208 protein-coding genes, 2 tRNA genes and 2 pseudogenes (1 of these 212 running past the window's edge) are annotated in these 230686 nt (G+C 62.8%); 111 read left to right on the top strand and 101 right to left on the bottom strand.

Going from position 1 to position 230686, the window contains the following annotated elements:
• The 4 genes in view from QTJ18_RS13805 to QTJ18_RS13790 are tightly spaced (at most 32 nt apart) and all read left to right on the top strand, a layout consistent with a single transcriptional unit that may run on beyond the window.
• On the top strand, positions 1–554 hold the final stretch of the coding sequence (locus tag QTJ18_RS13805; protein ID WP_252750780.1) for an ABC transporter permease. 607 nt of this gene lie to the left of the window's left edge; the window shows 554 of its 1161 coding nt (coding positions 608–1161); its start codon lies off the left edge, out of view; the stop codon is at positions 552–554.
• 7 nt (positions 555–561) lie between these two features.
• Complete coding sequence (locus tag QTJ18_RS13800; RefSeq protein ID WP_252750779.1) at positions 562–1401, top strand: ABC transporter ATP-binding protein; 840 nt, start codon at positions 562–564, stop codon at positions 1399–1401.
• Positions 1402–1406: 5 nt separating this feature from the next.
• Complete coding sequence (locus QTJ18_RS13795) at positions 1407–2777, top strand: MlaD family protein (protein ID WP_252750778.1); 1371 nt, start codon at positions 1407–1409, stop codon at positions 2775–2777.
• Between the two features lie 32 nt (positions 2778–2809).
• A complete protein-coding gene (locus QTJ18_RS13790; RefSeq protein ID WP_252751326.1) occupies positions 2810–3421 on the top strand; it encodes an ABC-type transport auxiliary lipoprotein family protein in 612 nt (203 codons plus the stop codon).
• A gap of 680 nt (positions 3422–4101) precedes the next feature.
• Here the strand turns inward: QTJ18_RS13790 and QTJ18_RS13785 are convergent.
• Positions 4102–11619 carry an apolipoprotein A-IV repeat region-like domain-containing protein gene (locus tag QTJ18_RS13785; RefSeq protein WP_252750777.1) on the bottom strand — a complete coding sequence of 2506 codons (7518 nt, stop codon included), beginning with the start codon at positions 11617–11619 and terminating at the stop codon, positions 4102–4104.
• Positions 11620–12128: 509 nt separating this feature from the next.
• Here QTJ18_RS13785 and QTJ18_RS13780 point away from each other — a divergent pair.
• Both QTJ18_RS13780 and QTJ18_RS13775 read left to right on the top strand, forming a co-directional pair.
• Positions 12129–12497, top strand: coding sequence for an Hpt domain-containing protein (locus QTJ18_RS13780; protein WP_252750776.1), 369 nt, complete (start codon positions 12129–12131; stop codon positions 12495–12497).
• A gap of 185 nt (positions 12498–12682) precedes the next feature.
• Complete coding sequence (locus QTJ18_RS13775; RefSeq protein ID WP_252750775.1) at positions 12683–13003, top strand: 2Fe-2S iron-sulfur cluster-binding protein; 321 nt, start codon at positions 12683–12685, stop codon at positions 13001–13003.
• A gap of 587 nt (positions 13004–13590) precedes the next feature.
• Here QTJ18_RS13775 and QTJ18_RS13770 read toward each other — a convergent pair.
• On the bottom strand, positions 13591–14232 hold the full coding sequence (locus QTJ18_RS13770) for a DUF922 domain-containing Zn-dependent protease (protein ID WP_252750774.1): 642 nt from the start codon (positions 14230–14232) through the stop codon (positions 13591–13593).
• A 106-nt stretch (positions 14233–14338) separates the two neighbouring features.
• On the opposite strand from QTJ18_RS13770, the gene folP reads away from it, so the two are divergent.
• From folP to folK, 3 genes are read left to right on the top strand one after another with little or no spacing between them, the layout of a single operon-like run.
• The gene (folP, locus tag QTJ18_RS13765; RefSeq protein WP_489667160.1) at positions 14339–15238 is read left to right on the top strand and encodes a dihydropteroate synthase; all 900 of its coding nucleotides are present in this window, start codon (positions 14339–14341) and stop codon (positions 15236–15238) included.
• Positions 15235–15600 (top strand): dihydroneopterin aldolase, encoded by a 366-nt coding sequence (folB, locus tag QTJ18_RS13760; protein WP_252750773.1) that lies wholly within the window; start codon positions 15235–15237, stop codon positions 15598–15600. Before folP ends, folB begins: the two co-directional genes overlap by 4 nt.
• On the top strand, positions 15569–16123 hold the full coding sequence (gene folK, locus QTJ18_RS13755; protein ID WP_489667159.1) for a 2-amino-4-hydroxy-6-hydroxymethyldihydropteridine diphosphokinase: 555 nt from the start codon (positions 15569–15571) through the stop codon (positions 16121–16123). The genes folB and folK overlap by 32 nt, the downstream gene beginning before the upstream one ends.
• Here the strand turns inward: folK and QTJ18_RS13750 are convergent.
• The 4 genes from QTJ18_RS13750 to QTJ18_RS13735 form a co-directional block, all read right to left on the bottom strand.
• Positions 16113–16673 carry a hypothetical protein gene (locus tag QTJ18_RS13750; protein WP_252750771.1) on the bottom strand — a complete coding sequence of 187 codons (561 nt, stop codon included), beginning with the start codon at positions 16671–16673 and terminating at the stop codon, positions 16113–16115. The two genes, folK and QTJ18_RS13750, sit on opposite strands and share 11 nt — an antisense overlap.
• Positions 16674–16779: 106 nt before the next feature.
• On the bottom strand, positions 16780–17868 hold the full coding sequence (locus QTJ18_RS13745; protein WP_252751324.1) for a YcjF family protein: 1089 nt from the start codon (positions 17866–17868) through the stop codon (positions 16780–16782).
• 26 nt (positions 17869–17894) lie between these two features.
• The gene (locus QTJ18_RS13740; protein ID WP_252750770.1) at positions 17895–19367 is read right to left on the bottom strand and encodes a YcjX family GTP-binding protein; all 1473 of its coding nucleotides are present in this window, start codon (positions 19365–19367) and stop codon (positions 17895–17897) included.
• A 150-nt stretch (positions 19368–19517) separates the two neighbouring features.
• Positions 19518–20027: a SixA phosphatase family protein gene (locus QTJ18_RS13735; RefSeq protein WP_252750769.1), complete on the bottom strand. Its 510-nt coding sequence runs from the start codon at positions 20025–20027 to the stop codon at positions 19518–19520.
• Between the two features lie 273 nt (positions 20028–20300).
• On the opposite strand from QTJ18_RS13735, the gene dksA reads away from it, so the two are divergent.
• On the top strand, positions 20301–20720 hold the full coding sequence (dksA, locus tag QTJ18_RS13730; RefSeq protein WP_165219299.1) for an RNA polymerase-binding protein DksA: 420 nt from the start codon (positions 20301–20303) through the stop codon (positions 20718–20720).
• Positions 20721–20990: 270 nt separating this feature from the next.
• Here the strand turns inward: dksA and QTJ18_RS13725 are convergent, their stop codons facing one another.
• A complete protein-coding gene (locus QTJ18_RS13725) occupies positions 20991–22595 on the bottom strand; it encodes a flagellar biosynthetic protein FliO (RefSeq protein WP_252750768.1) in 1605 nt (534 codons plus the stop codon).
• Positions 22596–23145: 550 nt separating this feature from the next.
• Here QTJ18_RS13725 and cckA point away from each other — a divergent pair.
• From cckA to QTJ18_RS13700, 5 genes are all read left to right on the top strand, one after another.
• A complete protein-coding gene (gene cckA, locus QTJ18_RS13720) occupies positions 23146–25758 on the top strand; it encodes a cell cycle histidine kinase CckA (protein WP_252750767.1) in 2613 nt (870 codons plus the stop codon).
• A 285-nt stretch (positions 25759–26043) separates the two neighbouring features.
• Positions 26044–27138 carry a recombinase RecA gene (recA, locus tag QTJ18_RS13715; RefSeq protein WP_252750766.1) on the top strand — a complete coding sequence of 365 codons (1095 nt, stop codon included), beginning with the start codon at positions 26044–26046 and terminating at the stop codon, positions 27136–27138.
• Positions 27139–27295: 157 nt separating this feature from the next.
• Positions 27296–29956, top strand: coding sequence for an alanine--tRNA ligase (gene alaS / locus QTJ18_RS13710; protein ID WP_252750765.1), 2661 nt, complete (start codon positions 27296–27298; stop codon positions 29954–29956).
• 62 nt (positions 29957–30018) lie between these two features.
• Positions 30019–31035 carry a tRNA 2-thiocytidine(32) synthetase TtcA gene (gene ttcA, locus QTJ18_RS13705; protein WP_252750764.1) on the top strand — a complete coding sequence of 339 codons (1017 nt, stop codon included), beginning with the start codon at positions 30019–30021 and terminating at the stop codon, positions 31033–31035.
• An 8-nt stretch (positions 31036–31043) separates the two neighbouring features.
• Positions 31044–31859, top strand: a complete 816-nt coding sequence (locus QTJ18_RS13700; protein WP_252750763.1) for an inositol monophosphatase family protein — start codon at positions 31044–31046, stop codon at positions 31857–31859.
• A 101-nt stretch (positions 31860–31960) separates the two neighbouring features.
• Here QTJ18_RS13700 and QTJ18_RS13695 read toward each other — a convergent pair whose 3' ends face one another.
• The 9 genes from QTJ18_RS13695 to purC form a co-directional block, all read right to left on the bottom strand.
• Positions 31961–33166 carry a multidrug effflux MFS transporter gene (locus tag QTJ18_RS13695; RefSeq protein WP_252751323.1) on the bottom strand — a complete coding sequence of 402 codons (1206 nt, stop codon included), beginning with the start codon at positions 33164–33166 and terminating at the stop codon, positions 31961–31963.
• 131 nt (positions 33167–33297) lie between these two features.
• Positions 33298–33633 carry a Grx4 family monothiol glutaredoxin gene (gene grxD / locus QTJ18_RS13690; protein WP_252750762.1) on the bottom strand — a complete coding sequence of 112 codons (336 nt, stop codon included), beginning with the start codon at positions 33631–33633 and terminating at the stop codon, positions 33298–33300.
• 419 nt (positions 33634–34052) lie between these two features.
• The gene (locus QTJ18_RS13685) at positions 34053–34286 is read right to left on the bottom strand and encodes a BolA/IbaG family iron-sulfur metabolism protein (protein WP_252750761.1); all 234 of its coding nucleotides are present in this window, start codon (positions 34284–34286) and stop codon (positions 34053–34055) included.
• An 85-nt stretch (positions 34287–34371) separates the two neighbouring features.
• On the bottom strand, positions 34372–36579 hold the full coding sequence (gene purL, locus QTJ18_RS13680) for a phosphoribosylformylglycinamidine synthase subunit PurL (protein ID WP_252750760.1): 2208 nt from the start codon (positions 36577–36579) through the stop codon (positions 34372–34374).
• Positions 36580–36693: 114 nt separating this feature from the next.
• Positions 36694–37272: an acyloxyacyl hydrolase gene (locus tag QTJ18_RS13675; RefSeq protein WP_252750759.1), complete on the bottom strand. Its 579-nt coding sequence runs from the start codon at positions 37270–37272 to the stop codon at positions 36694–36696.
• 291 nt (positions 37273–37563) lie between these two features.
• On the bottom strand, positions 37564–37959 hold the full coding sequence (locus QTJ18_RS13670; RefSeq protein ID WP_252751322.1) for a hypothetical protein: 396 nt from the start codon (positions 37957–37959) through the stop codon (positions 37564–37566).
• Between the two features lie 120 nt (positions 37960–38079).
• Positions 38080–38751, bottom strand: a complete 672-nt coding sequence (gene purQ / locus QTJ18_RS13665) for a phosphoribosylformylglycinamidine synthase subunit PurQ (RefSeq protein WP_252750758.1) — start codon at positions 38749–38751, stop codon at positions 38080–38082.
• 52 nt (positions 38752–38803) lie between these two features.
• On the bottom strand, positions 38804–39046 hold the full coding sequence (gene purS, locus QTJ18_RS13660) for a phosphoribosylformylglycinamidine synthase subunit PurS (protein WP_252750757.1): 243 nt from the start codon (positions 39044–39046) through the stop codon (positions 38804–38806).
• 18 nt (positions 39047–39064) lie between these two features.
• Positions 39065–39829, bottom strand: a complete 765-nt coding sequence (gene purC / locus QTJ18_RS13655) for a phosphoribosylaminoimidazolesuccinocarboxamide synthase (RefSeq protein ID WP_252750756.1) — start codon at positions 39827–39829, stop codon at positions 39065–39067.
• 235 nt (positions 39830–40064) lie between these two features.
• On the opposite strand from purC, the gene QTJ18_RS13650 reads away from it, so the two are divergent.
• On the top strand, positions 40065–40379 hold the full coding sequence (locus tag QTJ18_RS13650) for an ATPase inhibitor subunit zeta (protein WP_252750755.1): 315 nt from the start codon (positions 40065–40067) through the stop codon (positions 40377–40379).
• Positions 40380–40439: 60 nt separating this feature from the next.
• Here the strand turns inward: QTJ18_RS13650 and QTJ18_RS13645 are convergent, their stop codons facing one another.
• Both QTJ18_RS13645 and QTJ18_RS13640 read right to left on the bottom strand, forming a co-directional pair.
• Positions 40440–42968, bottom strand: coding sequence for a sensor domain-containing protein (locus QTJ18_RS13645; RefSeq protein WP_252750754.1), 2529 nt, complete (start codon positions 42966–42968; stop codon positions 40440–40442).
• 135 nt (positions 42969–43103) lie between these two features.
• Positions 43104–43658: an RBBP9/YdeN family alpha/beta hydrolase gene (locus QTJ18_RS13640; RefSeq protein ID WP_252750753.1), complete on the bottom strand. Its 555-nt coding sequence runs from the start codon at positions 43656–43658 to the stop codon at positions 43104–43106.
• Between the two features lie 169 nt (positions 43659–43827).
• Between QTJ18_RS13640 and QTJ18_RS13635 the strand changes: the two genes are divergently transcribed.
• The gene (locus QTJ18_RS13635; protein WP_252750752.1) at positions 43828–45480 is read left to right on the top strand and encodes a tannase/feruloyl esterase family alpha/beta hydrolase; all 1653 of its coding nucleotides are present in this window, start codon (positions 43828–43830) and stop codon (positions 45478–45480) included.
• A 116-nt stretch (positions 45481–45596) separates the two neighbouring features.
• On the opposite strand, the gene purB is transcribed toward QTJ18_RS13635, so the two are convergent.
• The 4 genes from purB to QTJ18_RS13615 form a co-directional block, all read right to left on the bottom strand.
• Positions 45597–46898, bottom strand: a complete 1302-nt coding sequence (purB, locus tag QTJ18_RS13630) for an adenylosuccinate lyase (protein WP_252750751.1) — start codon at positions 46896–46898, stop codon at positions 45597–45599.
• Positions 46899–46975: 77 nt separating this feature from the next.
• The gene (locus tag QTJ18_RS13625) at positions 46976–47488 is read right to left on the bottom strand and encodes a hypothetical protein (RefSeq protein WP_252750750.1); all 513 of its coding nucleotides are present in this window, start codon (positions 47486–47488) and stop codon (positions 46976–46978) included.
• A gap of 50 nt (positions 47489–47538) precedes the next feature.
• Positions 47539–48216 carry a ribulose-phosphate 3-epimerase gene (gene rpe, locus QTJ18_RS13620; RefSeq protein WP_252750749.1) on the bottom strand — a complete coding sequence of 226 codons (678 nt, stop codon included), beginning with the start codon at positions 48214–48216 and terminating at the stop codon, positions 47539–47541.
• A 117-nt stretch (positions 48217–48333) separates the two neighbouring features.
• Entirely contained in the window at positions 48334–49422 is a 1089-nt protein-coding gene (locus QTJ18_RS13615; protein WP_252750748.1) for an ABC transporter substrate-binding protein, read from the bottom strand.
• 540 nt (positions 49423–49962) lie between these two features.
• On the opposite strand from QTJ18_RS13615, the gene QTJ18_RS13610 reads away from it, so the two are divergent.
• The 7 genes from QTJ18_RS13610 to QTJ18_RS13580 are packed head-to-tail and all read left to right on the top strand — an operon-like array spanning position 49963 to position 55653.
• Entirely contained in the window at positions 49963–50412 is a 450-nt protein-coding gene (locus tag QTJ18_RS13610; RefSeq protein WP_252751321.1) for a flavin reductase, read from the top strand.
• 26 nt (positions 50413–50438) lie between these two features.
• A complete protein-coding gene (locus tag QTJ18_RS13605) occupies positions 50439–51365 on the top strand; it encodes an AAA family ATPase (protein WP_252750747.1) in 927 nt (308 codons plus the stop codon).
• 24 nt (positions 51366–51389) lie between these two features.
• A complete protein-coding gene (locus tag QTJ18_RS13600) occupies positions 51390–52664 on the top strand; it encodes a vWA domain-containing protein (protein ID WP_252750746.1) in 1275 nt (424 codons plus the stop codon).
• A complete protein-coding gene (locus tag QTJ18_RS13595; RefSeq protein ID WP_252750745.1) occupies positions 52661–52981 on the top strand; it encodes an XdhC family protein in 321 nt (106 codons plus the stop codon). Before QTJ18_RS13600 ends, QTJ18_RS13595 begins: the two co-directional genes overlap by 4 nt.
• Positions 52981–53676, top strand: a complete 696-nt coding sequence (locus tag QTJ18_RS13590; RefSeq protein ID WP_252750744.1) for an XdhC family protein — start codon at positions 52981–52983, stop codon at positions 53674–53676. The genes QTJ18_RS13595 and QTJ18_RS13590 overlap by 1 nt, the downstream gene beginning before the upstream one ends.
• Positions 53673–55325, top strand: coding sequence for an NTP transferase domain-containing protein (locus QTJ18_RS13585; protein WP_252750743.1), 1653 nt, complete (start codon positions 53673–53675; stop codon positions 55323–55325). The genes QTJ18_RS13590 and QTJ18_RS13585 overlap by 4 nt, the downstream gene beginning before the upstream one ends.
• Before the next feature lie 4 nt (positions 55326–55329).
• Positions 55330–55653 carry a TfoX/Sxy family protein gene (locus QTJ18_RS13580; protein ID WP_252750742.1) on the top strand — a complete coding sequence of 108 codons (324 nt, stop codon included), beginning with the start codon at positions 55330–55332 and terminating at the stop codon, positions 55651–55653.
• Between the two features lie 138 nt (positions 55654–55791).
• Here the strand turns inward: QTJ18_RS13580 and QTJ18_RS13575 are convergent, their stop codons facing one another.
• From QTJ18_RS13575 to bcp, 5 genes are all read right to left on the bottom strand, one after another.
• Positions 55792–56208, bottom strand: a complete 417-nt coding sequence (locus QTJ18_RS13575; protein ID WP_252750741.1) for an NUDIX domain-containing protein — start codon at positions 56206–56208, stop codon at positions 55792–55794.
• Between the two features lie 6 nt (positions 56209–56214).
• Entirely contained in the window at positions 56215–57810 is a 1596-nt protein-coding gene (locus QTJ18_RS13570) for a DEAD/DEAH box helicase (RefSeq protein WP_252750740.1), read from the bottom strand.
• A gap of 229 nt (positions 57811–58039) precedes the next feature.
• Positions 58040–59362, bottom strand: a complete 1323-nt coding sequence (locus tag QTJ18_RS13565) for a M23 family metallopeptidase (protein WP_252750739.1) — start codon at positions 59360–59362, stop codon at positions 58040–58042.
• A gap of 137 nt (positions 59363–59499) precedes the next feature.
• Positions 59500–60348, bottom strand: coding sequence for a ferritin-like domain-containing protein (locus QTJ18_RS13560; RefSeq protein ID WP_252750738.1), 849 nt, complete (start codon positions 60346–60348; stop codon positions 59500–59502).
• A gap of 12 nt (positions 60349–60360) precedes the next feature.
• Positions 60361–60828: a thioredoxin-dependent thiol peroxidase gene (bcp, locus tag QTJ18_RS13555; protein ID WP_252750737.1), complete on the bottom strand. Its 468-nt coding sequence runs from the start codon at positions 60826–60828 to the stop codon at positions 60361–60363.
• Between the two features lie 129 nt (positions 60829–60957).
• Here bcp and QTJ18_RS13550 point away from each other — a divergent pair, with 129 nt between their 5' ends.
• Entirely contained in the window at positions 60958–64374 is a 3417-nt protein-coding gene (locus QTJ18_RS13550) for a DUF3971 domain-containing protein (RefSeq protein WP_252750736.1), read from the top strand.
• A 61-nt stretch (positions 64375–64435) separates the two neighbouring features.
• Here the strand turns inward: QTJ18_RS13550 and tyrS are convergent, their stop codons facing one another.
• Positions 64436–65692, bottom strand: a complete 1257-nt coding sequence (tyrS, locus tag QTJ18_RS13545; RefSeq protein WP_252750735.1) for a tyrosine--tRNA ligase — start codon at positions 65690–65692, stop codon at positions 64436–64438.
• Positions 65693–65939: 247 nt separating this feature from the next.
• On the opposite strand from tyrS, the gene QTJ18_RS13540 reads away from it, so the two are divergent.
• Complete coding sequence (locus tag QTJ18_RS13540) at positions 65940–67112, top strand: GGDEF domain-containing protein (RefSeq protein ID WP_252750734.1); 1173 nt, start codon at positions 65940–65942, stop codon at positions 67110–67112.
• A 108-nt stretch (positions 67113–67220) separates the two neighbouring features.
• Here the strand turns inward: QTJ18_RS13540 and QTJ18_RS13535 are convergent, their stop codons facing one another.
• Positions 67221–67898 carry an alpha/beta hydrolase gene (locus tag QTJ18_RS13535; protein WP_252750733.1) on the bottom strand — a complete coding sequence of 226 codons (678 nt, stop codon included), beginning with the start codon at positions 67896–67898 and terminating at the stop codon, positions 67221–67223.
• A gap of 212 nt (positions 67899–68110) precedes the next feature.
• Here QTJ18_RS13535 and QTJ18_RS13530 point away from each other — a divergent pair, with 212 nt between their 5' ends.
• The 9 genes from QTJ18_RS13530 (at position 68111) to sufA (ending at position 75996) form a co-directional block, all read left to right on the top strand.
• The gene (locus QTJ18_RS13530; RefSeq protein WP_252750732.1) at positions 68111–69277 is read left to right on the top strand and encodes a cysteine desulfurase family protein; all 1167 of its coding nucleotides are present in this window, start codon (positions 68111–68113) and stop codon (positions 69275–69277) included.
• 142 nt (positions 69278–69419) lie between these two features.
• Complete coding sequence (gene sufB, locus QTJ18_RS13525; RefSeq protein WP_252750731.1) at positions 69420–70889, top strand: Fe-S cluster assembly protein SufB; 1470 nt, start codon at positions 69420–69422, stop codon at positions 70887–70889.
• Positions 70889–71272 carry a nucleotidyltransferase domain-containing protein gene (locus tag QTJ18_RS13520; RefSeq protein WP_252750730.1) on the top strand — a complete coding sequence of 128 codons (384 nt, stop codon included), beginning with the start codon at positions 70889–70891 and terminating at the stop codon, positions 71270–71272. Before sufB ends, QTJ18_RS13520 begins: the two co-directional genes overlap by 1 nt.
• Positions 71269–71682: a HEPN domain-containing protein gene (locus QTJ18_RS13515; RefSeq protein ID WP_252750729.1), complete on the top strand. Its 414-nt coding sequence runs from the start codon at positions 71269–71271 to the stop codon at positions 71680–71682. Before QTJ18_RS13520 ends, QTJ18_RS13515 begins: the two co-directional genes overlap by 4 nt.
• A 71-nt stretch (positions 71683–71753) precedes the next feature.
• Positions 71754–72509: a Fe-S cluster assembly ATPase SufC gene (gene sufC / locus QTJ18_RS13510; RefSeq protein ID WP_252750728.1), complete on the top strand. Its 756-nt coding sequence runs from the start codon at positions 71754–71756 to the stop codon at positions 72507–72509.
• Between the two features lie 23 nt (positions 72510–72532).
• Positions 72533–73807 carry a Fe-S cluster assembly protein SufD gene (gene sufD / locus QTJ18_RS13505; RefSeq protein ID WP_252750727.1) on the top strand — a complete coding sequence of 425 codons (1275 nt, stop codon included), beginning with the start codon at positions 72533–72535 and terminating at the stop codon, positions 73805–73807.
• 84 nt (positions 73808–73891) lie between these two features.
• Positions 73892–75112, top strand: coding sequence for a cysteine desulfurase (locus tag QTJ18_RS13500; RefSeq protein WP_252750726.1), 1221 nt, complete (start codon positions 73892–73894; stop codon positions 75110–75112).
• A 12-nt stretch (positions 75113–75124) separates the two neighbouring features.
• Positions 75125–75505 (top strand): SUF system Fe-S cluster assembly protein, encoded by a 381-nt coding sequence (locus QTJ18_RS13495; protein WP_252750725.1) that lies wholly within the window; start codon positions 75125–75127, stop codon positions 75503–75505.
• Positions 75506–75603: 98 nt separating this feature from the next.
• Positions 75604–75996 carry a Fe-S cluster assembly scaffold SufA gene (sufA, locus tag QTJ18_RS13490; RefSeq protein WP_252750724.1) on the top strand — a complete coding sequence of 131 codons (393 nt, stop codon included), beginning with the start codon at positions 75604–75606 and terminating at the stop codon, positions 75994–75996.
• 151 nt (positions 75997–76147) lie between these two features.
• On the opposite strand, the gene QTJ18_RS13485 is transcribed toward sufA, so the two are convergent.
• From QTJ18_RS13485 to QTJ18_RS13475, 3 genes are read right to left on the bottom strand one after another with little or no spacing between them, the layout of a single operon-like run.
• A complete protein-coding gene (locus tag QTJ18_RS13485) occupies positions 76148–77350 on the bottom strand; it encodes an ABC transporter permease (protein WP_252750723.1) in 1203 nt (400 codons plus the stop codon).
• Positions 77340–78056 carry an ABC transporter ATP-binding protein gene (locus QTJ18_RS13480; protein WP_252750722.1) on the bottom strand — a complete coding sequence of 239 codons (717 nt, stop codon included), beginning with the start codon at positions 78054–78056 and terminating at the stop codon, positions 77340–77342. The genes QTJ18_RS13485 and QTJ18_RS13480 overlap by 11 nt, the downstream gene beginning before the upstream one ends.
• Positions 78057–78070: 14 nt before the next feature.
• Positions 78071–79390, bottom strand: a complete 1320-nt coding sequence (locus QTJ18_RS13475) for an efflux RND transporter periplasmic adaptor subunit (protein WP_489667158.1) — start codon at positions 79388–79390, stop codon at positions 78071–78073.
• Positions 79391–79664: 274 nt separating this feature from the next.
• On the opposite strand from QTJ18_RS13475, the gene QTJ18_RS13470 reads away from it, so the two are divergent.
• Positions 79665–79925, top strand: coding sequence for a DUF2171 domain-containing protein (locus tag QTJ18_RS13470; protein WP_252750721.1), 261 nt, complete (start codon positions 79665–79667; stop codon positions 79923–79925).
• 140 nt (positions 79926–80065) lie between these two features.
• Positions 80066–80141, top strand: a tRNA-Lys gene (locus QTJ18_RS13465).
• A 43-nt stretch (positions 80142–80184) separates the two neighbouring features.
• On the opposite strand, the gene QTJ18_RS13460 is transcribed toward QTJ18_RS13465, so the two are convergent.
• Together QTJ18_RS13460 and QTJ18_RS13455 are read right to left on the bottom strand one after the other, a co-directional pair.
• Positions 80185–81375: an IS481 family transposase gene (locus QTJ18_RS13460; RefSeq protein ID WP_301557790.1), complete on the bottom strand. Its 1191-nt coding sequence runs from the start codon at positions 81373–81375 to the stop codon at positions 80185–80187.
• Between the two features lie 203 nt (positions 81376–81578).
• Positions 81579–82616, bottom strand: a complete 1038-nt coding sequence (locus QTJ18_RS13455; protein WP_252754484.1) for a LacI family DNA-binding transcriptional regulator — start codon at positions 82614–82616, stop codon at positions 81579–81581.
• Positions 82617–82794: 178 nt separating this feature from the next.
• Here QTJ18_RS13455 and QTJ18_RS13450 point away from each other — a divergent pair, with 178 nt between their 5' ends.
• The 5 genes from QTJ18_RS13450 (at position 82795) to QTJ18_RS13430 (ending at position 88359) form a co-directional block, all read left to right on the top strand.
• A complete protein-coding gene (locus tag QTJ18_RS13450) occupies positions 82795–83778 on the top strand; it encodes an extracellular solute-binding protein (RefSeq protein ID WP_252754485.1) in 984 nt (327 codons plus the stop codon).
• A 79-nt stretch (positions 83779–83857) separates the two neighbouring features.
• Positions 83858–84952: an ABC transporter ATP-binding protein gene (locus QTJ18_RS13445; RefSeq protein WP_252754486.1), complete on the top strand. Its 1095-nt coding sequence runs from the start codon at positions 83858–83860 to the stop codon at positions 84950–84952.
• The gene (locus tag QTJ18_RS13440; RefSeq protein WP_252754487.1) at positions 84949–86616 is read left to right on the top strand and encodes an ABC transporter permease; all 1668 of its coding nucleotides are present in this window, start codon (positions 84949–84951) and stop codon (positions 86614–86616) included. The genes QTJ18_RS13445 and QTJ18_RS13440 overlap by 4 nt, the downstream gene beginning before the upstream one ends.
• Positions 86617–86745: 129 nt before the next feature.
• Positions 86746–87885, top strand: a complete 1140-nt coding sequence (locus QTJ18_RS13435; RefSeq protein WP_252754488.1) for a hypothetical protein — start codon at positions 86746–86748, stop codon at positions 87883–87885.
• Between the two features lie 54 nt (positions 87886–87939).
• The gene (locus QTJ18_RS13430) at positions 87940–88359 is read left to right on the top strand and encodes a DUF4174 domain-containing protein (RefSeq protein ID WP_252754489.1); all 420 of its coding nucleotides are present in this window, start codon (positions 87940–87942) and stop codon (positions 88357–88359) included.
• A gap of 67 nt (positions 88360–88426) precedes the next feature.
• On the opposite strand, the gene QTJ18_RS13425 is transcribed toward QTJ18_RS13430, so the two are convergent.
• The 3 genes from QTJ18_RS13425 to QTJ18_RS13415 all read right to left on the bottom strand — a co-directional run bounded on the left by QTJ18_RS13425 (position 88427) and on the right by QTJ18_RS13415 (position 89785).
• Positions 88427–88828 carry a GFA family protein gene (locus QTJ18_RS13425; protein ID WP_252754697.1) on the bottom strand — a complete coding sequence of 134 codons (402 nt, stop codon included), beginning with the start codon at positions 88826–88828 and terminating at the stop codon, positions 88427–88429.
• A gap of 145 nt (positions 88829–88973) precedes the next feature.
• A complete protein-coding gene (locus QTJ18_RS13420; protein ID WP_252754490.1) occupies positions 88974–89321 on the bottom strand; it encodes a DUF3140 domain-containing protein in 348 nt (115 codons plus the stop codon).
• Entirely contained in the window at positions 89318–89785 is a 468-nt protein-coding gene (locus tag QTJ18_RS13415; RefSeq protein ID WP_252754491.1) for a pyridoxamine 5'-phosphate oxidase family protein, read from the bottom strand. Before QTJ18_RS13415 ends, QTJ18_RS13420 begins: the two co-directional genes overlap by 4 nt.
• A gap of 373 nt (positions 89786–90158) precedes the next feature.
• On the opposite strand from QTJ18_RS13415, the gene QTJ18_RS13410 reads away from it, so the two are divergent.
• The 5 genes from QTJ18_RS13410 (at position 90159) to QTJ18_RS13390 (ending at position 94397) form a co-directional block, all read left to right on the top strand.
• Positions 90159–91169 carry a porin gene (locus tag QTJ18_RS13410; RefSeq protein ID WP_252754492.1) on the top strand — a complete coding sequence of 337 codons (1011 nt, stop codon included), beginning with the start codon at positions 90159–90161 and terminating at the stop codon, positions 91167–91169.
• Positions 91170–91372: 203 nt separating this feature from the next.
• Entirely contained in the window at positions 91373–91717 is a 345-nt protein-coding gene (locus tag QTJ18_RS13405; protein WP_252754493.1) for a hypothetical protein, read from the top strand.
• Between the two features lie 125 nt (positions 91718–91842).
• On the top strand, positions 91843–92490 hold the full coding sequence (locus QTJ18_RS13400) for a DUF2799 domain-containing protein (protein ID WP_252754494.1): 648 nt from the start codon (positions 91843–91845) through the stop codon (positions 92488–92490).
• A gap of 148 nt (positions 92491–92638) precedes the next feature.
• A complete protein-coding gene (locus tag QTJ18_RS13395) occupies positions 92639–93385 on the top strand; it encodes a cytochrome c biogenesis CcdA family protein (protein ID WP_252754495.1) in 747 nt (248 codons plus the stop codon).
• 49 nt (positions 93386–93434) lie between these two features.
• On the top strand, positions 93435–94397 hold the full coding sequence (locus tag QTJ18_RS13390) for an AEC family transporter (RefSeq protein ID WP_252754496.1): 963 nt from the start codon (positions 93435–93437) through the stop codon (positions 94395–94397).
• Here the strand turns inward: QTJ18_RS13390 and QTJ18_RS13385 are convergent.
• A complete protein-coding gene (locus QTJ18_RS13385) occupies positions 94362–95576 on the bottom strand; it encodes a UbiH/UbiF family hydroxylase (protein WP_252754497.1) in 1215 nt (404 codons plus the stop codon). The two genes, QTJ18_RS13390 and QTJ18_RS13385, sit on opposite strands and share 36 nt — an antisense overlap.
• Positions 95577–95744: 168 nt before the next feature.
• On the opposite strand from QTJ18_RS13385, the gene pcsA reads away from it, so the two are divergent.
• The 8 genes from pcsA (at position 95745) to QTJ18_RS13345 (ending at position 105693) form a co-directional block, all read left to right on the top strand.
• Positions 95745–96479 (top strand): phosphatidylcholine synthase, encoded by a 735-nt coding sequence (pcsA, locus tag QTJ18_RS13380; RefSeq protein WP_252754498.1) that lies wholly within the window; start codon positions 95745–95747, stop codon positions 96477–96479.
• Positions 96480–96627: 148 nt separating this feature from the next.
• Positions 96628–98205, top strand: coding sequence for an ABC transporter ATP-binding protein (locus QTJ18_RS13375; protein WP_252754499.1), 1578 nt, complete (start codon positions 96628–96630; stop codon positions 98203–98205).
• Complete coding sequence (locus tag QTJ18_RS13370; RefSeq protein WP_252754500.1) at positions 98195–99289, top strand: ABC transporter permease; 1095 nt, start codon at positions 98195–98197, stop codon at positions 99287–99289. The genes QTJ18_RS13375 and QTJ18_RS13370 overlap by 11 nt, the downstream gene beginning before the upstream one ends.
• Entirely contained in the window at positions 99286–100200 is a 915-nt protein-coding gene (locus QTJ18_RS13365; protein WP_252754501.1) for an ABC transporter permease, read from the top strand. The genes QTJ18_RS13370 and QTJ18_RS13365 overlap by 4 nt, the downstream gene beginning before the upstream one ends.
• Positions 100201–100243: 43 nt before the next feature.
• Positions 100244–101317: a BMP family ABC transporter substrate-binding protein gene (locus QTJ18_RS13360; protein WP_252754502.1), complete on the top strand. Its 1074-nt coding sequence runs from the start codon at positions 100244–100246 to the stop codon at positions 101315–101317.
• Between the two features lie 137 nt (positions 101318–101454).
• Positions 101455–102840: a bifunctional UDP-N-acetylglucosamine diphosphorylase/glucosamine-1-phosphate N-acetyltransferase GlmU gene (gene glmU / locus QTJ18_RS13355; protein ID WP_252754503.1), complete on the top strand. Its 1386-nt coding sequence runs from the start codon at positions 101455–101457 to the stop codon at positions 102838–102840.
• Positions 102841–102945: 105 nt separating this feature from the next.
• Entirely contained in the window at positions 102946–104772 is a 1827-nt protein-coding gene (gene glmS / locus QTJ18_RS13350) for a glutamine--fructose-6-phosphate transaminase (isomerizing) (protein ID WP_252754504.1), read from the top strand.
• Positions 104773–105006: 234 nt separating this feature from the next.
• Positions 105007–105693, top strand: a complete 687-nt coding sequence (locus tag QTJ18_RS13345) for a DUF502 domain-containing protein (protein ID WP_252754505.1) — start codon at positions 105007–105009, stop codon at positions 105691–105693.
• A 94-nt stretch (positions 105694–105787) separates the two neighbouring features.
• Here the strand turns inward: QTJ18_RS13345 and recG are convergent, their stop codons facing one another.
• Positions 105788–107905, bottom strand: a complete 2118-nt coding sequence (recG, locus tag QTJ18_RS13340; protein ID WP_252754506.1) for an ATP-dependent DNA helicase RecG — start codon at positions 107903–107905, stop codon at positions 105788–105790.
• 93 nt (positions 107906–107998) lie between these two features.
• On the opposite strand from recG, the gene QTJ18_RS13335 reads away from it, so the two are divergent.
• Together QTJ18_RS13335 and mfd are read left to right on the top strand one after the other, a co-directional pair.
• The gene (locus QTJ18_RS13335) at positions 107999–108328 is read left to right on the top strand and encodes a succinate dehydrogenase assembly factor 2 (protein WP_252754507.1); all 330 of its coding nucleotides are present in this window, start codon (positions 107999–108001) and stop codon (positions 108326–108328) included.
• Complete coding sequence (mfd, locus tag QTJ18_RS13330; RefSeq protein WP_252754508.1) at positions 108325–111840, top strand: transcription-repair coupling factor; 3516 nt, start codon at positions 108325–108327, stop codon at positions 111838–111840. The genes QTJ18_RS13335 and mfd overlap by 4 nt, the downstream gene beginning before the upstream one ends.
• Positions 111841–111930: 90 nt before the next feature.
• On the opposite strand, the gene QTJ18_RS13325 is transcribed toward mfd, so the two are convergent.
• From QTJ18_RS13325 to QTJ18_RS13315, 3 genes are all read right to left on the bottom strand, one after another.
• Positions 111931–112842, bottom strand: coding sequence for a DMT family transporter (locus QTJ18_RS13325; RefSeq protein ID WP_252754698.1), 912 nt, complete (start codon positions 112840–112842; stop codon positions 111931–111933).
• Positions 112843–113002: 160 nt separating this feature from the next.
• Positions 113003–113674 (bottom strand): DsbA family oxidoreductase, encoded by a 672-nt coding sequence (locus tag QTJ18_RS13320; protein WP_252754509.1) that lies wholly within the window; start codon positions 113672–113674, stop codon positions 113003–113005.
• Positions 113675–113712: 38 nt separating this feature from the next.
• Positions 113713–115524 (bottom strand): extracellular solute-binding protein, encoded by a 1812-nt coding sequence (locus QTJ18_RS13315; protein ID WP_252754510.1) that lies wholly within the window; start codon positions 115522–115524, stop codon positions 113713–113715.
• A 25-nt stretch (positions 115525–115549) separates the two neighbouring features.
• Here QTJ18_RS13315 and QTJ18_RS13310 point away from each other — a divergent pair, with 25 nt between their 5' ends.
• Together QTJ18_RS13310 and QTJ18_RS13305 are read left to right on the top strand one after the other, a co-directional pair.
• Positions 115550–115792, top strand: coding sequence for a hypothetical protein (locus QTJ18_RS13310; protein WP_252754511.1), 243 nt, complete (start codon positions 115550–115552; stop codon positions 115790–115792).
• Complete coding sequence (locus tag QTJ18_RS13305; RefSeq protein WP_252754512.1) at positions 115789–116424, top strand: invasion associated locus B family protein; 636 nt, start codon at positions 115789–115791, stop codon at positions 116422–116424. The genes QTJ18_RS13310 and QTJ18_RS13305 overlap by 4 nt, the downstream gene beginning before the upstream one ends.
• Before the next feature lie 248 nt (positions 116425–116672).
• On the opposite strand, the gene hspQ is transcribed toward QTJ18_RS13305, so the two are convergent.
• The 4 genes from hspQ to QTJ18_RS13285 all read right to left on the bottom strand — a co-directional run bounded on the left by hspQ (position 116673) and on the right by QTJ18_RS13285 (position 120011).
• Positions 116673–117002 (bottom strand): heat shock protein HspQ, encoded by a 330-nt coding sequence (gene hspQ, locus QTJ18_RS13300; RefSeq protein WP_252754513.1) that lies wholly within the window; start codon positions 117000–117002, stop codon positions 116673–116675.
• A gap of 148 nt (positions 117003–117150) precedes the next feature.
• Positions 117151–118071 carry a DMT family transporter gene (locus QTJ18_RS13295; protein WP_252754514.1) on the bottom strand — a complete coding sequence of 307 codons (921 nt, stop codon included), beginning with the start codon at positions 118069–118071 and terminating at the stop codon, positions 117151–117153.
• 121 nt (positions 118072–118192) lie between these two features.
• Positions 118193–119602: a type I glutamate--ammonia ligase gene (glnA, locus tag QTJ18_RS13290; protein ID WP_252754515.1), complete on the bottom strand. Its 1410-nt coding sequence runs from the start codon at positions 119600–119602 to the stop codon at positions 118193–118195.
• A 70-nt stretch (positions 119603–119672) separates the two neighbouring features.
• Positions 119673–120011, bottom strand: coding sequence for a P-II family nitrogen regulator (locus tag QTJ18_RS13285; protein ID WP_165219483.1), 339 nt, complete (start codon positions 120009–120011; stop codon positions 119673–119675).
• 337 nt (positions 120012–120348) lie between these two features.
• Between QTJ18_RS13285 and QTJ18_RS13280 the strand changes: the two genes are divergently transcribed.
• On the top strand, positions 120349–121905 hold the full coding sequence (locus QTJ18_RS13280; RefSeq protein WP_252754516.1) for an NAD(P)H-hydrate dehydratase: 1557 nt from the start codon (positions 120349–120351) through the stop codon (positions 121903–121905).
• Positions 121906–121929: 24 nt separating this feature from the next.
• Here the strand turns inward: QTJ18_RS13280 and QTJ18_RS13275 are convergent, their stop codons facing one another.
• Both QTJ18_RS13275 and uvrA read right to left on the bottom strand, forming a co-directional pair.
• Entirely contained in the window at positions 121930–122736 is an 807-nt protein-coding gene (locus QTJ18_RS13275) for a DUF72 domain-containing protein (protein ID WP_252754517.1), read from the bottom strand.
• A gap of 46 nt (positions 122737–122782) precedes the next feature.
• Positions 122783–125704: an excinuclease ABC subunit UvrA gene (gene uvrA / locus QTJ18_RS13270; protein ID WP_252754518.1), complete on the bottom strand. Its 2922-nt coding sequence runs from the start codon at positions 125702–125704 to the stop codon at positions 122783–122785.
• A 294-nt stretch (positions 125705–125998) separates the two neighbouring features.
• Here uvrA and QTJ18_RS13265 point away from each other — a divergent pair, with 294 nt between their 5' ends.
• Entirely contained in the window at positions 125999–126544 is a 546-nt protein-coding gene (locus tag QTJ18_RS13265; protein WP_252754519.1) for a single-stranded DNA-binding protein, read from the top strand.
• Positions 126545–126904: 360 nt separating this feature from the next.
• Here the strand turns inward: QTJ18_RS13265 and QTJ18_RS13260 are convergent, their stop codons facing one another.
• Positions 126905–128080: an HPP family protein gene (locus QTJ18_RS13260; protein ID WP_252754520.1), complete on the bottom strand. Its 1176-nt coding sequence runs from the start codon at positions 128078–128080 to the stop codon at positions 126905–126907.
• 243 nt (positions 128081–128323) lie between these two features.
• Positions 128324–128959, bottom strand: coding sequence for a MarC family protein (locus QTJ18_RS13255; RefSeq protein WP_252754521.1), 636 nt, complete (start codon positions 128957–128959; stop codon positions 128324–128326).
• Positions 128960–129167: 208 nt separating this feature from the next.
• Between QTJ18_RS13255 and gyrA the strand changes: the two are divergent.
• Positions 129168–131912, top strand: a pseudogene (gyrA, locus tag QTJ18_RS13250) (DNA gyrase subunit A); the annotation flags it as partial.
• Between the two features lie 599 nt (positions 131913–132511).
• On the opposite strand, the gene QTJ18_RS13245 reads toward gyrA, so the two are convergent.
• Positions 132512–132646, bottom strand: a complete 135-nt coding sequence (locus tag QTJ18_RS13245; RefSeq protein WP_289852173.1) for a hypothetical protein — start codon at positions 132644–132646, stop codon at positions 132512–132514.
• A gap of 32 nt (positions 132647–132678) precedes the next feature.
• Positions 132679–132858, bottom strand: coding sequence for a hypothetical protein (locus QTJ18_RS13240; RefSeq protein ID WP_252754523.1), 180 nt, complete (start codon positions 132856–132858; stop codon positions 132679–132681).
• Positions 132859–133257: 399 nt separating this feature from the next.
• On the opposite strand from QTJ18_RS13240, the gene coaD reads away from it, so the two are divergent.
• The 5 genes from coaD to tgt all read left to right on the top strand — a co-directional run bounded on the left by coaD (position 133258) and on the right by tgt (position 137237).
• A complete protein-coding gene (coaD, locus tag QTJ18_RS13235) occupies positions 133258–133752 on the top strand; it encodes a pantetheine-phosphate adenylyltransferase (RefSeq protein WP_252754524.1) in 495 nt (164 codons plus the stop codon).
• 36 nt (positions 133753–133788) lie between these two features.
• Positions 133789–134355 carry a peptidylprolyl isomerase gene (locus QTJ18_RS13230; RefSeq protein ID WP_252754525.1) on the top strand — a complete coding sequence of 189 codons (567 nt, stop codon included), beginning with the start codon at positions 133789–133791 and terminating at the stop codon, positions 134353–134355.
• 46 nt (positions 134356–134401) lie between these two features.
• Positions 134402–134917 (top strand): peptidylprolyl isomerase, encoded by a 516-nt coding sequence (locus tag QTJ18_RS13225; protein WP_252754526.1) that lies wholly within the window; start codon positions 134402–134404, stop codon positions 134915–134917.
• A gap of 110 nt (positions 134918–135027) precedes the next feature.
• Positions 135028–136113 (top strand): tRNA preQ1(34) S-adenosylmethionine ribosyltransferase-isomerase QueA, encoded by a 1086-nt coding sequence (gene queA, locus QTJ18_RS13220; RefSeq protein WP_252754527.1) that lies wholly within the window; start codon positions 135028–135030, stop codon positions 136111–136113.
• On the top strand, positions 136113–137237 hold the full coding sequence (gene tgt / locus QTJ18_RS13215) for a tRNA guanosine(34) transglycosylase Tgt (protein WP_252754528.1): 1125 nt from the start codon (positions 136113–136115) through the stop codon (positions 137235–137237). Before queA ends, tgt begins: the two co-directional genes overlap by 1 nt.
• A gap of 10 nt (positions 137238–137247) precedes the next feature.
• Here the strand turns inward: tgt and QTJ18_RS13210 are convergent, their stop codons facing one another.
• Complete coding sequence (locus tag QTJ18_RS13210) at positions 137248–137673, bottom strand: DUF4864 domain-containing protein (protein ID WP_252754529.1); 426 nt, start codon at positions 137671–137673, stop codon at positions 137248–137250.
• 240 nt (positions 137674–137913) lie between these two features.
• On the opposite strand from QTJ18_RS13210, the gene QTJ18_RS13205 reads away from it, so the two are divergent.
• Together QTJ18_RS13205 and QTJ18_RS13200 are read left to right on the top strand one after the other, a co-directional pair.
• Positions 137914–139131 (top strand): MFS transporter, encoded by a 1218-nt coding sequence (locus QTJ18_RS13205; RefSeq protein WP_252754530.1) that lies wholly within the window; start codon positions 137914–137916, stop codon positions 139129–139131.
• Positions 139132–139192: 61 nt separating this feature from the next.
• Positions 139193–139774 (top strand): J domain-containing protein, encoded by a 582-nt coding sequence (locus tag QTJ18_RS13200; RefSeq protein WP_252754699.1) that lies wholly within the window; start codon positions 139193–139195, stop codon positions 139772–139774.
• A gap of 249 nt (positions 139775–140023) precedes the next feature.
• On the opposite strand, the gene QTJ18_RS13195 is transcribed toward QTJ18_RS13200, so the two are convergent.
• Entirely contained in the window at positions 140024–140278 is a 255-nt protein-coding gene (locus QTJ18_RS13195; RefSeq protein ID WP_252754531.1) for a hypothetical protein, read from the bottom strand.
• 282 nt (positions 140279–140560) lie between these two features.
• On the opposite strand from QTJ18_RS13195, the gene QTJ18_RS13190 reads away from it, so the two are divergent.
• The 5 genes and pseudogenes from QTJ18_RS13190 (at position 140561) to QTJ18_RS13170 (ending at position 145059) form a co-directional block, all read left to right on the top strand.
• Positions 140561–141010: a hypothetical protein gene (locus QTJ18_RS13190; RefSeq protein ID WP_252754532.1), complete on the top strand. Its 450-nt coding sequence runs from the start codon at positions 140561–140563 to the stop codon at positions 141008–141010.
• A 286-nt stretch (positions 141011–141296) separates the two neighbouring features.
• Positions 141297–142589: pseudogene (locus QTJ18_RS13185) on the top strand (TadE/TadG family type IV pilus assembly protein).
• A gap of 232 nt (positions 142590–142821) precedes the next feature.
• Entirely contained in the window at positions 142822–143001 is a 180-nt protein-coding gene (locus tag QTJ18_RS13180; RefSeq protein WP_252754533.1) for an Arm DNA-binding domain-containing protein, read from the top strand.
• Positions 142982–143575: an AAA family ATPase gene (locus QTJ18_RS13175; protein ID WP_252754534.1), complete on the top strand. Its 594-nt coding sequence runs from the start codon at positions 142982–142984 to the stop codon at positions 143573–143575. Before QTJ18_RS13180 ends, QTJ18_RS13175 begins: the two co-directional genes overlap by 20 nt.
• A gap of 374 nt (positions 143576–143949) precedes the next feature.
• Positions 143950–145059, top strand: coding sequence for a tyrosine-type recombinase/integrase (locus tag QTJ18_RS13170; RefSeq protein ID WP_252754535.1), 1110 nt, complete (start codon positions 143950–143952; stop codon positions 145057–145059).
• Here the strand turns inward: QTJ18_RS13170 and QTJ18_RS13165 are convergent.
• Both QTJ18_RS13165 and QTJ18_RS13160 read right to left on the bottom strand, forming a co-directional pair.
• Positions 145030–145758 (bottom strand): hypothetical protein, encoded by a 729-nt coding sequence (locus QTJ18_RS13165; protein WP_252754536.1) that lies wholly within the window; start codon positions 145756–145758, stop codon positions 145030–145032. The genes QTJ18_RS13170 and QTJ18_RS13165 overlap by 30 nt on opposite strands.
• Complete coding sequence (locus tag QTJ18_RS13160; RefSeq protein ID WP_252754537.1) at positions 145748–146242, bottom strand: hypothetical protein; 495 nt, start codon at positions 146240–146242, stop codon at positions 145748–145750. The genes QTJ18_RS13165 and QTJ18_RS13160 overlap by 11 nt, the downstream gene beginning before the upstream one ends.
• Before the next feature lie 711 nt (positions 146243–146953).
• Between QTJ18_RS13160 and QTJ18_RS13155 the strand changes: the two genes are divergently transcribed.
• From QTJ18_RS13155 to QTJ18_RS13145, 3 genes are all read left to right on the top strand, one after another.
• The gene (locus tag QTJ18_RS13155) at positions 146954–148126 is read left to right on the top strand and encodes a hypothetical protein (protein WP_252754538.1); all 1173 of its coding nucleotides are present in this window, start codon (positions 146954–146956) and stop codon (positions 148124–148126) included.
• A 190-nt stretch (positions 148127–148316) separates the two neighbouring features.
• Positions 148317–149534, top strand: a complete 1218-nt coding sequence (locus QTJ18_RS13150; protein ID WP_252754539.1) for a plasmid recombination protein — start codon at positions 148317–148319, stop codon at positions 149532–149534.
• A 34-nt stretch (positions 149535–149568) separates the two neighbouring features.
• Positions 149569–150129 carry a hypothetical protein gene (locus tag QTJ18_RS13145; protein ID WP_252754540.1) on the top strand — a complete coding sequence of 187 codons (561 nt, stop codon included), beginning with the start codon at positions 149569–149571 and terminating at the stop codon, positions 150127–150129.
• A 269-nt stretch (positions 150130–150398) separates the two neighbouring features.
• On the opposite strand, the gene QTJ18_RS13140 is transcribed toward QTJ18_RS13145, so the two are convergent.
• From QTJ18_RS13140 to QTJ18_RS13130, 3 genes are all read right to left on the bottom strand, one after another.
• Positions 150399–150659, bottom strand: a complete 261-nt coding sequence (locus tag QTJ18_RS13140) for a hypothetical protein (protein ID WP_252754541.1) — start codon at positions 150657–150659, stop codon at positions 150399–150401.
• Positions 150660–150679: 20 nt separating this feature from the next.
• Positions 150680–150919 carry a hypothetical protein gene (locus QTJ18_RS13135; protein WP_252754542.1) on the bottom strand — a complete coding sequence of 80 codons (240 nt, stop codon included), beginning with the start codon at positions 150917–150919 and terminating at the stop codon, positions 150680–150682.
• A gap of 533 nt (positions 150920–151452) precedes the next feature.
• Positions 151453–151542: transfer RNA gene (locus QTJ18_RS13130), tRNA-Ser, on the bottom strand.
• A 324-nt stretch (positions 151543–151866) separates the two neighbouring features.
• On the opposite strand from QTJ18_RS13130, the gene QTJ18_RS13125 reads away from it, so the two are divergent.
• The gene (locus QTJ18_RS13125; protein ID WP_252754543.1) at positions 151867–152139 is read left to right on the top strand and encodes a hypothetical protein; all 273 of its coding nucleotides are present in this window, start codon (positions 151867–151869) and stop codon (positions 152137–152139) included.
• A 90-nt stretch (positions 152140–152229) separates the two neighbouring features.
• Here the strand turns inward: QTJ18_RS13125 and parE are convergent, their stop codons facing one another.
• On the bottom strand, positions 152230–154392 hold the full coding sequence (gene parE, locus QTJ18_RS13120) for a DNA topoisomerase IV subunit B (RefSeq protein ID WP_252754544.1): 2163 nt from the start codon (positions 154390–154392) through the stop codon (positions 152230–152232).
• A gap of 211 nt (positions 154393–154603) precedes the next feature.
• Here parE and QTJ18_RS13115 point away from each other — a divergent pair, with 211 nt between their 5' ends.
• The 6 genes from QTJ18_RS13115 to QTJ18_RS13090 all read left to right on the top strand — a co-directional run bounded on the left by QTJ18_RS13115 (position 154604) and on the right by QTJ18_RS13090 (position 160341).
• On the top strand, positions 154604–155488 hold the full coding sequence (locus tag QTJ18_RS13115; RefSeq protein WP_252754545.1) for an alpha/beta hydrolase: 885 nt from the start codon (positions 154604–154606) through the stop codon (positions 155486–155488).
• Between the two features lie 317 nt (positions 155489–155805).
• Entirely contained in the window at positions 155806–156576 is a 771-nt protein-coding gene (gene tpiA / locus QTJ18_RS13110) for a triose-phosphate isomerase (RefSeq protein WP_252754546.1), read from the top strand.
• 116 nt (positions 156577–156692) lie between these two features.
• On the top strand, positions 156693–157091 hold the full coding sequence (gene secG, locus QTJ18_RS13105; RefSeq protein ID WP_252754547.1) for a preprotein translocase subunit SecG: 399 nt from the start codon (positions 156693–156695) through the stop codon (positions 157089–157091).
• Between the two features lie 135 nt (positions 157092–157226).
• Positions 157227–158855, top strand: a complete 1629-nt coding sequence (gene pyrG / locus QTJ18_RS13100; RefSeq protein WP_252754548.1) for a CTP synthase — start codon at positions 157227–157229, stop codon at positions 158853–158855.
• 383 nt (positions 158856–159238) lie between these two features.
• Entirely contained in the window at positions 159239–159658 is a 420-nt protein-coding gene (locus tag QTJ18_RS13095; protein WP_252754549.1) for a hypothetical protein, read from the top strand.
• Positions 159659–159672: 14 nt separating this feature from the next.
• Positions 159673–160341 carry a ParA family protein gene (locus QTJ18_RS13090; protein WP_252754550.1) on the top strand — a complete coding sequence of 223 codons (669 nt, stop codon included), beginning with the start codon at positions 159673–159675 and terminating at the stop codon, positions 160339–160341.
• Positions 160342–160354: 13 nt separating this feature from the next.
• On the opposite strand, the gene QTJ18_RS13085 is transcribed toward QTJ18_RS13090, so the two are convergent.
• The 7 genes from QTJ18_RS13085 to QTJ18_RS13055 form a co-directional block, all read right to left on the bottom strand.
• Positions 160355–161836 carry a cryptochrome/photolyase family protein gene (locus QTJ18_RS13085; RefSeq protein ID WP_252754551.1) on the bottom strand — a complete coding sequence of 494 codons (1482 nt, stop codon included), beginning with the start codon at positions 161834–161836 and terminating at the stop codon, positions 160355–160357.
• A gap of 140 nt (positions 161837–161976) precedes the next feature.
• Positions 161977–163206, bottom strand: coding sequence for a molybdopterin molybdotransferase MoeA (locus QTJ18_RS13080; protein WP_252754552.1), 1230 nt, complete (start codon positions 163204–163206; stop codon positions 161977–161979).
• A 4-nt stretch (positions 163207–163210) separates the two neighbouring features.
• Complete coding sequence (gene moaC / locus QTJ18_RS13075; protein ID WP_252754553.1) at positions 163211–163702, bottom strand: cyclic pyranopterin monophosphate synthase MoaC; 492 nt, start codon at positions 163700–163702, stop codon at positions 163211–163213.
• Entirely contained in the window at positions 163702–164517 is an 816-nt protein-coding gene (gene trpC, locus QTJ18_RS13070) for an indole-3-glycerol phosphate synthase TrpC (protein ID WP_252754554.1), read from the bottom strand. The genes moaC and trpC overlap by 1 nt, the downstream gene beginning before the upstream one ends.
• Positions 164518–164535: 18 nt before the next feature.
• Positions 164536–165552, bottom strand: coding sequence for an anthranilate phosphoribosyltransferase (gene trpD / locus QTJ18_RS13065; protein WP_252754555.1), 1017 nt, complete (start codon positions 165550–165552; stop codon positions 164536–164538).
• Positions 165553–165572: 20 nt separating this feature from the next.
• The gene (locus tag QTJ18_RS13060; protein ID WP_252754556.1) at positions 165573–167459 is read right to left on the bottom strand and encodes a peptidylprolyl isomerase; all 1887 of its coding nucleotides are present in this window, start codon (positions 167457–167459) and stop codon (positions 165573–165575) included.
• A gap of 151 nt (positions 167460–167610) precedes the next feature.
• Entirely contained in the window at positions 167611–167895 is a 285-nt protein-coding gene (locus QTJ18_RS13055) for a hypothetical protein (RefSeq protein ID WP_252754557.1), read from the bottom strand.
• Positions 167896–167995: 100 nt separating this feature from the next.
• On the opposite strand from QTJ18_RS13055, the gene QTJ18_RS13050 reads away from it, so the two are divergent.
• Complete coding sequence (locus QTJ18_RS13050) at positions 167996–169300, top strand: DUF763 domain-containing protein (RefSeq protein ID WP_252754558.1); 1305 nt, start codon at positions 167996–167998, stop codon at positions 169298–169300.
• A 35-nt stretch (positions 169301–169335) separates the two neighbouring features.
• Here QTJ18_RS13050 and QTJ18_RS13045 read toward each other — a convergent pair whose 3' ends face one another.
• The 5 genes from QTJ18_RS13045 to QTJ18_RS13025 form a co-directional block, all read right to left on the bottom strand.
• The gene (locus QTJ18_RS13045; RefSeq protein ID WP_252754559.1) at positions 169336–170331 is read right to left on the bottom strand and encodes a lysylphosphatidylglycerol synthase transmembrane domain-containing protein; all 996 of its coding nucleotides are present in this window, start codon (positions 170329–170331) and stop codon (positions 169336–169338) included.
• Between the two features lie 358 nt (positions 170332–170689).
• Positions 170690–172207 carry a tripartite tricarboxylate transporter permease gene (locus tag QTJ18_RS13040; RefSeq protein ID WP_252754560.1) on the bottom strand — a complete coding sequence of 506 codons (1518 nt, stop codon included), beginning with the start codon at positions 172205–172207 and terminating at the stop codon, positions 170690–170692.
• Between the two features lie 10 nt (positions 172208–172217).
• Complete coding sequence (locus QTJ18_RS13035) at positions 172218–172709, bottom strand: tripartite tricarboxylate transporter TctB family protein (protein WP_252754561.1); 492 nt, start codon at positions 172707–172709, stop codon at positions 172218–172220.
• Positions 172706–173611, bottom strand: a complete 906-nt coding sequence (locus QTJ18_RS13030; RefSeq protein WP_489667257.1) for a Bug family tripartite tricarboxylate transporter substrate binding protein — start codon at positions 173609–173611, stop codon at positions 172706–172708. The genes QTJ18_RS13035 and QTJ18_RS13030 overlap by 4 nt, the downstream gene beginning before the upstream one ends.
• A gap of 279 nt (positions 173612–173890) precedes the next feature.
• On the bottom strand, positions 173891–174949 hold the full coding sequence (locus QTJ18_RS13025) for an ABC transporter substrate-binding protein (protein ID WP_252754563.1): 1059 nt from the start codon (positions 174947–174949) through the stop codon (positions 173891–173893).
• A gap of 137 nt (positions 174950–175086) precedes the next feature.
• Here QTJ18_RS13025 and QTJ18_RS13020 point away from each other — a divergent pair, with 137 nt between their 5' ends.
• Positions 175087–175764, top strand: a complete 678-nt coding sequence (locus tag QTJ18_RS13020) for a response regulator transcription factor (protein WP_252754564.1) — start codon at positions 175087–175089, stop codon at positions 175762–175764.
• Complete coding sequence (locus tag QTJ18_RS13015) at positions 175761–177152, top strand: sensor histidine kinase (protein ID WP_252754565.1); 1392 nt, start codon at positions 175761–175763, stop codon at positions 177150–177152. Before QTJ18_RS13020 ends, QTJ18_RS13015 begins: the two co-directional genes overlap by 4 nt.
• A 265-nt stretch (positions 177153–177417) precedes the next feature.
• Here the strand turns inward: QTJ18_RS13015 and QTJ18_RS13010 are convergent, their stop codons facing one another.
• From QTJ18_RS13010 to proV, 5 genes are all read right to left on the bottom strand, one after another.
• The gene (locus QTJ18_RS13010) at positions 177418–177729 is read right to left on the bottom strand and encodes a hypothetical protein (RefSeq protein WP_252754715.1); all 312 of its coding nucleotides are present in this window, start codon (positions 177727–177729) and stop codon (positions 177418–177420) included.
• A gap of 195 nt (positions 177730–177924) precedes the next feature.
• A complete protein-coding gene (locus QTJ18_RS13005; protein WP_252754566.1) occupies positions 177925–178299 on the bottom strand; it encodes a helix-turn-helix domain-containing protein in 375 nt (124 codons plus the stop codon).
• A 302-nt stretch (positions 178300–178601) separates the two neighbouring features.
• Positions 178602–179480: a glycine betaine ABC transporter substrate-binding protein gene (locus QTJ18_RS13000; RefSeq protein WP_252754567.1), complete on the bottom strand. Its 879-nt coding sequence runs from the start codon at positions 179478–179480 to the stop codon at positions 178602–178604.
• Positions 179481–179535: 55 nt separating this feature from the next.
• The gene (locus QTJ18_RS12995) at positions 179536–180429 is read right to left on the bottom strand and encodes an ABC transporter permease (RefSeq protein WP_252754568.1); all 894 of its coding nucleotides are present in this window, start codon (positions 180427–180429) and stop codon (positions 179536–179538) included.
• Between the two features lie 23 nt (positions 180430–180452).
• Positions 180453–181685, bottom strand: a complete 1233-nt coding sequence (proV, locus tag QTJ18_RS12990; protein ID WP_252754569.1) for a glycine betaine/L-proline ABC transporter ATP-binding protein ProV — start codon at positions 181683–181685, stop codon at positions 180453–180455.
• A gap of 576 nt (positions 181686–182261) precedes the next feature.
• Here proV and QTJ18_RS12985 point away from each other — a divergent pair.
• Positions 182262–182441 carry a hypothetical protein gene (locus tag QTJ18_RS12985; protein ID WP_252754570.1) on the top strand — a complete coding sequence of 60 codons (180 nt, stop codon included), beginning with the start codon at positions 182262–182264 and terminating at the stop codon, positions 182439–182441.
• A 297-nt stretch (positions 182442–182738) separates the two neighbouring features.
• Here QTJ18_RS12985 and QTJ18_RS12980 read toward each other — a convergent pair whose 3' ends face one another.
• From QTJ18_RS12980 to QTJ18_RS12940, 9 genes are all read right to left on the bottom strand, one after another.
• On the bottom strand, positions 182739–183554 hold the full coding sequence (locus QTJ18_RS12980) for an MBL fold metallo-hydrolase (RefSeq protein ID WP_252754571.1): 816 nt from the start codon (positions 183552–183554) through the stop codon (positions 182739–182741).
• Positions 183555–183558: 4 nt separating this feature from the next.
• Complete coding sequence (locus QTJ18_RS12975; RefSeq protein WP_252754572.1) at positions 183559–184341, bottom strand: TatD family hydrolase; 783 nt, start codon at positions 184339–184341, stop codon at positions 183559–183561.
• Between the two features lie 8 nt (positions 184342–184349).
• Positions 184350–185909 carry a methionine--tRNA ligase gene (metG, locus tag QTJ18_RS12970; RefSeq protein WP_252754573.1) on the bottom strand — a complete coding sequence of 520 codons (1560 nt, stop codon included), beginning with the start codon at positions 185907–185909 and terminating at the stop codon, positions 184350–184352.
• A 244-nt stretch (positions 185910–186153) separates the two neighbouring features.
• A complete protein-coding gene (locus QTJ18_RS12965; protein ID WP_252754574.1) occupies positions 186154–187182 on the bottom strand; it encodes a DNA polymerase III subunit delta' in 1029 nt (342 codons plus the stop codon).
• Entirely contained in the window at positions 187179–187886 is a 708-nt protein-coding gene (gene tmk / locus QTJ18_RS12960) for a dTMP kinase (RefSeq protein WP_252754575.1), read from the bottom strand. The genes QTJ18_RS12965 and tmk overlap by 4 nt, the downstream gene beginning before the upstream one ends.
• Positions 187887–188100: 214 nt before the next feature.
• Entirely contained in the window at positions 188101–189216 is a 1116-nt protein-coding gene (locus QTJ18_RS12955) for an extracellular solute-binding protein (protein ID WP_252754576.1), read from the bottom strand.
• Positions 189217–189268: 52 nt separating this feature from the next.
• Complete coding sequence (locus tag QTJ18_RS12950; protein WP_252754577.1) at positions 189269–191275, bottom strand: diguanylate cyclase domain-containing protein; 2007 nt, start codon at positions 191273–191275, stop codon at positions 189269–189271.
• Between the two features lie 383 nt (positions 191276–191658).
• The gene (locus tag QTJ18_RS12945) at positions 191659–192834 is read right to left on the bottom strand and encodes a D-alanyl-D-alanine carboxypeptidase family protein (RefSeq protein WP_252754578.1); all 1176 of its coding nucleotides are present in this window, start codon (positions 192832–192834) and stop codon (positions 191659–191661) included.
• A gap of 178 nt (positions 192835–193012) precedes the next feature.
• Positions 193013–194269: a septal ring lytic transglycosylase RlpA family protein gene (locus QTJ18_RS12940; RefSeq protein WP_354669087.1), complete on the bottom strand. Its 1257-nt coding sequence runs from the start codon at positions 194267–194269 to the stop codon at positions 193013–193015.
• Positions 194270–194635: 366 nt separating this feature from the next.
• Here QTJ18_RS12940 and QTJ18_RS12935 point away from each other — a divergent pair, with 366 nt between their 5' ends.
• A complete protein-coding gene (locus tag QTJ18_RS12935; RefSeq protein ID WP_252754701.1) occupies positions 194636–195751 on the top strand; it encodes an AI-2E family transporter in 1116 nt (371 codons plus the stop codon).
• A 55-nt stretch (positions 195752–195806) separates the two neighbouring features.
• On the opposite strand, the gene QTJ18_RS12930 is transcribed toward QTJ18_RS12935, so the two are convergent.
• Positions 195807–196283, bottom strand: a complete 477-nt coding sequence (locus QTJ18_RS12930) for a GNAT family N-acetyltransferase (RefSeq protein ID WP_252754579.1) — start codon at positions 196281–196283, stop codon at positions 195807–195809.
• Positions 196284–196455: 172 nt separating this feature from the next.
• Between QTJ18_RS12930 and QTJ18_RS12925 the strand changes: the two genes are divergently transcribed.
• On the top strand, positions 196456–196857 hold the full coding sequence (locus QTJ18_RS12925; RefSeq protein ID WP_252754580.1) for a hypothetical protein: 402 nt from the start codon (positions 196456–196458) through the stop codon (positions 196855–196857).
• Between the two features lie 75 nt (positions 196858–196932).
• On the opposite strand, the gene QTJ18_RS12920 is transcribed toward QTJ18_RS12925, so the two are convergent.
• Positions 196933–198063, bottom strand: coding sequence for a DUF2336 domain-containing protein (locus QTJ18_RS12920; protein WP_252754581.1), 1131 nt, complete (start codon positions 198061–198063; stop codon positions 196933–196935).
• 191 nt (positions 198064–198254) lie between these two features.
• Here QTJ18_RS12920 and QTJ18_RS12915 point away from each other — a divergent pair, with 191 nt between their 5' ends.
• Complete coding sequence (locus QTJ18_RS12915) at positions 198255–198839, top strand: hypothetical protein (protein ID WP_252754582.1); 585 nt, start codon at positions 198255–198257, stop codon at positions 198837–198839.
• A gap of 141 nt (positions 198840–198980) precedes the next feature.
• Here the strand turns inward: QTJ18_RS12915 and QTJ18_RS12910 are convergent, their stop codons facing one another.
• Both QTJ18_RS12910 and QTJ18_RS12905 read right to left on the bottom strand, forming a co-directional pair.
• Complete coding sequence (locus tag QTJ18_RS12910; protein WP_252754583.1) at positions 198981–199589, bottom strand: flavin reductase family protein; 609 nt, start codon at positions 199587–199589, stop codon at positions 198981–198983.
• On the bottom strand, positions 199586–200173 hold the full coding sequence (locus QTJ18_RS12905; protein WP_252754584.1) for a nitroreductase family protein: 588 nt from the start codon (positions 200171–200173) through the stop codon (positions 199586–199588). The genes QTJ18_RS12910 and QTJ18_RS12905 overlap by 4 nt, the downstream gene beginning before the upstream one ends.
• 105 nt (positions 200174–200278) lie before the next feature.
• Here QTJ18_RS12905 and QTJ18_RS12900 point away from each other — a divergent pair, with 105 nt between their 5' ends.
• Positions 200279–201253, top strand: a complete 975-nt coding sequence (locus tag QTJ18_RS12900) for a hypothetical protein (RefSeq protein WP_252754585.1) — start codon at positions 200279–200281, stop codon at positions 201251–201253.
• A gap of 126 nt (positions 201254–201379) precedes the next feature.
• On the opposite strand, the gene thrS is transcribed toward QTJ18_RS12900, so the two are convergent.
• The 3 genes from thrS to QTJ18_RS12885 form a co-directional block, all read right to left on the bottom strand.
• Positions 201380–203401, bottom strand: coding sequence for a threonine--tRNA ligase (gene thrS, locus QTJ18_RS12895; protein WP_252754586.1), 2022 nt, complete (start codon positions 203399–203401; stop codon positions 201380–201382).
• Between the two features lie 132 nt (positions 203402–203533).
• Complete coding sequence (gene yidD, locus QTJ18_RS12890; protein ID WP_252754587.1) at positions 203534–203926, bottom strand: membrane protein insertion efficiency factor YidD; 393 nt, start codon at positions 203924–203926, stop codon at positions 203534–203536.
• A 5-nt stretch (positions 203927–203931) separates the two neighbouring features.
• Positions 203932–204387, bottom strand: a complete 456-nt coding sequence (locus tag QTJ18_RS12885) for an iron-sulfur cluster assembly scaffold protein (protein WP_252754702.1) — start codon at positions 204385–204387, stop codon at positions 203932–203934.
• A gap of 374 nt (positions 204388–204761) precedes the next feature.
• Between QTJ18_RS12885 and folE the strand changes: the two genes are divergently transcribed.
• The 3 genes from folE to QTJ18_RS12870 all read left to right on the top strand — a co-directional run bounded on the left by folE (position 204762) and on the right by QTJ18_RS12870 (position 206937).
• Positions 204762–205370 (top strand): GTP cyclohydrolase I FolE, encoded by a 609-nt coding sequence (folE, locus tag QTJ18_RS12880; protein WP_252754703.1) that lies wholly within the window; start codon positions 204762–204764, stop codon positions 205368–205370.
• 34 nt (positions 205371–205404) lie between these two features.
• Entirely contained in the window at positions 205405–205860 is a 456-nt protein-coding gene (gene hisI, locus QTJ18_RS12875; protein WP_252754588.1) for a phosphoribosyl-AMP cyclohydrolase, read from the top strand.
• Positions 205861–205971: 111 nt separating this feature from the next.
• Positions 205972–206937, top strand: coding sequence for a patatin-like phospholipase family protein (locus QTJ18_RS12870; protein ID WP_252754589.1), 966 nt, complete (start codon positions 205972–205974; stop codon positions 206935–206937).
• A gap of 196 nt (positions 206938–207133) precedes the next feature.
• Here QTJ18_RS12870 and QTJ18_RS12865 read toward each other — a convergent pair whose 3' ends face one another.
• Both QTJ18_RS12865 and QTJ18_RS12860 read right to left on the bottom strand, forming a co-directional pair.
• Entirely contained in the window at positions 207134–207568 is a 435-nt protein-coding gene (locus QTJ18_RS12865) for a CBS domain-containing protein (protein WP_252754590.1), read from the bottom strand.
• A gap of 177 nt (positions 207569–207745) precedes the next feature.
• Positions 207746–208483 carry a rhomboid family intramembrane serine protease gene (locus QTJ18_RS12860; protein ID WP_252754704.1) on the bottom strand — a complete coding sequence of 246 codons (738 nt, stop codon included), beginning with the start codon at positions 208481–208483 and terminating at the stop codon, positions 207746–207748.
• Between the two features lie 415 nt (positions 208484–208898).
• On the opposite strand from QTJ18_RS12860, the gene QTJ18_RS12855 reads away from it, so the two are divergent.
• Positions 208899–209504, top strand: coding sequence for a PAS domain-containing protein (locus QTJ18_RS12855; RefSeq protein WP_252754591.1), 606 nt, complete (start codon positions 208899–208901; stop codon positions 209502–209504).
• A 138-nt stretch (positions 209505–209642) separates the two neighbouring features.
• Positions 209643–210248: a PilZ domain-containing protein gene (locus tag QTJ18_RS12850; RefSeq protein ID WP_252754592.1), complete on the top strand. Its 606-nt coding sequence runs from the start codon at positions 209643–209645 to the stop codon at positions 210246–210248.
• A gap of 37 nt (positions 210249–210285) precedes the next feature.
• Here QTJ18_RS12850 and QTJ18_RS12845 read toward each other — a convergent pair whose 3' ends face one another.
• Positions 210286–210420, bottom strand: coding sequence for a hypothetical protein (locus QTJ18_RS12845; protein ID WP_289852175.1), 135 nt, complete (start codon positions 210418–210420; stop codon positions 210286–210288).
• Between the two features lie 583 nt (positions 210421–211003).
• Here QTJ18_RS12845 and QTJ18_RS12840 point away from each other — a divergent pair.
• From QTJ18_RS12840 to QTJ18_RS12825, 4 genes are all read left to right on the top strand, one after another.
• Positions 211004–211612, top strand: coding sequence for a transglutaminase-like cysteine peptidase (locus tag QTJ18_RS12840; RefSeq protein ID WP_252754593.1), 609 nt, complete (start codon positions 211004–211006; stop codon positions 211610–211612).
• 212 nt (positions 211613–211824) lie between these two features.
• Positions 211825–212598: a hypothetical protein gene (locus QTJ18_RS12835; RefSeq protein ID WP_301557805.1), complete on the top strand. Its 774-nt coding sequence runs from the start codon at positions 211825–211827 to the stop codon at positions 212596–212598.
• A 136-nt stretch (positions 212599–212734) separates the two neighbouring features.
• Positions 212735–214204, top strand: a complete 1470-nt coding sequence (locus QTJ18_RS12830) for a D-alanyl-D-alanine carboxypeptidase (RefSeq protein WP_489667258.1) — start codon at positions 212735–212737, stop codon at positions 214202–214204.
• 139 nt (positions 214205–214343) lie between these two features.
• Positions 214344–214613: a hypothetical protein gene (locus tag QTJ18_RS12825; RefSeq protein WP_489667253.1), complete on the top strand. Its 270-nt coding sequence runs from the start codon at positions 214344–214346 to the stop codon at positions 214611–214613.
• Positions 214614–214761: 148 nt separating this feature from the next.
• Here the strand turns inward: QTJ18_RS12825 and QTJ18_RS12820 are convergent, their stop codons facing one another.
• Positions 214762–215199, bottom strand: coding sequence for a DUF1489 family protein (locus QTJ18_RS12820; protein ID WP_252754595.1), 438 nt, complete (start codon positions 215197–215199; stop codon positions 214762–214764).
• Positions 215200–215255: 56 nt separating this feature from the next.
• Complete coding sequence (locus tag QTJ18_RS12815) at positions 215256–216659, bottom strand: L-serine ammonia-lyase (RefSeq protein WP_252754596.1); 1404 nt, start codon at positions 216657–216659, stop codon at positions 215256–215258.
• A 637-nt stretch (positions 216660–217296) separates the two neighbouring features.
• Here QTJ18_RS12815 and QTJ18_RS12810 point away from each other — a divergent pair.
• Positions 217297–217995, top strand: a complete 699-nt coding sequence (locus tag QTJ18_RS12810) for a DUF599 domain-containing protein (protein WP_252754597.1) — start codon at positions 217297–217299, stop codon at positions 217993–217995.
• A 42-nt stretch (positions 217996–218037) separates the two neighbouring features.
• The gene (locus QTJ18_RS12805; RefSeq protein WP_252754707.1) at positions 218038–219006 is read left to right on the top strand and encodes an acetyltransferase domain-containing protein; all 969 of its coding nucleotides are present in this window, start codon (positions 218038–218040) and stop codon (positions 219004–219006) included.
• A 41-nt stretch (positions 219007–219047) separates the two neighbouring features.
• Here QTJ18_RS12805 and QTJ18_RS12800 read toward each other — a convergent pair whose 3' ends face one another.
• Together QTJ18_RS12800 and mgtE are read right to left on the bottom strand one after the other, a co-directional pair.
• A complete protein-coding gene (locus QTJ18_RS12800) occupies positions 219048–219434 on the bottom strand; it encodes a MerR family transcriptional regulator (RefSeq protein ID WP_252754598.1) in 387 nt (128 codons plus the stop codon).
• An 85-nt stretch (positions 219435–219519) separates the two neighbouring features.
• Positions 219520–220935 (bottom strand): magnesium transporter, encoded by a 1416-nt coding sequence (gene mgtE / locus QTJ18_RS12795; RefSeq protein ID WP_252754599.1) that lies wholly within the window; start codon positions 220933–220935, stop codon positions 219520–219522.
• A 202-nt stretch (positions 220936–221137) separates the two neighbouring features.
• Between mgtE and QTJ18_RS12790 the strand changes: the two genes are divergently transcribed.
• Both QTJ18_RS12790 and QTJ18_RS12785 read left to right on the top strand, forming a co-directional pair.
• Positions 221138–221632, top strand: coding sequence for a peptide deformylase (locus QTJ18_RS12790; RefSeq protein WP_252754600.1), 495 nt, complete (start codon positions 221138–221140; stop codon positions 221630–221632).
• Between the two features lie 65 nt (positions 221633–221697).
• Positions 221698–222195 carry a BON domain-containing protein gene (locus QTJ18_RS12785; RefSeq protein WP_252754601.1) on the top strand — a complete coding sequence of 166 codons (498 nt, stop codon included), beginning with the start codon at positions 221698–221700 and terminating at the stop codon, positions 222193–222195.
• Positions 222196–222198: 3 nt separating this feature from the next.
• Here the strand turns inward: QTJ18_RS12785 and QTJ18_RS12780 are convergent, their stop codons facing one another.
• Positions 222199–222627, bottom strand: coding sequence for an OsmC family protein (locus QTJ18_RS12780; protein WP_252754602.1), 429 nt, complete (start codon positions 222625–222627; stop codon positions 222199–222201).
• 271 nt (positions 222628–222898) lie between these two features.
• On the opposite strand from QTJ18_RS12780, the gene QTJ18_RS12775 reads away from it, so the two are divergent.
• From QTJ18_RS12775 to QTJ18_RS12750, 6 genes are read left to right on the top strand one after another with little or no spacing between them, the layout of a single operon-like run.
• Entirely contained in the window at positions 222899–225214 is a 2316-nt protein-coding gene (locus QTJ18_RS12775) for a bifunctional salicylyl-CoA 5-hydroxylase/oxidoreductase (protein WP_252754603.1), read from the top strand.
• Between the two features lie 24 nt (positions 225215–225238).
• Positions 225239–226042, top strand: coding sequence for an SDR family NAD(P)-dependent oxidoreductase (locus QTJ18_RS12770; protein ID WP_252754604.1), 804 nt, complete (start codon positions 225239–225241; stop codon positions 226040–226042).
• 17 nt (positions 226043–226059) lie between these two features.
• Positions 226060–226890, top strand: a complete 831-nt coding sequence (locus QTJ18_RS12765; RefSeq protein WP_252754605.1) for an enoyl-CoA hydratase family protein — start codon at positions 226060–226062, stop codon at positions 226888–226890.
• A gap of 2 nt (positions 226891–226892) precedes the next feature.
• On the top strand, positions 226893–228071 hold the full coding sequence (locus QTJ18_RS12760) for an acyl-CoA dehydrogenase family protein (protein ID WP_252754606.1): 1179 nt from the start codon (positions 226893–226895) through the stop codon (positions 228069–228071).
• Positions 228072–228093: 22 nt separating this feature from the next.
• Positions 228094–228489: a RidA family protein gene (locus QTJ18_RS12755; RefSeq protein ID WP_252754607.1), complete on the top strand. Its 396-nt coding sequence runs from the start codon at positions 228094–228096 to the stop codon at positions 228487–228489.
• 9 nt (positions 228490–228498) lie between these two features.
• Entirely contained in the window at positions 228499–230478 is a 1980-nt protein-coding gene (locus QTJ18_RS12750) for a 3-hydroxyacyl-CoA dehydrogenase NAD-binding domain-containing protein (RefSeq protein WP_252754608.1), read from the top strand.
• The last annotated feature ends 208 nt before the right edge of the window (positions 230479–230686 follow it).

The following is a 230686-nucleotide window of genomic DNA, read 5'->3' as shown; positions in this document are numbered from 1 at the left end:
TGCGATATTTCGGCGCGGAGCTCTTCGTGGTCGACCTGGTCGGCATCCTGCAGCTGCGCGAGATCGGCGTGCTGCTGACCGCCATCATGATTGCCGGCCGGTCCGGCAGTGCGATCACCGCCGAGATCGGCTCGATGAAGATGCGCGAGGAGATCGACGCGCTTACCGTCATCGGTCTCAACCCGGTCGGCGTGCTGGTCTTTCCGCGGCTCGTGGCGCTCACCATCGCCCTGCCGCTCCTCACCATCATCGCCAATTTCTCCGCCCTTTATGGCGCGGCGGTGGTGGCCTGGGCCTATTCCGGCATTACCTTCGAGACCTTCCTGACGCGGCTGCACGAAGCCGTCGATTACACTTCCGTGGCCGCCGGCATGATCAAGGCGCCGTTCATGGCGCTGGCCATCGGGATTGTCTCGGCGGTCGAAGGAATGAAAGTGGGTGGAAGCGCCGAATCGCTCGGCCAGCATGTCACGGCCTCCGTCGTCAAAGCGATCTTCGTGGTGATCCTGATGGATGCGCTTTTCGCAATCTTCTACTCCGCAATCGACTTTTAAGGGTTTCATGGCCGTTCAAGACACCGATGCCGTTGCCATTCAGGACCATCCGGACGATGACCGGGTGATCCTGTCCGTGCGCGACCTGACCGTCGCCTTCGGCTCCAAGACCGTGCTCGACCATCTCGACCTGGATGTCTATCGCGGCGAGATCCTCGGTTTCGTCGGCGCGTCCGGCACCGGAAAGTCGGTCCTGATGCGCACGGTGCTGAAGCTTGTGCCGCATCGCTCCGGCTCCATTCGTATTCTCGGCGTCGATTACGAAAATGCCAGCAAGGAAGAGCGCATGGCGCTCGACATGCGCATGGGCGTCCTCTTCCAGCACGGCGCGCTCTTCTCCTCCCTAACGGTGAAGGAGAATATCCAGGTTCCGATGCGCGAATACCTGGACCTGCCGCAATCGCTGATGGATGAGCTTGCGTATCTCAAGATCGAAATGGTCGGGCTTGCCGCCGATGCGGCGGACAAATATCCCTCCGAACTGTCCGGCGGCATGATCAAGCGCGCAGCGCTTGCCAGGGCGCTGGCGCTGGATCCGGATCTGGTCTTTCTCGACGAGCCGACATCGGGCCTCGATCCGATCGGTGCGGCGGAATTCGATCAATTGATCGCCAGGCTGCGCGACACGCTGGGTCTCACCGTCTATATGGTGACGCATGATCTCGACAGCCTGTTTTCCGTCTGCGACCGTATCGCCGTTTTGGGACAGAAGCGCGTGCTGATCGAAGGCACGCTCGAGGATATGCTCGCCTGCGACGATCCCTGGGTGAAATCCTATTTCAGGGGCAAGCGGGCCCGTTCAATCGTAACCGACGAGGCGCTCGAAAGCGCCGCGCCAGGAAAGTAAGAGCCATGGAAACCAAAGCCAATTACGCCCTTGTCGGCTTCTTCACGCTGCTGGTCGTTCTTGCCGCCTTCGGCTTTGTCTACTGGATGGCGCAGTTCGGCCGGGGTGGACCGACCGCCGAACTGGCGATCCGCATTCCGGGTTCGGCCAATGGCCTGTCCGTCGGCTCGGCCGTGCGGTTCAATGGTATTGCCGTCGGTACGGTGCGCAATCTGCGAATCGATCCCGAGGATCCGCGCTATTCCATCGCCTTCACCGAGGTGCAGACCAGCGCGCCGGTCTATCCCTCCACCAAGGCCGTGCTGGAAGTGCAGGGGCTGACCGGTGCTGCCTATATCGAGCTTTCGGGCGGCAATACGGGTGAGGAAAACCTTCTCAAGAAGGCGGAGGAAACCGGCCGGCCGGCCGTGCTGATCGCCGATCAGTCGAGCGTGACCAATCTTCTGGCGACCGCCGACAAGATCCTCCAGCGCGCCGATGATGCGATCGGCCAGATCCAGGGATTCGTCACCGATGCGCGCGGCCCGCTCACGAAGACCATCCAGCATGCCGAGACCTTCACGGCGGCACTCAGCGAGAATTCCAGCGCGATCGACGAGTTCCTGCAGAGCCTGTCCTCGCTCTCCGGCACCTTCAACACCGTCTCCGAACGTCTCGATTCGACGCTGGGTGCCGTCGACAGCCTGGTGCGCGCCGTCGATGCGCAGAAGGTCAACAATATCCTGTCCAATGCGGAAAAGGTCTCCGGGGACGTGGCGCAGGCAACCGGCCAGATCGCGCCGATCATGACTGAGGTGCGGGACGCCGCCTCAGGCTTCAGCAGGGCGAGCGCCGATGCCCAGACGGTGCTGAAGCGCGCCGACAGCCTGCTCGCCGCCGTCAATCCCGGCAAGGTCAACAATGCCGTCGACAATATCACCGCGGCCTCGGCCGATGCCCGCGGCGCCATCGCCTCGGCGCGACAGGTGGTGGACGGCGTGGCCGACAAGCGCGACGAGATCAACCGCGCGATCGAGAACTTCACCGATCTGGCGCAGAAGCTGAACCAGGCATCCAACCGCGTCGACGGCATTCTGGCCAAGGTGGACGGCATGGTCAGCGGCGCAGACGATCAGGGCCTCTTTGCCGAAGCCCAGAAGACGCTGCAATCCATCCGCGCCACGGCCGACAACCTGAATTCGCGGATCGGGCCGATCGCCGACAATCTGTCGCGCTTCTCCGGCACGGGCCTCAGGGAGGTCCAGTCGCTGATCACCGATACCCGTCAGACGGTGGACAATCTCAACCGTACCATCACCAATTTCGATCAGAACCCGCAGCGCCTGATCTTTGGCGGCGAGACCGTCAAGGAATATGACGGCAGGACGCGGCGCTGATGAGTGACATCCAGAGAGTTTCAAAAGGGAAGATGACCGTGGCCAGCTCTGTCGAAAGCCGTTCGATCCCGCGGGTCCTGCTCGCGCTGCCTCTGGCGGCCGCGCTTCTGGCCGGCTGCGGCACGAAGGCCAATAATGATACCTTCGACCTCTCGGTCGCGCCGATGGCCGATGGCCCCTCGGCCCGCAACCGGCAGATCCTCGTCCCGGTTCCCACGGCGCTGAAATCGCTCGACAGTTCGCAGGTCGTGGTGCGGGTCTCGCCCTCGGAAATCCAGTATCTGGCCAATTCGCAATGGGGCGACAGCCTGCCGCGCATGGTGCAGTCCAAGCTCGTCGAGGCCTTCGAAAATACCGGCAAGCTCGGCGGCGTGGGCCAGCCCGGCCAGGGCCTCGCCATCGACTATCAGGTGGTGACCGACATCCGCGCCTTCGAGATCGATACCAGCGGCGCCGACGTGGCACGTGTGGAGATCTCCGCCAAGCTTCTCAACGACCGCAATGGCACGGTGCGGGCCCAGCGGGTCTTCCGGGCCACGGTTCCGGTGCGAGGTGCGGAAAACGCCCAGTTCGTCGCCTCCATCAACGCCGCCTTCGCCAAGGTCGGCGCGGAGATCGTCGACTGGACGCTGAGATCTCTCTAGGGTCAAAACTCAATCAGGATTTGGCGCGTGGTATGAGAGAAAATCGTTCAGTTTGAGGAGCGAAGCCGCCGGTGGATCCGATATCCATCAAGGCTTCGCGACGTGGAAATGGACGATTTTCGCCATAGCCCTGCGGGACGCGGCGGATTTTGCCTGCGAAGGCGTCGAAAAGGCTTTGTGGAGTGTTGCTCCACGGCAGCCTCTTCTCCTATTCGCAAACAAAATCCGCTCGCGCCACGCCCGAAACCTGATTGAGTTTTGACCCTAGGGTCAAAACTCAATCAGGATCTGGACGCAAAGGCCGGGCATCGATCCCGGCCTTTGCTGTTTGACGTCTCGGCCAAACCACTCACGAGCGTGCTGCATCAGCGCTGCGAAGCATGCCCTTGCGGTCCGCGTCTCTCCTGCAAGGCTCGCTGGTGTCTCCCGTCGACTGCGGGCGACGAGGTACGCGCCGATCTGTGACGGAGAGCGTGAGACAGACGCCTCAAAGCGAGGGCAGGTGGCCAATGCAAACGGCCGCCTTGATGAGGCGGCCGTATTGCGAGGACGGATCATGTGAGGCTAAGCGGACTTGCATTGGCCTGCCAACGCTTCGTCCGCTTAGCTCATTGTTGTAACGCAGGTTCGGGTCGGAAAACCGTGGGACGCGTTTCCGAAACCTGCTGAGAGGCGGTCGCTCAGGTGAACCGTCCCGAGGCATGCGCCAGCATGGTATAGACCTTGCCGGTATCGGAGGTCAGGTAGCTCTGCGTGACGCTCCGGTCGCGATCCGTGCGCGCGACATCGGCCAGAAGCTTTTCGAAATCGGCGATATAGCGGTCGACCGCGGTGCGGAATTCCGGCTCGCGCTGATATTTGCGCTGGATCTCGTCGAAGGTCTGCTGGCCCTTCAGCGTGTAGAGGCGACGCGTGAAGACGTCGCGCTCGCCGCGCTGGTAGCGTCGCCACAGATCGACCGACGCATCATGATCGATGGCGCGGGCAATATCGACGGACAGCGAATTCAGCGATTCCACCATATGGCGCGGATTGCGCTGGTCACCGGCCCGCTGCTGCGGCGCCTGTTCTGCAGGCCGTGCGGCGGGCTGGCGCGCCGGCGGTGCCTCGTCCTGCTCCTCGCGAGAGGCGGCACGCAACAGATCGCTGATCCAGCCGCCGGACTGCGCCCCCTGCAAGGGCTCAGCCGGCCGGGCGGAGACCGGGGCGGGGCGTTCTGCCGGCAGGCTGCCACGCAGGCCGTTTGCCAGCCCTGCATCCTGACGAGGAGCGGCCTGCGGCGCGGCAACCGGTGCACGCGGTGCGGCAACCTGCGTCATGGGCGGTTGCTGGCGGAGCGGGGCTGAGGGCGCCGGAGGGATCTGCTGGCTGGCAGCAGGAGCCGGGGCGGGCGCCTGGGCCAGGGTCGGGGCCGGGGTCGGGGCAGGGGCGGCGGCAGACCGGGCCGGCGCAGCCGGGGCAGGTTGGGCCGGAGCAGGTTGGGAGACTTCCAGGCTCTGGGCGGAGCGGCCGACCAAGGCCGAGATGTCCTGCAAGGCCTTGATCTGTTCGGAGACGGCGCGGCGCATGGCGGCTGCGCTCTCCTTGGCTTCTTCGGGAAGATCGAAGGCGCCGCGCTTCAGTTCCTGGCGCGTTGCATCCAGTTCCTGGCGGATCTCGCCGGCAGAGCGGCGGATCTCGTCGGTCGCACCCGAGAAGCGCGCAATGGCATCCTCGACGGCATCCTGCAAGGCGGTTCGCAGCTGCGCGGCCGCCAGATCGGACTTGCCGGCCGCTTCGCTCATCAGACGCTCGACATCGGTCAGCGAGCCGGCAATGCCGGTGCGAATATGGTCGGCGAGCTGGCGCGAGCGTCGTTCCGCCGAGGACAAGGTCGTTTCGATCGAACGGGTCGCCTCTTCGCCGGCCCCCTTTAGGGCGGCGCGCATGCCTTCCGCCGTCTTGGCGGCGCGGTCTTCCGTCTCGCTGAGGCCACGGCCGATTTCGGCCAAGGAGCCCTCAACATCGGCGCGCAGACGCTGGCCGACCTCCAGGCTGCGCTCTTCCGTCTGGCGGAAGGCGCCATCCACAACCACGGAGAGGTTGCGCATGGTGGTTTCGATCTCTTCCGAGCGCTTGACGAGGCCGACGGAGAGGGCACGCAGGGCATCCTGCCGCTCGGTCAGCGTGCTGGCGAGGTTGGATTGCGCCGCGCCGAGCAGTTCGCTCGCCTGGTCGAGCACCTTCGTATATTCGTCGAAGCGTCCGACAATGCCGCCCACCTGGGTGAGGGTCTGGCCGGAGATATGCGACAGCCGGTCGACATTGTTTTCCAGGAGACGGCTGGAGCTGGAGACCATGTCGGCTGCCTGGCTGGCCTTTTCGGAAAAGCGGCTGGCGGACTGATCGAGTTTCTCGTCGGCGGCGGAAAGCTCCGCCGTCGCCCGGTCGATGGTGACGCCGATTTCGCGGGCCGCCGTTTCGACCAGCGCGGCAATGCCCGTATTGCTGCTTTCCAGCCGCGTGATGAGATCGCCGACATTGGCCGAGAGGCTCTGCTCGACATTGCGCAGCGTTCCGGCGGCCTGCTGGGTGCGCTCGCTGATGGCCGACAAAGTTTCGTTGGTGCGGGCGGTGATGGCCTCCACCAGCGCCCCATTTTCCTGACGCAGGCGCTGGGCGTTCAATTCCGCCGCGGCAACGAGACGTTCAGTGCCTTCGCCGGCGGCCGAGGCCAGGCGCTCTGCAGCAGTCCGGCCGGTCTCGGCATAATGATCGACGAGCGGTTTCGCCTTCTCGTCGATAAGCCGCGACAATTCGGCCGAGCGGCTGGCCAGCATGGAGTTGAGGTCGCGCGAGCGGTCGTCGAGGCTGGCGCGGATCGCTTCGCCGCGGGCTTCCAGCGCCTTGTCGACGGCGGCCATGGCAGCATCGATGTCACTGGCCGTCTGCGACAGCGAGGAGCGCAGGCTATCGCTGCGCCCGGCGAGCGTTTCATCGACCGATTGCAGTGCTGCCGTGACAGTCTGCGCGGTCTGGCTGAGGGAGGCGCGAATGGCCTCGCCGCGGGCGTCGAGCTCGCGTCCGGCTTCGTCCAGCGAGCCGGAAATGGAGCCGACCTGCTTGCGCACGAGGCTTTCGGCTTCCGAGACCTTGTGCATGATCGAATTGCCGGCATCCGAGAAAGCCTGGGCCACGGCCGCTGCCTGACCGGCAAGCCGGTTCTGCGTCTCGCCGATGCGGCCGGTGATCTCGTTCGACCGCTCGTCGAGTGCGCGGGCGAATTCGGCATTGCGGGCTTCAACCTGTGCGGAGAATTCGGCGCTGACGCGGGACAGTTCCTCCGCCGAGCGCATGGCTTCCGTATCGAGTTCGCGGGCGGCGGTCGTGACGGCATCGCGCAGCGAGGTGGCGAGCGAAGAGGCCTTGCCTTCGATCGTGCGCGACACATTGTCGAGGCCGATCGAGATGGCTCGGTCCATGGTCGTCAGACGCTCGTCGACGCGGGCGGTTCCGGTGTCGAAGCTGCCGGAAAGGCGCGCATCCGCATGTTCGGTGATCCGCTCGAATTCCGCCGTGCCCTTTTCCACCGTTTCCGCCAGGCGGCCGAGGCTGCTGGTGCTGATCCGCTCCAGTTCGCCGGCCCGCTCGCTGAGGCGCTCGGACAAGGTCTGGCCGGCGGCATCGACCGCGCTGCTGACGGTTTCCACCTGCACCCGCATGCGGTCTTCCAGGCCGGCGAAAGTGGTTTCGATCCGCTGTCCGGTCTCCGAAAGCGTTGCCGATACACCGCCGATCGTCTCTTCGACGCGGCTGCTGAAGCTGTCGGCAGAGGCCGAGACTTCGCGGGCTGCATCGCCCAGTCGGTTGGCAATGTCGCCGGCGGTGTTCTGCAGGCGCGATTCCAGGTCGCCGCTGACGGAATCGATCACGCCGCGCAGGCTTTCCTGCTGGTTTTCCAGCGTCATTTCGAGAATGCCGGCGCTGGTGGCAATCGTGGTGCCGATCGTCGTCGCCTGATCGAAGAGCATGTCGCCGATCTGGCTGTTGGCGTCATCAAGCGTGGCCGCGATCTGCGTGCGCCGCTCGTCCAGCGTCGTGCGCAGGCGCTCGTGACGATCATCCAGGGTCCGGCCGATCTCGTCTCCGGCGGAGCCGATCAGGCTGGACATGCGTTGCTCGCCATTGCCGATCACGCCCTCGACGCGGCCAATGCCGTCGCCAAGGCTCCGCTCGAAGCGATCCGTGCTGGTCGACAGGGCCTCCTCGATGCGGTTCGCGGCCGTGCCGACGCTGCGGTCGATGACCTCGCTGCCAAAGGACAGCGTGCGGGAAATTTCCGCATTGCGCTCCGCCAGGGTCTGTTCGAGGCGTGCCCGGTTCTCGTCATAGGTATTGCGCAGCACATCCGCCCGTTCGGCAAAGCTTTGTGCGATGCGCGCATCGGCCGATTCCACGGCCGCGGCCAGCGTGCCCGCCTTCTCGTCGATGACGCTGGTCAATCGATCCTCGCTCAGCGCAATGGCGGCAGACAGCGACAAAGCGCGGTCATCCAGCGTCTCGGCGATGCGATCGCCGGCGCCGCCGACGATTTCGCCCAGCTCGTTCATGCGGCGGCCGAGATTGGCGTCGATACGATCATGGCCTTCGGCCAGCTTTCCGGACATGCGCTCGATGCGGCTGTCCATGAGGTTCGACAGGCGATCCTCAGTGACGGAGAGCGTGGTGGTCAGCGCCATGGTCCGGTCGTCGAAGGTCTCGGCAATGCGCTCGCCGGCGCCGCCGACGATCTCGCCGAGTTCGTTCATCCGGCGGCCGAGATCTCCTTCGATCTGCTTCTGGCTCTCGGCCAGTTTTCCGGACAGGCTCTCGATGCGGCTGTCCATGAAGTTCGACAGGCGATCCTCGGTGACGGAGAGCGTGGTGGTCAGCGCCATGGTCCGGTCGTCGAAGGTCTCGGCAATGCGCTCGCCGGCGCCGCCAACGATCTCGCCGAGTTCGTTCATGCGGCGGCCGAGATCGGCCTCGATCTGCTTCTGGCTTTCGGTCAGGCGGCCGGAGAGGCTCTCGATGCGGCTGTCCATAAGGTTCGACAGACGATCCTCGGTGACGGAGAGCGATGCGGTCAGCGCCATGGTACGGTCGTCGAAGGTTTCGGCAATGCGATCGCCCGCGCCGCCGACGATCTCGCCAAGCTCGTTCATGCGGCGGCCGAGATCAGCTTCGATCTGCTTCTGGCCTTCGGCGAGCTTGCCGGACATGCTTTCGATCCGGCTGTCCATGAGGTTCGACAGGCGATCCTCGGTGACGGAAAGCGTTGTCGTCAGCGCCATGGTGCGGTCGTCGAAGGTTTCGGCGATGCGATCGCCCGCGCCACCGACGATTTCGCCAAGCTCATTCATGCGGCGGCCGAGATCGGCCTCGATGCGCTGGTGACCCTCGGCCAGCGTACCGGACATGCTTTCGATGCGGCTGTCCATCAGGTTCGACAGGCGGGTCTCGGTGGCGGAGAGCGACGTGGTCAGCGACGTGGTGCGGTCGTCGAAGGTTGCGGCGATGCGATCGCCGGCGCCGCCGACGATTTCGCCGAGTTCATTCATGCGGCGGCCGAGATCGGCCTCGATGCGGTCATGACCTTCGGCGAGCTTGCCGGACATGCTTTCGATGCGGCTGTCCATCAGATTGGCCAGACGATCTTCGGTGACGGAAAGCGTTGTCGTCAGCGCCATGGTGCGGTCGTCGAAGGTATCGGCGATGCGCTCGCCGGCGCCGCCGACGATTTCGCCGAGTTCGTTCATGCGGCGGCCGAGATCCGCCTCGATGCGGTTTTGTCCCTCGGCGAGCTTGCCGGACATGCTCTCGATGCGGCTGTCCATCAGATTGGCCAGACGATCTTCGGTGACGGAGAGCGTTGTCGTCAGCGCCATGGTCCGGTCGTCGAAGGTATCGGCGATGCGCTCGCCGGCGCCGCCGACAATTTCGCCGAGTTCGTTCATGCGGCGGCCGAGATCGGCCTCGATGCGGTTATGCCCTTCAGACAGGACCTCGCCCATGCTTCCGATCCGCGTGTCGAGCAGGCTTGCGAGTTTCTCGGGCGCGCCGCTGACAGCGGCCTCAAGCGCGGTCGTGCGAGTATCGAGCACCTCGGCAAACTGCTTCTGGCTGCCCGCGACGGCATCGATAATGGCCGTGGAGCGGTCACTGACGGTATTGGCGAAGCGGGACTGGCTCTCTTCCAGCGTGGAGGTGAAGCGCCCGGTCTGCTCGGTCAGCACGGCGCCGATGCGCTCATGGGCGGTGGCGACATTTTCCGAAAGGACGGCGCTCTGGGTGGCGAGCGTGCTGGCCAGCTGCAGGCTGCGGTCATCCAGATCATCGGCAAGGCTGCGGCTGCGGCTGTCGAGATCCTCGATCAGGCTGCGGCTGCGGCTTTCAAGCCCTTCGTTGAGGAGGCGGTTGCGCTCCTCCAGCTGCGCCGTCAGGCTGCGTGTGCGTCCATCCAGGATCTCGCCGATCTGGCCGCTGCTGCGCTCCAGGGTCTGATCGAGAAGCTCCTGGCTGGTGCCAAGCGTGGTGGCAAGCGCCAGGGAATGGCCGGTCATGGCCGAACCGATACGCTCGATGCTGGTCGACAGAATGCCCTCGATCGAATCGGAGCCGCCATTGACGGTCTCGCTGATGCGTTGCAGGCTTTCCGTCAGTTTCGAGCCGAGCGAGCCGGCGCGCTGGTCGAAGGCGCTGGTAAATTCGTCGAGGCCGTTGTCGAAGGTGGCGCTCAGCTGGCCGATCGTGCCCTGCAGCCGCTCCTCGAAGAGACCGGTGCGCAGGTCGAGATCCATGACGCTTTCATCGACGGCCGTCTGCAGGCTCTGGCGGAAGCTGGCGCCCTTTTCGTCAAGCGATCGGTTGAGGCTTGTCAGGACGGTATCGAGCGAGCCCGTCATGGTGCGTTCGCCGCCGCTCAGCGTCTCGGTGATCTCGCGGGTGCGGGCAAGCAGCGTCTCGTTCAGCATGCGCGTGCGGTCGGCAAGCGCGGCATTCAGCTTCTCGGTGCTGGCGTCCAACGTGGAGGCGCGGGTCTCGAAGCTCTTGACGATCTCGTCGCCACGGGCGGAGAGGGTGGAGCCGAGATGTTCCAGGCGGCTGTCGAATTCATGGGCAAGGGCGGCGCCGGAACTGGTGAGGGCGGTGAGCAGGGAATCCGTCTTTGCCGAGAGGAGCGAGCCGAGCGCTTCGCCCGCAGCATTGGATTTCTCCATCAGCGTGGCCGCACGCGTCTCGATCATCGAGGCGAAGGCCTCGCCCGAGGTGGCGAGCCGCACGCCGATTTCCTCGGTGGCCAGCGACAGGTCTTCCTTCAACTGGTCATGCGCATCGACGATCGAGGACCGGATGCGTTCGGCATGGTTGACGATGGCGTCCCGCTCCGAGCCCAGCTCGTGGACAAGACCGCGCACGCGCAGCTCGTTATCGGCATAGCTGCGCTCCAGCGCCGTCACTTCCGAATGGACCAGGGTTTCGAGTTCCGTGGCACGGGCAATGGTGCGCTCAATGCCCTCGTTCATCGCCGAAACCTCGCGGCGCACCGCCTGGCCGACCGACATGATGCGGTCCGTGGCAATGGTTTCCGGCTCGGCCAGCCGCAGCGCGACCTCCGCCATGGAGCGCGCTGCATTGCGCAGATCCTGGGCCCGCGCCATCATGATGGCAAAGGCGAAGAACAGCATGATCGGCACCAGCATGCCGATGAGGACCGCCAGCACGCCCGGCATGCCGATCAGTTCGGCGACGGAGGACAATTGCCAGAGCTGCGTACCGTATAAAAGCTGCGCCAGGCCGAGCGCGCCGCAGGCCCAAAGAACGGACACGATCGAGGCGTTGCGCAGCGCCGCGCGCATCGAGCCGCTCTCGAGCGTGCGCAGGATTGTCGTCGTTGCGCGCCGTCCACTGTCATTGGCGGGTTCGAAGGCCGGCGATCTGGGAGCGACCTGTTCGCTCGGCGCGGGGCGTGGCTGATCCGCCGGCTGTCCACGTCTCTGGGCTGATGCACTGCGCTGATCAGAGGTGTCTTTCACGGGGGCCTCTCGCGGCTTTGGAACGGAGGTCGTCTTAGGCGCAGCCCTCGGCTGAGGCTCGTCGTTGAAATCGATCTTCAGCGCGTCTTCCAACGCCTGGAACGCCGTCTCGTCGATCGACTCGCTGTGCGGTTTCTTCGCCATATGGATACGCCTCGCTACACATTTACCGACCGGTTCCTAGCGATCGCCCGCCGACTAGCGATACAAGAACCTGCCGGACCGGATGCGCATACATGACTGCATTTGCAATCCGGTCAAATTCCGTCCGGCGAGGCCTTCATGACAAAGCTGTCGTAATAAAGGCTTACCCCGGAATTGTACCGGTCCACACGTCATGTGCACACCGATATCAATCGTACTGTAGTGGCACATTCCCTTTCCATAAACAATTCGGCGGGGCAGCGTGCTGCGGACGGCCGGACTTTGTTAACAGAATTTAAACCCTGCCATCACGTGATTTCCCTGCGTTTGGAAAGGTTTAGTTAAAATTAACCATAGCCGCAGAAAGACCGCTGTCTTTGTGCCGGAATTTAACAGGATAGCCATGCCGTCCCGTGATGATTGCCCATGTCTCGGGCAGAAAGATGCGTCAGGATGGAGCCGCATGATTTTGCGGCGTCCCACCGGTGAACCGAAAAAGGATGTGCAGAATGGGTGCGGTCAATATCGCCTTCGAAGCGCCGGACAATACCGGCAATGCCTCCGCGATCCACAGACGGCCGGTGGATCTCGTTCACCTTGCCGTCCAGACTATGGGCGACAAGGCGCTGGAACTCGAGGTCCTGCACCTCTTCACCCGCCAGGCACGCGCCACGCTGCAGGATATCGCCGTGCTGGATCGGGCAGGCGTTACGGCAAGCGCGCATCGGCTGAAGAGCGCGGCAAACGGCGTCGGCGCCTTCATGGTTGCCGCTGCCGCGGAAAAGCTTGAAGCCAATCCCGCCGATGCCGGCCATCGCGCCGCCATTGGCGCGGCCGTTCTGGAGGCGGAGAACTTCATCCTGAAGCTGACGCGGTAAATCGCGTCGCGCGACGGCGTGTGTCGTTATGCGATGACCCCGGCGGGACGACAGGCCTGCATCGGCGCCGGCCGGATCGCGGCGGACGCTGGCCTTGCGGCGCGAAACCCTTGGGAAACATTGACTGGGGCGGCGATTTGTCGGAAGACGAACGCCGCCTTTTCGTTCAGTTTCAGGATACACGCATGACCAAGCTTTCCATCCTCGCCTTTGACGGCACCCGCTTTGACCTTGATGCGCAGGACGGCTCGACCGTCATGGAAAATGCCGTGCGCAACTCCGTTCCGGGGATCGAAGCCGAGTGTGGCGGCGCCTGCGCCTGTGCCACCTGTCATGTCTATGTCGACGAGGCCTGGACCGATATCGTCGGCGGGCCGCAGCCGATGGAAGAGGATATGCTGGATTTCGCCGTGGATGTGCGGCCGAACTCGCGTCTCTCCTGTCAGATCAAGATGACGCCCGAGCTCGACGGCCTGGTGGTCAGCGTCCCCGAGCGGCAGGGCTGACCTCACCGCCGCACCCGGCCCTGGCGAGCGCTGCCCGAAAGCGCCCTCGGGAATCGCCGCACGAAAAAAATGCCTCGCCGCGCCAGGAACAGGCGCCGGAGCGAGGCATGAGGTGGGCGCATCGCCGTCAGGCGCGGGAGGAGACACCTGTGGCACACGGATACGCCGGGAGAACGCGGGGAAACGGAACGCTGCTGGCTTTCACGTCAAGCTGTAACGTCGGGCCAAGGCTTCACTTTGCGGCACATCGTGCCAATCTCGTCTCGGAGGCTCGAGGCCACCCTTGCAAGGCCGGTCGGCCGTCGGCAGGACAGATCTTCAGGGCGACGAGGCCGGCGACACATGTCCGTGCCTCTTCAGGTTGCAGTTGCCGCCGGCGCCGCCTCGCTGGCGGCAACTGGACCTGATGCCTGAAGTCGTAAGGTCTTCCTTGCTTCAGTGATATTGAAGATAATCGAGACGGCCCGCTTCGGCCATTGGCAGAAATGACCTGTCAAAGGCCGCAGCCGGCGCAAGCCTCGCGCAAGCCCGATACAGCAGCGCGCGCCCTGCAGTGCCGCGGGCGGACAGCCGGGCAGATTGTGAAATCAATCGCTTGCGGACGACCGGTACTTCAGGAGACGCATCATTCGGGCGTCGAAGTTCTTGGCTTCGACCAGATCGAAGCGTAACTGATCCCTGTCATGTTCATCGATGATTTTATGGGTGATCTTGCCGACGCTCTCCTCCATGGCCGAGCAGGTCGAGGCGGTGGGCAGAGCGCGCAGCGATTGCTCCAGCCGTCTGGCATAGCTGCGGGCAATTTCGGCATGGCGTTCCTCATGCCGTTTGATATCGGCAGAAAGCGTATCCCAGATAAGGGCGAGGGAGCCGGTGGCCTGTCGGCGATTCTTCCAGCGGGGCAGGATGATCTTGGTCTTCAGCGTGATCTTCACATCGCCGATGGCGCAGGTGCTGCCGCTATCCTTGTAGGTGACCTCGCCGCCGAACTTGATCTCGGTTGCGCCGGGGTGGCGAAAGCCGTTGCCCCTGGTGAGCGGCCCGCGGCGGCTGAGTTCGCTGTCGAGATCCTCGGCCGTGCGACCGGCAATGGTGAAATAGGAATAGGTTTTGGCGATCGCGGGCTGCGAAAGGGCCGGGCCCGGCAGGGTCAGTACCAGGCTGCCGGCACACAGACAGGCCGCGACTGTGCGTAACGGCCGGGCCGGGCGACGAGGAACAACGGACATTATGGGCCCTGCACAATTGAAGTTGGCGGAAGCTTGAGGCATAGCGCTTAGCATCGCAACAGGAGCTTGCGAAATTCTTCGTGAGCCTTTCAGATCGGATCAAACCTTGAGTTTTCCCCATCAAAAACCGGTCATCCGCCTGTGGCGGGACACGGTGTGGCAACTGGGCCATGGCCGGAGCCTGACGCTCGGCGCCACCGGCCAGCTGATGGCGATCATCAATTGTACGCCCGATTCCTTTTCCGACGGGGGCCGGCATGCGGGAGTGGCGGCAGCCGTCGCGCATGGGCTTGCTTGTGTCGAAGAGGGCGCGAGCATCCTGGATATCGGCGGCGAGTCGACGCGGCCGGGCGCCGAACCGGTCAGCCCGGCCGAGGAGCAGGATCGGGTTCTGCCGGTGATCGAGGCGCTTCGCGCAAGATCCGATGCGCTGATTTCGATCGACACCTACAGGGCCTCCACCGCAAGGCTCGCGATCGCCGCTGGCGCTCATATCGTCAACGACGTCTATGGCCTGCGCTTCGATCCTGAGATGGCCGGTGTGGTGGGCGAGAGCCGGTCGGGCCTGGTGATGATGCATACCGGCCGGGGACGCGAGCAGGAGCGCCTGCCGGATCTGATTGCCGATCAGCAGGCTTTCTTTGCTGTGTCCTTGCAACTGGCCGAAGCTGCCGGTGTCACGCGCGCGCAGATCGTTCTCGATCCGGGTTTCGGTTTCGCCAAGGATCGGGCAGACGATCTGGCACTGATCGCCCGGTTCGAGGAGCTGCATGCACTGGGTCTGCCGCTGCTTGCCGGCACATCGCGCAAGCGCTTCATCGGCAGCATCACCGATCGCGCTGTACCCGGCGATCGCGACATCGGAACCGCAGCCACCACGGCGGTGTTGCGCATGAAGGGTGCCGGCATTGTCAGGGTGCATGCCGTCGCCCCCAATCGGGACGCGATGCGCATCGCCGATGCCGTGCTCTCGGTAAATCCATCCGGTCCGGAGGCAGGGTCTTGAAAACCTATACAATTATCTTGAAGAACTGCGCCTTCTACGCACGCCACGGCGTGCTGAAGGAGGAATCGGTGCTCGGCCAGCGCTTCTTCATCGATGCCGAGCTGGAAGTGCCGGCGGGGGCGGCGCTGACCGAGGACGATCTGCAGGCAACGCTGCATTACGGGCACGCCTTCGGTGTGATCGAGGAGGTGGTGACGGCGACACGCCGGGCGCTCATCGAAGCGCTGGCCAACGACATCGCACTGGCTTTGTGCGCCCGTTTTCCGCAGATTCTCCGCGCGGCGATCACCGTTCGCAAGCCGAGCGTGCCGATCCCCGGCATTCTGGACCATGTGGAGGTGCGTGTTGAACACAGGCCCTGACGATCGCCCCTTCGTGGAGGCGACGCTTGGCCTCGGCGGCAATCTTGGCAATCCCCGGCAGGCCATGGGCGAGGCCCTGCGGCTGATCGATTCGCATGCGCAATGCCGGGTGTCTGCCGTCTCCCGGCTGTACCGGACACCGCCCTGGGGCAAGACCGACCAGGCGGATTTCATCAATGCCTGCGCCTTGATCCATACCCGGCTCTCGCCAAGGGCGCTGCTTGACCTCTGCCTCGAGATAGAACGGAGCATGAAACGGGTGCGCATCGAGCGCTGGGGACCGCGCACAATCGATCTCGACGTTCTGACCTATGGCGATCTCACAATCCACGAAGACGGTCTGGAAATTCCGCATCCGCGCATGCAGGAGCGCGCCTTTGTCTTGATGCCGCTGGCGGACATCGCTGCCGAGCGCAGGGTCTTCGGCAAAACGGTTTCGGCCTGGCTGGGCCAGGCCGATACGAAAGGCATTGCAATCGACGATCCCTCGTCTGACTGGTGGCGCAGCGGGCTTAAGGCTTGATTGCGCCGACGGCCATCGGATCGGTTGCGGATTCGCGCGTCAGGGCAAGGCCGATGACCGGAACCATCTGGTCCTCCACCTTCACCGAAATGGTGATGTTCATGGCGTTGTTGTCCTGCATACGGGCAATCATCGCGCCGTTCAGCTTGGCGCGGTTGATGCCGACGACGATCTTGTCGCCATTGACGGCGCCGGACACGATATCGAGACCCTTGCCGTCGGCGCCATCCAGGAACTTGCCCGTATAGCTGCTGCCGGCCTGTGTTATGACGGCATTCATCGGCTGCTTGAAGACGCCGACGCGGCAGGTGCCGTCCAGCGTGATACCGGCTTCGGCCGCGCGGTTCGGCGCGCCGACCAGGTTGCAGGTGAACTTGGTGCCCTTGTATTTGCCCGCGACGATCTCGCCCGGGCCCTTCCAGGCGCCGGCGGCATTTTCGAAGAAGACCTGGTCACGGGAGGCTGCATGCGCTGATGCGACCGAGGCGATGAGGGCGAGCGATGCGGCGGCAGAGAGCCCGCCTTTCAGAGAAAAGAAGCGCGAGACCATTTGACTTTCCTTGGGCGAGCGGCGTCCTGAACAGGATTAACCATAGTCTCGTATTGGTTAATGAGCGGTTATTTTTGCCGCATCATCCTGTTTGCAACGCCCTGGATCAGGACGTTCGGTCGCGCCCGGTGATCGGCGCAAGATCGCCCAGGAAGTCTCCGATGCCAGGTCGTTTCACGGCGGAGAAGGGAAGCGGCCGGCACAGATCCATGGCCGCGATGCCGATGCGCGCGGTCAACAACCCGTTGATCACGCCTTCGCCGAGCCTGGTGGAGAGCTTGGCTGCAAGGCCATGCCCGAGCACCTGCTGGGCAATGCTGTCGCCGACGGCGATCGAGCCGGTGACGGCCAGATGGGCGATCACGTCGCGCAGCAGGCGCAGCAGGCCGAGGGTTCCCGGCCGGCCGCCATAGAGTTCGGCCATGGCCCGCACCAGCCGCGTGACCTCGAAGAGCACGTAAGCGAGATCGACGACCGCTCGGGGACTGACGGCCGTGACGACGGAGGTGCGTTTGGAGGCGGCAAGGATGAGGGCCCGCGCCCGCCTGTCGAGCGGTGCCAGTAGCTCGCGCTCCGCGAGATCCAGAAGCTGCGGCGCATCGATGATGTCGTCCTTGGTCGCGGCCAAGGCTGCACGCCCTCTCGCCGTTTCGGCGCGATGGGAAAGTATGGTCTCGAGCCGGTTCACCAGATGGCGCGCGGTCTTCGGCGCCGTGCGGGGCGAAATGTCCAGCGCCTCGGCCTTCAGCGTCTGCACGGCGCCGAGCCGCATCAGGCCGATCATCTCGCGGCCGATAAGGACAGCAAGGGCAAGCGCTGCGATGGACACGAGAGCGATCGCCACCACGCCCAGCCAGTCGGCGCGGGCAAAGAGATCGCGCACGATGCGGTCCGCCCACAGCCAGAAGGCGAGGGAAAGGAAGGCGGAGAGGGCTCCGAGCGCCAGCTTGCCCCAGGAGAAGCCGCGCCGGCGGGGAAGGGCGACGTCGAGATCTGACTCGGAGAGTTCCGGCGGCGAGAGAAAGGGATCGTCGGCCTCCGGCGTCAGCTCGATACCGTCCTCGAAGGCCTTCGGGCTGCGGCGCGCGGATGTCGTCCTACCCTCATCAAGGTGAAATGCGCCGGGCCTCCGGCTGGCCGCGGACGGATCGGCGGCGGCGGCGGTGCCCGCTTCCGTCTGTTTTGAGCCTGGCATGTCATTGCCCGTCTTATCCCTGCGCGTCATGCCAGCCGATCTCCAAACAGAAACTGCAGCGTCCGGTCGAGCCGGATATGCGGGACCGAGAGGGTCGCGCCGCCCCCTGCCTCAAGCTCCGGCGGCCGGAAACGGACGATATTCAAATGCGGTAGCGCAGATGCTTCAGATTCAGAATCCGCTGCTTGGAACAATGAATCCGGTCTTTCCGGCAAGTCCCCGGGAAATATGGCTGTTTTGCGTTTTCCGTCAAAGGTCTCGCCATTGATCCGCTCGCCGGCCATGGGCGTGCCCGATATGACCGGCAGCGTTTCCCCGCCATGCCGCACTGTGCCTTCTCGCGTCGCCCGCACCGAGGCGATCGCCATGACGTCGATGCCGGCGCCGGACATGCCGATGCGGTGGATGGCCCGGTCGACCAGCCGGCGCGTCAGGGCTTCCAGACGGTCATGGCTTTCATGGTGCAGGTGATCGGCCTTGGTGGCCGCCACCAAGACCTTGTCGATCCGCCGCCCCATGAGGGAGGAGAGAAGCGAGTTGGTGCCCGGACGGAAACAGGCCAGCACGTCCGACAGAGCGCGTTCCAGATCGGCCAGCGCTTCCGGCCCGCGATTGAGCGCCTGGAGCGCGTCGATCAGGACGATCTGCCGGTCTAGCCTGGCGAAATGCTCGCGGAAGAAGGGTTTGACGACAACCGACTTATAGGCCTCGAAGCGGCGTTCCATCATGGCGCCGAGCGTGCCTTTCTCAAACCGCGTGTCAGGCAGGTTGGGAAGCGGCGCAAAGGTCAGGGCGGGCGAGCCGTCGAGGTCGCCCGGCATCAGAAACCGGCCGGGCGGCAGGGTGGAGAGCGAGCGCTCATCCGATTTGCAGGCCCGCAGATAGGCGGAGAAGGCCTCGGCCAAACGCCGCGCCGTCATTTCCTCGGCCGGCGCGGCAGGATCGATGCTGTTTGCCAGGGCCAGCCAGTTTTCCGCAAGTTCTCGGCGCACGCCGTGCGCGGCAAGCTCGGTGGTCGCAGCGCTGAAGCTGCGGTAGGTCTGGCCGAGCAAAGGCAGGTCCAGCAGCCATTCGCCAGGATAGTCGACAACGTCGATCGACAGCCGCCCGGCGGAGAAAAAGCGGCCCCAGCCGCTGGCGCTCTGATATTCGATCGTCAGCCGGAGCTCCGAGATCGCCCTGGTCGAGTCGGGCCAGATGCGGTCGCGCACCAGCGCCTGGATATGGTCCTCGTACTGGAAACGCGGAATGGCGTCATCCGGCTGCGGTTCGAGCCTCACGGAGGAGACGCGGCCCGAGCGGACGGGCTCGAAGAGCGGCAGGCGTCCGCCATGCAGGAGGTTGTGTACCAGCGAGGAGATGAACACGGTCTTGCCGGCGCGCGACAGGCCGGTGACGCCGAGCCGGATCGTCGGATGAACGAGGCTGCTGGCGCGGTCGCCAAGATTGTCGAGGGCGATCAGCGCATCGTCTTTGAAGGAGGTGAGTGATGGCGGCAAGGCAGGAACCCATTTGTCTCTATGGCATCCTATATAGAGACCGAGCCGCACGGAAAAAGGTGGCGCCGGCGCCTTTGCCGGCAGGTGAGCTGCCTGACAAGGCCGCGCGACCTGAATGACAAGGGTGGAGACGCCCGCCGGAAGGGGACTTCACGCGGTGATGAAGTCCTTCACCGTCCAGGCGCCGGCCAGGGCCTGATGCGCGCCGCCGTGATCGAGAACCGCAAGGCCGGCCGTGGGATAGCCGCTCGGAATGACGGCCGCCGTGCGGTCGCGCCCCAGAAGGGCTTCCAGAAGTTCTTCCATGGTGGGATTGTGGCCGATGATCATCACCGAGCCCGCCTGCTTCTGCCCCGACAGGACTTCGAGATAGGTCTCCAGCGGCGCATTGTAGAGACTGTCGATCATCTCCATCTCGACATCCTCGCCGAAAGCGCGGTGAAGGGCCTCCGCCGTCTGCCGGCAGCGCAGCGCGGTCGAAGAGAGGATCAGGTCCGGGGCAGGGTGGCGGTCCGCCGCCTTTGCCGCCACCAGTTCCGCTTCGGCAAAACCGTGATCGTCAAGCGGACGGTCGAAATCGCGCCCGCCCGGCTCAGCCCAGCCGGCCCTTGCATGGCGCAGCAGAAAGACGCGGAACGGAGGAGGATCGAAAACAAGCATTTTTCAGGTTCGCGCGCAAAGGGCTGGTGGCTTCGAGTAGCCTGTTCTCGCGATGTCCGTCAACACCGTCAAGAGGCGGATAGTTCGCCATCAAGCGAATCGTGATTAGAGCTGAATATCTGTCGGTTTTACTGAAAGAGCTTAAGGATTAATCATTTAGCCGAATTTTATGTCAGTTTTAAAAATGGTGACTTCGCGGTTCTAAGGCTTGAATCGGCAGGTGAGAATGGAGTATAGGACGCCGCGTGAGAGCTGTTCTTCAGGAGAATCGCGTTGAGTGAGAAGATCGACCTTAGCAGCTACGTCCTCTCGGAAGATGATGAGTTCATGAATGCCAATCAGAAGGCATACTTCCGAGCCAAGCTTATAGCCTGGAAAAATGACATCCTGAGAGAAGCGCGCGAAACGCTCGACCACCTTGCTGAAGAAAGTGCCAATCATCCCGATCTCGCCGACCGGGCATCCTCGGAAACCGACAGGGCCATCGAGCTTCGTGCCCGCGACCGTCAGAGAAAGCTGATCTCCAAGATCGACGCCGCTCTGCAGCGCATCGAAGACGGTACCTACGGTTACTGCGAGGAAACCGGCGAGCCGATCGGCTTGAAGCGCCTCGATGCACGGCCGATCGCGACGCTTTCGATCGAGGCGCAGGAGCGCCACGAACGTCGGGAAAAGGTATACCGGGACGAATAGACGGCGCCCCTCTTTTCAAGCGACTCAGCAATTTCCAGGCACGCCTTTACCGCGTGCCTTTTTTATGGCCGCCTTCCAAGCCACGCCGGGTTTGCGCGACCGAAATGTTTGGCGAAGACCAGCTGAGCCGACAAAGGCTGGTCGAGTCGGCGACGAAAAGCCAAAGGCGGGGGAGCTCTTGAAGCAAGGCACTGCCACGTTTCTCCGCTCCGCCCGGATGCGGCCCGATGCAGCACTGCCTCGGGCCTGGCCGAACGTCCGGTCAATGGATCAGGTGCGGTCCTCGCGCGTCACCGACATTTCGCCGAAGATCCGCGCCACCTCCTGCTGCAGCGAGGGTTCCGGCGTGGCGCCGGTGAGCCGCGGAGCAGCCGGTTCGCGCCGACCCTGAAGGCCGCCGGGTCTCGGCATGGCGGTCGGCGGATCGCCTGCGAGATTCTGCGCCATCTCCTCCTCGAGGATCCGGTCGAAATCGCTGCCCAGCATATGCGGCCGGGCGGCCTGGCCAGCCGGGGTGCTGCTGTCGGAACCACGCAAGGATACGGGCTGGGCAGTCAAATGTCCGGAGGGGGAGGCGGCCGGAGTCACCCTGTCAAATTCCTCAGGCGTGCGAATGGGCGCCTCCGGCGTGCGATCAAGCGCCGGCTGGAAGACCCGACGCCGTGCCGCATCAAGAGCGTCGCTCGCCGCGCCGATATCCGGCGTGGCATGCTCCGGCAGGCGGGCAGCCTGCGGCGCAGGCGCCGGCTGTGGCGCGGCCACGCTTTCGGCCGGCGGGTCGATATCGATTTCCGGCCCGCCATCGCCAGCCAGACGCGGCTCCAGTCGCGCAGTCGTGGTGGAGACGAAAGGCTCCGACCGCGTCGGACCGGCCGGACGTGGCGCCGGTTGCGCAGCCATGGCCGGCCGCTGCGCTGCTGCCGGCGTCACCCTTGCCGGTTCCGGCCGCGGCTCGTCCAGGTCGATGCGCGGCGCAGGCGGCTGCATCTCTGCGGCCTCGACAGGCTTCGGGAGATCGGCATCGACGGAGGGGACCGGCTCGGATGCGGGCTTTGCGATCGGCTCCAGGGTCGGTTCGAAAGTCGGTTCAAGGGCCGGTGCGACGGGTGCCTGTATCCTCTCGGCGGGGGCGGATGGCGCGGACGTCGCCGCGCCGGACCCAATCCCGGCGGCCTGACGGGTCATCTCACGGGCGGTCTCACGGGCAACCTCACGAACGGGTTCGCGAGCAGCAAGCCCCGACGCCGGACCAGCGGCAAGGACCGGAGCAGAGGCCCGGGCGGAGGACTTGGCCGTGACAGGGATCGAGGCAGGCGCAGGGGAAGGGACAGGGGAAGGGGTAGAGGCGAGGGAAGGTGAAGGGGTAGAGGCGAGGGAAGCGGCAGAGGCCGCGGCAGAGGCCGGAAGGTCTACAGGGGCGTCTGCCTGGGGCGCCGATAGTTGCGCCGGCTGCAGCGGCCTGTCCAGCCGCACGGGCTCGGCCGGAGCCTGCAATTGCTCGGAGGGTTTCGGCTGCGGAAGGCCCTGTTGGCCGCCCTGGTGTATCTGGCCCTCATGGGTTTGATAGGTCTGGGCCTGATAAGCCTGGCCGCCTATGCCGCTTTCGATGACGACATCGGTCGGGCCGCCGATCATCACCAGATGCTCGACCTCGTCGCGCCGGATCAGGACAATGCGCCGGCGCGCATCGACCGCTGCCGCATCGAGAACCTGCAGCCGCGGCTGGCGGTTCTTGCCGCCGCGCAGGAAGGGAGCAGGGCCGCGCCGGCGCCTCAGCAGCATCAGCACGACAAACAGGCAGACGAGACCGAGGCCGACTCCGGCAACTGCGATCAACAGCCTGCTGCCGTAATCGCTCATCAGATCTTCGAACATTCGGATCGTGCTCCTTCGACTATGGCGCTTTCGCGCCGGATACTGGCAGCGCAAAGCGCGCCGGATGTGTAAAAGCGCGGGCTGCGCCGGAATGACGAGGCGCGACGCGCAGACAATGACAAGGCGCGATGCGCAAACCTTGTGCAGCGCAATGCGCCGAATATATGTGCCCCGCCGCCGGCAACAATCCCTGCGGGGCGGGCTTGCGGAGGCAATGCCCCAACCGCGAGGGACGTATGGAGGGCGCGCGCGGGAGAAGCAGGAGGCCGCAAGCGCCGATGAACAATGCTCTTTGCCGGTGCGCCGGCAGGTTAGGCAAGTCGCAAGGCTGCGGCAAGCCAGCTTGGAGTATCAGAGACAGGCCTATTGCCTCTGGCTGCTGTCATTTCGTGCGAATATGGAAGGCGCGGCTTCGCGAGCAAGTGCGAAGGTGCAGTCTTCAACGGGTTTCTGTGCTCCGGCGCTTTTTGCTGGCGCTGCAAGTTGCTAAGGAAGACAGGCGGAGCGATTCCAGGACCCTCTTCTGCGAGTGGTCGAAATGCGAGGTGTGATGACGAAGTCCCAGCCGGCCGGCAGCTACGATGCCCCCCTGGTGGACCGCGGAAGGCGGGGCGGGACAGTCTTGCGCCTGCTGCTCCTGGCGCTTGTCCTGATCGGCGTGTCGATCGCCTTCGTCGTTTTCCGAAACGCGCTCGACAACGAGATCGTGCTGGGCGTGCTCGGCGTGCTGGCCATGGTCGGAATTTTCTTCATCGTCTCCTCGATCATCGGTCTAGTGGAGGTGATGCCGCAATCGCGTTCGGACGAATTCGCCAGCGCCTACCTGGCAAGCCATCCCGACGGCATCCTGATCACCGACCAGCGCGGTCGCATCCTGTATGCCAACGCCGCCTATGGCCGTCTCACGGGGGCCACCAAGGCTGCCAATGCGCAATCGCTGGAAGCGCTGCTGTCCAAGAATCGCGAGGCGACGGAAGCGCTTTACCGGCTGACGGCGGCGCTGCGCGAAGGCCGTGAGAGCCATGAGGAATTCCGCCTCATGAAGCCGCTCGGACGCAATTCCGCCAGCGGTTCCGGCGCCCATTGGTACCGGCTGAAGGCGCGGCTGCTGACGGCGCCGCAGAAGAAGCTGTCGCTCGACGTCTGGCAGATCGCCGACATCACCTCCGAGCGCGAGGACCAGGAACGCTTCTTCCGCGAATTGCAGAACGCCATCGACTATCTCGATCATGCGCCGGCCGGCTTCTTTTCCGCCGGCAAGAAGGGTGAAGTCTTCTATCTGAACGCCACGCTGGCGGAATGGCTGGGCCTCGACCTGACGAAATTCGTGGCCGGCTCCATGTCGATTGCCGATATGGTGGCGGGCGAAGGCATGGCGCTGATCCAGTCCGTGCAGGCGGGGCCGGGCCAGACGCGCACGGAGACGCTGGATCTCGATCTGCGCCGCAGCAATGGCCAGAGCCTGCCCGTCCGGCTCGTTCACAGCGTCTCGTCTATGCGGGACGGGGCACCCGGGGAAAGCCGCACCATCGTGCTGGAGCGGCCGCGCGGCGAGGGCGCCGATCAATCGGCCTCCGCCATGCGGTTTACGCGCTTCTTCAACAATACGCCGATGGCGATCGCCTCGGTCGGCCGCGACGGTCGCATCCTGCGGATCAACGCGCCGTTCCTGCGGCTGTTTGCCGGCGTCGTCTCCCGCGATGACGTGGAGGCGGGCACCAATCTCGACGCCATCGTGCATGACAGCGCGCTTGCCGAACTGGAGCGGGCGCTTTCGGCGGCGAAGGACCGGCAGGGCGACATAGCGCCGATCGATTGCCGCCATCCAGGGGATGAGGCGAGGCATGTTCGCTTCTACGTCAATGCCGTGATCGACGAGAGCGACGAGGCGCCCGAGGAAGTTGCAATCGTCTATGCCGTCGAGACGACAGAGCAGAAGGCGCTCGAGACGCAGATGGCCCAGACGCAGAAGATGAACGCGGTGGGCACGCTCGCCGGCGGCATCGCGCATGATTTCAACAATGTGCTGACGGCCATTCTTCTCTCCTCGGATCATCTGCTGCTGCAGGCGCGTCCTTCGGATGCGAGCTTCGCCGATCTGATGGAAATCAAGCGCAATGCCAATCGCGCGGCGGTGCTCGTGCGCCAGCTTCTGGCCTTTTCGCGCAAGCAGACGATGCGGCCCGCCGTGCTGAACCTCACCGATGTCGTGGGCGACCTGCGCATGCTGGTGGATCGCCTGATCTCCGGCACCAATGTCAAGCTGGACGTGGATTATGGCCGCGATCTCTGGCCGGTGCGCACGGATCTCTCGCAATTCGAGCAGGTGCTGATCAATCTGTGCGTGAACGCCCGCGATGCCATGCCGCAGGGTGGCCAGATCCGCATCCGGACACGCAATGTGCCGGCGGAGGAAGTGCAGAATTTTGCCATTGCCCGCCTGCCGGCGGAAGATTTCGTGCTGGTCGAAGTGGCCGACAGCGGAACAGGCATCCCGCCCGATATCATGGACAAGATCTTCGAGCCCTTCTTCACCACCAAGGAAGTCGGCAAGGGGACAGGGCTCGGCCTCTCGATGGTCTATGGCATCGTCAAACAGTCCGGCGGCTACATCTATCCCGAATCGGAGGTCGGCAAGGGCACGACCTTCCGCGTCTTCCTGCCGCGCCATGTGCCGGAGGTAAAGCCGGCCGCGGATCAGGCAGAGGGCGATGGTGCGAATGTGACGGTTCAGGCCGCTCCGGCGCCGGTGGCGGACAGCCAGGCGGCGGATATGGACCTGACCGGCAATTCGGCCGTGGTTCTGCTGGTGGAGGATGAAGAGGCGGTGCGGCGGGGCGGCAAGCGCATGCTGGAAACCCGCGGCTACACGGTGCATGAGGCAGGATCGGGGACTGAAGCGCTCGACATCATGGAAGAGCTGGACGGCAAGGTGGATATCGTCGTCTCGGACGTCGTGATGCCGGAAATGGACGGGCCGAGCCTGCTCAGGGAATTGCGCAAGACCTATCCGGACCTGAAGTTCATCTTCGTCTCCGGCTATGCGGAAGACGCCTTTGCCCGCAATCTGCCGGCCGATGCCAAGTTCGGCTTCCTTCCCAAGCCCTTCTCGCTGAAGCAGCTGGCGGTGGCCGTGCGCGAAATGCTCGACCGCAAGGATTGACGCAAGTCCCTTCGTGCTTGCGGATACGGCATGCCGGTGATCCTCGCGGGGACCGAACAGCCGCGATGGGCCTCATAAAGCTGTGGATGGCGAGACGGCGCCAATCGGCGAATCAGGCCGCGCCGCACATGTGCGGCAGCGCCGGGACGAAAGCGGAACATCGTTCGAAATCGACTTCGATATCAAACGCTTAGCAATGGCTTGCCAAACCAGAACAAAAAGAGTACAAAAAGCACATCCAATGTTTGTTGCCCGACGGGCTGCAATAACCTAAAGGTGGAACGGATGGCACAGAATTCATTGCGGCTCGTAGAGGACAAGACGGTGGATAAAAGCAAGGCGCTGGAGGCGGCCCTTTCGCAGATTGAACGCTCTTTCGGCAAGGGCTCGATCATGAAGCTCGGCGCGAATGAAAGCGTGGTTGAAATCGAAACCGTGTCCACAGGCTCCCTTAGCCTCGACATCGCGCTCGGCATTGGCGGCCTGCCCAAGGGACGTATCGTCGAAATCTACGGTCCCGAAAGCTCGGGTAAGACAACCCTGGCGCTGCAGACGATTGCGGAAGCCCAGAAGAAGGGCGGGATCTGCGCCTTCGTCGATGCCGAACATGCGCTGGACCCGGTCTATGCCCGCAAGCTCGGCGTCGATCTGCAGAACCTCCTGATTTCGCAGCCGGATACCGGCGAGCAGGCGCTGGAGATCACGGATACGCTGGTGCGGTCCGGCGCGGTCGACGTTCTGGTGGTCGATTCGGTTGCGGCTCTGACGCCGCGCGCCGAAATCGAGGGCGAAATGGGCGACAGCCTTCCCGGCCTGCAGGCGCGTCTGATGAGCCAGGCCTTGCGCAAGCTGACCGCTTCGATCTCCCGCTCCAATTGCATGGTGATCTTCATCAACCAGATCCGCATGAAGATCGGCGTCATGTTCGGTTCGCCCGAAACGACGACCGGCGGCAATGCGCTGAAATTCTATGCCTCGGTTCGTCTCGACATTCGCCGCATCGGTTCGGTGAAGGAGCGCGAGGAGGTTGTCGGCAACCAGACCCGCGTCAAGGTCGTCAAGAACAAGATGGCACCGCCCTTCAAGCAGGTGGAATTCGACATCATGTATGGCGAAGGCGTGTCCAAGACCGGCGAACTGATCGATCTCGGCGTCAAGGCCGGTATCGTGGAGAAGTCGGGCGCCTGGTTCAGCTATAACAGCCAGCGTCTCGGCCAGGGTCGCGAGAATGCCAAGACCTTCCTGCGCGACAATCCGGAGATGGCGCGCGAGATCGAGACGGCCTTGCGCCAGAATGCCGGACTGATTGCCGACCGCTTCCTGCAGAATGGCGGTCCGGATCCCAATGACGCCGACGGCGATGGTGACGGCGAAGCCTGATCCTGTCGAAAAATTCGAATAGAGCTGTGGCCGGCCGCGTATCATTTGAGGATGCGCGGCCGGTTTTTCGTTCTGCTGGACAGGGTGGGGCTCAAAGGCTAAAAGCCAGTGGTTTTAAAAGAGAGACCGCCGCAGGCGGGGGTATAAGGGCTGTTGCATGAGTGGCGTGAATGAAATCCGGTCGACCTTCCTCGACTACTTCCGGAAGAACGGTCACGAGATTGTCTCGTCGAGCCCGCTCGTGCCGCGCAACGATCCGACCCTGATGTTCACCAATGCCGGCATGGTGCAGTTCAAGAATGTCTTCACCGGCCTTGAGACGCGACCCTACAGCACGGCCTCCACGTCGCAGAAGGTGGTGCGTGCCGGCGGCAAGCATAACGACCTGGACAATGTCGGCTATACGGCGCGCCATCTGACCTTCTTCGAAATGCTCGGCAACTTCTCCTTCGGGGATTACTTCAAGGAAAGGGCGATCGAACTCGCCTGGAACCTGGTGACCAGGGATTTCGATCTGCCGAAAGAGCGCCTCCTGGTCACGGTCTATGCCGATGACGAAGATGCCGCCACGCTGTGGAAGAAGATTGCCGGCCTCTCCGACGACAAGATCATCCGCATCGGCACCTCGGATAATTTCTGGCAGATGGGCGATACCGGTCCCTGCGGACCGTGCTCGGAAATCTTCATCGATCAGGGCGAGAATGTCTGGGGCGGCCCGCCCGGTTCGGCGGAAGAGGATGGCGATCGCTTCCTCGAATTCTGGAACCTCGTCTTCATGCAGTTCGATCAGACGGCGCCGGGCGAGCGGACACCCTTGCCGCGTCCGTCGATCGATACCGGCATGGGTCTGGAGCGCATGGCCTGCATCCTGCAGGGGGTCCAGAGCGTCTTCGACACCGATCTTTTCCGCTCGCTCATCTCCGCGACCGAAGACGTCCTGCGCTGCAAGGCCGAGGGAGACCAGGCGGCAAGCTTCCGGGTGATTGCCGATCACTTGCGCTCGTCCGCCTTCCTGATCGCCGATGGCGTGCTGCCCTCCAATGAAGGGCGCGGCTATGTCCTGCGCCGGATCATGCGCCGGGCCATGCGCCACATGCAGCTGCTCGGCGCCCGCGAACCGCTGATGTATCGGCTCCTGCCGGTCCTGATCAGCGAGATGGGCCGCGCCTATCCTGAACTTGGTCGGGCCGAGGCGCTGATTTCCGAGACGCTGAAGCTGGAAGAGACAAAATTCCGTGCCACGCTTGCGCGCGGCCTGTCGCTCCTTTCCGATGCGACGGAGACGCTCACCAAGGGCCAGTCGCTGGATGGAGAGACGGCCTTCAAACTCTATGACACCTACGGCTTCCCGCTCGACCTGACCCAGGACGCGCTGCGGGCCCGCGGGATCGGCGTCGATCTGACCGGCTTCAACGATGCCATGCAGCGGCAGAAGGCCGAGGCCCGCGCCAACTGGGCCGGATCCGGCGAAAAGGCCACGGAAAATGTCTGGTTCGAGCTGAAAGAGAAATTCGGCGCGTCGGAATTCCTCGGCTATGACACGGAGAGCGCCGAAGGCGTGGTTCAGGCTATCGTCCGCGATGGTGGCGTCGTCGAGGGCGCCAAGGCCGGTGATGTCGTGCAGGTCGTGGTCAACCAGACACCCTTCTACGGCGAATCGGGTGGCCAGATGGGCGATACCGGTGAGATCACCACCGATAGGGCAAGGCTGACGGTCACCGACACCCAGAAGAAGGGCGAGGGCCTGTTCGTCCACTCGGCCGTGGTGGCCGAGGGCGAGGTGAAGTCCGGCGAGGCCGTGGTGCTGTCGGTCGATCATCATCGCCGCTCCAAGCTGCGCGCCAATCATTCCGCCACCCATCTCCTGCATGAGGCGTTGCGCGAGGTTCTTGGCACGCATGTGGCGCAGAAGGGCTCGCTTGTGGCGCCGGAGCGCCTGCGGTTCGATATTTCGCATCCCAAGCCGATGAGTGCCGAGGAGTTGCAGCGGGTCGAGGACATGGCCAATGCCATCATCCTGCAAAACGCCCCGGTCACCACCCGGCTGATGAGCGTGGATGATGCGATTGCCGAGGGCGCCATGGCGCTCTTCGGAGAAAAGTATGGCGATGAGGTCCGCGTCGTCTCGATGGGGACGGGGCTGGAAGGCGCCAAGGCGGGCAAGGCCTATTCGGTTGAATTGTGCGGCGGCACGCATGTGGCCGCGACGGGGCAGATCGGCCTGGTGCGGGTGCTTGGCGAAAGCGCCGTGGGCTCCGGCGTGCGCCGCATCGAGGCGGTCACCGGGGAGGGCGCGCGCGCCTATCTCGCCGAACAGGATGAGCGGGTCAAGGCGCTGGCCTCCGTGCTGAAGGTTCAGCCGGGTGAGCTTCTGCCGCGCGTCGAGGCCCTGATGGATGAGCGCCGCAAGCTCGAGCGCGAGCTGACCGAGGCGCGTCGCAAGCTGGCCATGGGCGGCGCCCAGGGCGGTAGTGCGGCCGAGGTGCGCGATGTGGCTGGCGTCAAATATCTCGGCAAGGTCGTGACCGGCGTCGAAGCCAAGGATCTGAAGGGGCTGGTGGACGAGGCCAAGACCGGGCTCGGCTCCGGCGTCGTGCTGCTGATCGCCGTGGGTGCCGATTCCAAGGCGAGCGCCGTCGTCGGCGTCACTGCGGACCTGACCGACCGGCTGAGCGCCGTCGATCTCGTGCGGGCGGCCTCTGTCGCGCTCGGCGGCAAGGGCGGCGGCGGACGCGCCGATATGGCGCAGGCCGGGGGGCCGGACGGCACCAAGGCCGATGACGCCATCGAAGCGGTCGCAGCGGCGATTGCCGGTTGAGCCATCGAAACGGGCTGGCGCGGACAGGGTGTCCTGGCGCGCATGAATGACAGGAGAAGGCTGTGACGCTGGCGGTCGCAAAACAGGAGATGGCGGAGCGGCTGTTGGAAAGCCTGCCGGAAAACCGGCCAGACCCTCTGCCGGAAAGCCCGCCCGTGAGCCTGTCGGGCGACGCATCAGGCGCTCTCAGGAGCGATCTGGTGGGCGATCTGGTGGGCGATCTGGGAGGCGATCTGGCGGGGGACCTGCCGGAGGATGACGGTTTCCTGCACGGCCTTTTTCGTCATGCGCCACAAACCACCGCCTTCAACAAGCTGCGCAAGCGGCTCCTGCGGCAGGTCCGCCAGGCCATAGATGATTTCGCCATGCTGAAGGATCAGCGCCGCTGGCTGATCGGCCTGTCCGGCGGCAAGGATTCCTATTCGCTGCTGGCGCTCTTGATGGATCTGCAGTGGCGCGGCCTGTTGCCGGTGGAGCTCGTCGCCTGCAATCTGGATCAGGGACAGCCCAATTTCCCTAAACATATCCTGCCGGATTACCTGTCCGGCCTCGGCATTGCCCATCGCATCGAATATCGCGACACCTATTCCGTGGTGAAGGCAAAAGTGCCGGAAGGCGCCACCTATTGCTCGCTCTGTTCCCGGCTCCGGCGCGGCAATCTCTATCGCGTCGCCCGCGAGGAAGGATGCGAAGCGCTGGTCCTTGGCCATCACCGGGACGACATTCTCGAAACCTTCTTCATGAACCTCTTCCACGGCGGCCGACTGGCCGGCATGCCGGCGAAACTGCTGAATGACGAGGGGGATCTTCTGGTTCTTCGGCCGCTCGCCTATTGCGCCGAGGAGGATCTCGCAAAATTTGCCGCAGCCATGCAATTTCCCATCATTCCCTGCGACCTGTGCGGGTCACAGGACGGCTTGCAGCGCAATGCCATGAAGCAGATGCTGACGGCGATGGAAATGCAGATGCCCGGCCGCAAGGACCGCATGCTGCGGGCCTTGTCGCATGTCAATCCGTCGCATCTCCTCGATCCCAATCTCTTCGATTTCGCCTCCCTCACCCCCTCCCAGACCAGTTGAGGTTTCCCATGTCCATTGATGTGATCGCCTTGGCGGACGTGCTGCGTCATGCCGCCAAAGCGGAAATTCTGCCGCGCTTTCGCCGCCTGAACCATGAGGATGTCCGTGCCAAGAGCGAGGCCACCGATCTGGTGACCGAGGCCGATATTCATGCGGAGCGCGTGATCAGGGCAGGGGTCGAGGCTCTTGCGCCGGAGGCTCTGTTCATTGGCGAGGAATCGGTGGCAGCCGATCCGCAGCTCCTGTCGAAGCTTGCCGACGCCGAATTGGCCGTGGTCGTCGATCCGGTCGACGGAACCTTCAACTTCGCGTCAGGCATTCCCGCCTTCGGCGTCATGGCCTCGATCGTCTATCGTCAGGAAACCATTGCGGGCATCATCTATGATCCGATGGGCGATGATTGGGTCATGGCTGAAAAGGGCGGCGGGGCATTCCTGCGGCGGCCGGATGGCGATGCGTTGAAACTGTCCGTCGCCGCCGCGAAACCCGTTCCCGCGATGATCGGCATGGCCTCGGCCGGCTATTTCTTCGGTGAGGAGCGCGAGAAGATCCTGGCCAATCTCGCCAAGGTGCGCATGTTCGCTTCCTATCGCTGCTCGGCGCAGGAATATCGCACCTTTGCCGGCGGGCATGTGGATTTCGTGCTCTACAACAAGCTGATGCCCTGGGACCACCTGGCCGGGACGCTCATCGCGCAGGAGGCAGGCGGTTATGTGCGCCATTTCGACGCGAGCCCCTATCGACCGACGGATCTGGATGGCGGCCTGCTGGTGGCCACCGATGCCGATAGCTGGCACAGCCTGCGCGACGCTCTGATCGGCTGATCGGCTGATCGGCCGATCGTTTTCCTCGCGCAGAGCCGGCGGGTCGTGTCGAACCGCCGGTCCTTGTCTGGTTCCGCTGCCCCGCGCCTTCGTTGTCCCGTTCAGACCCGTGGATTTTGCGGCTGGAACAGCTTGCCGCGCTCTGCGAGCAGCACGAAGAACAGGCCGATGAAGGAGACCGCGCAGAAGCCCGCCACCATTGGCAATGCGGTTCCATTGAAAGCCTGGCCGATCAGGGCGCCGATCGCCGCCCCGCCGACCGTGCTCATGAAGCCCAGAACTGCCGACGCCGTGCCGGCGACATGGCCAAGCGGCTCCATGGCGAGCGAGTTGAAATTGGCGCCGATCCAGCCGAACATGAACATTGCAAGGCCGAAGAAGCTCAGGAAGAGCAGGAAGGGCATAGGCTGCCAGGCGAAAACCTGAACGGCCAGCCAGGTGACCGTGATGGCGATGAAGGACAGAAGCGAGGCATGCGACAGGCGCCGCATGCCAAAGCGTCCGACAAGCCTCGCATTCAGGAAGGAGGACAGCGACATGAAAGCGGCCACAGCGGCAAAGGCCAGCGGGAACCAGGCGCCCAGCCCATAAATGCCGACATAGATCTGCTGCGCCGAATTGATGAAGCCGAACAGGGCGCCGAAGATGAAGGTGGCAGAAATGGTGTAACAGAGCGCGATGCGGTTGGTGAGGACGATGCGAAAGCCGCCGATGACCGAGCGCAGGGTCAAGGGCCGCATGTCTTCCGGCGCCATGGTTTCCGGCAGGCGCATGGTCATCCACACCAGAATGGCGACCGCCATGACCGCAATGAACAGGAAGATCAGGTGCCAGTCGCCGCCCAGCATGATCAACTGGCCCGTGCCCGGCGCAATGATCGGAACGATCATGAAGACCATCATGATCAGCGACATGACTTCCGCCATGGCCCGCCCGCCATAGACGTCGCGGACGATGGAAACGGTGATCACGCGGGTGGAGGCAGCGCCGGCGCCCTGGATGAAGCGCAGAAGCAGCAGGCCGGAAAAGGACGGCACGGCCACGATGGCCAGAGCGCAGATGATATACAGCGTCAGGCCGAAGATCATCGGCTTGCGCCGCCCAAAGCGGTCGGAAATCGGGCCGTAGATGAGTTGGGCAAAGCCGAAGCCGAAGAGATAGGATGACACGATGAATTGGCGATCATTGACATCGCTAACATCGAGCGCGGCGCCGATCTCCTGCAGAGCCGGCAGCATGATGTCGATGGCAAGCGCGTTGAGCGCCATCAACATGGCCATCATGCCGATAAATTCCGCCTTGCCCATGCCTTGAAGGCGGGAAGGCGCCACATTGGTTACGGTCGTCACAAGATCTATCCTGAAAATGGAAAGGCGCCGCGGGGATGGCGGCGCCTCTTTCTGAAATGAAAGCGCTGGATGTACCAGCAGAAGGGCCTTCAGGCAGCGCCGCGAACGGCGATACCCTGTTCCTGGAAATGATTCTGCAATTCGCCGGACTGGAACATCTCACGCACGATATCGCAGCCGCCGAGGAATTCGCCCTTGACGTAGAGCTGGGGGATTGTGGGCCAGTTCGAATAGTCCTTGATGCCCTGGCGGATGTCTTGGTCCGCCAGAACATTGACGCCCTTGTAATCGACGCCGAGATAATCGAGGATCTGGACCACCTGGCCCGAGAAACCACACTGCGGGAATTGCGGGGTGCCCTTCATGAAGAGCACGACATCGCTGCCCTTCACCTGGCTATCGATCATATCGTGAACTGCGCTCATGGCTCTTGTCCTTTCCTGCCCGGGTTCAAGGTCCAGGCGTTCCGAGCTGAATATCCAAATCTTGCCGATCGAAACCCGGGACGTGGCCCTCTCCTATGGCCTTGCGTCACCAGCCGGGCAAACGCGCGGCGAGCCGGCCATGCGAAAACTCGCCTGTCGCGGCGAGGCGGGTCACGTGAGCTTCTATCAGCGAACTTCCGCTACTAGATAACACCTGCCGGTGCAATTTCCAGCCACCTTTACTGTCTTCATGGATCAATTCTGGTGATGGACGACCGGAGGTATGGCCGATCGCATCAAGCCAACCCACGCAGGGCCGACCCACGCGGGGCTGACCCACGCAGGCCGAGCCAAGCAGGGTCAAGCCAAGTTGGGCCGAGCCAAGCGGGGCCGAGCCGAAGACGGCCCCGCTGAGCAGGTTACTCCGGTGCGGAGGTCTGCAGGGCGAGGGCATGCAGCACGCCGCCCATATTGCCCTTCAGCGCCTCATAGACCATCTGATGCTGCTGCACGCGGGTCTTGCCGCGAAAGGCTTCCGCGACAACCTCAGCCGCATAATGGTCGCCATCGCCGGCCAGATCGCGAATCGTGACTTTGGCACCCGGTATCCCCGCCTTGATCATGTCTTCGATATCACCGGGGCGCATGGGCATGGGGTCATTCCTTCTATTACAGTCACAATGCAGATACGCGAAGAGTGCCAAATCTTCGCGATTTGTCAAAGATGTTGCGTGCCCGTCAGGCCATGAAGCGGGGGAACCAGCTTTCATGCGCATTGACGAGATCCACAACGGCGACATCGACCAGATCATCGATGACGAGACGTTCGCCTTCCACGCTACCCAGGGTGCGGAAGGGCACGCCGGCCGATTCGGCGCTGGCGCGAACGAAATGCGCCAGATCGGCCGGTACGGCGATGACGTAGCGCGCCTGGTCTTCCCCGAAGAGCAGGGCATGCGGCAGGCCGCGACAATCCTCCAGCGAAATCCTGGCGCCCTTCAGGGAGGCCATGCACATTTCCGCCAATGCGATGGCCAATCCGCCCGAGGAGATGTCGTGGCAGGCGGTCACCTGGCCATTGCGGATGATGGAGCGGACGAAATCGCCATGCCGACGTTCCGCGGCAAGATCCACGGAAGGGGCCGGCCCTTCGGAGGAGCCGAGAATGTCGCGCAGATAGATCGAGGAGCCGAGGTGACTGCCGTCGGTACCGATCATGATCAGCACATCGCCCGTTTTGGCCGAGCCGATGCGCGCCATTTTCGACCAGTCCGGCAGAAGGCCGACGCCGGCGATCGTGGGTGTCGGCAGGATCGCCACGCCATTGGTCTCGTTGTAGAGCGAGACATTGCCGGAGACGATCGGGAAATCCAGCGCGCGGCAGGCCTCGCCGATGCCCTGAACGGCGCCGACGAACTGGCCCATGATGTCGGGCTTTTCCGGATTGCCGAAATTGAGATTGTCGGTCGCCGCCAGCGGCTCGGCGCCGGTCGCGGTGATATTGCGCCAGCATTCGGCAACGGCCTGCTTGCCGCCTTCCACCGGATCGGCCTCCACATAACGCGGCGTGACGTCGGAAGAAAAGGCCAGCGCCTTGCTCGGATGGCCGTCGACGCGCACGACGCCGGCATCGCCGCCCGGCAATTGCAGCGAATTGCCCTGGATCAGCGTGTCATACTGTTCATAGACCCAGCGACGGCTGGACTGGTTGGGAGAGCCCACGAGGTCCAGCAGGGCCGCATTGTAATCCTTCGGTGCCTGAACCTGATCGGCCGGCAGAGCCGCGCGGCCGTTGGAGGCCTGCCAGGGACGGTCATATTCCGGCGCCTCGTCACCCAGTTCCTTGATCGGCAGATTGGCCACCTCTTCGCCCTGATGCAGGACACGGAAGCGAAGATCATCGGTGGTCTTGCCGACAATAGCGAAATCGAGACCCCATTTGACGAAGATCGCCTTGGCCTCGTCTTCCTTTTCGGGCCGCAGAACCATGAGCATGCGCTCCTGGCTTTCCGACAGCATCATCTCATAGGCGGTCATGCGCTCTTCGCGCACGGGCACCTTGTCGAGGTCGAGCTCGATGCCGAGATCGCCCTTGGCACCCATCTCGACGGCAGAGCAGGTCAGGCCGGCAGCTCCCATGTCCTGGATGGCGATGACAGCACCGGTTCCCATCAGCTCCAGGCAGGCTTCCAGCAGGCATTTTTCGGTGAAGGGATCGCCAACCTGCACGGTCGGACGCTTCTCCTCGATCTGCTCGTCGAATTCGGCCGAGGCCATGGTCGCGCCGCCAACGCCGTCGCGCCCTGTCTTGGCACCGAGATAGACGACCGGCAGGCCGACGCCTTCGGCCTTGGAGTAGAAGATTGCATCGCTCTTGGCGAGGCCGGCGGCAAAGGCATTGACCAGGATATTGCCGTTATAGCGCGCGTCGAACTCCACCTCGCCGCCCACGGTCGGAACGCCGAAGGAATTGCCATAGCCGCCGACGCCTGCGACGACGCCGGAGACCAGATGGCGGGTCTTGGCATGATCGGGCGCACCGAAGCGCAGCGCATTCATCGCGGCAATCGGGCGCGCGCCCATGGTGAAGACATCGCGCAAGATACCGCCAACGCCGGTCGCCGCACCCTGATAGGGCTCGATATAGGAGGGATGGTTATGGCTCTCCATCTTGAAGACCACGCAGTCGCCATCGTCGATATCGACCACGCCGGCATTCTCGCCCGGACCCTGGATGACCCGTGGCCCCTTGGTGGGCAGCGTGCGCAGCCACTTCTTGGAAGACTTGTAGGAGCAATGCTCATTCCACATCGCGGAGAAGATGCCGAGCTCGGTAAAGCTTGGCTCGCGACCGATCAGGTCGAGAATCCGCTGATATTCGTCGGGCTTCAGTCCGTGGGCGGCAATGAGGTCGGGCGTGATCGGCAGGCTATTGGAAATGGTCATCGTCTTCTCTAATGGGCGGTCAAGACTGGCGTCTCTTTAGCCTAGATGACAGAAGGGCGCGACAGGAAATTTCCCATCGCGCCCTGCCGACGATCAGCACAGGATGAAGGCTGTTTAAAACTTGTAGCCGACCAGAACGCCGGCGCGGGTGAGGCCGCTATTATCGTCGCCGCACAGTCCGGCATGCGATGAATGCTCGACCTGGGCGATGACGCGCCAGTTCTTGTCGAGATTGACGCCGGCGCCGAGATATTCGTGAAACAGTGCAGCGCATCCGACGAAGGGACCGCGCGTGCCGTCATTGTCCTTCTTGGCATCCGTCAGCGTGCCGCCGAAGCCGGCTTCGAGGAAGAAGCGCTCGGTCAGGTTCGCAGTCCAGGTGAAGCCCGCATAGATCTGGTTGGCTTCGCCGGCCGTCGATACGTCGCCGCCGACGTGGACACGCGGCCGCGCCAGGCGGTCCCAGCCGGTGGCGCTGTCGCTGTCGAAGGGATCGAAGAACAGCATGCCGGTGATGAAGGCGCCTTTCTCGTCGTTGAGATAGGTGTTGTCGATCGCGCCGAGAACGCCGAACCGCGCTTCATCGAAAATCATGTCCTGCGCGAAAGCCGGCGCGACTGCGCCAGGAGCAGCGCCCAGAATCGTGGCTGCTGACGCCAGCACCGCGCACGTCACCCGGCGCAACTTCATCATGTTCGGCATATCTGGTCCCGTCTCCGCATTCCCTCAAGGTGGCATGGCCGAAGCCGAAGCACCCCCTGACTGCGAAAGTAACCTTGCAGGCTTTTGAAAGACAAGCCGGAAAAAGGCGAGAATGCGGCTTTCATGACAGGCTGCTGAAAAGTGTTGCCGCAAAGGTACGAAGACAGCGGCAGCCCGGTCTCGCAAGGCGTCCAGACCCTCTACCAAAGGCATCGACATGCTGTGCGCCGCGCGAAGGCCTCCGCTGCCACGCGATCCGATTCCCCTCATCGAGATCTGGAATCAGCAGCCTTTCTGGCCGGAGGCCCAGCGCAGCACGTCGCGCCGGATACGCTCGCCATGCGCGCCATCCATCAGGGGGCCGAACGCATCCAGTCGCGCGGGATTGCCTTCGGCCTGTACGACCAGCAGCGGCCGTGATTCGGGATGTGCCTTCGGCACGGCGAGGATTCGCGGGCGGCCGGAGAAGGAATTCAGTTCCGGCGCAAGACGGTAATCGGCGAAGGCGGCGTCACCGGATTTGAACCAGCAGGCATTGGCCGAGAGCGCGACGCGCTCCATCATGGGCAGGGCCGCCCGGTTGGCGACCGGCTGCGGTTTCTGCGTCTGGCAGCCGGCAAGACTGACCACGAGAGCAAGGCCGAAAAGACCGGCAAGACGGCGAGCGGCCGAAGGCATTCCCGCAGAAAATCGGCCGGCGGAAGATCGGCCGGCAGAAGGCTGGCCATCGGGCGGGATATTATGAGGCATGGGCATGGCCACCTTCTTCACCTTCGACGCGATGGTCTGGAACCGCGATCAGGCGGCGATAACATCGAGCGCCGAGGCAAAGATGCCGCGACCATCGGTTCCGCCATGAGCGGCTTCGATCAGGTTTTCCGGATGCGGCATCATGCCGAGCACATTGCCGCGTTCGTTGACGACACCGGCAATATCGAGCATTGAACCATTGGGATTGGTGCCTTCGGCATAGCGAAAGACCACCTGGCCCTTGTCCTGCATCGCCTTCAGCCTATCGTCCTCGACGAAATAATTGCCGTCGTGATGGGCGACAGGGCAGCGGATCACCTGACCCTGCTCGAAGGCGCGGGTGAAGTCGGTATCGGCATTGACGACTTCCAGCTTCACTTCCTTGCAGACGAATCGCAGTGAGGAATTGCGCATCAGCGCGCCGGGCAGCATGCCGGCCTCAACCAGGATCTGGAAGCCGTTGCAGACGCCGAGAACCTTGACGCCCTGTTCCGCCTTTTCGCGCACCGCCTGCATGACCGGCATGCGCGCGGCAATGGCGCCGCAGCGCAGATAGTCACCATAGGAAAAACCGCCGGGGATGACGATGAGATCGACGTCCGGAATGGTGGTTTCGGTCTGCCAGACGGTCACCGGCGCCTGTCCCGAGATGCGGGTGAGGGCGGCGATCATATCGCGGTCACGGTTCAGGCCGGGCAGCTGGAGGACGGCGGACTTCATGGGTGGAGCTCAAACCTTGCTTGTGCTTCTGACAGTTCTCGACTTACGACCGTCAGGTGAGGGCTATAGAATAGTTCTCGATGACGGTATTGGCCAGAAGCTTTTCGCACATGGCTCTGAGCTCTTCCTCAGCCTTGGCCCGATCGGCCGTGTCCAGCTCCAGATCGAAGACCTTGCCCTGGCGCACCTGATGGACGCCATCAAAGCCAAGGCTGCCGAGGGCCCCCTCGATCGCCTTGCCCTGGGGGTCCAGAACGCCGTTCTTCAACGTGACGGTTACGCGTGCCTTGATCACTGACTGCTCCCTCAGCGCTTATTGGACGAGAACCGGGCCGGTGCCCCGGATCGGTTCGTTTTCGTTGATGATGCCGAGCCGGCGCGCGACTTCGGAATAGGCTTCGAGGAGCCCGCCCATGTCGCGGCGGAAGCGGTCCTTGTCCATCTTTTCCTTCGTCTCGATATCCCAGAGGCGGCAGCTGTCGGGGGAGATCTCGTCGGCCAGGATGATGCGCATCATGTCGCCCTCGAAGAGCCGGCCACATTCGATCTTGAAATCGACGAGCTGGATGCCGACGCCGAGAAACAGGCCGGAGAGGAAATCGTTGACGCGGATGGCAAGAGCCATGATGTCATCCAGCTCGGCCGGATTGGCCCAGCCGAAAGCCGTGATGTGCTCCTCGGAGACCATGGGGTCGCCAAGCTGGTCGGACTTGTAATAGAATTCGATGATCGAGCGCGGCAGCACCGTGCCTTCCTCGATCCCCAGCCGGTCCGACAGCGAGCCGGCAGCCACATTGCGCACCACCACTTCAAGCGGGATCATCTCCACTTCGCGGATCAACTGCTCGCGCATGTTGAGGCGTCGGATGAAATGGGTCGGGATACCGATCTTGTTCAGGTGCGTGAAGATATATTCCGAGATCCGGTTGTTCAGCACGCCCTTGCCATCGATGATATCGTGCTTCTTCTTGTTGAAGGCGGTCGCGTCATCCTTGAAGAACTGGATCAGCGTGCCGGGCTCCGGACCCTCATACAGGATCTTGGCCTTGCCTTCGTAGATACGGCGGCGACGGTTCATAGGTGCATGTCTCGTTTGTTGGGGCGTCCTTCGGGACGCAGTGGATGGTGTTTGAGCGGTGCAATAACGGAAATCCGCGCAATTAACAATGTGGCTTCTGATGCCTGTCCCGGCGATGGGCGACTTAAAATACTTTGTTCACTCTGTTGCTGCACCTAATCTCAAATATTCACGTATAGCGTCTGCACATCGGCTTTCGACCGAAGCAAAAATAAATATTACTCAGGAGAGAGAGATGGCTTATTTGCATAAAAAGGTCAGCGGTTCCGAAAACCTCTTCGCCTATGAACATAGTTTCCTGTTTTCCGCCCGTTATCGCCGCAACCGGCTGATCGGCCTTTGGGCAGCCGAGGCAATGGGTCAGGCCGATCCCCAATCCTATGCTTCCGATATTTGCGACTGGTCGATCGAACACTTCAGCGACGAGCAGCTGATCGAGAAGATCACCCAGGATTTCCAAACAGCAGGAAAGCGGCTTGATCTGGATGAACTGTCGCATCGCATGGTTCTGCTGCTGAACGACGTTACCCGCGACATGCGCCGCGCCTGACGATGGGGCGGAGCCGGCGCGCCGGGCTTGGGTTGCGGCGATCCGGCAGACCCTTGGCGGTCAGGTCTCCTGCCGCCAGGTCTGCGCCTTTATGAAAGGGGCGATCTGGGCGAAGGGCATCGGCCTTGCCAGCGCAAAACCCTGCAGATAGTCGCAGCCGATCTGCTTGAGGATATGGGCATGTTCCATGGTCTCGACCCCTTCCGCGATGACGCGGACGCCGAGCGATTTGCCGATATCGACAATGGCGCCGACCAGGCGGACCTGATCCTTTGACGATGGCAGGCTGCGGATCAGTTCGCGGTCGATTTTCAGTGCCGAGGGCGACAGACGCATGAGGCTGACGATCGAGGCATGGCCCGTGCCGAAATCGTCGATTTCAAGCTCGATGCCGAGCGCCCGGATGCGTCGCAGCGACGCCGTCACGCTCTTTTCGCAATCATCCAGGAAGGTCGATTCCAGCAGCTCGAAAGAGAGCGTGCCCGGCTGGATCGGCATGCGCCGCAACATCCGGCCGAGGGCAGGATCGCGCAGGCGCCGGTAGGAGACATTCACCGAGAGCTTGGGAATGCAAACACCGCTGCGCTGCCAGGCGCCGAAATCCTCGAGCGCCTGCTCCAGAATATGGGAATCGATCGTCGCCATGGCGTCGATCTCTTCCGCCGTGGGAATGAAGCTGTCGGGGCTGAGCACGCCATGCTCGGGATGCTGCCACCGCGCCAGCGTCTCGGCGCCGCAGACATCGAGCGTACGGGCATCGAACTGCAACTGATAGACGGGGAAGAATTCGCGCCGTTCCAGGCCGTGAAGGATCTCGTCTGCAATGCGCTTGCTGGAGGCGATCTTCTGCTGAATGTCTTCCGAGAAGAATTCGTGGCGGTTTCGACCATTGTTCTTGGCGCGGTACAGGGCGATATCGGCATTCAGCAGCACCTGTTTGGCATCGGAAAAGTCCGAGGTTGTCCAGGCGACGCCGATGCTGGCGCCGACGCGGCATTCGCGAGCCTCGACGATGAAGGGTTTGCGCATCTCCTTGATGATGCGCTCCGCCTGCTGCGAGAGGCGCCGGGGGCTGCCTTCGAACCTCGCGAGGACGACGAATTCGTCGCCGCCGATGCGGGCGACGAAATCATCCTTGCTCACCGAGCGGCGCAGAACAGATGCGGCATGCCGGAGGACGCCGTCGCCGGTATTGTGCCCGAGCGTGTCGTTGATCTGCTTGAATCGGTCGAGATCCAGATGCAGGACAGCCAGCGATCCGCCGCTTTCTTCGCAATCCTCGGCATAGCGGCCCAGCATCTCGTCCAGGAAACGCCGGTTGGGGAGGCCGGTCAGATAATCATGCATGGCATTGTGCTCGATGCGAACCCGCGCCGTCTCAAGCTGCGCATTGCGCGCTTCGGCCAGCGATTTCGATCGTTCCAGCTCGCGCTGCATCAGGACGTCCTCGGTAATGTCCCAATTGGCGCCGACGAGTTTCAGGTGTCCGTCCGTATCGGTGAAGATCATGGAGCAGCTGCGCACGAAGCGCTCCTGTCCGTCGCGCCGCAAAATGCGGTACTGGTCGGAAAAGCAGCGGCCGTGTTCCTGGTTGCGCTCGACGCTGGCAAGTGCCGCGGCCTTGTCGTCGGGATGCAGGAAGCTCTCCCAGGTTTCGCCGACGCGGATGTCGTGGCCGGGATCGACGCCGTAGATCTCGTACATGCGCTGGTCCCACTCGACCTCGCCGCTGACGAGATCGGCCTCGAAGACGCCGACGCCCGAAATTGCGAGGGCCATTTCCAGACGCCGGGAGGTCTGGGCCGCCCGGTGCTGTGCGGTCTTGCGTTCCGTGATATCGGTATCCGTCCCGACGACCCGCAAAGCTGCGCCCTCGGCGGTGCGTTCGATGCAGGCGCCGCGGCACTCGATCCAGACGTAATGCCCGTCCTTGTGGCGCTCGCGATATTCGAAGACCTGGAAAGCCGGATCGCCGGCCTCCTGTCTGGCAATCGCGTGAAGGGTGAACGCCACATCATCCGGATGCAGCAGCGCCAGCCATTCGTCGCGCGAGGCGGGCAGAGGATCGTCCATAGCCATGCCGCGGATCTGGCGCCAGATTGCGGAATAATACTTCGTGCCGGTCGCGTATTGATGATCCCAGACGCCGGAAACGGAGCTGACGAGGGCCGCGTTCCAGCGGCTCTCCCGCGCCATCACATCGTCGAGCATCGTCTTCTGAGCGGTGACGTCGAGGAGCTGCACGAGATAGAGCGTCACCTCAGCTGCGTCTTTTGCCGCAAAACCGCGGATATGAGCCTCCGCGAACCGCGTGCCGCCATCGGCGTCCCTGATACGCAGCAGCTGCGGAGCCTGCGGCGGCACAGGCGCGCTTACATCCGTCAGCATGGCCTTCAGCTGCGGACGATCCTCGGGATCAACAAGCGACAGAAGCGCAGTTGCGCTATCGCTCAGCCACTGCCTGCGAAAGAGGTGGTTGGCATGGATGAAGCGGCCGCTCTCCGGTTCGACGATCGCGGTGGCGAGTGGCAAATGGTCGATCTCAAAGGCCGGTGCCAATGTCACATCGGCTCGAACTGCATCAGGCACTCGCTTGCGCATCACCAGCACATCGCTCCGCAATCTGTTCAGGCGCGGCGATTGTGGCTGACGGATGTTAACTTGTGTTTAAAGAACTACGCGCCGAACTGGCTTTGACGCAGATTTTGAACGTTGCGGTTGCTTTCAAAGCTTCAGATTGGAAAGGAATTTCGCAAAAACCATGGTGCCTTCCGGCCAGGGTCCATGGCCCGATTCCGCATTGATGTGCCCGGCCTCGCCGGCATCGACCAGAAGCGAGCCCCAGGCGCTGGTGATATCGTCGGCGTGATCGTAAGAGCCGAACGGATCGTTGCGGCTGGCAATGGTGAGCGAGGGAAAGGGCAGCGGATCGCGCGGATAGGGGCCGAAGGTCATCAGGTGCTTGGGCCGAATGCCGGGATTGTCGACTTCCGGCGGAGCGACGAAGAAAGCGCCTGCCACGGGCTTTCGGAAATGCGGGATGGCGTGGATGACCGTCGGCACGCCGAGCGAATGAGCGACCAGCACCACCGGCCGTTCCGATGCATTGACCGCCTCGGCGACGCGCGCCACCCAGTCGTCGCGCACGGGTTTCGACCATTCGGCCTGCTCGACCCGTCGCGCGGTCTGCAACTTCGATTCCCAGCGGCTCTGCCAATGGTTGGGGCCTGAATTGGTGTAGCCGGGGATGATGAGAATATCTGCGTCGGAAGCCTTCATGGAGCCTTATCTGCGATCCTGAGGCCGGGACGTCAAGCCTTTCGGCGCCCGCAAAGCGGCAAAAAATAATAGGCGACACATACTAGTTTGCTGCTTGAACGGGTGTTAGCCTGCTTGCGCGCCGTGCGGGAGGACGATGCGGCGCCTGAAGCCATGACGGGAGGATTTCATGATACGAAGCCTTTGCTTTGGTGCGGTGGCGTCGGCCGTGCTGCTCGCGCCTCACCTCGTTCAGGCAGCGCCTGCCTGCGGCGATCTCGCGGGATCAGGCAGCCATCCGGCCGCCATAGAGATGACCGAGGCGACGCAGACCGCGGCCACTCCCGAAATCCCCGTGGAGCATTGCCTTGTGCGCGGCAAGACACCGGATCGGACCGGCCTCGACGGCAAGACCTACGCGATCCGGTTTGAACTGCGCCTGCCGGCGCAGTGGAACGGACGTTTCGTGCACCAGTTCAATGGCGGCAATGACGGGGCCGTGGTGCCGGCGCTGGGGCCGCTTCTCGGCGGCAACAAGGCAGATACCGCCCTTGCGCGCGGCTATGCGGTCGTGTCCAGCGATGCGGGCCATGACGGCAAGGCCAATCCCGACAAGGGACTTGCCGGCGGCGCAGCCTTTGGTTTCGATCCGCAGGCGCGCCGCGATTACGGTTATGCCGCGGTTGCCACGCTCAATCCGCTGGCTGAGGAACTGGTGGAAACCTATTATGGCGAGCCGATCGCCTACAGCTATGGGATCGGCAGTTCGAATGGCGGTCGCCACGGCTTTGTCGCGGCAAGCCGCACGCCGGAGATGTTCGACGGTATCCTCGCCGGCTATCCGGGCTTCAACCTGCCGAAAGCGTCGCTGCAGCATGCGCTCGATGTGCAGGCCTGGTCGAGGGTGAACCCGGATATTACCAAGGCCTTCTCGCGAGAGGACATGCAGGTTCTGGCGAAAGGCATTCTCGCCGCCTGCGACGGACTGGATGGGCTGCAGGACGGTATTGTCGCCGATGCCGATGCCTGCGAAACCGCCTTCCAGCCGGAGCAATTGGCCTGCGCCGCCCAAAGCGACACGGATTGCCTGTCAAAGGCCCAGATCGCCGCCCTTGTCGAGAGCCATCAAGGCCCGGTGAATGCCAGGGGCGACCAGCTCTATAGTGGCTGGGCCTGGGATCCCGGAATGGCGTCGAACAATTGGCGCGGCTGGAAACTGGAAAGCCAGGTCAAAGCCTGGGGCAGGCGGCCGATTATCGGCGTCATGGGCGCTGCCTCGCTGGCGCAGATCTTCACCACGCCGCCGACGGCGGTGGGCGGCTCGCCGGAGGATCTGCAGCGTTTCCTGCTGGATTTCGATCTGGAGACCGCGGCCGGCAAGATCTTCGCGACGGATGCTCGATACAGCCCATCCGCCGCCAAGTTCATGATCCCGCCCGGAGCGGACAGACCGGAGCTGAAGCCGTTCCGCGACCAGGGTCACAAGATGATTGTCTTCCACGGCAATGCCGACCCGGTCTTTTCGGTCGTCGACACCGTCGACTGGTATCGCAAGCTCGACGAGAACAATGGCGGCAAGGCCGGCGATTTCGTGAAGCTCTACCGCATTCCCGGCATGCCCCACGGTGCTGGCGGTCCATCCTACGACGATTTCGATTTCTTTTCGCCGCTGGTGGCCTGGGTGGAGGAGGGCAAGGTGCCTTCGGGCGTATCGGCCGGCGTGACGCCCGGCAACAAGGAAGCCGAGCCGCTCAAGGGCAAGCGCTTCCTCTACTGCCCCTATCCGAGCGTTACACGGGCATCGGGCGGCGGCACGGGAGAGGCTCAGTTTGCCTGCCGCTGATCCCTTCGGCGCAAGGCCGAACCTGCTGGAACCATAATGCCGGCCGGGGATGGGCATCGTCCCCGGCCGGCAGCTCGCCGTCCTGATCCCGGATGACCGGGAGATGAAAAAGATCGTCAGCCGAAGACGCGCCGGAAGATCGTGTCGACATGTTTGGTGTGATAGCCGAGGTCGAATTTCTCGCGGATCGTCTCTTCCGAAAGCGCCGCGCGCACCTCCTGGTCCGCCAGCAATTCCTCCAGGAAGTCCTTGCCCTGTTCCCAGACCCGCATGGCATTGCGCTGCACCAGGCGATAGGCATCCTCCCGCGAGACGCCGGCCTGGGTGAGGGCGAGCAGGACCCGCTGTGAATGAACAAGTCCGCGGAACTTGTTCATGTTCTTCAGCATGTTGTCGGGATAGATGACGAGTTTCTCGATCACCCCTGCCAGCCGGTTCAGCGCGAAATCGAGCGTGACGGTCGTATCGGGACCGATGGCGCGCTCCACCGAGGAATGGGAAATATCGCGTTCGTGCCAGAGCGCGACGTTCTCCAGCGCCGGAACGACCGACATGCGCACCAGCCGCGCCAGTCCCGTCAGGTTCTCCGTCAGCACCGGATTGCGCTTGTGCGGCATGGCGGAGGAGCCCTTCTGGCCGGGCGAGAAGAATTCTTCCGCCTCCAATACCTCGGTGCGCTGCATGTGGCGGATCTCGATTGCGACATTTTCGATCGAGGAGGCGATCACGCCGAGGGTCGCAAAGAACATGGCGTGCCGGTCACGCGGGATCACCTGGGTGGATACCGGCTCCGGCACCAGGCCAAGCTTTTCGCAGACATAGTCCTCGACGCGCGGATCGATATTGGCGAATGTGCCGACGGCACCCGATATGGCGCCGGTGGCGATCTCCGCCCTGGCCTGGACCAGGCGCTTCCGGTTGCGGTCCATCTCGGCGTAGAACCGCGCGAAGGTGAGCCCCATGGTCGTCGGCTCGGCATGGATGCCGTGGCTGCGCCCGATGCGGATCGTGTCCTTGTGCTCGAATGCCCGGGTCTTGAGCGCGTTGAGCAGCCGGTCCATGTCCGAAAGCAGGATATCGGCGGCGCGCACCAGCTGGATGTTCAAGGTCGTGTCCAGCACGTCCGAGGATGTCATGCCCTGGTGGACGAAGCGCGAGTCGGGGCCGACAAATTCCGCAAGATGCGTCAGGAAGGCGATGACGTCATGCTTGGTCACGGCTTCGATCTCGTCGATGCGCGCGACGTCGAAGGTCGCCGCTCCGCCTTTCTCCCAGATGGTGCGCGCGGCCTCCTTGGGAATGACGCCGAGATCGGCCAGCGCATCGCAGGCATAGGCCTCGATTTCGAACCAGATGCGGAATTTGGTTTCGGGCGACCAGATGGCGACCATTTCAGGCCGGGAATAGCGGGGGATCATCGAGGCTTCCTTGGCGGTTTCTTGGTGTTGGCCCCGCTTTAGCAAGAAGAGGGCGCAAGACCAAGCCTGTTGTTCCGTCAGCGGGTCAGGCGAAGAAGCATGGCCGCAGCGGCGCAGAGGAGGAGCGGGCCGAAGGGCAGATAGAGCCTAAGGCCGATGACGAGGAACTGGTAGACGGCGGATGCCGAGGTGAAGCCGAGCTGCAGCAACCAGATGCGGCTCAGCGGCTCTGCATGCCATCTGGCATAGAAGCTGCGGTAATCGAGGGCGAAGAGGGCCGCCGTCACGCCGATGGTGGAGAGGGCAAGCAGGCTTGCGATGATCAGGAAGAGAAGGCTCCGCCTGCCGCCCAGCCGCGCTTTCAGCTGCGGGGCCAGCGCTGCGGTGACAAGCCAGGCGAGGGCGGCGCCGCCGGCGAAAACCGCAATCAGCCGGCTTTCCTCAGCCTCGATCTGTCTTTCCCCCTGCATCAAGGCAAGGGCGGCCAGTGCGCCACAACAGGCACTCCAGACGATGGCGCCGGAGAGGACCGGCACGATCCGTCCGGATCGTGATGACTTTCCCTCCGACCTCATGCGTCTCGTGGTCATTGTGACATTCGATCCTCACGGTCGCGGCAGATGGCCGCAAACTCTCGACTTTATGTCGACCGGCTGTCCGCTGCCTGCCGCAGCCCGTCAATATTGGCGCGATAGGCAGCAACACCGTCTCCCTTGTAGATTGCCGAACCCGCCACGAAGACATTGGCACCGGCCCTCGTCGCCGCGCCGATCGTCTCCACCGTAATGCCGCCATCGACCTCCAGATCGATCGGCCGGCTGCCGATCATCGCGGCGGCGGCGGCGATCTTGTCCAGCATGGCCGGAATGAACTTCTGCCCGCCGAAGCCCGGATTGACGCTCATGATCAAGATGAGGTCGATATCGTCCAGAACGTTTTCCAGAACCGAAAGAGGGGTTGCCGGATTGAGAGTGACGCCGACCTTCTTGCCGAGCGACCGGATGGTCTGCAGGGAGCGGTGCAGATGCGGGCCAGCTTCGGCATGAACGGTGATTCCGTCGCAGCCGGCCTTGGCAAAGGCCTCGAGATAGGGATCCGCCGGCGCAATCATCAGATGGCAGTCGAAAAAGGCCTGGCTATGAGGCCGCAGCGCCTTGATGACATCGGGCCCGAAGGAGATGTTGGGGACGAAATGACCGTCCATCACGTCGAGATGCACCCAGTCGGCGCCGGCTTCCACGACATCGCGCACTTCCTGGCCAAGCTTTGAAAAATCGGCGGCGAGAATGGATGGGGCGATACGGATCTGCGACGGCATGGGTTCCTCCAGGGAGATGATGCGCCGCTCTACCATTCCCGCAGGGCCGGCACAATTGCCCGTCAAGACGAAGGTCCAAGCGCAGCGAGGCTCCCTTTTTGCGGACCGCGCTATCGCCTAGTCGGTTTCCGGACCGACGAGCTCGAAATGGTCGTCCTGCCATTGCTGGAGCCGGAACGGATTGCGGCGCAATTCGTGGTCGGCGCCGAACTCTACGGGTCCTACCGCCGTCTCTGTCTGCATGCTTTTCAGCGTGTCGAGCAAAGCGCTGCCGCCCGCTTGCGCCGCGGCCATGCCTGCCTTGGCAACCTGCATGGCGGCGAAGGCGGGCAGGACATAGCCTTCCGGTTCCACGCCCTGGTCGCGCAGCACGGTGACCGCCGCCTCTGCCCCCGGCAGGCGCCGGTAATCGGGCAGGGCAATGGCGAGGGTGGAATCGGCGAGCGGCACCGGGCGGTCGGCGGCGCGCATCACATCGCCACCCAGAAAGGTCAGCTGCGCGCCGTCGGCTTCGGCATCCCTGGTCATCACGGCGACATCCGAACGGTCGCCGCCGACCACGACATGGCTTGCCCCGGCGCCGACGAGCCGGCGCACGAGCGACAGCTGCTGCTCCTGTCCGGGGCGGAACGTATCGACGAAGCTCGGCTTGATGCCGCCGGCCTCGATCTTCTGGCGCACCGTGCTGATCAGTTCGCGGCCGTAAATCGTCCCGTCGTCCACCAGGGCAACGGACCGGGTCCTGAACCGCGACAGGATGATATCGGCCATCTTCTGCGCCTCCATGCCGTCCACCGGCGCGAGGCGGAAAAACGGCCATTGGTAGCGATGCGCATCCTCCATCAGGATCCTGGACCGCACCGAGACGGATATGGCCGGAATGGCTTTCTCCTTCAGGACCGGCAGGGCATCGGCAACCGTCTCCACGCACAAGAAGCCGACCGCGATCGTGGCGCCGGCCGCGGCAAGCGCCTCTGCAACCGTCCGGCCCTGGCCTTCCTCGCAGGTCTCGTTGATGCTGACCACCGCGTTTTCGTTCCCAGCCGCGCGCGCGCCGGCCAGGATCTGCGCGCCGAGGGCGGCATAAGGTCCCTGCTGCGGAGCAACGACGCCGATCACGGCGGCGCGGGCGGCGCCGGCCGTCGGCAATCCCGAGGCAAGCGCGGCAAGGCCCAGCATGGCGGCGATGGACGGAACAGATTTCATACGCTTTGTTTTCCTCTCATCGCCTACATTTAGCTGCACTGCAGCGCCGGTCAAAGGAAAACCGAAGCGGACCTGCATTGGCCGGCCAACGCTTCGTCCGCTTGGTCTATTGGGGTGACGCAGGTTCCGGTCGGAAAACCATGGGACACTTTTCCAAAACCTGCTTGGGCACCCGGCATGGCTGAGCGCTTCACGCCCAGGCAAGGGTCCAAAAGGCGCCGATCCCGCAAGGCTTTCGATGGACAAGAGAGCCGCTCATGCCCATATGCTGGTGTGAAGCCGGAACCGGGCGGGACTTCGCCGAACGATAACCTGTGCCTGCCAAGATCCTTTGGTTCCGGCAGTGTCCTGTCCCGGCATCGGCGACCACTTGCGGGACTATTCAGCTTAGCGTGGAGAATGAATGTGACAGTTTCGGATGCAAACGGAGGCCAGCCGGCCAATCCTGTTTCGCGCAACGCACCCGCGGCGGATCCCGCACCTGCAAGCTTCACGCCTGACGGGCCGCAGCCGGTCGATCCTGTCCATTACCGCAACGGCATGGCGCGCTATGCGGGACATGTCCAGGCGGTGACGACGGAGTGGCAGGGGGTTCGGCGGGGCGTGACGGCGACGGCCGCCTGCTCGGTATCCGATGATCCGCCGACTGTGCTTGCCTGCCTGAATGTGGCCAATGCGAAGAATGCGATCTTCGAGAAGAGCGGCTATTTTGCGCTGAATGCCCTGGCGGCCCACCACCAGCCGCTGGCACGGGCGCTGGCCGGCTTCGAGGACCTTCCGACCGAGGAGCGGTTTTCGCTTGGCATCTGGCAAAGGCTGGTGACCGGCGCGCCGGTCCTGTCCGATGCGCTGGTGGCCTTCGACTGCCGCCTCCTGGAGGTCAAGGTCATGTCCACGCATATGGTGCTGTTCGGCGAGGTGGTGGGCCTGCATCTCGGCCCCAAGGCGGAAGCGCTGATGTATCTGGACCGGAGTTTTCACGCGCTGTAGACATGAGGACCGGGGGGAAAAGGATAATGGACGATACATCTCTGCCAGCCCTGCCGACGTCCATCGACGGGATGATCGCGCTGCTCGAAGGCCAGGATTACCTGGCGTCGCGCGCGCTTGCCACGGTCATCTACCTGTCCTTGAAGATGAGGCGGCCTTTGCTTCTCGAAGGTGAAGCGGGCGTGGGCAAGACCGAAATCGCCAAGGCGCTTTCGGCCTCGCTCCACCGACCGCTGATCCGGCTGCAGTGCTACGAGGGCCTGGATGTCGCATCGGCGGTCTATGAGTGGAACTACCCGGCCCAGATGCTGGAGATCCGCCTGTCGGAAGCGGCGGGATCGAGCGACCGGGACCGGATTTCGGCCGATCTCTACAGCGAGCGCCACCTCATCCGCCGCCCGGTGCTGAAGGCACTGTCGCAGCCGGGCGAGCCTGCGCCGGTGTTTCTGATCGACGAACTGGACCGCGCCGACGAGGCCTTCGAGGCCTATCTTCTCGAAGTCCTGTCCGATTTCCAGGTGACCATTCCCGAGCTCGGCACGATCAAGGCGGCGGAACCGCCGATCGTCATCATCACCACCAATCGCACGCGCGAGATCCACGATGCCCTGAAGCGGCGCTGCCTCTATCACTGGGTCGATTATCCCGATGCCGACCAGGAATTGTCGATCCTCCATCGCAAGGTGCCCGGCGCCGGTTCGGCTTTGTCGCAACAGGTCGTCGCCTATGTGCAGAAACTGCGGGGCATCGACCTCTTCAAGAATCCCGGCGTGGCGGAGACGATCGACTGGGCGACGGCGCTGACCGAGCTCGACCGGATGGCCCTCGATCCCGAAACCGTCTCCGACACGCTCGGCACGCTGTTGAAGTATCAGGACGATATCGCCCGTGTGCAGGGCGGCGAGGGGGCGGCGATCCTGGCAGAGGTCAAAGCGGACCTGATGGCGCGCTGACGGTGTGAATGAAGGAGTGAGGCGATGGGCGCAGCGGATGAGTTTGCCTTGCCGCCGGACCAGGTGCCCGGCGAGGGGCGTCTGGCCGACAATATCCTTCATTTCTCACGCGTTCTTCGCAGGGCCGGATTGAAGACCTCGCCGCAGGCGACGCTCGATGCCGTATCCGCCGTGCAGGCCATTTCCATCGGATCGCGCGACGAGTTCCATGCCGCATTGGCCAGTATCTTCGTCAAGCGGCGGGAGGACATGGCTGTCTTCGACGAGGCCTTCCGGCTGTTCTGGCGCAAGCGCGAGCTGATCGAGAAGATGATCCAGATGATGTCGCCGAAGGCGGCCGATCACCGGGAGCGGGAAAAACCGAAGCCGGCGGCGGCAAGGGTCAGCGACGCGCTGTTCGATCGTCACGCAAGCCCGCCAAAACGCGAGGCACCGCCGGAGATCGAGAGAGAGGCGCGGCTGACGGCTTCCGCATCGGATGTGCTCCGCAAGGCCGATTTCGCGCAGATGAGTGCTGCGGAACTGGCACTGGCGCGCCGGGAACTCGCCCGGCTGGTGCTCCCGCTCGACACGGTGACGACGCGGCGCTTCCGCGCCACCCATCGCCCCGCCCGCATCGATCCGCGACGCACCTTGAAAGCCGCCATGCGCACAGGCGGTGCGCTGATCCTGCCGCAGTTCAAACGCCCCCGAAAGGAGAGCCCGCCGCTGGTGGTGCTGGTCGACATATCGGGATCGATGAGCCAGTATAGCCGCATCTTCCTGACCTTCTGCCATGCCATGATGGAAAAGCGCCGGCGCTGCCATGTCTTCCTCTTCGGCACGCGGCTGACCAATGTGACGCGCGCCTTGCGCCATCGCGATCCCGATGACGCCATGCAGGCCTGCGCCGCGGCGGTCCCCGACTGGTCGGGAGGAACGCGCATCGGTGCGGCGCTGGCGCGCTTCAACCGCAGCTGGGGGCGGCGCGTCCTCGGCGGCGGGGCGGTGGTGCTGTTGATCAGCGACGGGCTGGAGCGGGATGATCTCGCCGAGCTGGAGCTGGAGATAGACCGCCTGCACCGGAGCTGCCGCCGGCTGATCTGGCTCAATCCGCTTCTGCGCTTCGAGGGTTTCGAGGCGCGCGCCCGGGGTGTTCGGGCAATCCTGCCGCATGTCGACGAATTTCGCCCCATGCACAATCTGAATTCGCTTGCCGATCTTGCGGCGGCGCTTTCCGGCCTTACATCGCAGTCTGCAGATCCACGAGACTTTCTCGCCCCTTCGGGCCATCCGCCACCGAAAAGGAGATCCACATGACCGGCACGATCGATCCGCTTCGCACGGCAGAGGCCTGGCGGCTGGATGGCCGCCCGGTCGCCCTGGCCACTGTCATCGAAACCTGGGGCTCGGCGCCGCGCCAGGCCGGCAGCCATCTGGTGATCGACGCCGAGGGAAATTTTGAGGGCTCGGTTTCCGGCGGCTGCGTCGAGGGTGCGGTGATTGCGGAGGCGCAGGATGTCATCGCCTCGGGTCAGGCGAAAATGCTGGAATTCGGCGTTGCGGACGAAACCGCCTGGCGCGTCGGGCTCTCCTGCGGCGGCCGGATCCGCGTCTATCTGGAAAGGCTGGATTGATGCAGCTTCAGCTTCTTGCCGCGCTCAATGCGGCGCGTCAGGCCCGTCGGGCGGCGGTGTTGGTCACCAATCTGGCAACCGGCGAAGCGCAGCTTCTGCTGGAGGGCGACGTCTGGCCGGAGGCTTTCGAAGAGGCCGCTTCCAAAGCACTGCTGGCCGGAAAATCGGCAGCAGTGGAGGTGGAGGGCGCGGACCATTTTCTTGCCGTTCATCTGCCGCCGCCGCGGATCGTCGCCATTGGCGCCGTTCATATCACCCAGGCGCTTTCGGCGCTTTCGGCGGTTCTGGGCTACGATCTGACGATCATCGATCCGCGCACCGCCTTCGCGACCCCTGAACGTTTCGGCGCTGTCGATCTGATTGCCGACTGGCCGGAGGATGTGCTGCCGGCGCGCCCGCTCGATGCCTATACGGCGCTGGTGGCGGTGACGCATGATCCGAAGATCGACGATTTCCCGCTTGCGGAGGCGCTGCGGACCAAGTGTTTCTACGTCGGCGCGCTGGGCAGCCGAAAGACCCATGCCAAGCGGGTCGAGCGTCTGACCGGACTGGGGCTCGAGGCGGAGCAGATCGGCCGGATCCATGCGCCGATCGGCCTTGCCATCGGCGCATCCAGCCCCGAGGAGATCGCGCTCGCCATCCTGGCGGAAATCGTCCAGGCATTCCGCAACCGTCCGCTGGCGGGACGCGCATGAAATTCGGCCCGCTGCCCACAACAGAGGCGGAAGGCGCCATCCTGGCGCATGGCGTCGTGCTCCCCGATGGGCGGCTGTCCAAGGGCACAAGGCTTTCCCAGGCGGATCTTGCCCGGCTTCTTTCCAACGATATCGACAGCGTCATCGTTGCGCAGCTTGCGCAAGACGACCTGACCGAGGACGTGGCCGCGGAGAGGCTGGTGGATCCGGTGCTTTCGCCTGGCATTCGAAGCGCTCCGGCGAGCACCGGCCGCGTCAATCTCTATGCCACGGAAAACGGCCTTTTGCGCGTCGACAAAGAGGCTGTCGATGGATTCAACCGCATCGATCCGGCGATCACCCTGGCGAGCCTTGCCGATTACAGCGCCGTCCATGCCGGCGACATGGTGGCGACCATCAAGATCATACCGCTGGCTGTGCCCGGAGCGATCGTCGAGACGGCGGCGGCGGTCCTGCGAGGTCGGCGGGCCCTGACCCTGAAACCCTATCGGGCGCACGGCGTGGCGCTGATCCAGACACGCTTGCCGCAGCTCAAGACCTCCGTCATGGACAAGACCGCCGAACGGCTGCAGCGGCGGCTGGCGGCATCCGGCAGCGTGGTGACAGGCGAGCAGCGCGTGGCGCATCGCGAAGACGAGGTCGCTGCGGCAATCACATCCGCCCTGCAGCAGGATCATGGATCGGGGCCGCATATGGTCATCCTGTTCGGCGCCTCAGCCGTCTGCGATGCGCATGACGTCCTGCCGCAGGCGATCCGCAAGGCCGGCGGCGTGATCGACCGCGTTGGACTGCCGGTCGATCCCGGCAATCTTCTGGTTCTGGCCCATTGCGGCGCCGTGCCGATCATTGTGGCGCCCGGCTGCGCTCGTTCGCCGAAGGAGAACGGATTCGACTGGATCCTGAGCCGGCTCATGGCGGGCGAAGTCCCATCCGAAGCGGATTTGTCGGGTCTGGGTGTTGGAGGACTGCTGATGGAAATTCCAAGCCGCCCGCGACCCCGGGAGGCCGATCGGCCAAGCCTCGCCGGACGCGATATCGGCGCCATCCTGCTTGCCGCCGGGCGGGCCAGCCGAATGGGAGAGGCGGGGCACAAATTGCTGGCCCGGTTCGACGGCGTGCCGCTGGTGCGCCGGATGGCGGAGCGGGCGCTCGATGCACTGCCGGGTCCTATCGTCGCCGTCACCGGCTATCGCGCTCCCGATGTTGCTTCGGCCCTTCACGGTCTGCCGCTGACGGTTGTCGACAATCCGGACTTTGCCACCGGCATGGCGAGTTCGCTGAAGGCGGGGCTTTCGGCGGCGGTCCTTTCCGACAGCGCGGGCGTCATGGTTCTCCTGGGCGATATGCCGGGGCTCACATCGGACGATCTGCAGCGGTTGAGCCAGGCTTTTGTCGAGGCGGAAGGACGCGCCATCGTGCGCGCGGTTGCCGCCGGCAAGCGCGGCAATCCGGTCATCCTGCCGCGTAGCACCTTCGCCGACCTGATGGCGCTGGAAGGCGATGTCGGCGCCCGCCACGTGATCGAAACCTGCGGCCTGCCGATCATCGACGTCGAGATCGGCGAGGCGGCGCATCTGGATGTCGACACGCCCGAAGCGGTGCTTGCCGCCGGAGGCATATTGCCTCCCATGAAGCAAGTGCCGGGATAGAGCCATGGACAATGCGGCGATCGAAGACATGTTCGAGGCTTTGGGATCGGTCAGCATCCGCCGCATGTTCGGCGGCAAGGGCATCTATCACCAGGGCATCATCTTTGCGCTCGAACTGCGAGACGAGATCATGCTGAAGGCCGATGCCGAGACGGCGCCGCTGTTTGCCGCCGCCGGCGCCCGGCAATGGTCCTATGAGGGAAAATCCGGCAAGGCCGTCCTGATGCCCTACTGGACGATACCGGAAGAGGCGCTGGACGATCCGGACAGCATGGCGAAATGGAGCCGGCTTGCCTTCGAGGCCGGACTGCGCGCATCCAGACCTTAGGGTCGAATTTGCACACGGTTTCCGGCGCGTCCCGCGGGGACATGGCGGAAATCGCTATACCCCGCGTCACGAAGCCTTGACGGATATTGATCCACCGGCGGCTTCGCTCCTCGGACCCTGATCGGGTCCTAATGCGCGTCAGCCTGCCTGCAGCAGGCGGACCGCATGACTCGTGAAGGCGGAGAGAGGGGTTGGCAGGGCATCGATGGCAAACCAGCCGAAGTCGGAGAGCTTGTCCGGCTCCGTCAGGACCGGATCACCATTGAAATCGTCCGTCACGTAAAGCACGGAGATCCAGTGCTGGCGATCGGCCTCGATCCGCTGCTCGCTGACGCCGAGGCAGTGGAGGGCACCGATGACAAGGCCGGTTTCCTCCTGCGCCTCGCGCCGCGCGGCATCCTCGGAGGATTCCATATGATCGACCTTGCCGCCCACGATGTTCCAGTGGCCGGCTTCCGGTGCCTTCAGGCGTTTGTAGAGAAGGATCTTGCCATCGTCGCGCCGGATTACGAGACCGGCGCCGAAACCCGGAAAATCAATGCCGGGAAGAGCCATCTGGCATCAGCCCTTGGCGTTGGCCACGATCAGCATGAAAGCCGGAATGTCGTCGCCGAAGCCGACCGGCGTCGGGCCGTCATCGTCATCACGGCGGCGGCGGCGTTCGCGGTGGTCGTCATTGGCAGGATAGGGGCGCGACTGGTTGCGGCCACCATTCTGCGGCTTGCGATGGTCTGCCTTCTGAAGTTCTGCCGCCACGCTGTCCGTCCTTTGTTCCTTTGGAGCCCGTTCACTGGGAGCCCGTTCAATGGGAGCCCGTTCAATGGGAGCCCGCTCAGTGGGAGCCCGTTCGCTAGGAGCCCGCTCGCTGGGAGCCTGCTCGATGACTTCGGCAGTATCGGCTGCCCGGATGTCAGCTTTATGACCGCGCTTGGACCGTCCACGATCCCGATCCCGATCCTTGTCGCGCTCGCGAGACTTGCCGCGCGCCCGACCGCTATCCTGGCTCTCCATCGGAGGCGGAAGCGCAGACAGATCGCCGCTTTCCCATTCGATCTGCTGGCCGATCAGCTTTTCGATCGCGTCGAGATATTTCGAGTCGGATTTGGTGACGAGGGTGAAGGCACGTCCGGATCGGCCGGCGCGGCCGGTGCGGCCGATTCGGTGGACATAATCCTCCGCATGGATCGGCACGTCGAAATTGAAGACATGGCTGACATCGGGAATGTCGAGGCCGCGCGCGGCGACGTCCGAGGCTACCAGAAGCGTGATCTGATTGTCCTTGAAGCCGGCCAGCATATTGGTGCGGGAGCGCTGGTCCATGTCGCCATGCAAGGCGCCGACGGAAAAGCCGTGGCGTTCGAGCGAGCGGAACAGATCCGCGACATCCTTCTTGCGGTTGCAGAAGATGATCGCATTCTTGAGATCATTCTGCGCCCGGATGAGCTCGCGCAGCACTGCGCGCTTCTCGTAATCCTTGTTGTGCGAAGCGACGAGGCGCTGCGTCACGGTCTTGGCGGTGGAGGAGGGCGGTGCCACCTCGACACGCTCCGGGTTCTGCAGGAAGCGATCCGCCAGCTTCTGGATTTCCGGCGGCATGGTGGCCGAGAAGAACAGGGTCTGGCGGGTAAAGGGGATCATCTTGGCGATCCGCTCGATATCCGGGATGAAGCCCATGTCGAGCATGCGGTCGGCTTCGTCGATGACGAGGATTTCCACACCCGTCATCAGCAGTTTGCCGCGCTCGCAATGATCGAGAAGCCGGCCGGGCGTGCAGATCAGCACGTCGGCGCCGCGCTCCAGCTTGCGGTCCTGCTCGTCGAAGGAGACGCCGCCGATCAGCAGCGCCACGTTCAGCTTGTGGTTCTTGCCGTATTTTTCGAAATTTTCCGCAACCTGCGCCGCGAGTTCGCGCGTCGGTTCCAGAATGAGCGTCCGCGGCATGCGAGCCCGGGCGCGGCCCTTCTCGAGAAGGGTCAGCATCGGCAGGACGAAGGAGGCTGTCTTGCCTGTCCCCGTCTGTGCGATCCCGCAAATATCGCGCCGCTGGAGGGCGGGCGGGATGGCACCGGCCTGAATCGGCGTAGGCGTTGAATAGCCCGCGTCGGTCACGGCGGAAAGGACTTTCTGGCTCAAGCCAAGATCAGCAAAAGTGGTCAAAGAGAAAACTGTTTCCGTTCGGTTCTGTGGAAGAACTCTGTGAGTCGGATCCGTATGAACGTCCGACGATGGCCGCGACATAAGCGCAAAGCCCGGCAAAGTCAAGAAAAGCGGTCAAAATGCGGCGCAAATGGTGAATTTGAGCCCCAGAACGGCGAAATGCCGAAAAAGCCGGAGGAGAGGCAGCGGGTGCGACGGGACCGGCCGCTCCGCGCAGGGCCGTCCGGCGTCACATATAGGTCGTCAGTTTCATGCCGGCATTGAGGAAGCGGATCGGATCCACCGCGTCACCATTGCGGCGGACCTCGTAGTGAATATGCGGTCCGGTCGACCGGCCGGTCGAGCCCGCTTTGCCGATGACGTCACCGGCTTCCACATGCTCGCCGACGCTCACCAGGGCCGCGGACAGATGCCCGAAGCGCGTGGTGATTCCCTGGCCGTGATCGATCTCCACCATATTGCCATATCCGCCGGAATAGCCGGACGAGATGACCTTGCCGCGCCCGGTCGCCTTGACCGGCTGGCCAATATCGGCGCGAAAATCAATGCCGGTGTGCAGGGCCAGGCGGCCGAGGAAAGGGTCGACACGGTTGCCGAAGGGGCTGGTAATGCTGTCGCCGGGTGCGGGATTGCCGAAAGGCAGGTCCTTGGCCGTCTGGCGGACATTGTCGAGGCGGTTCAAGGCAGCGTCCAGCTGGTCGAGAGAGGCATCGAAGGCGTTGAGATGCATCGGCTCGACGAAGGGGCCGCCGGTATCGCTCCCAAGCTCCGGCGCCTGGATTGGCAGGGCAACGCCGATCGGGCGCATGATCGCCGCCATCGCGCTCGCCTTCTTCTCCGCATCGGCCGTCAATTCGTGGATGCGGGAAAACTGTTCCTGCTCGATGGTCTTCAGCGAGAGCGTCACCTTGGAAAAGACGCGGTCCGCCCGATCGGCCACGCTTTCGTCGGCATGCGAGAAGGCGGTCGAGAGTCCGGCAGGCGATGCAGCGGGCGAGAAAGCGGAGGCCGTGGTCCGTGCCTTGGTGTTCTGGTCGGCGGAGAGGAGATGATCGATCGCCTTCAGGCCATCGCCGAGCATGGCCTGCTTGTCGCGCTTCTGCGGCTGGAAGGCATTGACCGGCGGCGCGGCTTCGCCGCCAAGGCCTTGCTCTTCCGCCCGCTCCATCAGGTCCCCGAGCTTGCCATGGCGGGAAAACAGGGCGCTCTGCTGTTCGAGCAGCTTTTCCACCTTCTGTTCCACCACCTGCTGGTCGAGAAGCTGGCGGGAGGTGATCCGGTCGAGCTGCGCCCGGAGGGCCGAAATACGGTCTTCATAATCATGCTGGATACGCGCCTGGCGGGCCATTGCCGCGCCGATCAGGTCGTCGCGCAGGACGAGATAGGTGGTCGCGGCGAGATAGCCGATCGTGAAGACGAGGACGAAACAGAGACCGAGGCCTGCCATCCAGGGACGGATCGCCATGTGGCGGATGCGATCGCCTGAAGCGAGGATCAGCACGTGCTGTCTGGCACGCTTGCCGAAAACACGATTGTCACCCGCCTCTGCCAAATCCGTCTCCCGTACGACTCGCTCAGCGCGATCAGCCTTGCCGGGATTACACCCTGTTAAGGTTAATGACGGGTTAAGCCGGTCGGCGTGGGGCGCGGGGCGCGGGGGCGGGAGGCGCTTGGAAGGCCGCAGGCCCGTCAGGCGTGGCTGGTGGCGGTCAAGGATCGATAGAAGGATGGCGTGAGCCCCGCCTCCGCGCGGGCGAGATCGTTGAAGGGCGGCTTCAGCGAGCCGCGGAAATTGGCGCGGACCAGATCCTGGAAGGTGCGGGCGGGGTCACGTCTTTCACGCGCGCAGAGGAAGCGGAACCATTTCGCGCCGATCGCCACATGGCCTTTCTCGTCCTGGTAGATCACGTCCAGCACGGCCGCCGTCTCCAGATCGCCGGTCTCCCGCATCTTTTCCTGCAGCGCCGGCGTGACGTCGAGGCCGCGCGCTTCGAGGATCAGGGGAACCACCGCCAGCCGTGCGGTCAGATCATTGCGTGTCGAATGGGCCGCCTGCCAGAGCCCGTCATGGGCCGGCATGTCGCCATAATCGGCGCCGAGCTGGCGCAGCCTGTCGCGCACCATGCGGAAATGCTTGGCCTCCTCGAACGCGACCTGCATCCAGCCGTCGAAGAAGGAATGCGGCACGGGTTCCGTCGCATAACGGCCAACGATGTCGAGCGCCAGATCCACCGCATTGAGCTCGATATGGGCGATTGCGTGCAGGAGCGCGATCCGGCCCTTCAGCGTGTGGAGCGACCGCTTTTCCACCAGTTTCGGCGGCACGAGTTCCGGCTTTGCCGGGCGTCCCGGCCGGTCGGGAAGCGGCGGATCGAGGGGCGAGCGCAGCGAAAGCCGCCGCGCAAACCAGCGCCGTGCCGTTTCCTGAGCAAGCTCCGTCTTCATGTCCAGATCAGCCGAGGCAATGGCCTGGATGGTGCCGCCCCGCAGCGAGCGGATGGACAAAGGCGGCACGGGTGTCACGGATGCATCGGTCATGCCCCGTTGATGTCACAGGGCCTTGACGGCTTCAAGCACTTCATCCGCATGGCCGGCAACCTTCACCTTGTTCCAGATGCGCGAAAGCTTTCCATCGGCATCGACGAGGAAGGTCGATCGTTCGATGCCCATGTAGGTCCGGCCATACATGCTTTTTTCCTTCCAGACGCCATAGGCATTGGCGGCCTGCTGTTCTTCATCGGACAAAAGGACCACCCGCAGATCGTGCTTCTTGATGAATTTGTCATGGCGGGCGACGGGATCGGGCGAAATGCCGAGAACGGTTGCGCCGACAGCGGCGAAATCCGAGGCGCGGGCGGTGAAATCCAGGGCTTCGACCGTGCAGCCGCTCGTATCGTCCTTGGGGTAGAAATAGACGATGACGGGCTTGCCGCGAAAATCCGACAGCGACACCGTCCCGCCGCCATCCCTGGCAAGCGTGAAGTCGGGCGCGGTTGCGCCGACCGATAATTCAGACATGGTTTTCCTTTCTTTCGCCAGCATCTTGGGCAAATCATGTTTGGCAGGGTATATACTGCTTCGAAACGGGTCCAGATCACCTGCGCATATGCGTCCTTCGGATGCGGGAACACTCGGATACAGGAAGACATGGCGGACATCAGAGGGGAAAAGGTCGTTTTCCGCCGAAGGGACATGGTCGATCTGCACAGCCTGCCCTCGGCGCAGGCGCATGATCCGATCATCGTGAATTGCCCCAGGCCGCGGTCGCGTGCGGCCGGCGTCATCCGCTATCTCTGCTTTTTCCTGCTGCTGGTGCTCCTGGCCGGCGCCAGCATCTTCCTTGCCATCGAAACCGGCGCCATCGACAGCACGCTGAAATCGCGGGCGCAATCGGCGCTGAACGCAGCGATCGGACCGCGCTACCAGGCGACGGTGGGCGCGACGGTGTTGCGATTCGATTCCGATCTCCGGATCGCCCTGGAGGCGCGCAACGTCGATATCATCGAAGTGGCGACCGGCGCTCACCTGACCCGCACCGGCTCGCTCAGGCTGGCGATCGACCCCTTGGCCCTGGCGCGCGGCCAGGTCTCGATCCGTCATATCGAGGCGCAGGATATCAGCCTGGATACCGCACTTCTGCCGGCTGGCGATCCTATGGACCTGTCGCAGATGCGCATCGACCGTCTGCCGGCCTGGCTGGAGCAGGCCTTCCAGCGACTGGACGAGGCGCGGGGCGTCATCGAGCGCACCGGCACGGGTTCGATCAATATTTCCGGCATCCGTGTCCAGTTCCCGCCGGACCGCGAGGGACGGGTCTCGTCGCTGGTGGTCGACGACCTTGTCCTCTCGCTGTCGGACAGTGGGCAGGTGGTGCTGACGGGCATCGTCGAACTGGATGGGCGGCGCGCCAATCTCCTGGTCAGCGCCTCCTCGGAACAGGGCGTCACACGCAAGCTGGAGGCGAAGGTCACGGGTCTGGATCTGACACCCTTCCTGCTGCAGCGCGATGGTGACGGGGCGCCGCGCGAAGGATTGCAGGGCGCCGTTACCGTCAATCTCTCGGCCGTGCGCGACACGTCGGAGGCCGATCCGGCGATCCGGGCGCAGATCGACCACGAGCCGGGCATGTTCTATTTCGACGGGATCGGCCAGGAGCTGAGTGGCGCGAGCATCCGCGTCGCTTATGATTTTGCCAAGAACCTGATCGAGATCCTGCCGTCCGACATGCGTTTCGGTCCCACCGTTCTGCCGGTCAGTGGTGCGCTGGTGGATCTGGATCGGCTCAACCCTGCGGAAAAGCGACCCGGTTTCGGCCTCGATCTCCTGGTCAGCGGAGGGCGGGCGCAGGGCGAATCGGGCGCAGACGAGCCGGTCGTCTTCGATTTGAAGGCCAATGGCCGCTACCTGTCGGCCGATCGCCTGCTGGAAGTGGACGATATGTTCGTGTCCAGCCCGATGGGACAGATGGCGGGGTCTCTGAAGCTTCGGCTGCTCGGCAATGTCTCGCCGGAAATCAGCTTCGGCGCGCAATTGCCGAAAATGGATGTGGCTGCGGTGAAACAGCTCTGGCCGTTCTGGATGGCGCGAAAGCCGCGCGACTGGGTGACGGCCAATATGTTCGGCGGCACGGTGACCAATGGCTCGATTGCCGTCTTCATTCCCGGCGGGCGGATGAAAGGCCCGGGCGTGCCCCTGGATCTCAACGCCGACGAGTTGCAGCTGAGCTTCGACATTGCCGACAACCGGATGAACATCACCGGAGACATACCGCCGGTGCGCGATCTTTCCGGTCACCTCGACCTGAAGGGCGAACATCTGGTCGTGGATATCCGCAGCGCACGCTCCTATTTTCCCTCCGGCCGCTCGGTTTCGGCCGAGGCGGGCCGGTTCGAGATTGTCTCCACCTATCGCAAGCCGCTGATGGCCGATCTGAACCTGACGGTGTCCGGCGGCGCCGACGCGCTTGCGGAGCTTGCCAGTTTCCAGCCGATCAACGGCCTGAAGGACACGGAGTTCACGCCGGACGATTTTTCCGGCACAGCGCAGGCCAAGATCACCGCGCGCTTCGGACTGCTGCGCGACCAGGAGCCTCCGCCGCCCATATTCGGCGCCGAGATCACCCTCGACGATGTGGATCTCGCCGAACCCGTCGAGGGCCGCCGGATCAGCAATGTGACCGGCCAGATGGTCGTCGACCAGGAGGCCCTGCGGCTCAAGGCAAAGGCTGCGATCGAGGATGTGCCGGCCGAGGTGACGCTGGTCCAGCCGATCGGCAAGAAATCGGCTGTGGCGCGCGCGCTCGAAATCAGGGCGACGCTCAATGACAGCAATCGCGAGGCGCTGGTGCCGGGTCTTTCGGACGTGGTCAGCGGGCCTCTGGATGTCGAGCTGTCGCGCATCGATGCCGACCATCAGGCGGTGAAGATCGATCTGACCAAGGCGCGTCTGTCGGCGCCCTGGGTCGGGTGGCAAAAGGGGCCGGGCATTGCGGCGCGGGCCGAACTCGAGGTGAAGAGCAAAGATGGCGCGACCGATGTGACCAAGCTTGCCATTTCGGGCGACGGCTTCGGCGTCAGCGGCAATCTCGCCTTGAACAAGGATGGTCTGCAGTCGGCCAATTTCTCCAAGGTGCAATTGTCGAGCGCCGACAATTTCGCTTTGACGCTGGCGCGGGCGCGCTCCGGCTATGACATCAATGTCAGCGGCGGCGGCGCCGACCTTCGGCCGCTGCTGGCGAAGATCAAGGGTGAGGGTTCGGCCAGTGCGGGGAAGGGCGGTGAGGACGACAGTGCCACCGTGCGCGTCAAGGCAAAGCTCGACCGGGCGCTCGGCTTCAACGACGAGGCGCTGCGCAATGTCAGTTTCAGCGGCACGATCGGCGGCGGCGACGTGCAGAACATGCAACTTGCCGCGGTGACCGCAAGCGGCCAGGCGGTCGTCGGCAAGACGCTTGGCGGCGAGCAGGGCGATACGATTTCGCTGACCAGCGGCGATGCCGGCGCCGTGGCCCGTTTCGCCAATATCTACGACCACATGCGCAGCGGGCTCCTGAACATCCGCCTGACGCAGGAGAGGGACAGCAATTGGAGCGGCTATGTCGATCTGCGCAGTTTCTCGCTCGTCAATGAGAGCCGCCTGCAGTCGATCGTCTCGACACCCGTCGGCGAGGATGGCCGCAGCCTGAATTCGGCCGTCAAGCGCGATATCGACGTCAGTTCCGCCAAGTTTCAGCGCGGCTTTGCCCGCATCGTCTATCGCGACGGAGCGCTTTCGGTCGAAAATGGCGTGGTGCGCGGCGAGCAGATCGGCGCGACCTTCCAGGGCATGCTGCGCGATGCCTCCGGCGCCATGGACATGACCGGCACCTTCATGCCCGCCTATGGGCTGAACCGGCTGTTCGCCGAACTGCCGATCATCGGGACGATTCTCGGCAATGGCCGCGACCGCGGACTTTTGGGGATCACCTTCAAGGTGACCGGCTCGATCGACCAGCCGAAGCTGACGGTCAATCCGTTGTCGATCATTGCGCCGGGCGTCTTCCGCCAGATCTTCGAATTTCAGTGAACCGGAGCGGACCGGGTCCGATCGGACCCGGCCTCTGTTTTTCTCGCTCGAGGCGAATGGCTCAGGCGGGGCGCACCAGAATGTGCTTCTTCTTGCCGAGCGACAGCTTGATGACGCCATCGGCCGTCACCTCGCCGCTGCCGATCACCTGGCGTTCGTCTGCCACGGGCTGATCGTTGATCCGCACGGCCCCGCCCTGGACATGGCGACGCGCTTCGCCATTGGAGGCGGCAAGTCCGGCGCGGACCATCAGGGCCAGCAGGCCGATCCCGGCATCGAGTTCGGCTGCCGGAATCTCGACGGAGGGCAGGTTTTGCGACAGCGCGCCTTCTTCGAATGTCTTGCGTGCGGTTTCCGCCGCAGCCTCCGCCGCATCGCGACCGTGCAGGATGGCAGTGATTTCCGTTGCCAGCACCTTCTTCGCCTCGTTGATCTCCGAACCGCCGAGCGCGGCAAGCCGGGCGATCTCATCCATCGGCAGAATGGTGAAGAGCTTCAGGAAGCGCTCGACATCGGCATCCTCGGTGTTGCGCCAGTACTGCCAGAAATCATAGACCGGCATCAGTTCGGCATTCAGCCACACGGCGCCTGACGCGGATTTGCCCATTTTTGCGCCCGAGGCGGTGGTCAGCAGCGGCGAGGTCAGCGCGTAGAGTTGCTCGGTGCCCATGCGGTGACCGAGATCGATGCCGTTGATGATATTGCCCCATTGATCGGAGCCGCCCATCTGCAGACGGCACTCGTAACGCTTCGCCAGCTCGACATAGTCATAGGCCTGGAGGATCATGTAGTTGAATTCCAGGAAGGACAATGACTGCTCGCGGTCGAGACGCGTCTTGACGCTGTCGAAGGACAGCATGCGGTTGACGGAGAAGTGCCGGCCGACATCGCGCAGGAATTCGAGGTAATTCAGCGGCCGCAGCCACTCTGCATTGTTGATCATCAGCGCGCCGCCCTTCGGCCCCGCTTCGTAGTTCAGGTAGTGCGCAAAGACCCGCTTGATCGAGGCGATATTCTCCTCGATCATGTCGATCGTCATCAGCTTACGTGCTTCCTCCTTGAAGGACGGATCGCCCACCATGCCGGTTCCGCCGCCCATCAGCGAGATCGGCCGGTGGCCCGTGGCCTGGAACCAGTGCAGCATCATGATCTGCGTGAGATGGCCGACATGCAGGCTGGAGGCCGTCGGATCATAGCCGATATAGGCCGTCACGGTTTCCTTGGTCAGCAGCGCATCCAGCCCGTTCTCGTCGGAAACCTGGTGGATGAAGCCGCGTTCGTCGAGCGTGCGGAGAAAATCGGACTTGAACCTGGACATAATCAATCTCTGGCGGGTGTTGGCATAGTCGTAGAGCCGCGCCTCTACCACTGTTTCGGCCGGGAATCATCCGAAAAGTAGCCGTAGGCCGGGCTTTCGGCGGCCAGGGCGGGAGCGCGGCGGCGCCGCGTCCCGGGTGTGAGGGGTCATCGGCTTTTTGACCGGCCTTTAACACTTCCTTGTCTCGTGCTGCCTTAAGTTTTGGTTGCGCGGGGGCGCAAATACGTGTGACGGGGATATAGATGCGGTGAACGGGGCGAGTTTTTTCCTGGCCGTCAATTTCATGATTGGCCTGTCGTTCTCGGCCGCATTCCTGATTGTTTCGACGCGCAGTCGCTCGCGTGTTGCTGCACTCTGGATTGCTGCGGCCTATGCGGTGGCGTCGCTTTCGACGCTGTCCGAACTTCTGGTTGCCTTTACCAGCTTTCCGCGATTCTTCGCGATGATGGCATTTGCAACCGTTCTGTCTGGCCTGATCCTGATTCGTGTCGGGATCGGCAAGCTTTACGGCATTCCTGCCCATCCTCTGTGGCTGGCCGGCTATTTCAGCCTGGCCATGGCTCTGGATGTGTGGATCTACGATCTGCCGCGCGGCACATGGGCGCATGCGCTGAGCTATCAGGCACCCTTTGCGCTTGTGGTCTTTCTCAGCGCCATCGCCGTGTTGCGGTCCAGCCGCAAGATGTTGATCGACCGAGCCATGGCGGTGCTTCTCTTCATTGCGGCGGCGCAGTTCCTGATGAAGGCCGTGGCCGCCGTGCTGGTCGGTGCGGGGCGAACGGCGGGAGATTATGTCCACACCTATTACGCCCTTGTGTCGCAAAGCGCGACCGGCGTTGCCGTCGTCCTGATCGGGCTGATGCTCTTGTCCGTCTTCGTGCTGGAAATCATGGCCGAGGAACGCAGCAATTCGGAGGTGGATGCGCTCTCCGAGGTGCTCAATCGCCGGGGTTTCGACAATCACTGCGAAATGGCGCTGCGGCGGATGCGGGGCCCGCATTCGGTGATCCTGTGCGACCTCGACCATTTCAAACGCGTCAACGACACCTATGGCCATTATTCGGGCGATTGCGTGATCCGCGCCTTTGCGGCCCTTTTGCGGGCCAGCGCACCGGATCACGCGGTGATCGGACGGCTGGGAGGGGAGGAGTTCTGCGTTGTGCTTCCGGGCGTGCCGCTGGAGGCCGCCGTGATGTTTGCCCAGGCGGTGCGGGGCAGTTTCGCCGTGCAATCGGTGGCGGGCTTGCCGCATCATTTCCGTATCAGCGCAAGCTTTGGCGTCACAGCCTTCCGCGAGACCAACGAGCTTTCGACCGCGCTGCGCCAGGCGGACCTGGCGCTTTACGAGGCGAAGGAAAGCGGGCGCAATGCCGTGCGGATCTTCCGCATGATCGAGCCGGATCTGGCAATGGCGATCTAGGGTCAGGCGTCCTGCGCTGTTTCCGGTCCTTGGCTTGCGATCCAAGGTGCCGATTTACCCCTCCAGACGAAAAAAGAGCGGCTGCGGGCCGCTCTTTCTTGTGCTGCTTTAGCGGATGCGCTTGGCCGCCGGTTCCGGCACCAGTTCGCCATTCAGGCGACGATCCAGATAATCTTCGCATTCGCCCATCAGATGTTCGACGCGCGCATTGAAGAAATGGTTCGCGCCTTCGACGGTCTTGTGGGTGATGAGGATGCCCTTCTGCGTCTTCAGCTTCTCGACAAGCGTGTTGACATCCTTTTCCGGTGCGACCTTGTCGGCATCGCCATTGATGATCAGGCCGGAGGACGGGCAGGGAGCGAGGAAGGAGAAGTCGTAGATATTGGGCTGCGGCGCGATCGAGAGGAAACCTTCGATCTCCGGTCGGCGCATCAGCAACTGCATGCCGATCCAGGCACCGAAGGAATAGCCGGCGACCCAGCAGCTCTTGGAATCGGGATGCAGGCTCTGCACCCAGTCAAGCGCCGAGGCGGCATCGGACAGTTCGCCGGCGCCATGGTCGAACTCGCCCTGGCTGCGGCCAATGCCGCGGAAATTGAAGCGAAGCGTGGTGAAGCCGCGCTTCTGAAACATGTAGAAGAGCTGGTAGACGATCTGGTTGTTCATCGTGCCGCCGAATTGCGGATGCGGATGCAGGATGAGGGCGATCGGGGCGTTCTTTTCCTTCGACGGCTGATAACGGCCTTCGAGGCGGCCGGCAGGGCCGTTGAAAATGACTTCGGGCATTGTGACTCCGGTCAGCTTTTTGACGTTTCCACCTGTTTCATGACCGGCTTGACTTGACGAAGCCGCTCATCTTTTCTAGAAACAGTTTAGAACCATTCGAAACTTGGGCTGGCACCAGCCGCCCAGTTGGTCGTCTCTTACGGCATGCGCGGCGAAAATTTCAAGGGAAATGCGTTGCGCTTCATGATCTAGACCGGGAAGCTTCGCTGGCAATGGCAGGAAGACGCGTTTATCTCGACTGGAATGCGACAGCGCCGCTTTGCCTTGCGGCAAGGCAGGCGATGATGGATGCCTATGCTCTGCCGGGCAATGCATCCTCCGTGCATGGCGAGGGACGTTTGGCGCGTGCCGGCATTGATCGGGCCCGCCGCCAGGTGGCAGAGCTGGCCGGAGCGCAGGCCCAGCACGTGATCTTCACCAGTGGCGCAACCGAGGCGGCCAATCTTGTCCTGACGCCGCATTTCCGCATGGGCCGGGCGCCGCTCGAGATCGGCCATCTCTTCGTTTCGGCTATCGAACATCCCGCCGTGCGCGATGGCGGACGTTTCCCGGCCGAGCGGGTGAGCCTTGTTCCCGTGACCGGTGATGGCATTCTCGACCTTGCGGCCCTTGAGGCTGCGCTGGCCGCACATGATGAAGGCCTCGGCCTGCCAATGGTCGCCGTGATGCTCGTCAACAATGAGACGGGTGTGATCCAGCCGGTCGCCGAGGCCGCGCGCCTGGTGCATGCCAAAGGCGGGCTGATGGTGGTCGATGCCGTTCAGGCCGCAGGTCGTCTCGCACTCGATATCAACGCGCTGGAGGCGGATTTCCTGATCCTGTCCTCCCATAAGCTTGCCGGTCCGAAAGGCGTCGGAGCGCTGATTTCGCGCGGCGAGATCATGATGCCGAGTGCGCTCCTGAGGGGTGGTGGCCAGGAAAAGGGGCATCGGTCGGGTACCGAGAACTTCCCCGGTATTGTCGGCTTCGGCGCGGCAGCCGAGGCGGCGTCGGCATCCGCGGCGGAAAGCGCCCGGATCATGGCGATGCGGCGTGAGCGGCTGGAGGCGGGCATGCGCGCCGCCCTGCCGTCGGTGATCATTCATGGCGCTGGCATGCCGCGCATCCCGAACACGAGTTTCTTCACCGTGCCCGGGCTGAAATCGGAGACCGGGCAGATCGCCTTCGATCTGGAAGGCATTGCGCTATCGGCCGGTTCGGCCTGCTCGTCGGGCAAGGTCGGGCAAAGCCATGTGCTGACGGCCATGGGGGCCGATCCCGATATGGGGGCTCTGCGGATCTCCATCGGGCCGGAGACGAGCGAGGATGACATAGACGCCGCGCTGTCGGCTTTTGCGCGCATTGCCGGCCGACTGAGTGCCGGCGGTCGGGCGGCATAAAGCTTTGCGCCATTGATGAAGCGCAAAATTCTACTTGCCAAGAGGTGGGAAAAACGCCTTCTGGCGCTTACATGAGGGCGGAGTTCCGCCAAAGAGTGACAAGCTGCCGGACCCTTGATTCCGGCAAGATTGGAGAATGACCATGGCTGCCGTGCAGGAGACCATTGATCAGGTACGCCAGATCGATGTGGACCAGTACAAATACGGGTTCGAGACCACGATCGAAGTTGAAAAGGCTCCCAAGGGTCTTTCGGAAGAGATCATCCGCTTCATTTCGGCCAAGAAGGACGAGCCGGAATGGATGCTGGAATGGCGCCTCGACGCCTATCGCCGCTGGCTGACGATGGAAGAGCCCACCTGGGCGCGTGTCGATTACCCGAAGATCGATTTCAACGACATCTATTATTATGCCGCGCCGAAGACCACGCCGGGCCCGACCTCGCTCGAAGAGGTGGATCCGGAGCTGTTGCGGGTCTACGAAAAGCTGGGCATTCCGCTGCGGGAACAGGAAATCCTGGCCGGCGTCGACAAGCCGCGCGTCGCCGTCGATGCGGTGTTCGACAGTGTCTCCGTCGTCACCACCTTCAAGAAGGAACTGGCCAAGGCCGGCGTGATCTTCATGTCGATCTCGGAAGCGATCCGCGAATATCCGGAGCTGGTCAAGCAGTATCTCGGCTCGGTCGTGCCGACCACGGACAATTATTATGCCACGCTCAACTCCGCGGTCTTCACGGACGGTTCCTTTGTCTATGTGCCGAAGGGCGTTCGCTGCCCGATGGAGCTTTCGACCTATTTCCGCATCAACGAAAAGAACACCGGCCAGTTCGAGCGCACGCTGATCATCGCCGATGAGGGCGCTTACGTCTCCTATCTGGAAGGCTGCACGGCGCCTCAGCGCGACGAAAACCAGCTGCATGCGGCGGTTGTCGAGCTGGTGGCCCTGGACGATGCCGAGATCAAATATTCGACGGTGCAGAACTGGTATCCGGGCGACAAGGACGGCAAAGGCGGCATCTTCAATTTTGTTACCAAGCGTGGCGATTGCCGGGGCGACCGCTCCAAGATCTCCTGGACGCAGGTCGAGACGGGTTCGGCCATTACCTGGAAATATCCGAGCTGCATCCTGCGTGGCGATGACAGCCGCGGCGAATTCTATTCGATTGCGGTATCGAACGGTCATCAGCAGATCGATTCGGGCACCAAGATGATCCATCTCGGCCGGAACACGTCGAGCCGCATCATCTCCAAGGGCATTGCCGCAGGCGTTTCTCAGAACACCTATCGCGGCCAGGTCTCCGCCCACCGCCGGGCCAGCAATGCGCGCAATTTCACCCAGTGCGATTCGCTTCTGATCGGCGACCGCTGCGGTGCCCATACCGTGCCCTATATCGAGGCGAAGAATTCCTCGGCGCAGTTCGAGCACGAGGCGACAACCTCGAAGATCTCCGAAGACCAGCTGTTCTATTGCCTGCAGCGCGGTATTCCGGAGGAGGCGGCCATCGCTCTGATCGTCAATGGCTTCGTCAAGGAAGTCATCCAGGAACTGCCGATGGAATTCGCCGTCGAGGCGCAGAAGCTGATCGGGATTTCGCTGGAAGGCAGCGTGGGGTGATGGGTGTAGACCTCCACCCTTCTCTCCGGCGGGTCCGGGCGAATTATGGTTCGTTCGGTAGCGAGGAGGTTGCGCTGGCGGAAATCATCCGCCGGCTGGTGGAGGCTCTCGATCCGCAGATGATTTGGCTCTTCGGCAGTCGCGCTCGTGGAGACGCGCGTCCGGACAGCGACTTCGACGTATTGGTTGTGGCGAAGGAGAACGGGTCTTTCGACAGCGATGATTACGACAGGGTCTATGCGCCGCTGGCTGGAACGGGTGTCGGAGCCGACGTCGTTCCGTGCGATATGGATGTGTTTCGAGCCAGTCTGGGGCTGAACACATCCTTCATCCGGCAGATCGTGGATCACGGTCGTCTCGTCTATGGCGAGGTGCCGGAATGACGCCCGAGCAGTTGCGGCAACAGCGCGTTCGATCTTTCTTCCAGCTGGCACAGGAGGAATTGGCGGTCGCCTTGGCCATCAAGGCCCAGCACCATCGCCAGGCGGCGTATTTTCTGCAGCAATGCGTCGAGAAACTGCTACGTGGCGTTCTTGAAATGGAGCAGGTTCCGGCTGGGACGATGCACAATATTCGAGGACTGGTCGATCTGCTTCCACAGGGGCATATGATGGCCGAGCGGTTTCTCGAACTGGACGTATTATCGCCGGCGGCCACGCGATATCGCTACCCCGGTCCCAAGGGGACGGTGGCGGATTTCGACAAACGTCAGTTCGACGTGCTGGTGCCGAAGATTGAGGCGCTGATGCAAGAAGTGGAACGGGCGACCGAAGATTTTCTCGGGCCCGATTGAGAATATGGGCTTCGGCCTTTGACGATAGGAATAGGCGGCCCTTGAACCGCCCTATGAACAGGAACAATGAGATGCTTGAAATCAAGAACTTGCACGCCCGCATCGCCGAAGATGGCACGGAGATCATCCGCGGTCTGAACCTGACCGTGAAGGCCGGCGAAGTGGCGGCCATCATGGGCCCGAACGGTTCCGGCAAATCGACGCTGTCCTACATCCTGTCGGGCCGTGAAGACTATGAAGTCACCGAAGGTGAGATCCTCTACAACGGCGAGAACATTCTGGAGCTCGACCCGGCTGAGCGCGCCGCCAAGGGCATTTTCCTGGCCTTCCAATATCCGGTGGAAATTCCCGGCGTTGCCACCATGCAGTTCCTCAAGGTCGCGATGAACGAGCAGCGCAAGGCGCGCGGCGAGGCCGAACTGACGACACCGGATTTCATGCGCCGGGTGAAGGATGCGGCCGCCGAGCTGAAGATCAATCCGGACATGCTGAAGCGGCCGCTCAATGTCGGTTTTTCCGGCGGCGAGAAGAAGCGCGCTGAAATTCTCCAGATGGCGCTCCTGGAGCCGAAGCTGTGCGTGCTGGACGAGACCGATTCCGGCCTCGACATTGATGCGCTGAAGATCGTGGCCGATGGCGTCAATGCCCTGAAGTCGCCGGATCGCGCCGTCATCGTGATCACGCACTACCAGCGGCTCCTCGATTACATCGTGCCGGATACGGTGCATGTTCTCTACAAGGGCCAGATCATCCGCACCGGCGACAAGGATCTGGCGCTCGAACTGGAAGCCAATGGCTATGCCGATATCATCGGCGCAGCGGCCTGACGGGTAGCGAAGAGGATTTTCGCATGAACATGCAGACTCACAATCGGCAGACCGCCGCGGAATCTGCGCTGATCGAGGCCTTTACCCAGCAGGTCGGCGACCTGCCGGGCAATGGCGCCGTCATCAGTGCCCGCGACCGGCTGGTCGAGGATCTGAAAAGCAATGGCCTGCCGTCGCGTCGCGTCGAGGCATGGCACTATACGGACCTGAAGACGCTTCTGCGCGCGCTTCCGGGCCTGGAGCCGGCCGGCGACGTGACCGTGACACCTGCCCTGGTGGAGCATGCGAAGGTCATCGCGACGCGGGACGGCCAAAGCGATGCGAGAGCGAGCATCAATGGCGTTCTGGTCAGCGCCTTCGCCGACATGCTGCGCGAAGGAACGGCCGCGCCCGGACTGTCCGTGATCGACCGCGACGATACGATCGGCAAGATCAATGGCAGTTTCGTGCGGGACGGCTATGTGCTGGAAGTTCCCGAAGGGGCCGTGCTGGATGCGCCGATCGAGATCCAGGCGCTCCACGGTGCGGGCCAGATCCATACGCGCTTCCCGGTCAGTTTCGGTCGACACTCGACGGCCACCGTCATCGAGCGGCACCTGCCGAGCGGCGAGGGCCAGGCCTTCGTCACCTCCGTCAGCGATATTTCTCTGGAGGACGGTGCGGACGTCACCTGGATCATCCTGCAGGAGCAGGGCGCTGCGGATACCCATCTTGGCCAGATGCGCGTGCGGGTCGGCGAGAATGCGAAGCTGCGCCTCTATGTGATCAATGCCGGCGGCAAGCTGGTCCGTCAGGAATTGCGCATCGACGTGGCGGGAGAGGGATCGGATCTGCAATTGCGCGGCGTCAATCTCCTCGGCGGCGACACGCATACCGACGTGACATTGGTGCTCGGCCATAATGTGCCGAACACGACCTCGACAGAGATCTTCCGCAATGTCGTGTTCGACAGGGCGCGGGGCGTCTTCCAGGGCATGATCAAGGTGGCGCTGGATGCACAGAAGACGGATGCACGCATGGCCTGCAATACGCTTCTGATGTCGGACGATGCCGAGTTCGCGGCCAAGCCGGAGCTTGAGATCTTTGCGGACGACGTGCAGTGCGGACATGGCGCGACGGTTGCCGATATCGACGACAACCATCTCTACTACATGATGGCCCGCGGGATCCCGCGCAGCCGGGCCCGTGCCATGCTGGTGAATGCCTTCGTTGCCGAGATCGTCGAGGAACTGGACGACGAGGCGCTGGTCGAGGCGCTGGAAGGCGTCATCTCGCGCTGGCTCGAGGGTCACGCCTGATCGCCGCGTTACGGGGAGGGCAGGTCATGCCCTCCCGCCCAGGGCCCAAGCGGCCTCCATGCTCATCCGTTGGAGTGGTCTCCCATGACCTATGACGTTGAAGCGATCCGTCGCGATTTTCCCATTCTGTCGACCATGGTGCACGGCAAGCCGCTGGTCTATCTCGATAACGGCGCCTCGGCACAGAAGCCGCAAAGCGTCATAGACGCCATCAGCCATGCCTATTCCGCCGAATATGCCAATGTGCATCGCGGCCTGCACCATTTGTCCAATGCCGCGACGGAAGCCTATGAGGCGGCGCGCGAGAAAGTCCGCAAATTCCTGAACGCGCCGTCGATCGACGATATCGTCTTCACCAAGAATTCGACCGAGGCCATCAACACGGTGGCCTATGGCTTTGCCATGCCGCACCTGAAGGAAGGCGACGAGATCGTCCTGTCGATCATGGAGCATCACTCCAACATCGTGCCCTGGCATTTCCTGCGCGAGCGGCAGGGCGTGAAGCTGGTCTTCGTTCCGGTGGATGACCAGGGCGCGTTCCATATCGAGGACTTCGAGAAATGCCTGACCGAGCGTACGCGCCTTGTGGCGATCACGCAGATGTCCAATGCGCTCGGCACCGTCGTGCCGGTCAAGGAGATCTGCCGCCTCGCCCATGAGCGCGACATCCCGGTCCTCGTCGACGGCAGCCAGGGCGCCGTGCATATGCCGGTGGACGTGCAGGATCTCGATTGCGACTGGTATGTCATGACCGGCCACAAACTCTACGGTCCCTCGGGCATCGGCGTCCTCTTTGGCAAGAAGGAACGGCTTTTCGCCATGCGCCCCTTCCAGGGTGGCGGCGAGATGATCATCGACGTTGCCGAGGACATGGTCACCTACAATGATCCGCCGCATCGCTTCGAGGCGGGAACGCCGCCGATCGTCCAGGCCATCGGGTTGGGTTATGCGTTGGATTACATGGAAAAGATCGGCCGCGACAAGATTGCGGCGCATGAGGCCGACCTGACCGCCTATGCGCGCGAACGGCTGATGGCGATCAACGCGCTGCGCATCATCGGCGATGCGCCCGGCAAGGGAGCGATCTTCTCCTTCGAACTCGCCGGCATCCATGCCCATGACGTTTCCATGGTGATCGACCGGAAAGGCGTTGCGGTGCGCGCCGGCACGCATTGTGCCATGCCGCTCTTGAAACGCTTCGGCGTCACCTCCACTTGCCGTGCATCCTTTGCGATGTACAACACGCGCGCCGAAGTGGATGCGCTGGCCGATGCGCTGGATTATGCGCGCAACTTCTTTGCTTGAAGGACGAAAGCCATGTCGACCGAAGATACGATACCGAAATGGGATGCCCGCGAGGGTATAATCCAGTCGGCGATTCCGCCGGAAGAACTGGCCCGCCTGTCCGACGATATCGTCGCGGCCCTGAAGACGGTCTATGACCCTGAAATCCCGGCCGATATCTTCGAGCTGGGACTGATCTACAAGATCGATATCGAGGACGACCGACAGGTCAGAATCGTGATGACCCTGACCGCGCCCGGCTGCCCGGTGGCCGGCGAAATGCCGGGCTGGGTGGAAAACGCCGTTGGCGCCGTGGAAGGCGTGTCCGGCGTGGTGGTGGAGATGACCTTCGACCCGCCGTGGACGCCGGAGCGCATGTCGGAAGAGGCGCAGGTGGCCGTCGGCTGGTACTGATCTCCCTGGCGATGGATTGATCCGCACCTCTCGAAGGACTACATTGGAAGACAAGACCTCCGGACCTTGAATCCGGCTGTGTGATGGAGAATGCGCCAATGGGCTTTGCAGTGATGACCATGACCGATGCCGCCGCCGCGCGCGTGACGGCGATCGTCGACAAATCCGGTCCCGATGCCAAGGGTGTCCGCGTCGGCATCAAGAAGGGCGGATGCGCCGGCATGGAATATACCATTGATCTGGTGACCGAACCCAATCCCAAGGACGACCTGGTCGAGCATGCGGGCGCGAAAGTCTGGGTGGAGCCCTCGGCCGTGCTCTATCTGCTCGGGACGCAGATGGATTTCGAAGTGACCAAGATGCGCTCAGGCTTTACCTTCGTCAATCCGAACCAGACCTCCGCTTGCGGATGCGGCGAATCGGTTGAATTGAAGCCGGCTGATCTGGCGGCGCTGGCGCGTGAACGGGCTGCCCAAACCACATCGGCGTGAGGCTTGGCTTACCGGCTCCAGGATCATTGGGCGCTTACGTATTTGCGCCGCTATGATTTCACGGGCGCCGTCCGCCGCGTGTCATGACGGTGGCATCAGCCGCGCGGCAAAACCGGTTGTGATGCAGCGATCCTGTCCTGACAACTGAGCGTCATTCGTGGCGCAGGGCCTCGATCGGGTTCATCTGAGCGGCACGGCGCGCCGGAAAATAGCCGAAGACGACGCCGATCAGCGCCGAGAAGATGAAGGCGGCGGCGATGATGCTCGGGCTTGCCACAAAGGGAACGCTCAGCAGCGAAACCACGCCGTAAGCAAGGCCGAGCCCCGCGAGAATCCCGGTGACGCCGCCGAAGATCGACAGCATGATCGCCTCGACCAGGAACTGGGTCAGCACCTGGCCCTCCAGCGCGCCGATGGCAAGGCGGATACCGATCTCGCGGGTGCGCTCCGTCACCGATACCAGCATGATATTCATGATCCCGATGCCGCCGACGAGCAGGCTGACGGCTGCGACGGCGCCAAGAAGGCCGGTGAGCAGCGTCGTCGTTCCGGTCATGGCGGAGGCGATCTGCGTCATGTCATTGACGGAGAAATCGTCGTCCTTGCCAATGGCGATGCGGCGGCGCTCGCGCAGCAGGCTTTCCACATCGGCCTGGACCTTGGCGGTCGAAACTCCCTCTTCGGCCGAGAGCGTGATGCTGGAAATCGTTGTGGTTCCTCCCAGCCTGCGCTGGTGCAGTTTCAGCGGCATGATCACGACGTCGTCCTGATCGTCGCCCATTCCCGACTGGCCCTTGCTGGCCAGCACGCCGATCACCGGACAGGCGACATTGCCGACCCGGATCATCAGGCCGGTCGGATCGGCGGCGCCGAAGACCTCTCGGCGCACTGTCTGGCCGATAATGCAGGCAGCCGCGCCGCGCTCTTCCGTCGGCACGAAATCACGGCCGAGCGCAAGTTCCCAATCCTGCGCGACGAGATAGGCATTCGTTGTGCCGAGAATGCTCGTCGAGCGGTTCTGGCCGCCGGCAATCACCGTGGCCGTGCTGCGGTTGATCGGGGCGACGGCCCGAAGACCGGTGATCTGATCCCGGATGGCGGCGATATCGGCATCGGTGAAGCGCTTGGCCTCGGCACTGGCGCGGCCGGGGCCCCACTGGCCGGGCCGGACGAAAAGCGTATTGGTGCCGAGCCGCGAAAGCTCCTGGCGAACCTGGGCCGTTGTACCGTTGCCCACGGTGACCATGGCAATGACAGCGGCCACGCCGATCACCACGCCAAGCACCGTGAGGAAGGAGCGCAGGAGGTTGCGGCTGATGGCGCGCCAGGCCAGGCGTATGGTCTCAAACAGCATGGCTGGCCTCCTGCTTTGCCATGCTGTCGGAATCCAGGCGCCCGTCGACGAAGCGCAGCTGCCGCATGGCATAGGCGGCGATATCCTCCTCATGCGTGACCATGATGACGGTAATGCCGTTGTCGCGATTGAGCCGGGTGATCAGGTCCATGATCTCGCCGCTGGTGCGGGTATCGAGATTGCCGGTCGGTTCGTCGGCCAGTAGCACGGAGGGCCGGGTAACGATGGCGCGGGCGATCGCCACGCGCTGCTGCTGGCCGCCTGACAGTTCCTGCGTTGTATGGGTCTCGCGGCCGGCCAGGCCAACCTGTGCCAGGGCGTTGCGGGCAAGCTCCCGCCGCTGGCGCGCTTCCATGCCGCGATACACGAGCGGCAGTTCGACATTTTCGAGCGCCGAGGTGCGCGGCAGAAGGTTGAACCCCTGAAAGACGAAACCGAGCATATGGCGTCTCAGCAGCGTCAATTGCTGCCGGTCGAAACTCCGCGTCGAAATGCCCTGAAACAGGTAATCGCCGGATGAGGGCACGTCGAGGCAGCCGAGAATGTTCATCGCGGTCGATTTCCCTGAGCCCGACGGTCCCATGATCGACACGAACTGACCGGCAAAGATCGCCAGATCGACCTGATCGAGCGCGCGGATCATGGCTTCGCCGCGCCCGTAGAGCTTGGAGACTGCCTTGAATTCGATCAGTGGCTGGCCCGTCATGATGTTGTCGCCCCTCAATTGGAGCGCGCGGTTGCGGATGTGATGAGGTTGTCGCCCTCCTTCACCTCATCCGAAATGGCGACGGTGAACTGCCCGTCGGTCGGTCCTGTCTCGATCATGACCCGGCGCGGCTGGCCGTTTTCCAGCAGGAAGATCGGCCTGCGCACAGGGCCCGACTGCTCGCTCTGCTGGTCCCGGTTGCGCACCGCGCCTGGCCGGCGGGGAGGGCGGAACAGGCGGCTGAGAATGCTGCCGCCTGCTGCCCGTTCGGCAAGCGGCGGCGAGAAGCGCAGGGCCGCATTCGGCACCAGCAGCGCATTCTCGACCGATTGAACCGTCACATCGGCGGTTGCGGTCATGCCTGGGCGCAGCAGCAGATCGGCATTGTCGACAGAGAGGATCGCCTTGTAGGTCACGACATTCGACACCGTCTCAGAGGCAAAGCGCACGGTCTCGATGCGGGCGGGGAAGACACGGCCGGGATAGGCGTCGACACTGAAGGTGGCGCTCTGGCCCTCCTCGACCTGACCGACATCCGCCTCGTCCACCGCGACCTGCAATTCCATGCGGCGCAGATCGCCGGCAATGCTGAACAGGACAGGGGCCGAGAAGGAGGAGGCGACCGTCTGCCCGGGCTCGACATCGCGGGTCAGCACCACGCCATCGATGGGCGAGATGATCCGCGCCTTGGACAGGTTTACTTCGGCCAGCCGCAGGTCCGCCTCGGCGGACAGGACCGCACTCTCATTGATGTCCTTGGTGGCCAGCGCCGAATCATAGGCGGATTGCGCGGCATCGAGATCCTGCTGGGAGGAGACATTCTTGTCGACAAGCGCCGTGAGGCGCGAAAGCTTGATGCGGGCCGCGCCGAGTTCGGCATTGGCCTTCACGACATTGGCCTTGGCGGAGGCAAGCTTTGCGCGCGCACTCTGCACATCCGCCTGCAGCTTGTTGGTATCCAGTTCCGCCAGGACGTCGCCCGCCTTGACCGGGCTGTTATATGTGACGTTGACCTTGCGCACCGTGCCGGACAGCTCGCTTGATATATCGACCTGATCGGTGGGTTGCAGAGAGCCGGTTGCCGTGACAAGGACAGAAAGGTCGCCCTGGCGGACAGGCTGCACGGCATAGGTGAAGGCGGGCTGGTCGCGATCATAATAGGCATAGACGCCGAAACCCGCGCCGGCGGCCAGAAGGAGCAGCACCAGCCAGAGCCGCCAGCGCGAGCCACGGCCGCGCGAGGCTGCCAGGATGGCGGCGAGATCCGGGGCTTGCGCGTCCGGCTGGCCCGGTCCGCTGCGGGGCGGAATGTCCTTGTCTGTCTCGGCGTTCACGCGGATCGGGGCTCCATGATCAAGGCTCCTGAGTGGCAGGCGCCATCCGCAAAAGGCACAGGCGGATCGCGGCTTGGACGACCGGCCGCAGCCGATCCTGGACTGGAGATGGCATGTGCAACCGCCATGTCCAAATGAAAAAATCGTAAGACTTTGCAAGGCGCGTCCTGCGAAGCAGGGCGCGTCCAGTCGCAGCCGCAAGTTTCAGCCCTCCCGATGCATCCTTCCACGCACTTATCCGTTGAACAGGACACAATCATGGAAGGAGACAGAGATGATCGATGCAGGACAGATTCGCGAACATCAGGACGTCATCGGCGCCGACGGCGTGCATGTCGGCACCGTCGACCGCGTGGAAGGCGATCGGATCAAGCTGACCAAGAGAGATAGCGGCGAGGGCTCGCATGAGGGCCACCACCACTTCATCCCGCTGGCGCTCGTTGCGGAGGTCGAAGGAAGCCGCGTCCGCCTGTCGGCCAATGGCTCGGAAGCCGTGTCCTTCGAAGAGGAATCCGACGGCCGCCAGGCCCACTGAGCGCGCATGCGGCCAGTGGGGCAGCGCCCTGTGAATTGCCGCAGCAAAAGTGCGATATATTTGTTCTTCGCGGGTTGACCGCGGAGAACAGTCTGCCTATGTTCCGCGCACTTTCGGCGGGGCAGCAAACCCCGATCTGGGAGAGCGTAGCTCAGCCGGTAGAGCAACTGACTTTTAATCAGTAGGTCCAGGGTTCGAATCCCTGCGCTCTCACCATTTTCCGATTGTCCGGCCCGGACAGATAGGTAACACTTCGTACCTAAGACAGAGGTAACAACCTCGTGCCGAACGGGTTGTCAATGGTTTGCAATGTCCTCTGTTCCAGATCGATATATCCGAGATCATAACGCAGGAAGCTGACGAGCCAAATGCCGTCGTCGACTTCCTTGAGCCCGAGCTTTTGTCCTGCCAGCACGGTTGAGATGTTGACCTTCTTACGGTGAATGCACAGGCGGCCACAGTTGGTGACGATGGCGTCCCGATCGTGGAAGGGGTACTCGATGTCCGGCAGGCCTTGGTAGGATCTGGCCGATGTGGAGTAGAGCGCGGCCGGCACCTTCATCGAGAGCGCCTCATGCGGTCGCTCCTCATTGAATTCGCTCACGAAAGCATCGAAGCGCGCCTGCTGCTGGAGGATGTTGCGGCCGGGCGGGCGGGTCGCCTCCTTCTTGAGGGTCAGGTGCATGCGCTCATGGCGGCCATTCTCCTGCGGGTGGCCGGGACGGATGCGCTCGAGCGCGATGCCGAGCCTGAGCCACCAGACCGACAGTTTCGAGAGATTGTAGAGCCCGTTCGGGCTGGCGAAGGGCAATCCGTTGTCGGAGCGGATGGCAAGCGGAAGCCCGCGTTCGGCAAAGACCCGCCGGAAGGCGTCGAACACGCCCTGTTCGCGGGTCGATTCGAAGGCCTCGCAGCACAGAAGGTAGCGCGAGAACTGGTCGGTGATCGTCAGAGGGTAACAGTAGCGGCCGTCTCCCAGCTTGAACTCGCCCTTGAAATCGACGCACCAGAGATCGTTCGGACCGGGCGCTGCAGACAATGGTGTGCCGGCGGCCTTGTTCGCCTGGTTCCTCTTGCGGGCCTGGCTCACAAGGCCGTAGCGGTCCAGCACCGCATGCACCGTGCTTTTGGCCGGAACGCGCACGTCGCCGGCCAGCCGCCGCACCAGGAGCTCGCGAATCTTGCGGGCACCCCAGTGCGGCTTCTCCTTTTTGAGCCGCACGATCATCGCCTCCACCGGTTCGGGCAACTGGTTGGCATAGCGCACCGGCCGTCGCGACCGGTCCGTCAGCGCCTCGAGCCCCTCATCCTTGTAGCGATTGAAAATCTTGTAGCCGGTCTTGCGTGAAATGCCGAAGGACCGGCACACATCGCTCATGCTCTCGCCCTCGAGCAAGCGGGCAACAAATCGAAGACGTTCTTCCATGACCGAAGTCTCTCTCCACGGCATCGACACCTCCCGATAAAAATCGAAAAGTGTAACCCATGTCTCCGGTACGTTCTGTCACCTATCTCTAAGGCCGGGCAGATGATTTCCCCAAGCAAACGATCATGACGTCGGCCCAAGACAATGATTACGGCTGCCATCGGATCCGGCCGGCATGATGCCCCGGCGCCCGGTGCTGCGTCCCATCCATGCTGTTGCGCCGTTCTCTAGCGATGCAGGCTGCGGCATGATTCGCGGCTGATCAGGTCGCAGCTGAAGACCTGCCTTGTGAGGGGGAGGGGATTGCCCGCCTCGGCACATGCGGCAACGAGGTCGCTTACGGCCTCCGCCAGCGCCTGTCTCCGCTGTGACAGGACCGTGACCGGCCGTTCGCGCAGCCGGAAGGCATTGCTGTCGTCGAAACTCACCAGCGAGATATCATCGGGGATCTTCAAGCCGCGTTCCGACAGGAACTGCAGAGCGCCGAAAGTCATGCTGCCTCCGCAGGAATAGATCGCGGTCGGTTTGTCGGCCTGCTCGAACAAGGCAGAGAGCGCGCCATAGGCCGGGCCGGGCTTGAAATCGCCGGCCGCGATCAGTCTTTCGTCGATCGGCAGGCCGGCTTCCTGCAGCCCGCGGCGATAGCCTGCGAGCCGCTCCTCGCCCGTCGCCTCCCGCAAGGCGCCGGCGAGCACTGCGATTCGCCGGTGCCCCAGATCTGCGAGATGGCGGACAGCGCGACGCGATGCATCCGCGCCGTCGGTCACCAGCCGATGCATGGCAATCGAGGGACTGTCATTCGTCAAAGCCAGGATCGGAATTCCGTCGCGGGAAAACTCCTTTAGCTGGCTCTCGAGATGGCTGTGGCCGGCAATCACCAGCGCACAGACACGCTGCTCCTGAAAGAAGCGGAGCGCATCACCCATCAAAGCCGGCTCCCTGTTATGGCAGATTGTCAGAAGCGCCCGCCGCTGCTTCTGCAGCCGGGTCGAAATGTTTTCCACCAGACCGCCATGGAATTCGCTCAGGGTCGGGACCAGCATGCCCACCAGACGGCTGCGGGTGGTTTTCATCGAGGCTGCACTCTCGTTGCGCGTGAAGTTCAATGCGGCAATCGCTGCCTCGATGCGGATCTCGTTCGCCTTTCTCAGCTTCTGGCCGTTGAGATAGTTGGACACGGTTCCAACCGACAGGCCGGATGCATTGGCCACATCCACGATGGTTGCCCGCGGCTCACTCCTCCCATTCATATCGAGCTGTTCCATCTGAAACGTTTCATATTGAGCTCAAGTACATATCGATATTATTAGCGCGGCACAAGAGTTCCGGCAAGAATGCCCGTCACAAGACCGCAATGATTTCCCGGTAGTCGTGGTGTTACTTGAAACGTTTCATTTTAGACCGGTCGATGGCGCCGGGTCGTTTTGGCTCAAGGAGACAGACATGGCACGCAATAGGAATTTCTTCTCCGCAAAGGCGCTGCTTCTTGCAGTAGCGGCAGTCTCGGCAGTCACATCGGAATTGGCAGTCTGGTCCTTCTCCAGGCCGGCCGTCGCTGCGGAGCGCCAGGTGACGGTCTATACGCCGAGCGGACGCTATCTCGCTGCCGTCAATCCGAAGTTCGAGCAGGAGACCGGAATCCGGGTCAAGATGATCGAGGCGGGGTCGGGCGAGATCCTGCAGCGGGTCAAGGCGGAGGCGGCGCGTCCGCTGGGCGATGTCATTGCCGCCATGTCGACCAATCTTCTCGATCAATCCGCCAATCTGGTCGAAGCGTCGGCCGGTCCGGATTGGCCGGGCTTCAGCAAGGTGGTGGGCAATGTCTTCATCGTCAACACCAAGACCCTGGGAGACCTCCCCATGCCGAAAGGTTGGAAGGATCTCGCAAACCCCGCCTACAAGGGCAATATAGCCTATGCGGGCGCGGACAAATCGGGCTCGGCCTATGCGCAACTCGCGACGCTGCTGGGCGTCTATGGCGAGGAGCAGGGCTGGAAGGTCTTCGAGGCGGCGCTGGCGAATTTCATCATCACCGACAGTTCGGGCAAAGTGGTCAATGGCGTCGGCCGGGGCGAATATGCGATCGGCATCACCAGCGAGGATTCGGCCTATGCCCAGAAGCTCGCCGGGGCGCCGGTGGAGATCGTCTATCCCAGCGAAGGCGTTCTGGTCTATGCCGACGGCTCGGCGATCATCCGCAACGCGCCCAATCGCGATGCCGCAGCCAAATATATTGCATTCCTGAGCCGGCCGGATGTCCAGAAGATCGCCGTCGACACCTTCCACCGTCGCCCCGTGGCGGCCGGGGTCGAGATGCCGGCCGGACTTCCAGCGCAGCCGCAGGAAGCCAAGATGCCAGCAGGTTTTGTCGACACGATCGATCGTGACGCCGTCATCAAGCGCTATCTGGCGCTGATCCGCCGCTAAGCCGCAAAGATCGCCGCCCGCGCACTCCCACCTCCCGTCCCAGATCATGGTGTCCGCACCTTGCAGGGAAAGACCGACCATGCAGATCGAATTGCAATCCATCACAAAGTCCTTCCGCGACAGTCCGGTCCTGCGGGGCATAGGCCTCTATGTCGAAAGCGGGCACATGGTCTCGCTTCTCGGCCATTCGGGATGCGGCAAGACCACGCTGCTGCGCATTCTCGCCGGTTTGATCAGGCCGGATGAGGGGGAGGTCCTGTTCGGCGGCAAGCCGGTCCAGACTGTCCCGGCCCATCAGCGGCAGGCGGCGATGGTGTTTCAGAGCTATGCCATTTTCCCGCATCTGACTGTGGCGGAAAACATCGCCTATGGGTTGAAGGCCCGCAATGTCCCAAGGGCGGAACGGGATGAGCGCGTCCGGGAGATTCTCGACAAGGTCAAGCTCGGCGGCCTTGCCTCCCGCATGCCGTCGCAATTGTCGGGCGGTCAGAAGCAGCGTGTCGGCCTGGCCAGGGCGCTTGTCGTGCGGCCGCTTCTGCTGCTGATGGATGAACCGCTCTCCAATCTTGATGCGGGCTTGCGCATCGAAATGCGCGAGGAGATCCGCCTGCTTCAGTGCGAATACGGCATGACGACGATCTATGTGACGCATGATCAGGAGGAGGCGCTGGCCGTTTCGGACAAGGTCGCGCTGATGAGCGAGGGTCGCATCCGGCAATATGATACGCCTTACGCACTCTACAACCGGCCTTGCGACATAGAGGTGGCGCGCTTTGTCGGCCGGAGCAATATAATCGATGCCAGCCTTGACGGCCTGTCGCAGGCCCCTTGTCTGACGGTGGGCGGCGAACGGCTGGTCTTGCCGGATCTGCTGCGGGGCGTCACGGAGCGGGGGGCCGTCAAGCTGAGCTTCCGGCCGGAAGCCGAGGCGAAGCTTCTGCCGATCGCCGCTGCGCAGGAGGAGGGCCTGACCTGCAGCCTTCAGCTGGCAAGCTTCATCGGCACGCATTGGCAATTGCGCTTGCGGCTGAAGGATGGACAGGAGATCGAATTGCGGGTGCCACCCTCGCATCCGGTGGTGTCCTCGCCGCCCGACAAGCACTGGCGCCTGCGACTGGCCGGACCGGGACTGCATCTCTTCAAGGGCCATGATGGCGGGGAGATCCTGGCATGACCCGCCACCTCTCCTTGCGCGGGATGCCAGACCCCTGGACCCTCTTCATCGCGCTCCTGATCGTCACGCTATGCGTGCTGGTTCTCTATCCGGTCGTCATCGTCATGATGAACAGTTTCCGCGACGATGCCGGTTCGGAAGGGCTGGGCGGCTTCATCCAGTTCTTCACCTCGGCCTATTTCCTGCGTTGCCTGCGCAACACCTTCATCATCGGCCTCGGCGCCATGGGGCTGACGGTCGTCATTGCCGTGCCTTTGGCCTATGCGCTCGCACGCTATGCCATTCAGGGGAGCGGGTTCTTCCAGTTGGCCTTCAGTGCCGGCATGCTGTCGCCGCCATTCCTCGGCGCCTTCTGCTGGATATTGATGTTTGGCCATGCCGGCGTCATCGTCCAGCTTCTGCGCGGTTGGGGCATAGACATGCCCAGCATCTACGGTCCGGTCGGCATCATCATCGTCTCGGCGGTGCATGCCTATCCCATGGTCTTCCTGATCGTCAGCGCCGCGCTGAAGCGGATCGATCCGGCTCTGGAAGAGGCTGCTGCAACCCTTGGCCGGCCGCCGGCCGCGGTGTTTTTCAGCGTCACGCTTCCTTTGCTGCTGCCGGCCATCCTGACCGGCGCCATGCTGGTCTTTCTCGGAACCGTGGCCGATTGGGGAACGGCGTCGCTGATCGGGGAGGGCGAGCGCTTCCCGGTCCTTGCCACCGTCGCCTTCAGCACCTTCATCAGCGAAATGGGCACCGAAGGCGGCTTGTCCGCCGTAACCAGCACGCTTCTGCTGTTCATTTCGATGACGGTTGCCGGTCTGCTGATGCTGGTGATGCGACGGTTGAACGTTGCCACGGACCAGCCGCGCCAGATCCCGCCCCGGCCGCTCGCGCCGGTGCCGCATCGTCTCGCGCAAGTGCTGATCGGCCTGCTCGTCCTTGCCAATTGCTTTCCGCTGATCATGATCTCGATCTTTGCATTCCTGCGCATCGATGCCTCGATCATCACGCCGGACTTCACGCTCGACAATTTCACGAGCATCGGCGCGGAGCTCAGCAGTTCGCTCGTCAACAGCATGCTCCTGTCAGGCGCCGCCTTCCTCATCATCACCGCCCTGGGAAGCCTTGTCGGCTACCTGACGGTGCGCCGGCGCGACCGCATGACTGCCCTTGCCGATAGCCTTATCATGCTTCCCTATTTCATTCCCGGGACCGTGCTCGGCATCGGCTTTGCCTATAGTTTCAGCGGCGCACCCTTCTATCTGACCGGCACGGCTGCCATTCTGGTTCTGGCCTACAGCATTCGCAAATTGCCCTTCATGGTCCGCACCACAGCCTCGATCGTGACGCAGATCGACCGGTCCCTGGAAGAGGCCTCCCTCGTTCTCGGCGTCGGGCCGGGCGGCACGTTCTTGCAAATCATGCGGCCTTTGATGGCGCCGGGCATCAGCGCGGGGGCGCTTCTCGTCTGGCTGGAGGTCTTCAACGAGCTAGGCGCCTCGGTCGTGCTCTACACCGCCGATACGGTGACCGTGCCGATCATGACCTATCGCTACGCCTTCTCCTATCAGACGGGCATGGCATCTGCGGCGGGCCTCGTGCAGATCGCCGTGACGCTCGTGGTCTTCATCCTGCTGCGCCGGTCGGGCAGTCGCCAAGGCCTCATGGCGATGTGACCCGTGCCGCTTTGCAATCGGCCGGCACGGCGCATGCGGGGGCTTCAGGAGGACGGAGCCGGCGCGCCGATCAGGACAGCGAAATCCCGGCACATCATCATACGCGATTGATCAGAAAGGCCTTTGCAGATGGATACACCAAAACCGTCCGTTCCAGGCACCAATTCCCCTGGCACCAAACCCCTTGGTACCACATCGCCCGGCACGAACTCCTCAGGCACTGATTTCTCGGGCCAGGATCTCTCGGGCCAGGATCTCTCGGGCAAGGATCTTTCGGTCGATTGGATCTGCCGCGGCAAGGATCCCGGGCATCCGGAGCGTTGCGAGGACCGGGTCGTGGTGGCGCTGCCCTATCTGGCGGCGGTGATCGATGGCGCGACCGATCTCTTCGGCGTCCTCCATGAGGGTCGCACGCCCGGCTGGTGGAGCGCTGAAATCGTCGTCGAAAGCCTGGAACGCAATGCCGAGCGCTGCTTTGCCGAGCGCTGGGACGACCGCCGTTTGCTGCGCGAGATCGACCGCGATTTTTCCGCCACCTATGACCGCCTTGGCCTCGCCGACATCGTCCGCCGGGATCCTTCCCGTCGCTTTCGCAGCGGCGCATGTGTCGCTGTCGCGACGGATGACGGTCTGCGGCTGTCCGGCAATCTCGCGCTGATCCGGATCGACGGGAAAGTGCTGGAGCCGGCGCCTTTGCGCGATGCCGAGCGGGTCTTTATCCTGCTGCGCCAGTTCCTGTGGGAAGATGAAGACCTGGCCGCTCTCGATGCCCTGCACCGCGACGCGATCATTCGCGATCTGCTGGTGGCGGGCATCGGGGCGGCCGGACTGGCAGGCGCCGCCGTCTTGCGCGCGGCGAACCGTCTCCTCGTCCATCCCGGACTGGAGCGTGACATGGTGGAAGAGGCTCTCAGGCAGGGGCTGGCCGGTATTCGCAGGACGAGCGATCCCGCATCTCCTTTATTCTCCTCCTGCCTCGACGGATTTTCCGGCGATGCGCCTCCGCGGCCCGCACGCCTTCTGCCCTGGGGAGGCTTCCAGACGGTCGAACTGTTTTCGGACGGCTATCCGGCCTTTCCCGAAGGGCGGACCTGCCGGGACTGGGAAGAGCTGATCGCCGCGGCCAATCGGGACGACCCGCACCGGATCGGACGCTTCGCGGCCGTCAAGGGAGCCCTGCCGGGAGGAAGTCACGATGACCGAAGCCTGGTCATCGTCTCGGGCTGGACGAGGCCGATGCGGGACGAGACAGACTTCAAAGAGCCGTGATCGGGATGATCGATTGCCGCATCCGCGCGTTTGATGGGAGCAGGAGATCGCCCGATGAGGAAAGCGCTTTTGGCACTGGCCATCATACTCGCAGGATCAAGTGAAGGATATGCCATGGACAGCCTCTCGACCTATGCCTGGAAGAACCGTGTTCTGCTTCTCTTCGCAGAGGCCGGCAGCGCCAAGCTGGAAGAGCAGGTCGCGGCCTTGAAACGTCAGGCAGCGGATCTGGAGGAACGCGACATGGTGGTGCTCCATGTCGGCGCCGACAAGGTCACGCCGATCTATGGCAATGGTCCCGGCAGTGACGCCGCGCAGATCCGGTCGGATGCCGAGTCAGGCGGCACGTCGTTTGAGGTCGTCCTGGTCGGCAAGGATGGCGGCATCAAGCTGCGCAGCCCCGATATTGTCAGCGAGGTTGAGCTGTTCGATCTCATCGACCGCATGCCGATGCGCCGGGCCGAGGGCGGCTGAGGTCATCAGGCGAGGTCGGGCGCAGCGCGTTTGCGATGAGGATTGCGTGGCCTGCGCCTGTCGCCAGTCAGAACCAGAGATCACGGACGCATGTGCCGCGGGAGGGCAGGTCCTCGAACGTCGACAAGCCGTCGAAATGGTCGATGGGCAGAGCTTGAACCTCTTTTGCCGGTGCGAGCCGAATATTGACCGCCATCCGCCGCCGGCCGTCCGGTTCGAGCTGCAATCCGCGCCAGCTCAGGACGCAGGCGCAGGCGGGGCAGAAGAGAACTTCGAGGACCGGCGCCGTGACATCCACGCGGCGATAGGCGGCGGTCTCTCCCTGGACCTCGATGCGCTCGTTCTCATAATCATAGGCCCATAAGGTGCCATAGCGGCTGCAGAGGCTGCAATTGCAGGCGGTGATCGAACCCGGATCGCCGATAAGCGTCCAGCCCGTCTTTCCGCAATGGCATCGTCCCGTCAGCATGGACATGCTCGGCCTCCCTTGTCCTCCCTTGTCCGAGAGGCAATCTACCCCTTGAATCCGGCATGCAGCAATGGCCGGCCCGGCCGAAATCGTCCGGCTTGCCGGCCCGCATAAGTTACAGAGATGCGGGCCGGTTGGTGCGGGCTCAGTCTTTCAGTGGATCATGGCCCCAGTTCATCAGGGAGTAGCGCCAGGCGGAATGCTCGACATCCTCCTTCGGCCCGCCCTGGGCAAGATGCCGGTGAACATAGCCGACGACTTTGCGCATGTGGGCATAATCATCATCGGTCAGGTCGGCCTTCGCCTTGTGCTTGATTTCGACGATCCTGCGGCCGGAATGATGGCCGACGGTCTCACCGCCGCCGTCGCCCGACCAGCCGGAGCTTTTGCTCTCCTCCGTCTCCAGCCATTTTTCCAGCGCGGACGGTGCCATGTTGACGGCCTCCGTGAAGTCGCGCCATATCGTCTGCCGGTCGAGATCGCCCGTACTCATACGGCACCTGCATCTGCGGCATTGGCCGGCGGAAGCGTGATCCGCCCGTTCTCCTCGCCATCCCAATATTCGATATCCTGGGCGGCAACCTTGATCAGCACGATGCCGGGCGTGTCGATGCCGTCCGGAAACCAGCGGTCCAGATCCTTCACCCAATGCGCCTCGAATTGCGCCTTGTCGCGGATGAGGCTCGCCTGGCCGTTCACGGCGATGAAGATTCCGGGCTTGCCGAGAATGCTCGGCGCTGCCGAAAATGTCAGCGCAACGCCGGCATCGCGGCTGATCTCACTCACCTTCCGCGTGTCCTCATAGGAGAAGAACCAGGAGTCGCCGTCATATTCGACATCGCCATTATTGCTCATCGGCCGGCTGTTGATCGTTCCCGATCCGCCATTGGTATTGAACATGCAGAAGTCGATCTTGCCGAGCTTCTTCGAAATCTCTTCCATCGTCATCGTGGACATCGGGATCTCCTGGTTGCGGAACTGCGGGACAACCGATCGGCGGGAGGTTGGTTCCGCGCGCCAAGCCCTTGCCATTGACGCCGCCTGTTTGCCCGCCTCGCCGTCCAGGCCGACCTTAGCTTTGCACGATCGTCCGCCATGGCCGGAGGCTCCAGCCTCGCCCTGCCTCGACCAGCCTGATCCGCGCGGAGAGAATATGCGGGTTGTCTGATATGTCGCCGACGCGCAACACCCTCCGGAATGCTGCGGTTGCGAAGCCCCATAACAGTGTTTTCACATTTATTTGCTTAGAACATGATGTTTTACTCGGGTCTCACTCAGTCCGACAGATTCGTCGTCTTGGTGTGTCGTTTCTCACTCCCGAGGGAAAAGCATGAAAATCAGAGCTCTCATTCTCAGCTCGGCCGCTGCCCTGTCATTCGGCACGGTTGCCCATTCTGCCGACGCCATCGTTGCAGCAGAGCCGGAACCCATGGAATATGTCCGCGTGTGCGATGCTTTCGGCACCGGCTATTTCTACATTCCCGGCACCGAAACCTGCCTCAAGATCACCGGTTACATCCGCTTCCAGGTTGACGTCGACGAGCGCGACTCCTCCGCCAACTGGAATGCCCGGACCCGCGGCCTCGTGACCTTCGATTCGAAGTCCGACACCGAATATGGCCCGCTCGGCGGCACCATCACCATCCGCGCATGGGCTGACGATTCGAGCAACAACCTGAACGCCAATGACGGCCAGGTCGAAATCGACGAAGCCTTCCTGACGCTCGGCGGCTTCCGCGCCGGTTACGGCTACAACTACTGGGATACTGACATTGCCGGTGAGACCGACAGCCTCGGTTCCAACCGCATCAACCAGATCGGTTACGAATATTCGGCCGGCTCGCTGAAGGCCGGTATCTTCCTCGACGAGCTGAACAGCCCGACCTTCACCAACAATGACACGCTCGGCGTCGAAGGCCAGGTGTCCGGCGAGTTCAACGGCATTGCCGCAGCTCTGCTCGGCGGCTACGACATCGACAATGAAAACGGCGCCGTTCGCCTGATCGCAACGGCTGCGATCGGTCCGGGCACGCTCAGCCTTGCCGGCATTTATGCAAGCGGCCAGAACAACTATTACAACGAAGCCGAATGGACGGTTGCCACCTCCTACGAACTGTCGGTCAACGACAAGTTCAAGGTGACCCCCGGCTTCCAGTACTGGGACACGATCGACATCGTTGGCGACGACTTCTCCGGCGACCGCAACAAGTGGCAGGCCGGCGTGACGCTCGACTACGCCGTGACCCAGGGCCTGGCCGCCAGGATCTCCGCTCAGTACACCGACGAAGATCGTGCAGACGATTACTTCAGCGGCTTCTTCCGCCTGCAGCGGTCCTTCTAAGACCGTCTGATCAGAAGAGACGCCAGATCTGGCGCCAAGAGTGACGACAGCATTGCCGCCCGGATCGTTCCGGGCGGCTTTTTCATGCCGGCGCCAGTCCCGATCCGCGTCGAAAAGCGGCGCGCGGCGACAATCACGCCGGTGTGATTTTGGATTCGGATTTTCGGATCGGTGCGCTAGATATGTGCCGCAAGGGAGGCCTCATGCAGCGTTACAAGATCGCCGTCTTCGTCAGACCCGGCATCATGACGGACAAAATACGCAATGCCTGGGCACGGGAGGGATGCGAACTCCTGGTCCGCGATGACTATCCGGCCATTGAGCAGGTGATCCCCCGCAACCATGCGGGCGCGCTGCTCGACATCAAGATGCGGCCCGGCTACCTCTTCGACCTCTCGGAGCGCCTGACGATGCGCAGCGTGCCGCATGTCTTCGTCGTGCCAGACGAGGCTCCCGGATCGCATTACTCGCTGAATGGCGGGCCGGAGAGCATACGCCTGATCCTCGACGAACTCCTGTATCAGGATGATAGCGGCGACCGGCACTGAGGCTGGCAGGGCTTTTCCACAGATCATGCTGCAAAACACGTCTCCCGGCGGGACCTGCGGCTGTAGAAGCCCGTCGTGATTTTGGCTATAACCGTCGTTGCTGTCTGAATTCGGGGGTTTTCACGATGCGTTTGTCGATTTTTGTGCCGGAGCTTGGGGGGCTCGCCGGGCTCCTGGGGCTTTTCGGGCTTCTGGTGCTGGCGTCCTGCCATTCCATGTCCAAGGAAGAATGCATGGCCGCAGACTGGCGGGTGATCGGCGAGGCGGACGGGGCTGCCGGTTACAGTCCCCAGGACCGCTTCGGCTCGCATGTGGAATCCTGCGCGCGCATCAAGGTCGTGCCGGACCAGACCAAATGGAACGACGGCTATCAGAACGGTCTCAAGCGCTATTGCACGCCGCTGAACGGCCTCGCAAGAGGCGAGGCGGGCGACACCTATCACAGCGTCTGCCCGCCGGAGACCAGCGAAGGCTTCCTGCGCGGTTACGGTCTCGGCCGGCGGCTGTACAGCGCCCGCTCGGACCTGAACTCCATCCGCAGCGACATTTCGGCGAAGGAATCGCGCATGGACGAGCGGTACCGGGCGCTGAAAGCCGCCAAGGACGACAATGAGCGGCGCAATATCCGCAACGAGATCGACGATCTCGACCGCGACATCCGACGCGCGCAGCGCGACATGCCGGATCGCCAGTTCGATGTCGATGCCGCACAGCGGGACTTGGATTCTTTCCGCGCCAATCCGCAGGCGCCTCTTCCGGTTCCGGGTTATTGATCCGAACCTGAGCCGGTCGCTTGCGCCGCCGGGTCTTCCGTCAGCGCACCGGGTCAAATCAGCGCGTGCGGCCGGATGCGCCAAAAGGTGATTGGCATCCCGGCCCACTTGCTCTTATGACAGGCGCGAAGTTGATGCGGAGCAAGCCTTGTCGATCGCCGAAATATCTCTGTTGAGCGCTCTCCTGGCGGGCGCCCTGTCCTTCCTGTCGCCCTGCGTCCTGCCGCTGGTGCCGCCCTATCTCTGCTACATGGCCGGCGTGTCGGTGGAGCAGTTCAGGGGGGAGGCGCCGGTCCAGACCCGGTCCGCCCGGCGGGCGGTTCTGCTTTCGGCGCTCTGCTTCACCCTCGGCTTTGCCACCGTCTTCGTTGCGCTCGGCGCGGGTGCGACCTCCATCGGCGTCCTGCTTCGCCAGCATATGGATGTGCTGTCCAAGCTCGGCGGCGTGATCATCATCATCATGGGGCTGAACTTTCTCGGCCTGTTTCGCATCGGCATCCTGGCGCGCGAAGCGCGCTTCCAGGCCGGCGGCAAGCCGGCGACGCTTTCCGGCGCCTATGTCATGGGCCTGGCATTCGCCTTCGGCTGGACGCCGTGCATCGGTCCGGTGCTAGGCGCCATTCTCGGCATTGCCGCCTCCCGCGAGACGGTGGGCGGCGGCGCCGCATTGCTCGCCATCTATTCGCTCGGCCTTGCGGTTCCCTTCTGGATCGCGGCCGGGTTCTCCGGCGCTTTCATGCGCTTCCTGTCGCGTTTCCGGCGCCATCTGGGCCTCGTCGAGAAAGCCATGGGGGCGCTCCTGGTGCTGACCGGTCTCGCCTTCATCTTCGGATTCGTCAGCGATATGGCAATCTGGTTCCAGCAGACCTTTCCAATCCTGATGCAAATCGGCTAAGCCGCAGACCGACGTCCCGCAATGATCATGTGCGGGCACGAGGAAACCCATGGCAGCCATTCTCGCGCTTCTCTTTCCCTTTTTCGGCTTGATCGTCATTGGCTACATCGCCGCCAAGGCCACGCGGCAGGGGGCGGACGCTCTGGGCTGGATGAATACGTTCATCGTCTATGCAGCCTTGCCGGCACTGTTCTTCAAGCTTGTGTCGCGCACGCCGGTCGAGGATCTGACCCGGCTCGACTTCATGGCAACGCAGGTGCTGACGGTCTATGCCGTTTATGCTCTGGTGTTCCTGATCGCCTATCTGGGAAGGCGCGCCAGCTTCGCCGAATCGACCATGCAGGCTTTCGGCGGCGCCTATGGCAATATCGGCTATATGGGGCCGGGGCTTGCGCTGCTGGCTCTGGGCGAGGGGGCCGCCGTGCCGGTGGCACTGATCGTCTGCGTCGAGAATGCGGTGCATTTCGTCACGGCGCCTGCGCTGATGGCGCTTGCGGGGGGAGACAAGCGGCCGCCCCTGCAACTGGCCGGCGATGTGGCGCGGCGGGTGGCGCTGCATCCCTTCATCCTGTCGACGGCCGCCGGTTTCCTGGTTGCGGCGTCCGGCTGGAGCCTGCCGGATGCGGGAATGCGCCTGATCGACTATCTGGCGCAGGCCGCGGCGCCCTGCGCGCTCTTTGCCATGGGCGTGACGCTTGCCCTGCGGCCGCTGAAGCGGGTGCCGGTGGAAATCGGACCGATCACCCTGGCAAAGCTCGTCCTCCTGCCGGCGGCCATGTATCTTGCCTTGACGGCGGTCGGCGGTTTCGACGCCACCTGGATCCACGCCGCCGTGCTGCTGGCCGCTTTGCCGACAGCGACCAATGTCTTTGTCATCAGCCAGCATTACGATGTCTGGCAGGAAAGAGCCTCTGCGACGGTTCTCATCACCACCATCGTGTCGATCCTGACCCTGCCGGTGGTCCTCTATCTCATCTCAGCCGGCCTTCTTCCGGCGGAAGGGATGTTTTAGCGCCTCGGCAAGATCCTTCAGGCTGCCGCCCGGCTCGATGCCCTCGCGCATCAGCAGATTGCGCAGAGGCCCCACCGCCGTCACCAGGTGAAGCCCGGCGGCGCGGGCGATCTGTACGGGCAGGAAATCGGAGAGAAGCGAGCGGTTGAGCACATCCACGCCGAAAGTCCGGGTCATGATATCGGGCCGGCGCTTGCGGTTGAAGCGATCGCCGATATCACCCGCAATCGGCTGGCTGCCATCGGTTTTTAAAAGATCGACCAGTTCGATCACGTCGCGCAGCGACAGATTGAGACCCTGCGCGCCGATCGGCGGAAAGGCATGCGCGGCTTCGCCGATCAGGGCGATGCGGCCCTTGCCGAACCGCTCCGCCATCAGGCTCGACAGCGGCCAGGATTCGACGCCGGGCTCTACCGTCACCTTGCCGAGCAGGGATTGCAGGCGTTGCTCGACGGCGTGCGACAGCTCCTCATCGGTCAGCGACAGCAGACGGGAGGCTTCTTCCGGTCGCACCACCCAGACGAGGCTCGACCGCTGGCCGGGCAGCGGCACCTGCGTCGCGGGTCCGGTTTCCGTGTGGAACTCCGTCGAAACATTGGCATGCGGCCGCTCATGGCTAAAATTCAGCACGATGGCGGTCTGCGGATAGGACCAGCGGCGGGTGTCGATCCCGGCCGATTCCCGTACCTTGGATCCCCGGCCGTCGGCCCCAATGACGAAAGCGGCGGTCAGGGTCTCGCCGGTGGAAAGCAGCAGTCGAACCGCATCGCCGGTGCTGTCGAGTTCGGCAAGGCTGGCATCGAAACGAACGATATTCACCTCCCGCTCGATGGCCTGCGACAGGACCTCCAGCAGGATCTTGTTCGGTATATTGTAGCCGAAGGCGGCAAGACCGACATCAGCGGCGCGAAACTGGGCCGGCGGTGCCCGGAACAGGCGGCCCGTGCCATCGAGGATCTGCATGGTCGAAAGGGCCGCCGACCGCCCGGCGATCTCTTGCCAGAGGCCGAGCGAATCGATGAAGCGGATGGAGTGCTCCATCAGCGCCGTCGTGCGTTCGTCCCGGCGTGCCGCATGCGGTGCGATGATCGCAACCTTGCGGCCGGCACGCGCCAGCGCCAGTCCTGCAATTGAACCGGCCAGGCCTTCGCCGATGATGGCAATGTCGATCTGGTGCATGATCCGCTCTTCTCCGCTTGCTGTGCTCGGACGTCACTCCTGTTCCGGTTATGTAGCAAACCTCGCACCGTATTCCATGGCCTGTTGATCAAGCGATCAGGAATGGTTGCAAAGCGCGCCGATTGGCCGCATATCGTCCTTCCCACTACATGGTTTCCGGAGCAGGGCGTGATCAGGCGAATCTTCAACTACCGCAAGGTGCCCTATGCGGAAATCCGGGCCTTCTCCGTCCATGTCCTGACGGCATCCGGTTCCTTCCTCGCCTTTCTCGGTGTCGTGGCTGCCGCGGAGCATCGCTTCGTCGATATGTGGTGGTGGCTGGGGCTGGCGCTCCTGATCGACGGCATTGACGGACCGATCGCACGCAAGGTGCGCGTCAAGGAGGTCCTGCCCAACTGGTCGGGCGATACGCTCGACAATATCATCGACTATGTGACCTATGTGCTGCTGCCGGCCTTCGCGCTTTACCAGAGCGGCATGATCGGCGAGACCTGGTCCTTCGTTGCCGCCGGCATGATCGTCGTATCGAGTGCGATCTATTACGCCGATATGGGCATGAAGACCGACGAATATTTCTTCTCCGGCTTTCCGGTCGTCTGGAACATGCTCATCCTGACGCTCTTTGTCGTCGAAGCAAGCGAAGTCACGGCTCTCATCGTCGTGGTCGCTGCCGTCTTCCTGACCTTCCTGCCGATCAATTTCCTTCATCCGGTGCGGGTCAAGCGGCTGCGCGGGCTGAACCTGACGATCTTCTTCCTCTGGTGTGGCCTGTCCGGCTATTCGCTCCTGCTGCACTTTGACTCGCCCCGCTGGCTGGTTTGGGGCGTCGTCGCCACCGGAGCCTATCTCTTCTGCATAGGCGGCATTCTCCAGCTTTTTCCCAAGCTCGGAAAAAGCCAGTAAAACCATGATGATTCTGCGACATAATTGTTGTGCAGGGCAACAAAACAGGTAACAAATGGCAACCGTGCCGCCCGAGCGGAAACGGATGGCACATCGCAGCCGGCAAAGCCTCGTAGAAGGTGGGCGCGAGGTGGATGAGGGGATATGAGTGACTGACGTTGAGGCTCCTGCCAAGGGTTCGCTTCTCGATATACAGGGGCTGACCAAATATTTCGGCACATTTGCTGCCTGCAAAGAGATCGACCTGACGATCGCGCCGGGAGAGATCCATGCTCTTCTGGGGGAAAACGGCGCAGGAAAATCCACGCTGGTCAAGATGCTGTTCGGCGTCCTGCAGCCGAGCGATGGCCGCATTCTGTGGGATGGCGCGCCCGTCTCGATCGGCTCGCCCGGCGAGGCCCGCTCCCTCGGCATCGGCATGGTCTTCCAGCATTTTTCGCTTTTCGAAGCATTGACCGTTGCCGAAAACATCGCTCTCTCGATGGATCCCAAGATACCGCTTGCCCGGATTGCCGAAGAGGCGCGGTCCTTGTCGAAGGCCTATGGCCTGCCGCTCGATCCGAGCGCCCATGTGGCGGATCTGTCGGTCGGGGAGCGCCAGCGCATCGAGATCGTGCGGGCGCTTCTGCAAAATCCGCGCCTGATCATCCTCGACGAGCCGACCTCCGTCCTCACGCCGCAGGAAGCCGACAGGCTTTTCGACACGCTGTTCAAGCTGAAGGCCGAGGGACGATCGGTTCTCTATATCAGCCACCGGCTGGAAGAGGTCCAGCGGATCTGCGACCGGGCGACCGTGCTGCGCCACGGCAGGGTGACCGGCACCTGCGATCCGCGCCGGGAGACGCCGGCATCGCTCGCACGCATGATGGTGGGATCGGATGTCGCCGGCGTCTCGCGCCCAGAGGTTGCCGAGCCCGGTCCCGTGCTGATCGAGGTCGAGCAGCTGTCGGTTCCGGCACGCACGCCCTTTGCCGTGGCTTTGCGCGACATCGCCCTGAAGGTCAGGGCCGGCGAGGTTCTCGCCATTGCCGGTGTGGCCGGCAATGGCCAGGGCGAGTTGTTCGACGCGCTGTCGGGCGAATATCCGGTCAGCCATGACGCCGCCATCCGCATTCGCGGCAAGGCAATCGGCCGCATGGGGATCAATGGCCGCCGGCTTTTGGGTGCAGGCTTCGTGCCGGAGGAGCGTCATGGTCATGCGGCCGTGCCGGACATGCCTTTGTCCGACAATCTCCTGCTGTCGCGCAGCCAGTCGGATGCCAAGGCCTTCCTCTCCGGCGGTTTCGCCTCGATCGTCCGCCATGATGCCATTCGAGCAGCGGCCAAGCGGATCTGTCAGGTCATGGATGTGCGCAAAAGCGGCGAGGATCCGGCCGCCGGCTCGCTGTCGGGCGGCAATCTGCAGAAATTCATTATCGGCCGCGAGCTCGATCGCCAGCCGTCCGTACTGGTTGTCAACCAGCCGACCTGGGGCGTCGATGCGGGCGCGGCCAGCCGTATCCGTCAGGCGCTGGTCGATCTGGCGCGGTCCGGCTCCGCCGTCGTGGTCATCAGCCAGGATCTCGACGAGATCTTCGAGGTGGCGACGAATATTGCCGTCATTTCCGAGGGCCGGCTGTCGGCGCCCTGTCCGGCGAAAGATCTGACACTGGAGCGGATTGGCCTGCTGATGGGCGGCATACACGAGACGGCCAGCCATGCCGGAGGCCTTGCCCATGCGCATTGAACTCGAACGCCGCGCCAGTGCATCCGGCCTGTTTGCCATCGTATCGCCGCTCCTCGCTCTTGCCCTGACGCTCGGCTTCGGCGCGCTGATGTTCTGGCTGCTCGGCAAGGATCCGGGCCATGCGCTCTACAGCTTCTTCATCGAGCCGTTGCTGGAGGTCTGGTCGCTGCACGAACTGGCGATCAAGGCCGGTCCCTTGATCCTGATCGCCGTCGGCCTTGCGGTCTGCTACCGGTCGAACAACTGGAATATCGGCGCGGAGGGGCAATTCACGATCGGCGCGATTACTGGCTCCATCCTGCCCATCCTGGTGCCGCAATGGCATTCGCCGATGGTGCTGCCGCTGATGCTGGTCATGGGGGCGATCGGCGGCGCGCTGTTTGCGGCGATCCCGGCCCTCCTGAAAACCCGCTTCAACACCAATGAAATCCTGGTCAGCCTGATGCTGGTCTATATCGCCCAGCTCTTTCTCGACTGGCTGGTCAGGGGGCCGTGGCGCGATCCGAAAGGCTTCAATTTCCCGCAATCGATCAGCTTTGCGCCGGAGGCGGTGCTGCCGGAAATGCTGGAGTCCGGCCGGGCCCATTTCGGCGTCGTCTTCGCCCTTGTCGCGGCTCTCTGCGTCTGGTTCATGATGCGCTTCATGCTGAAGGGCTTCGAGGTCAGCGTGCTCGGCCGCTCGGAGCGGGCAGGGCGCTTCGCCGGATTTTCGGCACGCAGGATGGTCTGGTTTTCGATGATGCTGTCGGGCGGCCTGGCCGGCCTGGCGGGTATTTCGGAGGTCTCTGGGTCGATCGGCCATCTGCAGCCGTCGATCTCGCCCGGCTACGGTTTCACCGCCATCATCGTCGCCTTTCTCGGCCGACTCAACCCGCTCGGCATCATCGCCTCCGGTTTCGTGCTGGCGCTCACTTATCTCGGCGGCGAGGCCGCCCAGCTGTCCATCGGCATTTCCGACAAGGTCACCCGCGTCTTCCAGGGCCTGCTGCTGTTTTTCGTCCTGTCCTGCGATACGCTGATCCTCTATCGCGTCCGCGTGATCTTTGGTGCCGGGTCCTTGCCGGCGACGAGGTCCTCCTCATGATCGAAGCCATTCTTCTGACCATCATCACTGCTGCGACCCCGCTCGTCATCGCCGCCATGGGCGAACTGGTGACGGAACGCGCCGGCGTCCTCAATCTCGGCGTCGAAGGCATGATGATCATGGGTGCCGTCTGCGCCTTTGCCGGTGCCTATCTGACCGGCGTTCCAAGCCTCGGCCTCCTCACCGGCATTCTGGGCGGCGCCCTCTTTTCGCTGCTCTTTGCCTTCCTGACCCTGACCCTGGTCGCCAATCAGGTGGCCACGGGCCTTGCCCTGACCCTTCTGGGCCTCGGGGTTTCAGGGCAGCTCGGCGAGGGCTTTGTCGGCATTCCGGGCGTCAAGCTGCAGCCGATCATCGTGCCCCTGCTGTCCGACATTCCTGTGCTCGGACCGCTGCTCTTCCGCCAGGATCTCACCTTCTACCTGTCGATCGCGCTGGTCGTCGGCGTCAGCTGGTTCCTGTTCAGAAGCCGGGCGGGGCTGAAGCTGCGGGCCATCGGCGACAGCCATGGCTCGGCGCATGCGCTCGGCATCGGCGTGATCCGCACCCGTTATCTCGCCGTGATGTTCGGTGGCGCCTGTGCCGGGCTGGCCGGCGCGCAGCTCTCGCTCGTCTACACGCCGCAATGGGTCGAGAACATGGCTGCCGGACGCGGCTGGATCGCGCTGGCGCTCGTCGTCTTCGCCTCCTGGCGCCCCTGGCGCGTCCTGATTGGCGGCTATATTTTCGGTGCGGTCGGCATTCTGCAATTGCATGCCCAGGCCTTCGGCATCGGCGTGCCGTCGCAATTCCTGTCCATGCTGCCTTACGCAGTCACTATTGTCGTTCTCATCATCATTTCGCATAATCGCCGCACCACGCTCATCAATACGCCGGCTTGCTTGGGGAAACCCTTCGTTCCGGACCGCTGAGGCGGCATAAAATTCCGCAGCTTCAAGCCAACAGGGGTTGAAAATGAAGAAGCTCATCATCTCACTCGCCGCCGCGGTCGCCGTTCTCGGCGGCCTCTCCAGCGGCGCACAGGCCCAGGAAAAGTCCAAGGTCTGCTTCGTCTATGTCGGCACCAAGACCGATGGCGGCTGGACGCAGGCGCATGATATCGGCCGGCAGGAACTGCAGAAAGCCTTCGGCGACAAGATCGAGACTCCCTACCTGGAAAGCGTGCCGGAAGGCCCCGATGCCGAACGGGCGATCGAGCGCATGGCGCGGTCGGGCTGCGCGATGATCTTCACCACCTCTTTCGGCTTCATGGACGCGACCGTGAAGGTGGCGCAGAAATTCCCGAAGGTGAAGTTCGAGCATGCGACCGGCTTCAAGTCGGCGGAAAACCTCGCCACCTATAATTCGCGCTTCTATGAAGGCCGCTACATTCAGGGCCAGATCGCCGCGAAGATGTCGAAAAAGGGTCTTGCCGGCTACATCGCCTCCTTCCCGATCCCGGAAGTCGTGATGGGCATCAATGCCTTCGAACTCGGCGCGAAGTCGGTCAATCCGAACTTCAAGCTGAAGGTGGTCTGGGCCAATACCTGGTTCGATCCGGGCAAGGAAGCCGATGCCGCCAAGGCCTTGATCGACCAGGGCGTCGACATTCTGACCCAGCACACCGACACAACGGCGCCGATGCAGGTTGCCGCCGAGCGTGGCATCATGGCCTTCGGACAGGCTTCCGACATGATCGCCGCCGGCCCGAAGACGCAGCTGACGGCAATCGTCGACACCTGGGGCGCCTATTACATCAAGCGCACCAAGGCCCTTCTCGACGGAACCTGGAAGTCGGAACAGATCTGGGACGGCCTGAAGGACGGCATCCTGACCATGGCGCCCTACACCAATATGCCGGACGATGTGAAGGCGATGGCGGAAGAGACCGAAGCCAAGATCAAGTCGGGTGAACTGCATCCCTTCACCGGCCCGGTCAACAAGCAGGACGGTTCTGCCTGGCTGAAGGCCGGCGAGAAGGCCGATGACGGCACACTGCTCGGCATGAACTTCTATGTCGAAGGCATCGACGACAAGCTGCCGCAGTAAGGGTTTACGCGAGAGAACCATGGACAGAAAGGCGCCTGCGGGCGCCTTTCGCATTTCAAAAACCGGGGCTGCGGCGGTATTGGCGAAGCCGATAAACTACTGATAGAAGGGCACATCACCGATGGAGACCCGCCCTGATGAACCGCACCTGCCTTGCCGTGATCCTCGCCGCCGGCGACAGCACCCGGATGAAATCCTCGATGTCGAAGGTGCTGCATCCGATCGCCGGCCTGCCGATGATCGCGCATGTGATGCGGGCGGTGCGCGCTGCCGGAATGCGCGACGCCGTGCTCGTCGTGGGGCGCGACGCCGAGACCGTGACGAAGGCGGGATCGATCCCGGACATGACGGTATCTGCCGTCCTGCAGACGGAGCGTCGCGGGACGGGTCATGCGGTGCTGATGGCCAGGGAGGCGATCGCAAAAGGCTATGACGATCTGCTGGTCACCTATGGCGATGTCCCGCATGTGCGACCGGAGACCTTTCTGGAGGCGCGGGCAAAACTTGCAGAAGGCGCGGACCTCGTCGTCATCGGCTTCCATGCCGCCAACCCCTTCGGCTATGGCCGTCTGCTCGTGGAAAACGGCGCGCTGATCGCGATCCGCGAGGAAAAGGATGCGACTGACGAAGAGCGGAAGGTCACCTGGTGCAATAGCGGCCTCATGGTCATCAATGGCGCTCGCGCACTCGGCTGGCTGGAGAAGATCGGCAACACGAATGCCAAGGGTGAGTACTACCTGACGGATATTGTGGAGATCGCCCGCGCCGACGGCGGCAGCGTCGTTGCGATCGATGCGCCGGAGGCGGAGCTTGCCGGCTGCAATACCCGCGTCGAGCTGGCGCTCCTGGAGCGCATGTGGCAGGACCGGCGGCGCGACGACATCATGCTGTCCGGCGTTACGATGATCGCGCCGGAAACCGTGTTTCTGAGTTACGACACCAGGATCGAGCCGGACGTGCTGATCGAGCCGAATGTGGTCTTCGGCCCGGGCGTTACGGTTGAAGCGGGGGCAGTCATTCATGCCTTCTCGCATCTGGAAGGCGCCCATGTGGCAAAGGGCGCGACGGTTGGGCCCTTTGCCCGCCTGCGACCCGGCGCAAATCTCGGCGAGGGGGCCAAGGTCGGCAATTTCTGCGAGGTGAAGAAGGCGGAGATCGGTGCCGGCGCCAAGGTCAATCATCTGAGCTATATCGGCGATGCCTTTGTCGGCGCGGGGAGCAATATCGGCGCTGGCACGATCACCTGCAATTACGACGGGGTGAACAAGCACGAGACCCGCATCGGCGACAATGCGTTCATCGGCTCAAATTCGGCGCTTGTGGCGCCGGTGACGATCGGCAGTGGCGCCTATATTGCCTCGGGCAGCGTCATCACCGATGACGTGCCGGACGATGCCCTGGCGTTCGGGCGGGCGCGCCAGGAGGTGAAGCCGGAGCGGGCGCGCCTGGTGCGCGAACGGGCGCTGGCGCTGAAGGCCGCCAAAAAGCAGGCTCGGTCGCCGGATGCGAAGGCGGATCGGTAACGTTTTCTAGGTTACTGTAAGAAATCGAATTTGACCTCGGCCGACATTGCATTGCGCGTGCGGTGCGGTAGGACATCTGCGCTTGCAACAAGGAATGGGGCTCACATGTGCGGTATTGTTGGCATAGTCGGCAGGGAGCCGGTTGCGGAACGTCTGGTCGATGCGCTGCGCCGGCTGGAATACCGGGGCTATGATTCCGCCGGTGTCGCCACGATCCACGACGGGGTCATGGCGCGGCGCCGCGCAGAGGGCAAGCTGTTCAACCTCGAGAAGAAGCTTGCCGGCGAGCCGCTTCCAGGCCTGATCGGCATTGCCCATACGCGCTGGGCAACGCATGGCGTGCCGAACGAGACCAATGCCCATCCGCATTTCGTCGAAGGCGTCGCCGTCGTCCATAACGGCATCATCGAGAATTTCTCCGAACTGCGCGATGAATTGCTGGCCGAAGGCGCAGAATTTGCAAGCCAGACCGATACCGAGGTCGTCGCGCATCTTCTGGCGCGGCTGACCCGGCAGGGGCTGGACCATCAGGCGGCCATGCTGGCCATGCTCAACAGGATCACCGGCGCTTACGCATTGGTCGTGATGTTCAAGGATGATCCGTCGACCATTCTTTGCGCAAGGTCCGGTCCGCCGCTCGCCATCGGTCACGGCCAGGGCGAAATGTTCCTCGGTTCCGATGCCATTGCGCTTGCGCCTTTCACCAATCGCATCACCTATCTGGTCGATGGCGATTGCGCGGTCGTGACGGCAAAGGGTGCCTCGATCATGACCTTTTCCGGCGAGCCGGTCTCGCGCCCCATGCAGATTTCGCAGGCGGCGGCACTCATGGTCGACAAGGGCAATCACCGCCATTTCATGGAAAAGGAAATCTACGAGCAGCCGGAAATCATCTCCCATGCGCTCAGCCATTATGTGGATTTTGCTCACGCCACGGTCAAGCGGCCGGATGACGGTATCGATTTCGCAGCCGTCAACAGTCTGGCGATCTCGGCCTGCGGCACGGCCTATCTGTCGGGCCTGATCGGCAAATACTGGTTCGAGCGTTATGCGCGCCTGCCGGTGGAGATCGATGTCGCCTCGGAATTCCGCTATCGGGAGATCCCTTTGCAGAAGGACGCCGCGGCTCTCTTCATCTCCCAATCGGGCGAGACCGCCGACACACTGGCATCGTTGCGCTACGCCAAGGAGCAGGGCCTGAGGATCGGGGCGATCGTGAATGTCCAGGAATCCACCATTGCGCGGGAGGCCAATGCCGTCTTCCCGATCCTGGCGGGTCCGGAAATCGGCGTCGCCTCGACCAAGGCATTCACCTGCCAGCTGGCGGTTCTGGCGGCACTGGCCATCCAGGCCGGCCGCGCCCGCGGCACATTGAGCGCTGCCCAGGAAAGCGAGATGGTGAAGCATCTGATCGAGATGCCCCGCGTCATGAGCCGGGTTCTCAATCTCGTCCAGCCGCAGGTGGAAGGCCTTTCGCGCGAGCTCTCGCGTTTCAAGGATGTTCTCTATCTTGGCCGCGGCACCAGCTATCCGCTGGCGCTGGAAGGCGCCCTGAAGCTGAAGGAAATTTCCTATATTCATGCGGAGGGCTATGCCGCCGGCGAGTTGAAGCATGGTCCGATCGCCCTCATCGACGAGAACATGCCGGTGATCGTGATCGCTCCGCACGACCGGTTCTTCGAGAAGACCGTTTCCAACATGCAGGAAGTGGCGGCCCGGGGCGGCAAGATCATCTTCATCACCGACGAAAAGGGCGCTGCCGCCTCAAAGCTTCCGACAATGGCAACCATTGTCCTTCCCAATGTCGACGAAGTGATCGCGCCGATGATCTACGCTCTGCCGATCCAGTTGCTCGCCTATCATACAGCCGTGTTCATGGGGACGGATGTCGACCAGCCGCGAAACCTGGCGAAATCGGTGACGGTCGAATAAGGCTCGAAAATCAATTCCGGCAAGGGGAGTGTTTCGCTTCGGCCAGCCGCTCGGGTGCAGGCGGGGGCAGGGGCGAGGCCTTGTGCAGGGCCCGGCCTCTGCCTTGCCGATATTTCATTCTTTCGGCCTTGCGGTCAGCGGTCGGCTTGGGCATTGTCCGGTTTCACCTTGCTTCGGCAGCGCAGCATGAAGACGGACATGCAGGAAAACGGGCATGCAAGAAAACGGATCGGCATGACGAATAGTCCCGAGAGGATCACCATTGTCGGGCGGTTGCGCAACAACTTCCTGACCGGCCTGATCATCTGTGCGCCACTGGCGATCACGGTATGGCTGACCTTCGCCTTCATCGACTGGGCGGATAGCTGGGTCACGCCGTATATTCCGCAGCGTTACAACCCCCAATATTATTTCGATATTACCATTCCGGGGCTCGGGCTGCTGATCGCGGTGATCGTCATCACCGCCATCGGTTTCCTCGGCAAGAACCTGATCGGACGCTCCGTCGTCAATCTCGGCGAATCGGTGCTCCACCGCACGCCCCTGGTGCGAACGCTCTACAAGAGCCTCAAGCAGATCTTCGAGACGGTCCTGAAAGACCAGTCGACATCCTTCAAGAAGGTCGGCCTCATCGAGTTTCCGGCGCCGGGCACCTGGGCCCTCGTCTTCATCTCCACCGAAGCACAGGGCGAGCTCGCCTCCCGGTTCAATGACATGGGCGAGGATATGATGGCGGTCTTTCTGCCGCCGACGCCGGTGCCCACTGCCGGCTTCCTCATCTTCGTGCCGAAATCGCGCATCATCATGCTGGACATGTCACCGGAAGATGCGGCCAAGCTGCTGATCTCCGGCGGGCTGATCGCGCCGGACTGGAAGCCGAAGCCGCTGCCGGCGCCTGAGGCTGACAGGCTGCCGAAGTAAAGTTTGAGCTCACGCCGATAGTAGCGCCAAGTGCCGAGCGCAAGCTGACGCCGGGTGAGGGAGCATGCAATCCTGCTGCAAGACACGCTGAAGCTCAGCCCGCCCGCAAAAAACGCACGGCCTCGTCGCGGCGGAAAAGGTAGAGCAGGGTGCGGACAGCCTGGCCGCGCTCACTGTTGAGCTCCGGATCCTTGTCGATCAGATAGGCGGCGTCCTTGCGGGCGATCTCCAGCAGGTCCGCATGGGCTTCCAGGCTGGCGATCTTGAAGCCCGGCGTGCCGGACTGGCGCGTGCCCAGCAATTCGCCTCCGCCGCGCAGTTTGAGATCCTCCTCCGCGATCAGAAAGCCGTCCTCGCTGTCGCGCAGAATGGACAGGCGCGCCCGCCCGGTTTCGCCGAGCGGTCCCTTGTAGAGCAGAATGCAGGTCGAGGCCTCTTCGCCCCGGCCGACGCGGCCGCGCAGCTGGTGCAATTGCGCCAAACCGAAGCGCTCGGCATGCTCGATCACCATGATCGTCGCATCCGGCACGTCGACTCCCACTTCAACGACGGTGGTGGCGATCAGCAGCCGCACTTCGCCTGCCTTGAAGGCCGTCATCACGGCGTCCTTTTCGGCTCCGGTCATGCGGCCGTGCACAAGGCCGATTTTCGCGCCCAGCTGCGGTCCGAGCGCCGCCGTCAGCAAAGCATGCCGCTCCTCTGCCGACATGAGGTCGGATTCATCGGATTCCTCCACCAGCGGGCAGATCCAATAGGCCTTTTTTCCCTCGGCCAAAGCGGTCCGCAGCCGGCCGATAATCTCGTCGGTGCGCTCGCTCGGGATGGTCACCGTCTGGATCGGCTTACGCCCCGCCGGCTTTTCCGTCAGCTTGGAGACGTCCATATCGCCAAAGGCCGCCAGCACGAGCGTGCGCGGGATCGGCGTTGCCGTCATGACAAGGAGATGCGGCGCTATGCCTTTCGACGTCAGTTTCAGACGCTGGTGGACGCCGAAGCGGTGCTGTTCGTCCACGACGGCCAGCATCAGATCGTGATAGATGATCGCATCCTGAAACAGCGCATGGGTGCCGATGATGATCTGCGCCTCGCCGGAGGCGATGCGCGCCAGAACCTCCTCGCGCTCCTTTCCCTTGACGCGGCCGGTCAGCACCTCGACGCGCAGGCCGGCTGCCGCGCCGAAACGCTGGATGGTTGCATAATGCTGGCGGGCCAGGATTTCCGTCGGCGCCATCAGCACCGCCTGACCGCCGGCCTCCACCGCATCCGCCATGGCCATCAAGGCCACGAGCGTCTTGCCGGCGCCGACATCGCCCTGCACCAGCCGCAGCATGCGTTCGCTGCGTGCTATGTCCTTGCGAATGTCGGCAATGGCCGTTTCCTGGCTTGCCGTCAGCGTGAAGGGCAGGCTGTCGCGGATCCTGGCGCCGAGGCGGCCATCGGCGATGATGGCGCGACCGCTTGCCTTGCGCATGCGCTGTCGCACCAGTGCGAGCGAGATCTGACCGGCGAGGAATTCGTCATAGGCCAGCCTGCGACGCGATGGCGAGCGGGGATCGAGATCGGCGGCATCGCGCGGGTCGTGCAGCGCGCGCAAGGCCTCTTCCAGATCCGGCAGTCCCTCCCTCTCGCGCAAGGGCTCGTCCATCCACTCGGGAAATTGCGGCAGGCGCGCGAGCGCGCCTTCGACGGCGCGGCGCATGACTTTGGGCATCAGGCCGGCGGTGAGCGGATAGACCGGCTCCACCAGCGGCGTGTCGCCGGCCTCCGACATCTTCACCATCAGATCGGGATGCACCATCGAGGCCCGGCCGTTGAACCAGTCCACCTTGCCGCTGACCATGACCTGTTCATCGATCGGCAGCGCCTTTTCCAGCCAGTTGCCCTTGACGCGAAAGAAGGTCAGCGCCAGCTCGCCCGTCTCGTCATGCAGGAAGACGCGATAGGGCTGGTTGGATTTTCCCGGCGGCGGTGGCTGGTGGCGATCGACGCGGCCTTCCAGCGTCACGATCGCCCCTTGCGGCGATAGCGCTATGCCCGGCCGGTTGCGCCGGTCGATGATGGATGAGGGCGCGTGGAACAGCACGTCGATGACGCGGCAGTCATCGGCATCCTCGCGTCCGGTCACGCGGGCAATGAGATCGGCAAGCTTCGGACCTATGCCCGGCAGGCTGGAGACGGAGGCAAACAGGGGATCGAGAAGGGCAGGGCGCATGCCCGGCAAAATGCGATGGATTTTGCCTGCTTGGCAAGGCTGACATTCTCACCTTTTCATCCTATATCACGCGCGAAACAAGGTTTTATGCTCATGACTGGACTGTCGCGCTCAAGCGCCGATCTCGATCCCCGGCGCCGCCGTATCCTCTATCGCTGTTGGCATCGCGGAATCCGCGAGATGGATCTTGTCTTCGGCCAGTTCGCCGAGGAGCAGATCGCAAAGCTCGATGACGCCGAACTGGACGAGCTGGAAAAGATCATGGGCGAGGAAGACCAGGATCTCAATCGGTGGATCACGGGCGCAGATCCCCTGCCGGAGCGCCTCGATACGCCGATGTTTGCCCGCATTGCCGCCTACCGGCCGGATTTCGACCTGGTGACGAAGGCAAGCCTTGAAGAGAAATTTGGGCGCAGCGAATGATTTCCGGGTTCAGTGCCAGGGCCGTGGCGGCATCGCCCGCCGGCCTGACCATCGCCAATGTGCAGGCCGGCATGGAGCCGCTGCTTCTGGCAGAGCTTGCGCGCGCGGGCCATCCGGTCGCCTATGTCATGTCCGACGGGCAGCGCATGGCCGATCTGGAGCAGATGCTGTCCTTCGTGGCGCCCGATATTCCGGTCCTGACGCTGCCGGCCTGGGACTGCCTCCCCTATGACCGGGTCTCGCCCAGTGCGGACGTGTCGGCGCGCCGCCTGGCAGCCTTGTCGGGCCTTATAGCCCATGCCAAGAAGCCGCATCCGGCCATCGTTCTCGTGACGGTCAACGCGATGATGCAGAAGATCGCGCCGGCCGAGGTGATCGAGAGCCTGGCCTTTTCGGCTCGCCCCGGCAACACGATCCGCATGGACGACATCGCGGCGCGGCTCGAGCGCAACGGCTTCGACCGTGTCTCGACGGTGCGGGAGGTCGGGGAATTTGCCGTGCGCGGCGGCATTCTCGATGTCTTCGTGCCTGGAAACGAGGAGCCGGTCCGCCTCGACTTTTTCGGCGATACGCTGGAATCGATCCGCACCTTTGATCCAGCAAGCCAGCGCACCACCGGCCAGGCCCGCTCGCTCGATCTCAATCCGATGAGCGAAGTGACGCTGACACCCGACACGATCAGCCGTTTCCGCAAGGCCTATCTGTCCACCTTCGGGGCCGCGACGCGCGATGATTCGCTTTATCAGGCTGTCTCCGAGGGACGCCGCTATGCCGGCATGGAGCACTGGCTGCCGCTTTTCTACGAAAGGCTCGAAACCGGTTTCGACTATCTCAAAGGCTTCCGTATCGTCACCGACCATACGGTACGTGAAGCGGCGCAGGAGCGATCTAAGCTCATCCATGACTATTTCGAGGCCCGTCAGGCGGCGGGAACCTCCGGCAAAGGCGGGCTGGCGCAATCCGCGCCCTACAAGCCGATCTCTCCTGGTCAGCTCTATCTGGAAGGCTCGGCCTTCATTCGTGAACTGGATGCGGCAAGTGCGGTGCGGCTCACACCCTTTTCCGAAATGGATGGGCAGGCCAAGCGGGTCGTTACCCTGGATGCACATGCCGGTCCCCGCTGGGCCAAGGCGCAGGCGGATGCCGAGCAGCAGAACCGCGATGAACGCGTCAATGTCTTCGATCTGGTGGTCAAGCACATTGCCGACAAGCGGGCCGGTGGCGCCAAGGTCCTCATCACCGGCTGGTCGGCGGGTTCCCTGGATCGGCTCTTGCAGGTGCTGGACGAGCACGGGCTGAAACGCATCAAGCCCATCCAGTCGCTGTCCGAGATCGGCAAGCTTGCCAAGGGGGAGGCGGCCTCCGCCGTCCTCAGCCTGGAAGGCGGGTTCGAGACGGGCGATCTCGTCGTGATCGGCGAGCAGGACATTCTTGGCGACCGCATGGTGCGGCGGTCGAAGCGCCGCAAACGCGGCGCCGATTTCATTTCCGAAGTGGCTGGCCTCGACGAAGGCTCGCTCGTCGTGCATGCCGAGCACGGTATCGGCCGGTTTGTCGGCCTAGTGACGATCGAGGCGGCAGGCGCCCCGCGCGCCTGTCTCGAACTGCATTATGCCGACCAGGCAAAGCTCTTCCTGCCGGTGGAAAACATCGATCTTCTGTCGCGCTACGGTTCGGACGCGGCGGAAGCGCAGCTGGACAGGCTTGGCGGCGGTGCCTGGCAGGCCCGCAAGGCAAAGCTGAAGAAGCGCCTGCTTGACATGGCCGATGCCCTGATCAAGCTTGCCGCGACCCGCATGACCCGCCGGGCGCCGGTGCTTGTCACCCCGGAAGGCCTCTACGACGAATTTGCCGCCCGCTTTCCCTATGATGAGACCGAAGACCAGGGCAATGCGATCGAGGCCGTGCGCGAGGATCTGGCCGAAGGGCGTCCCATGGATCGGCTGGTCTGCGGCGATGTCGGCTTCGGCAAGACGGAAGTTGCCCTGCGGGCGGCCTTCTTCGCGGCGATGAACGGCGCGCAGGTGGCGGTGGTGGTGCCGACGACCCTGCTTGCCCGGCAGCATTACAAGACCTTCAGGGAGCGGTTCAGGGGCCTGCCGGTGCGGGTCGAGCAGGCATCGCGCCTGGTGAGCGCAAAGGAATTGAACCAGACGAAGAAGGATCTGGCGGAGGGCAAGGTCGATATCGTCGTCGGAACCCATGCCTTGCTCGGCAACGGCATCAAATTTGCCAATCTCGGCCTGCTGATCATCGATGAAGAGCAGCATTTCGGCGTGAAGCACAAGGAGAAGCTGAAGGAGCTGAAAAGCGACGTTCACGTGCTGACCCTCTCGGCGACGCCCATTCCGCGTACGCTGCAGCTGGCCATGACGGGCGTGCGGGAATTGTCGCTGATCACGACGCCGCCGGTCGACCGCATGGCGGTGCGGACGTTCATTTCGCCTTTCGATCCGCTGGTGATCCGCGAGACCCTGATGCGCGAGCATTATCGCGGCGGCCAGAGCTTCTATGTCTGCCCGCGGCTGGCCGATCTTCCCGATATCCAGGCCTATCTGCAGTCGGACGTGCCGGAACTGAAGGTCGCGGTCGCACATGGCCAGATGGCGGCGGGCGAGCTGGAAGACATCATGAACGCCTTTTATGACGGCAAATATGATGTGCTCCTCTCGACCACCATCGTCGAATCCGGCCTCGATGTTCCAACCGCCAATACCTTGATCGTCCACCGCGCCGATATGTTCGGTCTCGCCCAGCTCTACCAGCTGCGCGGCCGCGTGGGACGCTCGAAAGTGCGCGCCTTCGCCCTCTTCACGCTGCCGGTGAACAAGCAGCTGACGCAGACGGCCGAGCGGCGCCTCAAAGTGCTGCAGTCGCTCGATACGCTGGGCGCCGGCTTCCAGCTTGCCAGCCACGACCTCGACATCCGCGGCGCCGGCAACCTCCTGGGCGAGGAACAGTCGGGCCACATCAAGGAAGTCGGCTTCGAACTCTATCAGCAGATGCTTGAGGAGGCGGTGGCCGAGGTCAAGGGCGAGGATGATATCCATGATACCGGATGGTCGCCGCAGATCTCGGTGGGGATCACGGTGATGATTCCGGAGGACTACGTGCCGGATCTTCACCTGCGCATGGGTCTCTACCGCCGGCTCGGCGAGCTGACGGATCTCTCGGAAATCGACGGCTTCGGCGCCGAAATGGTGGATCGCTTTGGGCCAATGCCGGTCGAGGTGCAGAACCTGCTGAAGGTGGTCTACATCAAGTCCCTGTGCCGGACGGCGAATGTCGAGAAGCTGGAGGCGGGACCGAAAGGCATCGTGCTGCAGTTCCGCGACAAGCAGTTCCCCAATCCGGCCGCGCTGGTCGGCTATATCGCCAAGCAGGGGACAATGGCAAAGATCCGCCCCGATCACAGCGTCTTTCTGACCCGCGACCTGCCGACGCCGGAACGGCGGCTGGCAACTGCGGCGCAGATCATGGCGCAGCTTTCGGATCTCGCCAAGCAGGGCTGAGACAAGCAAGCAGGCCTGAGACGAACGGTGAGAGGCGGCCTCGATCGCCCTCAGCCACAACATGCCGGACCAGGGGAAGGAGGGCCGGCGCTACTTCTCTTCCGGCCTGACGGCAAGGGCCGCCTCGCTCTGCCCGGCAACCGGTGGCGGGAGCGCTGTGCCGCGCTTGCGCTCGCGCATCAGCGTCAAAAGCCCGGATCCGACGATGAGCGTGATGCCAAGCCCCATCCACACGTCCACATGGTCGTTGAAGATCAGGTAGCCGAGCAGGATGGCCCACAGCATCTGGCTGTATTGCAACGGCGTGACGATGGCGGCCGGCGCATAGAAGGAAGCGATCATCAACAGCACCGTGCCCACCGCCGCCAGCAGGCCAAAAACAACGAGCAGGGACAGGTCGACCAGCGACGGCGTCGTCCAATGCGGGATCATTGCGATGGCGCAGACGCTGAGCGCACCGAGAAGCCCGGCGCCATACATGGAAATATTCTTCTCGCTGGGTCCCAAATAGCGATAGATGATCACCGAGACGGCGCCCGTAAAGCCGGAGGCCAGCGCTGTCAGATGTCCGAGCTGGAGTTCGCGAAAGCCCGGCCGAAGCACGATCAGAACGCCGATGAAGCCGATCACCACCGCCGCCCAGCGTTTCGGCCCGACCTGCTCCTTCAGGAAGATCACCGACATGATGGTTGCGAAGGAGGGCAGGAGAAAGATCAGGCAGAAAGCCTCCGCCATAGCCAGTTCCGTGAAGGCAATGATGCTGCCGACGGTTCCGATCGTCGAGCAGACGAAGCGCAGCAGCCAGAGCGGCCGGTTGGTGGTGCGGATCATGTCGCTGAAACGGTCGCCGCGTTTCAGCAGGAAAGGGACTGCCGCAAAGCCGACCAGGGTGCCGATGAAACCCGTTTGGAAGGCCGGCACCCGTCCGTCCACCAGTTTGACGGCGGCATCGCTGAAGGAATAGGCGGCAAAGCAAAGGAGGGCGATGGCGACGCCCTTCATGGTGGTATCTGTGGAGGACACGGGCGGGTTTCCGGCAGGAGGAGGATCCTGATGGAGTAGAATCTTTTCAGCCGAAATGAAACTGATTCGATATCGGCGCGCCCTTTCTATCCGGATAGGCCTCCAGGGTATGCCCTACGCTCGGCGCGGGCGCGGTCGGTTAGTTCAGCCCGGCACGCGCCTCTGCCTTGGCGGCGGCAATCTCGCGGAACGCACCGGCCAGCACATCCGGCGTCTGCGCGCCGCTGATTGCATATTGCTGATCGATGATAAAGAACGGCACGCCATTGACACCCATCTTCTGCGCCGCATCGATTTCGCCGATGATCACCGCCTTGTCGGCCTCGGAGGAGAGCAGGGTCTCCATCACCTTGCGGTCGAGGCCTGCATCTTGCGCGATATCCAGCAGCACGTCGCGGTCACCGACATTGCGGCCCTGCTCGAAATTGGCCTTGAACAGCAGCGTTACGACGCGGTCCTGATGTTGCCGGCTTTCGGTCGCTGCCCAATGGATGAGCCGATGCGCATCCAGCGTATTGGGACCGATGGTAATGGCCGGGAAGTTGAAGGCAATGCCGACCTCCTGGCCGAGCTGCGTCAGCATGTCATGCGCCTTGCGCACCGCATCCGGTCCGCCGAGCTTTGCTTCCAGCGCCGCCTTCTGGTCGACGCCCTCCGGCGGGTAATCCGGATTGAGCCGATAGGGCCGCCAGTTGATATCGATGCCGATCTCGTCCTGCACCTCTGCAATGGCCAGTTCCAGCCTGGCCTTGCCGAGATAGCACCAGGGGCAGACAACGTCGGAGACAAGATCGATCGTCAGCCGTTCCATGGCTTGATCCTTTCCATGCGTGTTGCGGCGGCCGGCGCTCACTTCTGGGCGCGCGCATCCCACCAGGTCGAAAGCTGATAGCCATAGAGCGGCACTGCCTCTGGATGCTCTATATGCTTCCAGCGCGCAACCCATTGCTCGCCGATGTGATAAAGCGGCACGAGGTAATTGCCGGCCAGAAGAATCCGGTCATAGGCACGGATCGCAGTGGTGAAGGCCTCCGCCGTCCTGGCATTCAGCATGGCGGTAATCACCCGATCAACGGCCGGATCCGCCAGGCCTGCGAAGTTGAAGCTGCCCTGCCGGTCCTTCGAATCCGAGCCCCAGCGTCCCACCTGCTCGATGCCCGGAGAGAGGGAGGAGGGGTAGGATTTCATGATGACATCATAGTCGAAACTGCCGGACCGGCTCTGATATTGCGCATCGTCGACGGTGCGGATGGACAGGTCGACGCCGATCATGCGCAGGCTGCGCTGATAGGCGACGGCGAGCTTCTCCTGATCCTGGTTCTGCGTCATGATTTCGAAGGCGAGCGGCCGACCGGTCTGGTCCACCATCTTGCCATTGCGGATCGTGTAGCCGGCCTTTTTCAGCGTTTCGACGACGGTGCGCAGCACCTTGCGGTCGCCGCCCGAGCCATCGGTGCGCGGCAGAAAGGGTTTTCCCTGCAGGATCGGCTCCGGCATGGTCCGGGCTTTCTCGCCGAGCAGGGCAAGCTCCTTCTCGTCCGCCGCATGGCCAAGCGAGGACAGGGACGAGTTCTGCCAATAGCTTTCGGTGCGGCTATAGGCGCCATCGAAGAGGTTCCGGTTGGCCCATTCGAAGTCGAAGGCCAGCGACAGCGCCGCACGCACGTCTTCGTTCTGGAACAGCGGACGGCGCAGGTTGAAGACGAAGCCGAGCATGCCGGTCGGCACCTGCGGCTTGAAGACGTCCTTCACCACATCGCCGCTGGACACTGCCGGGAAATCATAGGCACGGGCCCAATGCGTCGGGTTCCCCTCAAGATAGACATCGATCGCGCCCTTCTTGAAGGCTTCGAACAGCGTGCTCTCCTGCAGGAAATATTCGACCGAGATCTCGTCGTAATTGTCGAAGCCCAGTTTGGCAGGAATGTCCTTGCCCCAGTAATCCGGGTTTCGCTCATAGACGATCTTCTGGCCAGGGCTGACCGACTTGATCCGATAGGGTCCGGACCCGATGGGAATTTCGAGCGTCGACTGATCGAATGTGTCGGCCTTCACCGCATGTTTGGGAAGGATCGGCGTCGCAAAGGCCAGGATCAGCGGAAACTCGCGATCGGCGGTTTCATTGAAGGTGAAGCGCACGCTGTGGTCGCCGATCTTCTCCATCGTCTTGACCGGTTTCAGCCGGTTGCTGAACGGCGTGCGACCCTTGTCGCGCAGGACTTCCAGAGAAAAGATCACATCCTCGGGTGTCACCGGCTGCCCGTCGGACCATTTTGCCTTGGGGTTGAGGTTGAACTGGATGAAGCTGCGCTGCTCGTCCCATTCGACGCTTTCCGCCAGCAGGCCATAGAGGCTGAAAGGCTCGTCGGAGGAACGCATCATCAGCGGCTCATAGATCAGATTGCCGAAGATATTGTCCCAGACGCCGCGCGCCGTGGTGCGGATGCTCTTCAGGTTGAACGGATTGAGGCTGTCATAGGTGCCGACGACGCCATAGGCGACCTTGCCGCCCTTCTTCACCGTCGGATTGACGTAAGGAAGATGTCGGTAATCGGCAGGCAGGGCCGGAGACCCATGCATCGCGATCGCATGGACGGGTTCAGCGCTGGCATTGCCGGACCAGGATGCCAGCAGGAGCAGAGACAATATCAGGCGGCGCATGGTCACCTCGTTGGACAGGGCAAAGATGATTCGCCTGACGCTATCGTATCGCGGCTTGAAAAAGCAATCACGGGAGAGGAAACTTGAAACACTGCTGCCATTCGGCAAAGTTAAGACTGGATATCGGAAGATTGCCGATGTAACAGGTGAGCAGACGCCGGGTCATCCTATTGCCTCAATTAAACGACAGGTGAAGGGCCAGAACCCCGGCACGAAGCAGCTTCAGGCTGTTTGGCAAACCGCTTTCAGGAGACGGATCTCGGTATGATGCTCAACGCACACAAAGTTCTCGGGACGGCGCTGTCCGCCCTCGCACTGTCTTTTGGCGCCGCCCCCATGGCCGCCATGGCACAGGATGCAGCCGCTCCGGCCGGCGCCCCGCCGCTCGGCTGGTTCAAGACCTGTGACAAGCAGGGCGATAGCGATGTCTGCGCCGTTCAGAACGTGCTTCTGTCGCAGAACGGCCAGCTGATCACGGCTGTGGGCCTCATCACGGTCGAGGGCCAGGTCAACCGCAAGATCATGCAGGTATCGGTTCCCTCGGCGCGTCTGATCCAGCCGGGAATCACCATGCAGATCGATGGCGGCAAGGCCCAGAAGCTCGACTACGTGCTCTGCATCCCCGATCGCTGCACCGCTGAAGTGCCGCTGACGGATCCGGTTATCGCCAGCCTGAAAAAGGGCGGCGAAGTGGTCTTCACCTCCGTCAATTTCCGTCGCGCTGCCAATCCGATCAAGGTCTCGCTGAACGGCTTTACCGGTGCCTTCGACGGCGCGCCGATCTCGCAGTCGCAGCTCGCCGAAAGCCAGCGCAGCCTGCAGGAAAGCATGCAGAAAAAGGCTGAAGAAGCCCGCAAGAAGCTGGAAGACGCTCAGAACGCTGCCAAGGCCGGCCAGTAAGCCAGAGCCTCGTCGCAATCATGAAGAACGGACGCCTGAAAAGGCGTCCTTTTTTGTAGAACACTTATCTTGAGGCTGAGCCATCACCGGCCGCGGCACGAGAGGGTTGCCACGACCGGCTGGCCGGAGGCTGGAGCTGGCATCTCCTGCACCCCATCAGTGGCACAAAGACCGGTCCGCTGCATTGATCCCACGCAGTTTCCGCTGCGCCAATCTTGACTCCCGGGCGATGTCCCGGCGCCGAGGTGTCAGTGCGCCAGAATGGCCTTCGGCTTCAGGCGACCGGTTTCGGCCCTTTCGAAAATCTGGCCGATATGCGGGTTCTGCAAGGGAACGCCGCTCTCGTCATGTTCCAGATTCTGCTCCGACACATAGGCGACATAGGACGTCTCGTCGTTTTCCGCCAGAAGGTGGTAGAAGGGCTGATCCTTGTGCGGACGGATTTCTGCCGGAATGGCATTCCACCATTCCTCGGTATTGGCGAATTCGGGATCCACATCGAAAACAATTCCGCGGAACGGAAAGACCTTGTGACGAACGACTTCGCCGATGGTGAATTTTGCGTTTCGTTGTTTCATGGCGCGAACTTCCTTTCGTCTTCCCATGTGGGAATTCCTGCCAACGACATCAAGGCCGCAATGTTCCGCAAACGGTCGAACTCGCCGTGGCGAGCAGGCAAAAAGCTGAACGAAATCGCGCCGCCGGGCCTTGCTTTCGCAAGGTGCCTCACGAAGCCGACAGGCGAGGGCGCGGCGCGGTCGCCAGGAACACGCCTCCCATGACGAGGACAATCCCGGCGGCGTGGTAGGACTGAAACGCCTCGCCCAGAAACAGGATGGCCAGCAGGATCGAAATCGGCGGCATCAGATACAATGTCACGCCGGCCTGGGCCGGGCCGAAGACGCGCACCGAATGCTGGAAACAGTAGAAGGCCGCCAGCGAGGCAAATGCGATGATGCCGGCCAGTTTCAGCCAGTCGCTGGCAGAATCGGGGACCGGGGCGCCCGACAGGAACTCCACCAGGGCCGGCGGGAAGAGCACGATGGCGCCTGAGGCCGCCAGGAGGCCGAACAGCGACAGCGGGCGCATGGCGGCGATCGAGGGCTTGCGCAGCAACATGGAATAGAGCGCGAAGGCGACCGCCGCCAGAAGCACGCCGAGATCCCCGATATTGAAGGTGATCGCCAGCAATTGCGCCGGCTCGCCCTTCAGGACGATGGTTGCGACGCCTGCAAAGGCGATCGCCATTCCGCAAATCTCCGCCAGCCGCAGCCTGCGCCCTTGGAAAAGGCATTGAAACAGCAGGATGAACAGGGAGGAGGTGGTGTAGATCAGGGTCGCATTGGAAGCGGTCGTCTTCGTCAGCGCCCAGTAGACGAAGCCGCCGCAAATTCCCATTCCCAGAATACCGAGCACCAGCCAGAGCAGGGTGTGGCGGCGCACGAGGTCGAGGCAGGCCCGCCGGTCGTGCCAGATCAGCGGCAGAATCAGCAGTGTCGCGCCGAACCAGCGGAGAAAGGCCGTGATGAAGGGACCGATATCACCGGTAATGCCGCGGCCGAAGATGAGGTTGGTGGAAAAGAAGAGCGGTGCAAGCACGAACAGAAGCCAGTCGATTGCGCGGGGGGAAGCACCGGATTGGGACATGACGGCCTGTGTCGCAAGTAGATGAAACTGCAGATGAAAACGAAAACACCGGCGCCGGGGCGCCGGTGGTCTATGGCAGGGGTCTACGGCATGCGTCTATGCCATGGGCGTTCCCCGGCCTTTACGCCGAGTAGTACATGTCGAATTCGACCGGATGCGGCGTCATTTCGAAACGCATGACTTCCTGCATCTTCAGCTCGATATAGGCATCGATCTGGTCGTCGTCGAAGACGCCGCCGGCGGTCAGGAACTTGCGATCCCTGTCGAGGCATTCGAGGGCTTCGCGCAAGGAGCCGCAGACCGTCGGGATCTTCTTCAATTCCTTCGGCGGCAGGTCGTAAAGATCCTTGTCCATGGCCTTGCCCGGATGGATCTTGTTCTTGATGCCGTCGAGACCGGCCATCAGCATCGCGGCAAAGCCCAGATAGGGGTTCTGCGTGGGGTCGGGGAAGCGGACTTCCACACGCTTGGACTTCGGACCGGAGCCGAAGGGAATGCGGCAGGAGGCCGAACGGTTGCGCGCCGAATAGGCGAGCAGAACCGGAGCTTCATAGCCGGGGACCAGGCGCTTGTAGGAATTGGTCGTCGGATTGGTGAAGGCGTTGATCGCCTTGGCATGCTTGATGATGCCGCCGATATAATAGAGGCAGCTCTCCGACAGGCCGGCATATTCGTCACCGGCGAAGGTCGGCTTGCCGTCCTTCCAGATCGACTGGTGCACATGCATGCCGGAGCCGTTGTCGCCGAACACCGGCTTGGGCATGAAGGTTGCCGTCTTGCCATAGGCATTGGCGACCTGATGCACGACATATTTGTAGATCTGCATCTTGTCGGCATTGCGCACCAGCGTATCGAACTTCACACCCAGTTCGTGCTGGGCGGATGCCACTTCGTGGTGATGCTTTTCGACGACAACGCCCATTTCGGTCAGAACCGTCAGCATTTCCGAGCGCATGTCCTGCAGGCTATCGACCGGCGGAACCGGGAAATAGCCGCCCTTGACGCGCGGGCGGTGGCCGAGATTGCCGGTTTCGTAATCCGTATCGTCGTTCGACGGCAGCTCGGAGGAATCCAGCTTGAAGCCGGTGTTGAACGGATCGGCCTTGTACTTCACGTCGTCGAAGACGAAGAATTCCGGCTCCGGGCCGACAAAGACCGTATCGCCGATGCCCGATGCCTTCAGATAGGCTTCCGCCTTTTTCGCCGTGCCGCGCGGATCGCGATTATAGGCTTCGCCGGAGATCGGATCGAGAATGTCGCACATGATCACCATGGTCGACTGGGCAAAGAACGGATCCATGTGGACCGTGGCCGGATCGGGCATGAGAACCATGTCGGACTCATTGATAGCCTTCCAGCCGGCGATCGAGGAACCGTCGAACATGACGCCATCGGCGAACATGTCCTCATCCACAGCCGTGACATCCATCGTGACGTGCTGCAGCTTGCCCTTGGGGTCGGTAAAGCGCAGGTCGACGAACTTGACGTCGTTCTCCTTGATTTGCTTCATGATGTCGCTTGCGGTCGTCATGGGTTCTCCCTTGATTGCTCTGTCTTGTATGAGGATCCGATCTTGTCCGGTCGGATTTCTTGCTGGAAGATCAGATCGCGTCCACGCCGGTCTCGCCGGTGCGGATGCGAACGACTTCCTCGATATTGGACACGAAGATCTTGCCGTCGCCGATGCGCCCCGTCTGGGCTGCATTGCGGATGGCATCGATCACGGCGTCGACATTCTCGTCGGCCAGCACGACCTCAACCTTCACCTTCGGCAGGAAGTCCACGACATATTCGGCGCCCCGATAGAGCTCCGTATGTCCCTTCTGGCGCCCGAAGCCTTTGGCCTCGGTGACCGTGATACCCTGCAGTCCGACCTCTTGAAGCGCTTCCTTAACTTCATCCAGTTTGAAAGGCTTAATGATCGCTTCGATCTTTTTCATGAGAAAATGTCTCTCCGCTTCTCCCTTGGGAGCGGGCCTGAAGTCCCACCCGCCCGTCGTTATGCAGGTATTGTGCCAGTCGTCCCGGCCAGGCGCAGGAGAGGGGCAAAGCGCCCGAACCACCGCAATCCTTCTGATACCAAATGCGTTCGAAAAGCAGGCTATGGTTTTGCCGCGCGGCTGGCAAGAGCCTGCCCCTGCTGTCCCATCCTTGTTTTCGCGAATTCCGTTTTTCCAATGGAAACAGGCCATTATTTGGGCGAATGCCTAAAATGTAAACTCTCTATCCCCTGTTTATCCGCTTGTCTTTTGACCACGGCATGGTTTCAATACGCCCATGTCGGCACATGCAAAAATTCTGCTCACCCCTTCGGAAATGGCGTCGGTCGATGCGGCGGCAGCGGCATCCGGCCTGTCCTCCTTCGGCCTGATGGAACAGGCGGGCTTTGCGGTGGCCGCCGCCGCGCTTCGCCATTGTCCTGGCGCCAGCCGCTATATCCTCCTGTGCGGGCCGGGCAAGAATGGCGGCGATGGCTTTGTTGCAGCGCGCGCATTAGCGCAGTCCGGCGCCGTCACCGCCGTGCACGCACTTTCGGCATCCGGCGGCTGGAGCGGCGATGCCGAACTTGCCCGCCTGGCCTGTCCCTGTCCCTGCCTGCCGTTGGACGATTATCAGCCTCGGCCCGGCGATCTGGTGATCGACGCCCTGTTCGGCGCGGGCCTTTCGCGCGATGTGCCGCCGGCCGTGGCGGCGGCGATCGAGAGGGTGGAGGCGGCAGGACTGCCCGTCCTGTCGGTGGACCTGCCGTCAGGAGTGTGCGGGCTGACCGGCCAGGTGCGCGGCAAGGCCTTTGCCGCAGCCCGCAGCGTGACTTTCATGACGCGCAAGCCCGGCCATGTTCTGATGCCGGGCCGGGCGCTCTCGGGTGTCGTGGATGTGGCCGATATCGGCATTCCGGACCGCTTCCTGCACAGCCATGCCGGAGCGCTCCGGCTCAACGAGCCCGGGATCTGGCTGCCGCTGGTGCCGGAGCTGACGGGCGCTGCACACAAATACCGGCGGGGACATCTGGTCGTGTTCAGCGGCCCCGCCTCGCATACCGGCGCGGCCCGCCTGTCGGCAGCGGCCGGACTGGATGCCGGGGCGGGCCTTGTCACCATTGCCGCGCCGCAGGACAGTCTGGCGGTTCTGGCGCCGGCGCTGACGGCCATCATGCTGCGCCAGATCGATGACGAGAAGGCTTTATCCGACTGGCTGAGTGACGCCACGATCCACGCCTTCGTCATCGGCCCCGGTTTCGGGATCGGTGAAAAGGCGCGGCGTCTTACCGAAGCGGCTAGCGGCAAGCCTGTTGTGGTGGATGCGGATGCGATTACCGCTTTCGCCACCTGCCCGCAAAGGCTTTATGCCGCCTTTGCCGACACGGATTCGCCGAAGCTTGTGCTGACGCCCCATGAAGGCGAGTTCTCGCGCCTCTTTCCCGATATTGCCGATGCCGCCGACACAGGAAAGGTGGAGAAGGCAAGATCCGCTGCCGCACGCGCCGGCGCCATCATCGTCTACAAAGGCGCCGACACGGTGATTGCTGCGCCTGACGGGCGTGTGCTGATCAACGAGAATGCACCGCCCTTTCTGGCAACGGCCGGTTCCGGCGATGTCCTGGCCGGCATGATCGGCGCGCTTCTGGCTCAGGGCATGCCGAGTTTCGAAGCGGCCGCGGCCGCCGTCTGGCTGCATGGCGAGGCGGGGCAGGCAGCGGGCCCCAGCCTCACCGCCGAAACGCTGGTTCCTCATATCGCCGCGGCCCGGGCAAAGCTGGCGGCGATCCAGGCAGGGGAGAGGGGCGATTTGCCGCGACCGACGGCCGGCACGGTTGTTGCAAGACCTTTCTGACGCGCCGCCCGGTCGATTCCGCGACTAGTCGGCGAGGCGCTGCTGCAAAAGGCGTGCGCCGTTCGGCGCATTCACCTTGCCGCCGGAGATGAAGAAGGCAAAGACATCGCGCGGTTGCTTTTTCGGGCGATGATCGGCATCGATCCTTGCAAGATCCTCCGGGACAGAACCCGTCGCATAGCTGCGCAGCCGCTTGGCCCAGTGATCGATCTCCGGCTTCGGATAGCAGCTGGCGATCTCGTCCTCACCCTTTTGCAGCCGGGCATAGACGAAGTCGGCGGTCACATCGGCAAACATCGGATATTCGCCGTGATCGGCGCAGACGGCCGCCACCTCATGGCGCCGGAGGAGATCGATGAAAGCCGGGTCGCAGAAACTCGCATGGCGCGGCTCCACCACATGGCGGAGCGGCAGGCCGTCGAGTGTCTTTGGCAAAAGGGAGAGAAAGGCCTCGAAATCGTCCGGCTGGAAGGTCTTGGTGGCCATGAATTGCCACAGGATTGGGCCGAGATGCGGGCCGAGCTCGGCGATGCCCTGGTTGAGAAATTTCTCGATCGAGGGGCCGGCCTCCGCCAGCACCTTGCGGTTGGTGCAATAGCGGCTTGCCTTCAGCGAGAAGACGAAGCCTTCCGGCACTTCCGAGGCCCATTTGGCGAAGGTGGCGGGCTTCTGGCTGGAATAATAGGTGCCGTTCACCTCAATCGCCGCCAGTTCGCGCGATGCAAATTCCAGCTGCCGCTTCTTCGCCAGCCTGTCAGGGTAGAAGCTGCCCTCCCAGGGATCGAAGGTCCAGCCGCCAATTCCCGTGCGGATGATGCCCGATGCCGTCATGATCATTTCCCTTGATTGCCGCGGGCGGGGCCGTCGAAGCCGGATATCACTCCGCCGCCTGGATCTTCTTGATGGGGCGCCGTTCCAGAAGCTCCTTGAGGAATTGGCCGGTATAGGAGCGCTTCTCCTTGACCACATCCTCCGGAGTGCCGACCGCCACCACCTGACCGCCGCCGGTTCCGCCTTCGGGGCCGATGTCGATGATCCAGTCGGCCGTCTTGATGACTTCGAGATTGTGCTCGATGACCACCACCGAATTACCCTGGTTGACCAGTTCGTGAAGCATTTCCAGAAGCTTGGCAACGTCGTGGAAATGCAGACCGGTCGTCGGCTCGTCGAGGATATAGAGCGTGCGTCCGGTCGAGCGCTTGGACAGCTCCTTGGCGAGCTTGACGCGCTGCGCCTCGCCGCCCGAGAGCGTATTGGCCTGCTGGCCGACCTTGATATAGCCGAGGCCGACATCGAAGAGCGCCTGGAGCTTGTCGCGCACCGCCGGCACGGCCGAGAAGAATTCGACGCCTTCCTCCACCGTCATGTCGAGCACATCGGCGATCGATTTGCCCTTGAAGGTGACGTCGAGCGTCTCGCGATTGTAGCGCTTGCCATGGCAGACATCGCAGGTGACGTAGACATCCGGCAGGAAATGCATCTCGATCTTGATGACGCCGTCGCCCTGGCAGGCTTCGCAGCGGCCGCCCTTCACATTGAAGGAGAAGCGGCCGGGCTGATAGCCGCGCGCCTTGGCCTCCGGCAGGCCGGCAAACCAGTCCCGGATCGGCGTGAAGGCGCCGGTATAGGTGGCGGGATTGGAGCGGGGCGTGCGGCCGATCGGCGACTGATCGATATCGATGACCTTGTCGATGAATTCCAGCCCGTCGATCCGATCGTGATCGGCCGGGATTTCCCGGGCGCCCATCACACGGCGAGCCGCCGCCTTGTAGAGCGTTTCGATCAGAAAGGTGGACTTGCCGCCGCCCGAGACGCCGGTCACGGCGGTGAAGAGGCCGAGCGGCACGGAGGCCGTGACCGATTTCAGATTGTTGCCGCGCGCACCGACAACCTTGATCTCCTTGCCCTTCTTGGGCTTGCGCCGATCGGCGGGCACGGCCACGCCCCGTTCGCCGGAGAGGTACTGCCCCGTCAGCGATTTCGGATTGGCCATGATCTCCTGCGGCGTGCCGGCGGCCACCACCTGTCCGCCATGCACGCCGGCGGCCGGGCCGATATCGACGACGTAATCGGCGGTCAGGATGGCATCCTCGTCATGCTCGACGACCAGAACCGTATTGCCGATATCGCGCAGATGCTTCAGCGTGTCGAGCAGCCGCGCATTGTCGCGCTGGTGCAGACCGATCGACGGCTCGTCCAGCACGTAGAGCACGCCGGTGAGGCCGGAGCCGATCTGCGAGGCGAGCCGGATGCGTTGGCTTTCGCCACCCGAGAGCGTTCCCGAACTGCGCGACAGGCTGAGATAATCGAGGCCGACATCGTTGAGGAAGCGCAGCCGGTCGCGAATTTCCTTCAGGATGCGAACCGCGATCTCGTTCTGCTTGGCCGTCAGCGTATCCGGCAGCGCCTCGAACCAGTCGCGGGCGACCCTGATCGACATTTCGGTGACTTCGCCGATATGTTTCTTGCCGATCTTGACGGCCAGCGCCTCCGGCTTCAGGCGATAGCCCTTGCAGGCGGGGCAGGGCGCCGCGGACATGTAGCGCTCGATCTCCTCGCGCGCCCAGGCGCTGTCGGTCTCCTTCCAGCGCCGCTCGAGATTGGGCACGATGCCCTCGAAGGTCTTGGTCGTCTTGTAGGATCGGGCGCCGTCGGCATAGGAAAACTCGATCTTGTCCTCGGTCCCGCGCAGGATCGCGCTTCGCGCGCTTTCACTGAGCTTGGACCAGCGATCCGTCAGCTTGAAGCCATAGACTTTGCCGAGACCCTCAAGCGTCTGATTGTAGTAGGGCGATGTGGATTTGGCCCAGGGCGCAATTGCGCCATCCTTCAAGGTGCGCTCCGGCTCGGGGACGATCAGGTTCTCGTCGACCTTCTGCTGCGAGCCAAGCCCGTCGCAGGTCGGGCAGGCACCGAAGGGATTGTTGAAGGAAAACAGCCTTGGCTCGATCTCGGGAATGGTGAAGCCTGAGACCGGGCAGGCGAATTTTTCGGAAAACAGCACCCGCTCATGCGTCTCGTTCAGCGATTTATTGGCCGAACCGCCGGCCGCGGTTTCCTCCGGCGGCAGCGGCTTGTCGGCGTATTCCGCGACAGCCAGGCCATCGGCGAGCTTCAGGCAGGTCTCCAGGCTGTCGGCCAGGCGCGGTCCGATATCGCCGCGCACGACGATGCGGTCCACCACTACATCGATATCGTGCTTGTATTTCTTGTCGAGCGCCGGAGCCTCGGCGATCTCGTAGAACTGGCCATCCACCTTGACGCGCTGGAAGCCCTTCTTCATGAGCTCGGCGAGCTCCTTCTTGTACTCGCCCTTGCGGCCGCGCACCATCGGCGCAAGGATATATAGCCTCGTACCCTCCTCGAAAGCCAGGACGCGATCCACCATCTGGCTGACCGTCTGGCTCTCGATCGGCAGGCCGGTGGCGGGCGAATAGGGAATGCCGACCCGCGCGAAGAGAAGGCGCATGTAATCGTAGATTTCCGTCACCGTGCCGACCGTCGACCGCGGATTTTTCGAGGTCGTCTTCTGCTCGATCGAGATTGCCGGCGACAGGCCGTCGATCTGGTCGACATCCGGCTTCTGCATCATTTCCAGGAACTGACGCGCATAGGCCGAGAGGCTCTCGACATAGCGTCTCTGGCCCTCGGCATAGATCGTATCGAAGGCCAGCGAGGATTTTCCCGATCCGGACAGGCCGGTCATCACGATCAGGCTATTGCGGGGCAGATCGAGGTCGATGCCCTTGAGGTTATGCTCGCGGGCGCCGCGAATGGAAATCGTCTTCAGTTCGCTCATCGTGAAAGGCTCTTTGGGAGGACAAGCCCCTTATGTAGTGAATGCATGGCCGCTGTCGAGCCGCAGATGAGGGAAAGGAACAAGTGCCCGTTCCGTTCCATCCTTCCGCCCCGCCGCGCCGGATTGACAGGATCATAACGAGTTTATAGAACAAAGAAAGAACAAATTTGGCTGTGGATTACCGCTCCAACCTTTCCTGCCGGGAAGGGGGATGGGATACAGTGCCGATGAGTGACAATGCCAATGACGGCGCGCGGCAGCGGCCATGCGCAGGGCAAAAGACGAGGTGACGACATGGCTGGAAGCGTAAATAAGGTGATCCTGATCGGCAATGTGGGCGCGGATCCCGAAATCCGCCGCACCCAGGACGGTCGCCCGATCGCCAATCTCCGCATCGCGACCTCGGAAAGCTGGCGCGACCGCAATAGCGGCGAACGGCGTGAGAAGACGGAGTGGCACAATGTCGTCGTCTTCAACGAAGGCCTCTGCAAGGTGGTCGAGCAATATGTGAAGAAGGGCGCCAAGCTCTATATCGAAGGTGCGCTGCAGACCCGCAAATGGCAGGACCAGAACGGCAATGACCGCTATTCGACGGAAATCGTGCTGCAAGGCTTCAACTCCACGCTGACCATGTTGGATGGCCGCGGTGGCGGTGAGGGCCAGGGCATGGGCGGCGGTGGCGCCGGCTATGGCGGTGGACGCGGCGGCAGCAGCGGTGGCGGCGAATTCGGCGGCGGCTACGAGGATTACGATAGGCCGCAGCAGGGTTCCGGCCGCGGTAGCCAGCCCGCCGCTTCCGGCGGTTTTGCGCGCGACCTGGATGACGATATCCCGTTCTGATCGCGCCCCCGGCAAAGCCGGTCCATTCGGGCCAGGTCCGACCAGGCCCGGGTTCATCAGGGCCGCGTCCATCAGGGTGAAGTCCGGCGAAGCCGCATGCATCAAGACCGGGTTGATCGGAGCCGGCCTCTAGGTGTCGGTTCTTGATGAGTCGGGCGGACCAGGGTCCGGCCTCTCAACCGGCCTGTTGCAGCCGGCCTGTTTCAGGGGGGGGCCTGTCTCGGGTAAACTCTCTCGGGTAAACTCTCTCGGGTAAACTCTCTCGGGCAAACTTTCTCAGGCAAACCTTCTCAGGCAAGCCATCTCAGGCAGCATGCTCCAGGTGAAATGCTCCATGTGACCTGTCGCAGGTGACGCCTCTCAGGCGGCAGGTGAGGGGATCGGTGCCGCGCCGGCGCTTCTGTCCTGGAGCATGGCCACCAGCGCGTCCGATTGCGACAGGATGCCTGCAAGCTTGCCGCTCTCCCGCACCACGGGAAGGTCGTGCAAGCCGCCTTCCGCAAACAGGATGACGGCATCGGCCAGCGGTGTCTCCGGCCGAAGGGTGCGGACAGGCGCGGTCATGATGTCCTTGACGGTATCATTGGGCGCCGTGGCCCCGGACAGGATCAGCCGCAGGCGCTGCGCAATGTCGATACGCGGCTGGCCGGCCACCCAGCGGGGCTTGTGAAGGAAATCCGACTGCGTGACGATGCCGACGACTTCGGCCTTCTCATTGGTAACCGGCAGAGCCCGGAAGTGGTGGCGCCGCATCAGCTCATGCGCCTCGCGCAGGCTGGTATCCGGCCCGACCGCCACAACATCGCGCGACATGATGCTCTCACAGGTCACGTGAAGGGCACGCCGGCGATAGGAGCGCAATTCGGTGCGTCGCAGGATAGTCTCCAGATCGTCGCGGTCGATATCCAGATATTGATCGAAATCCTTCAGGACCTCATCGAGATCGGCAGGTTCGAAGCCGATGCGCGCCAGCGGCGCCGGATCGGAGGTTGCGTGGCGATTGACGGCCGGCTGCTGCCGGTGCGGGTAACTGCCGCGTGTCAGGCGGTGGTAAAGCATGGCGGAGACAAGCAGCAGCAGCGAATTGCCAAGCACCGGCCACAGCACGAAAGAGAGGCCGAGATCATGCACGGCGGGTCCGCCGACGACCGCGGTCAGGGCCACGGCGCCACCGGGCGGATGCAGGCAGCGGCAGGCGATCATCGCGGCGATAGCCAGCGACACCGCCAGCGCCGCCGCAAGGCTCTGGTCCGGCACCAGCCAGGTCACGGCCACGCCGACGGCTGCCGCAATGCCATTGCCGCCAAGAACCGACCATGGCTGCGCCAGCGGGCTGGCGGGCGCGGCAAACAGCAGGACGGCGGAGGCGCCCATGGGGGCGATGATCGCCGGAGAGATCTGTCCCTGCTGAACCGCCAGCGCTCCAAATGCGGCGGTCACGGCAATGCCGAGCAGGGCGCCGAGAGGGGCGCGGATGCGCTCCCGCAGGCTGAAGGCCTGGCTGGCCGGCAGGAGGCGACGAAAATCAAAGAACATGCGCAAAAGCTTCTTCCGGATGATGTCTGGTCTCGAGGGACAAAATTCGCTCAAGGCGTTGAGCGTGGCAGGATCTGGAGGGTGATATCAGAGAAACCCGTTCAGTTTGATCAGGGCCGCCGGTCTGTCCGAAACGCATTGAGGGGTGGCGACGCAGGAACGGGCCATTTGCAGCATATCCCCGCGGGCCGTGGCGGATTCTCCCTGTGAAGGCGTCGAAGAGGCCATTTGGCGTCTCGGCCGTCAGGCAGGCAGTGCGAATGCGGAGCGGACGCCATCGACGACGAACTGGACGGAGAGTGCCGCCAGAAGAACGCCGAGCAGGCGTGTCAGGAGCGCCCGGCCCGTCATTCCGAGATAGCGATCCAGCCGCTCGGCAATCAGCAGCGCGCCCAGCACGAACCCCATGACCACCAGCAGGAGTCCGATCAGCAGCGCCCTGTCGAGCGGTTCCGCAAAGGAGCCGGCCAGCAGGACCATGGCGGAAATGGCGCCCGGACCGGCAATCAGAGGCAGGGCCAGCGGAAAGACTGCGATATTCTGGATATGGTCGATGGTGATGGCGACCTTGGATGTCTCTTCCTTGCGCTCGTTGCGCTTCTGGAAAATCATCTCGAAGGCGATCCAGAACAGCAGCAGCCCGCCGGCGATGCGGAAGGCACCCATCGAAATGCCGAGAATGGAGAGGATGCCGGCGCCGAACAGGGCAAAGACGGTGAGGATGAGAAAGGCGATCAGCGTGCCGCGAAGCGCCACCTGCCGACGCTGGCTGCGGGTCAGTCCGGCGGTGAGGCCGAGAAAGATGGGCGCAAGACCCGGCGGGTCAAGCGTCACCAGCAGCGTCGTGAACGCGCTCATGATACTGTCTGCAGTCACCATGCTTTGTCTCTCCCCATGTTCCAAGGCTTGCTCAAGGGCGCGCGCGAAGGTAGACCCTTTGCATGAAGAATTCGCTGCCAATGCCAAAAGCGGCAAAGCATACCGCAAATGGCGCAAAAGCCTGTTTAAAACTAGCCCTCAAATTGGCGTTTGCACAGCGGACCGGCTATAGTGAAACAACTGATTCCGAACAGAGATCGTACCCGATTTGACTGAGCAGAGCACCCCTGGCGGCGGAAAGCTGCCTCCCGGCATCGAACCTATTTCCATCATGGAGGAGATGCAGCGCTCCTACCTCGACTACGCGATGAGCGTGATCGTGAGCCGCGCGCTTCCCGATGTGCGAGACGGTTTGAAGCCGGTTCATCGCCGCATTCTCTACGGCATGTCCGAACTGGGCATCGACTGGAACAAGAAATACGTCAAATGCGCCCGCGTGACCGGGGACGTGATGGGTAAATATCACCCGCACGGCAATTCGGCGATCTATGATGCGCTTGCGCGTATGGCGCAGGACTGGTCGCTGCGGCTTCCGCTGATCGACGGCCAGGGCAATTTCGGCTCGATCGACGGTGATCCGCCGGCGGCCGAACGCTATACGGAATGCCGTCTCCAGAAGGCCGCGCATTCCCTGCTCGACGATCTTGACAAGGAAACGGTCGATTTCCGCGACAATTACGACGGCACGCTCTCCGAGCCGGTCGTCGTGCCGGCCAAGTTTCCGAACCTCCTCGTCAACGGTGCCGGCGGTATCGCGGTCGGCATGGCGACCAATATCCCGCCGCACAATCTGATCGAGGTGATCAACGGCTGCATCGCGCTGATCGACAATCCGGTGATCGAACTGCCGGAACTGATGCAGATCATTCCCGGCCCGGATTTCCCGACAGGCGCACTTGTTCTTGGCCGCTCGGGCATCAAATCGGCCTATGAGACCGGCCGCGGCTCCATCATCATGCGCGGCAAGGCGCATGTCGAGCCGATGCGCGGGGATCGCGAGCAGATCATCGTCACCGAGGTTCCCTACCAGGTCAACAAGGCGGCGATGATCGAGAAGATCGCCGAGCTCGTGCGCGAGAAGCGCATAGAGGGCATTTCCGACCTGCGCGACGAATCCGACCGGCAGGGCTATCGCGTCGTCATCGAATTGAAGCGCGATGCCAATGCCGAAGTCATCCTGAACCAGCTCTATCGCTACACGCCGCTGCAGACCTCCTTCGGCTGCAATATGGTGGCGCTGAATGGCGGTAAGCCGGAACAGCTGACCCTGATCGACATGCTGAAGGCCTTCGTCACCTTCCGTGAGGAAGTGGTTAGCCGGAGAACGAAATACCTGCTGCGCAAGGCCCGCGACCGGGCGCATGTCTTGGTGGGTCTGGCGATTTCAGTCGCTAATATCGACGAGATCATCAATCTCATCCGCCGCGCGCCCGATCCGCAGACGGCGCGCGAGCAGCTGATGGAGCGCCGCTGGCCGGCCAAGGATGTCGAGGCCCTTATCCGGCTCATCGATGATCCGCGTCACCGCATCAACGAGGACGGCACCTATAACCTCTCCGAAGAGCAGGCACGCGCCATTCTCGAGCTGCGCCTCGCCCGCCTGACCGCTCTCGGACGCGACGAAATCGCCGACGAATTGAACAAGATCGGCGCCGAGATCAGCGATTACCTGGACATTCTGTCGTCGCGGCTGCGCATCCAGCAGATCGTCAAGGATGAGCTGACCGGCGTTCGCGACGAATTCGGCACGCCCCGGCGCACCGAAATCATGGATGGCGGTCCGGATATGGACGATGAGGATCTCATCGCCCGCGAAGACATGGTCGTGACCGTTTCGCATCTGGGCTACATCAAGCGGGTCCCGCTGACCACCTACCGGGCGCAGCGCCGCGGCGGCAAGGGCCGCTCCGGCATGGCGACACGCGATGAGGATTTCGTCACCCGGCTCTTCGTGGCCAATACCCATACGCCGGTGCTGTTCTTCTCCTCGCGCGGCATCGTCTACAAGGAAAAGGTCTGGCGCCTGCCGATCGGCACGCCCACCTCGCGCGGCAAGGCGCTGATCAACATGCTGCCGCTGGAACCCGGCGAGCGGATCACGACGATCATGCCATTGCCGGAGGACGAAGACAGCTGGGCCAATCTCGACGTGATGTTCTCGACGACGCGCGGCACAGTGCGGCGTAACAAGCTGTCCGACTTCATCCAGGTCAATCGCAACGGCAAGATTGCGATGAAGCTCGAGGAGGAGGGCGACGAGATCCTGTCGGTCGAGACCTGCTCGCCGCCCAATGCCGACCTCGACCTGCCGGGCGACGACGTGCTTCTCACCACGGCGCTTGGCCAGTGCATCCGCTTCCCCGTCGACGATGTCCGCGTCTTTGCCGGACGCAATTCCATCGGCGTGCGGGGTATCAGCCTTGCGGATGGCGACCGTCTGATCTCGATGACGATCGTTGGCCACGTGGCTGCCGAACCCTGGGAGCGCGCCGCCTATCTGAAGCGGTCTGCCGCTGAGCGACGCGCAGCAGGCGTCGATGAGGAGGATATCGCGCTGGTCGGCGAAGAAGTCACCGAAGAGGGCCAGCTCAGCGATGAACGCTACGAATATCTGAAGGCGCACGAGCAATTCGTCCTGACGATCTCGGAACGCGGCTTCGGCAAGCGCTCCTCCTCCTACGACTTCCGCACCTCGGGTCGTGGCGGCAAGGGCATCCGCGCCACCGACACGTCGAAGACAAACGAGATCGGCGAACTCGTTGCGGCCTTCCCGGTCCATGACAAGGACCAGCTGATGCTGGTCTCCAATGGCGGTCAGTTGATCCGTGTGCCGGTCGACGGCATCCGTATTGCCAGCCGTGCGACGAAGGGCGTCACCATCTTCTCCACTGCCAAGGATGAGCGGGTCGTTTCCGTGGAACGGATCAGCGAGCCGGAAGGTGATGAGGAGGCCGGCGTGCTTCCCGAAGAAATCATCGCGGAAACCGGTGATCTCGGCCAAGGCGCTCCCTTGACCTCCGCTGACGGATCGACCGACGCCCTGTCAGGCGAGCCGGATCAGTCATCCGACGGCGAGGGGACCTCGCCTGATGGTGCCGGAGACGGGGAAGACGAGGATGGGGGCGACGAGACCGCCTGACCCTCGTTCCGAGGCAGACCGGAACTGACGCGACCATGATGCAGCGCCCCTCGGGGCGCTGCTTTCATTTGGTAAGACCGTGTCATCCTTTGACGAAAGAACCCGGTACACTGAGCGTGGGGGCGGGGATGTGGCCTCCGGTCGCCGTTGCCTGACGCTTGCCCAGAGGGCGGCGGCTGGCTCCTTCAGCGGGGAAGCCATCGGGCGACAGGTCGCAGACACGAAAAAGCCGGGGTCAACCCGGCCGTTTCGTCGTCATCATTGTCTTGGGAGACTGTTTTGGGGGACTACCTTCGGAGACTGCCGTCACAGACCTGTCTCGAGGAGAGAATGCAGGAGAGGAGGTTGAAGGCGCGCGCCTCAGGCGAGGATCACGTCTTGCAGTACTGCCCGGCGAAACAGACGCCAGAGCATCAGAAGGCGGCATGCCTCTTGGCGAATTCACGCAGGTTTTCGCGTTCGCGGCGAAGTTCGGTAATCGAAGTAAACACGGATGCAACGAACATGGTGCTGATCAGACCTGAAAGCACAATCATTCCGATATACATGGGGCTGCTCCTTGCTTCGATCACCCCAGCCGTCAGTAATAGGGCTGATCGATGTAATGGCCGGTCAACTGGGTGTAGCTGAACTGCGGCGTGTTGCTCTTATCCTGGTACAGGGTGAAGGTCGCCGTCATCATGACCGCAATCATTGCAGTCCACACCAGATTGATCATCGTAATCGTATCCGGCATGACCGTTTTTCTCTTGGCAAACATTCCCAAGTTCCTTCTCGCTTTCAAGAACGCCGATGATGCGAACATGTTCCGCACCAGTATGAAACATCTTTATTCCCTGCCCTCTGAAGCGTCCCTGAAGGGGTCGTTCATCTGGCGTTCAGGATTCGTTAACAGATGGCGTCAGACGGGAAAGAGCACGAATTCCAGTGCAAAGGATGCCAGGATCGCAATGGTGACAAGCAGGATCAGCATCGTTGTCTTTCCCCTCAGAGCCGTTCTCACCCTGACGCGGGACGTCGCGGGGGGTGATGGCGACAATAAAGCAGGATGAGGCTGAAACAGCCTTGAACGGGCCATTCATGCGCAGTTCATGGTCTGGCGCCGCTTGCGAAGCCCCCCCTTCCATGACAAAAGGCGGAAGTTTCGCGAGAGAGTGCAATGACCACTGCCTTTTATCCAGGGTCCTTCGATCCAATGACCAATGGACATCTGGATGTTCTCATCCAGGCGCTGAACGTGGCTGATCATGTCATTGTCGGCATCGGCGTGCATCCCGGAAAGGCACCGATGTTTTCCTTCGAGGAGCGCTCGGATCTGATCCGCCTAGCGCTGGAAGAGGCGCTTCCGGACCGCCGCGACGCCCTTGCGGTCGTTTCCTTCGACAATCTGGTGGTGGATGCGGCGCGCAGCCACGGCGCGCGACTGCTGATCCGCGGACTGCGGGACGGCACCGATCTCGATTATGAAATGCAGATGGTGGGAATGAACGCGCAGATGGCGCCGGATGTGCAGACGGTGTTTCTGCCGGCCGCGACTGCCTCAAGGCCGATTACTGCCACATTGGTCCGGCAGATCGCCTCCATGGGCGGCGACGTCAGGCCTTTCGTGCCCAAGGCCGTCCTCGACGCGCTGACCAAGAAGCTGAAGCGCTGAAGCGCTGCAACCTTTTACCTGAACGGAGCTTGTCCGATGAAATTTCTGTCGCTTGCCTTTGCCACCGCGCTGGCTGCCGCCTCCTTCGTCTCGCAGGCCGCGGCCGCGGCCGGTGATATCCTGACCATCCAGTTGAAGGATGGCCCGGTCGTGATCGAGCTGATGCCGGAGGTGGCGCCGAAACATGTGGCGCAGGTGAAGAAACTCGCCGCCGAGGGCAAATACAACAATGTCGCCTTCCACCGCGTCATCGACGGCTTCATGGCGCAGACCGGCGACGTGCAGTATGGCAATATGGAGAAGGGCTTCGACCAACGCCGCGCCGGCACCGGCGGCTCCGAACTCGCCGATATTCCGGCCGAGTTCTCCAAGGTGCCCTTCGAGCGCGGCACGGTGGGCATGGCCCGTTCGCAGGATCCTGATTCGGCGAATTCGCAGTTCTTCATCATGTTCGACAAGGGCGATTTCCTGAACGGACAATATACCGTCATCGGCAAGGTCGTGTCGGGCATGGATCATGTCGACAAGATCAAGCGGGGCCAGGGCGGCAATGGCGAAGTGTCCAATCCCGATCGGATGATCAAGGTCACGGTCGGGAAATAAAAGGGCGCAAAGCCCAATAGCAAAGCCCAACAGCAAGGAGACTGACATGGCCGAGATCAAGGATCCGGAAAACACCATCATCATGGAAACCACGAAGGGCAAGGTCGTCATCTCGCTGATGCCGGATCTCGCGCCGGAACACGTGGCCCGCGTCAAGGAACTGACGCGCGAAGGCGCCTATGACGGCGTCGTCTTCCACCGCGTCATTGCCGATTTCATGGCCCAGACGGGCGATGTGAAGTTCGGCAAGAAGGGCGGCGAGAGCTTCAATCCCGGCCGCGCCGGTATGGGCGGGTCCGACAAGCCGGACCTGAAGGCCGAATTTTCGGCGGTCCCGCATGTCCGTGGCACCTGCTCCATGGCGCGCTCGCAGAGCCCGAACTCCGCCAATTCGCAGTTCTTCATCTGCTTTACCGATGCGCCCTGGCTCAACAAGCAGTACACTGTCTGGGGTCAGGTCATCGAAGGCATGGACTTCATCGACCAGATCAAGAAGGGCGAGCCGGTATCCGATCCCGACTCGATCGTCTCGATGAAGGTGGCGGCGGACGCCGCAGCCTGATCGACACGTCTGTGACACCATCAGGCGCTTCGGCTCTGCCGGAGCGCTTTTCTTTGTCGGCGGACCGGGCTATCTGACCGGCTCGACGATCAACATGACATGGTCAAAAGATGCGCGTAGACCTTTTCGACTTCGATCTGCCCGAGGGCAATATCGCTCTGCGGCCGGCAAATCCGCGCGACAGCGCCAGACTGCTGGTCGTCGACCCCGATCATGCGCCGCAGCTGACGGACCGGATCGTGCGCGACCTGCCGCATTTTCTCAAGCGCGGCGATGCGCTGGTCTTCAACGATACCAAGGTCATTCCGGCGCAGCTTGAAGGCGTTCGTTCGCGCGAGGGCGCTCCGGACCTGCATGTGTCCGCAACGCTGCATCTGCGCGCGGCCCCCGATATCTGGAAGGCTTTCGCCAGGCCGGGCAAGCGTTTGAAAATCGGCGACCGCATCCGCTTTGGCCATGCCGGCAATGCCTGCTACCTCGGAACCCTGGATGCCGTGCTGGAAGACAAAGGCGAGGGCGGCGAGGTGACCCTGCGCTTCGACCTTTCGGGACCATCGCTGGACGAGGCGATCATGGCGGTCGGCCATATTCCCCTGCCGCCATATATCGCCGCCAAGCGGCCGGAAGACGAGCAGGACAGCCGCGACTATCAGACCATCTATGCGCGTGAAGATGGCGCCGTGGCCGCGCCGACGGCCGGCCTGCATTTCACGCCGGATCTTTTTGCCGCTCTCGACGCCGCCGGGATCGAGCGCCATTTCGTGACGCTGCACGTCGGCGCCGGCACCTTTCTTCCCGTCAAGGCGGACGACACGAGCGACCACAAGATGCATTCCGAAATCGGCCATGTCTCGGCCTCCACCGCCGAGGCGCTGAATGCGGTGCGGGCGCGGGGCGGCAGGATTGTCAGCGTCGGCACGACCTCGCTGCGGCTTCTGGAAAGCGCCGCCGGCGAGAACGGCGAGTTGCAGGCCTGGTCGGGCGCCACCGATATCTTCATCACGCCCGGCTACCGCTTCAAGGCCGTCGACATCCTGATGACCAATTTCCATCTGCCGCGCTCGACGCTGTTCATGCTGGTTTCCGCCTTTGCCGGGCTGGAAACCATGCGCAGTGCTTACGAGCATGCGATTTCCGCGGGTTACCGCTTCTATTCCTACGGCGATTCCAGCCTGCTCTTCCGGAAGACCATCTGATGACCACCGAAAACTTCCAGTTCGCCCTGAAGGCCAATGACGGCAAGGCTCGCCTTGGCGAAATCTCCATGCCGCGCGGCACGATCCGCACGCCGGCCTTCATGCCGGTGGGCACGGTGGGAACCGTGAAGGCCATGTATCTGGATCAGGTGCGCGAGGGCGGAGCCGACATCATTCTCGGCAATACCTATCACCTGATGCTGCGGCCGGGCCCCGAGCGCGTCGCCCGCCTTGGCGGCCTGCACGAGCTTATCCGCTGGCCCGAGCCCATCCTCACCGATAGCGGCGGCTTCCAGGTCATGTCCCTGTCCGGCCTGCGCAAGCTTGACGAAAAGGGCGTGACCTTCAAGAGCCATGTGGACGGCAGCACGCATCACATGTCACCCGAACGATCTATCGAGATCCAGGGCCTGCTCGACAGCGATATCCAGATGCAGCTCGACGAATGCGTGGCCCTGCCGGCGGAGCCGAAGGAGATCGAGCGGGCGATGGAATTGTCGCTGCGCTGGGCGGAGCGCTGCAAGGTCGCCTTCGGCAACCAGCCGGGCAAGGCGATGTTCGGCATCGTGCAGGGCGGTGACCAGCCGGCACTTCGCGTCCGTTCCGCCGAGGGACTGACGGCGCTCGACCTGAAGGGCTATGCCGTCGGCGGGCTGGCCGTCGGCGAGCCGCAGGCGGTAATGCTGGACATGCTGAACATCACGCTGCCGGTTCTGCCGGTCGAAAAACCCCGCTATCTGATGGGGGTCGGAACGCCGGACGATATTCTGAAATCTGTAGCCTGCGGGATCGACATGTTCGACTGCGTCATGCCCACTCGCTCCGGTCGTCACGGTCTTGCCTTCACCCGCAAGGGCAAGGTCAACATCCGCAATGCCAAGCATGCCGAAGACATGCGCCCGCTGGACGACCAGTCCAATTGCCCCGCCAGCCGCGATTATTCCAGGGCCTATCTGCATCATCTGGTCCGGTCCAACGAGGCGCTGGGCGGCATGCTCCTGTCCTGGAACAATCTCTCCTATTATCAGGAATTGATGCAGGGCATCCGCAAGGCGATCGCCGAAGGCCGCTATGCGGATTTCATGGCCGAGACCCAGGAGGGCTGGGCGCGCGGCGACGATTGATCCCCTTGCGTCAGATCCCGGTGCTCGCCGTCTTTTCCAGCACGCGCACGCCGTTCACCTTGTAGCTGCCATCATCCTGGAGCCGCATCTCGTAGATCGCGCTCCAGTCCTTGGCATTCTGGCTGGTGACGATCACCTCCTGCAGCACGAGTTCTCCGCCGCCCACCGATTTGGAGCGGCCGAAGGCGTAGAAGCCTGGATTGGCAAGCGGCGCATAGCGCTGGCGCACCATTGCGAGGAACCGGCCATCGGATGGAAACAGGCTGCGAATGGCGGGGGAGGCGAAGGAATAGGCGGTGGCGGAATCGCCCTTCTTCAGCGCCTGGATCTGGTCGGCAATGATTTTCTGGGCGCTGGTCACGGCATCTTCCGCGGCAAGGCTGGCAAAGCTGCCGGCCCAGAGACAGATGAGCAAAGCTACGAATCGAACCGGCATGCACGTCCTCCTCGATTGTGACATCAGGATAACGCAGTCCGGCGGTTTGTGAAGCGGCATCATATTGGTCCACTTTACCTCTGCCGGTTCTTTGCCTGTCCTTTTCCTGCCTTCTGCCGCTGTCGCGCACACCCGCTGCTGGCGCAAGGTCGGTCCAAGCTTACCCCCTGGCAGTTAGCGCTTGTCCTTCCGTTCACGCCGGTCCATGAAGAGCCTGATTCTTTTCCCGGACGACCCGCCATGATGCTCGCGCCGCCTGCGCTCCTTTTCTTTTGCAACGCTCTCCTGTTCGTATCCCTTTTCACCCGCCTGCCATCCATCCAGGAGGGGCTCGGCGTGGACAAGGCCATGCTGGGCCTTGCGCTTCTCGGCGCGCCGGCCGGCACTTTCCTGGCCCTGCCGATCGCCGGCCGCGTCACGGAAGCGTTGACGCCCCGGCGCACCGCGCCTCTGATGCTGGCCATTGCGGCGCTCATCACCCCGATCCTGACCATTGTGCCGGTTGCCGGCTTCTTCCTCTGCTTCCTCCTGTTTGGCTTCTTCCGCACCATTCTCGATGTCGCCGCGAACATGATCTCCACCGGCATAGAGCAGCGCACCGGCAGGAAGATCCTGTCGAGGAGCCATGGCTTCTGGTCCGTCGGGCTCCTTGTCGGCTCGCTGATATCCGGCTTTCTGGCCAAGCATGAGGTGAGTCCCTTTCACCACCAGCTCGGCGCTGCCCTTGTGGTCGTCCTGTGCTGCGCCATCGTGCTGAAGATCGCGCCGCGCGAAGAGCGCGTCAGCCGCCCCGCAACGGGACGCCGGAAGGTCTTCGTCTGGCCGGACAGGATCATCCTGCTGATCTGCGTGATGGTCTTCGGCATCGGCATCAGCGAAGGCGCGGTGTATGACTGGGGCATTTTCTACTTGCGCGAGGTGCTGCGCGCCGACGCCGCAACAGCGGGCATTCTCTACGCCGGGTTCACGGTTGGCATGGGTGCCACGCGCATGGTGGGCGACAGGCTGCGCGACAGGTTCGGGACCATGACGCTGGTGCGCGGCTCGGCAACGGTGGTCGCCCTGGGCGTGGTCCTGCTTCTTTCGGCGGACAATCTGGCCATGGCGGCGCTAGCGCTTTTCCTGATGGGATGCGGCGTCGCGCTCGGATTCCCGCTGGCCGTGGCCACCACCATTTCCCTGGGGCGCGGCTCGATGGCCGACAATCTGGCGGCGCTGGCACTGACCCTTCTGATCGCCAATATCGGCGTGCCGCCGCTTCTGGGTTTCGTGGCCGAACATGTGAACCTGAAGGCCAGCTTTGCCGTGCTTCTGCCCTTTCTCGTCCTCAGCTTTGCAATGGCGCCGGTGGCGCAGGGGCGTCTGCCGCGCCTCCTGCGACGCTCCGCCGAGACGCCCAAGCCTGGGGAAAAGGCCGCCACGGCCCCTGTTTCGCCACAAGATGCGGCGAGGGGTTGAGACCGCGCCGCGATGAGACTACGAGAGGGTGACCTTGGAGCAAAACAAACCGGGTGGTAGCGTGATCGACCCCTACAAAACCTTGGGCGTGACCCGTGACGCGGACGGCGCCGCGATCAAGTCTGCCTATCGTTCGAAGGCCAAATCGGCGCATCCGGACACTGGTGGCGATGTCGAAGCCTTTTCCAAGGTCACGGCGTCTTACGAATTGCTGCTCGATCCGGTACGCCGCAAAATCTACGACGATACGGGCTTCGATCCGCAGCTGACCGACTCCAAGGATCTCGAAGGACTGCTGGTTCTCGACACGCTGGTCAACGAGATCATTCTGGACGAGCGCGCGCCCGGCAGCTTCGACCCGGTTTCGGCCATGCGCCGCAAGCTGACCGACAAGGTCGTCAATACGCGCTTTCACATTCTGGAACTGGAGCGCCATCGCGGCCGCATCCGCAACCATATTGACCGGATTGCCAAACGACCCGAGAGCGATGTGCTGGGGCGGATGCTGACGGCCCGCTGCGACGCCATTGCCGATGCGATCGGCAAGGCGGAAGCCGAGATCAAGGTGATCGAGCAGGCCTATGCGATGCTCGACGGCTATTCCTACGAAATGGAAGAGGATATGGCGAAAGCGGCCGAATAGTCCGGCCCATGCGCCATGAGGCCGGATGCCTCACCTATAGGTGTGATCCCGGACCGGACAGGTGGGAAGCTCGCCTGCCAATTCGTTGGCCATGGGAAGAAAGCGGAAAAATACCCATGTTCTCCATCCCTGTCACGTCCGCTTGACACGGCCCGGGTTCGAGAGACAAACCCGCATCCGGACCAATCGTTCCCGTACAACCATGCTTGTCAGCGCCGAAGATCCACTGCAATGCCTCGGATACGGGTTCTAATGTTCCGTCTGATCCTGCGGCATGTCGCGGTGCGACATGTCATCCAAAGCCAGATCCTCATCGCCTGCGGACCGGGCCAGCCGAAGCACGAAATCCTCCGCCGCATCGGCCAGCGACAGCGCTATTTCCGCAAGGTCGAGGCCTTGCCGCTTCAGATCCTCGATCATCAGCAACATGGCCGCCTCCACCTTGAAACGGCAGCCGATGCTGGGTTCGAAACTATCGCCTGTGCCTGTATATGCCTGTGCCATTGTCTACATCCGGTTGCCCGCACATAAGCATGCCACAAGATCTGCCACATTCAAGCTTGTGCTTAAATGACAGTTAACATTTTCGTGCCTGTTTCAGATTGGTGCGCAGAGCTTGACGATCGATCCAATTGTCCCGCCTGCGATCCGCCGGGCCCGCGTCGAAACGAGGCGACCGGCATCTCCGCTCTGTGGCGGCAGATCGGTACGGGACAGTCACTCATTTGGGAACGGACGGCGCTTTGGCGGGTTGGCTGAGAGGATCATTCATCAGGAGGCCAGCAAATGGCATCGGAACGAACATCACAAACCGGCGTGCTTTCCAGTCTCGCAACCGAGCTCGGGCTGAAGGCGCCTGAAGAGGCACGGATGGAAGAGCGCATGGCCGAGACGCATGAGCTCGAAGCGCGAGAGCTTGAACGGAGAGAGCTCGAACAGCGAGAGCGGGAGGCTGAGGCGTTGACGGCGAAGGCGACGGCGGCTGAGGCCACGCAGGCTAGTCTGGCACGTGCGAGGGCGCAGGAGGTCGGCTTCTCATCGGTGTCCGGCCGCCAGGATGCAAGCCTGCCTCCCGTCGCCGTGCAATCGGCGCTTGATCGGCAAGGCGCAAACGATCAGGAATTTACCCGCCAGGCGGAAGAGCACGAAGCCGAGATGCGCAAGGCAAAGCAGGATGCAGAGGCGAGGCCGCAGGGCGTTCTGCCCGTCGGAGCGGCGATCGCACCGCCGGATTGATCTGTACCAGATCTTGATGTCAGGCACCGATTACGCCGGAGCGATTTGTGTCCGGCGAGAAGAAGCCGGATACGACAGTCCCCCTCCAGTCCGGCGCGGATTTTCGACAACGCCCGGTGGCCAGAAACGCCCGGCCCGCCGAATGGGCCGGATTTCCTTAAGCGGCTGCTTTTTAATCAGATATTATCGCTAATTTAGATCAATGGCCCGCCGGTCATTGCGATTTACCAATGATAGACGGCTTGGCCGCATGTTGACAGCCTATCAGATTGTCGATGGGTGAAACATGCTGCGAAGGTTTCTGCGTTCCGAGGATGGAAATTTCGGCCTTTTGACCGGGCTTTTGATGGTGCCGGTGATCGGCGTTGCGGGCCTGGGCGTCGATCTCTCCAACGCCATGCTGGTGAAGAACGAGCTCCAGGCCGTGGCCGACGCCGCCGCGCTCGCCGGTATTTCCGACAATTCATCCGGCTACAAGGAAGCGATGACCATGCCGCAGGATGGCATCATCATTGTCGGCCAGGATGATGCCAAGCGGCTATTCATGGGCCAGGTGGCCAGCCAGACCGGTTACGTGGTCAAGGATGTCGCCGTCAGCGTGAAGCGCGAAGGGATCAACATCACCTCGTCCATCGATTATGCGGCCGAAGTGCCGACCTCTCTTCTGCGGATCCTCGGCAAGACCAGCATTCCGATCCGTGGTTCGGCAACCGCGACCTATAAAACGGCGACGTTCCAGGATTTCTACCTTCTCCTCGACAATACGCCCTCCATGGGCGTTGCGGCGACGCCGGCCGATGTCGACAGGATGGTCGCCAATACCAAGGACAAATGCGCCTTTGCCTGTCATATCGTGAAGGATGGGGTGGAAGATCCGAACAGCTATTACAACCTCGCCATAAAGCTCGGCGTGACCACCCGCATCAATGTCGTGGCGCAGGCGACCGCCGCTCTGATGGATACGGCAAGCAGCGTGCGCAAGGTCGCCAACCAGTTCCGCATGGCGGTCTATACATTCGGCGAGAAGGCCGAGGACACCAAGCTCATGGAAGTGACGAGCCTCACCGCGGACCTGAAGGTCGCCAAGCAGAGGGCGAGCATGATCGACCTGATGTCCATTCCCTACTAGGGCTACAACAACGACCAGCAGACCGATTTCGACCTGGTCATGAAGAATATTGCCAAGGAGATCGGCAAGGCCGGCACCGGCGCCAGCGCAGCCTCGCCGGAAAAGGTCGTGTTCTTCGTCTCGGACGGCGTGAACGACAGCAACAAGCCCTCGGGATGCAAGAAGAAGGTAACCAGCGGCCGGTGCCAGGAACCGATCAATGCGAGCTATTGCGATGCGCTGAAGAAGCATGGCTACAAGGTCGCCGTCCTCTATACGACCTATCTGCCGCTGCCGACCAATAACTGGTATAATGACTGGATCAAGCCTTTCCAGAACGAGATCCCGGCACGGATGAAGGATTGCGCTTCCGACGGCCTGTACTTCGAGGTCAGCCCCTCGCAGGGGATTTCCGAGGCCATGAGCGCGCTGTTCATGAAGATCGTCAGCACGCCGAGGCTTTCCAGCTGAGGTGTCGCAAGCGTGCCGGAGACAGCGCTGCGGATCACTGTCCACAGGAGGCTCTGCGGCTGACGCCGAGGGATTGATGGACAGCCCGGCCTCAGAGATAGGGAAATGGCGGAAGAGGTGTCCGCAAGAACACAAGCATTAGTGTCAAAGATGAAAATAGCCCTAGACTTTGTGGGCTTTCGTCGTAATTTTGTTGGCGATTTTAGGCCAAATTTTATGGCAAGGTTTCATCATGGCACGGCACAAGCTGTCAGAAAAGCAATGCAAAGCACTCGCTGATCCCGGCATCTACAGTGACGGTGACGGTCTCTATCTCAGGGTCCGGCCAGGCGGATCCAAACAATGGTTGTTCGTCTATCGATGGCAAGGCAAGCGCGCCGAGATTGGCCTAGGTGGATACGGGCAGGCTTGAGGCGGGGATCCAGGATCACGTCGATAAGCGAGTGAAGTACCGGCTCCGATTCACTGAGCCTGCGAATGATAACAAGCAGTATCCCGGCATCATCTCCAGCGCGGCCTTCGTCAAGGATTTCGTGCCGCCAGATTATGCCCTCGACGGTGTGTTCCAGTCGCGATACTTCTACAGCCTGACCGGCACGACGGGAACGGGCAAAACTGCCGTGCTCCTCCTATTGGCGGCAGCCACAGCACTTGGCCTGCCGGTGGGCGGCAGGGATGTGAAGCCGGGCCGGGTGATATATATGGCTGGCGAGAACCCAGACGACGTTCAGATGCGCTGGATCGCTGCCGGTCATCATCTGGGCTTCGATCCAGAAGACATCGACGTTCACTTCCTCAAAGGCACGACGGACATCTCAGAGACAATCGAACTTGTCCGCAAAGATGTGGAAGCACTCGGCGGCGCGAGCCTCGTGATCGTGGATATGTTCCTGTCGGCTGGCGACACCGCTGTGGGCGCTGGTGTGTGCCTTCGCCGGTCTTCATGGATGAAGGCGATTGATGACGATATGGCGCTAGCGCGTTAGGCCAACGACCTGCATGCAGAACTCATGGAGATCGACGAGATCTGGCGCGGTCTGATCCGCCGGCTGCGGAGGAGAGCGTGACATTCTTCGCCGTAAGGAGATCAGGAGAAAGATCAATAATGGCGCAAGTTGCGCCATTGATGCAGAGAAAGGCGCCTTCGTCCGTTTTATGGCATATTTTATGCCTCCGGAGAAACGCCATTGATTTTACTATGTTTTTTGGGTTTTTGGCGGAAGAGGTGGGATTCGAACCCACGGTACGGTCTCCCGCACGCCGGTTTTCAAGACCGGTTGAAAATCACTGATTAACTTGTATTTTTTCGTCTTTCCTGCGATATGTTGCAGCATTGTTGCAGAAAGCAGGAAAAAGCGGCATGGCGAGCATTACGAAGCGTGGGGGGAAATGGACGGTCACGGCACGACTTCCGGATAGCTTCACAGGGCCCTGCAAGTCCCGCTCGATCTCGAATACCTTCAAGTCGAAGCGCGACGCCCAAGTCTGGATCGACGCAACGGAGTCTGCCATGCGCCTCGGCACATGGAAAGACCCCCGGCTTGAGCCGAAGCCCGGAACGTCGAAGGGCTACCTCGATCGTCCCTTCAAGGATGCCCTCCAGGATTACCGCGACAAGATCACTCCGGAGAAGAAGGGAGCCGAGCAAGAGGTCGCAATGTTGAACATGCTGGCACGGGAGGACTTCGCGTTGAAGACTCTCCGGGAGCTGACGGTGGAGCATTTCGTTGCCTTCCGCGACGCACGCCGGGATGACGGAAAAGCAGCTTCCACGATCCGGAACAACTTGAATACCGTCAGTGCGGTCTATGAGTGGCTGATCCATGAGAAGTCGGTCCAGACTTCGAACCCCATTGCCTCGCTCCGGAAGAGACGGCGCGGCATCCCGCAACCTGGCGCAGGCAGAGATAGACGGCTTCGCCCAGAAGAGGAAGAACGCATCTGGTCAGCCCTTACCGGAGAGACGTGGCAAAACCGCCAATGGCAAGCCCTGTTCCCTGTCCTCCTGGACACCGGGATGCGTGCGGGGGAAGTTCGCAGCATCCTCGCGGGTTGGGTGCGCCGAGAGCACGGCTTCATCGTGATACCCGAGAAGGATGTGAAAGGAAACGAGCATCGGTACGTCGCCCTCTCCGATCGCGCCTATGACTTGCTCCTGCATCAAGCCGAGGGCGAGCCCGACGATGCTGCGGTGTTCAAGATGACGAAGAACTCAGCGGAACATGAATGGCAGAAGATTCGGGAGGCGGCTGGCTGCCCCGATCTGAGGATTCACGACTTGCGTCATGAGGCCCTGAGCCGGATGGCGGCGAACGGTGCGGACCTGAAGACACTCATGAGACAGTCCGGTCACAAGACTGTGGCCGTTCTTATGCGATATCTGAATCCTACCAAGGAAGAGCAGCGCGCTCGACTGTTCGGTACCAAGGTTGTCAATCCGTCAGTAGGGGAAGCGCTCGAAGACGTTTAAAAGCAAGGTTTCGATATGGCTGGCTACCATGTTTGGGCCGACCTTCAGGCTGTTGGGGTGTCCGCAGCCGTTCCGAAGATTAAGAGCTTGAACCAACTCGGTCTTCGCGTTCTTCCCGATGATGCCGATGGCGGCTATCCTGTCGAGGAAGTCTGCTTCGCCCATCCTCGCCAATCCATCCTCATTGACTGCATCCTTCCACCTTGCATTGACGCGGGAAGCCTCGGCGTTGAATTTCGCTAGGTGGTTCGCCGCCACGTCACGGTAGAGAACATCTACAGCAGCGATCCACGACATCACTATCGCGGACCTGTAGAGGCCAGCCTCATAGCACTTGATTGACTCTTCGGCGAACAGACGGGTGGACTCGTTTGTAATCTTCGCCAGGTGCGCCCGGAGATCAGTCGCAACCTGCGTGGCGGCAGGACTCAGGCTGCTGACGCCTAGATTGGTAAGATGAGTCCTTCCAACCCCGGTCAGTTCCCATCCGGCGGGGACCCGAATCGCTGTTCCTTTGCTTCTTCCGAGGATCGCCGAGATATTCATCTTGCTTGGCAAACGCAGACCTGCCGCATGTGTCCGGGCGCGGAGATCGGCGACAGAACAAGGCTTGTCGAATGAGGCGATAGCGATGAGCAGCTTGTCCAAGGTCGGCAGGTCACGATGAAGCCAGTCTTTCAACGAGGCTTCACTCAACAAGTTTGGCCTCCAAACTGGCGTGTTCGCTAGCAGTCAAAGAGTATACCCCAGACTTTATTTCATTTAACTTATTGCCCACCAAGTTATTCAGGTTCTTGGCGAAATTTGACCGCATGTTAGTGTTGTAGTGTTTCGTGGCTTGCTTCATGACATCAAGAAGCTCCTGTCGCGTGAACCGATCCTTGCCCTCAAATATTTGCAACGCAGCAGCCCCGGCAATGATTAGATCTGGTCCAGACTTCACGTCCAATCTTGCAGCAATTGTAGAAATGTGAAGGGTCTGAGCCGGAGACGCTTTTTCAGACGGTACCGTATCACGCGCGTCTTCCACGGCATGTGCCTCCGGGACCTCTCGTAAGGCTGGTACCTTGAAGAGTGTTTCGATGTGCGAGAACAACTCCTTGATGTCCTCTACTCCGAATTCGGTTTCGCCCTCGTACTCGAATTCCACAGGCCCTGCCTTGATCTTAACCTTACCCGCCACTTGAAGTTCCCCTGCCTTAAATTCGGCTAGAAGTAGCAGATTCGCGTCATCTAGTCATCCCAGGCGCTGGCCAAGGTTGACGTCGGCTGCGCCGACAGAGAGCATAAAAAAAGCCGCTGTCATCGGGCTGGGAACCCTCGGCGGCTTTTCAGGAGACTGTTCAGTAATGATGAACATCGGCGATGAAGTTGTAAATACCCCATTGACGGGTAATTGAGCGGGGGGCTGGGACATAGCCCAGCCCGGACAACAGAACTTCCTGCCCTACGGCGTCAACAAATTTTGCCGGATGCCACGGCTTCCGCGTCCGGCATCTTCTCCTTGGCTTCTCTACCCGGCGCGTCCTCCGGAGCGTTCGCGGGCCTCCTCGATTCTATTCATGCCAGCGCTCCACGTCCTGTATCCGATGCCGCTCAGCGTGGCCGTCAGGCCTCGCAGAGACCGGGCAGAGCTCCGGTCCTTGGGAGTGGAGGAGCTACGGTTCCGCAAAGCGGGATCGGAGGGCCTTCTCTCCTCCTCCCGGAGGGCTCATCTTCCGTCAAGAGATGGTCACTTCTGGGACGTATCCAGAAGCTCTGCCGTCCGGCTAACCCTGCCGAACGTGGGCCTGCCGTCTGCGGTTGCGGTCGCCCCGGCTATGAAGCTACGTCGGTCAACGTCCACCTCCGTTGCGACGAAACGACTGGCGAATTTCGATCCGGAGTTTCCGGCGTGTACCGTTGCGGTTCGCCGTGGCTGTGTCCAGTCTGCGCGGTGTGGAAGGCGCTGGAGCGGGCACAGAAGATCGAGGCTGTCGCCAAGGCGACCTTCGCGAGAGGGGGACAAGTCGGCCTACTGGTTCTGACAGCCTCCCACTCAAAGGGCATGTCTCTGGCCGATGTGAAGAAGCTCATCCAGGACGCATCCAGCAAAGCCCGGAAGGGTCGGGCATGGATCAACGCGCAGGCCGAATATGGAATCATGGGCGTCGTCGTCGGACAGGAAGTCACTTACAGCCTCGTCAACGGCTGGCACTATCACCAGCACCTCTGCATTCCGGTGGACGGTCCGACAGACGAGGAAAAGGCCCGTGCGGGCGAGGATGAGGCCTTGCTTGAAACCTTTGCCCGCGAACGGGCAGAGAAGGCCGCCCGGTGGCTCGCTGCGGCCTACAAGGACCAGATTCGTGCGAGAGGCGGCAAGGTCTCCGATCGCCATGGTTGCCGGGTCCGTGTCGCTGACGATTGGGAAGATGCGAGCGGATACACGGCCAAGGGTAGCATGGCATGGGAAGTCTCTGGCGGTCACAAGGATCTGACGAAGGCCGCATCGTCCATGACCCCATGGGATGTCGCGGCGGCGGCCATCGATGGCGATGCCTTCATGATGCAGAGGTGGCGCGATTACGTGGACGTGATGCCCGGCACGAGAACGTGCGTCGTGTCCGCCGCTCTGGCGAAGAAGCTGGACATCCCGGTTTCGGAGACTGAGGAAGGCGAACAGGAACTCCACGAGCGCGACGACATCGTTGGTCGTGTGGAGGCACCCATCTGGCGGCGCTGGATGCGGTTCGGCCTCGCCGCGACGTTCCTGAGCCGCGTCGAGTATGGGGGAGCCGAAGGCTTTGTCGATGCTGTCAATGCGACTGAGCAAGATGCGGACGCCGTAGCCGCCCGCCGGGCCGATGAAGAGGACACGCTGCGGAGCATCGTCGAAGAGGTGTTTTGTGGGGCCACGGTCGTCCGGCTGGACTGCAAGCGCGCTGACGATCGGATTCCGTTCGAGACAGACGAGCAGGCCGCCCGGGAGGCGAGGATGCGGGCCGTCCGTGAGGCCGATCGGCGCCAACGATCGGCTCCGAGTGACGGGCGGCCGTGGGTCCTTGATTGCCGCGAAGCGGCGTGACGACGGCAACGGTCGTCACCGTGGCAACCGCACGGTTGCCTCGTCGTCCAGGGACGACGACAAAGCCCCCGGCAGGGTCCCCAGACGGGGCAGACGACAATAACCGCAGGGCATTGGCTTAGTCTGTCACTAAAGGAACGGTTGCGGCTGGCTTCGCCGATGCTGATCATATTCCACAGGGAGGGACGGCATGGGCTTTCAATTCGTGCATTTCGAGGGGTTCAGTCGGCAAGGCGGCAAGTCAGGCCGCACGACCGATTTTGTGTTCAGTGAGGCTGCGCGCCGTCCAGATGCCTGTCCTCATGTTGGGGAGCCGCAGCCGCCTGAAACGGTGTTCGGCGTGGGCATTGAGGAGGTTCAGGCGCGTCACGATGAACGTGCGGCGGCTGCGCGTGATCTGATGTCGAACGGACGGTCCCGGGCGATCCGGAAGACGCAACAGACCTTGGCGACGATCATCGCCTCCCATCCTTTCACGGTGGAGGAGGTTCGCAACGATCGGGCCAAGGCAGCGGCGGTGGCCACATGGGAGAAGCGGACTGTTGCGTGGCTTCGTGCCGAATACGACGACCAGCTCGTGGGCGTGGTCCGGCATGTCGATGAACGGTTCTGTCACCTGCATGCATACGTCCTTCCTGGCAACCCCATGATGAAGGTTTCCGACCTGCATCCTGGGCATATCGCGAAGGCTGCCGTTGTCGATGCCGGTCCTCGTGCTGGTGAAGATGCGAAGGCTCTGAACCGGAGGGGCGATCAGGCATATCGAGAGGCCATGCGCAGTTGGCAGGATTCCTATCACCAGCATGTCGGCGTGCCGTGCGGACTGGCTCGCCTGGGGCCGGGCAAGCGTCGGTTGAAGCGTGCGGAATGGCACGACGAGAAGCGCCAAGCCGACGCGCTGCGCTCCACCCTTTCCATGGCGGCGGAGTTGCGGGCGAAGGGGGATGCCTTCACATCGAAGGTGAAAGCGGAGACAGCAAAACTCCGGGCCGATGCGGCCCGGAAGGTCGATGCCGCCAAGGCGGTGGAGAAACAGGCCCGCGAACGGGAGGAAATGGCCCGTAGGGCAACGGTGCAGGCTGAGCTTGCAACGAGCGCCGCCCGTCGTCTGAGTGGCCTTGGCGGCGCTTTTCGTGGCTTCTGGGACGGCATTCGTCGATCAAAACTCGCGGCGCGTCTCCGGGAAGAGCTGCTGCCGACCGTTGAACGGTGGCAACAGGCGGAGGCTGCGGCCCGTGCGGCTGCTGCTGCGGAGTCCGATCGGCGGGTGGCGGCTGAAAAACGGGCGTCCGTTCTGTCTGGATCGGTCGCGGAGATCGGCGCGCAGCGCGACGAGCTGCGGGCGCGACTGGCGCGGTATGAACCTGCCGCCGTCGTTGCGCCGGTCCCCGCCCGGCCGCAACCTTGAGGTTGAAGGTTGGTCCAGGTCTGGAGGAGTGGGCATGTCAGACAAGAGACGTAACTGTGCCGATCGGGCGAGAGCGGAGGCGATGACGCGGAAGATTCATCGTCGAAAGCGTTTCGATCCGGCCATGTCGGTTTTCATAAAGATGCTCGGGCTCGCCTCCTTCGTGATCAACCTGCTTCCGGAGTTCGGGTCTACGACCTCGATCTCCTTGCCGGAACCTCCCCGGCCGGAACCTGTCCGGGAGCCTTTGCCGGAGACGGAGCCCCGGACCTATCGGCTGGCGCCGTCCTGGCCTCGGCTGATGAAAGACTTGGCCAGGCCTGTCGCCCGGTCAATGGCCGCGGGGGAGCTCTACGCTCGCTTGCCTGTCGAGGTCCGGCCCTGGCTTGATGAGGTCGTCAAGACTGAGGACTGGTCATCGCTCCGCTTCTTCGCAAAATCCGGCGCGACCGACGAGATGGCTAGTGCGGGCGCTCTCGCCGCTTTCCGGAGATGGAAAGCGGATAAGGAGACGGAGGTTCAGGAGGTGTTGGACGCGACAGCTAAGGGCGGCAAGGCAGGAGCCGTGGCAAAGCCGAGGGGGACCGGCAAATGAAATGGGCAGTGTTATTCATCGCCATGGGCCTGACTCTCTCGGTGACCATCGTCATGGCGATCGAAGCCGATCGTCACGGCGTACAGCCTTCTCCCGCGCTAACATGGGGCGGGCCATCCTCGGCGCCGCACTGGACCGAGTCTGTCTCGACGCCGTCAATGACACGAAAACGGGGCTGAAGAGCCCCGCCGTCAACATTCTAATCGATCTGGAAGGCCGTAGGATGCCCTCCGGGCGATTGGGTGGTGTCTGTATCCACCCGAATCCGATCACGTCAGACGTAGGCCCCCCACAGCGAACTGGAGGGCTGCGGCGGTCGCCTCGCCCATGCCTGCATCCCTCGACATGGTAAAGCCGAAAATTGCCGGGCGGGGGTTCTCGAAGGTCGGGTTAGGCAGGTCGCCCGTCCAGACCCATCGACCGACTACGCAGTTAGCTACACGACTGACGTACATGCTCAAATCTCCGATGTCGGCGGTTGCCGGAGCGTCCTTGTCCTGTTCGTTGTAGTACCATGCCACGCTGTCCACTTCGATCTCCTTTCAGGTTGTCATGCTGCTGCGAGTGTTTCCAAGGCTCGAACGCCGCGCTGCTGCACGGCCTTCGCTAGTTCCTTTCCGGAACCGGGGACGCGGGTGCGCCGAACGAGGCGCTGAACACCAGTCTGGCGATTCTGGACGAGGATCGTGGCGACGTACCAGAGGACTTCACCGGAAGCCGTCTGATGCATTGTCTCGATGACAAGGACGTCGATCGCTAGGCCGCGAACCGTGGTTGTTGTCGTCTTCATCCGGGAACCTCCTAAGCCTTTGAAAACACAATTTTTATAGCCGATTTCAGGGGTGGAGCCCAGGATGCGCGGAAATCATTTCCGGGTCATCGATCGGATGACGATCGAAAGGTTAACTGCGATTCAGAACGGCACGGCGGCTAGGCAGGGGTTGACGGCGGGAGGGGCGGCATAGGCTTTTCGCCCGCCTTGCCCAAACGGGGCATGGCGGTGACCGAAGGTCAAGAACAGCCGCCCCTCTCACCGTCACCGATCGCCAAGGTTCCGTGACTATTTTTTCTCCGGTCCGCGTGCGGATCGGGGCGGGACACGTGGCCCGCCCCGAAGGGAAGGAAAAAATCGTCATGGAAAGGCGAGAGGCTACCCCTGCCGGGAGGATTCTAGGGGATGGACGTCTGCAACAAGAATCAAGGCCATTTGCAACAGGAATGCAGTTGCAGCATTGTTGCAGATAATTGTTGACAATGTTGCAGTTTACCCCAACTCGAGGCACTTCGTGTCAACAAAAACTGCCAAAGCATTTCAAAGGCTTGTGGCGGAAGAGGTGGGATTCGAACCCACGGTACGGTTTCCCGCACGCCGGTTTTCAAGACCGGTTCCTTAAACCACTCGGACACTCTTCCCTATGATTGATCGCCGAGGCATGCATGGCCTGCCTGCAGGCCCTGGGCGGGTGGAAATGCGGCTAAGCCCTTGCCTTGGATCCGATCATTCAACGGCTGGCTTTTTAGCAGCTTTGCCCGCCGCGTCAACGTGCCTGTGGCGTTTGGCGCCGGTTTGGTGGGAGCCGGGAAAGCGTGCCGGTGGAAGGCGGGGTAGAGTTGCAAAGCCGGAGCCGGGAGGCAAGGGCAAGCCGGGCAGGGGCCAACACTGCACATGCGCCGAAACCTCCGCAAATCCGCCATATCGGCGGGAGAGAGTGAGGGTGATCGTGAGAGGAGAGCCCCATGCATCTAAGGCTGAATGCCGCCTGGCGCTGGCTTTACGTGTCTTTTTGTCTGCTGGTCGTGCTCGTCGCGGCGGCCGGACCGGTCTTCACCGACCAGATCCGCTGGGGCGCGGAAGATTTTGCCGCCGCCTCGGGCCTGTTCGGCCTCGCTTACCTCGCCATCGAACTGTCGCTCCTTCGGCTGCGCCGCAGATCTTTGCGCATCGCGGCCTTGGGGCTTGTGGCCATCAGCCTCCTTTCGGTCTGGGCCCATCTCGCCATAGAGTTCTAGCCGTTTGGAGAAAGACGTCCGGCGCAATCACCGTGCCGGCGTCTCAGGCGGTCAGCAGGCCTCAGTCGCCCGGCCGTCGCCGGCATGCCGTCAGATATCGAGATTGTCGGCGAAAGCGGCGCGCTCCTGGATGAAGCGGAAACGCGCATCGGCCTTGGTGCCCATCAGATTGTCCACGGCCTCCCGCGTCCCCTCGAAATCCACCTCGTCGATCGCCACTTTCAGCAAAGTGCGCTTCGCCGGATCCATGGTGGTTTCCTTCAGCTGCGCCGGCATCATTTCGCCGAGGCCTTTGAAGCGGCCGATCTCCACCTTCTTGCCCTTGAAGACCGTGTCCATAAGCTCGGCGCGGTGCAGATCGTCCCGGGCATAGACGGTTTTTGCCCCCTGCCGGAGGACGTAAAGCGGCGGCACGGCAAGAAAGAGATGCCCGCCGCGGATGAGCTCCGGCATCTCCTGATAGAAGAAGGTGATCAGGAGGGAGGCAATATGCGCGCCATCCACGTCGGCATCGGTCATGATGATCACGCGCTCGTAGCGCAGATCCTCTTCCCGATATTTCGTCCGGGTCCCGCATCCCAGGGCCTGGACGAGATCGGCAATCTGCTGATTGGCGGAGAGCTTTTCACGGCTGGCACTGCCGACATTGAGGATCTTGCCGCGCAGGGGCAGGATGGCCTGATTGGTGCGGTTGCGGGCCTGCTTGGCGGATCCGCCGGCCGAATCGCCCTCGACGATGAAGAGCTCGGCACCTTCGGCCGTGTTCTGCGAGCAGTCGGCGAGCTTGCCGGGAAGCCGGAGCTTGCGCACCGCCGTCTTGCGGTTGACTTCCTTCTCCTTGCGCCGGCGCAGACGCTCCTCGGCCCGCTCGATCACCCAGTCCAGAAGCTTGGCCGCTTCGGCGGGGTTGCCGGCGAGATAGTGATCGAAGGGATCGCGCAGAGCGTTTTCGACGATGCGCTGTGCCTCGACCGTTGCCAGCTTGTCCTTCGTCTGGCCGACGAATTCCGGCTCGCGGATGAAGACCGACAACATGCCCACAGCCGAGATCATCACATCATCGGTGGTGATTTCCTTGGCCCGTTTGTTCTGTGTCAGCTCGGCATAATTCTTCAGCCCCTTCAGCAGCGCGATGCGCAGGCCGGCCTCGTGCGTGCCACCTTCCGGTGTCGGGATCGTGTTGCAGTAGGAATGGATCTGGGGATCGCCGCCATACCAGGTCACGGCCCATTCCAGCGCACCATGCCCGCCTGTCTTCTCCGTCTTGCCGGAGAAGATGTCGCGGGTGACGGTGAAATCCTTGCCGAGCGTCGCGGCCAGATAATCCTTCAGTCCGCCGGGGAAGTGGAAGACCGCCTTTTCGGGAATTTCCCCGCCGGCCGGTACGACGCCCGGGTCGCAGCTCCAGCGGATCTCGACACCGCCGAACAGATAGGCCTTGGAGCGCGCCATGCGGAAGATCCGGCCGGGTTCGAAGCGCGCATGCTCGCCAAAGATCTGCGGATCGGGGTGGAAGCGCACCCGCGTTCCGCGCCGATTATGGACCTCGCCCAGCTCCTCGAGCCCGCCCTGCGGGACGCCGCGCGAAAAGCGCTGGCGATAGAGCTTGCGATTGCGCGCGACCTCGACCTCCAGCAGATCGGACAGGGCGTTGACCACGGAAACGCCGACGCCGTGCAGGCCGCCGGAGGTCTCATAGGCCTTGCCGTCGAACTTGCCGCCGGCATGCAGCTTGGTCATGATGACTTCGAGCGTCGACTTGCCGGGAACCTGCGGATGGTTTTCGACGGGGATGCCGCGGCCGTTATCGGTCACGGTCAGGCAGCCCTCGGCATCCAGATGCACATCGATGAAATTGGCGTGTCCTGCCACTGCTTCGTCCATCGAATTGTCGATGACTTCCGCAAACAGGTGGTGGAGCGCCTTTTCATCCGTGCCGCCGATATACATGCCCGGCCGCATGCGCACCGGTTCCAGCCCTTCGAGAACGCGGATCGATGAGGCATTGTAGGAATCGCCGGTAGCGGGAGACGCCGGAAGAGACGCAAGGGGAGGCGACGCAGGGGAAGGAGCCGCGGGGGAAGGAGCCGCGGGGGAACGAGAGGCGGAGGCCTGCACAGGCTTGGGCTCCGCCGCGACATCGGCAAGCTTCTTGCCTAAAGCCGGCTTGGCAGCGGGCTTGGCTGCGGGCTTGGCGGCAGGCTCGGCGCCTTCGGCTGGAATGCGGGCGAAGAGATCGCTTGTGTCGTCCATGGGTTCCGTTCTGTTCGCATCTCGTGCGGCGCGCGCGGATCCGGCTCTGATCGGATTGCGGCCCGTATCGGCTATCGAATCGGTTGCGAGTGTGCCAGATATCCGGCTTTTTCGCGATGCCACAAGAGTGGCAGAGTTCAATGACGGGATTTGCGCCGCCAAAGCCTGCAAAGCAAGGCGACGCACCGGGAGTAACGGAATGATGGGCCGCATGTCCACAGATCATTTTCGCTGGCGGCACCTCTGTCTGCTTCTGGCCCTCGTTTCGGCCAGTCAGGCTGTCGCGCGCGACGGTCCGATCCGCCCTTTCAAGGACGAGCTGTTTTCCCGCCAGGCGGTGATCGAGAGCCGCGACGGCGGCGCCTTCCAGATCATCGACTATCAGGAGATGCGCGATATCAACGGCCGCGACGAGGAGCCGGAACGGCGCGTCAAATCCGCCTATGTCGATACCGGCGTCCGCCGCTCCCAGACCAATGAAACGCTGGCGCTTGCCGCAAGCCGCCTGGATGTGGCACGGGTCGGGCCGCTGCGCGATGCGGGCTTCACGGTCATCTTCATCCACGGGCGCGGCGGCGACCGGCGGCTGGGCGTCAACGACTTCACCTTCGGCGGCAATTTCAATCGGCTGAAAAATCTCGTTTTGCGCAATGGCGGCGTCTATTACGCGCCCTCGGTGAAAACCTTCGATCCCAATGGCGCCGCCGATATTGCGGCCCTGGTGCGCCATGTCTTCGAATTGTCGAAGGGGCGGCCGGTGGTTCTGGCCTGCGCCTCGATGGGCGGCTTCATCTGCCAGAGCATCAGCCGCGACAAGGAGGCGGTGCGCTATCTCAAGGGACTGGTGATGATGGGCGGCCCGCCGGATCCCGGCTTCCTCACCACGCCGGCGGCGCGGCTGAAACTGCCGGTTTTCCTGGCGCATGGCAGCAATGACTCGGTCTATCCGGCACAGAACCAGGTGGCGCTTTACGAGAAGATGCGCGCGCGCAACTATCCGGCTCAGCTGCGCCTGTTCAATACGGGCGGCCACGGCACCCCGATCCGGATGAGCGACTGGCGCGAGATCCTGAACTTTCTTCTGGCGTCCCCTTAGGCTCTGGACGAGCCTCCACAGGCGGGGGATCAACCGCAAACGGCATCGCCGCGGGCGTTAACCACGCTTTTGAACCATGGCCGCGGTTTTTCATATTATTTAGTCGTGTTAGTGGTTAATACCGAAACAGATTGGCAGGACGCGGCGCCGGCAGACGAGCAGGAGATACCGGGATGGGGCGGTTTGACCGGACCTGACCGCGCCCTGCGGCTGCGTAAAGCGCGAACGATAAAGCGTGCTAGACTCGTGCTGACATTGCTCCAGGCCTGCAATCGTTATGCGCGACAAGGCATGGACAGGAAAGGATACAGACGCACATGACGCCCGATGTTCGCCCGCTTGTTGCGGGAAACTGGAAGATGAACGGCACGCGAGCCGCACTGGATCAGATCAAGGCCATGGCCGCAGGCGTCGATGGGCCTCTGGCCGAGAAAGTGGATGCGCTGATCTGCCCGCCGGCAACCCTGCTTTACGTGGCCACGGCGCTCTCCACCGACAGCCCGCTGATGATCGGCGCCCAGGATTGCCACCAGAACGCCGCCGGCGCCCATACGGGCGACATCTCCGCCGACATGATCGCGGATTGCTTCGGCACGCATGTCATCGTCGGCCATTCCGAGCGGCGCAGCGATCATGCGGAAACCGATCATCTCGTGCGGGCCAAGGCGCAGGCCGCCCATGCCGCGGATTTGACGGCGATCATCTGCATCGGCGAGACGGCCGAGGAACGCAAGAGCGGCCAGACGCTCGACATTCTCAAGCGGCAACTGGCGCTGTCCGTGCCGGATGGCGCAACGGCCGAGGACACCGTCATCGCCTATGAGCCCGTCTGGGCGATCGGCACGGGTCTGACGCCCACCGTCGAGGATATCGAGGCAGCCCATGCCTTCATGCGTGCCGAGCTGGCAAGCCGCTTCCAGGCGGCCGGCCGGACCATGCGCATCCTCTATGGCGGGTCCGTCAAGCCCGGCAATGCGCGGGAATTGATGGCGGTCGAGAATGTCGACGGTGCGCTGGTCGGTGGTGCCAGCTTGAAAGCGTCCGACTTCCTCGCCATCTATAATGCCTATGAAGCGCTGACCGCCTGAGCATGCCTGGCGGCGCATTTGCGTTTTTGCCTCTTTCAATGCTGGTCAGGCTCGGGTAAAGAGCCGGCCAGATCTCGAATGTATGCCGCCGGCTGGGCGCGCAGGACTGGACTGATATGCAGACCGTATTGATCGTAATTCATCTCATGATCGTGCTCGCTCTGGTGGGCGTGGTGCTGATCCAGCGCTCGGAAGGCGGCGGACTTGGTATCGGCGGCGGATCCGGCTTCATGTCGGCGCGCGGAACGGCCAATGCCCTGACGCGCACGACGGCCATTCTGGCGACCTTGTTCTTCATCACCTCGCTGGCCCTTGGCATTCTGTCGCGCTACGAGTCCCGCCCGACCGATATTCTCGACCGCATTCCCGCGACGCAGCAGGGAAGCGGCAACGGCATTCTGGACCAACTGGGTCCGGCCCCGACAGGTCAGGCACCAGCAGGTCAGGCACCGGCAAACGGTGCCACTGCTCCGGCGGCTCCGGCCGATCCGGCCGCCGTACCCACCGGCCAATAAGCGCCGGTCAAAGCTCAACCTCCGGCAGGCCCAAAGCCTGCCGGTTTTCTTTTGTCCAGATTTCAACAGCTTTTACCGTCCGATGGCATTTTTCGGCTGGTGGAATCGTTCGTGAAAAGGTATCCGGTGACTCCCATGGCGCGATATGTATTCATCACTGGCGGCGTGGTTTCTTCCCTCGGTAAAGGAATTGCGGCTGCAGCCCTCGGAGCCTTGTTACAGGCCCGCGGTTACCGGGTTCGTCTTCGTAAGCTCGATCCCTATCTCAACGTTGACCCGGGCACCATGAGCCCGACTCAGCACGGCGAAGTCTTCGTGACCGATGATGGCGCGGAGACCGATCTCGATCTTGGTCATTACGAGCGTTTCACGGGACGTTCGGCCACCAAGACCGACAACATCACCACCGGCCGCATCTACAAGAACATTATCGACAAGGAACGGCGCGGAGACTATCTCGGCGCAACGGTGCAGGTCATTCCGCATGTCACGAACGAGATCAAGGATTTCGTCGTGGAGGGCAATGACGACTATGATTTCGTCATCTGCGAGATCGGCGGCACGGTGGGCGACATCGAGGCCATGCCCTTTGTCGAGGCGATCCGCCAGCTTGGCAACGAATTGCCGCGCGGCGCCGCTGTCTATCTTCACCTGACTTTGATGCCCTATATTCCGGCGGCGGGCGAACTCAAGACGAAGCCGACCCAGCATTCGGTCAAGGAACTGCAGGCGCTCGGTATTGCGCCGGACATTCTCCTCGTCCGTGCCGATCGCGAAATACCGGAAGCGGAGCGCCGCAAGCTCTCGCTGTTCTGCAATGTGCGTCCTTCCGCCGTCATCCAGGCTCTGGATGTGGCGAATATCTACGACGTGCCGATGGCTTACCACAAGGAAGGGCTCGATTCGGAAGTGCTTGCCGCCTTCGGGATCGAACCGGCGCCCAAGCCGCGTCTGGAGGCCTGGGAAGAGGTCTGCAACCGCATCCGCACGCCGGAAGGCGAGGTTACCATTGCCGTTGTCGGCAAATATACCGGCTTGAAGGATGCTTATAAGTCGCTGATCGAAGCCCTGCATCACGGCGGCATCGCCAATCAGGTCAAGGTCAAGCTGGAATGGATCGAGTCCGAAGTCTTCGAAAAGGAAGATCCGGCGCCCTATCTCGAAAAGGTCCACGGGATCCTGGTTCCCGGCGGCTTCGGCGAGCGCGGCGCGCAGGGCAAGATCAATGCCGCCCGTTTCGCGCGTGAACGCAAGGTGCCTTATTTCGGCATCTGTTTCGGCATGCAGATGGCCGTTCTGGAAGCAGCCCGCAATCTGGCCGGCATCGAGGATGCGTCCTCGACGGAGTTCGGCCCGTCCAAGGAACCCGTCGTGGGCCTGATGACGGAATGGGTGAAGGGCAACGAGTTGCAGAAACGCTCTGCAGCGGGCGACCTGGGCGGCACCATGCGGCTCGGAGCCTATAAGGCGGCCCTGAAGCGGGAAACCAAGATTGCCGATATCTATGGCTCGACGGATATTTCCGAGCGCCATCGCCATCGCTACGAGGTGAATGTCCAGTACAAGGATCGGCTGGAAAGCTGTGGCCTGGTCTTCTCCGGCATGTCGCCGGACGGGCTGCTGCCGGAGACGGTCGAATATCCGGACCATCCCTGGTTCATCGGCGTGCAATATCACCCGGAACTGAAGAGCCGTCCGCTCGATCCCCATCCGCTCTTCGCAAGCTTCATCGAGGCAGCATTGGAACAGAGCCGTCTCGTCTGACGCCACCAAGGCGACAGGTTGATCCTGAAATCTGCCCGGACCTCTCTCAGGAGGCCCGGGCAGATTGCGTTTCGGCGCCCGTGCGGCGGCACCATCACCGGATCATTGCGGCGTCAAATTGCGGCGCCAGCGAGACATCCGGACATCAAGGTGATTCGCGACACAATCTCTCGACAACCGCTTATCCGGCGAAAGACTTTTCGCCTTGCGGCTCGATTCGTATCAGGGCGACAGGGTGGTGCTTGCAAAATCAACAGGATAGACGACACGTGCAGCTTTTATAATATACATTCTCATAGTCTTTTAGGACTATGCTTACCGCCGTTGAATGTGACAGAATTATTACATAGATTTCAGTTAGACATTAGGAGAGGGCGGACAATATGAGTAAAAAACACAGGAATTTATACTCCATCATTCTTGAAGGCATCAGGCAGAACCTGAGTGACGACGATCTTCAGCGCCATATCGAGGAGAATGGCGACACGTCCGGCAGCAAAGCCAGCAGCAAGCGGATCGTCAAGGCGGCGCTTTTGGGTTTTTCGGACGAGGATCTCGTCGATGCCGAGATGATTGCACGTCTGGCGGCTTTGGCGGCGCGGCATCGCAGCCTCGCTCTTGCCGATCGCCAGAAGCGCCCGGCTCTCGCTAAAGCTCCTCTTCTGGAAAACTCCGTCGATGCCGCGCCTGCCGGTGACGGCATTGCCGAAGTCGCGGCGACGAGACGGCCTCGCACCGCTGCTGCGGCCGGCGCCGCACGTGCCGTCCGCGCAAGATCCCGCCGATCGCCTGTCCTCAGTTGAGTGAATGCCAGCCAATGAAAATCATCAGTTTTGGCAATGCCAAGGGCGGTTCGGGCAAGACGACCAGCGCCGCCCTGTTGTGCTCGGGCCTCTGCGCGCGGGGATACCGGGTGACGCTGCTCGATTGCGATCCTCTATTCCCGCTCTATGACTGGGCCGTCGGCGCGGTATCACGTCACGCCACGGCGCTGCGCGTATCGGATGCCAGGCGCATGGCAGCGCAGATCAAGGCGCAGCGCTCCCAGGTCGATTACCTGATCATCGACCTTTCCGGCGCCTCGAGCATCATGAACGCGCTGTCCTTCGCCATGTCGGATCTCGTCCTCGTTCCCATGCAGGGCTCCGTCATGGATGCGCGTGGCGCGCTGCATACGATCGAGCTCATCCAGACGGTTGCAGACAATCAGCGGGCGCCGATCAAGACCTCCCTGGTGCTGACGCGTGTCAGCCCCATGGTCGTGACCAATGCGGTACGCTTCGCCCGGCAGATCGTCGAGAGGCGGAGCGTTCCCTTCCTGCCGATACCGGTTCTGGAACGCAGCGCCTATCGCGACATGTTCAGCCACATGACGAATCTCGTCGATGCCGAGCATGAGGCGATCAGCAATCTGCCAAAGGCCCGCCGGGACATCGACCGGCTGACGGATGCGGTGGCGGATTGCATGGGCCACGCATGCGCTTGATTGGCCTTGCGCTTCAGTGCCCCGCGCCTTTCGCGCCGCCTTGTTCGCCTTGCGCCCCGGCCTGGTTCTTCACCCGGCCATAGGCCTGCAGCGCGCGGTCGCGTGCCGCGCCATGATCGACTATGGGCTTGGGATAGGTCTCGCCGAGCCTTACACCTGCCGTCGACAAGACCTGGTCCGGCGCCGCAAAGGGCTTGTGGATGTATTTCTTCGGCAGCCGGCCGAGTTCTGGAATGAAGCGCCGGACATAATCGCCGTCGGGATCGAATTTCTCGCCCTGCAGAATAGGGTTGAAGATGCGGAAGAAGGGTGAGGCATCGGCGCCGGATCCGGCAACCCACTGCCAGTTGGCGGCATTGGATGCAGGATCGGCATCCACAAGCGTGTCGCGAAACCAGGCCTCTCCCTTCCGCCAGTCGATCATCAGATCCTTGATCAGGAAGGAGGCGGTGATCATCCGGACCCGGTTATGCATATAGCCATGCCGCCATAGCTGGCGCATGCCCGCATCGACGATCGGGTAGCCCGTCATGCCTTTCGTCCAGGCGTCGAAATGCGAGGGGGCGTCCTGCCACACAAACGCATCGAAGCGGCTGTTCCAGTTGGCGCTGCCAAGCTTCGGAAACTCCACCAGCAGATGATAGCAGAACTCACGCCAGACCAGTTCCTTGCGGAAATGAATGAGATTTTCGGTCGCCTGCAGGCCCTGCGTCGCCTGCCAGACGCGGGCGGGCGTGATCTCGCCAAAGGCGAGGTGCGGGGAGAGCTGGGAGGTCGTATCTTCCAGACCGGGAAAATCCCGCGCTTTCTTGTAGCTGCCGATGGCCTCCTCGATAAAACGCTCGAGCCTCTGCCGTGCGCCATTCTCGCCCGGTTGCCAGTGGTCCGGAAATTCCACCGCCCAATCCGGCGTTTGGGGCCGCAGGTTCCAACCGGCCAGGTCTTCGGATGACAGGTCGCCACCGGGCGGCGGTATGCGCTCGGGCGCATCCATCGGGTCGCGCGGCTCGCCTTCGCGTTCAAGAGCCCGCCAAAAGGGCGTGTAGACGCGGTAGGCGCCGCCGGTGCCGGTGCGCATGGTCTGCGGGTCATGCAGCAGTTGGCCCTTGAAGCGGCGGATCTCAAGGCCAGCCTCCTGGACGGATTTGAGGAGCTCGGCATCCTCGGCATCGCGCTCGTAGAGCCGGTTGAGAAAGAGCGCCTGCGCACCCGTCTCCGCCGCAAGCTGGCGCAGGACCTCGCCTGCCTCGCCGGTCCGCAAGATCAGCCGGTTGCCCGCCTCGGCAAGTCTTGCGGAGAGCGCCTCCAGCGAATGGTGCAGCCACCATTCCTGCGCGCCGCCCAAGGGACCGATCGATCCGGTGGCCGGTTCGCGGATATAGATGCAGATGACCGGCGCTTCGCTTTCCACCGCAGCGGTGACCGCGCCATTGTCGTCCAGCCGAAGATCCTTGCGGAACCAAAGAATGACGGGCGAAGGGGAAGACGAGGGCACGGCGAACTCCATTCACAAAAGCAAGGATCGACGACTGGTCGAAGACCGGTCAGGCAAGGTTCGACCAGGGATCGACCGGGGATCAACCGGCGACCGAACCGGTGTCTATGCCGGGGCTACGCGCCGCGAGGCGCGACGGTTCACCCGACGAAGGGACGCAGCAGCAGGATGGGGCAGGGGGAGCCGGCCGGCAGCTCCGGCGCAAAAGGCGGCCGGATGATCAGGGCATCGGATCTGGCGAAGATCTTCATCATCGAACTGTCCTGCTTGCCGAAACTTACGGCCTGCAGCCTTCCCTCGACATCGCGGCGCAGGGTCGCGCGCAGATAATCCTGTCGCTGATCATTCTGCGCCAGCGTGGTTTCGGTGATTGCCGTTGCGGGCCGGCTGGGGAGGGGTCGTTGCGCCAGGAGACACAGCAGCGGCTCCAGGAAGAGCAGGCTGCAGACAAGGCTGGCAACCGGATTCCCAGGCAGGCCAAGCACCTGCATGCCGTCCAGCGACCCCACCATCAAAGGCTTGCCCGGCCGCATGGCAATGCGCCAGAAATCCAGCTCCATGCCCTTCGCCTTCAGGCTGGCCTGGACAAGATCGTGATCGCCAACCGAGGCGCCGCCAAGCGTGACAAGCACATCGGCCCTCAAGGCGCGCGCCTGATCTATGGCAGCCTCGATCAGCCCGCTATCGTCGGGCACGATGCCGAGATCGATCACCTCGGCGCCGGCGGCCTTGATCAGTGCCGCGACCCCGAATGTATTGGAGGCGATGATCTGGTCGGCGCGCGGCGTCTGTCCCGGTGCGATCAATTCGTCGCCGGTGGCAATCAGCGCCACGCGCGGGCGGCGCAGCACCGAAAGCCTCGGATGGTTCATTGCCGCCGCAACGGTGACATGTGCATGATCGAGCAGGGTTCCGGCCGGAAGGACGGTCTCGTCCAGCGCGAAATCCTGGCCTTTCGGCCGGATATGCCGGCCTTTGGTCACGGCAAAGGCGGTGCGGATGCGCCCGTCTTGCAGCACTTCGGCATCTTCCTGGATGAGCACCGCATCGGCGCCCTCCGGCACCGGCGCGCCGGTGAAGATGCGCACGGCTTCGCCTTGGCCGACCTGTCCGCCAAAGGCGTGCCCGGCCGCGGCCTCGCCGATCACGCGAAGCTCCGCGCCGATTGCCGGAGCATCCTCAGCGCGCAGCGCGTAGCCATCCATGGCCGAGGCATTGAAGGGTGGCTGGGTGAGACGTGCGGCCAGATCCTGAGCCAGGACGCGCCCGTCGGCCTGCGCGAGGTCGACCCATTCGGCCTCGTCTACGGCCCGCGCTCGCGACAAGAGGCGGCTCAGGGCCTCTGAAACGGGAAGGAGCGGCCCTGCCATCACATCATTCCTCTTCGCGGCGCCAGTCCCCGGACTTGCCACCGCTCTTCGACACCAGCCGGATCTGGCCGATCTCCATGCCCTTGTCGACGGCCTTTGCCATGTCGTAGATCGTCAGGCAGGCGATGGAGACAGCCGTCAGCGCTTCCATCTCGACACCCGTCTTGCCGGTGAGCTTCACGAGCGCCTGGACATGCAGACCCGGCAGGGCCTCATCCTCGGAAATATCGACAGTCACCTTGCTCAACATCAAAGGATGGCAGAGCGGGATCAGTGAGGACGTCTGCTTGGCGGCCATGATGCCGGCGAGTCGTGCCGTCCCAATCACATCGCCCTTCTTGGCATTGCCGGCCCGGATCAGCGCCAGCGTCTCAGGCTGCATGCGCACGAAACCTTCGGCAGTGGCGATGCGCACCGTGTCCGATTTGTCCGCCACATCGACCATATGAGCCTCACCGGCCTGGTCGATATGGGTCAAGCCTTCTGCGCCCGCCATCACTCGGCCGCCTGGCTGGAAGCGTCGCCATGCAGCAGATCGCGCGTCGCGGCGGCGACATCCGCCTTTCGCATCAGGCTTTCGCCGACGAGGAAGGTGGAGATGCCGCAGGCCTTCAGCCGCAGGCAATCCGCATGTGTGAAAATGCCGCTTTCGCCCACCAGCAGCCGGTCTTCCGGCACCATGGGCGCCAGTTGCTCGCTCACCGCCAGATCTAGCTCGAATGTGCGCAGGTTGCGATTGTTGATCCCGATGAGCGGCGAGGACAGCGCGAGCGCGCGCTCCATCTCCAAGGCGTCATGCACTTCCACCAGCACATCCATGCCCAGCGCCAGCGCTTCGTCTTCAAGCCGTTTCGCCAGATCATCCGACAGCGAGGCCATGATCAGCAGAATGCAATCGGCACCCCAGGCGCGCGCCTCATGCACCTGGTAGGTGTCGTACAAGAAATCCTTGCGCAGCGCCGGAAGCGATGCGGCCTGTCGCGCCGCCTGCAGGAATTCCGGCGCGCCCTGAAAGCTCGGAGCATCGGTCAGCACGGAAAGACAGGTGGCTCCGCCCTCCTCATAGGCTCTGGCAAGCGCAGGGGGATCGAAATCCTCGCGGATCAGACCCTTCGAGGGGCTGGCCTTCTTGATTTCCGCGATCAGCCCGAACCCGCCACTCTGCCGCCTGGCCTGCAGCGCCTTGAAGAAACCCCGCGGAGCCTCCTGGTCCGCCGCCATGGCCTTGAGATCGGCAAGCGAGGTCACGGCTTTGGCGGCCGCAATTTCCTGCAGCTTGTAGGCCTCGATCTTTTTCAGAATGTCGCTCATGGATCGCGCAGGGCCTCCTCAGCTGGGCTCGTTGGATACTGCCACAAGCCGGTCGAGAACGGCGGCGGCATTGCCGCTGTCGAGCGACTGGGTGGCGAGGATCATGCCTTCCAGCACATCCGCCGCCTTGCCGGCGACGACCAGCGAGGCCGCCGCATTGCAGAGCGCAATATCGCGATAGGCGTTGCGGGCACCCGACAGGACATCACGCAGCGCGCGGGCATTGGCTTCGCCGTCTCCACCCTTCAACTCGTCGATCGTGGCACGCGGCACGCCGAAATCTTCCGGCGAGAGTTCGAAATTGCGAATGCTTCCATTTTCCAGCGCCGCGACATGGGTGGTGCCGGTGGTGGTGATCTCGTCCATGCCTTCGCCGTGCACGACCCAGATGGTCTCGGAGCCGAGATCGCGCATGACCTCTGCAATCGGCTGCAGCCAGCGCGGCGAGAAGACGCCGAGCAATTGGCGTCGCGCGCCGGCCGGATTGGAGAGCGGGCCGAGCAGGTTGAAAATGGTGCGCGTGCCCAGTTCCACCCGGCTTGGACCGACATGGCGCATGGCCGCGTGATGCACCTGGGCGAACATGAAACCGATTCCGGCTTCATCCACGCATCGGGCGATATGATCGGGTGCGATATCCAGCTTCACGCCAAGCGCCGTCAGCGCGTCCGCCGTGCCGGATTTGGAGCTGAGGGCGCGATTGCCGTGCTTGGCCACCTTCACGCCCGCGCCGGCGACGATGATGGCCGCCAGCGTCGAGATATTGTAGGTGCCGAGACCGTCGCCGCCTGTGCCGACAATGTCGATTACATCGGCCGAGGTCGAGACGGGCAGCATCTTTGCACGCATGGTGGATACGGCGCCGGCGATCTCCTCGACAGTCTCTCCGCGCACGCGCAATGCCATCAGGAAGCCGCCGATCTGCGAGGGCGTGGCTTCGCCCGACATCAGAATGTCGAAGGCCGCGCGCGCTTCCTCCCGCGACAGGGCCTCGCCATTGGCGGCCTTTGCGATGAAGGGTTTCAGATCCGGCATGGTGCTCCTCCCGAAGCGCGTCAGCGTACCATGGCCTGTTCGGCCAGCGCCTGGTTGATGGACACGCCGTAGCTCTTCTGCAATTGGTTGACCACCTGGTCCAGCATATCGTCGCCGCTGGCGCGGGCAATCTGCTCGATTTCCTGGTCATTGCCGGACAAGGCATCGGAGGGCTGTTCGTTGACGGCCGTGACCGTCATCAAAAGCTGTGTCTCGCCATCCGCCCCAAGAGCGGTGGCATGCAGGCCGGCAGGGCCGGCAAAGGCCGCACGGATCGCTTCGGCTCCAAAGATCGCATCCGAGGCCTGGCGTCGCAGACCGGCCTTGGTTTCAACCGTCAGACCAAGCTCGCCGGCAATGGCGGCCAGGGTTTCGCCCTTGTCGAGACGCGCCTTCAATTCTTCGGCCTTGGCCGCCAGCGCAGTGCGCTGCTGCTCGCTCGTCCAGTCGGCCACAGCCTTGTCATGCACTTCCGAGAGGGCGCGATCGCGCTCGGGGATCACTTCGCGGACGTCGAACCAGACATAGCCGTCATTGCCGAGGTTGACAGGCAGCGCTTCCATGCCGGTATCGGTGCGGAAGACTTCCGGAAGCAGATTGGGCGCGGCCGGCAGGCCGGCGACCGGCTTGCCTTCGCCGTCATTGCCGCTCTTGTCGACCGTGGCCACGGCCGATTTCAGCTGCAATTGCGTTGCCGCTTCCTCCAGCGAGGCGCCACCGCCACGCAGATCCTCGAAACGGTCGTGGACCGCCTGCACGGCCTGGGCGGCCGCGGACAGCGACAGCTGGCGGCGCATGTCGTCCTTGACCTCGTCGAAGGTCTTGGTCGTCTCCGGACGAACATTGGTGACGCGCAGCACAACCGGGCCAAAGGCGCCTTCCACCACCGGCGTCACGCCGCCTTGCGGTCCAAGCGCGAAGGCGGCATCGGCCACTGCCTGGTCCGGCAGGGCATCGCGGGTGAAATCGCCGAGCATGACGTCTTCAGGCTTCTTGCCCTGATCGGTCACGAGTTGATCGAAGCTCAGCTGGCGCTCCTTCATCTGCGCCAAAGCGGCCTCGGCCATCTCCTTGCTCGGGAAGCTCAGCTGCTCGATGGTGCGGGTCTCCGCCGTCTTGTAGCTGTCCTTGCGGCGCTCATATTCGGCGCGCACCTGCTCGTCGGTCACGCTTGCGGGGTCGGCGACATCGGCCGGCTGCAGCGTGACATAGGCGAACTTGCGCAGTTCCGGTGCCCGGTAGCGGCTCTTCTTCTCGGCAAACCAGCTGGCGAGAACTTCCTCCGTCGGCGCCTTGACGGGATCCGTATTGGCGAAGGAGAGGAGCAGGTAATCGACATCGCGCACCTGGTCGCGATAGGTCTTCAGCGCATTGACGAGCACCTCCGGCGGCTGGAAGCCATCGGCAACCGCATCGACGATCTGGCTGCGCACCGCAACCTTGCTGCGCTCCTGGATATAGTCTTCCTCACGCAGGCTGGCATTGCGCAGCCTTGCCGAAAACAGCTGGCGGTCGAAGCGGCCGTCATTGCCGCGGAAGGCGGGATCTTTGGCGATCAGCGTCGCAAGCCTGTCCTGCGAGAGGCCGAGCCGCATATCTTCAGACAGCTGATCGAGCGCTGCCCCGGCCGCGAGCTGCGAATAGGCCTGGCTCTCGACACCCAGTGCGCGGGCCTGTTCCGTCGTCAGCTGCATGCCGAACTGCCGGCTGAGGGTTGCCAATTGCCGCTGATAGGCAAGGCGGAATTCGGACGGCGAAATCGCCTGATCCCCCACGGTCATCACGGCATTGCTGCCCTGGCTGACCAGCGATGCCGAAACGCCCCAGACGGCGAAGGACACCACGAGGAGCAGAAGAAGCAATTTCGCGGCCCACGAGCGAGACGCGGATCTCAGGGAATCAAGCATCGGTCGACATTACCTTGCAAACGGCAGAATTTTGCCTTTCGGCGGGTTTGAAGGAATGTCTCTAGAACAAACTGGACCGGAAATGAAGCTGTACCGGCCAAAAGAACGACAGGGTGACGGCCCTTTGATGCACAGCCTTGCCTTGTCCGGCTCATGCGCCGGCGAGATGCCCCCAGGCAGGGTTCCACTGGACGCCTTCCGACAGCTCGATCAGGATCGGCAGGTCCGAGCGGCCGTCCGGCGGACGGTTCTTGTTTTCCGCCATCCGCAGCGCAACGTCCGGCTCCATTTCCTCGCCCGGAAAGACAGTGTCATCGGCGCCATCCGGCTCGACGCGGCGAATATAGCCGCGCACCTCGCCGCCAGAATGATAAAATCGAATGATCAGGCTGCCGGCAGCCGGCATCTGTCCTGTGAAGCGTTGAAACGTGCTCATGGTCTCTCCTGCATGCTGCCTGTAAAGACCGGCGAGACTGAAAAATGTTCCCTGCCGTGGCCGGCCATGCTACATGGGGATGGACGAACGAAAGAAGAACATGACGAAACGCGCCGGCAGTGCCGATCTACCGCTTCACGGGGGCAGGGTGCCTGCCTGGCTCGGCCAGCGCATGACGCGGCTTGGCGCCCTGATTACCGAAGCGATCGTGCAGCATTACGGCCGCGACGAATTCCTGCGCCGGCTGGCCAATCCGTTCTGGTTCCAGTCCTTCGGCGCCGTGATGGGCATGGACTGGCATTCCTCGGGCATTACGACGAGCGTCATCGGCGCCTTGAAGCGCGGCCTGCCGCCGATGGCGGGCGAGCTCGGTCTGCATGTCTGCGGCGGTCGCGGCCAGCACTCGCGCCGGACCCCGGACGAGCTGATCGCCATCGGCGACCGCATCGGCTTCGATGGCACGGCCATGGCCCGGACCAGCCGGCTGGTCGCCAAGATAGACAGCGCTGCGGTGCAGGACGGCTTCGATCTCTATCTGCACGGCTTCATTATCGCCGATGACGGAAAATGGGTGGTCGTCCAACAGGGCATGAACGATGAAAGGCGGCAGGCCAGGCGCTATCACTGGATGTCGGAGGGGATGACCAGCTTTCTCGATTCGCCGCATGCCGCCATCGAGGGCGAAGGGCAGGGCAATATCGTCAACCTGGCGGATCGCCGGGCCGATCACTCCCGCAAGGGACAGCTCGATCTCCTGTCCTCCTGGAGCCCGGACCGCATTGTCCAGGAGGTTGCAGCCCTTCGCAGGGAGCCGCATGCGGAGCCGCAAAGCCTGACGCCGGCGCAGCCCTTCCTGCCGCATCTCGTCATGCCGGCGCATCACGATGTGCGCGAGACAGACGTCAATCTGCGCCGGCTGCATGGCACGCTCGCGGCGGCCGCCGACAAAGCCCCGCAGGACTTTCAGGACCTGCTCCTGACCCCCGGCATCGGTCAGCGGACGGTGGAAGCTCTGGCGATGGTGGCGGAGGTGGTGCACGGTGCGCCCTGCCGCTTTTCCGATCCCGCACGCTATTCGCTCGCCCATGGCGGCAAGGACCGCCATCCGTTTCCGGTTCCCCTGAAGGTTTATGACGAAACGATCCGGGTGATGAAATCGGCCGTCAGCCGCGCAAGGCTGGGTCTGACGGAGGAGGCGGAGGCCATTCGCCGGCTCGATCAGCAGGCCAGGCTGATGGAGCGCTATGTCACGGGGCCGGATCTCAAGGAGATCATCGCCGGCGAGTTCCGCAACTCGACCGGCTATGGCGGCCGAAGCATATTCGGTTGGGAGGAGGATCTGCAGCGCGAGAAAGGCCGGCCGCCCGGTCAGGCTCACCCCGGTGCCAGATTACGCCTGAGCTGAGACCCGTGCGGTCGGCAAGACCGCTCGCATGCCGGTCATCCCGCCCGCGCTTCGCTTCCGTCGGACGGGCCAGGAGCCGGTTGCGCGTCTTGCGCGCTGCGCGCCTTCTGCGCCTTGCGGGCACGGAAGACCGCCTCGCCGATGAGCGATACCGGCAGCGCGATGAAGAAGGGGATGAAGAAATAGATGACCCGGAAGGCCACCAGCGCTCCGATCGAGGCCTGATCGCCCATCACGTGGCGCACCGTGACCTCGAGAACGCCGAGACCGCCCGGTGCATGGGTGATGAGAATGGCGATATTGCCCAGCACATAGGCCGTGGCGGCCTTCAGATAGCTGACATTCTCGGTTGCCTGCATCAATTCCATCAAACAGGCGGAGACGATGGCGAAATTCGCGGTGCCGATGACGATCTGTGCCACCGCCAGACGGGCGCGCGGCATCTGGAAAGACCATGACTTGATCTTCAGGGGCGTGCGCAGGAAGGCGGCGAGCGCTACATAGGCTGCGGCGGCGAGCAGGCATCCGATGCCGATCGCCAGGACGGCTCCCGGGGCGATCCGCAGGACTTCCGACGTATCGGAGGGGTTGAGCACCATCACGATGCCGCTGAGGACGAGCAGGCCAAGGCCGACCGTCATGCCGGACATCAGCACGATCTTGGCCACGTCCTCGGTCGAAAGACCCCAATGGGCATAATAGCGATAGCGGATGGCGCCGCTGCTCAAGCCGGCAAGGCCGATGCTCTGGCCAAGACCGAGGCTGACAAAGGAGGCCAAGGCGATCTTGGGATAAGGCAGGTCGCTCTTGACGTAGCGAACGCCAGCCCAGTCGAAGCCGGTCAGGCAGACATAGGAGAGGGCGCAGTAGAACAGCGCCAGCGTCATGTTCCAGGTCGGGATGTCCCTGACCGATTTGACGATCTCCTCCCAGGTGAACTGGCTGAGGCCGGTATAGAGCAGATAGCCGGCAATGGCGAAGCCGAAGACCATCGTGCCATAGGTGAAAAGCTTGCGGCGTGTGGATGTCATGCCCGCACCTGCGGCATGGGCGGACAGGAGGTCTGGATGGCCCAGCGGCGTGAACCGGCAGGCCGGCGAGGCGGATCTTCGGGATGCTGGCTGCCGGGCACGCGCGCGATAGCCTGGCCCGGCTCAGCCGGACCGATCTGTGCGTGCGCGAAGGAAGAGAGATAAAGGGTCAGTGTGCCAGCGGCCATTATGATCTACCTGAGGAAGTCGGTCAGAACGCCGCAGGTGCCCGATGGTTCCGAAGGCTCGGCTGCCCGCCGGATGCCGGATGCGGTGGCAAGCATTGCAATCCCTCGGCCGGCCAGGGAGAAGACGCACCCGCCGGGCATGGCCCGACGGATGCGTGACCTTGATAGGTTCAATCCTCGTCCGATGCCATTTGCGACAGGACATCGCCGCGGCCACGCGCCCGCAGGATCAGCGGAACGACAAGCGCCAGGAAGGCAACGGCCAGGAGCACCGCCGCGATCGGCGACGTGAACAGAACGGTGAAATCCCCCTGGCTGATGGCCAGCGCACGGCGCAGCTGCTGTTCGGCAAGCGGGCCGAGGATCAGGCCGACCACCACGGGCGCGATCGGATAGCCGAAGACACGCATGACATAGCCGAGAAGTCCGAAGCCGAGCAGCATGCCAAGCTCGAAGACGGAGGGATTGGCGCCGATCGTGCCCAGCGTGGCGAACAGAAGAATGCCGGCATAGAGCCAGGGCTTCGGGATGGTCAGCAGGCGGACCCAGAGGCCGATCAGCGGCAGGTTGAGCACCAGCAACATGAAATTGGCAATCAGCAGCGAGGCGATCAGGCCCCAGACCAGCTGCGGATTGGTGGCGAACAGCAGCGGACCCGGCTGCAGGCCATATTGCTGGAAACCCGCCAGCATGATGGCTGCGGTCGCGGTTGTCGGCAGGCCGAGCGTCAGGAGCGGCACCAGGGTACCGGCCGCCGAGGCATTATTGGCCGCTTCCGGACCGGCAACCCCTTCGATGGCGCCATTGCCGAATTCTTCGGGATGCTTGGTCAGCCGCTTTTCCGTCGCATAGGACAGGAAGGTGCCGATCTCCGCGCCGCCGGCCGGCATGGCGCCGATCGGGAAGCCGATCAGCGTGCCGCGCAGCCAGGCTTTCCAGGAGCGGGCCCAGTCGGTGGCCGTCATCCAGACAGAGCCCTTCACCGCTTCCACTTTGTCAGGGCCGCGATCGCCCTGGGCCGCGATGAACAGCGTCTCGCCGATGGCGAACATGGCGACAGCCATGGTGGTGACCTCGATGCCGTCCAGAAGGTCGGGCACGCCGAAGGCGAGGCGGGTCTGGCCGGTCAGCTGGTCGATCCCGACCAGAGAGAAGGACAGGCCGATGAACAGCGAGGTGAGGCCGCGCAGCGTGGAATCGCCGAAGGCGGAGGAGACGGTGATGAAGGCGAGGACCATCAGCGCGAAATATTCGCGCGGTCCGAACAGGAGGGCGAATTTGACGATGACCGGGGCGATGAAGGCAAGGCCGATCGTGGCGATCAATCCGGCGACGAAGGAGCCGATGGCGGCTGTTGCCAGGGCCGGACCGCCGCGCCCGGCGCGGGCCATCTTGTTGCCCTCCAGCGCGGTCACGATGGAGGCGCTTTCCCCCGGCGTGTTCAACAGGATGGAGGTGGTGGAACCGCCATACATGCCGCCGTAATAGATGCCGGCAAACATGATCAGCGAGCCGGCGGGGTCAAGGCGATAGGTCACCGGCAGCAGCAGCGCAACCGTCAGGGCCGGGCCGATACCGGGCAGCACGCCGACGGCGGTGCCCAGGGTGACGCCGATCAGCGCATAGAGCAGGTTCATCGGCTGGGCCGCGATCAGCAGGCCCTGGAGAAGGAATTCAAACGTACTCATCACTCGTCCTTCACTGGAAGAGGCGCTCAAGCGGCCCGGCGGGCAGGGAGAGCTGGAGGAGGCCTGCAAAGATCAGCCAGACGATCAGACAGAGAACGATGCCGATCGGCAGCGAGATCCAGATCCGACGCTTGCCGAAACCGGCCGCCGTCGCGGCAAACAGGATACCCGTGGCGATCGAGAAGCCCAGATGGTTGAGGAGAAGCATCTGCGCCACGAGGCCGCCGACCACCCAGGCCACCGGCGGCAATTCCTGCCGGTCGCGCTCGGGAAAATCGCCGCGGAAGGCGGCAAAGACGGTCCAGATGGCGAGCAGCGTCAGCATCACGGCGATCACCATGGGCACGGTGCCGGGGCCGACGGGAGAATAGCCGGTCACCTCGCGCAGACGCGCGGCATCCATGAAGATGACGGCGGCGATCGCGACAAGGACGGCGGCAATGACAAGCGCCGCCCAATCGGGGCGACGCTTCACAGCCTGTTTCACAGGTTCATGGTTCATTTGACCAGTCCGATATCCTTCAGGATGGCTTCGGTCGCCGCGATTTCCTTGGCAAGCTGCTGGGCAAAGGCGTCGCCGTCAAGATAGGTGTCCTGCCAGCCCTTTGTCTTCAGCGTTTCCTGCCAGGTCGCCGAGGTGGCGAGCTTCTTGACATCGGCAGTCACGGCAGCCTTCTGCTCCGGCGTCAGGCCGGGAGCGGCAGCCACCATGCGCCAGTTCTGCACGGCAACGTCAAGGCCGGCTTCCTTCAGCGTCGGAGCATCGACGCCCGCAAGACGCTTCTCGCCCGATGTCGCCAGAAGGCGCAACGTGCCGGATTTCAGCTGCGATTCGAATTCGCCGTAACCAGAAATACCCACCGTTACCTGCGAACCGAGAATGGCCGCCAGAGCTTCGCCACCGCCGGAAAAGGCGATGTAGTTGATCTTGGTCGGGTCGACACCGGCAGCCTTGGCCACCAGGCCGGCCGTGATGTGATCGACGCCGCCGGCCGAACCGCCGCCCCAGGAGACCGAGCCCGGATCCTTCTTCAGCGCCGCGACGAGGTCGTCGACGGATTTCAGCGGGGACGCAGCCGGCACGACGATGGCTTCGTCTTCACCCGTCAGGCGGGCGATCGGCGTCACATCCTTCAGCGTGACCGGTGCCTTGTTGGTCAGGATCGCCCCGACCATGACATAGCCGCCGACGATCAGGGCATTGGGGTTGCCCTTCTGCTGGCTGGCGAACTGGGCGATGCCGATGGTGCCGCCGGCGCCCGGTACGTTGACGACCTGCACATTGCCGGAAATCTTTTCCTGCTGCATGGCGGTCTGCAGCGAGCGGGCCGTCTGGTCCCAGCCGCCGCCGGGTGCGGCCGGTGCCATGATGGTGTAATCGGCAGCATAGGCGGGAAGCGCCATTGCGCCGGCGATGACGGATGCAAAAATGAATTTTCTCAAGGGACTATCCTCCGTGGCGTCATTCGAAGACGCTTGTTCTGCGCGCAGAAGGGAAGAGTTCGGCTGTTCGGCGAACCTGATCCGGTCGCCGCAACGTCAATCCCCCCTTGCTGTTCGGGCACGCCTCCACAAGCCCGAATGAGTGGAACCCATCATATTATGCTGTCATTTACCTGACACTGCACTGCCCAACCCACAGTTCAGACAAAATTAAGCCTTTTACAGCCCGATTTTGGCCACCTATTGCAGGCGAAGCACCTCGTTCCAGCGATTGATCAGGCGCGCCCGCTTCACCTGGTCGAGATAGACCATCAGTCCGGGACTGACGGGAACCGGCTTGAGCTGGCCGCCCAGCAATTCGCGCAGGGCGGACGCAGTATTGCCGGCCACCACTTCGGGACTGACGGCCGGGATCTGCAGCTCGCGCATCAGGATCGTCTGTCCCTCGCGCGACATGAAGAAGGTGAGGAAGAGCCGGCCGAGCTCCGGCGAACGGGCGGCGGCCGGTACAAGACCGATCCGCGACATCACCACCGTGTAGTCCTTCGGCAGGACGATCCCGACATCCGGATGGCTGGATGCCCAGTCGGCGGCATAGGAGCCGAGAATATTGTAGCCGAGCACGAAGCGGCCATCCGCGACGCGTTCCAGGATCGCCTGGCTGGTGGAATAGAGCTTGACGCCCGCGGCACCCATTGCCTTGACCACGGACCAGATATCATCGAACTGCTCCTGATCTCTGGACATGAACAGGAAGCCCACGCCCGATCGCTCGATATCATAGGTGCCGATGCGGCCATAGACGGTCTCGCCCTTGCGCTCCAGGTATTGCACGAATTCGGCCCGCGTGGCCGGCGGCACATCGGAGGCGAAGCTCGGTTTGTGGTAGACGAAGACGGCCGGCTCGAAAGTCAGCGCATAGGCGGTGTCACGCCAGTTGGCCCAGGCCGGCCAGCGCGCGCTCATGGGCAGGTGGCTGGCCTGCGCGTAGCCGTCATTGACCAGCTTGACCTGCAGATCCATGGCGGAGGAAAAGGCGAAATCCGCAGTCTGCCGTCCCTGGTCGGTCTCCGAGACGATCCGGTCGAAGATATCGCCCGTCAGCATGTCTTCGTAACGCACGGCGACATTCGGATTGGCAAGCTGGAAGGCCTTGATCATGGGGCGCGCCAAAGGTTCGTCGAGAGACGAATAGACGACGAGTTCCGGCGCATCGGCGCGGCCGGAGGGCGCTGCATAGGTCGTGACATCCGCCCAGGCACAGGAGGACGAGACGAACAACAGCAGGGCGGTAAGCATTCCCATTCTCATGCGGCCCATGATGCCTGACCGCTCATCCCGAAACAAGGCATGCGGGCTGCCGGGCTTTGCCGATCAAGCCGGATGACACTCCGGCGATTCCCCTTTATCGTCCGCAGGCACAGGGAGATGAAGACTTGCGCATTCTGCTGGTTGAGGACAACGACACGCTCGCCGACGGTCTGTCGACCATTTTGCGCGGAAGCGGCTATGCCGTGGATGTGGTGGGCGACGGCGTTTCGGCCGAAGCGGCGGTCGCCGCGCAGAGTTTCGACCTCATCATTCTGGACCTCAATCTGCCGGGCATGGACGGTCTGGATGTGCTGCGCTCCATCCGGGCGCGGCAAAATCCTGCAGCGGTGATGATTCTGACCGCCCGCGGCGCGCCGGAAGAGCGGGTGAGGGGGCTCGATCTCGGGGCAGACGACTACCTGACCAAGCCTTTCGAAGTGACGGAGCTGGAGGCGCGCATCCGGGTTCTGCTGCGCCGGCAGGCCGGCCTTCGCTCGTCGCGGGTGGATTTCGGCGGCCTGACCTTCGATCTGACATCGCGCACCTTCACGGCCGCCAACCGGACCATGGATATCCCGGCGCGGGAACTCGGCCTGCTCGAACTTCTGTTCCTGCGCGCCGGCAAGGTCGTCTCCAAGGAGACAATCGTCAATTCGCTGACCGGCTTCGACGACGAACTATCCGCCAATGCCATCGAGCAATATGTCAGCCGGCTGCGCAAACGCCTGCAGGCCCATGGCTTGACGATCAAGACTGCGCGGGGGATCGGCTATTATCTCGATATCCTGGCGGACCAGGGATGACGAGGATCACCCGCTCCCTGCGGGGACGCCTTCTGGCCTGGCTTCTGGCGGCAACCGCAGCGCTCGGTGTCGCCGCGCTGACCGATACCTGGCGGGAGGCGCAGCAGACGGCCGACGATGTCTCCGATCGCGTACTTGCCGGATCGGCACTGGCGATCGCCGAACGCGTCGTCGTCGCGGAGGATGGCTCGCTGGAAGTCGACATTCCCTATGTGGCGCTGGAGATGCTGACATCCGCCGCGCAGGATCGTGTCTTTTATCGCGTCGACGGGCCGCCGGGCTCCTTCATCACCGGCTATCAGGGTCTGCCGACCCTGTCGCGCCTGGAGGGCCAGTCGACGGCCTTCGGCGATGCAAGCTTCAGGGGAGAGCCCATCCGCATTGCCACACTGGCGCGCTCGGCCTCCACCGGCGTCTCATCCGTTCCCTTTACCGTCACGGTGGCTGAAACGACGATTGCACGGCAGCAGCTGGCCGAATCCATCCTGTTCCACTCGGCTGCCCGTCTCGGTCTGATGATCCTTGGGGCGGCCGTGATCGTATGGATCGCCGTCACGCTTTCCCTGCGCCCGCTCTACCGGCTGAGCGCGGCCATTGCCCGGCGCAATCCCGAGGATCTCCATCCGATCGGCGAGACGGTGCCGAGCGAGGTCGAGGGACTGGTGGATACGGTCAACTCCTTCATGATGCGGCTGCAATCCTCGCTGGACGCATTGCGTCACTTCACCGGCAATGCCAGCCACCAGCTGAGGACGCCCCTGGCCGTGGTGCGGACGCAACTGGCTTTGGCGGCGCGGGCCGGCGATACGGCGGAGATTGCGGTGGCCATCGAAAGAGCCGATGCGGCCATCGCCCATGCCGAACGCGTGCTTGCCCAGCTATTGATGATGTCGCGCCTCGATGCCGCCTCGCGGCAGACCTCGCATGGAACCCCGGTTGACCTCGCGCGGCTGGCGCAGGAGATCACCGCCGATCATGTTCCGTCTGCCGCAGAGGCCGGCATCGATCTGGGCTATGACGGCGTGGCGACGGCAGGCCTGCGCGGCGAGCCGCTGCTGCTGACGGAAATGCTGAAGAACCTCATATCGAACGCGATTCTCTATGCCGGGCGCGGCGCCGAAGTCACGGTGCGCGTCTTTCCGGCTGCGGAGAGGTTGATGATCGAGGTGGAGGATGACGGGCCGGGCATTGCCGAAGACAAGCGCGCTGCCGTCCTGCGGCGGTTCGAGCGCGGCGACGCCAGCGACAATCGCGGCAGCGGGCTCGGCCTTCCCATTGTCGAAGAGATTGCGGCTCTGCACGGCGGAAGCCTGACACTCGCCTCGGGAGAGAGTGGGCGGGGCCTGAAGGTTGCGATCAGCCTGCCGGCACGAGAGGGTGAGACCTAGGGTCAAAACCCAGCGAAGGCGTCGAAAAGGCTTTGTGGAGTTCGGCTCCACGGCAGCCTCTTCTCCTATTCGCAAAGAAAATCCGCTCGCGCCACGCCCGAAACCTGCCCGAAACCTGCCCGAAACCTGCCCGAAACCTGATTGAGCTTTGACCCTGGCCGGCTCTTATCTGGTTCTCAGGGCCGGGGCATGCCGTTACGGCCTGCCCCGAACTTGCGGCATCGGCGAAGATCGCTGTCAGCCGGATTTGCGTGAGGTTTGAAAGTCAGTGCAGGGTATCGCGAGCGACATCTTCCTGCAGGAGTCGCAGGGCATCGTCCAGGGCAGCCACCAGGATATCGGTCAGCTGATCGGCGTCGTTATGTTCGAGAAACAGAGCCAGAGCTACGTCCTGGTTATCCATCATGCTGTTTTCCATGTCGTTCATGTCATGCCCCCAACCACCGAAACCATCTCGGCTTGCATGTTTAGTCCTAGGACGCTTTGCTTGCGTCTGGCTGATCATGCCGTTCGTCATGTCCTCCACAGAGAAGCATGCCGTGAGATCCAAGCTGAACCATTTTGGCACAGCAAACATCCTTTCATCCGAAATGGGTCACCTCGAAGGCGAAGCCAGGGTAGAAATGGACTCGCAAGCCAGAAGGTCAACCGCCTGCTGCCGATTATGTGTCAGATCAATGCAGCGGTCTGCCTCAAGACGGCACAAAAAAGCCCGGCCAGCAGGCCGGGCGCGGGGATCGATCGCCGACATCAACACGACGATTTTTCCAACTCATGCGGCGCCATAGCCGGAGGATCCGCGCCGGATGGGCGACGATGTGGAGCCGGAGAGGCGCGGTTGGGCCATTGGCGTCGGGCGGCCGGGAGACGGCGAGGGGAGGTCCGTCAGGTCATCCCAGTTCGGCCCATGGCCCTGGCCGGTTGCAAGCCAGGACAGGCTGACATCGACGAGGGCGGCGATCCGCATGAGATGGTGAAGGCTCGGCGCGGCCCTGTCGCCTTCCCAGTATTGCAGGCTGGGCGCCGGAATGGCGAGCTGTGCGGCAAGCTCGCTGATCGACATGCCCAGCGCTTCGCGGGCAAGCGCAAGCCGACCGCCGAGCGTATCCTGCGTGTCGCAAGGCCCTGCAAGTTCGTCATATCCCATGCGAGTTCCTCCATCGCCGGTTGTCGTCCGAGTGGACCGAATTTCACACTTGATTCCCGCCTGCGGCACGCTCTCAGAGCAGATGTCAAATTCGGAAATTCGACTAAAATGATATGGTTGCTCGTGGTCCTCGGGATCCCGACAGTCGCACTTTCCGGATGCTGCGGACGGATGCAAATCTTTGAAAGAAACCACTCGGCGCGCCGGTCGTCGAGCGCGACCGGGCGATGCGGCCGGCAGCCAAGGGCCGGCCGCAGCAGCGACCGGCCCTTGCTCAGACCACGGGGTTGCCGCGAGACGTCTTATTCGCCGACCCACGTCTTGATCTGGTCCGGGTGATCCTCGATGTATTTGGCAACGGCCTCGTCATAGGAGGTCTCCTGGGCATTGAACATGCCCTGCTCCAGATCCGAGATCGGCAGCTTCATCCGCGACAGAAAGGCTGCGACCTCCGGATTGGCATCCTTGAAGCCGGTGCGGGCAAGGATATCGACATGCTCGGCATCGCCCAGCGCCTTTTTCGGGTCATCGATGTAACGCAGCTTGTACTTGCCGAACATCCAGTGCGGGCTCCAGGCGGTGGCCACGAACCAGTCCTCGGACCGGTAGGCGCGGTCGACGGTTGTCAGCATCCCGGCTTCGCTGGAGATCTGCAGCTTGTAGTCCTTCAGCGCATAGGTCTCGAGCGCTTCCTGCGAGAGGCGGGTCAGACCCGCGCCAGGATCGATTCCGGCAATCGTGCTTTTCAGCTTTTCCTTGACCTCAGGCTTTTCAAGATCGGCGATCGAGGCGATCTCGCTCTCCGGAACATAGGCGGGAACCACCCAGCCCAGCTTGGCGCCGTCATAGACCGTGCCGAGCGTTTCGACCTTGTCGCCGACGCGCTTGAAATAATCCGCATGGGTCTGCGGCAGCCAGGCCATCATCATGAAGTCGATGTCACCGCGCGCAACGCCCTGGTAGAGCGGCGCCACATCGGTCTGCACCAGTTCGACCTCCTGACCGAGGTCATCCTTGATGATCTTTGCCGCCAGCTTGGTGACGAATTCCGCATCGGACCAGGCGGCCCAGCCGATCTTCACGGGCTTTGCATCCTGAGCGAAGGTTGCGGTGGCGGTGCCGCCGACAAGTGCAGCTGCAAGGCCGATCGTTGCGCCGAGTGATGCAAGTCTATTGAACATGGTTGCTCCTTCTTTGGGAAAGGTTCGCATTCGGCGGGGTTCACCCCGCCCTCGTTCAGCTGGAGGTGACGGTGCGCGTTTCGCCCACCTTGCTCTCCGCTGGTCTGAAGGCCAGGAGGCGTCGAAGACCGACACGCTCCCTGCCCAAGCTCTGTGTGATGCGGTCGAGAATGACCGCCAGGATGACGACGGCCAGGCCGCCCTCGAAACCCGTGCCGACATCCAGCCTCTGGATGCCGGTCAGGACGATATTGCCGATGCCTCCGGCGCCGATCATGGAGGCAATCACCACCATGGACAGCGACAGCATGATGGTCTGGTTGATGCCGGCCATGATCGAGGGCAGGGCATTCGGCAGTTGGACCTTGAACAGGAGCTGCGAGGAGGTGCAGCCAAAGGCCTGTCCGGCCTCGATGAATTCGCCATGCACCTGGCGGATGCCGAGATTGGTCAGCCGCACGACCGGCGGCATGGCGAAGATCACGGTGGCGATCGTGCCCGGCACAGCCCCGAGACCGAAGAACATGGCCGCCGGAATGAGGTAGACGAAGGCCGGCATGGTCTGCATGAGGTCGAGGACCGGGCGGACCCCGCTGGCGATACTATCCCGGCGCGCCATGGCAATGCCCAGGGGAAGCCCGATCAGCATGGCAAGCAGCGTGGAGGCGATGACCAGCGAAAGCGTCTCCATGGTCGCCGTCCACAGGCCCATATGCTGGACGAGCCAGAGCGAGGCGGCGGTGAAGACGGCAAAGCCGAAGCTGACGCGCCACAAGGACAGGCCGACGAAGATGGCGATCCCCAATGGCATGGGGATCGATGTCAGCAGGTTGAGAATCCCGCCGGTGACAAAGCCGATCGCCGATGCGATCGTATCGAGGGCAGGGGAAAAATTGTCGAGAATGTAATTGACGGCGGCATCGACACCGCTTCCGATTTCGAAATTCAAGGCTTCACCTCTCCGTGTCGCGATCAGCTGGCGCGATCGAGCGTTTCAAGCAGGGCGGATTTGCTGATGGAGCCGACATAGCGGCGTTTGCCATCGATGACGGGCACCGGCCAGGGGCTGGACGCGACCCGTCCCAGCACATTGGCTAGCGGCTCATCGGACGAGATGGCCTCTACGTCGGAGAGGAAGGCACTGCGATAGGGATCGGGATCCTTGTCGCGCAGCTTCTCGATCAGCGAGGTCCGGCTGACAATGCCGTGATAGCTGCGGTCGCGCCCGAGAATGATCGCATAATCGCGATCATAGCTTTTCATCCGCTCCAGCGCCGCGGCAGCCGAAACCCCTTGGCGCTCAATGATCGTCACCTGCGTCTGGCGCGCGACATCGCCGGCCTTGAAGACCTGGCTGACATCGACATTGCGGAAGAAGGAGCGGACATAATCATTGGCCGGATTCATGACGATCTCGTCCGGCGTGCCCACCTGGATGACGGCGCCGTCCTGCATGATGCAGATCCTGTCGCCGATCCGCATCGCCTCGTCCAGGTCATGGCTGACGAAGACGACGGTGCGGCTGTGTTCGGATTGGAGCCGCACAAGCTCATCCTGCATTTCCGTGCGGATCAGCGGATCCAGAGCAGAAAAGGCTTCGTCCATCAGGAGCACTGTCGGTTCGCTCGCCAGGGCACGCGCCAGGCCGACGCGCTGCTTCATGCCGCCGGACAACTCGTCCGGGCGGCTTTCGGCATAGCCGGCAAGGCCCACAGCTTCGAGGGCGGCGAGGGCGCGCTTATGCCGCTCTTCCTCGCCCATGCCGGCGACTTCAAGCCCGAAAGCGGCATTGTTTAAAACAGTGCGATTGGGAAGCAGGGCGAATGACTGGAAGACCATGCTGATATCGCGCCGACGCAGCGCGATCAGCTCGGCCCGCGACATTCGGGTGATATCCTCTCCATCCACGGCAATGGTGCCGGCAGTGGGCTCGATGAGGCGGTTGAGGAGGCGCAGCAAGGTGGATTTCCCGGAGCCGGACAGGCCCATGATCACGAAGATCTCGCCGGGATAGATGTCGAACGTGGCGTCGACGACACCAATGGAATTGCCGGTTTCGGTATGGACCTCGGCCTTCGACTTGCCGGATCGATAAAGTTCGAGAGCCTTGTCCGGCCGCTCGCCAAATACTTTGAAAACGGATTTCAGACTGATCTTGGGCGTTGCGGGCAAAGCCGCAGCGTCTGTTTCAGTTGTCATAGCCATATATGATCAAGCCTCCGGCTCGTCAGCCAGAGAACGCTCCTTTTCTAGCGAAAGGTTCGTCACCGCATGCCATCGGCACCCGGGAGAACACGATCTGATTTTCATCGCGCGGCGCTGGCGCCGCAAGTGTCTAGCTGATGGAGCCGCGAGGGCGGGAAGCCCTTGAAAAACCGCAGCTGAATAATGACAAGCGCAAGAGGCCCGCCGAACCGGCGACATCTGCGCCACACCCAGCTACATATAGTCGAAACGTTCAAAAGTCCACTGAAAAACCTAGATTTTGTGGTTCTACGGTGACATCTGCGTGAGGCAACAGACCGGTTACAGACGAAATTTTGCCGCAATTCCAACACCTTCTGGCCTTTGATCAGGGTTGCGCTGCCGGGGATGCGGGCCGTGAGAAACTCTGTCCCGCCACAGGCTGCAGGGCGGAAGATCCAATGCATCGGACACGGGCCGCCTATGGCTCTGACCTAATGTCCGGGAGGCACGCTGCGGAAATCTGACGACGAGGCGATTCCGGTCGAGGTCATTATGCTGTAGGCAGTATCAGGCCGAATCTGCCATGGAATGTCTATGAACAACGTCATCAAATTCGAGAAGCGCAAGCCCGCTCCACCACCGAAACAAACGCGGCCACCCGGACAGAGACCGCCGTGGATGGGCAAGCCGCTGGCCATTCTCATTATCCTTGTCGGGCTGGCTGCCGCCTGGGCCTATTTCCATTATGTCGCACCAGCCGCGCCGGGGATCTGAGGCTGCAGTGCCTCGGCGGTCTGCCGAAAGCTTGCCAGGCATTGACCGACGGGTTTATGGCGCAGCGCCCGGTCAGCGGCGGGCGTCGAGACGGGGCGAGGGATCGGCTCGCGTATCTCACAAGAGCGATCGGTCGGGCCAATCCTAAAGTCACATAAGGTAGATTATGGAACTAGTGCCTGTATTGAGGAACTACAGCGCCTTGTGGCCAGCTGCTCGCTTGGCCTCTGAAGTTCAATTTAGCTGATCCTGCGTAGCGGCCTGCCGCTCTGGCGCAAGTGGCCGCGGTCCGAGGTGTCACACATCCACCTCGATCGTCAGCCCGTCATAGGCCGGCTGGACATGCTCCGGCGTCTCGTCCATCACCGCCTGGTAATCCAGCGGAATATGCATATGTGTCAGGATGGCCCGTTTCGGCGACAGACGGTCGATCCACACCAAAGCCTGCTCGAGCGACAGATGGCTCGGATGCGGCCTATACTGCAAGGCATCGATGATCAAGACATCGAGGCCGCGCAGCGCCTCGATGGCTTGCGCGGGAAAATCGCTGACATCCGTGCAATAGGCCACATCGCCGATGCGGAAGCCCAGCGATCCGATATCCCCGTGCTGCTGTTGATGGGCCTGGAATTCGATGACGCCACCCGGACCCTCGACCCGGATCGGCACCGAGAGATCCTTGATCAGCCTGGGCTCGACGATCGGCGGGTAATTGCCGCCCGGCGGCGTTTCCAGGCAGTAGCCGAAGCCCTGGCGGATCCGGTTCATGGTGAAGAGATCGGCATAGATGGGAATGCGCATCCGCTGCGCGTGGAAATAGCCGCGCACATCATCGATCCCGTGCAGGTGGTCGGCATGGGCATGGGTGAAAAGAATGCTGTCGATGCGCGTCACGCCGGCGGCGATCATCTGCTCGCGGAAATCCGGTCCGGTATCAATCACGACGGTGGTCTTGGCGCCGTCGGCTGCGATCTGCTCCACCAGAAGCGCTGCCCGCAGTCGCCGGTTGCGGGGATTAGACGGATCGCAGGCACCCCAATCGCCGTCCAGGCGCGGAACGCCGGGAGAGGAAGAACAACCGAGTATTGTGAAGCGCCGTCTTGCTCTGGGCACAGGCCTAGATCCTGATCATTTTCGAAAAGCAGCGGAAGGCATTGTCCGTCGTGATGCGTGCCATGTCCTCGAAGGACAGGCCGTGGGTTTCGGCAAGCACTTCGGCCGTGTTGACGACATAGGACGGCTCGTTGCGCTTGCCGCGCCAGCGCTTGGGCGCAAGATAGGGCGCATCCGTCTCCACCAGTAGCCGGTCGAGAGGAACCGTCCTGGCAATGGCACGGATATCCTCGGATTTGGGAAAGGTGAGAATGCCGGAAAACGAGATATAGCCGCCGAGCGCAACCCCGGCATCGGCCAGCTGCTGTCCGGCGGAAAAGCAATGCAGGATGAAGGGGAAGGTGCCCTTCCCGCTTTCCTCCGTCAGGATGCGGATCATGTCCTCGTCGGCACTGCGGCTGTGAATGACGAGCGGCAGACGGGTTCGGCGGGCAGCCTCGATGTGACGCCGGAAGCCGACCTGCTGATCCTCCGGCCTCTGGGTATCGTAGAAATAATCGAGACCCGCCTCGCCGATCGCGACGATCCTGTCGTGGCTCTCGGCCAGGCGCACAAGATCATCCGCTGTCACGTCGAGTTCGTCCGCCGCATTGTTGGGATGCGTTCCCACCGAGCAGAAAACCGAGGGATAGCGCTCGGTCAGCGCCAGAAGGGCCGGCAGTTTTTTTACCCGCGTCGAGATCGTCACCATCTGCGCGACACCGGCCTGATGGGCGCGCAACACCAATTCGTCCCGCTCCTCATCGAAATCGGCGAAGTCCAGGTGGCAATGCGTATCGATCAGCATGTCTGTCCTCAGGCTTTGTCCGGATCCGGCGCCACATAGCGCGGAAAAACCGGGGATGGCGCGGGCAGTTCCGTGCCCGGCGTCAGGCGACCCGCCTCACCCAGGCTCGCAAAGGTCCGCTGTTGCGGATCGACGGCCACCAGATCGAGGATGCGGGCGGAGGAATCCGGCATGATCGGCTGAAACAGGATGGCGATCTGCCGCACCACTTCCGCCGTCACCCACAGCACGGTGCCCATGCGCGCCACATCCGTCTTGCGCAGCACCCAAGGTTCCTGCGCGGCAAAATAGCGGTCTGCCTCGTTGACGATATTGATCACCGCGGCCACCGCCTTGTGCACCTGCTGGCGCCCCATTTCCTCGCGGCAGACGGCAATCGCTTCATCCGCCGTGGCGAGGATCGCCCTGTCCGCCTCCGTCAGCTCGCCCGGCTGCGGCACCCTGCCCTCGCAATTCTTGGCAATCATCGACAGCGAGCGCGAGGCGAGATTGCCGATGCCGTTGGCGAGATCGGCATTGATGCGGGTTGCGATCCCCTCTTCGGAATAGCTGCCATCCTGACCGAAGGACACTTCGCGCAGGAAGAAGTAACGGACCTGGTCCAGCCCGAAATGCGTCACGAGATTGACCGGATCGACGACATTGCCCAGCGATTTCGACATCTTCTCCCCCTTGTTGAGGAGAAAGCCGTGGGCATAGACGCGGCGCGGCAGCGGCAGGTCCGCCGACATCAGGAATGCCGGCCAGTAGACGGCGTGGAAGCGGATGATATCCTTGCCGATAATATGCGCATCCGCCGGCCAGTATTTGGCGCGCGGACCGTTCCTGTCCTCCACATAGCCGGTGGCGGTGATGTAATTGGTCAGCGCATCGACCCAGACATACATGACATGCTTCGGATCGTTCGGCACCTTGATGCCCCAGTCGAAGGTCGTGCGGGAGACCGAGAGATCCTTGAGGCCGGACTTGACGAAGGAGATCACCTCATTGCGCCGCTCATTGGGGCCGATGAAATCGGGCTGATCCTCGTAGAGCTTCAGCAATTTGTCTTCATAAGCAGAGAGCCTGAAGAAGTAGCTTTCCTCCTCGACCCATTCGACGGGCGTGCCCTGCGGCCCATAGCGCAGGCCGTCGGCGCGCAATTCCGTTTCGTCTTCTTGATAATAGGCTTCGTCGCGGACCGAATACCAGCCGGAATAGCGGTCCTTGTAGATGTCGCCGCGTTCGGCCATGCGGTTCCACACTGCCTGCACCGTCTGGTGATGCCGCTCTTCCGTCGTGCGGATGAAATCGTCGTTCGACGCGTTCAGGAGCTTGCCCATGGCGCGGAATTCGTTGGAATTGCGCTCCGCCAGAACCTCCGGCGCGATGCCCTCGTTGCGGGCCGTCTGCTGCATCTTCTGCCCGTGTTCGTCCGTGCCGGTGAGGAAGAACACATCCTTGCCGTCAAGCCGCTGGAACCGCGCCATGGCGTCGGTGGCGATCAGTTCATAGGCATGGCCGATATGTGGCTTGCCGTTCGGATAGGAGATGGCGGTCGTGATGTAGTAGGGGGTCTTTGTGGACATTTCGGCCAGCATTACCGTTCGTGTTCGATTGCTCTGGCCCGCGTCTTAAACCAAGTTTTGGCGATGCGAAACAGCAAGTTTCCGTGTGGCTAAGCAGGTTCCGGAAAAGTGTCCCACGGTTTTCCGACCGGAACCTGCGTCAAAACAATAAACCAAACGGACGAAGCGTTGGCAGGCCAATCCAAGTCTGCTTATCTGCGTCGCCGGGGCAGGAGCGCCCTCACCCGCGGCAAACGCACAGGGTTCAGCGAGTCACATCCTCGAGGAGCGACAGGATTGTCTGCTTGCGGTCGAGATTATAGCCCTGTGCAATGCTGATCCGCTCGGTGACTTCCGAGGTGAGCCGCGAGACCCGGTCGGCAAGCGGCAGGTCGCCGGCCATGGCGGCAGTCCTTGCCCGCGCAATCAGGTGATCGCGCAGATGATCGAGGAAGAAGGAGAAGATCAGGTCATTGTCCTTGCCGGCCAGCACATCGGCCAGCCTGTGCATGGCGCGGCGCGCGCTGGGACCGTCGCCGGCGAGCACCTCTTCGAAGGCCGCGACAATTTCGGTACCGCCATAATTCAAGAGCTTCAGCGCCTGCGCAACGCTGCCACCGGCAGAGCCCAGCGCCTCCTCGAAGGTGCGGCCGCCATCCGAGGACAGGCCGAGCGCCGAAAGCGCATGCGCCAGGTCCTCCCGTGACAGCGGATCGAGCTTCAGGGGAAGGCAGCGCGAGCGGATCGTCGGCAGGAGCTTGCCCGGCGCATGGCTGAGCACCAGGAAGAGCGAACGCTTGGGCGGCTCCTCTAGGATCTTCAGGATAGCATTGGCGGCATTCCGGTTCAGGTCGTCGGCCGGATCGATGATGACGATCCGCCAATTGCCGGTGCCGGATGTCTGGGAGAAGAAATGCCCTGCCCGGCGCACCTCATCCACGGTGATCGCCGTCTTCTGCCGTCCGGTCTTCTCGTCGACCGGCCGCGTCAGATGCAGCAGGTTATGCGATGCGCCGGAGGCGATCTGGCGGCTGGCCGGCGATGCGGGATCGGGATCTTCGAGATGCTCCGGCGCCCCGGCCGGATCGGGATGGCTCAGCACGTGATTGGCGAAGCGGAAGGCGAGCGTCGCCTTGCCGATGCCCTCCGGTCCCTCGATCAGGATGGCGTGGTGGCTGCGGCCGGACCGATAGAAGCCGGCCAGAAAGTCCTCGGCCTCGCGATGGCCGAACAGGTGCGGGTTGCTTTGCGGCGCAATGGCGCCGTCCAGTGTGCCGGGGCTCTGATCGCTCATTCCGCCGATGCCGCCCAATCGGCTTGGTTCGCTTCGCCCGGCTCTTCGTGCCGTTCCGGCAGGACTGCCTCGGCCGCCGCCAGGATATCGGCGGAAATGACCTCCAGCGGCCGATCGGCATCGATCACCCGGCAGCGAGCCCCGTCGGCGGCGGCAATATCGAGAAAGGCCTGCCGGCGCATTTCATGCACCTCCAGCTCCTCCCGTTCGAAGCGGTCGGGAGCGCCCCCCTCGCCCGCCTCGTCGCTGCGCCGCCGCGCCCGCGCCAGCCCTGTCTCTGCCGGCAGATCGAGGATCAGCGTGAGGTCGGGCCGCAGCCCGTCGATGGCGACGCGTTCCAAGGCATCGACGAAGCCCGATTCGAGATTGCCCGTAATGCCCTGGTAGACGCGCGAGGAATCCATGAAGCGGTCGCACAGGACCACCTTGCCGGCGGCCAGCGCTGGACGGATGACGGCCTCGACATGGTCATTGCGGGCAGCGGCGAACAGCAGGGCCTCCATGCGGACGCCAAATTCCTGCGCGGCGCCGGAGAGAAGGACATGCCGGACAGCCTCCGCACCCGGCGAGCCTCCCGGTTCGCGCGTCACCAGGACCTCATAGCCGCGTCGTTTCAGCGCGTCCGCAAGCCGGCGGATCTGGGTGGACTTGCCGGCACCCTCCCCGCCCTCGAAAGTTACAAACAGGCCTGATGATGTCGTCACGCGGTTGCCAATACTATTCCAAGCATGTCTGCGTTCTAACGCATTTCTGAACGTTTCGAAAGCAAAGCCTGATGGTTCGCCGGTGTGATCCTCTCCAGCCGCTATTCCACGGCGAAAAACGGCTCTCGCCTGCAGGCATAAGGGTCGCGCCATTCGTCCGCCAGCGTCCGCTGACATTCAGGATACCGCTGACACTTTTTTTGCTGGACCTGTTCTAGTTCGTGAGCGCCGCAGCCAGCGCCTTTTCCATGGCTTGCTGAAGCGTGAAGTTGGACCATGGGATGCTGCGCCGCCGCGCGGCATCATCCAGCATGCCGGCTGCGAAGGCCGCATCGGAGCGCTGCGGAATACTGCCGAATATTCTCGCCAGATCGCCCTGGATCTCACGACTGGTCAACCAGTGGACAAGCAGCAGTGCCGCCGCCTTGTGCTTCGCATTGGCGGGGATAGACAGAACATTGCCGCCGCCGACCATGCCGAAATCCGGCACGTAGCAGCGAAAATCCGCCGCGATGCGGCCTTCGCGCTTGATTGTGATCAGCGCATCCTCCCAGACCGGCGCAATGGCCAGCTCGCCGCTGCGCAGGCGCGCAAAGCTATCATCATTGGAGCCGGTGAGGACGAAGCTGTCCTTGCGCGCCACGAACCAGTCGAGAGCGGGCTTCAGGCGCGCCATGCGCTGCGGCTCGGTCGACGCATTAGTAAAGTCGAAATCGGGTGTCATGGCCCGTATGACAGCGGTATAGAAACTCGGTCCCGAGCCGCCGCGGGCGAGATTGAAGCCGAACATTCCGGGGTTGTCGCGCAGGAAGTCGGAAAATTGCGCGAGTGTCCGCGGCACATGATCGTCCGAAATCCGTTTCGGATCATAGGCGATGCAGGTCTGATTCCCCCAGAATGCCGGCATGTAGCCGCCATTATCAAATCCGTCGACCGTATAGATCAGCTTGTCGCCTTCCGGCAGCATCGGCCGCAGGGGCCCGGTCAGCAGCGCGCGGAGGTTCTGAGCCTGCAGCGTGCTGCCGCCGGATGACAGAAGATCGATATCGCCTTCGGCCTTGTCCTGGTCGGCGAGCAACTGGTCGCGGCTCGCCTCCATCGTGGCATCGGGAATCGTGACCTTGATGCCATAGGTCTCCTGGAAGCGTTTCACTTCGTCCCGAAATCGCTGTTGCTTGTACCAGTGGCGCCACACCACTTCTTTTTCGGCCTGGGCGGCTGCCACAACCTCGCTCCAGCTCATCTGCTTGAGATCCTTGGCCTGCGCGGCGGAGAGGCCGAGACCGAGCATGAGAGTGGCGGCGCACATACATGTCATACGAAGGCGCATGGGTTTATGTCCTTTGCGGTGAGGCGCGCGACCGAATAGGAAGCGCTGTGGATCATAGGGCGTCTTCAAATGTCGCCGCTGGCTGCTGTTGCTGCGGCGGGTCGGGCTCGGTCCCATGTCTTGCCGGATTGAAGATTTCAAAGCGGTTGCGTCCGCCGCGCTTTGCGGCGTAAAGCGCCCGGTCGGCATTGGCCAGCACCTCTTCAGCGCCTGGTCCGGCGCGATCGCGCCGCGCAATCCCGATGCTTGCCCCGATCCGGCATTCGTGACCCTGATAGACGATGGGAAGGCTGAGCGCGTCGATCAGCCGCTTTGCCAGGCTCTCCCCGGTAAAGGATGGCTCGGCGCCGCGGCAGATCACCACGAACTCATCGCCGCCGATGCGGGCGACGAAATCCCGTTCGCGCCGCACATCCATGATGCGTTTGGCGGTTTCCCGGAGCACGGCGTCGCCGGCCGCATGGCCCAGCGTGTCGTTGACCTGCTTGAAGCGGTCGAGATCGATATGAAGGAGCAGGAAGGGCGTGTTCGCCTGTGCCTCGCTGTCCAGCTCGGACAGAACCCGATCGAAATAGCGCCGGTTGGCCAAGCCGCTCAGCGCATCATGCAGGGAAACATGCTCGGACTCTGCATGAGCCTTCGCAAGATCGCGATTATTGGCCTCGGTGCGGGCGCGCGCCTCTTCAAGCATGGCGCGCATCTCCATATCGGCGGTAATGTCCTGTTGCAGCCCGACCAGCTTGCGGCGCGGGCCATCGCCGTAGAACCGCCCGAGCGAACGAATGTGCCGCAACCGTCCATCATTGCGGCGGCGAATGCGGAACCGGACCTCGAAATTGTTCCGTGAGGACGCTGCCGCATCGTAGGTTCGGTGGATCTCCGGCAGATCCTCCGGCAGGATGCAGGCTTCGAAATCGTCGATCAGGCGGCATTCGCTCGAACCGCTGCAGCCATAAAGCCTCGCCATCCGCTCATCGGCATAGAAGGCATTGGCGGACAGGTCCATTTCCCACAGACCAACCGAAGATCCTTCCAGGGCGATTTCATGGCGGCGCGTCAAGGCAAGCAGGCTGCTTTCCTTTTCGCGCAAGGCCGTCAAATGGCTGGAGCGCTGCACAAGCAGGCGCATGGTGAAGAGCAGCTGCGCAATCACGGCGAAGGCCACGCTCCAGATTTTCAGCTGAAGGCCGGACAGGTTCGTCGCATCCCCCCAGCCTTGTTTCGGCACAGCCTCCAGGAACCAGACGGTGTTGAGGAACCGCATCGTCGCGCTGACCGGCGCGTCACGGGTTGCCGCCGCCGTGCCGTAAATGGCGAGACTGTCGTCGAGACCGCTCGTCTGAGAGCGAAGCGAGACGATGAGCGGCAGGGTTTCCTGTTCCTCGCAAAGACCTGCCGAACAGATGAGGGCATTCAGATCGATCGAGCCGGTCAGCAAACCCTTCAATACGCGCCCCCCGTCGGCGTCATCGGACACCAGGGGGTAGCTGATCATAATGCGCGTCTGGCCCTGCTTCGAGAAAGGCTGCGTTGCGGCGCGACCATCCTCATTATTGACGGTGACGGCGCGCTTGACCAGTTGCTGCAGCAGCGGATCGCGCGCATAATCATGACCGGCCAGTTGCTTCTGCAAATAGGGCGGATAGGCGTAACGGATCCTGGCATCCGGTGCGAACGCGATGTCACGCACTTGCGACGGAACTTCCATGATCCGCCGCGCCAGGCGTTTGAACTGGTCCTCCTCAATCTCCGGATAGAGGGCAAGGGTGGAGGCCAGCCCCTGAAGCAGCATGATATTGGCATCGACACTTGCCGCCAGACGCGACTGTATCAGGCTCACCTTTGCCGCAACCTGCTGGCGAAGCGCTGCCCGCTGCAAGAGATCGTTCTGTTCCTGCGCATAGGCACCCAGGAACAGCACAAGCGCGGCCATGATCGTCGCCGGGAAGTAATAGCGGAAATGCGAAGCTAATGTCTTGTAAACGAAAAGCAAATGGGACGATGCCGCGCCCAGCCAGCCGCGTGTCCCCTGCCCCCGCTCCATTGACCGTGCGCGCAATTCGACCTCATTGAACAAGACAAACGCTGAAGACGTCGGTTGACCGCCCGATCCCGCCGGTCACGCCCAGGCTGGGCTATGCCCGCCGCAGGACAGAGATAATGTTGATTTAAACGAATAAAGGAATATAACTCTGACTTGATACGTCGCCGTCTATATTCCCTCCGTGTGAATATATTATGAAGCTAGAGAAAAAAGGGGAAATAGAACGATTTATACTTGCTCATATGGATTTATGATTGGAATAGTCGCTTCATGCCTCATAGCTGAAGGCAGTGCCTGAGGCTTGTTCCTATCGCGTATCCCCCGGATCGCGTATGTCCGGAACGAAGCTGATGGTCGCGGGCAGATCGGCGAGCCGCCGATACAGGGTCACCGCCGGCTCAGATCCAGAAGAACATCAGTTCGAGAAGCGCATCCGTTGCCTTGGAGAGAAGCGTGCCCTCCGCCACATCGCCGGCGGCCTGCAGCGGCACTTCCTTGATCTGGCGATCGCCTTCGAAGATCTTCAGCACGCCAACGCTCTGGCCCTGCCGAACCGGCGCGCGCAGCGGCCATTCATAGACGATCCGGCCGGACAGCCGTTCGGCATTGCGGGTCGGCACATAGGCGTCCACCGCTTCTGCCGCAACAAGCGTCACATGCGAGCTGGCTCCGCCATAGACCGCCGCCTCCCCCACCTGTTCGCCGGCCTCGAAGATCTGGCGGGTCTCGAAACTGGTGAGCGCCCATTCCAGAACCCGGCGGGCCTCTTCCTGCCGCTCCTTGTCGCTTGCAAGCCCGCCCATGGCGAGGAAGAGCCGCGTGCCGTCACGCTCGACGGATGCCACCGCCGCAAAACCATGCCCCTCGGCAAAGCCCGCACCCAGCCCGTCAATGCCGATGCCGAGTTGCAGGAGCGGGTTCTTGTTGCGCTGGAAGATCTTGTTCCAGGTAAAATCCGGCTGTGCGTAAAGGCGATAGAGGTCGGGATACTGGCTGTGGATATGCTGCGCCAGCCGCACCATGTCATGTGCTGTCGTGACGCTCAGCGCATCCGGCAGGCCGGTGGAATTGCCGAAGGTGCTGCGCATCATGCCGAGATCACGCGCACGGGCCGTCATGCGCCGCGCGAATTGCTCCTCCGTCAGCGCCATGCCTTCGGCGATCACGATGCAGGCATCATTGGCATTCTGGATGACCACGCCCTTGATCAGATCCTCCAGCGGTATATCGGATTTCAGAGCCGCGAACATGGTGGTCGTGCCCGAAGGCGCGCCGCCGGTGCGCCAGGCATTTTCCGAGACCTTGAACACGGTCGCCGGAGTGACCTCACCCTGGCGCAGCGCTTCGAAGACCAGGTCCATCGTCATGAGCTTGGCGAGCGATGCCGGCGGAAAGGCCTGGTTCTCGTTTTCCGCCAGGAGAACCGTGCCCGTCTTGTTCTCGACGAGATAGATCTGCTTGGCCTTCAGATCGGCAAGCCTGGCATCGGCCGCGAAGGATGCGGCCGCCGGCGTCAAAGCCAGAGCAAAAAGAAGAGGCAGGCTTTTGCAGATGGTGGGATAGCGCAGTCGCATCGAACTCCTCGTCAGCCGTCTTGCGGTCTGATTTTGACCTGTGATCAGCGAGATCGCATCAACTGGGTATCAAATGGCATATTCTGTCCACAGGCAAGCGCCTCGCGCCGGCTGCGGGCGCAGTGTTCCGGCACGGACGGGGGGCTGACCTCCGGCAGATCTGATCAGAGGGGCCCGATCAGGGCCGACCGGATTTCCCAAGGCCCGGGGTCGGAACATGCTCCATGGAGCCGTCGCCGCGCAACACAACATCGCCGAAGATGACGCGCGGCTCCTGGCTCTTGGGAGCAGGCGCCGAATAGGCCGCTTCGACGCGCGCCGGGGCTGGGGCTGCGGCTGCCGGACGAGGCTGGGCAGTTCTGGCCGCACGCGGCTGCGGTGCCGGATGTTCGGAGACGGCCGGCGCGATCGCCGCCGCACGGCGCTTCGGTGCGGCCGCCACGGGCGCGCTCGGCGCCGCCGGGAAGCTTGCCACCTGCACCGAGGCGACCGTTGCGCCGGAGGGGCGGTTGAACGGCAGCGGCCCGGTGGAGGGCAGATCGCCTGCCGGCGCCTCGATGGTTGCCGCCTGGCTTGCTGCGGCAAAGGCGGCGGACGGCGCCTTGGCGCGCGGTCCGCTCGGCGTGGCGCCGGCGAAGGCGGTCGGGGTGGGAAGATTGCCGCCATAGGTCTGCAGCTGGTCGCCGAGCGACTGGTTCGACGCGACCATCACGCCCGAAGCGATCTGCCCATCCGGCTGGATGCCCGGAAGACGATCGCCCTTGCGGACATAGGATGCCATGAGGAAGGGCATGTCGCGCCCGTCCATGCGCGCCCGGCCCACATACTGCACATTCACATTGGCGGTGCCGGTGCGCTTGAAGTCGAGAAGTTCGGCGGCCTTGCTGGATACATCGATGATGCGGCCGGGATGGAAAGGACCGCGATCATTCACCCGCACGATGACGGAAGAGCCGGTGTTGAGATTGGTGACGCGGGCATAGCTCGGCAGCGGGAAGGTCGGATGCGCGGCCGAAATATGCGCGCTGTCATAGACTTCGCCATTGGCCGTCAAGCGGCCATGGAAGGCGGAGCCATACCAGGAGGCAAGTCCGCTGCGATTATATTTCGGGTCTTCCTTCGGCACATAGGTCTTGCCTTTGACCTCGTAGGGATTGCCGACCATGAAGCGTCCGCCGCCCTTGGGAACCGCGCGTCCGTCGCCCACCACGCGGGGGCTGGCCTTCACACCATATTCGCTCTCGGCGAAATATTCCTTGCTCTTCGGCTTCGGCTTGACCGTCGCTGTCTCGGTGGAGGTACAGGACGTGACAGCTGCACATACGCAGGCCACACCCAGCCACTTTGCTCCCGCCAGGAGCTTACCCTTACCAGATTTCAATGTTCGCCCCACGCCGCTTTTCGTGGCCGCCTCGGCCTGCCGTCCAAACTTCATGTCCCGGCTCTATGGTTAACCGGGACGCACCTGCATTTTTGCCGTCAACATGGCTAAAATGCGATCCAATTCCGTGGACAAAGCCCATTTCTCTCAGTCATGGTTAACATACAGTTAATTTCATCGGACGGTGGTACTCCCGGCCATGAGGCGGGTTGCCCATCGGGGAGCGGATTCATTCGACGACGAGAGGCAATATTTACTTTGATCGCAGAAAGATCACCCCTACATGATAGGCTCTGGCGATCTGTTCAGGGATGGCTGCTTTTATATTGGCATCCCCGCGTGACTTGAGGATGGCGTTGTACCGTGACTGACAAAGAGAAGAACCCGCTTGGACCTCGGTGGCTCGGTCCGGTCGCGCCGATGCGCATCGCCTTGATCCCGCCGTTGACGGCCGCCCGCTGGCTGCTGGTCCTGGTGGTGATCGCCGGTATCTATTTCTTCCACGGCTTTCTCGTGCCGGTTCTGGCGGCGCTGGTCGTCGGTTTTGCCAGCTGGCCCCTTTACCGCGATCTGCTGCGCCGCATCGGCGGCAATACGACGCTTGGCGCGACCATCGCCATTCTTCTGGTGGTCACCTTCCTCGTCGTGCCGATCGCCTTTGCCATTTCCTACACGATCGGCGAAATGCGCGAATGGATCTCCTGGGCGCTGCAGGTCAACCGCTTCGGTGCGCCGCCGCCGGCCTGGATCGTCGGCCTGCCGGTGGCGGGAGATTGGCTCGGCGTGATGTGGGAACGCCATGTCGGCGAGCCGGGTGCGATCGGCCAACTCGTGCAACTCGTCAGCGGCGCCAATATCGGCAATATCTATCGTGCGGTGATAGCTGCCGGCGATGGCGCCTTCCATCTTCTGCTGACCCTGCTTTTCATGCTGATCGCGCTGTTCTTCGTCTATCGCGACGGGGCATCCTTCTCCCGCCAGATCGACATGCTGGGCGAGCGCATCCTCCCCAATCGCTGGGAGCGGATCTCCCGGGTCGTGCCGGCGACGATCAGCTCCACCGTCACCGGGATGACGCTGATCGCCATCGGCGAAGGCATTGTTCTCGGCATTGCCTACTGGATTGCCGGCGTCCCCTCGCCTGTCACGCTCGGCGTCCTGACCGGCGTCATGGCCCTTATCCCGGGCGGTGCGCCGCTTTCCTTCACGCTCGTCTCTCTCTATCTGGTGGCCAGCGGCTCCTATATAGCCGGCATCGGTCTTCTGGTCTGGGGCTCGGTCGAACTCTTCATCGTCGACAAGACATTGCGACCGCGCCTTGTCGGCGGTCCAATCAAGCTGCCCTTCCTGCCGACCTTCTTCGGCCTCGTGGGCGGCGTGAAGACCATGGGCTTCCTCGGCCTGTTCATCGGACCGGTGCTGATGGCCCTCCTGGTCGCCATCTGGCGGGAATGGATGCGCGAGATCGAGCTTTCGGTGCCGGAGGAGGCACCGGACGATGCAGCGCGCGCCGCTGCGGCGCGCAAGCTCGCCTGACGGCGACGAAGCCGGAAAGCGACGGTGCCGGGAAGCGCCGGAGCCGGCCGATGGATCAGCCTTCCTCGGCCGCGAGTGTCTTCTCCATGAACAGGCTGAGCGGATCGGCCTGATAGCTGCCGAACGGCTCGATGTCCCGATAGCCGGCCTTGCGATAGAGGCCGATGGCTTCCGGCTGGTAGATGCCTGTTTCAAGGCGCAGGACCGTGATGCCCCTGCGGCGGGCTTCCGATTCCAGCGCCTCGAGCAGCCGCCGGCCGAGCTTCAGCCCGCGCGCGTCGCTGTCGACATACATGCGCTTGATTTCGCCCTCTCGCTCCGCCTGGCCGACAAGTGCGGCACAGCCGAGCACCGTATCGCCGCGCCGCGCGACGAAGAAGGACACGGCCGGATTATCCAAGGCATCGACCGGCAGCATGTGATTGCTTTCCGACGGGTAGAGCGAGGCTGCATAGGCGTCCGACAGGGCAAGAAGCCGAGCCACGTCCGGCTGCCTCGGGGTTTCCTTCCGGATGACGATATCCGCTGTCATGCCTGCCCTTTCCTGTCCGCTTTCTCTTGGCCCGGCCGAGCTTTGCCCGGCACGCCATTCGCTCCCATATCCCCGGCTTGATATTGCCGCAATGGCGCTCCACCAGATGGACAGCCGAAGCCACGGCCCATTTGTTTGCGGCCGGACCCCATGTGTTGGAAGGGATGACGAAATGCAAGCGGCATTGGTGATGATGACGATCCTCGGCTGCGACGACGGCGGCATTGACTGCCACTATGTCGCAACGATCAATCAGCGCTTTCCAAGCATCGCGCTCTGCAATGCTGTGTCGGAAAAGGAGCTCGCCTCCTTCGCCAACATCTCCTACCCGACCGTCATCGCCGTCTGCCAGGATCCGTATGCCGGTGCCCAAGCGGCCGAGGCATCAGCGAAAAAAGAGACGCCGATCGACGAGGCCGCGGCGCAGCGCGCCGAAGAGAAGACGCTGGCGGAACGGGCATTGTCCCGCGTCTCCACCATCCTTCCCAGCCGGGCAGATCTTCGCGAAGTGGTTGCGGCGCCTGTGCATCTCGTTGAAGACGGTTACGCCTGGGCCATCCGCAAGTTCCGCTGAAACAGACTTGTTTTTACGCAGTCCGGACGCAAAACCGCTGACACACTTTTGCTGGACCTGCTCCAGCGGCGGCTGTCAGGCCGCTGCGCGATCGGCGAAGGATCGGGCCAATTGCCTCTCCTCGCTATGCTGGAGCGATTCCACGAGATCCAGCAGTTCCGCCACCGAGGAATCATCCTGGCGATCCTTGAAGCGCAGGATCAGGCTGAGGCAGATGCTGTCGCTCTCGGCGACGCCGGACCGGTGGCTGATCTCGCGCCACAGCAGGGTCGCTTCGGCAAAGACTTCGGCAATGGGACGGTTCAGCCCGGCCGATTCGTAAAGCGCCCGCACTGCGTGGCGTCTCGATGTCGCCATGAGGCCACGCACGCGGCGCTCGTCCAGGCCGGTCAGATAGGCGATGGCGGCGGCGAAGAACTCGATCTTGCCGCTGCACAACGCGTGCATCAGGAATGCCGCGGTCAGGCGCCCATCCGCTGCAAGTTGCTCCACCAGCTTGGGAAGATCACGGCTTGCCGCCGTGCCCGCCAGCGACAGCGCCGCAAGATCGCTGGCCTCGCGGGTCACATGGGCGATGCGGGTCGGGCTGAGAGTGGATTGCACGAGAGGCGACGCCGCAAGCAGCGAGGAAACGTGACCGATCAGGAGATGTCGCGCTTCCGGCGGCAGTTCCGTCCGAACCAGCAGCTGGTTGCGTACGCTGGCTTCCGCGCCGAAACGCTCGGCCAGCCGCTTCAGGCTGTAGCGGCTGATATCGGCTGCTTCATTTTCCAGAAGGATCAGGATCTCGCCCAGATCGCCGACTTCGGCAATGGCTGCCGCCGCCATGCGGGACAGGCCCGGGCGAGCGGCAATCAGGCCGCGCGTCATGGCATTGCCGCGGCCGCACAGGTCCACCAGATCACTATCCGTCACCACGGGCGAGAACATCAGGACATGGCAGGCAACATCCGGCTGGTCTCCCGCCAGGCCCATGATCACGGATCGCGGCGCGTGCACGGACGGAGCGAGTGCCTGCGCCAGGGCCTGGCGCACTTTCGCAGACGGATCATCGAGAAGATGCATCATGGCATGAACGGCGTGTTTTCGCTGGTCGGTCGCGCAGCCGATGGTTTTCAGATAGGCTCTCGCCAAAGCGCCCGCGGCCTTGGCCCGGTCGCTTGCGTTTGCCGTTTCCGTCCAACGAAGAAATGCCTTAATGATCACTGTTACGCCTCACTTCATGGAGGAATCAACGATCACTGACCCCTCGGACGCAAAGCTAGGCGCAAATGGTTGATGATCCGTTCACCATAACCGTTAAGGATAACGGGGCCACCAGGTCTGACGGCGGTGGCAAAGCGTTTTGCTGTTTCCTGCCGGTCCTTTCGCCTCATCCGGGCGAAAGCCGGACGATCATGGTGCTGCCAGCGCAGCCGGCCGGCGACGCATTGGAAGCGGCGCTGCGGTCAGCACTGGCGCAGGGTCTCGCCTGGTTCTGGCTGAAGGGTTTGAAGACTGCTGCGCAGGTTCAGGCCGCAGATGTCTGCATGCGGGTCGTCGAGGCTCAGGCCGGCCTGCCGCAGGATCATCTGAAACTCTTGATCTCGCCCTGCGACACGGCCTGCGGCTCGCTCGATCTCATGCGGATCTGCCGCGCCAGCCCCCGGCTTGTCGCCGTGATCTGGGACGCCGCGGCAAGTAGGGCCGCCCTGGCTTCGCCGGCCGGCGACAGCCGCCCCCTCCAGTCCGGCCCGATACCGGCCACAGGTCTTGCGCGCGACATGGCTCTGATCGCGGCGGCGGCAGCGGGCCTGCCCATCTATGAGGCGCCGGACGAACCGTCTCTGCCGGATGCGTCGGAGGCCGAGACGCTTCGCTTTGCGCAAGCCTGTACGGCGGCGCGCGAGGCCGGCCTGCACGGCAAGCTCGCCATTCACCCCTGGCAGGCGCGACTGACCACGGAGATTTTCGGCGTGGAGAAGGCGGAAGTGGACGGCTGAGCGGCAAACCCGCTGCCCCTTGCCTTGGTGCACACCCAGGGCGCCCGGCATCACGGCAGCCCGGCGGCGCCCGTCACGTGCCCGTCACTTGCCCGTCACTTGCCCTTTACTTGCCTGCCACGACCCGCGGGCCAGTCGCCCTCAGGCCGAAGGGCGCTGCAGCTGGAACACGTCCGCGCCGCCATCGCTGTAATCCATATAGCCCATGCGTGCGATGGGCCGCGCCAGACCCATGTCGATCCGGCCGTCCTGGATGATCGTCTCATCGATGTGGATCGCCACCACCTGGCCGAAAACCATGAAGGCTTCGGCCGGCTGGCCGTCCAGCGTGTCCGGCTCGAGGATCTGCGTCACCTTGCATTCCAGCGCGGCATAGGCCTCCCCCACGAAGGGAGCATCGACCATGCGGCCCGGCTCGGCCGTGAGGCCCGACAGAGCAAATTCGTCGACGCCGTAATCCACCGGCGCCGACGAGGCATTCATCCGCTCGACCAGATGCCGGCTGACCAGGCTGGCAGTGAATTGTCCGGTTTCTTCGGCATTTTTCAGGCTGTGCTTGCGGCCGCTGGAGGAGAACATTACGATTTTCGGGCGGTCGGAGACGACATTGAAGAAGGAGTAAGGGGAGAGGTTCAGCGATCCGTCCCTTCCCTTCGTGCCGATCCAGCCGATCGGACGCGGTGCGACGATTGCCTTGAACGGATCGTGCTTCATGTCATGCTGGTTGCTGTCCGTCGTGTAGAACCTCATGCGCCGGCCTCCCCGACAAAGGTCACGATATCGTCCAGCTCCGGACGTGGCCGGTCGGTCTGCGGAAAATCCGAGCGGCCGATATAGAGAAAGCCGGCCAGCTTCTCGCTTTGCCTGATCCCGAGCACGGCCTTGGCCTCCTCGTCATAGGCGATCCATTCCGACAGCCAGTTTGCGGCATAGCCATGGGCATTGGCTGCCAGGAACAGGTTCAGGCAGACGGCGCCGGCGCTGAGTTCCTGCTCCCAGACCGGGATCTTCACATGGTCTGCCGCCGTGCTGACCACCGCGATCACCACCGGCGCCCTTGCCAGACGGTTGCGCTCCACCGCGCGCAGTTCATCCGAAAGATCGGGCTGGCGCGCGACGGCGATCTTCTCCAGCGCCTCGCCCAGGGCAAGCCGGGCCTGCCCGCGATAGACGATGAAGCGCCAGGGCGCGAGCTTGCCGTGATCGGGTACGCGCGAGGCCAAAGTGAGGATGGATCGAAGCTCTGTCTCATCCGGCCCGGGGCCGGTCATCTGGAGCGCCGGAATGGACCGGCGCGTGCTGAGATAATCGAAGAGAGGCTGGTTCTTGCTCATGATCTGTGCCAAGCGATAGGTTTGATTGGGCAATATCTTGAAAATGCCGCGAGGTTGGTCTTCAAGTGGCCTCTGCATTGGAAAGAGTCAACGGTTGGCGGTGGTATGGACGATATTTCGCGAAGCGGCGCCAGGCTGCTTCATCTGGCAGCCTTCTTCCTGTGCCTGATCCATCCTGTGGACGCGCAGGATGCCTTCAAGACGTTCAAGCAGCTGGACAGCACGGCCAAGATGCCGAAGCTGAACGCCTTTTCGCCGACGCTGGGCGCACCGCAAGCGCTGGCGCGCGATGTCCGGCTGGAGGCCAAGCTGACCGATGACGGCCCCTCGATGAAGACCGGGCTGAGCTGGCGCGTCTTCAGTCTGGACCCCGGCCCCGACGGCAAGCTGCCGCTTGTCGCATCGGCGGAGGGTGGCGAGGCGAATTTCCAGCTGGCGCCGGGCTCCTATTTCGTCAATGTCGCCTTTGGACGGGCGGGCGCCACCAAGCGGCTGGACGTGCCGAGCGAGGGTGAGATGAAACCCCAATCGCTGGTGCTGGATGCCGGCGGCATCGTGCTGAATGCCGTGTCGGGCGAGAATGAGCGCGTGCCGGCGGCCAAGCTGAAATTCACCATTTTCTCCTCCGAGGCGCGGGAAGACGGCGAGCGTCCGCTGGTCATGGCCGATGTCAAGCCGAACACGATCGTGCGGCTGAATGCCGGGACCTATCATATCGTATCCGAATACGGAGAAACCAATGCCTCGGTGCGCGCGGATGTGCAGGTGGAGGCGGGCAAGCTGACCGAGGCGACCTTGCAGCATCGCGCTGCCCAGGTGACGTTCAAGCTGGTTTCGCAGCCGGGCGGGGAAGCCATTGCCGATACCGCCTGGTCGGTCCTGACGGCCGGCGGCGACGTCGTGTCGGAAAGCGTCAGCGCCTTTACCGCGATGGTGCTGACCGAAGGCAATTACACCGTCGTGGCGCGCAACAAGGAAAAGATCTACCAGAAGGAATTCACCGTCGAGGCGGGGCGCAGCCTCGATGTCGAGGTGCTGCTCAAGGAACAGCAGGCCGACGGCGTCCTCGACCAGGACTGATTGACGAAAAACCCGCCGCACGCCCCTCGTGGGGCGCGTCGGCGGGTTTCGCGATCATCGTTCCGCCGCTGCCTGTGCAGCGGCTTTCTCTCGTTTTTCAGCCGCGGCTTGCGCAGCGGACCTCTGTTATTCCGCCGCCTGCTTGCGCAGCGCCTGGCGACGCTTGACATCCGGCGGCGTCGCCTCATCCGTCAGCGATGCCACGGCATCGGCAAGCGACATGGGCGTCTGGGCCTGGCTGCCGAGACGGCGGATATTGACCGTGCGGTTTTCCGCTTCCTGGCGGCCGCATACGATGATCACAGGAACCTTGGTTACCGAGTGCTCGCGGATCTTGTAGTTGATCTTCTCGTTGCGGAAGTCTTCCTCGACGATCAGGCCGGCATCGCGCAGCGTCTGCACCACTTCGCGGCCGTAATCATCGGCATCCGAGGTAATGGTTGCGACCACCACCTGCAGCGGTGCGAACCACAAGGGCATGTGCCCGGCGAAGTTCTCGATCAGAATGCCGAGGAAGCGTTCCATCGATCCGCAGATGGCGCGATGGATCATGACCGGCTGCTTCTTTTCCGAATTGTGATCGATGTAGAAGGCGCCGAACCGCTCCGGCAGGTTGAAATCCACCTGCGTGGTGCCGCACTGCCATTCCCGGCCGATCGCATCCTTCAGCGTATATTCGAACTTCGGACCGTAGAAGGCGCCCTCGCCCGGCAGAATACCGGTCTTGATGCGCCCGCCCGACTGCTCCTCGATGGTCTTCAGGACCTCCATCATCACACTTTCGGCACGATCCCAGAGCTCGTCCGAGCCGACCCGCTTGTCCGGCCGCGTGGAAAGCTTCACCACCACCTCGTGGAAGCCAAAATCCTCATAGACGGAGAGGATGAGGTCGTTGATGCGCAGGCACTCGGCCGCCATCTGCTCTTCCGTGCAGAAGACATGCGCATCATCCTGGGTGAAGCCGCGCACGCGCATAAGCCCGTGCAGGGCGCCTGATGCCTCATAGCGGTGCACCAGACCGAATTCCGCAAGACGGACAGGCATTTCGCGGTAGGACTTCAGTCCGTGCTTGAAGATCTGCACATGCCCCGGGCAGTTCATCGGCTTCAGCGCGAAGACGCGGTTATCCGCCCCCTCGTCATCCGGATTGACGAAGGCATGGGCGGATTTCACCGCGAACATGTTCTCATTGTACCAGCCCCAGTGACCGGAAGTCTCCCATAGCGACTTGTCGAGCACCTGCGGGGCATTGACCTCTTCATAGGTATTGGCGAGCCGGCGGCGCATATAGGCCGTCAGTGTCTGGAACATGCGCCAGCCCTTGCCGTGCCAGAAGACGACGCCCGGACCCTCTTCCTGGAAATGGAAGAGATCCATTTCGCGGCCAAGCTTGCGGTGGTCGCGCTTTTCGGCTTCCGCCAGTACGTGCAGATACTGGTCGAGCTCTTCCTGGGTGGCCCAGGCGGTGCCGTAGATACGGCTCAGCACCGGGTTGTTGCTGTCGCCGCGCCAATAGGCGCCGGCCACCTTCATGAGCTTGAAGGCGGTGCCAACCTGGCCGGTGGAGGCCATATGCGGGCCGCGGCAGAGATCGAACCACTCGCCCTGCGAATAGATCTTCACGTCCTGATCGGTCGGAATGGCATCGACCAGTTCGACCTTGAAGCGCTCGCCCTTCTCGCCGAACACCTGCTTGGCCTTGTCGCGCGACCAAACTTCCTTGATGAAGGGCTTGTTGCGGCCGATAATGTCCTTCATCTTCTTTTCGATCTTCGGCAGATCGTCGGGCGTGAAGGGCCAGTCCTCGCCGCTCTCGGCATGGACGCGCTTGAAGTCGTAATAGAAGCCGTTCTCGATCACCGGACCGATGGTCACCTGCGTGCCGGGCCACAATTCCTGCACGGCCTCGGCCATGACATGGGCGGCATCGTGGCGGATGAGTTCGAGGGCGCGGCCATCGGTGCGGGTGACGATCTCGATCCGGCCGTCGGTGACAGCATCGGAGAGATCGCGCAACTCGCCGTCGATCGCGATGGCGACCGCCTTTTTGGCCAGCGATTTGGAAATGGATTCGGCGACCGCCATGCCGGTCGTGCCGGGATCATAGGAACGGATCGAGCCATCGGGGAAAGTTAGGGAAACGGACATATATGTGCTCCTGTCATCCAGTCCCGCCAACGAATGCGGGTGGTTAAATCTCGCCATCGACAGACGGCGTCCAACGCGCGCGTTGATACTCTGGGAAAAGATCGGAGTAAAGCCGGCGCATCCGGCAGTCTTTCAGAGGATTTCCTCTGCCGCCAGGCCGGACCCACCCGCAAGCCGGCGCCGATAGGCCCAGGGCCGCCACCATGTCTGGCGCGCAGCCAGGTGCTCCGGCACGGGATCGAGACCGGAGGAGCCGAAGGGTCCGCAACGGAGGAAGCGCCAGGCGACCATCCAGCCGCCGAACCAGAGGCCATGGCGGGCCACAGCCTCGTAGCCGAATTCCGAACAGGTCGGGATATGGCGGCAGGAATTGCCGATGAAGCCGGACAGGGTCAGCTGATAGAGGCGGATGAGCCCCATGCCCAGCAGCCGGTCCGGCGTCTTGCGAAACCTGCCCTGCCAGTTGCGGCCGCGGCGCGCCGGTCTTTCATCCTCGATCTCTGCCTCTTCGCAGTGCCGGCACATGACGATCAGCCCGCTTTGGCGGCCAGCGCGGCGGGATCGCCAGTGGCGATCTGGTCCAGACAGTCAACCACGGCATCGAAGGTCAACATGGTCGAGGCGTGGCGCGCTTTGTAATCCTTGACGGGCTGCAGGATCCGCATTTCCTCGAACCGGCCAACCGGGCCCTCGCCGCCATCCTTCAGCATCGCCAGCATGGCGTCGCGCGCCGCCCGGATCTCTTCCGCTGTCGCGCCGACGACATGCCGCGCCATGACCGAGGACGAGGCCTGGCCGAGGGCGCAGGCCCGCACCTGATGGGCGAAATCGCTGACCACGCCATCCCGCATCGTCAGGAAGACGCGCACCTTCGAGCCGCAGAGCTTTGAGTGCTTTTCCGCAGTCGCATCGGCATTGTCGAGAGTGCCGGCCCGTTCGATATTGCCTGCCAGATGCAGGATGCGGGCATTGTAGATATCGTCCATGCGCTTGTGCTCGCTTGAGAGAAATCGCGTCAGCCTCGCCTGACCCGGCCGATCATCGGGTATAAAGCCGCGATCTTCGGCAGACACGTCTCGAATGTCCGGTTCATTCCATGAAACGGCAACGCAGCGTCAACATGAAGCTGCCCCTGCCGCAAGTCTTGCCGCTGGTCTTGCCGGCCACCAGCCTCTATATGATAAGTTGCAGGTCAATCATCAAGACGGAAAGATTTGCCATGATCGCCGCTTCGCGCGGCAGGGTTTATCTTGTCAAAAGCGATCGGACAGGTCAATGAGGCCGTAATGATGTAACGCGCTTGAAACCTCGCCGGCATATTCGGCGGGATGCGGGGGAGCCCGCATCAGGAGACCAGATGATGAATGCCATTGTGAAGAACCTTCCGGCCGATGCTGAAAAGGCGCGTCCGACGCAGCAGGAAGCCGAAGAGGCCGTGCGCACGCTCCTGCGCTGGGCGGGCGACGATCCGGCCCGCGAGGGTCTGGTCGATACGCCGAAGCGGGTGGCAAAGGCCTATCGCGAACTCTTTGCCGGCTACGACCAGACCGCGGAAGAAGCGCTTGGCCGCACTTTCGAGGAAGTCGCCGGCTATGACGACATGGTGCTGGTGCGCGACATCCCCTTCTTCTCGCATTGCGAACATCATATGGTGCCGATCATCGGCAAGGCTCATGTCGCTTATTTGCCCAAGGGCCGGGTCCTTGGGCTGTCCAAGATCGCGCGGGTCGTGGAAGTCTATGGCCGTCGCCTGCAGACGCAGGAGGCGATGACGGCGCAGATCTCCCATGCAATCCAGGATGTCCTATCCCCCCGCGGCGTCGCCGTCATGATCGAAGCGGAGCATATGTGCATGTCGATGCGCGGCATCCAGAAGCAGGGATCGTCGACGCTTACGACAACCTTCATCGGCGAATTCGATGCCAACGCCGCCGAGCAGGCGCGTTTCCTCATGATGATCCGGCGCTAGACGCAGAGCGCCTCCTTTCCAGGACCCGTTTCCCATGACGATCAATTTTCCGTCCCCGTCAGCCGACAAGGCTGAGCTTGAAGGCCCCGGCGCCTTCACCCCGCGCTTCGATCAGGCGGGCCTTGTCACTGCGATCGTCACCGACGCCCGCGATGGCCATCTTTTGATGGTGGCACATATGAACAGCGAAGCCGTGTCTTTGACGATCGAGACCGGCATCGCCCATTATTTCAGTCGCTCGCGCGGCAAGATCTGGAAAAAGGGCGAGACCTCGGGAAACCTGCAGACGGTTGTTGAGATGCTCACCGATTGCGATCAGGATGCCGTCTGGCTGAAGGTGGATGTGGCAGGACACGGTGCCACCTGCCATACCGGCCGGCGGTCTTGCTTTTATCGCAAAATTAACCATGTCGAAGGCGGGGCGGTTCTTGATGTCGTAGATGATGCGCGACATTTCGATCCGGATCGGATCTACAAGGGCGTGGAGTGAAGAGAGGCAAATTGCCTTACTTTTCATCAGCGGCGCACCGATAAACGGTTTCATAACCGTCCGCAGCGTTAAATGGAAATCCGGCGCTTTTCGCCTGAAGGACGCGAGCCAATGTTGAACTGGACCTGGAACCGCGGTGAAGCCAATGCGAATGCCGGCGATGGTGCCGCCGGCACGCAGGCCGCCCCACGCCAGATCCAGCCCAAGCCCAAGCCGAAGAAGGCCAAGCTGGCCTTGGCGCTGGGCGGTGGCGCGGCCCGAGGCTGGGCCCATATCGGCGTCTTGCGCGCTCTGGACGAAGCAGGCATCGAGGTTGGCATGATTGCCGGCACCTCCATCGGCGCGCTGGTGGGGGGATGCTATCTTGCCGGCAAGATCGACGAGCTGGAAACCTTTGCCCGATCGCTGACCATGCGGCGGATCGCCGGACTGCTTGACCTGACGATTGGCGGCGGCGGCCTTCTCGGCGGCATGCGGCTTACGAAGAGAATGCAGGAACACCTGTCGGATGTGGCGATCGAGGATCTCGAGCGGCCTTTCGTGGCGGTGGCCACCGAATTGCATAGCGGACACGAGGTCTGGATCACCAGCGGCTCGCTGATCACCGGCCTGCGGGCCTCCTATGCGCTGCCGGGCATATTTGAGCCCGTGCGCTGCAACAACCGCACTCTGGTGGACGGCGCCCTGGTCAATCCGGTGCCGACATCCGTCTGCCGCGCCTTCGAACAGCCGCTCGTCGTGGCGGTCAATCTCAATTACGATATTTTCGGCCGCTCGGCTGTGGTCAAGCACAGCGCAAGCGTCCAGCCGGTCATCGAGGGGCAGCACACCAAGGTTCATGAAGCGCGGCTTGGAACGCCTGGCGTCATGGTGCAGGCCTTCAACATCATCCAGGAGCGCATCTCGCGCGCCCGTCTTGCCGGCGATCCCCCGGATCTCGCCCTGCATCCGCGCCTGAGCGATATCGGACTGTCCGAATTCCATCGCGCCGGCGAAGCGATCGACCGCGGCTATAGCGAAACGCAGGCGCGCATCGCGGAACTTAAGCGGATGCAGGAAGTCTTCGCCTTCGCCTAGCGGTTCGCCTTCGCCTGGTTGAATGAGTTTCGATTTTTATTGCCACCCGCGGCATGCTCTCAGAGCAAATGTCGAACCGGGACATTCCAATGAGGGTGCTGCGAACGGATGCAAATATCAGGTTCGAGCCACTGGGATCTGTTCGCCGGAAGGAATGCCTCCGGCGAACCACGCGTCACGTCACTTCGGCGGCGGTTCAGCTAGCGATGTAGGCGCGGATCTGCTCCGCCTCGGTCTCGACCTCGTGGATACGCGTCTTCACGACGTCGCCGATCGAGATGATGCCCACGAGACGCCCCTGCTCTTCCACCGGAATATGGCGGAACCGGCCGCTGCTCATGATCTCCATGACTTCGTTCAGCGAGTTATCCTCGTGACAGCGCGTGACATTGGTCGTCATGGCCGAGGAAACCGGCTGCGATAGAACCGAGGCGCCGTTCACGGCAACGCTTCTTACCAGATCGCGCTCGGTGAAGATCCCGGCTATGCGCTCTTCGAGACTGGTGATGACGACGGCGCCGATCTTGTTTTCGTGCAGGATCGCGGCGACCTCCGCGATCGTCTTGTCCCTGGACACGGAGACCACATTCCTGCCTTTGGCATCCAGCATATGTCTGACGGAAACTGGCATCAATTCCTCCTATTGACCAACCATGTCATGCGCGGATCTCATGCCCCCCCAGCTGTGACCCGGCAATCGGAATGGTGCTCTCGAGCCCCTTCGAAAGCAACCGAATTCCGCACAAAGCGTGCGCAATGAGGATGGCCGAAGCATGGCGCCAGCCGGTTTTGCGAAACCGCAGGCGGTTCAGCGGCCTCTGCCTTTGGCTGCGGAGACCGGATCGAAGAGGGCAAACAGCAGATAGCCGAACAGGAAGCCGCCGATATGGGCATCCCAGGCAATGGCCTGCGATCCGTCGCCGATCAGCGGAATGCCGACCGCGATAAGGCCGTTGCCGATGAACCAGATCAGGGTGAAAACCAGGACGGTGCGGTTTCTCAGGGCTTCGACAATGCCCTGGCGCGGCAGGGTGTGGGCCTGCAGCCTTTGCATGGCACCCTGCGCCGGGAAGGCGAAGCGGCAGGCGGCGGCCATCATGGCGGAAATGACGCCAGAGGCGCCGATCAAAACCGTCTCCTGCCCCCAGTTCAGGAAGGCGTGGAAGAAAGCCGATGCCGCCGCGGACAATATCCAGAAGAGGAAGAAGCGCACCGGTCCCAACCGGCGGAAGACCGGCGCGCCGAAGGCGGCGAGCCAAAGGCAGTTGAAGATGAGATGTTCGGCGCTGCCATGCAGCAGCGAATAGGTCACCGGCGTCCACAGCCATTCCAGGCCCTGGGCGGACAGCGGAATGACATAGCGCAAAGGCGTGAAGGCCAGTTCGAACAGCAGCCGCGAACGGGCCTGATCGCTCAAGAGATAGGTTTCGACGAGATAGAGGCCGATGAGCAGCGCCAGCATGGCCACCAGGAGCGATGGCAGGTTGAAGACCGGCGGCTTCGAACCCGACTTCATATCCGGGTGCGGCATATTCGGGAGCGGCATATCGGAGCTTGTCCCGTCGGAACGCGGCATGTCCGCTGGCGTCCCGTCATGCGGCGCGCTCTCTGAGGTCAGATGGCGGCGATCGGGACCGATGCCGGGCACGGCGCTGCGGGGGCCTTGGCCACCGCGCGGCGGCTGCGGCGATCCGGTTGCGTCTTTCGGCGGCTGCTTGGGGTCGGGCGTCTCGTCCATGAATTCTGCCATCTCCGTTCCGGCCAAAGACATACAGCACGCAAGGCGCGATACAAACCCGCCGCCGCCCAAATCAACGTGAGCAGTCATCGGCATCCATGGCGGGATGTGTCCGCTCCATTTTCTCGTACCGCATTGCAGCACTTGGCACGCTATTCGCTCCTTAAGGAAGGATTAACATCAAAGCGGCCGAAACCGGTCCGAATTGACACAGGCGGTATCAATGCGAAGCGAAAAAGCCCGGGAGATCCACCGGTACTGGAACAGCCTGAGACGGGGCGGCGCGGCGCCACTGCGCGCTGATTTCCAGCCCATGGCGATCCGCCAGCGGCTGCCGGACCTTTTCATGCTGGATCTGGCGGATGCCGATTTCCGCTTTCGCCTGGCGGGGACCCGCATCTGCGACATGTTCGGCACGGAACTGCGCGGCTCCAATTTCCTGTCTCTGTGGCAGGCGGAATCCAGAGATCGCGCGCTGGAGGCCGCTTTGTCGGCCTTGCGGACTGAGGATGCCGAATTCATCAGCCTGCGGGTGCCGGCAGCATCCGGCTGGCAGGACTGCGACATGCTGCTGCTGCCGATCCGCAGCTCCGGCCATCTGGCCGACCGGTTATTGGGCGGCCTGTTTGCCCAGACGGGCGTCTCGCTTGACCGGCCGGTGCCGCGCGGCTCGCTGGAACTCGAGTCCTGGCGGCCGGCGCATTGGAGCCCGGCCGCGACACGCACCGCCGTTCCGCCGATCCGCACGGTGCCCTCGCACCAGCAGTTCGACATCAGACTGGTCCTGCAGCGGCTTTTCGACACCGCCCGCAGTGCGCGACGACGCTGATCCCCGGCGGCTTTATATAATGACCCGCCCTGCGCCGCTTTGCCGCGTGCGGTTGCGCGATGCCGTGATTGCAAAGAACGATATATTAACGCGGAGGACGTATCCCTGGGAGGCCACAAGCCTAGACGAAAGATTGTGATGTTCTCCTTCCAGCCCACCACGACCACTGCTCAACCGTCTTCGCCGCGCAACTTCCAGCGTGTGGCAGTGAACATGCCTGGGCGGCTCATGCTTGTGGACCGGGCGGAATATCCTTGCGTCGCGACCGAAATGTCTCCCGGCGACGTCGTTGTCACCTGCGTCGGAACCCCCGGCATCGGCGAGCGCGTGATTGCCTATATCGACCATCTAGGCCGCCTGGAGGGCCAGGCGCTGGAGCTGACCGATACGGGCTTTGTCATGTCGATCGTCGCACCGGAACGGAAGCGGGAAAAGCTCGCCGCGCAGCTGACCTGGCTCGCCAACCGGCACGAACTCGGCCTGCCCGAGGATCGCCGCCATGACCGCCTGACGCCGCGCGTTACGCGAGCCGAACTGACACTCGAAGACGGCTCGCGCTATGCCTGCCGCCTCGTCGACCTGTCGCTGTCCGGCGCGGCTGTGGATGTCGATTTCCGTCCGCCGATCGGCACAACGGTTCAGCTCAACGCCTTGCGCGGCCGCATCGTCCGCCATTTCGCCGAAGGTGTCGCCATCGAGTTCGCCCATGTGCAGACGCGCGAGAGCCTGCGGGATTTTCTCTGATCCTGGCTCCGTCGATCCAATCCTGATCGATCCAATCCTAATCGCGCCATTCCTGATCGCGCCATTCCTGGTCGCGCCATTCCCGGTCGATCCCGCCGTCGCTACCTCCCTGCCTTGAGTTTTGTTGAAGCCCGGCCGCCTGACGCCGGGCTTTTGCATTGCTGCGCACCATTCCGTCTCCGCCTCGCGAAGATCCGCCTGATCCAGAGCCACTTTCGGTATTGCAAAGGCGCGCTTGAGCCGGATGCCGGGGCGCCTTTCTCCCGTAATTCTGCTCCTGCGGCCACCCAAACCGGCGGCGCAAAACCACGTTCGACGCAGAAAGTGTGCGAAAAAGGAGCGTCGGGCAAAAAAATTTCTCGCTCCGGCACAGTTTTTTCGATCCCGATTCGAGGCAAATCCGACCCGTTTTCCGAGACCGTCGGCGGTAAGGAGCGCTGTGCGAGGACCGGTCTGATCCGGTCCGGACGCCAACAGCTTGCCCGGCAACCCGGAGTTTGCGCCAGGGCGCTTTCGAAAAACAACCGGCAAGTGAGGCACTTAGGCGGCAATGATTGGCAATTGCCGCGTATTCGCAGCGAATTTCAGTAAAATGCGACGCGAATTTGATGCGTATTCGATTTGAAAAAGGCGCAAATTTGAACTGCATTCTATTCGAGTTTGCATCAAACATGTCTTTGATTTGACTGTTGAATTTCGCGAGCGATCAAGGCGTCTATGCGAGCTTCTCCCCATCGAACGGGGAGAAAAGAACAATGTCTCACGCCAAGAAGATCGCAACCTGCCTGACCACGCTGTGCCTTTCTCTGACACTCGCCAACGGCGCCTTTGCGGCGGCCGGTGCGATGACGGTGACGGGAAAGGCCAATCCGCCGATCGGTCACTACGAATTCTGCAAGACCTATGCCAGCGAATGCGTGCCGACGGTTGCCGATCAAGGTCCGATGACATTGACGGAAGACAAGTGGCGCAAGATCCTGGACGTCAATTACACGGTCAATACATCCATCACGCCGATGACGGATATGGAGATCTACGGCGTCGAGGAACGCTGGGCCTATCCGCGCACCGTCGGCGATTGCGAAGACTTCGTTCTCCTGAAGCGCAAGCTGTTGATGAGCCAGGGCTTCAGCCCCGCCGACCTGCTGATCACGGTCGTCCTCCAGCCGAATGGCGAAGGCCATGCCGTTCTGACCGTCAGAACCGACCGCGGCGATTACATCCTCGACAACATGCGCAACAAGGTGATGCTCTGGTCGGATACGGAATATACCTATCTCAAGCGCCAGTCGACATCCGACCCGGCTGCCTGGGTCAAGCTGCAGGATGGCCGCGCCAATGCGGTTGCCAGCGTGCGCCGCTAAGGCGCATGCAAGATGAACGAGTGCGTGCGCCGCTAAGGCGCATGCAAGATGAACGAGTGCGTGCGCTGCTAAGGCGCATGCCGGTCGCAGACCGCTGAAGCCCTCCCGCCGCGCCGGAACGTCTTGCTTAACCTTTTATTTACCATGTCCCGAAATGAATGGATCGGCAGGGAGTCGATCTTCGGCTCCCCTCTTCACGGCGGGCGGGACAGATGCGGCATCCAGGACAGGGTTCAACGGGCGGCACTTATGAGCCATTGCTTTCGAACGCCCTTCTGGCCAGGCTGACGGCTGGCCTGGTTGTCCTGGCGCTCGCGGTTGCCGCAATCAGCCTTGGCGGCCGCTGGTATGGCCAGCAACTCACGCTGGCCGGGCATACGGCCAGCACCGAGATCTTCGACATCGCGATCGGCAATGACAGGCTGCGGACGCCCGCCAATATCATCCGGTTTCCGGAACAGCGCCGGTCCGGCGCCGCCGAACGCTTGAACCTCTACCTCACCTGGCCGGACATGCAGGGCTACAGCCTGGAGCGGCGCGAGCGGTTCGACCAGCTGTCCTTTGCCGATTCCCTCCTCTTTCTGGAAATCACGGAAGCCACGATGTCGCGCGACATGTCCGGGCGCCTCGAGCCGATCTACCAGCGGCTCTTCGACAAGGAGCCGGTCGATGCCGGACATGGTCTGATGCTGCATCACCTGCGCAGCGAGAGCGGCTATGGCGACGAAGTGATCCTGACCGGCAAGCGTCCGGGCCGACCCGATTACGTCGTCCGCTGCATTCTCGCTCCGGCCAAAGAGACTGGCGGCAGCGGCAGGGAGACCAGCGGCAGCGGCGATTGTCAGCGGGATATCCACATGGGATCCGGCCTGAATGTGCTTTATCGCTTCTCTTCCAGCCGTCTCGGCGAGTGGGACCATATTGACGCCGCTATTACCGCCTTTGTGGGCTCGCGCCTCGCGGAGGAGGAAGTCCCTAAAATATGACCGAAATCCTGAAGGCGTCGTTCATCATAAACTTTCTGGTAACGCCCCTCCCCTAGTATGACAGGAACGGTGCAGCGGGGGCGCGCCGGATATCAGAAATGAAAATGCAGTGAGTGAGTGCACCGTGCTGAACAAGATCATCACACCATCCTTCCCCAGGGATTGCGCCTCTTTTGTCCAGAAGGTCGTCTGTTTCCTCTTTGCGATCTTTGCCGTTTCGGCTCTGGCGTCCAGTCCGGCGCTGGCAAATGCGAAATATGCCGGCATCGTGGTCGATGCCAAGACGGGCAAGGTTCTCTATAGCGATGATGCCGATGCACTTCGCTACCCCGCTTCCCTAACCAAGATGATGACGCTTTATCTGACCTTCGAGGCTCTGGAGAGCGGTCGGATTTCGCTGGATTCGCCTGTCCCCGTCTCGGCCCATGCGGCAGCGGAGCCGCCGACGAAGCTTGGCGTTCGCGCCGGCGGTGCGGTCACCGTCGAGCAGGCCATCAAGGCGCTGATCACGCGCTCCGCCAACGACATGGCAACGGCGCTTGGCGAGATGATCGGCGGTTCGGAAGCGCGCTTTGCGCAGTTGATGACCACCAAGGCGCGTGCGCTCGGCATGACCAAGACCACCTATCGCAATGCCCACGGCCTGCCGAACACCGCGCAGATGACGACGGCCCGCGATCAGGCGCGTCTCGGCATTGCACTGCGCCAGCATTTTCCGCAGTATTATCCGCTGTTTTCCATCCGCTCCTTCAAATTCGGCAAGCAGACCATCGGCAACCACAACCGGCTGCTGGGTAGCGTACGCGGCGTCGACGGTATCAAGACCGGCTATACCCGCGCCTCCGGCTTCAACCTCGTCAGCTCCGTGCAGGCAGATGGCCGGTCCGTGGTGGCCGTGGTCATGGGCGGAACGAGCGGTGGCGCCCGCGATGCGCAGATGCGCAAGCTGATCGCCGCCTATTTCCCGCAGGCCTCGACCGGCCGCGGCAACAATCTGATCGCCGAGGTGCGCACACCATCGCTGCCGAAGACGGATGTGCCCGTTCCGGTCCAGCCGCAGCCCTCGATCGCCGTGACCGCCGCAAGCCAGCAGGTCGCCGCCCTGGATCTTCCGTCGAGCGTTCCGGTCCCGGCCGGCCGCTACGCGGAAAAGCTCGCCGGCGCCTCGGCCTATGCATCCGAGCCGACATCCAACACGGCCGTTGCCGCCGTCACGGCTGCCATGGGCGGCACCGCCTCCGTGGGTGTGCCGTCGCCGGCCCCGGCCTATATGCCGCCGGCAACGGTTGCCAGCGCAGAGCAGGAACGGGCCGCGACCGACAAGGTCACCACCGGCTCCACCCGCAGAAGCGATGCTCCCTCCGGCTGGGTCATTCAGATCGGCGTTTCGGCCGACCAGAGCTCGGCCATGACACTCCTGCAGTCCGCGCAGGATAAAGGCGGCAAGGTATTGCGTACCGCCAAACCCTTTACCGTTGCCGTCAATAGCGGCGGCAGCCAGTTGTACCGCGCGCGTTTCGGCGGTTTCGACGACCAGAAAGGCGCTGTCGACGCCTGCAACGTCCTGAAGCGGAAGGGCGTTGCCTGCTGGGCCTCCCAGCAGTGACATGAGACCTGCCGGGCCTTCCGGCAGAGCCATGAGACGATGACATGACATGAGGGACCGGCCTTGTTCAGGCCGGTTCCGGGCGGACCGGAATGTCCGACAGAGATCCTCGATTTGTTTTGCGTTGCGAGGTCATACAATGGCAGTGAATGAAAATAATCTCGACTTCCTTCTCCCGATGGGAAGTCGTGGCGCCGCCCGCGGCGGCAGCCTTCACCCTCTTCACGAGGCGGCGCTCCGGCTTGCCGGGCTCGGCATCAACCGGCCCAAGGAGAAGACACGGGATCTCGTCTCCATGCTCTTGTCGCATGGCGCGCGCGCCTGGCGGCACACGCAGCCGGAGGCGCGCATCCATCTGCACGTCTCGCCCCGCGGCGGGCGCCTGCCCCTGCGGCTCAAGCTGGGCTGAGGCATCCGCGACAGACGGCAGAGGTCGCGCCGGCACGTGGGCGCGACTGATCTTCGGCATCGGCTTTGAAAACCGACACGGATCGAAAGACGGGTTACGGCGGATGAGCCGCACGCGGAACGGCCGGACCCAGTCTGCCCGTCCGGCCTCAGAGCAGGCCGAGCTCCGCCAATTCGCGGCGAAGTGACTCCGGCATTTCGGCTGCATCCTCGCTGATGCTGGACAGATCCTTCGGCGCATCCTCCGGTGTGAGATAGCGCCAGCCCTGGAAGGGTCGCTTCGGCTGCGGAACGGTTTCCACGACCTCCGGCCCCAGCACCAGACGACAGCGCGAAATCCCGTCTTCGCCGGTAAAGGTCTTGATGTCCAGAAGCGGCTGGCGCGCACTCACCTGCCCCTTGATCACCCAATAGAGCGAGCCGCCGGACAGGAGCTCATCCATGCGCTTCGGCACCATGCGGGTGGTGTGGATACTGTGCGGTTCCAGGCCCGCCGCCAGCGCCGTCAGCGACCGTTCGCTCACCCAGTCGCGCAGATCCTGGATCGAGTCGGCGCCGACGCAGAGTTTCAAGAGGTGCAATGTCATGCTGGGGTTGAAAACCGAAGCTCGCTGAAGGTCAAGCCTGCAGTCTCGTTTCACGATCAACATTCCACGACATTGACCGCAAGGCCGCCGGTGGATGTTTCCTTGTATTTCTCGCTCATGTCATTGCCCGTCTGGCGCATGGTCTCGATCGCGGCATCGAGCGGCACGAAATGCGAGCCATCACCTTTCAGCGCCAATGACGCGGCGGTTACCGCCTTGACGGCGCCCAGGGCATTGCGCTCGATGCAAGGCACCTGCACAAGGCCGGCCACCGGATCGCAGGTCATGCCGAGATGGTGTTCCAGGGCGATCTCCGCCGCATTCTCGATCTGCTCCGGCGTGCCGTCCATCACGGCCGCAAGCCCGGCTGCCGCCATGGCGGCGGCAGAGCCCACCTCGCCCTGACAGCCGACTTCGGCGCCCGAGATCGAGGCATTGTGCTTGATGATGCCGCCGATCGCGGCAGCGGTCAAAAGAAAGGTCGCGATATCGTCCTCGCCGGCATCCTCGTTGAAATGCAGGTGATAACGAATCGTCGCCGGGATCACGCCCGCCGCCCCGTTGGTGGGAGCGGTGACGACCCGGCCGCCGCCGGCATTTTCCTCATTGACCGCCATTGCGTAGACGCTCAGCCAGTCATTGGCCAGCAGAGGATTGAGCCTGTTGCTGCGAGTATCGGCCTTGAGCTTGTCGTGGATCGACTTTGCCCGTCGGCGCACCTTCAGACCGCCTGGCATGATCCCGTCAACAGTCAGTCCGCGCTCGATACAGGCGTTCATGGCGGCCCAGATGCGGCCGAGCCCCTCGTCGAGCTGCGCCCGGCTCATGGATTGCAGTTCATTGGCGCGCTTCATCTCGGCAATGCTCAGGCCTGACCTGCGGGCCATGTCGAGCATCTCCCGCGCCGTCGAGAAGGGGTAAGGCACGCTGGCCTGCTCGGTCCTGCGCGAATGGCGCATGGCGTCGAGTTCGGTATCCGTCACCACGAAGCCGCCACCGATCGAATAACAGATGCGTTTCAGCAGCAGCCGTCCGTCCCGATCCAGCGCTGTAAACTGCATGCCATTGGCATGGCCGGGCAGCGGCTGCTTCTTGTCGAAGATGAGATCCTGCTGCGGCCGGAAGGCATAGCCCCCTGCCGGGTGGCCGGGCGGCGTAATCCGCCCCGTTCTCTCGACCGTCTCGATGATCTGGTCCATCCGGTCGGGATCGACGGCATCGGCACGCTCGCCCATCAGGCCCAGAATGACCGCCCGCCCGGTGCCGTGGCCGATGCCGGTAAAGGCAAGCGAGCCGTGCAGGCTGGCCTGGATCGCCGCCACCTGGGCCAAGGCCGGCCGCGGCCATTCATCGGATAATATGAGCTCCAGAAAGCGGTTGGCCGCGGTCATGGGACCCATGGTGTGCGAGCTTGACGGCCCGACGCCGATCTTGAACACGTCGAAGACGGAGAGGAACATGATGTTGACTATCCCGGCTGCCAGATTGAACCAAGGGTTAAACCCCCTCAGCCCGGCCTCTCGCTAGCACCACCTGTGTGATCCGGCGGGCAAGGCCGCTCCCGCTTGACAGACGCGGCATAACACGAATTCCCGGCAGGATCACCACGGCCGATCCGCCTCATGCCACGCGACGCGCTGCTGCAGGCGACGATAAGCTCAGCCGCTCGAGCTTTCGGCGATTGCCCGGTATGGGCGGCGTGACATGATCGGGATTGGGAAGACGTGAAGAATGCTCAGATCGTACCGAAGAGATAGGCCAAAGCGAGGACGCCAGCAAAGCCACACAATGCTTTGACGGTGACGCCCCAGCATGACTTCTGCGCAGTTTCTTCCATGATTGCTCCAGTTGCGGTCGCGGCCGATTTCGCCGCAAGCCTTTAACTCTATATTAACGTGGTTCATATTTCGCAACTGCAAAAACGAACCCGTTCACAACACGAGCCGCCTTTCTGCACAGCTATGCACAGATAACAAGTGCGTCTGCCGCAATGCTGCCGTGAATTGCGGCTCGGGCGCCTCCTGCGAGCCGTCTTGCGCATGCAGCGCAAGTGCCGCATAGCTTGTTCCACCCCCTTCCGACGAGTGTTCTGCCGAAATGACCTCCGCCGATTATATTGCGCTTTCCCTCTTCGGCCTGCTCTGGTTCGGCTATTCCTGGCTGACCAGCGGCGAGCCCATCCTGCCGCGGCAAAGCCTCAACCAGGCCATGGCCGAGCGGCGGCGCCAGTGGATCCACAATTCGCTCGGGCGTGACCTGAAGATGATCGATACCCAGATCATGGCCGGCCTGCAGAATGGCACGGCCTTTTTCGCCTCAACCTCGATCTTCGCGATCGGCGGATGTTTTGCGCTTCTCGGCGCCACCGATCAGGTGGATGCCGTGGTGCGCGACCTTGCTTTCGTCAGCTATAGCGGGCGCGCCGCCTTCGAGGCGAAGGTTGTCGGGCTGACCGCCCTGTTCGGCTATTCCTTCTTCAAGTTCGGATGGTCCTATCGCCTGTTCAACTATTGCACCATCCTGTTCGGCGGCCTTCCCATGTCCGGCGATTACAAGGCCGATCCGGAAAAGGCGCTGCGCGATGCGGAGCGGGTGATCCGGATGAACATCATCGCCGCGCGGCACTTCAATGCGGGACTTCGGACAATTTTTCTCAGCATCGGCTATCTCGGCTGGTTCATCGGGCCCTACATGTTTATGGCGTCGACGCTGTTCGTGATCACGGTCCTGACGCGACGGCAGTTTTTCTCCGAGGCCCGGCTGGCCCTGATGGATCAGAATGTCGGTCAAAGTTAAGTATAAGGATAGCCTGTGTCCGCCACAGAGACCCGAGCCGGCATGCTCCTCACGCCGCGCATTCCCCTCATCGATACCGCCCGCGGCCTGGCGCTGGTCGCCATGGCCTCCTACCATTTCACCTGGGATCTGGAATTCTTCGGCTATGTCGAAGCCGGAACGGCCACGACCGGCGCCTGGAAGATCTATGCGCGCCTGATCGCCACAAGCTTTCTCTTCCTCGTCGGCGTGAGCCTGGTTCTGGCGCACCGGCCCGCCATCCGCTGGTCCTCGTATCGCAAGCGCATGGGCATGGTCGCGGCGGCGGCGGCACTGATCAGCCTCGGCACCTATATCGCCCTGCCGCAGGAATGGATCTTTTTCGGCATCCTGCACAATATCGCCGTGTCCAGCCTGCTCGGCCTTGCCTTTCTCCCGCTGCCGCCGATCATCACAGCCGCGACCGCGGCGATCATTGGCATCGGCTTCGTCGTCGATGGCTGGCTCGTTCCCGATCTCCTGCGCTCGGCGGTGTTCAACACCAAATGGCTCGCCTGGCTGGGCTTTGCCGAGGCCATGCCCCGCTCCAACGATTTCGTCCCGCTCTTTCCGTGGTTCAGCGCCGTTCTCGCTGGCATTGCGGCGGGCGGATGGCTGCAGCGCTCGAACGGCCTGCATCGTCTGGCGCAATGGCAGACGAGGCCCAATCTTCTGACGAAAGCGGGGCAGCACAGCCTTATCTTCTATCTTGTCCACCAGCCGGTGCTGATCGCGCTCGTCTATCTTGCATCGCTGGTCATCCCGCCGCCCGCGGCCGATCCGGTCGCAAGCTTCACGCGCAGCTGCGAAATCTCCTGCACGGCGGGACGTCATGAGGCCGGTCTCTGCCAGAGATTTTGTGCCTGCACCGCCGATCGGCTGATCGCGCAATCGCTGTTCACGCCGATGCAAAGCGGCCAGATCGATCCGCAGACCGACCAGCGCGTTCTGGACATCACCAATGAATGCACGGCGGTCGGCATGGCGCCGTAAACGCGACGCAAGGATCGGTCAGCGCATCCGGGACGGTCTGATCAGGTGCCGACGCCGATCTCGGCGAGGCGTGTCAGGCACGCCTCCTCAACATGATCGAGCTCGGCCAGCGTTTCCTCGATATCCTTGCGCTTCTGACGCAATTCATCCCGCTTCTGGTCGACATGTTTCATCAGTAATTTGAGCTGGCCCAGTTCCCCGGGCGGCTCCTTGTAGACCTGGATGATCTCGCGAATTTCAGCAATGGTGAAGCCGATGCGCCTGCCACGGAGGATCTCCTGAATGAGGCGGCGGTCGGCGATCCGGAACAGTCTCGTCCGGCCGCGACGCTCGGGATGGATCAGCCCCTCATCCTCATAAAAGCGGAGGGTACGGGTTGAAACGCCAAATTCACGCGTCAATTCAGTGATGGTATAGTATTTTTGCACGCCAGCTTCCTCTGTGTCAGGAAGGCTAATTTACTTTTACGTATAAGTCAATTTTCGGCGGCGTGAGAGCCTCGCTTCTCACCCCTCAGCGAATGGCGAACCACCATGTGGCAAGGCCGAGAAAGGCGAAGAAGCCGGTAATATCGGTGACTGTCGTGACGAAGACGGCCGATGCGACGGCCGGATCGGCGCCGATCCGGTCGAGAAGCAGCGGGATCATGATTCCGGCAAGGGCCGCGGCCATCATGTTGATCAGCATCGCAGTTGCGATGATTCCACCGATATTGGGATCCTGAAACCAGAGGCCGGCGGCAAGGCCGATCAGAATGCCGAACACGGCGCCGTTCAGCAGGCCGACACCGGCCTCGCGGCGGACGACGCGCCAAGCATTGTGAATATCGAGGTTGCGGGTCGCCAGGGCCCGCACGGTCACGGTCATGGTCTGCGATCCTGCATTGCCGCCCATGCCGGCGACGATCGGCATCAGGACGGCAAGCGCGACGATCTGCTCGATCGTTGCTTCGAAGAGCGAGATGACCGAGGCGGCCAGGAAGGCGGTGACGAGGTTGACCAGCAGCCAGGGCACGCGCGAGCGCGAGGTCTCGATGGCTGAGTCGGAGAGCTCTTCGTCGCCCACGCCGCCAAGGCGCATGATGTCCTCTTCCGCCTCCTCCTGGATGACGTCGACCACGTCGTCGATCGTCAGAACGCCGACAAGCCGGCCATTGTCGTCGACGACGGCCGCGGAGATCAGGTCATATTGCTCGAAGAGCTGGGCCGCCTCCTCCTGGTCCATATCCGCCGGAATCGGATAATTGGTCTCCCGCATCACGGTTTCGATCTTCACCTGGCGCTTTGTGCGCAGGATCCTGTCAAGATCGACGACGCCCAGCAGCTTGAAGGTCGGGTCAATGACGAAGATCTGCGTGAAGCTGTCGGGCAGGTCGTCGTCCTCCCGCATATAGTCGATGGTCTGCCCGACCGTCCAGAACGGCGGCACGGCGACGAATTCCGTCTGCATGCGGCGGCCGGCCGAGCTTTCCGGGTAATCGAGAGCGCGCCGCAGCCGTACCCGCTCCGTAAAGGGCAGTTGCGCGAGGATCTCCTCGCGGTCCTCCTGGTCTAGGTCCTCGAGAATGTAGACGGCATCATCGGAATCGAGTTCGCCCAGAGCGGCAGCGATCTGCGCATTCGGCATCTGCTCCACGATTTCGAGGCGGATAGCTTCATCCACCTCGGTCAGCGCGGTCAGGTCGAAATCGTCGCCCAGCAATTTCACGAGCGCCAGACGCAGGTCCGGCTGCATCGATTCGATCAGGTCGCCGAGTTCGGATTCGTGGAGGGTCGCCACATGCTGGCGCAGGAAGAGGAGATCGCGATCGGCAATGGCAGCGCCGACAAGCGCCAGGAAGTCGCCGCGGACGGAGCCATCCTCGCCATAGATGTCGTCATGCTCCTCTGCGGCCGAGGGGCGGATGCGGTCCGGTTCGATATGGGTCATTGCGCCCGCTCCTCGCCTTTTGACATCCTGCATGCCGGCGCAAGCAAGATGGCTACCGAAAAACGAATGTCAACAATTAGATAGCCTGGCCCGTGCAAGTGACCTGCAGACGAGCTCCACCCTGCTAAATCATAGACAGCCCGGGGTCTACCCCATGAAGATGATCCTTTTGCCGCAATCCTGAACCAGCCTGCGAGGACCCGTGACAATTCACCCAATTCTTCGTTACCCCGACCCCCGCCTTGCCGCGCCCTGCCATTTGGTCGAAGTCTTCGACGAGGAGCTGAAAAGCCTCGTTCAGGATCTTCTGGAGACAATGAAGGCCGCGCCGGGCGTCGGGATCACGGCAGCCCATATCGGCATATCGAAGCGCGTCAGCGTCATCGCACTCGATCCAGGCGAGCCCGTTCACATCCACATCAATCCGCAGATCCTTTGGTCCTCCACCGATCGGCAGCGGTTCATAGAAGGCAGCGTCGCCATGCCGGGCATGACCGAAGAGGTCGACCGTCCGGCCAAGATCCGCTTCCGTTACCAGGGGCTGGACGGCGTGGCGCAGGAGGCGGAGGCGGATGGTTTTCTCGCCACCTGCATCCAGCACGAGGTCGATCAGCTGGATGGCGTCTTCTGGCTGAAGCGCCTGTCGCGCCTCAAGCGGGACCGACTGATTCGAAAGTGGGAGAAATCGGCGCGGTGACACGCCAGGACCGAACCAAAACCCCACTGGAGCGTTATGACGCCAACCAGGATCAGGAGTTTCCCATGGCCACGAACAAACCCGTCAACGATATCTCTCGCGAAGAGGACTATCGTGACTATGACACCCGCAATATCGATGATGGCTGGCCCTATGCCGACCAGGCCGGTGCCGGAGCGGGAGAGGTCGAAAACGCCGCCTATGGCGATCCAAAAGCCAATTTCGACCGCGAGCGCAACAAGGGCTATAGCGTCGACAACGCCGATGCGGACGGCTTGGAAGAAGCCGTATCGGATCCCCGCAAGCCGGCAACCGTCGGCGTGGAGGAGAGCGACGACCTGGAAGAGCGCGTGACCAACGCAATCGAGCAGGCCGATATCGTTGCCATGGAAACCATCGACGTGCGTGCCGACGGCACGACCGTGACGCTGGAAGGCGAAGTGGACGACCAGAAGACGGTGCAGGCGATCGTCGCCACCGTGCGTCGGGTTCCAGGTGTCGGCAAGGTCCGCAACGAACTCACGCTTCTCGGGATCGACACGCTGATTCCCGACGACGATTGATCGTCACGCCGTCTCGAGAACAAGGTCCATCGTTGGGGGCGTTCCAAGCGTATTGCTGACGGTACACAGTTCCTTGGCCAGTTCCTTGATGGCATGACCCTCCTCGACCGTGAGACGGCCCTGCACCCGCAACAGGCAGTGCAGGGTCTCTACGCGTGCCGGGCCGACCTCCGCCTTGTTTCCGGTGACCTCTGCCTCGACACCGTCGAAACGCTCGGTGAGGTGCAGTCGCGTCACCGCTCCCTTCACACTCAGAACCAGACATGCCGCAAGCGAAGCGTAGAGCAGGTCGAGCGGATTGAAACCCGGTTCCGAAACCGCCGTAACGACCTCCAGGCTTCCCCCGGTCCGGCTTTCGACACGTGCCTGTCCGCGGCCGGAAAGCCGCGCCAATGCCCCTGTCGGGCGTGTTTTGACTTTGAACTCCACCATATCCTTCCGTCTCCCAATACCCGTTCCATTGCTTTTGCGTAGATCGTCCCCCGAGCCTTCGGCAAGGCCCCTGGCTGAGGCTTCCGGCGGGGCCGATCGGCACGCTGCTGTGACACAGCTGCCATCCGAGCGGGCTTTTCACCAGCGTTAACGCCGCGCGACGCATGCGGCAAATTGATGCTTGACGCTGCCGCCCGCCTCCATCTACTTTAAACTTAAAATAATGGGACGACGCGCCGGAGCGGCGCATGGCTGAGGGAGGACTTGGATTATGCGCATCGTTTGCATCGGCGGCGGTCCGGCTGGTCTGTATTTCGCGCTTCTGATGAAGAAGCGGCACCCGGCGCACGAGATCCGGGTCATCGAACGCAACCGGCCTTACGATACGTTTGGCTGGGGCGTTGTCTTTTCCGATCAGACCATGCAGTCCATGCGGATCTGGGACGCCGAGAGTGCCGCCGAGATCGAGGATGCCTTCAATCACTGGGATGATATCGAGGTCCTGTTCAAGGGCACGCGGCAGAGAACTTCTGGCCATGGCTTTGTCGGCATCGGTCGCAAGAAGCTGCTGAACATTCTCCAGCGCCGTTGCGAGGCGCTTGGGGTCGAGCTGGTCTTCGAAACGGAGGCCGCCGGCGACCAGGATTATCCCGAGGCGGATCTGATCATTGCCGCCGATGGCGTCAATTCGCGCATCCGCCAGAAATACGCCGAAATCTTCCAGCCCGACATGGTGATCCGCCCGAACCGCTACATCTGGCTCGGCACGGAAAAGATGTTCGATGCCTTCACCTTCGATTTCAGGAAGACGGACCACGGCTGGTTCCAGGCGCATATCTACAAGTTCGACGACAAGACCTCCACTTTCATCGTCGAAACCACGGAGGAGGCCTATCAGGCGCATGGGCTTGGCGCGCTGGATCAGCAGGAATCGATCGATTTCTGCCAGGACCTGTTCTCGGAAGTGCTGGAAGGCGCGCCGCTGATGACCAATGCGCGCCACATGCGCGGCTCCTCCTGGCTGAACTTCCAGCGGCTGATCTGCGGCAAATGGAGCCATTTCAACGGCCGCAGCCATGTGGTGCTGATGGGCGATGCGGCGCATACGGCCCACTTCGCCATCGGTTCCGGTACGAAGCTTGCCATTGACGACGCAATCGAGCTGACCAATCAGTTCGAGATTATGGGCCACCAGACCGACAAGATCCCCGCCGTTCTGTCAGCCTATGAAGAGGTGCGCCGGGTGGATGTCGCGCGCATCCAGAACGCCGCGCGCAACGCCATGGAATGGTTCGAAGTGGTGGGCAGCCGCTATGCCGATACGCTGCCGCCCGAACAGTTCATGTATTCCATGCTGACCCGCTCGCAGCGCATCAGCCACGAGAACCTGCGCCTGCGCGACCCCGAATGGCTGGAGGGCTATGAGCGCTGGTTTGCGCGCCAGTCCGGCGCTGTCGTGGGCAAGAGCGGCAAGGTGCCGCCGCCGATGTTCACGCCGTTCCAGGCGCGCGGCGTCAGGCTGGAAAATCGCATCGTCGTCTCGCCGATGGCCATGTATTCCTCCACGGATGGCGTGCTCGACGATTTCCATCTCGTGCATCTTGGCGCCCGCGCCATGGGTGGCGCGGGTCTCGTGTTTGCCGAGATGACCTGTGTCTCGGCCGATGGCCGCATCACGCCCGGTTGCCTCGGCCTCTGGAATGACGGACAGATCGAGGGCTGGAAGCGCTTCGTCTCCTTCGTCCACAAGAATAGCGGCGCGAAAGTCGGCATTCAGCTTGGCCATGCGGGGCGGAAAGGGGCGACGCGTCTTGCCTGGGACGGCATTGATCAGCCTCTCGAGGCGGACGACTGGCCGCTGATCTCGGCCTCCGCCCTGCCCTATCTGCACAATAGCAAGGTGCCGAAGGCGATGGACCGGGGCGATATGGATCGCGTCCGGGCGGATTTCGAGGCTGCCACGCACAGAGCGGTGGAAACCGGAGCCGACTGGCTCGAATTCCACGCCGCCCATGGCTATCTGATGTCCTCCTTCCTGTCGCCGCTGACCAATCGGCGCGACGACGCCTATGGCGGCAGCCACGAGAACCGTGCGCGCTATCCGCTGGAAGTCTTCCGCGCCATCCGCGCCATCTGGCCGGCCGACAAGCCGATCTCGGTGCGTCTCTCCTGCCACGACTGGGCAGAGGGCGGCAACGAGCCGGAGGATGCGGCGATCTTCGCGACAATGTTCAAGGATGCCGGAGCCGATGTTATCGATTGCTCTTCCGGCCAGGTCTGGAAACAGGAAAAGCCTGTTTACGGGCGGCTGTTCCAGACGCCGTTCTCCGACAAGATCCGCAACGAGGTGGGCATTCCCACGATCGCCGTCGGGGCGATCTCCGAGGCCGACCATGCCAATTCGATCATTGCCGCCGGGCGTGCCGATCTTTGCGCCGTTGCCCGCCCGCATCTGGCCGATCCGGCCTGGACGCTGCACGAGGCAGCCAGGATCGGCATGACCGATATTGCCTGGCCACGGCAGTACTATTCCGGCAAGAGCCAGTACGAGACCAATCTGTTGCGTGCGCAGCAGCCGGCCAAATAGACCGCGAGCAAGGGACGCAGACGCATGGTTCTTGAACAGCAGGCAAACGCCCCGCGTCTTGCGGGACGCCATGCGCTGGTGACCGGCGCAGGCTCCGGCATAGGCCGGGCCATAGCGCTTGCGCTTGCCGCAGCCGGCGCACGGCTATCGCTTGCCGGCCGGCGCCTGGAGCCCCTGGCGGAGCTTGCGGCGCTGATCGGGCCTGACGCGCTTGCCCTGGATGGGTTTGACGTGACGCAGCCGCAGGCCATCGCAGAGGGTCTCGACAGGGCCCGCGCGGCTTTCGGGCCGGTCGATATCCTCGTCAACAATGCCGGAGAGGCGCCAACGGCCTCTTTCGAGAAGACGAGCCTCGACCTTTGGAACCACGTCATCTCCCTGGATCTGACCGGCGTCTTCAATGTGACGCAGGCGGTTGTGCCGGAGCTGAAGCGCAAGGGCAGCGGCGCGCGCATCATCAATCTGGCGTCGACCGCGGGGCTGACCGGCTATGCCTATGTCTCGGCCTATGTCGCGGCCAAGCATGGCGTGGTCGGGCTGACGCGCTCGCTTGCGCTGGAGCTTGCCCGGTCGGGGGTGACGGTGAATGCCGTCTGCCCCGGCTTTACCGATACGCCGATGATCCGCAAATCGCTTGCGACGATCATGGAAAAGACGGGCCGGAGCGAGGCGGAGGCGCTGGCTGAATTGACGAGGTTCAATCCGCAGGGCCGGCTGGTGCTTCCGGAGGAGGTTGCGGATACCGTTCTGTGGCTCGCCTCGCCTTTGGCACAGTCAATCAATGGACAGGCGATCGCGGTCGCCGGTGGGGAGGTATTTTCAGGATGAATGCGGATCAACCATCGATGGCGTCGCATCTGCGGCCATTCAAGGATTATCAGGCACGTCATTTCGGTTTCGAGACCAGCAGTGACGGCCGCGTCGCGACCATCCGGCTGAACCGGCCGGAGCGGAAGAACCCGCTGACCTTTGAAAGCTATGCCGAATTGCGCGACCTCTTTCGCGATCTCGCTCACGCATCCGATATACGGGCCGTGGTTCTGACGGGGGCCGGCGGCAATTTCTCCTCCGGCGGCGACGTCTTCGAGATTATCGAGCCGCTGACCCAGATGGCGATGCCCGATCTCCTGGCCTTCACGCGCATGACCGGCGATCTGGTGAAGGCCATGCGCAAATGCCCGCAGCCCATCATTGCCGCGGTCGACGGCATCTGCGCCGGCGCCGGCGCCATTCTCGCAATGGCATCAGACATGCGGCTGGCCACGCCGCAGGCCAAGACCGCCTTCCTCTTCACCAGAGTGGGGCTTGCCGGTGCCGATATGGGCGCCTGCGGGCTTCTTCCCCGCATTATCGGGCAGGGTCGCGCCGCCGAGCTTCTGTTCACCGGCCGCGCCATGACCGCGGCCGAGGGCCATGCCTGGGGCTTCTTCAACGTGCTGCACGAGCCGGCCGTGCTGGAAAGCGAAGCGCTCGCTCTTGCCCAGTCACTGGCCGAGGGTCCTTGGTTCGCCCACACGATGACGAAGACCATGCTGAACCAGGAATGGGCCATGGGCATCGAGGAACTGATCGAATCGGAGGCGCAGGCGCAGGCGATCTGCATGGCGACGCAGGATTTCCGCCGCGCCTTCGAGGCGTTCGCGCAAAAGCGCAAGCCGATCTTTGAGGGCAATTGACCATGGCCGCGGCATCGACGCTTACGGGACCCACCCGCGATCACCTGGATTGGCCTTTTTTCGACGAGCGCCATCGCGCGCTTTCGGTGAGGCTTGACCAATTCGCGCAATCGGGCGCTTTGGCAGGCATCGATCACGACGCCTGCGACGATGCCTGCCGTGGCCTCGTGAAGGCGCTCGGCAAGGCCGGTCTTCTGGATGCCGCCACGGGAAAAGGCGGTCTTGAGGACATTGACAGCCGCGCGGTCTGCCTCACTCGCGAAACCCTCGCCTTTCATGACGGACTGGCCGATTTCGCCTTTGCCATGCAGGGCCTCGGCACCGGTGCCATCGGCCTTGCGGGGTCGGCAGCGCTGAAGCAGGCGGTTCTGCCCAAAGTGCAGGCGGGTGACTGGATCTCGGCCTTTGCGCTGTCGGAGAGCCAAGCCGGCTCGGATGTCGCGGCCATGCAATGTGCGGCCAGGCGTGAGGGCGATGACTTCGTGCTCGACGGCGAGAAGACCTGGATCTCCAATGGCGGCATCGCCGATGTCTACACCGTCTTTGCCCGCACCGGCGAGGCTCCGGGCACCCGCGGCATATCGGCTTTCGTCGTCTTCGCGGACGATCCCGGCTTCTCGATCGCCGAACGCATCGATGTCATTGCGCCGCACCCGCTGGCGACAATCCGTTTCGAGGGCTGCAGGATCCCGGCCGAGCGCCTGCTGGGAACTGCGGGCGAAGGCTTCAAGCTTGCCATGCGAACCCTTGACATCTTCCGCGCCTCGGTTGCCGCCGCCTCGCTCGGCTTTGCACGCCGGGCGCTGGACGAGGCTCTGCATCATGCACGCCAACGGCCGATGTTCGGGGCAACCCTTGCCGACCTGCAATTGACCCAGGCGGCACTCGGAGACATGGCGGCCGAGATCGACGCGGCGGCGCTTCTGACCTATCGGGCTGCCTGGCGGCGGGATGTCCAGCATCTTTCGACCACCAAGGAAGCCGCCATGGCGAAGATGGTGGCGACAGAGAATGCGCAGAAGGTCATCGACCGCGCCGTGCAGATGTTCGGCGGCCGCGGCGTGCGGCGCGGCGAGATCGTCGAAAGCCTCTATCGCGAAATCCGCGCGCTGCGCATCTATGAGGGCGCGACGGAAGTGCAGAAGCTGATCATTGCCCGGGAACTGATCAAGCAGGTTTAATTCGGAATTTGGAGACTGAGAGATGCACACGATCCTGCAGCCGGAAGGCTGGGCCAAACCCATCGGCTACGCCAATGGCATCGCTGCCACCGGCCGGCAGGTCTATATCGGCGGCCAGATCGGCTGGAATGGACAATGCCAGTTCGAAAGCGACGATTTCATCGACCAGGTGCGGCAGACCCTGCAGAATGTCGTGGCGGTCCTCGCCGAGGCGGGCGGGCGTCCCGAGCATATCACCAACATGACCTGGTATTTCGTCGACAAGGTGGAATATCTTGCCAATCTGAAAGGCCTCGGCGCGGCCTATCGCGACATCATCGGCCGCCATTATCCCGCTATGGCGGCGATGCAGGTGGTCGCCCTTGTGGAAGATCGGGCCAAGATCGAGATCCAGGCCATCGCCGTCATTCCTGAATAGGATGTGCCCATGAGCTCGATTGCATTTTCCCCGAGCGTCTCGGGAGAAGAACGGGACGGCATTCTGGTCGTGACCATCGACAACCCGCCGGTCAACGCCTTGTCGGCGCATGTCCGTCAGGGACTGATGGCGGCGCTGTCACATACCGCGTCGGGCACAGATATCGCCGGGATGGTGTTGTCAGCCACCGGACAGACATTCGTCGGCGGTGCCGATATCCGCGAATTCGGCCAGGCGCCGGTCGAGCCGTCTTTGCCGGCCCTTATCGATGCGGTGGAAAATGCGCAGAAGCCTGTCATTGCGGCCCTGAACGGTGCTGCGCTGGGCGGCGGACTGGAGTTGGCCCTTGCCTGCCACGCACGCATCGCTTTGCCCTCTGTCGGCATCGCCCTCCCGGAGGTCAAGCTTGGCCTGGTGCCCGGTGCCGGCGGCACCCAGCGTCTGCCGCGTCTCATTGGCGCCATTGCGGCGCTGGAGGTGATCGCCTCCGGCCGCCGGCTGGAGGCGGCGGAGGCCCAGACGCTCGGCATACTGGACGCAGTCATCGCTGATGATCTCGTCAGCGCGGCGATAGCGCTCGCCCGTCAACTCGCGCCGGGCCCGCTGCGGCGCACGGGCCGCCTTCCCGCGCCCGCAATCAACGAAACGGCCTATGCCGCCGCCGCCGATGCGATGACGCGCAAGGCCCGCGGACAGATCGCGCCGGCCGAGATCGTCAATCTTGTGCGGCTGGCCTGCACGCAGCCGCTTGAGGACGCCCTGGCGCAAGAGCGCGCCACCTTCCTGCGGCTGCGCGACGGTGACCAGAGCAAGGCGCTGCGGCATGTCTTCTTCGCCGAACGCGAGGCCGGCAAGGTCGCCGATCTCGACGGCGTCGCTCCCCGTCCGCTCCAGGCGATCGGGATTGTCGGCCTCGGCCTGATGGGCAGCGGCATTGCCGCGGCCGCCCTTGCGGCGGGCTATCGGGTCGTGGGGCTGGAGCAGACCACGGAGGCGGCGGCAAATGGTCGCGAGCGCATTCTGGCGCTTCTGGAGCGGTCCGTGAAAAGCGGTCGCCTGTCGCCGCAAGCGCGCGACGCGCAGCGCGACCGTCTCTCCACCAGCGCCGAGGATTCTGCGCTTTGCGACTGCGATCTTGTCATCGAAGCGGTGTTCGACGAGTTGCAGGTCAAGGTGGACCTCTTCCGCCGGCTCGATCATGTGCTGCGCCCGGATGCCATTCTGGCGACCAATACCAGCTATCTGGATCCGGATGAGATTGCCGCAGCAACCGCGCGGCCGGACCGCGTCATGGGCCTGCATTTCTTCTCGCCGGCTCATGTCATGCGGCTGCTGGAAGTGGTGCGATGCCGGGAAACCGCGCCGGATGTGCTGGCAACCGGGCTTGCCTTTGCGAAGCGACTGAAGAAGCTCGCCATCGTCACCGGCGTGACCAAGGGCTTTATCGGCAACCGGATCTTTTCGGCCTATCGGCGCGAGGCGGAATTCCTGATCGAGGACGGTGCCCTGCCCCACGAGATCGATGCCGCGCTGGAAGGCTTCGGCTTCCCCATGGGCCTTTTCGCCGTCAACGACATGACCGGGCTCGACATCGCCTGGGCCCGCCGGAAGCGCGAGGCGGCGACCCGCGACCCCGCCGCGCGCTATGTCGATATCGCCGATCGTCTCTGCGAGGCCGGCCGGCTCGGCCAGAAGACCGGGCGTGGCTGGTATCTCTATATCGATGGGAAACGCCAGGTGGATCCGGATGTCACCGCGATCATCGCCGAAAGCCGCGCGGCCAAGGCGATTGCGGCGCGATCCTTCAGTGCCGACGAGATCCTGGACCGCCTGCTTGCCGCCATGACGGCAGAAGGACAGGCTTTGATCGAGGAGGGCATTGCGGCGCGCGAGAGCGATATCGATCTGGTGATGATCAATGGCTACGGCTTTCCGGCGCATGCCGGCGGGCCGATGTATCTGCACCAGAGGAAGCGGCAACAGCCGTAAGGGCGATCTGCGAGCAAGGGTGATGCCGGTTAGGGTGAGCTGCGAGAGGCTTTGACCACGCTGTGGCCGCGGCAAGATGTGCTTTGCCCGGCGCGACCCCCGCCGCTCGCGCCGGCAGGCGCCAGGGTTTGAGGGAGCGCCGGATCGCTCCCTCCATTGCCTCGACGTCGCTCCCGGCTGTTCCTCACTGATGTCGCCCGCTGTGCCG

It is taken from the genome of Rhizobium sp. SSA_523 (genome assembly GCF_030435705.1).
GTDB lineage: Bacteria > Pseudomonadota > Alphaproteobacteria > Rhizobiales > Rhizobiaceae > Neorhizobium.
This window is presented reverse-complemented; position numbering and strand designations above follow the sequence as displayed.

Coding starts and splice junctions, on each gene's coding strand:
- QTJ18_RS13800 (WP_252750779.1), top strand. CDS start 562: ATGGCCGTTCAAGACACCGATGCCGTTGCCATTCAGGACCATCCGGAC.
- QTJ18_RS13795 (WP_252750778.1), top strand. CDS start 1,407: ATGGAAACCAAAGCCAATTACGCCCTTGTCGGCTTCTTCACGCTGCTG.
- QTJ18_RS13790 (WP_252751326.1), top strand. CDS start 2,810: ATGACCGTGGCCAGCTCTGTCGAAAGCCGTTCGATCCCGCGGGTCCTG.
- QTJ18_RS13785 (WP_252750777.1), bottom strand. CDS start 11,619: ATGGCGAAGAAACCGCACAGCGAGTCGATCGACGAGACGGCGTTCCAG.
- QTJ18_RS13780 (WP_252750776.1), top strand. CDS start 12,129: ATGGGTGCGGTCAATATCGCCTTCGAAGCGCCGGACAATACCGGCAAT.
- QTJ18_RS13775 (WP_252750775.1), top strand. CDS start 12,683: ATGACCAAGCTTTCCATCCTCGCCTTTGACGGCACCCGCTTTGACCTT.
- QTJ18_RS13770 (WP_252750774.1), bottom strand. CDS start 14,232: ATGTCCGTTGTTCCTCGTCGCCCGGCCCGGCCGTTACGCACAGTCGCG.
- folK (WP_489667159.1), top strand. CDS start 15,569: ATGTGGAGGTGCGTGTTGAACACAGGCCCTGACGATCGCCCCTTCGTG.
- QTJ18_RS13750 (WP_252750771.1), bottom strand. CDS start 16,673: ATGGTCTCGCGCTTCTTTTCTCTGAAAGGCGGGCTCTCTGCCGCCGCA.
- QTJ18_RS13745 (WP_252751324.1), bottom strand. CDS start 17,868: ATGCCAGGCTCAAAACAGACGGAAGCGGGCACCGCCGCCGCCGCCGAT.
- QTJ18_RS13735 (WP_252750769.1), bottom strand. CDS start 20,027: ATGCTTGTTTTCGATCCTCCTCCGTTCCGCGTCTTTCTGCTGCGCCAT.
- QTJ18_RS13725 (WP_252750768.1), bottom strand. CDS start 22,595: ATGTTCGAAGATCTGATGAGCGATTACGGCAGCAGGCTGTTGATCGCA.
- cckA (WP_252750767.1), top strand. CDS start 23,146: ATGACGAAGTCCCAGCCGGCCGGCAGCTACGATGCCCCCCTGGTGGAC.
- recA (WP_252750766.1), top strand. CDS start 26,044: ATGGCACAGAATTCATTGCGGCTCGTAGAGGACAAGACGGTGGATAAA.
- alaS (WP_252750765.1), top strand. CDS start 27,296: ATGAGTGGCGTGAATGAAATCCGGTCGACCTTCCTCGACTACTTCCGG.
- QTJ18_RS13700 (WP_252750763.1), top strand. CDS start 31,044: ATGTCCATTGATGTGATCGCCTTGGCGGACGTGCTGCGTCATGCCGCC.
- QTJ18_RS13695 (WP_252751323.1), bottom strand. CDS start 33,166: ATGGGCAAGGCGGAATTTATCGGCATGATGGCCATGTTGATGGCGCTC.
- grxD (WP_252750762.1), bottom strand. CDS start 33,633: ATGAGCGCAGTTCACGATATGATCGATAGCCAGGTGAAGGGCAGCGAT.
- QTJ18_RS13685 (WP_252750761.1), bottom strand. CDS start 34,286: ATGCCCATGCGCCCCGGTGATATCGAAGACATGATCAAGGCGGGGATA.
- purL (WP_252750760.1), bottom strand. CDS start 36,579: ATGACCATTTCCAATAGCCTGCCGATCACGCCCGACCTCATTGCCGCC.
- QTJ18_RS13675 (WP_252750759.1), bottom strand. CDS start 37,272: ATGATGAAGTTGCGCCGGGTGACGTGCGCGGTGCTGGCGTCAGCAGCC.
- QTJ18_RS13670 (WP_252751322.1), bottom strand. CDS start 37,959: ATGCCTTCGGCCGCTCGCCGTCTTGCCGGTCTTTTCGGCCTTGCTCTC.
- purQ (WP_252750758.1), bottom strand. CDS start 38,751: ATGAAGTCCGCCGTCCTCCAGCTGCCCGGCCTGAACCGTGACCGCGAT.
- purC (WP_252750756.1), bottom strand. CDS start 39,829: ATGAACCGTCGCCGCCGTATCTACGAAGGCAAGGCCAAGATCCTGTAT.
- QTJ18_RS13650 (WP_252750755.1), top strand. CDS start 40,065: ATGGCTTATTTGCATAAAAAGGTCAGCGGTTCCGAAAACCTCTTCGCC.
- QTJ18_RS13640 (WP_252750753.1), bottom strand. CDS start 43,658: ATGAAGGCTTCCGACGCAGATATTCTCATCATCCCCGGCTACACCAAT.
- QTJ18_RS13635 (WP_252750752.1), top strand. CDS start 43,828: ATGATACGAAGCCTTTGCTTTGGTGCGGTGGCGTCGGCCGTGCTGCTC.
- purB (WP_252750751.1), bottom strand. CDS start 46,898: ATGATCCCCCGCTATTCCCGGCCTGAAATGGTCGCCATCTGGTCGCCC.
- QTJ18_RS13625 (WP_252750750.1), bottom strand. CDS start 47,488: ATGACCACGAGACGCATGAGGTCGGAGGGAAAGTCATCACGATCCGGA.
- rpe (WP_252750749.1), bottom strand. CDS start 48,216: ATGCCGTCGCAGATCCGTATCGCCCCATCCATTCTCGCCGCCGATTTT.
- QTJ18_RS13615 (WP_252750748.1), bottom strand. CDS start 49,422: ATGAAATCTGTTCCGTCCATCGCCGCCATGCTGGGCCTTGCCGCGCTT.
- QTJ18_RS13610 (WP_252751321.1), top strand. CDS start 49,963: ATGGCGCGCTATGCGGGACATGTCCAGGCGGTGACGACGGAGTGGCAG.
- QTJ18_RS13605 (WP_252750747.1), top strand. CDS start 50,439: ATGGACGATACATCTCTGCCAGCCCTGCCGACGTCCATCGACGGGATG.
- QTJ18_RS13600 (WP_252750746.1), top strand. CDS start 51,390: ATGGGCGCAGCGGATGAGTTTGCCTTGCCGCCGGACCAGGTGCCCGGC.
- QTJ18_RS13595 (WP_252750745.1), top strand. CDS start 52,661: ATGACCGGCACGATCGATCCGCTTCGCACGGCAGAGGCCTGGCGGCTG.
- QTJ18_RS13590 (WP_252750744.1), top strand. CDS start 52,981: ATGCAGCTTCAGCTTCTTGCCGCGCTCAATGCGGCGCGTCAGGCCCGT.
- QTJ18_RS13585 (WP_252750743.1), top strand. CDS start 53,673: ATGAAATTCGGCCCGCTGCCCACAACAGAGGCGGAAGGCGCCATCCTG.
- QTJ18_RS13580 (WP_252750742.1), top strand. CDS start 55,330: ATGGACAATGCGGCGATCGAAGACATGTTCGAGGCTTTGGGATCGGTC.
- QTJ18_RS13575 (WP_252750741.1), bottom strand. CDS start 56,208: ATGGCTCTTCCCGGCATTGATTTTCCGGGTTTCGGCGCCGGTCTCGTA.
- QTJ18_RS13560 (WP_252750738.1), bottom strand. CDS start 60,348: ATGACCGATGCATCCGTGACACCCGTGCCGCCTTTGTCCATCCGCTCG.
- bcp (WP_252750737.1), bottom strand. CDS start 60,828: ATGTCTGAATTATCGGTCGGCGCAACCGCGCCCGACTTCACGCTTGCC.
- QTJ18_RS13550 (WP_252750736.1), top strand. CDS start 60,958: ATGGCGGACATCAGAGGGGAAAAGGTCGTTTTCCGCCGAAGGGACATG.
- tyrS (WP_252750735.1), bottom strand. CDS start 65,692: ATGTCCAGGTTCAAGTCCGATTTTCTCCGCACGCTCGACGAACGCGGC.
- QTJ18_RS13535 (WP_252750733.1), bottom strand. CDS start 67,898: ATGCCCGAAGTCATTTTCAACGGCCCTGCCGGCCGCCTCGAAGGCCGT.
- QTJ18_RS13530 (WP_252750732.1), top strand. CDS start 68,111: ATGGCAGGAAGACGCGTTTATCTCGACTGGAATGCGACAGCGCCGCTT.
- sufB (WP_252750731.1), top strand. CDS start 69,420: ATGGCTGCCGTGCAGGAGACCATTGATCAGGTACGCCAGATCGATGTG.
- QTJ18_RS13520 (WP_252750730.1), top strand. CDS start 70,889: ATGGGTGTAGACCTCCACCCTTCTCTCCGGCGGGTCCGGGCGAATTAT.
- QTJ18_RS13515 (WP_252750729.1), top strand. CDS start 71,269: ATGACGCCCGAGCAGTTGCGGCAACAGCGCGTTCGATCTTTCTTCCAG.
- sufC (WP_252750728.1), top strand. CDS start 71,754: ATGCTTGAAATCAAGAACTTGCACGCCCGCATCGCCGAAGATGGCACG.
- sufD (WP_252750727.1), top strand. CDS start 72,533: ATGAACATGCAGACTCACAATCGGCAGACCGCCGCGGAATCTGCGCTG.
- QTJ18_RS13500 (WP_252750726.1), top strand. CDS start 73,892: ATGACCTATGACGTTGAAGCGATCCGTCGCGATTTTCCCATTCTGTCG.
- QTJ18_RS13495 (WP_252750725.1), top strand. CDS start 75,125: ATGTCGACCGAAGATACGATACCGAAATGGGATGCCCGCGAGGGTATA.
- sufA (WP_252750724.1), top strand. CDS start 75,604: ATGGGCTTTGCAGTGATGACCATGACCGATGCCGCCGCCGCGCGCGTG.
- QTJ18_RS13485 (WP_252750723.1), bottom strand. CDS start 77,350: ATGCTGTTTGAGACCATACGCCTGGCCTGGCGCGCCATCAGCCGCAAC.
- QTJ18_RS13480 (WP_252750722.1), bottom strand. CDS start 78,056: ATGACGGGCCAGCCACTGATCGAATTCAAGGCAGTCTCCAAGCTCTAC.
- QTJ18_RS13470 (WP_252750721.1), top strand. CDS start 79,665: ATGATCGATGCAGGACAGATTCGCGAACATCAGGACGTCATCGGCGCC.
- QTJ18_RS13460 (WP_301557790.1), bottom strand. CDS start 81,375: ATGCCGTGGAGAGAGACTTCGGTCATGGAAGAACGTCTTCGATTTGTT.
- QTJ18_RS13455 (WP_252754484.1), bottom strand. CDS start 82,616: ATGGAACAGCTCGATATGAATGGGAGGAGTGAGCCGCGGGCAACCATC.
- QTJ18_RS13450 (WP_252754485.1), top strand. CDS start 82,795: ATGGCACGCAATAGGAATTTCTTCTCCGCAAAGGCGCTGCTTCTTGCA.
- QTJ18_RS13445 (WP_252754486.1), top strand. CDS start 83,858: ATGCAGATCGAATTGCAATCCATCACAAAGTCCTTCCGCGACAGTCCG.
- QTJ18_RS13440 (WP_252754487.1), top strand. CDS start 84,949: ATGACCCGCCACCTCTCCTTGCGCGGGATGCCAGACCCCTGGACCCTC.
- QTJ18_RS13435 (WP_252754488.1), top strand. CDS start 86,746: ATGGATACACCAAAACCGTCCGTTCCAGGCACCAATTCCCCTGGCACC.
- QTJ18_RS13430 (WP_252754489.1), top strand. CDS start 87,940: ATGAGGAAAGCGCTTTTGGCACTGGCCATCATACTCGCAGGATCAAGT.
- QTJ18_RS13425 (WP_252754697.1), bottom strand. CDS start 88,828: ATGCTGACGGGACGATGCCATTGCGGAAAGACGGGCTGGACGCTTATC.
- QTJ18_RS13420 (WP_252754490.1), bottom strand. CDS start 89,321: ATGAGTACGGGCGATCTCGACCGGCAGACGATATGGCGCGACTTCACG.
- QTJ18_RS13415 (WP_252754491.1), bottom strand. CDS start 89,785: ATGTCCACGATGACGATGGAAGAGATTTCGAAGAAGCTCGGCAAGATC.
- QTJ18_RS13410 (WP_252754492.1), top strand. CDS start 90,159: ATGAAAATCAGAGCTCTCATTCTCAGCTCGGCCGCTGCCCTGTCATTC.
- QTJ18_RS13405 (WP_252754493.1), top strand. CDS start 91,373: ATGCAGCGTTACAAGATCGCCGTCTTCGTCAGACCCGGCATCATGACG.
- QTJ18_RS13400 (WP_252754494.1), top strand. CDS start 91,843: ATGCGTTTGTCGATTTTTGTGCCGGAGCTTGGGGGGCTCGCCGGGCTC.
- QTJ18_RS13390 (WP_252754496.1), top strand. CDS start 93,435: ATGGCAGCCATTCTCGCGCTTCTCTTTCCCTTTTTCGGCTTGATCGTC.
- QTJ18_RS13385 (WP_252754497.1), bottom strand. CDS start 95,576: ATGCACCAGATCGACATTGCCATCATCGGCGAAGGCCTGGCCGGTTCA.
- QTJ18_RS13370 (WP_252754500.1), top strand. CDS start 98,195: ATGCGCATTGAACTCGAACGCCGCGCCAGTGCATCCGGCCTGTTTGCC.
- QTJ18_RS13365 (WP_252754501.1), top strand. CDS start 99,286: ATGATCGAAGCCATTCTTCTGACCATCATCACTGCTGCGACCCCGCTC.
- QTJ18_RS13360 (WP_252754502.1), top strand. CDS start 100,244: ATGAAGAAGCTCATCATCTCACTCGCCGCCGCGGTCGCCGTTCTCGGC.
- glmU (WP_252754503.1), top strand. CDS start 101,455: ATGAACCGCACCTGCCTTGCCGTGATCCTCGCCGCCGGCGACAGCACC.
- glmS (WP_252754504.1), top strand. CDS start 102,946: ATGTGCGGTATTGTTGGCATAGTCGGCAGGGAGCCGGTTGCGGAACGT.
- QTJ18_RS13345 (WP_252754505.1), top strand. CDS start 105,007: ATGACGAATAGTCCCGAGAGGATCACCATTGTCGGGCGGTTGCGCAAC.
- recG (WP_252754506.1), bottom strand. CDS start 107,905: ATGCGCCCTGCCCTTCTCGATCCCCTGTTTGCCTCCGTCTCCAGCCTG.
- QTJ18_RS13335 (WP_252754507.1), top strand. CDS start 107,999: ATGACTGGACTGTCGCGCTCAAGCGCCGATCTCGATCCCCGGCGCCGC.
- mfd (WP_252754508.1), top strand. CDS start 108,325: ATGATTTCCGGGTTCAGTGCCAGGGCCGTGGCGGCATCGCCCGCCGGC.
- QTJ18_RS13325 (WP_252754698.1), bottom strand. CDS start 112,842: ATGAAGGGCGTCGCCATCGCCCTCCTTTGCTTTGCCGCCTATTCCTTC.
- QTJ18_RS13320 (WP_252754509.1), bottom strand. CDS start 113,674: ATGGAACGGCTGACGATCGATCTTGTCTCCGACGTTGTCTGCCCCTGG.
- QTJ18_RS13315 (WP_252754510.1), bottom strand. CDS start 115,524: ATGCGCCGCCTGATATTGTCTCTGCTCCTGCTGGCATCCTGGTCCGGC.
- QTJ18_RS13310 (WP_252754511.1), top strand. CDS start 115,550: ATGATTCGCCTGACGCTATCGTATCGCGGCTTGAAAAAGCAATCACGG.
- QTJ18_RS13305 (WP_252754512.1), top strand. CDS start 115,789: ATGATGCTCAACGCACACAAAGTTCTCGGGACGGCGCTGTCCGCCCTC.
- hspQ (WP_252754513.1), bottom strand. CDS start 117,002: ATGAAACAACGAAACGCAAAATTCACCATCGGCGAAGTCGTTCGTCAC.
- QTJ18_RS13295 (WP_252754514.1), bottom strand. CDS start 118,071: ATGTCCCAATCCGGTGCTTCCCCCCGCGCAATCGACTGGCTTCTGTTC.
- glnA (WP_252754515.1), bottom strand. CDS start 119,602: ATGACGACCGCAAGCGACATCATGAAGCAAATCAAGGAGAACGACGTC.
- QTJ18_RS13285 (WP_165219483.1), bottom strand. CDS start 120,011: ATGAAAAAGATCGAAGCGATCATTAAGCCTTTCAAACTGGATGAAGTT.
- QTJ18_RS13280 (WP_252754516.1), top strand. CDS start 120,349: ATGTCGGCACATGCAAAAATTCTGCTCACCCCTTCGGAAATGGCGTCG.
- QTJ18_RS13275 (WP_252754517.1), bottom strand. CDS start 122,736: ATGACGGCATCGGGCATCATCCGCACGGGAATTGGCGGCTGGACCTTC.
- uvrA (WP_252754518.1), bottom strand. CDS start 125,704: ATGAGCGAACTGAAGACGATTTCCATTCGCGGCGCCCGCGAGCATAAC.
- QTJ18_RS13265 (WP_252754519.1), top strand. CDS start 125,999: ATGGCTGGAAGCGTAAATAAGGTGATCCTGATCGGCAATGTGGGCGCG.
- QTJ18_RS13260 (WP_252754520.1), bottom strand. CDS start 128,080: ATGTTCTTTGATTTTCGTCGCCTCCTGCCGGCCAGCCAGGCCTTCAGC.
- QTJ18_RS13255 (WP_252754521.1), bottom strand. CDS start 128,959: ATGGTGACTGCAGACAGTATCATGAGCGCGTTCACGACGCTGCTGGTG.
- QTJ18_RS13245 (WP_289852173.1), bottom strand. CDS start 132,646: ATGTATATCGGAATGATTGTGCTTTCAGGTCTGATCAGCACCATGTTC.
- QTJ18_RS13240 (WP_252754523.1), bottom strand. CDS start 132,858: ATGTTTGCCAAGAGAAAAACGGTCATGCCGGATACGATTACGATGATC.
- coaD (WP_252754524.1), top strand. CDS start 133,258: ATGACCACTGCCTTTTATCCAGGGTCCTTCGATCCAATGACCAATGGA.
- QTJ18_RS13230 (WP_252754525.1), top strand. CDS start 133,789: ATGAAATTTCTGTCGCTTGCCTTTGCCACCGCGCTGGCTGCCGCCTCC.
- QTJ18_RS13225 (WP_252754526.1), top strand. CDS start 134,402: ATGGCCGAGATCAAGGATCCGGAAAACACCATCATCATGGAAACCACG.
- queA (WP_252754527.1), top strand. CDS start 135,028: ATGCGCGTAGACCTTTTCGACTTCGATCTGCCCGAGGGCAATATCGCT.
- tgt (WP_252754528.1), top strand. CDS start 136,113: ATGACCACCGAAAACTTCCAGTTCGCCCTGAAGGCCAATGACGGCAAG.
- QTJ18_RS13210 (WP_252754529.1), bottom strand. CDS start 137,673: ATGCCGGTTCGATTCGTAGCTTTGCTCATCTGTCTCTGGGCCGGCAGC.
- QTJ18_RS13205 (WP_252754530.1), top strand. CDS start 137,914: ATGATGCTCGCGCCGCCTGCGCTCCTTTTCTTTTGCAACGCTCTCCTG.
- QTJ18_RS13195 (WP_252754531.1), bottom strand. CDS start 140,278: ATGGCACAGGCATATACAGGCACAGGCGATAGTTTCGAACCCAGCATC.
- QTJ18_RS13190 (WP_252754532.1), top strand. CDS start 140,561: ATGGCATCGGAACGAACATCACAAACCGGCGTGCTTTCCAGTCTCGCA.
- QTJ18_RS13180 (WP_252754533.1), top strand. CDS start 142,822: ATGGCACGGCACAAGCTGTCAGAAAAGCAATGCAAAGCACTCGCTGAT.
- QTJ18_RS13170 (WP_252754535.1), top strand. CDS start 143,950: ATGGCGAGCATTACGAAGCGTGGGGGGAAATGGACGGTCACGGCACGA.
- QTJ18_RS13150 (WP_252754539.1), top strand. CDS start 148,317: ATGGGCTTTCAATTCGTGCATTTCGAGGGGTTCAGTCGGCAAGGCGGC.
- QTJ18_RS13145 (WP_252754540.1), top strand. CDS start 149,569: ATGTCAGACAAGAGACGTAACTGTGCCGATCGGGCGAGAGCGGAGGCG.
- QTJ18_RS13135 (WP_252754542.1), bottom strand. CDS start 150,919: ATGAAGACGACAACAACCACGGTTCGCGGCCTAGCGATCGACGTCCTT.
- QTJ18_RS13125 (WP_252754543.1), top strand. CDS start 151,867: ATGCATCTAAGGCTGAATGCCGCCTGGCGCTGGCTTTACGTGTCTTTT.
- parE (WP_252754544.1), bottom strand. CDS start 154,392: ATGGACGACACAAGCGATCTCTTCGCCCGCATTCCAGCCGAAGGCGCC.
- QTJ18_RS13115 (WP_252754545.1), top strand. CDS start 154,604: ATGTCCACAGATCATTTTCGCTGGCGGCACCTCTGTCTGCTTCTGGCC.
- tpiA (WP_252754546.1), top strand. CDS start 155,806: ATGACGCCCGATGTTCGCCCGCTTGTTGCGGGAAACTGGAAGATGAAC.
- secG (WP_252754547.1), top strand. CDS start 156,693: ATGCAGACCGTATTGATCGTAATTCATCTCATGATCGTGCTCGCTCTG.
- pyrG (WP_252754548.1), top strand. CDS start 157,227: ATGGCGCGATATGTATTCATCACTGGCGGCGTGGTTTCTTCCCTCGGT.
- QTJ18_RS13095 (WP_252754549.1), top strand. CDS start 159,239: ATGAGTAAAAAACACAGGAATTTATACTCCATCATTCTTGAAGGCATC.
- QTJ18_RS13090 (WP_252754550.1), top strand. CDS start 159,673: ATGAAAATCATCAGTTTTGGCAATGCCAAGGGCGGTTCGGGCAAGACG.
- QTJ18_RS13080 (WP_252754552.1), bottom strand. CDS start 163,206: ATGGCAGGGCCGCTCCTTCCCGTTTCAGAGGCCCTGAGCCGCCTCTTG.
- moaC (WP_252754553.1), bottom strand. CDS start 163,702: ATGGCGGGCGCAGAAGGCTTGACCCATATCGACCAGGCCGGTGAGGCT.
- trpC (WP_252754554.1), bottom strand. CDS start 164,517: ATGAGCGACATTCTGAAAAAGATCGAGGCCTACAAGCTGCAGGAAATT.
- trpD (WP_252754555.1), bottom strand. CDS start 165,552: ATGCCGGATCTGAAACCCTTCATCGCAAAGGCCGCCAATGGCGAGGCC.
- QTJ18_RS13060 (WP_252754556.1), bottom strand. CDS start 167,459: ATGCTTGATTCCCTGAGATCCGCGTCTCGCTCGTGGGCCGCGAAATTG.
- QTJ18_RS13055 (WP_252754557.1), bottom strand. CDS start 167,895: ATGAGCACGTTTCAACGCTTCACAGGACAGATGCCGGCTGCCGGCAGC.
- QTJ18_RS13050 (WP_252754558.1), top strand. CDS start 167,996: ATGACGAAACGCGCCGGCAGTGCCGATCTACCGCTTCACGGGGGCAGG.
- QTJ18_RS13045 (WP_252754559.1), bottom strand. CDS start 170,331: ATGACATCCACACGCCGCAAGCTTTTCACCTATGGCACGATGGTCTTC.
- QTJ18_RS13040 (WP_252754560.1), bottom strand. CDS start 172,207: ATGAGTACGTTTGAATTCCTTCTCCAGGGCCTGCTGATCGCGGCCCAG.
- QTJ18_RS13035 (WP_252754561.1), bottom strand. CDS start 172,709: ATGAACCATGAACCTGTGAAACAGGCTGTGAAGCGTCGCCCCGATTGG.
- QTJ18_RS13030 (WP_489667257.1), bottom strand. CDS start 173,611: ATGGCGCTTCCCGCCTATGCTGCCGATTACACCATCATGGCACCGGCC.
- QTJ18_RS13025 (WP_252754563.1), bottom strand. CDS start 174,949: ATGCTTACCGCCCTGCTGTTGTTCGTCTCGTCCTCCTGTGCCTGGGCG.
- QTJ18_RS13015 (WP_252754565.1), top strand. CDS start 175,761: ATGACGAGGATCACCCGCTCCCTGCGGGGACGCCTTCTGGCCTGGCTT.
- QTJ18_RS13010 (WP_252754715.1), bottom strand. CDS start 177,729: ATGTTTGCTGTGCCAAAATGGTTCAGCTTGGATCTCACGGCATGCTTC.
- QTJ18_RS13005 (WP_252754566.1), bottom strand. CDS start 178,299: ATGGGATATGACGAACTTGCAGGGCCTTGCGACACGCAGGATACGCTC.
- QTJ18_RS13000 (WP_252754567.1), bottom strand. CDS start 179,480: ATGTTCAATAGACTTGCATCACTCGGCGCAACGATCGGCCTTGCAGCT.
- proV (WP_252754569.1), bottom strand. CDS start 181,685: ATGGCTATGACAACTGAAACAGACGCTGCGGCTTTGCCCGCAACGCCC.
- QTJ18_RS12985 (WP_252754570.1), top strand. CDS start 182,262: ATGAACAACGTCATCAAATTCGAGAAGCGCAAGCCCGCTCCACCACCG.
- QTJ18_RS12975 (WP_252754572.1), bottom strand. CDS start 184,341: ATGCTGATCGATACGCATTGCCACCTGGACTTCGCCGATTTCGATGAG.
- metG (WP_252754573.1), bottom strand. CDS start 185,909: ATGTCCACAAAGACCCCCTACTACATCACGACCGCCATCTCCTATCCG.
- QTJ18_RS12965 (WP_252754574.1), bottom strand. CDS start 187,182: ATGAGCGATCAGAGCCCCGGCACACTGGACGGCGCCATTGCGCCGCAA.
- QTJ18_RS12955 (WP_252754576.1), bottom strand. CDS start 189,216: ATGCGCCTTCGTATGACATGTATGTGCGCCGCCACTCTCATGCTCGGT.
- QTJ18_RS12945 (WP_252754578.1), bottom strand. CDS start 192,834: ATGCGACTGCGCTATCCCACCATCTGCAAAAGCCTGCCTCTTCTTTTT.
- QTJ18_RS12940 (WP_354669087.1), bottom strand. CDS start 194,269: ATGAAGTTTGGACGGCAGGCCGAGGCGGCCACGAAAAGCGGCGTGGGG.
- QTJ18_RS12935 (WP_252754701.1), top strand. CDS start 194,636: ATGCGCATCGCCTTGATCCCGCCGTTGACGGCCGCCCGCTGGCTGCTG.
- QTJ18_RS12930 (WP_252754579.1), bottom strand. CDS start 196,283: ATGACAGCGGATATCGTCATCCGGAAGGAAACCCCGAGGCAGCCGGAC.
- QTJ18_RS12925 (WP_252754580.1), top strand. CDS start 196,456: ATGCAAGCGGCATTGGTGATGATGACGATCCTCGGCTGCGACGACGGC.
- QTJ18_RS12915 (WP_252754582.1), top strand. CDS start 198,255: ATGGTGCTGCCAGCGCAGCCGGCCGGCGACGCATTGGAAGCGGCGCTG.
- QTJ18_RS12910 (WP_252754583.1), bottom strand. CDS start 199,589: ATGAGGTTCTACACGACGGACAGCAACCAGCATGACATGAAGCACGAT.
- QTJ18_RS12905 (WP_252754584.1), bottom strand. CDS start 200,173: ATGAGCAAGAACCAGCCTCTCTTCGATTATCTCAGCACGCGCCGGTCC.
- QTJ18_RS12900 (WP_252754585.1), top strand. CDS start 200,279: ATGGACGATATTTCGCGAAGCGGCGCCAGGCTGCTTCATCTGGCAGCC.
- thrS (WP_252754586.1), bottom strand. CDS start 203,401: ATGTCCGTTTCCCTAACTTTCCCCGATGGCTCGATCCGTTCCTATGAT.
- yidD (WP_252754587.1), bottom strand. CDS start 203,926: ATGTGCCGGCACTGCGAAGAGGCAGAGATCGAGGATGAAAGACCGGCG.
- QTJ18_RS12885 (WP_252754702.1), bottom strand. CDS start 204,387: ATGGACGATATCTACAATGCCCGCATCCTGCATCTGGCAGGCAATATC.
- folE (WP_252754703.1), top strand. CDS start 204,762: ATGAATGCCATTGTGAAGAACCTTCCGGCCGATGCTGAAAAGGCGCGT.
- hisI (WP_252754588.1), top strand. CDS start 205,405: ATGACGATCAATTTTCCGTCCCCGTCAGCCGACAAGGCTGAGCTTGAA.
- QTJ18_RS12870 (WP_252754589.1), top strand. CDS start 205,972: ATGTTGAACTGGACCTGGAACCGCGGTGAAGCCAATGCGAATGCCGGC.
- QTJ18_RS12865 (WP_252754590.1), bottom strand. CDS start 207,568: ATGCCAGTTTCCGTCAGACATATGCTGGATGCCAAAGGCAGGAATGTG.
- QTJ18_RS12860 (WP_252754704.1), bottom strand. CDS start 208,483: ATGCCGCTCCCGAATATGCCGCACCCGGATATGAAGTCGGGTTCGAAG.
- QTJ18_RS12855 (WP_252754591.1), top strand. CDS start 208,899: ATGCGAAGCGAAAAAGCCCGGGAGATCCACCGGTACTGGAACAGCCTG.
- QTJ18_RS12850 (WP_252754592.1), top strand. CDS start 209,643: ATGTTCTCCTTCCAGCCCACCACGACCACTGCTCAACCGTCTTCGCCG.
- QTJ18_RS12845 (WP_289852175.1), bottom strand. CDS start 210,420: ATGGTGCGCAGCAATGCAAAAGCCCGGCGTCAGGCGGCCGGGCTTCAA.
- QTJ18_RS12840 (WP_252754593.1), top strand. CDS start 211,004: ATGTCTCACGCCAAGAAGATCGCAACCTGCCTGACCACGCTGTGCCTT.
- QTJ18_RS12835 (WP_301557805.1), top strand. CDS start 211,825: ATGCGGCATCCAGGACAGGGTTCAACGGGCGGCACTTATGAGCCATTG.
- QTJ18_RS12825 (WP_489667253.1), top strand. CDS start 214,344: ATGGCAGTGAATGAAAATAATCTCGACTTCCTTCTCCCGATGGGAAGT.
- QTJ18_RS12820 (WP_252754595.1), bottom strand. CDS start 215,199: ATGACATTGCACCTCTTGAAACTCTGCGTCGGCGCCGACTCGATCCAG.
- QTJ18_RS12815 (WP_252754596.1), bottom strand. CDS start 216,659: ATGTTCCTCTCCGTCTTCGACGTGTTCAAGATCGGCGTCGGGCCGTCA.
- QTJ18_RS12810 (WP_252754597.1), top strand. CDS start 217,297: ATGACCTCCGCCGATTATATTGCGCTTTCCCTCTTCGGCCTGCTCTGG.
- QTJ18_RS12805 (WP_252754707.1), top strand. CDS start 218,038: ATGCTCCTCACGCCGCGCATTCCCCTCATCGATACCGCCCGCGGCCTG.
- mgtE (WP_252754599.1), bottom strand. CDS start 220,935: ATGACCCATATCGAACCGGACCGCATCCGCCCCTCGGCCGCAGAGGAG.
- QTJ18_RS12785 (WP_252754601.1), top strand. CDS start 221,698: ATGGCCACGAACAAACCCGTCAACGATATCTCTCGCGAAGAGGACTAT.
- QTJ18_RS12780 (WP_252754602.1), bottom strand. CDS start 222,627: ATGGTGGAGTTCAAAGTCAAAACACGCCCGACAGGGGCATTGGCGCGG.
- QTJ18_RS12775 (WP_252754603.1), top strand. CDS start 222,899: ATGCGCATCGTTTGCATCGGCGGCGGTCCGGCTGGTCTGTATTTCGCG.
- QTJ18_RS12770 (WP_252754604.1), top strand. CDS start 225,239: ATGGTTCTTGAACAGCAGGCAAACGCCCCGCGTCTTGCGGGACGCCAT.
- QTJ18_RS12765 (WP_252754605.1), top strand. CDS start 226,060: ATGGCGTCGCATCTGCGGCCATTCAAGGATTATCAGGCACGTCATTTC.
- QTJ18_RS12760 (WP_252754606.1), top strand. CDS start 226,893: ATGGCCGCGGCATCGACGCTTACGGGACCCACCCGCGATCACCTGGAT.
- QTJ18_RS12755 (WP_252754607.1), top strand. CDS start 228,094: ATGCACACGATCCTGCAGCCGGAAGGCTGGGCCAAACCCATCGGCTAC.
- QTJ18_RS12750 (WP_252754608.1), top strand. CDS start 228,499: ATGAGCTCGATTGCATTTTCCCCGAGCGTCTCGGGAGAAGAACGGGAC.